240 protein-coding genes, 3 pseudogenes and 1 riboswitch (1 of these 244 cut by a window edge) are annotated in these 216,608 nt (G+C 69.3%); of the genes and pseudogenes, 146 read left to right on the forward strand and 97 right to left on the reverse strand.

The features are described 5' to 3' along the window. Together ACWD3H_RS06035 and ACWD3H_RS06040 are read right to left on the reverse strand one after the other, a co-directional pair. A protein-coding gene (locus tag ACWD3H_RS06035) for a bifunctional 3'-5' exonuclease/DNA polymerase (RefSeq protein WP_451954208.1) crosses the window boundary here: on the reverse strand, positions 1–196 show its start. It extends 1,400 nt beyond the left edge of the window; 196 of the gene's 1,596 nt are visible here — the first part of the coding sequence; it begins with the start codon at positions 194–196; its stop codon lies beyond the left edge, outside the window. Positions 197–235: 39 nt separating this feature from the next. After that, positions 236–1,744, reverse strand: a complete 1,509-nt coding sequence (locus ACWD3H_RS06040) for a metallophosphoesterase family protein (protein WP_451954209.1) — start codon at positions 1,742–1,744, stop codon at positions 236–238. Positions 1,745–2,064: 320 nt separating this feature from the next. On the opposite strand from ACWD3H_RS06040, the gene ACWD3H_RS06045 reads away from it, so the two are divergent. After that, positions 2,065–2,475: an acyl-CoA thioesterase gene (locus ACWD3H_RS06045; protein ID WP_451954210.1), complete on the forward strand. Its 411-nt coding sequence runs from the start codon at positions 2,065–2,067 to the stop codon at positions 2,473–2,475. Between the two features lie 75 nt (positions 2,476–2,550). Here ACWD3H_RS06045 and ACWD3H_RS06050 read toward each other — a convergent pair whose 3' ends face one another. Continuing rightward, positions 2,551–4,134, reverse strand: a complete 1,584-nt coding sequence (locus ACWD3H_RS06050) for an FAD-binding oxidoreductase (protein WP_451954386.1) — start codon at positions 4,132–4,134, stop codon at positions 2,551–2,553. A 46-nt stretch (positions 4,135–4,180) separates the two neighbouring features. On the opposite strand from ACWD3H_RS06050, the gene ACWD3H_RS06055 reads away from it, so the two are divergent. The 4 genes from ACWD3H_RS06055 (at position 4,181) to ACWD3H_RS06070 (ending at position 7,746) form a co-directional block, all read left to right on the forward strand. Then, positions 4,181–4,747: a TetR/AcrR family transcriptional regulator gene (locus ACWD3H_RS06055; RefSeq protein ID WP_355560262.1), complete on the forward strand. Its 567-nt coding sequence runs from the start codon at positions 4,181–4,183 to the stop codon at positions 4,745–4,747. Beyond that, complete coding sequence (locus tag ACWD3H_RS06060; RefSeq protein WP_451954211.1) at positions 4,744–6,249, forward strand: glycerol-3-phosphate dehydrogenase/oxidase; 1,506 nt, start codon at positions 4,744–4,746, stop codon at positions 6,247–6,249. Before ACWD3H_RS06055 ends, ACWD3H_RS06060 begins: the two co-directional genes overlap by 4 nt. Before the next feature lie 128 nt (positions 6,250–6,377). Then, positions 6,378–7,325 carry a sucrase ferredoxin gene (locus tag ACWD3H_RS06065; protein WP_355560270.1) on the forward strand — a complete coding sequence of 316 codons (948 nt, stop codon included), beginning with the start codon at positions 6,378–6,380 and terminating at the stop codon, positions 7,323–7,325. A 106-nt stretch (positions 7,326–7,431) separates the two neighbouring features. Beyond that, the gene (locus ACWD3H_RS06070; protein WP_012893126.1) at positions 7,432–7,746 is read left to right on the forward strand and encodes a WhiB family transcriptional regulator; all 315 of its coding nucleotides are present in this window, start codon (positions 7,432–7,434) and stop codon (positions 7,744–7,746) included. A 130-nt stretch (positions 7,747–7,876) separates the two neighbouring features. On the opposite strand, the gene rsgA is transcribed toward ACWD3H_RS06070, so the two are convergent. The 5 genes from rsgA to ACWD3H_RS06095 all read right to left on the reverse strand — a co-directional run bounded on the left by rsgA (position 7,877) and on the right by ACWD3H_RS06095 (position 13,058). Beyond that, positions 7,877–8,995: a ribosome small subunit-dependent GTPase A gene (gene rsgA, locus ACWD3H_RS06075; protein ID WP_355560273.1), complete on the reverse strand. Its 1,119-nt coding sequence runs from the start codon at positions 8,993–8,995 to the stop codon at positions 7,877–7,879. A 334-nt stretch (positions 8,996–9,329) separates the two neighbouring features. Next, entirely contained in the window at positions 9,330–10,586 is a 1,257-nt protein-coding gene (gene glyA, locus ACWD3H_RS06080) for a serine hydroxymethyltransferase (RefSeq protein WP_343967454.1), read from the reverse strand. A gap of 32 nt (positions 10,587–10,618) precedes the next feature. Beyond that, positions 10,619–10,702: riboswitch (ZMP/ZTP riboswitch) on the reverse strand. A gap of 8 nt (positions 10,703–10,710) precedes the next feature. Then, positions 10,711–11,622: a YihY/virulence factor BrkB family protein gene (locus ACWD3H_RS06085; RefSeq protein ID WP_355560277.1), complete on the reverse strand. Its 912-nt coding sequence runs from the start codon at positions 11,620–11,622 to the stop codon at positions 10,711–10,713. Positions 11,623–11,801: 179 nt separating this feature from the next. Then, positions 11,802–12,200: a YccF domain-containing protein gene (locus ACWD3H_RS06090; protein WP_355560280.1), complete on the reverse strand. Its 399-nt coding sequence runs from the start codon at positions 12,198–12,200 to the stop codon at positions 11,802–11,804. Between the two features lie 60 nt (positions 12,201–12,260). Beyond that, a complete protein-coding gene (locus tag ACWD3H_RS06095) occupies positions 12,261–13,058 on the reverse strand; it encodes a TIGR03084 family metal-binding protein (protein ID WP_451954212.1) in 798 nt (265 codons plus the stop codon). A 279-nt stretch (positions 13,059–13,337) separates the two neighbouring features. On the opposite strand from ACWD3H_RS06095, the gene ACWD3H_RS06100 reads away from it, so the two are divergent. The 5 genes from ACWD3H_RS06100 to ACWD3H_RS06120 all read left to right on the forward strand — a co-directional run bounded on the left by ACWD3H_RS06100 (position 13,338) and on the right by ACWD3H_RS06120 (position 17,025). Further along, complete coding sequence (locus ACWD3H_RS06100; RefSeq protein ID WP_350917820.1) at positions 13,338–13,421, forward strand: putative leader peptide; 84 nt, start codon at positions 13,338–13,340, stop codon at positions 13,419–13,421. Between the two features lie 148 nt (positions 13,422–13,569). Next, positions 13,570–15,252, forward strand: a complete 1,683-nt coding sequence (locus tag ACWD3H_RS06105) for a nitrite/sulfite reductase (protein ID WP_350917027.1) — start codon at positions 13,570–13,572, stop codon at positions 15,250–15,252. 12 nt (positions 15,253–15,264) lie between these two features. Further along, the gene (locus ACWD3H_RS06110) at positions 15,265–15,408 is read left to right on the forward strand and encodes an Insertion element protein (protein ID WP_184616917.1); all 144 of its coding nucleotides are present in this window, start codon (positions 15,265–15,267) and stop codon (positions 15,406–15,408) included. A 130-nt stretch (positions 15,409–15,538) separates the two neighbouring features. Continuing rightward, positions 15,539–16,267 carry a phosphoadenylyl-sulfate reductase gene (locus tag ACWD3H_RS06115; RefSeq protein WP_355560288.1) on the forward strand — a complete coding sequence of 243 codons (729 nt, stop codon included), beginning with the start codon at positions 15,539–15,541 and terminating at the stop codon, positions 16,265–16,267. After that, the gene (locus ACWD3H_RS06120) at positions 16,264–17,025 is read left to right on the forward strand and encodes a sirohydrochlorin chelatase (RefSeq protein ID WP_451954213.1); all 762 of its coding nucleotides are present in this window, start codon (positions 16,264–16,266) and stop codon (positions 17,023–17,025) included. Before ACWD3H_RS06115 ends, ACWD3H_RS06120 begins: the two co-directional genes overlap by 4 nt. 66 nt (positions 17,026–17,091) lie before the next feature. Here ACWD3H_RS06120 and ACWD3H_RS06125 read toward each other — a convergent pair whose 3' ends face one another. The 3 genes from ACWD3H_RS06125 to ACWD3H_RS06135 all read right to left on the reverse strand — a co-directional run bounded on the left by ACWD3H_RS06125 (position 17,092) and on the right by ACWD3H_RS06135 (position 19,425). Then, a complete protein-coding gene (locus tag ACWD3H_RS06125) occupies positions 17,092–17,901 on the reverse strand; it encodes a hypothetical protein (protein WP_451954214.1) in 810 nt (269 codons plus the stop codon). A gap of 1 nt (position 17,902) precedes the next feature. After that, positions 17,903–18,397, reverse strand: coding sequence for a SigE family RNA polymerase sigma factor (locus ACWD3H_RS06130; protein WP_350917040.1), 495 nt, complete (start codon positions 18,395–18,397; stop codon positions 17,903–17,905). Positions 18,398–18,681: 284 nt separating this feature from the next. Beyond that, positions 18,682–19,425, reverse strand: coding sequence for a DUF1707 SHOCT-like domain-containing protein (locus tag ACWD3H_RS06135; protein ID WP_451954215.1), 744 nt, complete (start codon positions 19,423–19,425; stop codon positions 18,682–18,684). A 200-nt stretch (positions 19,426–19,625) separates the two neighbouring features. Between ACWD3H_RS06135 and ACWD3H_RS06140 the strand changes: the two genes are divergently transcribed. From ACWD3H_RS06140 to glgX, 4 genes are all read left to right on the forward strand, one after another. Continuing rightward, positions 19,626–21,074, forward strand: coding sequence for an ankyrin repeat domain-containing protein (locus tag ACWD3H_RS06140; protein WP_451954216.1), 1,449 nt, complete (start codon positions 19,626–19,628; stop codon positions 21,072–21,074). A gap of 204 nt (positions 21,075–21,278) precedes the next feature. Continuing rightward, entirely contained in the window at positions 21,279–22,898 is a 1,620-nt protein-coding gene (locus ACWD3H_RS06145) for an isovaleryl-CoA dehydrogenase (protein WP_355560303.1), read from the forward strand. A gap of 101 nt (positions 22,899–22,999) precedes the next feature. Continuing rightward, positions 23,000–23,428: an OsmC family protein gene (locus tag ACWD3H_RS06150; RefSeq protein WP_343967483.1), complete on the forward strand. Its 429-nt coding sequence runs from the start codon at positions 23,000–23,002 to the stop codon at positions 23,426–23,428. Positions 23,429–23,685: 257 nt separating this feature from the next. Then, complete coding sequence (gene glgX / locus ACWD3H_RS06155) at positions 23,686–25,806, forward strand: glycogen debranching protein GlgX (RefSeq protein WP_451954217.1); 2,121 nt, start codon at positions 23,686–23,688, stop codon at positions 25,804–25,806. A 19-nt stretch (positions 25,807–25,825) separates the two neighbouring features. Here glgX and ACWD3H_RS06160 read toward each other — a convergent pair whose 3' ends face one another. Next, positions 25,826–26,230, reverse strand: coding sequence for a hypothetical protein (locus ACWD3H_RS06160; protein ID WP_355565498.1), 405 nt, complete (start codon positions 26,228–26,230; stop codon positions 25,826–25,828). A 126-nt stretch (positions 26,231–26,356) separates the two neighbouring features. Between ACWD3H_RS06160 and ACWD3H_RS06165 the strand changes: the two genes are divergently transcribed. From ACWD3H_RS06165 to ACWD3H_RS06180, 4 genes are all read left to right on the forward strand, one after another. Beyond that, a complete protein-coding gene (locus tag ACWD3H_RS06165; protein ID WP_355565495.1) occupies positions 26,357–27,094 on the forward strand; it encodes a pyrimidine reductase family protein in 738 nt (245 codons plus the stop codon). 66 nt (positions 27,095–27,160) lie between these two features. Beyond that, a complete protein-coding gene (locus ACWD3H_RS06170; protein WP_355565492.1) occupies positions 27,161–27,532 on the forward strand; it encodes a hypothetical protein in 372 nt (123 codons plus the stop codon). Between the two features lie 82 nt (positions 27,533–27,614). After that, the gene (locus ACWD3H_RS06175) at positions 27,615–29,054 is read left to right on the forward strand and encodes an aldehyde dehydrogenase family protein (RefSeq protein WP_451954218.1); all 1,440 of its coding nucleotides are present in this window, start codon (positions 27,615–27,617) and stop codon (positions 29,052–29,054) included. Between the two features lie 61 nt (positions 29,055–29,115). Continuing rightward, positions 29,116–31,263 carry an acyl-CoA dehydrogenase gene (locus ACWD3H_RS06180; RefSeq protein WP_451954219.1) on the forward strand — a complete coding sequence of 716 codons (2,148 nt, stop codon included), beginning with the start codon at positions 29,116–29,118 and terminating at the stop codon, positions 31,261–31,263. A gap of 15 nt (positions 31,264–31,278) precedes the next feature. Here ACWD3H_RS06180 and ACWD3H_RS06185 read toward each other — a convergent pair whose 3' ends face one another. Then, complete coding sequence (locus tag ACWD3H_RS06185; protein WP_451954220.1) at positions 31,279–31,767, reverse strand: NUDIX domain-containing protein; 489 nt, start codon at positions 31,765–31,767, stop codon at positions 31,279–31,281. 409 nt (positions 31,768–32,176) lie between these two features. On the opposite strand from ACWD3H_RS06185, the gene msrB reads away from it, so the two are divergent. Beyond that, positions 32,177–32,578, forward strand: coding sequence for a peptide-methionine (R)-S-oxide reductase MsrB (msrB, locus tag ACWD3H_RS06190; protein ID WP_343967498.1), 402 nt, complete (start codon positions 32,177–32,179; stop codon positions 32,576–32,578). 264 nt (positions 32,579–32,842) lie between these two features. Here msrB and ACWD3H_RS06195 read toward each other — a convergent pair whose 3' ends face one another. From ACWD3H_RS06195 to hemG, 3 genes are all read right to left on the reverse strand, one after another. Then, positions 32,843–33,418, reverse strand: coding sequence for a hypothetical protein (locus ACWD3H_RS06195; RefSeq protein ID WP_451954221.1), 576 nt, complete (start codon positions 33,416–33,418; stop codon positions 32,843–32,845). Positions 33,419–33,680: 262 nt separating this feature from the next. Next, positions 33,681–34,421, reverse strand: coding sequence for a hydrogen peroxide-dependent heme synthase (hemQ, locus tag ACWD3H_RS06200; RefSeq protein ID WP_451954222.1), 741 nt, complete (start codon positions 34,419–34,421; stop codon positions 33,681–33,683). Further along, positions 34,385–35,827, reverse strand: a complete 1,443-nt coding sequence (gene hemG / locus ACWD3H_RS06205) for a protoporphyrinogen oxidase (RefSeq protein WP_451954223.1) — start codon at positions 35,825–35,827, stop codon at positions 34,385–34,387. The genes hemQ and hemG overlap by 37 nt, the downstream gene beginning before the upstream one ends. A 147-nt stretch (positions 35,828–35,974) precedes the next feature. Here hemG and ACWD3H_RS06210 point away from each other — a divergent pair, with 147 nt between their 5' ends. Continuing rightward, positions 35,975–37,006, forward strand: coding sequence for a DUF4349 domain-containing protein (locus tag ACWD3H_RS06210; RefSeq protein ID WP_451954224.1), 1,032 nt, complete (start codon positions 35,975–35,977; stop codon positions 37,004–37,006). 40 nt (positions 37,007–37,046) lie between these two features. On the opposite strand, the gene hemE is transcribed toward ACWD3H_RS06210, so the two are convergent. Continuing rightward, positions 37,047–38,084 (reverse strand): uroporphyrinogen decarboxylase, encoded by a 1,038-nt coding sequence (hemE, locus tag ACWD3H_RS06215; protein WP_451954225.1) that lies wholly within the window; start codon positions 38,082–38,084, stop codon positions 37,047–37,049. A 420-nt stretch (positions 38,085–38,504) separates the two neighbouring features. Continuing rightward, positions 38,505–38,654: a hypothetical protein gene (locus tag ACWD3H_RS06220; RefSeq protein ID WP_355565467.1), complete on the reverse strand. Its 150-nt coding sequence runs from the start codon at positions 38,652–38,654 to the stop codon at positions 38,505–38,507. A gap of 114 nt (positions 38,655–38,768) precedes the next feature. Between ACWD3H_RS06220 and ACWD3H_RS06225 the strand changes: the two genes are divergently transcribed. Continuing rightward, positions 38,769–39,365: a DUF3000 domain-containing protein gene (locus ACWD3H_RS06225; protein WP_451954226.1), complete on the forward strand. Its 597-nt coding sequence runs from the start codon at positions 38,769–38,771 to the stop codon at positions 39,363–39,365. Next, positions 39,362–40,588, forward strand: coding sequence for an HRDC domain-containing protein (locus tag ACWD3H_RS06230; RefSeq protein ID WP_451954227.1), 1,227 nt, complete (start codon positions 39,362–39,364; stop codon positions 40,586–40,588). Before ACWD3H_RS06225 ends, ACWD3H_RS06230 begins: the two co-directional genes overlap by 4 nt. Before the next feature lie 91 nt (positions 40,589–40,679). Here the strand turns inward: ACWD3H_RS06230 and ACWD3H_RS06235 are convergent, their stop codons facing one another. Then, positions 40,680–41,312, reverse strand: coding sequence for an HNH endonuclease family protein (locus ACWD3H_RS06235; RefSeq protein ID WP_355565458.1), 633 nt, complete (start codon positions 41,310–41,312; stop codon positions 40,680–40,682). A 394-nt stretch (positions 41,313–41,706) separates the two neighbouring features. Between ACWD3H_RS06235 and ACWD3H_RS06240 the strand changes: the two genes are divergently transcribed. From ACWD3H_RS06240 to ACWD3H_RS06255, 4 genes are all read left to right on the forward strand, one after another. Then, positions 41,707–42,849: a Gfo/Idh/MocA family protein gene (locus ACWD3H_RS06240; RefSeq protein WP_355565454.1), complete on the forward strand. Its 1,143-nt coding sequence runs from the start codon at positions 41,707–41,709 to the stop codon at positions 42,847–42,849. Continuing rightward, positions 42,849–43,979 (forward strand): dihydrodipicolinate synthase family protein, encoded by a 1,131-nt coding sequence (locus tag ACWD3H_RS06245; protein WP_451954228.1) that lies wholly within the window; start codon positions 42,849–42,851, stop codon positions 43,977–43,979. The genes ACWD3H_RS06240 and ACWD3H_RS06245 overlap by 1 nt, the downstream gene beginning before the upstream one ends. After that, positions 43,976–44,824, forward strand: a complete 849-nt coding sequence (locus ACWD3H_RS06250; protein ID WP_350917095.1) for a sugar phosphate isomerase/epimerase family protein — start codon at positions 43,976–43,978, stop codon at positions 44,822–44,824. Before ACWD3H_RS06245 ends, ACWD3H_RS06250 begins: the two co-directional genes overlap by 4 nt. A 125-nt stretch (positions 44,825–44,949) precedes the next feature. Continuing rightward, the gene (locus tag ACWD3H_RS06255) at positions 44,950–45,696 is read left to right on the forward strand and encodes a hypothetical protein (RefSeq protein WP_350917098.1); all 747 of its coding nucleotides are present in this window, start codon (positions 44,950–44,952) and stop codon (positions 45,694–45,696) included. A gap of 113 nt (positions 45,697–45,809) precedes the next feature. On the opposite strand, the gene ACWD3H_RS06260 is transcribed toward ACWD3H_RS06255, so the two are convergent. Continuing rightward, positions 45,810–46,802 (reverse strand): LacI family DNA-binding transcriptional regulator, encoded by a 993-nt coding sequence (locus ACWD3H_RS06260; RefSeq protein ID WP_355557757.1) that lies wholly within the window; start codon positions 46,800–46,802, stop codon positions 45,810–45,812. Between the two features lie 189 nt (positions 46,803–46,991). Here ACWD3H_RS06260 and ACWD3H_RS06265 point away from each other — a divergent pair, with 189 nt between their 5' ends. Continuing rightward, on the forward strand, positions 46,992–48,191 hold the full coding sequence (locus ACWD3H_RS06265) for a thiolase family protein (protein WP_350917104.1): 1,200 nt from the start codon (positions 46,992–46,994) through the stop codon (positions 48,189–48,191). After that, on the forward strand, positions 48,188–50,260 hold the full coding sequence (locus tag ACWD3H_RS06270; protein WP_451954229.1) for a 3-hydroxyacyl-CoA dehydrogenase NAD-binding domain-containing protein: 2,073 nt from the start codon (positions 48,188–48,190) through the stop codon (positions 50,258–50,260). The genes ACWD3H_RS06265 and ACWD3H_RS06270 overlap by 4 nt, the downstream gene beginning before the upstream one ends. Positions 50,261–50,320: 60 nt before the next feature. Here the strand turns inward: ACWD3H_RS06270 and ACWD3H_RS06275 are convergent, their stop codons facing one another. After that, the gene (locus tag ACWD3H_RS06275) at positions 50,321–51,793 is read right to left on the reverse strand and encodes an amino acid permease (RefSeq protein ID WP_355557764.1); all 1,473 of its coding nucleotides are present in this window, start codon (positions 51,791–51,793) and stop codon (positions 50,321–50,323) included. A 106-nt stretch (positions 51,794–51,899) separates the two neighbouring features. Next, positions 51,900–53,819 (reverse strand): 1-deoxy-D-xylulose-5-phosphate synthase, encoded by a 1,920-nt coding sequence (gene dxs, locus ACWD3H_RS06280; protein ID WP_355557766.1) that lies wholly within the window; start codon positions 53,817–53,819, stop codon positions 51,900–51,902. A gap of 119 nt (positions 53,820–53,938) precedes the next feature. Between dxs and ACWD3H_RS06285 the strand changes: the two genes are divergently transcribed. Next, positions 53,939–54,856, forward strand: coding sequence for a neutral zinc metallopeptidase (locus ACWD3H_RS06285; RefSeq protein WP_451954230.1), 918 nt, complete (start codon positions 53,939–53,941; stop codon positions 54,854–54,856). 224 nt (positions 54,857–55,080) lie between these two features. Here the strand turns inward: ACWD3H_RS06285 and ACWD3H_RS06290 are convergent, their stop codons facing one another. The 6 genes from ACWD3H_RS06290 to ACWD3H_RS06315 form a co-directional block, all read right to left on the reverse strand. Beyond that, a complete protein-coding gene (locus ACWD3H_RS06290; protein WP_355557771.1) occupies positions 55,081–56,289 on the reverse strand; it encodes an ROK family transcriptional regulator in 1,209 nt (402 codons plus the stop codon). A 35-nt stretch (positions 56,290–56,324) separates the two neighbouring features. After that, on the reverse strand, positions 56,325–57,572 hold the full coding sequence (locus ACWD3H_RS06295) for a sugar ABC transporter permease (protein WP_355557774.1): 1,248 nt from the start codon (positions 57,570–57,572) through the stop codon (positions 56,325–56,327). Next, complete coding sequence (locus ACWD3H_RS06300) at positions 57,569–58,333, reverse strand: ATP-binding cassette domain-containing protein (RefSeq protein WP_350917127.1); 765 nt, start codon at positions 58,331–58,333, stop codon at positions 57,569–57,571. The genes ACWD3H_RS06295 and ACWD3H_RS06300 overlap by 4 nt, the downstream gene beginning before the upstream one ends. A gap of 193 nt (positions 58,334–58,526) precedes the next feature. Further along, complete coding sequence (locus ACWD3H_RS06305; protein WP_350958145.1) at positions 58,527–59,645, reverse strand: sugar ABC transporter substrate-binding protein; 1,119 nt, start codon at positions 59,643–59,645, stop codon at positions 58,527–58,529. Positions 59,646–60,023: 378 nt separating this feature from the next. Continuing rightward, on the reverse strand, positions 60,024–62,795 hold the full coding sequence (gene acnA, locus ACWD3H_RS06310; RefSeq protein ID WP_451954231.1) for an aconitate hydratase AcnA: 2,772 nt from the start codon (positions 62,793–62,795) through the stop codon (positions 60,024–60,026). A gap of 190 nt (positions 62,796–62,985) precedes the next feature. Further along, complete coding sequence (locus ACWD3H_RS06315) at positions 62,986–63,714, reverse strand: metal-dependent hydrolase (RefSeq protein ID WP_451954232.1); 729 nt, start codon at positions 63,712–63,714, stop codon at positions 62,986–62,988. 699 nt (positions 63,715–64,413) lie between these two features. Between ACWD3H_RS06315 and ACWD3H_RS06320 the strand changes: the two genes are divergently transcribed. Together ACWD3H_RS06320 and ACWD3H_RS06325 are read left to right on the forward strand one after the other, a co-directional pair. Next, a complete protein-coding gene (locus ACWD3H_RS06320) occupies positions 64,414–65,187 on the forward strand; it encodes a PadR family transcriptional regulator (protein ID WP_451954233.1) in 774 nt (257 codons plus the stop codon). A gap of 7 nt (positions 65,188–65,194) precedes the next feature. Next, positions 65,195–65,725 carry a DUF1707 SHOCT-like domain-containing protein gene (locus ACWD3H_RS06325; RefSeq protein ID WP_451954234.1) on the forward strand — a complete coding sequence of 177 codons (531 nt, stop codon included), beginning with the start codon at positions 65,195–65,197 and terminating at the stop codon, positions 65,723–65,725. A 150-nt stretch (positions 65,726–65,875) separates the two neighbouring features. Here the strand turns inward: ACWD3H_RS06325 and ACWD3H_RS06330 are convergent, their stop codons facing one another. After that, complete coding sequence (locus ACWD3H_RS06330; RefSeq protein ID WP_451954235.1) at positions 65,876–66,799, reverse strand: LLM class F420-dependent oxidoreductase; 924 nt, start codon at positions 66,797–66,799, stop codon at positions 65,876–65,878. 148 nt (positions 66,800–66,947) lie between these two features. Between ACWD3H_RS06330 and ACWD3H_RS06335 the strand changes: the two genes are divergently transcribed. The 3 genes from ACWD3H_RS06335 (at position 66,948) to ACWD3H_RS06345 (ending at position 69,071) form a co-directional block, all read left to right on the forward strand. Further along, entirely contained in the window at positions 66,948–68,012 is a 1,065-nt protein-coding gene (locus ACWD3H_RS06335) for a glycoside hydrolase family 18 protein (protein WP_355557794.1), read from the forward strand. A gap of 66 nt (positions 68,013–68,078) precedes the next feature. Beyond that, positions 68,079–68,846, forward strand: coding sequence for a Clp protease N-terminal domain-containing protein (locus ACWD3H_RS06340; RefSeq protein ID WP_355557797.1), 768 nt, complete (start codon positions 68,079–68,081; stop codon positions 68,844–68,846). Between the two features lie 3 nt (positions 68,847–68,849). Then, positions 68,850–69,071: a hypothetical protein gene (locus ACWD3H_RS06345; protein WP_355557800.1), complete on the forward strand. Its 222-nt coding sequence runs from the start codon at positions 68,850–68,852 to the stop codon at positions 69,069–69,071. Between the two features lie 445 nt (positions 69,072–69,516). Here ACWD3H_RS06345 and ACWD3H_RS06350 read toward each other — a convergent pair whose 3' ends face one another. Then, on the reverse strand, positions 69,517–70,446 hold the full coding sequence (locus tag ACWD3H_RS06350; RefSeq protein ID WP_350958170.1) for a hypothetical protein: 930 nt from the start codon (positions 70,444–70,446) through the stop codon (positions 69,517–69,519). A 175-nt stretch (positions 70,447–70,621) separates the two neighbouring features. Here ACWD3H_RS06350 and ACWD3H_RS06355 point away from each other — a divergent pair, with 175 nt between their 5' ends. After that, positions 70,622–71,203, forward strand: a complete 582-nt coding sequence (locus ACWD3H_RS06355; RefSeq protein ID WP_350917162.1) for a papain-like cysteine protease family protein — start codon at positions 70,622–70,624, stop codon at positions 71,201–71,203. Between the two features lie 10 nt (positions 71,204–71,213). After that, on the forward strand, positions 71,214–72,056 hold the full coding sequence (locus tag ACWD3H_RS06360; RefSeq protein ID WP_451954236.1) for a hypothetical protein: 843 nt from the start codon (positions 71,214–71,216) through the stop codon (positions 72,054–72,056). Between the two features lie 453 nt (positions 72,057–72,509). Here the strand turns inward: ACWD3H_RS06360 and ACWD3H_RS06365 are convergent, their stop codons facing one another. The 3 genes from ACWD3H_RS06365 to ACWD3H_RS06375 all read right to left on the reverse strand — a co-directional run bounded on the left by ACWD3H_RS06365 (position 72,510) and on the right by ACWD3H_RS06375 (position 74,588). Further along, complete coding sequence (locus ACWD3H_RS06365; protein ID WP_451954237.1) at positions 72,510–73,682, reverse strand: tyrosine-type recombinase/integrase; 1,173 nt, start codon at positions 73,680–73,682, stop codon at positions 72,510–72,512. A gap of 43 nt (positions 73,683–73,725) precedes the next feature. Further along, the gene (locus ACWD3H_RS06370; protein ID WP_451954238.1) at positions 73,726–74,004 is read right to left on the reverse strand and encodes a hypothetical protein; all 279 of its coding nucleotides are present in this window, start codon (positions 74,002–74,004) and stop codon (positions 73,726–73,728) included. Between the two features lie 221 nt (positions 74,005–74,225). Continuing rightward, entirely contained in the window at positions 74,226–74,588 is a 363-nt protein-coding gene (locus ACWD3H_RS06375) for a hypothetical protein (RefSeq protein ID WP_451954239.1), read from the reverse strand. A 325-nt stretch (positions 74,589–74,913) separates the two neighbouring features. Between ACWD3H_RS06375 and ACWD3H_RS06380 the strand changes: the two genes are divergently transcribed. From ACWD3H_RS06380 to ACWD3H_RS06500, 25 genes are all read left to right on the forward strand, one after another. Next, the gene (locus ACWD3H_RS06380; RefSeq protein ID WP_451954240.1) at positions 74,914–75,375 is read left to right on the forward strand and encodes a helix-turn-helix domain-containing protein; all 462 of its coding nucleotides are present in this window, start codon (positions 74,914–74,916) and stop codon (positions 75,373–75,375) included. Between the two features lie 16 nt (positions 75,376–75,391). Continuing rightward, positions 75,392–75,583, forward strand: a complete 192-nt coding sequence (locus ACWD3H_RS06385) for a BldC family transcriptional regulator (RefSeq protein ID WP_451954241.1) — start codon at positions 75,392–75,394, stop codon at positions 75,581–75,583. Beyond that, positions 75,580–75,918, forward strand: a complete 339-nt coding sequence (locus tag ACWD3H_RS06390; protein ID WP_451954242.1) for a hypothetical protein — start codon at positions 75,580–75,582, stop codon at positions 75,916–75,918. Before ACWD3H_RS06385 ends, ACWD3H_RS06390 begins: the two co-directional genes overlap by 4 nt. Continuing rightward, on the forward strand, positions 75,915–76,295 hold the full coding sequence (locus ACWD3H_RS06395) for a hypothetical protein (RefSeq protein ID WP_451954243.1): 381 nt from the start codon (positions 75,915–75,917) through the stop codon (positions 76,293–76,295). The genes ACWD3H_RS06390 and ACWD3H_RS06395 overlap by 4 nt, the downstream gene beginning before the upstream one ends. Further along, positions 76,288–76,623: a hypothetical protein gene (locus ACWD3H_RS06400; protein ID WP_451954244.1), complete on the forward strand. Its 336-nt coding sequence runs from the start codon at positions 76,288–76,290 to the stop codon at positions 76,621–76,623. The genes ACWD3H_RS06395 and ACWD3H_RS06400 overlap by 8 nt, the downstream gene beginning before the upstream one ends. Beyond that, entirely contained in the window at positions 76,620–77,639 is a 1,020-nt protein-coding gene (locus ACWD3H_RS06405; RefSeq protein WP_451954245.1) for an AAA family ATPase, read from the forward strand. Before ACWD3H_RS06400 ends, ACWD3H_RS06405 begins: the two co-directional genes overlap by 4 nt. Further along, positions 77,636–77,827, forward strand: coding sequence for a hypothetical protein (locus ACWD3H_RS06410; protein ID WP_451954246.1), 192 nt, complete (start codon positions 77,636–77,638; stop codon positions 77,825–77,827). Before ACWD3H_RS06405 ends, ACWD3H_RS06410 begins: the two co-directional genes overlap by 4 nt. Then, entirely contained in the window at positions 77,824–78,063 is a 240-nt protein-coding gene (locus ACWD3H_RS06415; RefSeq protein ID WP_451954247.1) for a hypothetical protein, read from the forward strand. The genes ACWD3H_RS06410 and ACWD3H_RS06415 overlap by 4 nt, the downstream gene beginning before the upstream one ends. Then, complete coding sequence (locus ACWD3H_RS06420; RefSeq protein WP_451954248.1) at positions 78,053–78,337, forward strand: hypothetical protein; 285 nt, start codon at positions 78,053–78,055, stop codon at positions 78,335–78,337. Before ACWD3H_RS06415 ends, ACWD3H_RS06420 begins: the two co-directional genes overlap by 11 nt. Beyond that, positions 78,337–78,474, forward strand: a complete 138-nt coding sequence (locus ACWD3H_RS06425; protein ID WP_451954249.1) for a hypothetical protein — start codon at positions 78,337–78,339, stop codon at positions 78,472–78,474. Before ACWD3H_RS06420 ends, ACWD3H_RS06425 begins: the two co-directional genes overlap by 1 nt. A 50-nt stretch (positions 78,475–78,524) precedes the next feature. After that, positions 78,525–78,794, forward strand: coding sequence for a hypothetical protein (locus tag ACWD3H_RS06430; protein WP_451954250.1), 270 nt, complete (start codon positions 78,525–78,527; stop codon positions 78,792–78,794). Beyond that, the gene (locus ACWD3H_RS06435) at positions 78,794–79,069 is read left to right on the forward strand and encodes a hypothetical protein (protein WP_451954251.1); all 276 of its coding nucleotides are present in this window, start codon (positions 78,794–78,796) and stop codon (positions 79,067–79,069) included. The genes ACWD3H_RS06430 and ACWD3H_RS06435 overlap by 1 nt, the downstream gene beginning before the upstream one ends. Further along, positions 79,066–79,518 carry a hypothetical protein gene (locus ACWD3H_RS06440; RefSeq protein WP_451954252.1) on the forward strand — a complete coding sequence of 151 codons (453 nt, stop codon included), beginning with the start codon at positions 79,066–79,068 and terminating at the stop codon, positions 79,516–79,518. Before ACWD3H_RS06435 ends, ACWD3H_RS06440 begins: the two co-directional genes overlap by 4 nt. Next, on the forward strand, positions 79,502–79,867 hold the full coding sequence (locus tag ACWD3H_RS06445) for a VVA0879 family protein (protein WP_451954253.1): 366 nt from the start codon (positions 79,502–79,504) through the stop codon (positions 79,865–79,867). Before ACWD3H_RS06440 ends, ACWD3H_RS06445 begins: the two co-directional genes overlap by 17 nt. Continuing rightward, complete coding sequence (locus tag ACWD3H_RS06450; RefSeq protein WP_451954254.1) at positions 79,860–80,159, forward strand: DUF4326 domain-containing protein; 300 nt, start codon at positions 79,860–79,862, stop codon at positions 80,157–80,159. The genes ACWD3H_RS06445 and ACWD3H_RS06450 overlap by 8 nt, the downstream gene beginning before the upstream one ends. Further along, positions 80,156–80,452 carry a hypothetical protein gene (locus ACWD3H_RS06455; protein WP_451954255.1) on the forward strand — a complete coding sequence of 99 codons (297 nt, stop codon included), beginning with the start codon at positions 80,156–80,158 and terminating at the stop codon, positions 80,450–80,452. Before ACWD3H_RS06450 ends, ACWD3H_RS06455 begins: the two co-directional genes overlap by 4 nt. Before the next feature lie 142 nt (positions 80,453–80,594). Then, positions 80,595–80,954 carry a hypothetical protein gene (locus tag ACWD3H_RS06460; RefSeq protein WP_451954256.1) on the forward strand — a complete coding sequence of 120 codons (360 nt, stop codon included), beginning with the start codon at positions 80,595–80,597 and terminating at the stop codon, positions 80,952–80,954. Next, on the forward strand, positions 80,951–81,181 hold the full coding sequence (locus ACWD3H_RS06465; RefSeq protein WP_451954257.1) for a hypothetical protein: 231 nt from the start codon (positions 80,951–80,953) through the stop codon (positions 81,179–81,181). Before ACWD3H_RS06460 ends, ACWD3H_RS06465 begins: the two co-directional genes overlap by 4 nt. Before the next feature lie 25 nt (positions 81,182–81,206). Continuing rightward, positions 81,207–82,352 carry a hypothetical protein gene (locus ACWD3H_RS06470; RefSeq protein ID WP_451954258.1) on the forward strand — a complete coding sequence of 382 codons (1,146 nt, stop codon included), beginning with the start codon at positions 81,207–81,209 and terminating at the stop codon, positions 82,350–82,352. Further along, a complete protein-coding gene (locus ACWD3H_RS06475; protein ID WP_451954259.1) occupies positions 82,352–82,597 on the forward strand; it encodes a hypothetical protein in 246 nt (81 codons plus the stop codon). Before ACWD3H_RS06470 ends, ACWD3H_RS06475 begins: the two co-directional genes overlap by 1 nt. 118 nt (positions 82,598–82,715) lie before the next feature. After that, on the forward strand, positions 82,716–82,922 hold the full coding sequence (locus ACWD3H_RS06480) for a hypothetical protein (protein WP_451954260.1): 207 nt from the start codon (positions 82,716–82,718) through the stop codon (positions 82,920–82,922). A 20-nt stretch (positions 82,923–82,942) separates the two neighbouring features. Continuing rightward, complete coding sequence (locus ACWD3H_RS06485; RefSeq protein WP_451954261.1) at positions 82,943–83,254, forward strand: hypothetical protein; 312 nt, start codon at positions 82,943–82,945, stop codon at positions 83,252–83,254. A 110-nt stretch (positions 83,255–83,364) separates the two neighbouring features. Then, positions 83,365–83,775 (forward strand): hypothetical protein, encoded by a 411-nt coding sequence (locus ACWD3H_RS06490; protein WP_451954262.1) that lies wholly within the window; start codon positions 83,365–83,367, stop codon positions 83,773–83,775. After that, positions 83,772–84,218 carry a DUF6248 family natural product biosynthesis protein gene (locus tag ACWD3H_RS06495; RefSeq protein ID WP_451954263.1) on the forward strand — a complete coding sequence of 149 codons (447 nt, stop codon included), beginning with the start codon at positions 83,772–83,774 and terminating at the stop codon, positions 84,216–84,218. The genes ACWD3H_RS06490 and ACWD3H_RS06495 overlap by 4 nt, the downstream gene beginning before the upstream one ends. Further along, positions 84,215–84,385, forward strand: coding sequence for a hypothetical protein (locus tag ACWD3H_RS06500; RefSeq protein WP_451954264.1), 171 nt, complete (start codon positions 84,215–84,217; stop codon positions 84,383–84,385). The genes ACWD3H_RS06495 and ACWD3H_RS06500 overlap by 4 nt, the downstream gene beginning before the upstream one ends. Positions 84,386–84,402: 17 nt before the next feature. On the opposite strand, the gene ACWD3H_RS06505 is transcribed toward ACWD3H_RS06500, so the two are convergent. Continuing rightward, positions 84,403–84,591 (reverse strand): hypothetical protein, encoded by a 189-nt coding sequence (locus tag ACWD3H_RS06505; protein ID WP_451954265.1) that lies wholly within the window; start codon positions 84,589–84,591, stop codon positions 84,403–84,405. Positions 84,592–84,823: 232 nt separating this feature from the next. Here ACWD3H_RS06505 and ACWD3H_RS06510 point away from each other — a divergent pair, with 232 nt between their 5' ends. Next, on the forward strand, positions 84,824–85,303 hold the full coding sequence (locus tag ACWD3H_RS06510) for a hypothetical protein (protein ID WP_451954266.1): 480 nt from the start codon (positions 84,824–84,826) through the stop codon (positions 85,301–85,303). 30 nt (positions 85,304–85,333) lie between these two features. After that, the gene (locus tag ACWD3H_RS06515) at positions 85,334–85,864 is read left to right on the forward strand and encodes a hypothetical protein (RefSeq protein WP_451954267.1); all 531 of its coding nucleotides are present in this window, start codon (positions 85,334–85,336) and stop codon (positions 85,862–85,864) included. A 91-nt stretch (positions 85,865–85,955) separates the two neighbouring features. On the opposite strand, the gene ACWD3H_RS06520 is transcribed toward ACWD3H_RS06515, so the two are convergent. Next, positions 85,956–86,720 carry a hypothetical protein gene (locus ACWD3H_RS06520; protein ID WP_451954268.1) on the reverse strand — a complete coding sequence of 255 codons (765 nt, stop codon included), beginning with the start codon at positions 86,718–86,720 and terminating at the stop codon, positions 85,956–85,958. Positions 86,721–86,852: 132 nt separating this feature from the next. Between ACWD3H_RS06520 and ACWD3H_RS06525 the strand changes: the two genes are divergently transcribed. The 30 genes from ACWD3H_RS06525 to ACWD3H_RS06670 all read left to right on the forward strand — a co-directional run bounded on the left by ACWD3H_RS06525 (position 86,853) and on the right by ACWD3H_RS06670 (position 110,089). Continuing rightward, positions 86,853–87,365 (forward strand): hypothetical protein, encoded by a 513-nt coding sequence (locus ACWD3H_RS06525; protein WP_451954269.1) that lies wholly within the window; start codon positions 86,853–86,855, stop codon positions 87,363–87,365. 10 nt (positions 87,366–87,375) lie between these two features. Next, positions 87,376–88,758, forward strand: a complete 1,383-nt coding sequence (locus tag ACWD3H_RS06530; RefSeq protein WP_451954270.1) for a phage terminase large subunit — start codon at positions 87,376–87,378, stop codon at positions 88,756–88,758. A gap of 89 nt (positions 88,759–88,847) precedes the next feature. Then, on the forward strand, positions 88,848–89,021 hold the full coding sequence (locus tag ACWD3H_RS06535; protein ID WP_451954271.1) for a hypothetical protein: 174 nt from the start codon (positions 88,848–88,850) through the stop codon (positions 89,019–89,021). Further along, a complete protein-coding gene (locus ACWD3H_RS06540) occupies positions 89,018–91,006 on the forward strand; it encodes a phage portal protein (protein WP_451954272.1) in 1,989 nt (662 codons plus the stop codon). Before ACWD3H_RS06535 ends, ACWD3H_RS06540 begins: the two co-directional genes overlap by 4 nt. Beyond that, positions 91,003–91,929 (forward strand): head maturation protease, ClpP-related, encoded by a 927-nt coding sequence (locus ACWD3H_RS06545; protein ID WP_451954273.1) that lies wholly within the window; start codon positions 91,003–91,005, stop codon positions 91,927–91,929. Before ACWD3H_RS06540 ends, ACWD3H_RS06545 begins: the two co-directional genes overlap by 4 nt. After that, a complete protein-coding gene (locus ACWD3H_RS06550) occupies positions 91,926–93,389 on the forward strand; it encodes a phage major capsid protein (protein WP_451954274.1) in 1,464 nt (487 codons plus the stop codon). The genes ACWD3H_RS06545 and ACWD3H_RS06550 overlap by 4 nt, the downstream gene beginning before the upstream one ends. Positions 93,390–93,483: 94 nt before the next feature. Continuing rightward, a complete protein-coding gene (locus ACWD3H_RS06555) occupies positions 93,484–93,921 on the forward strand; it encodes a hypothetical protein (protein WP_451954275.1) in 438 nt (145 codons plus the stop codon). 3 nt (positions 93,922–93,924) lie between these two features. Next, positions 93,925–94,389, forward strand: coding sequence for a hypothetical protein (locus ACWD3H_RS06560; protein WP_451954276.1), 465 nt, complete (start codon positions 93,925–93,927; stop codon positions 94,387–94,389). Position 94,390: 1 nt separating this feature from the next. Next, the gene (locus ACWD3H_RS06565) at positions 94,391–94,903 is read left to right on the forward strand and encodes a hypothetical protein (RefSeq protein WP_451954277.1); all 513 of its coding nucleotides are present in this window, start codon (positions 94,391–94,393) and stop codon (positions 94,901–94,903) included. Then, positions 94,900–95,280 carry a phage tail fiber protein gene (locus ACWD3H_RS06570; RefSeq protein ID WP_451954278.1) on the forward strand — a complete coding sequence of 127 codons (381 nt, stop codon included), beginning with the start codon at positions 94,900–94,902 and terminating at the stop codon, positions 95,278–95,280. Before ACWD3H_RS06565 ends, ACWD3H_RS06570 begins: the two co-directional genes overlap by 4 nt. Before the next feature lie 70 nt (positions 95,281–95,350). Continuing rightward, on the forward strand, positions 95,351–96,208 hold the full coding sequence (locus ACWD3H_RS06575; RefSeq protein WP_451954279.1) for a hypothetical protein: 858 nt from the start codon (positions 95,351–95,353) through the stop codon (positions 96,206–96,208). Between the two features lie 14 nt (positions 96,209–96,222). Beyond that, a complete protein-coding gene (locus ACWD3H_RS06580; protein WP_451954280.1) occupies positions 96,223–97,260 on the forward strand; it encodes a hypothetical protein in 1,038 nt (345 codons plus the stop codon). Position 97,261: 1 nt separating this feature from the next. Next, the gene (locus ACWD3H_RS06585) at positions 97,262–97,651 is read left to right on the forward strand and encodes a hypothetical protein (protein ID WP_451954281.1); all 390 of its coding nucleotides are present in this window, start codon (positions 97,262–97,264) and stop codon (positions 97,649–97,651) included. Between the two features lie 17 nt (positions 97,652–97,668). Then, a complete protein-coding gene (locus ACWD3H_RS06590) occupies positions 97,669–97,959 on the forward strand; it encodes a hypothetical protein (protein ID WP_451954282.1) in 291 nt (96 codons plus the stop codon). Positions 97,960–97,961: 2 nt separating this feature from the next. Then, entirely contained in the window at positions 97,962–98,420 is a 459-nt protein-coding gene (locus ACWD3H_RS06595) for a hypothetical protein (protein WP_451954283.1), read from the forward strand. Continuing rightward, entirely contained in the window at positions 98,417–98,734 is a 318-nt protein-coding gene (locus tag ACWD3H_RS06600) for a hypothetical protein (protein WP_451954284.1), read from the forward strand. Before ACWD3H_RS06595 ends, ACWD3H_RS06600 begins: the two co-directional genes overlap by 4 nt. Then, positions 98,727–99,470, forward strand: coding sequence for a hypothetical protein (locus ACWD3H_RS06605; protein ID WP_451954285.1), 744 nt, complete (start codon positions 98,727–98,729; stop codon positions 99,468–99,470). Before ACWD3H_RS06600 ends, ACWD3H_RS06605 begins: the two co-directional genes overlap by 8 nt. Next, positions 99,470–99,745 carry a hypothetical protein gene (locus tag ACWD3H_RS06610; RefSeq protein ID WP_451954286.1) on the forward strand — a complete coding sequence of 92 codons (276 nt, stop codon included), beginning with the start codon at positions 99,470–99,472 and terminating at the stop codon, positions 99,743–99,745. Before ACWD3H_RS06605 ends, ACWD3H_RS06610 begins: the two co-directional genes overlap by 1 nt. Next, positions 99,742–100,173 (forward strand): hypothetical protein, encoded by a 432-nt coding sequence (locus ACWD3H_RS06615; protein ID WP_451954287.1) that lies wholly within the window; start codon positions 99,742–99,744, stop codon positions 100,171–100,173. Before ACWD3H_RS06610 ends, ACWD3H_RS06615 begins: the two co-directional genes overlap by 4 nt. A gap of 3 nt (positions 100,174–100,176) precedes the next feature. After that, positions 100,177–100,584: a hypothetical protein gene (locus ACWD3H_RS06620; RefSeq protein WP_451954288.1), complete on the forward strand. Its 408-nt coding sequence runs from the start codon at positions 100,177–100,179 to the stop codon at positions 100,582–100,584. A 2-nt stretch (positions 100,585–100,586) separates the two neighbouring features. Further along, on the forward strand, positions 100,587–101,009 hold the full coding sequence (locus ACWD3H_RS06625) for a hypothetical protein (protein ID WP_451954289.1): 423 nt from the start codon (positions 100,587–100,589) through the stop codon (positions 101,007–101,009). Between the two features lie 143 nt (positions 101,010–101,152). Next, a complete protein-coding gene (locus ACWD3H_RS06630; protein ID WP_451954290.1) occupies positions 101,153–103,651 on the forward strand; it encodes a hypothetical protein in 2,499 nt (832 codons plus the stop codon). After that, on the forward strand, positions 103,648–106,392 hold the full coding sequence (locus ACWD3H_RS06635; protein ID WP_451954291.1) for a hypothetical protein: 2,745 nt from the start codon (positions 103,648–103,650) through the stop codon (positions 106,390–106,392). Before ACWD3H_RS06630 ends, ACWD3H_RS06635 begins: the two co-directional genes overlap by 4 nt. 13 nt (positions 106,393–106,405) lie before the next feature. Next, complete coding sequence (locus ACWD3H_RS06640; RefSeq protein ID WP_451954292.1) at positions 106,406–107,326, forward strand: hypothetical protein; 921 nt, start codon at positions 106,406–106,408, stop codon at positions 107,324–107,326. Then, positions 107,323–107,781, forward strand: coding sequence for a hypothetical protein (locus ACWD3H_RS06645; protein ID WP_451954293.1), 459 nt, complete (start codon positions 107,323–107,325; stop codon positions 107,779–107,781). The genes ACWD3H_RS06640 and ACWD3H_RS06645 overlap by 4 nt, the downstream gene beginning before the upstream one ends. After that, positions 107,778–108,194, forward strand: coding sequence for a hypothetical protein (locus ACWD3H_RS06650; protein ID WP_451954294.1), 417 nt, complete (start codon positions 107,778–107,780; stop codon positions 108,192–108,194). The genes ACWD3H_RS06645 and ACWD3H_RS06650 overlap by 4 nt, the downstream gene beginning before the upstream one ends. After that, positions 108,194–108,514 (forward strand): hypothetical protein, encoded by a 321-nt coding sequence (locus ACWD3H_RS06655; RefSeq protein WP_451954295.1) that lies wholly within the window; start codon positions 108,194–108,196, stop codon positions 108,512–108,514. Before ACWD3H_RS06650 ends, ACWD3H_RS06655 begins: the two co-directional genes overlap by 1 nt. 31 nt (positions 108,515–108,545) lie before the next feature. Next, positions 108,546–109,397, forward strand: coding sequence for a peptidoglycan recognition protein family protein (locus tag ACWD3H_RS06660; protein ID WP_451954296.1), 852 nt, complete (start codon positions 108,546–108,548; stop codon positions 109,395–109,397). A 146-nt stretch (positions 109,398–109,543) separates the two neighbouring features. Continuing rightward, entirely contained in the window at positions 109,544–109,759 is a 216-nt protein-coding gene (locus ACWD3H_RS06665; protein WP_451954297.1) for a hypothetical protein, read from the forward strand. Between the two features lie 108 nt (positions 109,760–109,867). Continuing rightward, on the forward strand, positions 109,868–110,089 hold the full coding sequence (locus ACWD3H_RS06670) for a hypothetical protein (protein ID WP_451954298.1): 222 nt from the start codon (positions 109,868–109,870) through the stop codon (positions 110,087–110,089). Between the two features lie 135 nt (positions 110,090–110,224). Here ACWD3H_RS06670 and ACWD3H_RS06675 read toward each other — a convergent pair whose 3' ends face one another. The 3 genes from ACWD3H_RS06675 to ACWD3H_RS06685 form a co-directional block, all read right to left on the reverse strand. Beyond that, a complete protein-coding gene (locus ACWD3H_RS06675) occupies positions 110,225–110,830 on the reverse strand; it encodes a hypothetical protein (protein WP_451954299.1) in 606 nt (201 codons plus the stop codon). Positions 110,831–111,668: 838 nt separating this feature from the next. After that, entirely contained in the window at positions 111,669–112,442 is a 774-nt protein-coding gene (locus ACWD3H_RS06680) for a phage antirepressor N-terminal domain-containing protein (RefSeq protein ID WP_451954300.1), read from the reverse strand. Between the two features lie 9 nt (positions 112,443–112,451). Continuing rightward, entirely contained in the window at positions 112,452–112,619 is a 168-nt protein-coding gene (locus ACWD3H_RS06685) for a hypothetical protein (protein ID WP_451954301.1), read from the reverse strand. A gap of 878 nt (positions 112,620–113,497) precedes the next feature. Between ACWD3H_RS06685 and ACWD3H_RS06690 the strand changes: the two genes are divergently transcribed. Continuing rightward, entirely contained in the window at positions 113,498–114,076 is a 579-nt protein-coding gene (locus tag ACWD3H_RS06690; RefSeq protein WP_451954302.1) for a helix-turn-helix domain-containing protein, read from the forward strand. A gap of 186 nt (positions 114,077–114,262) precedes the next feature. Here the strand turns inward: ACWD3H_RS06690 and ACWD3H_RS06695 are convergent, their stop codons facing one another. The 3 genes from ACWD3H_RS06695 to ACWD3H_RS06705 all read right to left on the reverse strand — a co-directional run bounded on the left by ACWD3H_RS06695 (position 114,263) and on the right by ACWD3H_RS06705 (position 116,145). Next, positions 114,263–114,616 carry a hypothetical protein gene (locus ACWD3H_RS06695; protein WP_451954303.1) on the reverse strand — a complete coding sequence of 118 codons (354 nt, stop codon included), beginning with the start codon at positions 114,614–114,616 and terminating at the stop codon, positions 114,263–114,265. 275 nt (positions 114,617–114,891) lie between these two features. Next, positions 114,892–115,041 carry a hypothetical protein gene (locus ACWD3H_RS06700; RefSeq protein ID WP_451954304.1) on the reverse strand — a complete coding sequence of 50 codons (150 nt, stop codon included), beginning with the start codon at positions 115,039–115,041 and terminating at the stop codon, positions 114,892–114,894. 60 nt (positions 115,042–115,101) lie between these two features. Continuing rightward, complete coding sequence (locus tag ACWD3H_RS06705; RefSeq protein ID WP_451954305.1) at positions 115,102–116,145, reverse strand: hypothetical protein; 1,044 nt, start codon at positions 116,143–116,145, stop codon at positions 115,102–115,104. 381 nt (positions 116,146–116,526) lie between these two features. Here ACWD3H_RS06705 and ACWD3H_RS06710 point away from each other — a divergent pair, with 381 nt between their 5' ends. Continuing rightward, positions 116,527–117,312: a hypothetical protein gene (locus tag ACWD3H_RS06710; protein WP_451954306.1), complete on the forward strand. Its 786-nt coding sequence runs from the start codon at positions 116,527–116,529 to the stop codon at positions 117,310–117,312. A 282-nt stretch (positions 117,313–117,594) separates the two neighbouring features. Here ACWD3H_RS06710 and ACWD3H_RS06715 read toward each other — a convergent pair whose 3' ends face one another. The 19 genes from ACWD3H_RS06715 to ACWD3H_RS06805 form a co-directional block, all read right to left on the reverse strand. After that, complete coding sequence (locus ACWD3H_RS06715; RefSeq protein ID WP_451954307.1) at positions 117,595–118,248, reverse strand: recombinase family protein; 654 nt, start codon at positions 118,246–118,248, stop codon at positions 117,595–117,597. Positions 118,249–118,447: 199 nt separating this feature from the next. Next, complete coding sequence (locus tag ACWD3H_RS06720; protein WP_451954308.1) at positions 118,448–118,957, reverse strand: nucleoside 2-deoxyribosyltransferase domain-containing protein; 510 nt, start codon at positions 118,955–118,957, stop codon at positions 118,448–118,450. Continuing rightward, complete coding sequence (locus ACWD3H_RS06725; protein ID WP_451954309.1) at positions 118,954–119,322, reverse strand: HIT family protein; 369 nt, start codon at positions 119,320–119,322, stop codon at positions 118,954–118,956. Before ACWD3H_RS06725 ends, ACWD3H_RS06720 begins: the two co-directional genes overlap by 4 nt. Positions 119,323–119,326: 4 nt before the next feature. Beyond that, positions 119,327–119,527, reverse strand: a complete 201-nt coding sequence (locus tag ACWD3H_RS06730) for a hypothetical protein (RefSeq protein WP_451954310.1) — start codon at positions 119,525–119,527, stop codon at positions 119,327–119,329. A gap of 29 nt (positions 119,528–119,556) precedes the next feature. After that, positions 119,557–119,739 (reverse strand): hypothetical protein, encoded by a 183-nt coding sequence (locus ACWD3H_RS06735; RefSeq protein ID WP_451954311.1) that lies wholly within the window; start codon positions 119,737–119,739, stop codon positions 119,557–119,559. A gap of 83 nt (positions 119,740–119,822) precedes the next feature. Next, positions 119,823–119,996, reverse strand: a complete 174-nt coding sequence (locus ACWD3H_RS06740) for a hypothetical protein (RefSeq protein WP_451954312.1) — start codon at positions 119,994–119,996, stop codon at positions 119,823–119,825. Between the two features lie 277 nt (positions 119,997–120,273). Next, entirely contained in the window at positions 120,274–120,633 is a 360-nt protein-coding gene (locus ACWD3H_RS06745; RefSeq protein WP_451954313.1) for a hypothetical protein, read from the reverse strand. A 170-nt stretch (positions 120,634–120,803) separates the two neighbouring features. After that, on the reverse strand, positions 120,804–122,735 hold the full coding sequence (locus tag ACWD3H_RS06750; RefSeq protein WP_451954314.1) for an FtsK/SpoIIIE domain-containing protein: 1,932 nt from the start codon (positions 122,733–122,735) through the stop codon (positions 120,804–120,806). Further along, a complete protein-coding gene (locus tag ACWD3H_RS06755) occupies positions 122,732–123,037 on the reverse strand; it encodes a hypothetical protein (protein WP_451954315.1) in 306 nt (101 codons plus the stop codon). Before ACWD3H_RS06755 ends, ACWD3H_RS06750 begins: the two co-directional genes overlap by 4 nt. Next, a complete protein-coding gene (locus ACWD3H_RS06760; protein WP_451954316.1) occupies positions 123,037–123,183 on the reverse strand; it encodes a hypothetical protein in 147 nt (48 codons plus the stop codon). Before ACWD3H_RS06760 ends, ACWD3H_RS06755 begins: the two co-directional genes overlap by 1 nt. Further along, a complete protein-coding gene (locus ACWD3H_RS06765) occupies positions 123,180–124,184 on the reverse strand; it encodes a hypothetical protein (protein ID WP_451954317.1) in 1,005 nt (334 codons plus the stop codon). Before ACWD3H_RS06765 ends, ACWD3H_RS06760 begins: the two co-directional genes overlap by 4 nt. A gap of 91 nt (positions 124,185–124,275) precedes the next feature. Continuing rightward, the gene (locus ACWD3H_RS06770; RefSeq protein ID WP_451954318.1) at positions 124,276–124,572 is read right to left on the reverse strand and encodes an HU family DNA-binding protein; all 297 of its coding nucleotides are present in this window, start codon (positions 124,570–124,572) and stop codon (positions 124,276–124,278) included. An 88-nt stretch (positions 124,573–124,660) separates the two neighbouring features. Then, complete coding sequence (locus ACWD3H_RS06775) at positions 124,661–124,792, reverse strand: hypothetical protein (protein WP_451954319.1); 132 nt, start codon at positions 124,790–124,792, stop codon at positions 124,661–124,663. A gap of 96 nt (positions 124,793–124,888) precedes the next feature. After that, positions 124,889–125,113: a hypothetical protein gene (locus ACWD3H_RS06780; RefSeq protein WP_451954320.1), complete on the reverse strand. Its 225-nt coding sequence runs from the start codon at positions 125,111–125,113 to the stop codon at positions 124,889–124,891. Further along, positions 125,110–125,247, reverse strand: a complete 138-nt coding sequence (locus tag ACWD3H_RS06785) for a hypothetical protein (protein ID WP_451954321.1) — start codon at positions 125,245–125,247, stop codon at positions 125,110–125,112. The genes ACWD3H_RS06780 and ACWD3H_RS06785 overlap by 4 nt, the downstream gene beginning before the upstream one ends. Then, complete coding sequence (locus ACWD3H_RS06790) at positions 125,244–125,453, reverse strand: hypothetical protein (RefSeq protein WP_451954322.1); 210 nt, start codon at positions 125,451–125,453, stop codon at positions 125,244–125,246. Before ACWD3H_RS06790 ends, ACWD3H_RS06785 begins: the two co-directional genes overlap by 4 nt. Further along, a complete protein-coding gene (locus ACWD3H_RS06795; RefSeq protein ID WP_451954323.1) occupies positions 125,453–125,824 on the reverse strand; it encodes a hypothetical protein in 372 nt (123 codons plus the stop codon). Before ACWD3H_RS06795 ends, ACWD3H_RS06790 begins: the two co-directional genes overlap by 1 nt. A 115-nt stretch (positions 125,825–125,939) precedes the next feature. Next, positions 125,940–126,194, reverse strand: a complete 255-nt coding sequence (locus ACWD3H_RS06800) for a hypothetical protein (protein WP_451954324.1) — start codon at positions 126,192–126,194, stop codon at positions 125,940–125,942. 26 nt (positions 126,195–126,220) lie between these two features. Continuing rightward, the gene (locus ACWD3H_RS06805) at positions 126,221–126,472 is read right to left on the reverse strand and encodes a helix-turn-helix domain-containing protein (RefSeq protein ID WP_451954325.1); all 252 of its coding nucleotides are present in this window, start codon (positions 126,470–126,472) and stop codon (positions 126,221–126,223) included. Between the two features lie 189 nt (positions 126,473–126,661). Between ACWD3H_RS06805 and ACWD3H_RS06810 the strand changes: the two genes are divergently transcribed. Next, positions 126,662–127,375, forward strand: coding sequence for a GntR family transcriptional regulator (locus tag ACWD3H_RS06810; RefSeq protein WP_451954326.1), 714 nt, complete (start codon positions 126,662–126,664; stop codon positions 127,373–127,375). 144 nt (positions 127,376–127,519) lie between these two features. Next, positions 127,520–127,828 (forward strand): antibiotic biosynthesis monooxygenase family protein, encoded by a 309-nt coding sequence (locus ACWD3H_RS06815; protein ID WP_451954327.1) that lies wholly within the window; start codon positions 127,520–127,522, stop codon positions 127,826–127,828. Between the two features lie 130 nt (positions 127,829–127,958). Here ACWD3H_RS06815 and ACWD3H_RS06820 read toward each other — a convergent pair whose 3' ends face one another. Next, entirely contained in the window at positions 127,959–128,165 is a 207-nt protein-coding gene (locus tag ACWD3H_RS06820; protein WP_451954328.1) for a hypothetical protein, read from the reverse strand. Positions 128,166–128,262: 97 nt separating this feature from the next. On the opposite strand from ACWD3H_RS06820, the gene ACWD3H_RS06825 reads away from it, so the two are divergent. Beyond that, the gene (locus tag ACWD3H_RS06825) at positions 128,263–128,499 is read left to right on the forward strand and encodes a GntR family transcriptional regulator (protein WP_350917408.1); all 237 of its coding nucleotides are present in this window, start codon (positions 128,263–128,265) and stop codon (positions 128,497–128,499) included. 57 nt (positions 128,500–128,556) lie between these two features. Here ACWD3H_RS06825 and ACWD3H_RS06830 read toward each other — a convergent pair whose 3' ends face one another. Continuing rightward, positions 128,557–129,114, reverse strand: coding sequence for a hypothetical protein (locus ACWD3H_RS06830; protein WP_451954329.1), 558 nt, complete (start codon positions 129,112–129,114; stop codon positions 128,557–128,559). A 175-nt stretch (positions 129,115–129,289) separates the two neighbouring features. Here ACWD3H_RS06830 and ACWD3H_RS06835 point away from each other — a divergent pair, with 175 nt between their 5' ends. Then, positions 129,290–129,697 carry a GntR family transcriptional regulator gene (locus tag ACWD3H_RS06835; RefSeq protein ID WP_451954330.1) on the forward strand — a complete coding sequence of 136 codons (408 nt, stop codon included), beginning with the start codon at positions 129,290–129,292 and terminating at the stop codon, positions 129,695–129,697. 263 nt (positions 129,698–129,960) lie between these two features. On the opposite strand, the gene ACWD3H_RS06840 is transcribed toward ACWD3H_RS06835, so the two are convergent. After that, a complete protein-coding gene (locus ACWD3H_RS06840) occupies positions 129,961–131,208 on the reverse strand; it encodes a class I SAM-dependent RNA methyltransferase (protein WP_451954331.1) in 1,248 nt (415 codons plus the stop codon). Between the two features lie 66 nt (positions 131,209–131,274). Then, the gene (locus tag ACWD3H_RS06845) at positions 131,275–133,314 is read right to left on the reverse strand and encodes an APC family permease (RefSeq protein ID WP_355557890.1); all 2,040 of its coding nucleotides are present in this window, start codon (positions 133,312–133,314) and stop codon (positions 131,275–131,277) included. 116 nt (positions 133,315–133,430) lie between these two features. On the opposite strand from ACWD3H_RS06845, the gene ACWD3H_RS06850 reads away from it, so the two are divergent. Both ACWD3H_RS06850 and ACWD3H_RS06855 read left to right on the forward strand, forming a co-directional pair. Beyond that, positions 133,431–134,096: a potassium channel family protein gene (locus ACWD3H_RS06850; protein WP_355557893.1), complete on the forward strand. Its 666-nt coding sequence runs from the start codon at positions 133,431–133,433 to the stop codon at positions 134,094–134,096. After that, complete coding sequence (locus ACWD3H_RS06855; protein ID WP_030914802.1) at positions 134,096–134,767, forward strand: potassium channel family protein; 672 nt, start codon at positions 134,096–134,098, stop codon at positions 134,765–134,767. The genes ACWD3H_RS06850 and ACWD3H_RS06855 overlap by 1 nt, the downstream gene beginning before the upstream one ends. 99 nt (positions 134,768–134,866) lie before the next feature. On the opposite strand, the gene ACWD3H_RS06860 is transcribed toward ACWD3H_RS06855, so the two are convergent. The 6 genes from ACWD3H_RS06860 to ACWD3H_RS06885 all read right to left on the reverse strand — a co-directional run bounded on the left by ACWD3H_RS06860 (position 134,867) and on the right by ACWD3H_RS06885 (position 138,973). Further along, the gene (locus ACWD3H_RS06860) at positions 134,867–135,529 is read right to left on the reverse strand and encodes a DUF3159 domain-containing protein (RefSeq protein WP_355627433.1); all 663 of its coding nucleotides are present in this window, start codon (positions 135,527–135,529) and stop codon (positions 134,867–134,869) included. Positions 135,530–135,562: 33 nt separating this feature from the next. Then, positions 135,563–135,955 carry an OB-fold nucleic acid binding domain-containing protein gene (locus tag ACWD3H_RS06865; protein ID WP_030914810.1) on the reverse strand — a complete coding sequence of 131 codons (393 nt, stop codon included), beginning with the start codon at positions 135,953–135,955 and terminating at the stop codon, positions 135,563–135,565. 49 nt (positions 135,956–136,004) lie between these two features. Then, positions 136,005–136,679 carry a DUF3710 domain-containing protein gene (locus ACWD3H_RS06870; RefSeq protein ID WP_355560815.1) on the reverse strand — a complete coding sequence of 225 codons (675 nt, stop codon included), beginning with the start codon at positions 136,677–136,679 and terminating at the stop codon, positions 136,005–136,007. Positions 136,680–136,818: 139 nt separating this feature from the next. Continuing rightward, a complete protein-coding gene (gene dut, locus ACWD3H_RS06875; protein WP_451954332.1) occupies positions 136,819–137,262 on the reverse strand; it encodes a dUTP diphosphatase in 444 nt (147 codons plus the stop codon). Continuing rightward, a complete protein-coding gene (locus tag ACWD3H_RS06880) occupies positions 137,259–137,813 on the reverse strand; it encodes a PaaI family thioesterase (protein ID WP_350917433.1) in 555 nt (184 codons plus the stop codon). Before ACWD3H_RS06880 ends, dut begins: the two co-directional genes overlap by 4 nt. A gap of 11 nt (positions 137,814–137,824) precedes the next feature. After that, positions 137,825–138,973, reverse strand: coding sequence for an AI-2E family transporter (locus ACWD3H_RS06885; RefSeq protein WP_451954333.1), 1,149 nt, complete (start codon positions 138,971–138,973; stop codon positions 137,825–137,827). A 504-nt stretch (positions 138,974–139,477) separates the two neighbouring features. Between ACWD3H_RS06885 and ACWD3H_RS06890 the strand changes: the two genes are divergently transcribed. Continuing rightward, positions 139,478–139,774, forward strand: coding sequence for a DUF4235 domain-containing protein (locus tag ACWD3H_RS06890; protein ID WP_350917439.1), 297 nt, complete (start codon positions 139,478–139,480; stop codon positions 139,772–139,774). 66 nt (positions 139,775–139,840) lie between these two features. Here ACWD3H_RS06890 and ACWD3H_RS06895 read toward each other — a convergent pair whose 3' ends face one another. From ACWD3H_RS06895 to ACWD3H_RS06915, 5 genes are all read right to left on the reverse strand, one after another. Continuing rightward, complete coding sequence (locus ACWD3H_RS06895) at positions 139,841–141,217, reverse strand: alpha,alpha-trehalose-phosphate synthase (UDP-forming) (RefSeq protein WP_355560826.1); 1,377 nt, start codon at positions 141,215–141,217, stop codon at positions 139,841–139,843. A gap of 55 nt (positions 141,218–141,272) precedes the next feature. Then, positions 141,273–142,079, reverse strand: coding sequence for a hypothetical protein (locus ACWD3H_RS06900; protein ID WP_451954334.1), 807 nt, complete (start codon positions 142,077–142,079; stop codon positions 141,273–141,275). A gap of 83 nt (positions 142,080–142,162) precedes the next feature. Beyond that, positions 142,163–142,462 carry a DUF4193 domain-containing protein gene (locus ACWD3H_RS06905; protein ID WP_030914836.1) on the reverse strand — a complete coding sequence of 100 codons (300 nt, stop codon included), beginning with the start codon at positions 142,460–142,462 and terminating at the stop codon, positions 142,163–142,165. A 272-nt stretch (positions 142,463–142,734) separates the two neighbouring features. After that, on the reverse strand, positions 142,735–144,057 hold the full coding sequence (locus tag ACWD3H_RS06910) for a sensor histidine kinase (protein ID WP_355560883.1): 1,323 nt from the start codon (positions 144,055–144,057) through the stop codon (positions 142,735–142,737). Between the two features lie 80 nt (positions 144,058–144,137). Beyond that, entirely contained in the window at positions 144,138–144,791 is a 654-nt protein-coding gene (locus ACWD3H_RS06915; RefSeq protein ID WP_350917449.1) for a response regulator transcription factor, read from the reverse strand. 222 nt (positions 144,792–145,013) lie between these two features. On the opposite strand from ACWD3H_RS06915, the gene ACWD3H_RS06920 reads away from it, so the two are divergent. Beyond that, the gene (locus ACWD3H_RS06920; RefSeq protein WP_169750159.1) at positions 145,014–145,178 is read left to right on the forward strand and encodes a hypothetical protein; all 165 of its coding nucleotides are present in this window, start codon (positions 145,014–145,016) and stop codon (positions 145,176–145,178) included. A 75-nt stretch (positions 145,179–145,253) separates the two neighbouring features. Here the strand turns inward: ACWD3H_RS06920 and ACWD3H_RS06925 are convergent, their stop codons facing one another. Then, a complete protein-coding gene (locus tag ACWD3H_RS06925) occupies positions 145,254–146,048 on the reverse strand; it encodes an inositol monophosphatase family protein (RefSeq protein ID WP_355560835.1) in 795 nt (264 codons plus the stop codon). 102 nt (positions 146,049–146,150) lie between these two features. After that, the gene (locus ACWD3H_RS06930) at positions 146,151–148,172 is read right to left on the reverse strand and encodes a S9 family peptidase (protein WP_451954335.1); all 2,022 of its coding nucleotides are present in this window, start codon (positions 148,170–148,172) and stop codon (positions 146,151–146,153) included. 93 nt (positions 148,173–148,265) lie between these two features. On the opposite strand from ACWD3H_RS06930, the gene ACWD3H_RS06935 reads away from it, so the two are divergent. After that, a complete protein-coding gene (locus ACWD3H_RS06935) occupies positions 148,266–149,228 on the forward strand; it encodes a ferrochelatase (RefSeq protein ID WP_451954336.1) in 963 nt (320 codons plus the stop codon). Between the two features lie 13 nt (positions 149,229–149,241). Here ACWD3H_RS06935 and ACWD3H_RS06940 read toward each other — a convergent pair whose 3' ends face one another. Further along, positions 149,242–150,543, reverse strand: a complete 1,302-nt coding sequence (locus ACWD3H_RS06940) for a lytic murein transglycosylase (protein WP_451954337.1) — start codon at positions 150,541–150,543, stop codon at positions 149,242–149,244. Between the two features lie 156 nt (positions 150,544–150,699). Between ACWD3H_RS06940 and ACWD3H_RS06945 the strand changes: the two genes are divergently transcribed. From ACWD3H_RS06945 to sepH, 3 genes are all read left to right on the forward strand, one after another. After that, complete coding sequence (locus tag ACWD3H_RS06945; protein WP_451954338.1) at positions 150,700–151,896, forward strand: MFS transporter; 1,197 nt, start codon at positions 150,700–150,702, stop codon at positions 151,894–151,896. A 116-nt stretch (positions 151,897–152,012) separates the two neighbouring features. After that, positions 152,013–153,326, forward strand: coding sequence for a D-arabinono-1,4-lactone oxidase (locus ACWD3H_RS06950; RefSeq protein WP_355560848.1), 1,314 nt, complete (start codon positions 152,013–152,015; stop codon positions 153,324–153,326). A 569-nt stretch (positions 153,327–153,895) separates the two neighbouring features. Then, positions 153,896–155,701 carry a septation protein SepH gene (gene sepH, locus ACWD3H_RS06955; protein ID WP_451954339.1) on the forward strand — a complete coding sequence of 602 codons (1,806 nt, stop codon included), beginning with the start codon at positions 153,896–153,898 and terminating at the stop codon, positions 155,699–155,701. Between the two features lie 56 nt (positions 155,702–155,757). On the opposite strand, the gene ACWD3H_RS06960 is transcribed toward sepH, so the two are convergent. Then, on the reverse strand, positions 155,758–157,389 hold the full coding sequence (locus tag ACWD3H_RS06960) for a PH domain-containing protein (protein ID WP_355560853.1): 1,632 nt from the start codon (positions 157,387–157,389) through the stop codon (positions 155,758–155,760). A 233-nt stretch (positions 157,390–157,622) separates the two neighbouring features. Beyond that, on the reverse strand, positions 157,623–158,213 hold the full coding sequence (locus ACWD3H_RS06965; protein WP_451954340.1) for a PH domain-containing protein: 591 nt from the start codon (positions 158,211–158,213) through the stop codon (positions 157,623–157,625). Positions 158,214–158,444: 231 nt separating this feature from the next. Between ACWD3H_RS06965 and ACWD3H_RS06970 the strand changes: the two genes are divergently transcribed. The 7 genes from ACWD3H_RS06970 (at position 158,445) to ACWD3H_RS07000 (ending at position 167,982) form a co-directional block, all read left to right on the forward strand. Beyond that, positions 158,445–159,428: an ATP-binding cassette domain-containing protein gene (locus ACWD3H_RS06970; RefSeq protein ID WP_355560859.1), complete on the forward strand. Its 984-nt coding sequence runs from the start codon at positions 158,445–158,447 to the stop codon at positions 159,426–159,428. 321 nt (positions 159,429–159,749) lie between these two features. Further along, positions 159,750–161,108, forward strand: coding sequence for an RNA-guided endonuclease IscB (iscB, locus tag ACWD3H_RS06975; protein WP_451954341.1), 1,359 nt, complete (start codon positions 159,750–159,752; stop codon positions 161,106–161,108). Beyond that, positions 161,105–161,914, forward strand: a complete 810-nt coding sequence (locus tag ACWD3H_RS06980; RefSeq protein WP_350917480.1) for an ABC transporter permease — start codon at positions 161,105–161,107, stop codon at positions 161,912–161,914. Before iscB ends, ACWD3H_RS06980 begins: the two co-directional genes overlap by 4 nt. Before the next feature lie 454 nt (positions 161,915–162,368). Then, entirely contained in the window at positions 162,369–162,920 is a 552-nt protein-coding gene (locus ACWD3H_RS06985) for a YbhB/YbcL family Raf kinase inhibitor-like protein (protein ID WP_350917483.1), read from the forward strand. 183 nt (positions 162,921–163,103) lie between these two features. Further along, positions 163,104–164,600, forward strand: a complete 1,497-nt coding sequence (locus ACWD3H_RS06990) for a hypothetical protein (protein ID WP_451954342.1) — start codon at positions 163,104–163,106, stop codon at positions 164,598–164,600. A gap of 71 nt (positions 164,601–164,671) precedes the next feature. Continuing rightward, positions 164,672–166,921, forward strand: coding sequence for a SulP family inorganic anion transporter (locus ACWD3H_RS06995; protein WP_451954343.1), 2,250 nt, complete (start codon positions 164,672–164,674; stop codon positions 166,919–166,921). A 68-nt stretch (positions 166,922–166,989) separates the two neighbouring features. Then, positions 166,990–167,982 carry an NAD-dependent epimerase/dehydratase family protein gene (locus ACWD3H_RS07000; RefSeq protein ID WP_451954344.1) on the forward strand — a complete coding sequence of 331 codons (993 nt, stop codon included), beginning with the start codon at positions 166,990–166,992 and terminating at the stop codon, positions 167,980–167,982. A 188-nt stretch (positions 167,983–168,170) separates the two neighbouring features. On the opposite strand, the gene ACWD3H_RS07005 is transcribed toward ACWD3H_RS07000, so the two are convergent. Next, positions 168,171–168,626, reverse strand: coding sequence for a hypothetical protein (locus ACWD3H_RS07005; protein ID WP_355560874.1), 456 nt, complete (start codon positions 168,624–168,626; stop codon positions 168,171–168,173). Positions 168,627–168,837: 211 nt separating this feature from the next. Between ACWD3H_RS07005 and fxlM the strand changes: the two genes are divergently transcribed. Next, positions 168,838–170,010, forward strand: coding sequence for a methyltransferase, FxLD system (gene fxlM, locus ACWD3H_RS07010; RefSeq protein ID WP_451954345.1), 1,173 nt, complete (start codon positions 168,838–168,840; stop codon positions 170,008–170,010). A gap of 58 nt (positions 170,011–170,068) precedes the next feature. On the opposite strand, the gene ACWD3H_RS07015 is transcribed toward fxlM, so the two are convergent. Continuing rightward, on the reverse strand, positions 170,069–170,950 hold the full coding sequence (locus ACWD3H_RS07015; protein WP_451954346.1) for an alpha/beta hydrolase fold domain-containing protein: 882 nt from the start codon (positions 170,948–170,950) through the stop codon (positions 170,069–170,071). 515 nt (positions 170,951–171,465) lie between these two features. Here ACWD3H_RS07015 and ACWD3H_RS07020 point away from each other — a divergent pair. The 5 genes from ACWD3H_RS07020 (at position 171,466) to ACWD3H_RS07040 (ending at position 175,001) form a co-directional block, all read left to right on the forward strand. Further along, positions 171,466–171,921 carry a DoxX family protein gene (locus ACWD3H_RS07020; protein WP_355568817.1) on the forward strand — a complete coding sequence of 152 codons (456 nt, stop codon included), beginning with the start codon at positions 171,466–171,468 and terminating at the stop codon, positions 171,919–171,921. A 381-nt stretch (positions 171,922–172,302) separates the two neighbouring features. Next, positions 172,303–173,286, forward strand: a complete 984-nt coding sequence (locus ACWD3H_RS07025) for an ATP-binding cassette domain-containing protein (RefSeq protein ID WP_451954347.1) — start codon at positions 172,303–172,305, stop codon at positions 173,284–173,286. A 113-nt stretch (positions 173,287–173,399) separates the two neighbouring features. Beyond that, positions 173,400–173,567, forward strand: a complete 168-nt coding sequence (locus tag ACWD3H_RS07030; RefSeq protein WP_451954348.1) for a hypothetical protein — start codon at positions 173,400–173,402, stop codon at positions 173,565–173,567. A gap of 18 nt (positions 173,568–173,585) precedes the next feature. Next, positions 173,586–174,164 carry an ABC transporter permease gene (locus ACWD3H_RS07035; RefSeq protein WP_451954349.1) on the forward strand — a complete coding sequence of 193 codons (579 nt, stop codon included), beginning with the start codon at positions 173,586–173,588 and terminating at the stop codon, positions 174,162–174,164. Between the two features lie 198 nt (positions 174,165–174,362). Then, positions 174,363–175,001 (forward strand): hypothetical protein, encoded by a 639-nt coding sequence (locus ACWD3H_RS07040; RefSeq protein ID WP_451954350.1) that lies wholly within the window; start codon positions 174,363–174,365, stop codon positions 174,999–175,001. A 58-nt stretch (positions 175,002–175,059) separates the two neighbouring features. Here ACWD3H_RS07040 and ACWD3H_RS07045 read toward each other — a convergent pair. From ACWD3H_RS07045 to ACWD3H_RS07060, 4 genes and pseudogenes are all read right to left on the reverse strand, one after another. After that, positions 175,060–176,692 (reverse strand): annotated as a pseudogene (locus ACWD3H_RS07045) (IS1182 family transposase). A gap of 135 nt (positions 176,693–176,827) precedes the next feature. Further along, positions 176,828–177,445 (reverse strand): hypothetical protein, encoded by a 618-nt coding sequence (locus ACWD3H_RS07050; RefSeq protein ID WP_451954351.1) that lies wholly within the window; start codon positions 177,443–177,445, stop codon positions 176,828–176,830. 267 nt (positions 177,446–177,712) lie between these two features. After that, positions 177,713–178,726 carry a cytochrome d ubiquinol oxidase subunit II gene (locus ACWD3H_RS07055; RefSeq protein ID WP_451954352.1) on the reverse strand — a complete coding sequence of 338 codons (1,014 nt, stop codon included), beginning with the start codon at positions 178,724–178,726 and terminating at the stop codon, positions 177,713–177,715. Between the two features lie 4 nt (positions 178,727–178,730). Further along, positions 178,731–180,113: a cytochrome ubiquinol oxidase subunit I gene (locus tag ACWD3H_RS07060; RefSeq protein WP_451954353.1), complete on the reverse strand. Its 1,383-nt coding sequence runs from the start codon at positions 180,111–180,113 to the stop codon at positions 178,731–178,733. Positions 180,114–180,586: 473 nt separating this feature from the next. Here ACWD3H_RS07060 and ACWD3H_RS07065 point away from each other — a divergent pair, with 473 nt between their 5' ends. The 4 genes from ACWD3H_RS07065 to ACWD3H_RS07080 all read left to right on the forward strand — a co-directional run bounded on the left by ACWD3H_RS07065 (position 180,587) and on the right by ACWD3H_RS07080 (position 184,270). Next, complete coding sequence (locus ACWD3H_RS07065) at positions 180,587–181,165, forward strand: hypothetical protein (RefSeq protein WP_350965039.1); 579 nt, start codon at positions 180,587–180,589, stop codon at positions 181,163–181,165. Between the two features lie 333 nt (positions 181,166–181,498). Beyond that, positions 181,499–182,095 carry an HD domain-containing protein gene (locus tag ACWD3H_RS07070; RefSeq protein ID WP_451954354.1) on the forward strand — a complete coding sequence of 199 codons (597 nt, stop codon included), beginning with the start codon at positions 181,499–181,501 and terminating at the stop codon, positions 182,093–182,095. 56 nt (positions 182,096–182,151) lie between these two features. Beyond that, entirely contained in the window at positions 182,152–182,454 is a 303-nt protein-coding gene (locus ACWD3H_RS07075; protein ID WP_451954355.1) for a type II toxin-antitoxin system VapC family toxin, read from the forward strand. Between the two features lie 172 nt (positions 182,455–182,626). Beyond that, positions 182,627–184,270: an N-6 DNA methylase gene (locus ACWD3H_RS07080; protein WP_451954356.1), complete on the forward strand. Its 1,644-nt coding sequence runs from the start codon at positions 182,627–182,629 to the stop codon at positions 184,268–184,270. Between the two features lie 401 nt (positions 184,271–184,671). Here the strand turns inward: ACWD3H_RS07080 and ACWD3H_RS07085 are convergent, their stop codons facing one another. Further along, the gene (locus ACWD3H_RS07085; RefSeq protein WP_451954357.1) at positions 184,672–185,712 is read right to left on the reverse strand and encodes an FUSC family protein; all 1,041 of its coding nucleotides are present in this window, start codon (positions 185,710–185,712) and stop codon (positions 184,672–184,674) included. A 159-nt stretch (positions 185,713–185,871) separates the two neighbouring features. Between ACWD3H_RS07085 and ACWD3H_RS07090 the strand changes: the two genes are divergently transcribed. Both ACWD3H_RS07090 and ACWD3H_RS07095 read left to right on the forward strand, forming a co-directional pair. After that, positions 185,872–186,084 (forward strand): hypothetical protein, encoded by a 213-nt coding sequence (locus tag ACWD3H_RS07090; protein ID WP_451954358.1) that lies wholly within the window; start codon positions 185,872–185,874, stop codon positions 186,082–186,084. Between the two features lie 59 nt (positions 186,085–186,143). Continuing rightward, positions 186,144–186,767 carry a DUF6461 domain-containing protein gene (locus ACWD3H_RS07095; protein ID WP_451954359.1) on the forward strand — a complete coding sequence of 208 codons (624 nt, stop codon included), beginning with the start codon at positions 186,144–186,146 and terminating at the stop codon, positions 186,765–186,767. Between the two features lie 359 nt (positions 186,768–187,126). Here ACWD3H_RS07095 and ACWD3H_RS07100 read toward each other — a convergent pair whose 3' ends face one another. Both ACWD3H_RS07100 and ACWD3H_RS07105 read right to left on the reverse strand, forming a co-directional pair. Continuing rightward, positions 187,127–188,386: an McrC family protein gene (locus ACWD3H_RS07100; protein ID WP_451954360.1), complete on the reverse strand. Its 1,260-nt coding sequence runs from the start codon at positions 188,384–188,386 to the stop codon at positions 187,127–187,129. After that, the gene (locus ACWD3H_RS07105) at positions 188,383–190,566 is read right to left on the reverse strand and encodes an McrB family protein (RefSeq protein WP_451954361.1); all 2,184 of its coding nucleotides are present in this window, start codon (positions 190,564–190,566) and stop codon (positions 188,383–188,385) included. The genes ACWD3H_RS07100 and ACWD3H_RS07105 overlap by 4 nt, the downstream gene beginning before the upstream one ends. A gap of 519 nt (positions 190,567–191,085) precedes the next feature. Between ACWD3H_RS07105 and ACWD3H_RS07110 the strand changes: the two genes are divergently transcribed. From ACWD3H_RS07110 to ACWD3H_RS07135, 6 genes are all read left to right on the forward strand, one after another. Continuing rightward, positions 191,086–192,627 carry a DUF2397 domain-containing protein gene (locus ACWD3H_RS07110; RefSeq protein WP_451954362.1) on the forward strand — a complete coding sequence of 514 codons (1,542 nt, stop codon included), beginning with the start codon at positions 191,086–191,088 and terminating at the stop codon, positions 192,625–192,627. Beyond that, a complete protein-coding gene (locus ACWD3H_RS07115; protein ID WP_350965177.1) occupies positions 192,624–193,865 on the forward strand; it encodes a TIGR02678 family protein in 1,242 nt (413 codons plus the stop codon). Before ACWD3H_RS07110 ends, ACWD3H_RS07115 begins: the two co-directional genes overlap by 4 nt. Continuing rightward, positions 193,862–198,079: a TIGR02680 family protein gene (locus tag ACWD3H_RS07120; RefSeq protein WP_451954363.1), complete on the forward strand. Its 4,218-nt coding sequence runs from the start codon at positions 193,862–193,864 to the stop codon at positions 198,077–198,079. Before ACWD3H_RS07115 ends, ACWD3H_RS07120 begins: the two co-directional genes overlap by 4 nt. Next, complete coding sequence (locus tag ACWD3H_RS07125) at positions 198,076–199,407, forward strand: TIGR02679 family protein (protein ID WP_350965171.1); 1,332 nt, start codon at positions 198,076–198,078, stop codon at positions 199,405–199,407. The genes ACWD3H_RS07120 and ACWD3H_RS07125 overlap by 4 nt, the downstream gene beginning before the upstream one ends. Positions 199,408–199,567: 160 nt before the next feature. Beyond that, complete coding sequence (locus ACWD3H_RS07130; RefSeq protein WP_451954364.1) at positions 199,568–200,005, forward strand: transposase family protein; 438 nt, start codon at positions 199,568–199,570, stop codon at positions 200,003–200,005. 268 nt (positions 200,006–200,273) lie between these two features. Beyond that, positions 200,274–200,555, forward strand: coding sequence for a hypothetical protein (locus ACWD3H_RS07135; RefSeq protein WP_451954365.1), 282 nt, complete (start codon positions 200,274–200,276; stop codon positions 200,553–200,555). Positions 200,556–200,629: 74 nt separating this feature from the next. Here ACWD3H_RS07135 and ACWD3H_RS07140 read toward each other — a convergent pair whose 3' ends face one another. Then, positions 200,630–200,962, reverse strand: coding sequence for a PCC domain-containing protein (locus ACWD3H_RS07140; protein ID WP_451954366.1), 333 nt, complete (start codon positions 200,960–200,962; stop codon positions 200,630–200,632). Positions 200,963–201,197: 235 nt separating this feature from the next. Between ACWD3H_RS07140 and ACWD3H_RS07145 the strand changes: the two genes are divergently transcribed. Next, positions 201,198–201,677 (forward strand): hypothetical protein, encoded by a 480-nt coding sequence (locus tag ACWD3H_RS07145; protein WP_451954367.1) that lies wholly within the window; start codon positions 201,198–201,200, stop codon positions 201,675–201,677. A gap of 279 nt (positions 201,678–201,956) precedes the next feature. Here ACWD3H_RS07145 and ACWD3H_RS07150 read toward each other — a convergent pair whose 3' ends face one another. The 3 genes from ACWD3H_RS07150 to ACWD3H_RS07160 are packed head-to-tail and all read right to left on the reverse strand — an operon-like array spanning position 201,957 to position 203,967. Next, positions 201,957–202,604, reverse strand: coding sequence for a class I SAM-dependent methyltransferase (locus ACWD3H_RS07150; protein ID WP_451954368.1), 648 nt, complete (start codon positions 202,602–202,604; stop codon positions 201,957–201,959). A 57-nt stretch (positions 202,605–202,661) separates the two neighbouring features. Then, a complete protein-coding gene (locus tag ACWD3H_RS07155) occupies positions 202,662–202,985 on the reverse strand; it encodes a hypothetical protein (protein WP_451954369.1) in 324 nt (107 codons plus the stop codon). Positions 202,986–203,034: 49 nt separating this feature from the next. Then, positions 203,035–203,967, reverse strand: a complete 933-nt coding sequence (locus tag ACWD3H_RS07160) for an SDR family oxidoreductase (protein WP_451954370.1) — start codon at positions 203,965–203,967, stop codon at positions 203,035–203,037. A 140-nt stretch (positions 203,968–204,107) separates the two neighbouring features. Between ACWD3H_RS07160 and ACWD3H_RS07165 the strand changes: the two genes are divergently transcribed. Both ACWD3H_RS07165 and ACWD3H_RS07170 read left to right on the forward strand, forming a co-directional pair. Continuing rightward, a complete protein-coding gene (locus tag ACWD3H_RS07165) occupies positions 204,108–204,740 on the forward strand; it encodes a TetR/AcrR family transcriptional regulator (protein ID WP_451954371.1) in 633 nt (210 codons plus the stop codon). Then, a pseudogene (locus ACWD3H_RS07170) lies at positions 204,667–204,978 on the forward strand (Scr1 family TA system antitoxin-like transcriptional regulator); the annotation flags it as partial. The gene ACWD3H_RS07165 and the pseudogene ACWD3H_RS07170, both read left to right, overlap by 74 nt. Positions 204,979–205,235: 257 nt before the next feature. Here the strand turns inward: ACWD3H_RS07170 and ACWD3H_RS07175 are convergent. Next, positions 205,236–205,376 carry a hypothetical protein gene (locus tag ACWD3H_RS07175; RefSeq protein WP_451954388.1) on the reverse strand — a complete coding sequence of 47 codons (141 nt, stop codon included), beginning with the start codon at positions 205,374–205,376 and terminating at the stop codon, positions 205,236–205,238. 179 nt (positions 205,377–205,555) lie between these two features. Continuing rightward, positions 205,556–206,512, reverse strand: coding sequence for a TIGR01777 family oxidoreductase (locus ACWD3H_RS07180; protein ID WP_451954372.1), 957 nt, complete (start codon positions 206,510–206,512; stop codon positions 205,556–205,558). Between the two features lie 438 nt (positions 206,513–206,950). Here ACWD3H_RS07180 and ACWD3H_RS07185 point away from each other — a divergent pair, with 438 nt between their 5' ends. The 3 genes and pseudogenes from ACWD3H_RS07185 to ACWD3H_RS07195 all read left to right on the forward strand — a co-directional run. Then, positions 206,951–207,799: a hypothetical protein gene (locus ACWD3H_RS07185; RefSeq protein WP_451954373.1), complete on the forward strand. Its 849-nt coding sequence runs from the start codon at positions 206,951–206,953 to the stop codon at positions 207,797–207,799. After that, a complete protein-coding gene (locus tag ACWD3H_RS07190; RefSeq protein WP_451954374.1) occupies positions 207,793–210,420 on the forward strand; it encodes an outer membrane protein assembly factor BamB family protein in 2,628 nt (875 codons plus the stop codon). The genes ACWD3H_RS07185 and ACWD3H_RS07190 overlap by 7 nt, the downstream gene beginning before the upstream one ends. A gap of 56 nt (positions 210,421–210,476) precedes the next feature. Further along, a pseudogene (locus ACWD3H_RS07195) lies at positions 210,477–210,557 on the forward strand (phosphotyrosine protein phosphatase); the annotation flags it as partial. A 126-nt stretch (positions 210,558–210,683) separates the two neighbouring features. Here the strand turns inward: ACWD3H_RS07195 and ACWD3H_RS07200 are convergent. Beyond that, entirely contained in the window at positions 210,684–210,920 is a 237-nt protein-coding gene (locus ACWD3H_RS07200) for a hypothetical protein (RefSeq protein WP_451954375.1), read from the reverse strand. After that, the gene (locus ACWD3H_RS07205; RefSeq protein ID WP_451954376.1) at positions 210,917–211,315 is read right to left on the reverse strand and encodes an ATP-binding protein; all 399 of its coding nucleotides are present in this window, start codon (positions 211,313–211,315) and stop codon (positions 210,917–210,919) included. Before ACWD3H_RS07205 ends, ACWD3H_RS07200 begins: the two co-directional genes overlap by 4 nt. A 264-nt stretch (positions 211,316–211,579) precedes the next feature. On the opposite strand from ACWD3H_RS07205, the gene ACWD3H_RS07210 reads away from it, so the two are divergent. The 8 genes from ACWD3H_RS07210 to ACWD3H_RS07245 all read left to right on the forward strand — a co-directional run bounded on the left by ACWD3H_RS07210 (position 211,580) and on the right by ACWD3H_RS07245 (position 216,501). Further along, the gene (locus tag ACWD3H_RS07210) at positions 211,580–212,428 is read left to right on the forward strand and encodes a helix-turn-helix domain-containing protein (protein WP_451954377.1); all 849 of its coding nucleotides are present in this window, start codon (positions 211,580–211,582) and stop codon (positions 212,426–212,428) included. Between the two features lie 7 nt (positions 212,429–212,435). After that, positions 212,436–212,633, forward strand: coding sequence for a DUF397 domain-containing protein (locus ACWD3H_RS07215; protein WP_451954378.1), 198 nt, complete (start codon positions 212,436–212,438; stop codon positions 212,631–212,633). Positions 212,634–212,681: 48 nt separating this feature from the next. Beyond that, complete coding sequence (locus tag ACWD3H_RS07220) at positions 212,682–212,885, forward strand: DUF397 domain-containing protein (protein WP_451954379.1); 204 nt, start codon at positions 212,682–212,684, stop codon at positions 212,883–212,885. 269 nt (positions 212,886–213,154) lie between these two features. Then, positions 213,155–213,880 (forward strand): 5-formyltetrahydrofolate cyclo-ligase, encoded by a 726-nt coding sequence (locus ACWD3H_RS07225; RefSeq protein ID WP_451954380.1) that lies wholly within the window; start codon positions 213,155–213,157, stop codon positions 213,878–213,880. A gap of 85 nt (positions 213,881–213,965) precedes the next feature. Next, on the forward strand, positions 213,966–214,169 hold the full coding sequence (locus ACWD3H_RS07230) for a DUF397 domain-containing protein (protein WP_451954381.1): 204 nt from the start codon (positions 213,966–213,968) through the stop codon (positions 214,167–214,169). A 401-nt stretch (positions 214,170–214,570) separates the two neighbouring features. Next, positions 214,571–214,762 carry a hypothetical protein gene (locus ACWD3H_RS07235; RefSeq protein ID WP_350917601.1) on the forward strand — a complete coding sequence of 64 codons (192 nt, stop codon included), beginning with the start codon at positions 214,571–214,573 and terminating at the stop codon, positions 214,760–214,762. Between the two features lie 3 nt (positions 214,763–214,765). Further along, on the forward strand, positions 214,766–215,872 hold the full coding sequence (locus tag ACWD3H_RS07240) for a sensor histidine kinase (protein ID WP_451954382.1): 1,107 nt from the start codon (positions 214,766–214,768) through the stop codon (positions 215,870–215,872). Continuing rightward, complete coding sequence (locus ACWD3H_RS07245) at positions 215,869–216,501, forward strand: response regulator transcription factor (RefSeq protein WP_350917607.1); 633 nt, start codon at positions 215,869–215,871, stop codon at positions 216,499–216,501. The genes ACWD3H_RS07240 and ACWD3H_RS07245 overlap by 4 nt, the downstream gene beginning before the upstream one ends. Positions 216,502–216,608: the final 107 nt, after the last annotated feature.

Below are 216,608 nucleotides of genomic sequence, written 5' to 3' on the forward strand. Positions count from 1 at the left end.
CGTGGCAGCGCGCCAGCCGCACGCCGGCGGCGAGCAGCGCGGGATAGACCTCCCGCGTATCGGCCCAGACCCAGCGTGGCTGCCGAGCCTCCAGCTCGCGGACCGCCGAGACCAGATCGGCGACGGCCACGGCGGACTCGCCGTCCACGCGCAGAACGCCCCCACCGCCGGGGGCGGCCGCGACTGACACGTTCATACGCCAACAGTGCCACGCCGATACGACATTCCGGCCGGGTCAGCCGAGCGGTATGACGATCTCGTCCTCGAGCGGGGGCTCGATCTCCTGCGGCAGGCAGCCGGTGGCGGCGAAGCAGCGGATCCGTAAGACCTCGGGCGTCACCGAGACGTGCAGGAAGCTCTTGAAGAACGGCGGGGTGTCCCAGTCCGACAGCTCCGACAGGTAGCGGTGGAAGATCCTGCCCACCGGAAGCCGGAACGGCATCGGCCAGCCGCCGAGGATCCGGGCCGCCCATCTCATCCGCCGGGTGATCGGCACGGCCGGGATGTCCCGTACCGGGGTGTTGCCGATCTGCCGGGACATCAGCGCCGTGCTCTCGTCCGGCGTGAGGTAGAGCCACCGCATGCGCAGCCGGTCGCTGTAGAGCCTGCTGTAGAACGACAACGAGTCACCGCGGAGCGGGTAGCACCTGTAGTCGTCCTCGTGCAGGCCGCCGACGGTGACCCTGGGGATGGTGTGGGTGGCGTGCATGAAGGCCCCCGAGCCGCCCGCCACGATGTACTGGATGGTCCGCTCCCCGACCTTGATCGGAAAGCGCTGGTAGTTGTGCACGTCGCCGCCTATCGCCGCGACGTAGTTGTGCGCGGGGTCGGTGACGATGTCGTCGACGGTGCCGCCCCCGGCCAGCTTCGACGGCTTGTAGTCGTTGCGGGTGTAGATGGGCTTTCCGGTGATCAGCACCTTGGGCCGGGGATCGCGGGAGACCTCGCGCAGCCAGTCGGCCTGCTCGGAGTCGATGTCGCCGCGAATGCCGGTGTCCACGCCGACGATGAGCAGCCCGGGGGTCTCCATCGCCCAGTAGGGGGCCGGCTGCACGGCCTGCTGCTCGGGTCCTGACCGCCGCTCGCGCGCCCTGGCCAGCCGGGCCTCGTCGATCTTCTCGGGCCTGCGCCAGAGCAGGCCGCGCAGCCCGGAGGGCGAAAGCCCGCCCCCCTCGCCCTCCACCTCCAGCGACGGGGCGTCACAGAAGACGCGCATGAAGCCGCCGAGCCCGTCGTACCAGTCGTGATTGCCGGGGATCGCGTAGATCGGCGCCCGGTAGTCCTGGTAGGGGCGGAAGAACTTGTCCTCGTACTCGTTCCCCGAGCCTGTGGGGTAGATCACGTCACTGGCGACGACCGCGAAGGCGGTGTCCTCGCCGATCCTGAGCATGCCCGGCACCACGGCGTACTGCGAGGAGTCGCCCTCCCCGGTGTCACCGAGGACCAGGAAGGAGAACTCGGGACCGACGTCCATCGGGATGCGGAAGGAGGGGTCGGCACCCCGGGCCCGCTGGGACGCCACCCAGTGCGCCCGTACCTGCCCCGACGGGTCTCCGAACAGGGCCGCGAGGACCTCGTTCCTGGAGCGCCAGACCGTACGCACATCGAGCCAGGAGAAGGGTTTCCGGCTGGGCAGCAGGTCCTCGAAGGTCCCCCTGCGCGTGCAGGACCAGCCCGCGCCCTCCTTGGACACCCGGGAGGAGACCTCACGCCCGCGCTGCGCCGCCCGTCCGACATCGACCATGACCATATCTTGGCAATGATCTTAAGGAGTCGCACCCGGATCGCAGGCAATAAAGGAGGACGATCCACATCAGAAGCGGCTGAACCGGAAATCGTCAGGGAGATTCCGGCGGCGGCCGGCGCCAGAGCCGGCACCGCCCCGCCAAAGGCGAGCAGGCGCGAGGTCGTCCCGCGGACTGGAGCGCTCCCCCACCTCGCCATGACCCCGGCCAGGTGCGTGGTTCCCCGGCGGTTCCCGCTCGCCCCTTTCCACCGGAACCCGCCACGGCCCCGCCGGGAGAGCGGCTCATCCCGCGCCGATCTCTGGAATACAGTTCCACCGTGTACGCCTACTGGGAGACCGTTCCGACCAGGTGGAAGGACAACGACGTCTACGGCCACGTCAACAACGCCATCCACTACTCGATGATGGACACCGTGATCAACACCTGGCTGATCAGGAGCGCGGGCCTGGACATCCACGACGGCGACGCCATCGGCCTGTGCGTCGAGTCGCACTGCGTCTACAAGGCGTCGGTCTCCTTCCCCGAACCCGTCCGGGTCGGGCTGCGGATCGGGCACCTGGGCCGTTCCAGCGTCCGCTACGAGCTCGGGCTGTTCCGTGAGGACGGCGAGACGGTCGTGGCCGAGGGCCACTTCGTCCACGTGTTCGTCGACCGGGAGACCCGGCGGCCCGCCGGGATCCCCGGGCCGCTCCGCGAGGCCATGGAGAAACTTGTGGTCACCGGTTGACCTCCCCTCGCCCATCGGAAGCCGGAAATCGGAAACCGGAAGGCGACTCCGGGAGACCCGCCGGAAAGACGGGCCTCAGGAGACGGGCTTCTCCGGGGCGACCAGGACGCCCGGGTTGAGGATGCCCTCGGGGTCGAGCCGGTCCTTGATCCCGCGCAGGATCTCCACCCCCAGATCGCCGATCTCGACCGCGTGGGCCTCCCGGTGGTCGCGGCCGACGCCGTGGTGGTGCGAGATGGTGCCCCCGGCCGTGACGATCGCCTCGTTGACCGACCGCTTGGCCGTCTCCCACTGCCCGACGGGGTCGTCGGTCTGCGCCGTGACGACCGTGAAGTAGAGGGAGGCGCCGGTGCCGTACACGTGGGAGATGTGGCACATCACCAGCGGTGAGCCGAGCGAGGCGTGCAGCGAGAGCCGCACGGCCTCGTACAGGCGGGGCAGGTTGGACCAGAATCCGGCGGTCTCCAATGTCTCGACGGTCGCCCCTGCGGCGAGCAGCGAGTCGCGCAGGTAGGGCGCGGAGTAGCGTCCGTGGGCCCACGACTCGCCGGGGTCGGGGCCGAGGTAGACGCCGCCGAGCCCGGACGCCACGGCGGCGACCCGTTCCCGCAGGGCGGGCACCTCCGAGAAGCCCTCGTACCCGGCGACGGCCAGGCAGCCCGCGTCGGCGGACAGCGCGCCGATCTCGCGCGGCCTGGCCAGCCCGATCATCGTCTCGGTCTCGTCGGACAGGCGCAGCACCGTGGGCAGGGCGCCCTCCTGGGCCAGGCACCGCAGCGCGGCCGAGCCCGCCGCGAACGACTCGAACCGCCATCCCTCGTAGACGCGCTCGGCGGGCGCCGGCCGGACGCGGAGTCTCAGGGAGGTGATCACGCCGAAGGCCCCCTCCGACCCGAGGATCACCTGGCGCAGGTCGGGCCCGGCCGCCGAGGCGGGCGCCCGGCCCAGGTCGAGGGTGCCCCGCGGGGTCGCCACGGTCATGCCGACGACCATGTCGTCGAAGCGGCCGTAGCCGGCCGAGGCCTGGCCGCTGGAGCGGGCGGCGGCGAAACCGCCCAGCGTGGCGTACTCGAACGACTGCGGGAAGTGTCCTAGGGTGAGCCCGTGCCCAGCCAGAAGCTGCTCGGCCTGCGGGGCGCGCAGCCCCGGTTCCATCTCGGCGACCATCGACTCGCGGTCGACGGCGACCAGCCGGTTCAGCCGGGCCAGATCCAGCGCGACGACACCGGCGAAGCCCTGCCTGGTCGCGACCAGGCCGCCGACCACGGAGGTGCCGCCGCCGAACGGGACCACCGCGACCCGGTGCGCGGCACAGGTCGCCAGGACCGCCAGCACCTCATCGTGGGAGCCGGGCAGCACCACGGCGTCAGGCGCGTCGGAGCCGTCTCCGGCGCGCATGCGCAGCAGGTCGGGGGTGGACTTGCCGCGGGTGTGCCGGAGGCGGGCGTCGTCGTCGAAGCGCACGTGGTCGGCGCCGACGACATCGCGCAACGCGGTGAGAACCAGCGGGGACAGGGCCACGGCGGGCAGGCGCACCTCGCCGAAGTCGGCGGCCCGGTCCCGCGGCGGGCGCACGCCCAGCATCTCGTGGAGCAGCTTGCGAATCGGTTCCGGCAGGTCGGCGGCCTTGGCGGGATCCCCCCAGCCGGACCAGAGCATGGGTTCCGCGGCACTCGTCGGTTTTTCCACCCCTACACTGTGACATATGACGTCCATCCGTCACAACGTGGCCGCGGAGAGCGGCGACCAGATCCTCGACGCCGCCCGCGAGGTGGTCCTCGCGGTGGGGGTGCGGCGGGCCACGCTCACCGACGTGGCCCGCCGGGCCGGGGTGTCCCGCATGACGATCTACCGCCACTGGCCCGACATGCGCAGTCTCGTCGCCGACCTGATGACTCGCGAGTGGGTGCGCGTCGCCGGCCGGTTCGCCACCGAGGACCCGGTCACCGCGGCGGTGGCGGTGGTGCGGGCGCTGCGCGACCACCCGCTCTGGCGGAAGATCGTCGAGGTCGACCCCGAGCTGCTCCTGCCCTACCTGCTGGACCGCCGGGGCTCAAGCCATGAGGCCATGCTGGGCCTCGTCGAGTCGGCGATCATCGCAGGACAGGGCCTCGGCACCGTGCGCCCCGGTGACGCGGCGAGACTGGCCAGGGGCGTGCTGCTGACGGCCCAGTCGTTCCTGCTCTCCGGCCCCACCATGCTGAACCCGCTCACCAGGGACGATCTGGACGCCGAGCTCGCCACGCTCCTGGAAAGGTACCTACGACGGTGAAATCGTCTCTCAACGCCGCCCGCCGCGCCCGCGAGCTCGCCGAGGTCCGCGACCTCGTGGTGGACGTGCTGGTGGTGGGGCTGGGCGCGACCGGTGCCGGGGCGGCGCTCGACGCGGCCTCCCGAGGTCTCTCCGTGGCCGCGATCGACGCCCACGACCTGGCGTTCGGGACCTCCAGGTGGAGTTCCAAGATGATCCATGGCGGGCTCCGCTATCTGGCCAGGGGGCAGGTCGGGGTGGCGTACGAGAGCGCGGTGGAGCGTGGCCACCTGCTCGGCCGTACCGCGCCGCACCTGGTCAGGGCGCAGCCCTACCTGCTGCCGCTGGTCCCCGCGGTCTCCCGCCGCCAGGCGGCGCTGGTGATGACCGGGTACCGGCTCGGCGAGGGGCTGCGGATCGCGGCGGGCACGCCCCGCCACCTCCTTCCCGGCCCCTTGCGCATCTCCGCCGAGCAGGCGCTCGCCCTCGCCTCCCCGCTGGATTCGCGCGGGCTGCGCGGCGCCCTGCTGTCGTGGGACGGGCGGCTGACCGACGACGCCCGCCTGGTGGTCTCCGTGGCCAGGACCGCCGCCCGCTGGGGGGCGAGGGTGCTGACACGCTGCCGGGCGCTGGAGGTGTCCGGCGAGGGCGCGCTGGTCCGCGACGAGCTCGGCGGGGACACCTTCACGATCCGGGCCAGAACGGTGGTCAACGCCACCGGGGTCTGGGCCGCCGGGCTCCACCCGGACATCCGGATGCGCCCCTCGCGCGGCACCCATCTGGTATTGCGACCCGAGACGCTGCCGGGTCTGGCCGCGGGGCTGCACATCCCGATCCCCGGCGAGAGCAACCGGTTCGCACTGGTGCTCCCCCAGTCCGATGGGCGGATCTACGTCGGCCTCACCGACGAGCCGGTGGACGGTCCCGTCCCGGATGTCCCGCAAGCACCGGAGGAGGACGTGACCTTCCTGCTCTCCGTCCTGAACTCCGTGCTCGAGGAGCCGGTACGGCGTGCGGACGTCGCCGGCACCTACGCGGGTCTGCGGCCGCTGCTCGCCGCCGACGGCCGCACCGCCGACCTGTCCAGGAAGCACGCGCTACTGGCCACGCCGGACGGAATGGTGACGGTGGTGGGCGGCAAGCTGACCACATACCGGCGGATGGCCGAGGACGCGGTCGACCGGGCCGTGTCGCTCGGCGGCCTCAAGGCGGGCCGGAGCCGCACCGCGAGCCTGCCCCTCGTCGGAGCCGTCCGGCCGGACGGCTGGAGCGGCAAGGGTACGGACCGGCTCCTGGAGCGGTACGGGAGCGAGGCGGGCGCCGTGCGGGCGCTGATGGCCCGCGAGCCCTGGCTGGCCGAGGCGGGCCCGACCGGGGTCACGGGGGCCGAGCTCGTCTGGGCGGTCAGGCACGAGGGTGCCCTGGACGTGGACGACCTCCTCGACCGGCGGACCAGGATCGGCCTCGTCCCCGCCGACCGTGAGGCCGCCCTCCCGCTGGCGCGCGCGGCACTGGCCCACTGACACCACTGACACCACTGACAGCACTGACACCGCCGGCGCGCTTTTACCCGCCTATGATCCTTCTCCCCCTGCGCCCCCCTGATCCGGCCGTTAGGTTAGTCTTGCCTAACTCGGAGCGAGGAGAGAGTGTGATCACGGGCTGCGGCGCGAGCATGGCGAACATGACGAGCAGGGGATGCGAGCACCCCCGGGGCTGCCATACCGGCGAACTGCCCGTCCACGCCAGCGCGACCGTCGGAGCCCGCTTCTGGCTGCTGATCGAGCACTCCGGCCCCTGGGCCTCCCACCTCGAGGACTGCAAACTTCCCGAGGGCGTTCACACTCTTATCAAACGGGCCACGCGGCTCGGCATCCGGCCCCAGCTGATTCGCCGCCCGGGTCGCAGAAACCCCGTGGAAACCGGCATTCACGTCATGGTCGCCGACTCCACCGCCGCCGAGCCGTGGATCGCCGAAGGCGTCTTCGCAGGTCCAGACGATCTTGACCTTGACAGCGTGGTGGCCGGAGTGGTCCCGGAGTCCTGCATACTTGTGAGTGAGCCGGTTTTTCTGGTCTGCACGCATGCCAAGCGCAACGCGTGCTGCGCCCGCATTGGACTACCCCTAGCTCGGTCCTTGGCGAAATCATTGCCGGACACAGTATGGGAAACATCACATGTTGGCGGCGATCGATACGCCGCCAACCTCGTGTGCTTGCCACACGGGCTTTACTACGGCAGCATGTCTCAGGCTGCTGCGATCGCGGCAGCCGACGCGTACCGGTCCGGCGAGATCATTCTTGACCGTTTCCGGGGACGCGCAGGCATCCCTGAGCCACTGCAGGCCGCTGAGCATTTCATCCGCATTCATACGGGTGAACTCTCGGTTGGCGGAGTGGCCGTGGAATCCTCCAGGTCGGACGGCGCCGTCACCGAGGCATTTGTGCGCGGTAGTGGCGCTCGTTTTCGGGTAGTGGTTGAACCCATGACGCTGACAACGCCATGTGGTACGGCTTGCGCCGATACGATCACTACCTACCGGCTGGTAGCGCTGGACAGGCTGACCCCTGTGCTGTACGCCACGTCCGCGCTGACCTGACCTGAGGGAACATCACGGCCAATCCAGGCGTTGGATCCAGGGACGCCACAAGCGTCCAAATGCGGCATCAACCAGAAATACCTCTCAACTATAAGGTGGTTTTCTCATGTCTCAGGTACGTCGGCAGACCGCCCGGCCTCGGCCCAGCTGGGGATGGCAGGATGACGCCGCGTGCCGGGGCGAGGACCTCGTGCTCTTCTTCGGTCCCGACGGTGAGCGTCAGCCCGAGCGTGACATCCGCGAACGTAAGGCCAAGGCGATCTGCGCCCAGTGCCCTGTTCGCGCCGAGTGCCTGGACTACGCGCTGTCCCGTCCGGAGAAGTACGGCACCTGGGGCGGTCTGAACGAGGACGAGCGCGCCTCCGAGCGTCGCCGTCGCATGCGCCGCGCCGCCAGCGCCGGCATCAGCGCCGTCGCCTGAGCAGTACCTCCACCCGGCTTCCCCCGTACGTGTGATCTCGCGCACCCCTTGCGAGATCACACGTTGTCGTGTCGGGCCCCGCACATGCGGTGTCTGAAACAGATCACCGCACGGCGGGCATTTCCGCGTTTCACGGCCTGTTGCGGCCCGGCTTCCGCATCTCCTTGTGGATGATCTTCCACTTGTTCTGCAGTTCCTTGCGGAGCCGCGCGTCACTCCTGGAGGCCATCCACGCGGCCTCCCTCTGGAGCTTGTTCCAGCTCTCCAGCCGCCGCTCGGGAAGCGTGCCGTCCTCGATCGCGGCGAGCACCGCGCAGCCCGGCTCGCTGTCGTGGCGGCAGTCGCCGAACCTGCAGCGCTCGGCGAGTTCCTCCAGGTCGGAGAAGACCATGTCCACGCCCTCGCCCATGTCGTACAGGCCGATGCGGCGGATACCGGGCGTGTCGATGATCAGTCCGCCTTTCGCCAGCGGAATGAGCTCACGGTGCACGGTGGTGTGACGCCCCCGGCCGTCGCCGGCCCTGACCTGCTGGGTCTCCATGACGCCCGCCCCGGCCAGGGCGTTGACGAGCGTGGACTTGCCCGCGCCGGAGGCGCCGAGCACCACCGCGGTGCGCGTGCCCTCAAGGTATTCGCGGACGATGCCGACCCCCTCCCCGGTGACCGAGCAGACCGGGTGCACGTCCACCCCCGGCGCCGCCGTGGCCACCTCCCTCAGCAGGAAGTCGAGCCCCTCGCCGATCAGGTCGGACTTGGTGACGAGCACCACGGGACGGCCACCGCTCTCCCAGGCGAGCGCGAGCAGCCGCTCGATCCTGCCCAGATCCGCGGTGTCGGTGGCGTGCAGCGCGGGTTCGGCGACGAAGACGACATCGACGTTGGCGGCGAGCACCTGCCCCTGTGAGTCACCTGAGAGCCCGCTCCTGGAGACCCTGCCGACACCGCCACGCACGAACGCGGTGCGCCGGGGCAGGAGCGCCTCCAACTCGAAGCGGCCCTCGGCCAGCCGGCGGAGCCCGACCCAGTCACCGACACAGGGCAGGGCCACGGGATCGGCGGCGGCTTCGCGCCGCACCCGGGCACCGTAGTCGGCCCGGAGATGACCGGAGGCGGACAGCACCTCGGCGGCACCGCGATCGACGCGGGACACCCGGGCGGGAGTCAGACCGGCGGGGAGTTCGGCGGCGAAGAAGTCGTTCCAGCCGAGCGCGGTGAGAGCGGCCGAAGAAGAGATGATTGGCGAAGACAACGTGGGTACACCCTTTTGGAAGGTCGGGTGCCCCGTCGTGAATCGGCTAGGCGGGCACCCGGAGGTTGGTGGATGGCATGATCATCAGAACAACCCGCATGATCTCCACCTCCTCGTGGCTCACGGCCGCCCGGCTCTCGAACGACGTCTTCCGGAGAACCATAGCGCAGCCCCTCCCGCCCGGTGCAAACCCATTTTGGCCGTGCCGGGGAACGCGTCAGGGCCCCGGGACGCGTGGCGTCCCGGGGCCCTGACGGGTCCGGCCCTTGAAGATCTGTTCAGCCTCGTCGGCACGGCCCCGAGCGTGCCCGGCGCACCGTCCGCGAGGGCTCGGTCACAGGCCGGGTGCCGGGAAGTGGGAGGTGAGCTCCCTGACCTCGCCGTGGACTCGGGTGATGACGTGCTTGGCCTCGTCCTCGTCCTTGGCCAGGGCGGTGACGACCTGGTCGATCCAGGCGCCGATCTGCCGCATCTCGGCGACGCCCATGCCGCGGCTGGTCACGCCCGCGGTGCCGATGCGGATGCCCGACGGGTCGAACGGCTTGCGCGTGTCGAACGGCACGGTGTTGTAGTTGGTCTCCAGACCCGCCTTGTCCAGGGCCTGGGCGGCGGGCTTACCACCGATGCCCTTGGGGGTCAGGTCGAACAGGATGAGGTGGTTGTCGGTGCCACCGGAGACCAGGTCGAAGCCGCGGCCGCTGAGCTCCTCGGCCAGCGCCTTGGCGTTCAGGACGACCTGGCGGGCGTAGTCCTTGAAGTCGTCGGTCGCAGCTTCCTTCAGCGCCACCGCGATGGCCGCGGTGGTGTGGTTGTGCGGGCCGCCCTGCAGGCCGGGGAAGACCGCCTTGTTGAGGGCGGTGGCGTGCTCGTCGGAGGTGGCCATGAGCATGGCGCCCCTGGGCCCGCGCAGGGTCTTGTGGGTGGTGGTGGAGATGACGTCCGCGTAACCGACCGGGGACGGGTGGGCGCCACCGGCCACCAGGCCGGCGATGTGCGCGATGTCCGCGGCGAGCACGGCCCCGACCTCACGGGCGATCTCGGCGAAGGCCGGGAAGTCGATGGTGCGCGGGATCGCGGTACCACCGCAGAAGATCACCTTGGGTCGCTCACGGAGGGCGATCTCGCGCACCTCGTCCATGTCGACGCGACCGGTGTCCTTGCGAACCCCGTAGCGGACCGGGTTGAACCACTTGCCGGTGGCCGAGACCGACCAGCCGTGGGTCAGGTGGCCGCCGAAGGGCAGGCCCATGCCCATCACGGTCTCGCCCGGCTTCAGGAAGGCCAGGTAGATCGCGAGGTTGGCGGGCGAGCCCGAGTAGGGCTGGACGTTGGCGTGGTTCACCCCGAACAGGGACTTGGCCCTGTCGATGGCGATGGTCTCGATCTGGTCGATGACCTGCTGACCCTCGTAGTAGCGCTTGCCGGGGTAGCCCTCGGAATACTTGTTGGTGAGGACGGTGCCCGTGGCCTCAAGAACGGCCTTGGAGACGTAGTTCTCCGAAGCGATCAGCTTGACCGTGTCGGCCTGCCGCCGCTCCTCGGCCTTGATGAGCTCGGCGATCTGCGGATCCACGCTGGAAAGAGCACTCATGCGCCTTCACTCCCCTGTCATCGTCGACATCGCGTGAAGACCCAGGCGCTCGGCCTTCTCGCCCTTCAGCTCCCTGGTGGTCTCTCCCACCCTATGCGCCAGTCGCCGCATAGACGATAGCGGACTAACCCATACGGCTGGCGCGACCTGCGCCGTCGACCGGCCAGAGCCGGTCGACCTCGGCGTTGAGCGTGGCCCCGATGAGCACGGCCAGCGCGGTGATGTAGAGCCAGAGCAGTACGGCGATGGGCGCGGCGAGCGAGCCGTAGATGGAGACCGGGGAGAACCAGGCGGCGAGCACCGCGCGCAGCACGGCGGCGCAGACGATCCAGATGACGAGCGCGAGCACCGCCCCGGGCAGCTCGCGCCACCAGCGCGTGCGTACGGGCACGCTCACGTGGTAGAGCAGGGTAAGGAAGATCACCGAGCCGATGACGACCACCGGCCAGTAGAGGACGTCGACCAGCGGGGCGTAGTCGGTCGGCAGGGCACCGCGCAGCGCGACGGGACCGAGAACGAGCACGGGCATCACCACCAGCCCGATCAGCAGCCCCGCGAGATAGAACCCGAAGGACATCAGGCGGGTGCGGATGATGCCCCGCTCCTCGCCGAGGCCGTAGGCGACCGAGATCAGGTCGACGTAGACGAACAGCGCCCGCGAGCCCGACCAGAGCGCGAGCAGAAAGCCCAGGGAGATCAGCGAGACCTGGTTCTCGGGCTTCAACACGTCCTCGATGAGCGGGGTGACGACGGTGTCGACGGCGTTGTCCGTGAAGAGCAGGTGGGCCTGCTGGTCGATCCAGTCGCTGACGTTCTTGACCGTCTCGGGGCCGAACACCCGGGTCAGCTGGCCGAGCACGCCGATCAGGCCGAGCATGAACGGCGGCAGCGACAGCAGCGCGAAGAAGGCCGCCTCCCCCGCCAGGCCGGTGACGCGGTAGGTGACGCCCGCGTTCGTGGTGGCGGTGACCAGCGCCCACAGGTCGGTTCCGCGCATCCACGCGAGCGCCGCCCGCAGCCGGGTCCAGACATCCATACCGCGAATCCACGCGAGGCCCGTGCGCAGCCATGTCCCGGGCCCGCGCGAAGGGCGCCGCTTGGGCCCGGGCCGCTGGGCCGGGGCATCAGTGGACGTCATGCCACACAACGGTATTCCTAGCCGTGCTTGATCACGAGTCAGGCGGGCAACGATCGAATCTCACCCGCCTGCCCGGGTCACCTGTGGTAGAACGCCTGGGCGTCGTCGCTGTCGACGATCCGGGCGCCCAGCGGCAACAGGGAGACGGGGATCAGCTTGAGGTTGGCGAGGCCCAGCGGGATTCCGATGATCGACAGGAAGAGCGGGATCGAGGTCAGCAGGTGCCCGATCGCCAGCCAGATCCCGGCCACGACGAACCAGATCACGTTGCCGATGGTGGACATCACCCCCGCGTCGGGGTCGCGCACCACGGTCCGGCCGAAGGGCCACAGCGCGTAGGCGGCGATCCGGAACGACGCGATGCCGAACGGGATGGTGATGATCAGAATGCAACAGACGATGCCCGCGAGGACATAGCCGATCGCCAGCCAGATTCCCGCGAAGACCAACCAGATGACGTTCAACAAAGTCCGCATATTTACAAGGATGTCAGGCGAAACAGCCTCGCTTCTATCCGGTACTCCCCTGAAAAACCCCTATCTCTCCCCCTGGCCGAGGGGGGCTCTTCCCTTCCCCGGGGGGCCGGCGAAGGCCTGCGCGACCGCCGTCCAGGCCCTCGCGGTCTCGCCGCGTACCAGCAGGGACGTGTCGGCGAGGTGGCGGCGCTGGACCACCAGGAGGCAGAAGTCGAGCATGGTGCCGCGGACCAGATCGGGGACGCCCGGGGGGCCGGCCGCCCACGGCGATCCGTCGGGCATGGTCAGCTCCACCCGCACCGGCTGTGCCGGCGGCTCCAGGCCGCGCACCGCGAAGCCGTACGGCAGGGCGCGTACCCCGAGCGTCGCCACGTGCCTGAGCCTGGCGGTCGGCGCGCGCGTGACGCCGAGCGCGTCCGCCACGTCCTGCCCGTGAGCCCAGGTCTCCATCAGGCGCGCGGTGACGAAGGAGGCGACCGACATGTCGGGCCCGTACCAGGGCAGCCTGGCGCCGGCGTCCAGCCGGGCGAAGGCCTCCAGGCCGCGGGCCCTGGCCTCGCGGAACCAGTCGCGTATCTGGCCGGCGGCCAGGCTGCGCGAGGCGACCGCGAGCTCGTCCACCGCGGAGTCGCCACGGGCCAGGAGGGCGGGCAGGGCGGCGCGGAACCCGTCGGGGTCGGTGGCGGAGACGGTGGCGGCGTCGTCGAACCAGGCGAGATGGCTGATCTGGTCGCGCACCATCCAGCCCTCGGCCGGGGTGGCCAGCTCCCACTCCTCCGCGCCGAGCCTTCCGATCATCGCGTCGAGTTCGGCCGTCTCGGCGTGCAGATCCGCCAGCAGCTCGTCCATCAGGCCCATGGCGCCTCCCTGTTCCAGCCAAGGCCAGGTTAACCGAGTAATGTTCTAGAGGGAACAGCGCAGAATGGAGGCATGATCTGCCAGGAGTGCAAGGCACGGCGGCACGAGAAGTGTCGAGGGGGCTCGTGGTGCGACTGCCAGCACAAGCCCGCCGACCGGCCCAGGGAGTCGGCGATGGGCTGGCCGCGCCAGGGATGACCCGGGCCCGGATCTCGCCCTCGCGTCCAGATTGTGGACCCGACATTGGACATCCGGTGCCACCAAGGTATCGTCAGGGACATGCCAGCGGACCCATTGCTCGTCGTGCGACGCCACGTCGACCTTCTGCGTGTCCGCAGTGCCATCTGTTGTGACGTCCGTTAACCGTCGCCCTCTGCTGATTTCACCCAGCTCGGCCGCGTAACAGGCGTCCTCCTCTGAGTAATCGACCCCCGCACTCAACGACGAGGCGGGTGGTGCCGCCCGTGCGCGTCCGGAAATCATCCCATCGAGCCTCAAAAAGGACGCGCACATGACGACCCCGGCCCGGCCGGTCAACCGACACCACAAGCGCCCGCGTGGCGAAGGTCAGTGGGCTCTCGGTTACCGCGAACCGTTGAACAAGAACGAGGAGAACAAGAAGAACGATGACGGGCTCAACGTCCGTCAGCGGATCATCGACATCTACTCCAAGCGGGGCTTCGACTCCATCGATCCCTCCGACCTGCGCGGCCGGATGCGCTGGTTCGGTCTCTACACCCAGCGCAAGCCCGGGATCGACGGCGGCAAGACCGCGATCCTGGAGCCGGAGGAGCTCGACGACCGCTACTTCATGCTCCGGGTCAGGATCGACGGCGGCCGGCTCGACCTGGCGCAGCTGCGGGTCATCGCCGACATCTCCAACCTCTACGGCCGGGGCACCGCCGACGTCACCGACCGGCAGAACATCCAGCTCCACTGGATCGAGATCGAGGCCGTCCCCGACATCTGGGAGCGCCTGGAGTCGGTGGGCCTGTCCACCACGGAGGCCTGCGGCGACACCCCGCGCGTCATCCTGGGCTGCCCGCTGGCCGGGATCGACACCGACGAGGTCCTCGACGGCTCCGCACAGATCCAGGAGATCTACGACACCTACATCGGCGACCCCGCCTTCTCCAACCTGCCGCGCAAGTTCAAGTCGGCGGTGAGCGGGTGCCCGGCGCACTGCACCGTGCACGAGATCAACGACGTGGCGTTCGTGGGCGTCGTGAACGACAAGGGCGAGCGGGGTTTCGACCTCTGGGTGGGCGGCGGCCTGTCCACCAACCCGATGCTCGGCAAGCGGCTGGGAGTCTTCCTCACCCCCGAGCAGGTCGCCCCCGCCTACGGCGGCGTGATCGGCATCTTCCGCGACTACGGCTACCGCCGCCTGCGGCACCGGGCCCGGATCAAGTTCCTGATCAACGACTGGGGCGCGGAGAAGTTCAGGGAGATCCTGGAGACGGAGTACCTCGGCCACGCCCTGCCCGACGGCCCCGCGCCCGAGGAGCCGCGCGGCGGCCGCAGGGACCACGTGGGCGTCTTCCCGCAGAAGGACGGCAACTTCTACGTCGGCTTCGCACCGAAGGTCGGCCGCCTCGACGGTGACAAGCTGCACCTGATCGCCGACATCGCCGAGCGGCACGGTTCCAACCGGGTGCACACCACCGTCGAGCAGAAGATGGTCATCCTCGACGTGGCGCCCGACCAGGTCGACAGCCTCGTCGCCGAGCTGGAGGCCGGCGACCTGCAGGTCAACCCCTCCACCTTCCGGCGCCAGACCATGGCGTGCACCGGGATCGAGTTCTGCAAGCTGGCCATCGTCGAGACCAAGGCCACCGCGGCCAACCTGATCGACGAGCTGGAGCAGCGGCTGCCCGATTTCAAGAACCCGCTGACCATCAACGTCAACGGCTGCCCCAACTCCTGCGCGCGCATCCAGGTCGCCGACATCGGCCTGAAGGGCCAGCTCGTCGTCAACGACAAGGGTGAGCAGGTCGAGGGCTTCCAGGTGCACCTGGGCGGCTCGCTGGGCGTCAACCCGGGCTTCGGCCGCAAGGTCCGCGGCCTGAAGACCACCTCCGAGGAGCTTCCCGACTATGTGGAGCGGGTGCTGCGCAACTTCGAGGAGCAGAAGAAGGACGACGAGACCTTCTCCGACTGGGTGCAGCGCGCCGACGACGCGGACCTGAAGTGAACGGCGGAACGGATGAGTGAGCGCGCCGTCCCCTTCCACTGCCCGTACTGCGGCGAGGAGGACCTGGAGCCCTACGAGGGCGACGGCGGCTGGTACTGCCGGTCGTGCGCGCGTGCCTTCAAGTTGAAGTTTCTCGGAATCGGGGTGCGCTCGTGACGCGCGGCGAATCCGACGCGGTCCACGCGAAGGCCAGCGAGGCCTTCGCGAGCCGCACGGTCCAGACGGCGAGTTCCGGCGCGACGAGCGCACCGCTCCGCGGGGCGAATGAGGATTGGGTGAACGAGCGATGACACTGGTGGACATCGAGATCGGGTTACGGCAGCAGCGGAGCGCGTTCGAGCTGCAGGACATCGTCGAGTCGGCCTCCCGGTTCCTGGAGGACGCCTCGGCCCTGGAGATCATCCGCTGGGCGGCGGCGACCTTCGGCGACCGGCTCTGCCTGACCGCCTCCATGGCCGACGCCCTGCTGATCGACCTGGTCAGCCGGGTCAAGCCCGGCGTGGACGTGCTGTTCATCGACACCGGTTACCACTTCGCCGAGACGATCGGCACCCGTGACGCGGTCCAGCAGGTCTACGACGTGAACGTGATCAACGTGAAGCCGTCCCGGACCGTCGCGGAGCAGGAGCGCGACCTGGGTCCGCGCCTGTTCGGACGCAACCCCGACCTCTGCTGCTACCTGCGCAAGGTCGAGCCGCTCAACCGCGCGCTGGAGCCCTACCTCGCCTGGGTCTCCGGCATCCGCCGCGACGAGGCGGCCACCCGCGCCGGTGTCAAGGTCGTGGAGTGGGACGCCAAGCGCCAGATGGTCAAGATCAACCCGATCGCCAGCTGGACGCAGGACGACGTCGACAACTACATGGCCGACAACGGAGTGCTGATCAACCCGCTGCACTACGACAACTACCCCTCGATCGGCTGCGCCCCCTGCACCCGCCAGGTCGCCCCGGGAGAGGACCCGCGCAGCGGTCGCTGGGCCGGCATGGGCAAGACCGAGTGCGGGCTGCACGTATGACGTGGCGCTCCCCCGGCGCCGCTTCCGTGACACCGCTGATCGCGGTGGCGCACGGGTCCCGTGACCCGCGCGCCGCCGCGACCGTGGAGGACCTGCTCGACCTGGTACGGATTGCGCGCCCGGAACTCCTCGTGCGCACCGCCTACCTCGACCACGCCGCCCCGACGCTCCCTGCGGCGCTGTCGGGACTGACCGAGGCGGTGGTGCTGCCGCTGCTGCTCACCGAGGCCTACCACAGCCGGGTCGACATCCCCGGCGCGCTGGCCGAGGCGACGGCCCGCCGGCCCCTGCTGCGCGTGCACGCGGGCGCCACCCTGGGCCCGCACCCGCTGCTGGTCACCGCGCTGGAGCGGCGGCTGGCCGAGGCGGGGGTGGAGCCCGGCGAGATGGGCACCGCCGTGGTGCTGGTCTCGGCCGGCTCCAGCGACCCGCGGGCCAACGCGACGGTCGCCCAGATCGCCGGAGACTGGTCCGCACGGCGCGGCTGGCGGTCGGTGAGCGCCGCCTACGCCTCGGCCGCCGGTCCCACCCCGCAGGAGGCGGTGCTGCGCCTGCGGCGCTCCGGGGCCGCCAGGGTCGTCATCGCCCCCTACCTGCTGGCCCCCGGCCACTTCGCCGACAAGATCCGCCGCGAGACGCTGGCCGCGGGCGCCGACGTCGTCGCCGACGTGCTGGGCGCCGCCCCGGAGCTCGCGGCGGTGCTGCTCGAACGCTACGACCGGGCCGCGCACCGGCGAAGGGTGCTCGCCACCGCCTGAACCCCACCGTGCCCGGCTCCGCAGCTCAGGGACCTCACGAGGGGCTCAGGGACCTCACGAGGAGGCTCAGGGCACGCTCGGGGGTGCGGTGGCCTCGCCCTTACAGCGCAGCAGGACCATCTTCCCGGTTCTCGGGTCCACCTGGCGCACGTTGTCCCGGCAGACGGGGAAGATCACCTCCCGCACGCTGACCGACCACTTCAGCGGGAAGGATTTCGCTTCGGCGAGCTGTGCCTCCCAGCCCTCGAAGTAGTCGTCCATCCCTTCGAGCAGCATGTTGATCGTCTTGCCCGTGCTGTCGATCTCGCCGGGCAGCACGGCCGCGGACACGACCCGCTCACCGGCCACCGAACTCTTCTGTTCCTTGATCGTCGTGGCGCTCCGGTCCTCTTGGAAGATCGCCATGGGGAATCCGTCGGGGCCGGTTCCGCAGAGCTGCCTTCTGGGAGGGCCGTCGTCGATCCAGACGATCGCCCGCCGCAGCGCCCCGGAGCAGTGGACGGTCACCGTCATCGAACCGCTTCCGGACCCGAGCCGTAGTTCCTCCCGTGTCCCGCCGGTCCCGAAGCTGCGGGTCATGACCTCACGCACGGGATACGGTTCTCCCAATGGCTGTGACACGGTCGGCGGGCCGGCGGATGGCCGGGCCATGACGCCGGTCCAGAGGTCGGCCTCACTCGCCGTACCGCCGCCCAGAGGCACGTTGAATGCCACCGCGACGGTGAGGGCGGCCGCGGCGGCACCGGCCGCGCCCCAGCGGCGGCGTCTGATCGCGCGGACCCGCCGGTGGACGTCGGCGACGGCCACGCCCCTGTTGTGATCCTCGCCCCCGTCTCCGGTCAGGATCTCGCGCAGTTCGAATTCGGTGATCGTCATCTCAGCTCCCCGTGGTGATCGCGACGGTCGCGGGATCGACCCGCAGTTTGCGCAGTGCCCGGCTGGCCTGGCTGCGCACGGTCGGCACCGAGCAGCCGAGGATCTCGGCGATCTGCTGGTCGGGCAGGTCGGCGAAGTAACGCAGCACGATCACGGCCCGCTGCCTGCCGGGAAGCCCGGCCAGGACCTGCCTGACCGCCTCCCGGCCGGCCACCGCGTCCTCCGCGGCCTCGTCCGGTGTCTCGGGGAGGTCCGCGCTCGGCACCTCCCCCCGCCACCTGCGCCGCCACCAGCTGGCATGGGTGTTGGCCAGGATGCGGTAGACGTAGGGGTCCGGATCGTCGCCCACTCTCCGCCAGGCGAGCCACGCCTTGGCCAGGGCCGTCTGTAGCAGGTCCTCCGCCGTGCCCCAGTCGCGGCACAGCAGGTAGGCGGTCCGCAGCAGGCGGGCCGAGCGCTGCTCCACGTAGCGCTCGAAGTCGGCCCGGTCTCGCATCGGGGGATCCTCCCTGCTCGGTGTATGTCACCGAGCACTACGCTCCGGGCGCCCCGAGACGTTGCACGCGTCCGGAGACTCACCCGCCGGGGGCGCGGGGAGAAATCCCGGACGGGGACAGAGGCGGCCGAGCGCACGGCCACGCGGCCCGGAATGGCGCGGTCCGGGTATACGGAGAGTTGACCAAGGCGCGCTCGGTCGTGCCGCGGCCCGGGAGTGGCACGGGCGACACGTAGCAGGTGAACGCGGGGCAGGTGAGAGACCGCGCGGGTGGGGGACGGCCGTCAGTGGCCGGGCAGCCTGGGGGGCCTGGGGGGCCTGGGAGGGTGCGCTGAGCTCCAGGGCTGAGGGGGCGGGTGGATCTGGTGGGGGCGTGCCTCACCGGGCAGCTCGCCGCGCATCTGGTCCCACTGCTCCCGCCAGGCGGCCCACTTCTTCTTGAGGGGCTTGGCCCGCGAGTCTCCGACCACCTTGATGTCCCCCATGAGGACATAGGCCTTGACCCGGACGATCGGCACGTTCGTGCCCGGGGGCGCCTCGATCACCTGGACCTTCTTGTCCCCCATGATGGCGATGCCGTCGAGCTCGACGTCCACGCCGTCCGGGACAATGATCTTCACGTCGCCCATGACCGCGGTGGCCATGATGTCGACCACCCCGGTGCGGACCTCGGCCTGGCGCAGGTCCAGCACGACGTCGCCCATCACGGCGACGGCACCGAGCGGTTTGTCGATCCGCCATGTGCCGCGCCGCTTGGAGCTGCCCATCACCGCCACGAACCAGCGTCGCGCCGCCCCGCCCCGCTCGGCCTCAGCCGGAGGATAGGCGGGGGCGGGCGCCGGGTGGCCACCTGGCAGGTCCGCGGTGAGCACGGCCAGCTCGGCCTGGGTGAGGGCGGTGTAGGCCGCCTCGGTGCGCTCGGTCAGCTCGCCGAGGGTCAGCCGTCCCTCGACGGAGGCGACCCGCAGCCATTCGACGGCGGCCTCCCGCTCGGCGTCCGAGACCCGCATTTCCCCGGGATCATTCATGACTCACAACATATCGCGAGTTGTCTGAATAGAGGATCCCCAGAAGGTAGGAAGCGCGGTGCGCCTGGAGAAGGAGACCAGGCCTGCTGACGCCCCCGCACCGGGCACCGCGTCCACCATACGGCGGCGCGGGGCACCGCGCCGGGCGTCGCGGCCGGTGTACGGCCTCCTCGCCAAGGCAGGCAATATGATCCGTAGGCATGTACCGAGAACTCCTGGACGCGGTGACGGGTAACGACGCCGAGCGGGTCGAGCGGCTGCTGCAGAGCGGGACGAGCGCCGACCCCGGCGGTGCGGAAGAGCCCACCGCCCTGTACCTGGCATCGAGCGCGGGGCGCGTGGCCATCGTGCGCGCACTGCTGGCCCACGGAGCCGACCCCAACCGGATCAGCGGCGGACAGGACGCGGGGCTGCCCCTGTGCGCCGCCTCGGCCTGGGACCGCGTCGAGACCGTGGAGACACTGCTGGCCGCCGGGGCCGACGTGTCCGGGCGGGAGGCCGACGGGTGGACCGCCGTGCTCTGGGCCGCCGCCAACGGGCGGGCCGATGCCGTCCGTACGCTGCTCGCGGCCGGGGCGGACCCCGAGGACGCCAACGAGGGCGGCGACACCGCGCTCACCCTGGCCACCCGGCGCGGCGCCCTGGGTGTCGTGCGCGCGCTGCTGGAGGCCGGCGCCGAGGCCGACCGGCCCGACGGCGACGGCGACACGCCGCTGTCCATCGCCTACGACTGGCTCGGCACCCAGCTGGAGAGCGCGCTCCTTGAGCAGGTCACCGAGCAGGCCCCCGAGGGCTCGCAGTTCGTCGTGGGCCGCAGCCGGGCCACGGACGGCACCGACCTGGTGACCGTCGCGGCGGTGGGCCCGGACGGGACCCGCGTGGCCGAGCTCACCTGCCAGCGCGGGCACGCGGCCGTCGCGACCCTGCTGGAGGACGCGACGGGCGAGCGACTGCCCTTCGACGAGATGGTCGAGCGGGCGATGCCCTACCGCGACATCGACGAGGAGGCCGAGACCTGGTGGACCGTGGCGAGCTCGCTGAGCCGGCGCGGCGACGGCGAGACCTTCGACGCGGCGGCGCGGCTGTGCGCGAGCGAGGACCCGCGCAAGCGGGAGTTCGCCGTCGACGTGCTCGCCGAGTTCGGCTTCACCGAGGACGAGAAGCCCTTCCTGGAGGAGGCGCTGCCGATCCTGCGGCGGATGGCGGCCACCGAGGGCGACGAGCGGGTGCTGCGCTCGGTGCTCGGCGCGCTCGGTCACCACGCCGACCCGCGTGCCCTGCCCGAGGTGCTGGAGATCATCACCTCCGACGGCTGGACCCGCACCCAGGCCGACCCCGCCGCGCTGGCCGCCGTCCTGCCGGCCGGCCACGCCGAGGGACTCGCGCTGCTCATCTCGATGACCGAGGACCCCGACGCGGAGGTACGCGACTGGGCGACCATGGGCCTGGCGGGTCTGGCGCAGGACAGTGAGCCGATCCGCGACGCGCTCGCCGCCAGGCTCGACGACGAGGATCTGAACACTGTCGCCGAGGCCACCCGCGGCCTGGCCACCCGGGGGGACGCCCGCGCCCAGCGGGGCGCCGACCGCGTGCTCGCCGAGAGCGACGAGGACGACGACTACGTCCGCGACCTGGTCAAGAACCTCTGAACCGCGAGCCGTACGCGCGACTCCCCCCGGCCGGCGCCGGGGCGGAGGACGCGTACGGCGGGAGGCGTTCCCGGAGACCGCCCCCTCCAACTCCACACGAAAGTCGGACATAGCACCACAATTAAGTGCACCAACCCTCCGGAGGGATGTTGAGATAGGTATAGGAGCCGGCGACGGGCCGGATGAGTTCACCGGAGGCCCCACGTGACCCATGACGTCTTCAACCAGGCAGATCCGCTCACCGGGCACGACGTGTCCGCCGACGCCGCCCTCATGGACGGCGTGGACCGGGAGGGCGCGGGATGGGCCACGGGGGAACTGCGCAGGCTCGGCCTCCTCGCCGGTTCCGAGCAGGCCCAGGAGTGGGGACGGCTGGCGAACGAGCATCCGCCCGTGCTGCGCACCCACGACAGGTACGGGCGGCGGATCGACGAGGTGGAGTTCCACCCCGCCTGGCACGAGCTGATGACCGTCGCCGTCGGCAACGGCATGCACGCCACCCCGTGGACGAGCGCCAGGCCGGGCGCACACGTGGCCCGCGCCGCCAAGTTCTATCTCTGGAGCCAGGTCGAGGCGGGGCACGGCTGCCCGATCTCGATGACCTACGCGTCGATCGCCGCGCTGCGCCACAGCCCGGTGCTCGCCGCCGAGTGGGAGCCGCTGCTGGCCTCGCGGAGCTACGACTTCGGGCTGCGCCCGCCGCTGGGCAAGCGCGGCGTGCTCGCCGGGATGGCGATGACCGAGAAGCAGGGCGGTTCCGACGTGCGGGCCGGCACCACCCGCGCCGAGCCGCTGAGCGACGGAAGCTACCTGCTGACCGGGCACAAGTGGTTCAACTCCGCCCCGATGTGCGACGTGTTCCTGGTTCTCGCCCAGGCCCCCGGCGGGCTGTCGTGCTTCCTGCTCCCCCGGATCCTGCCGGACGGCACCCGCAACGCCGTCCAGCTGATGCGGCTGAAGGAGAAGCTGGGCAACCGGTCCAACGCCAGCGCCGAGGTGGAGTACCACGGCGCGACGGCCTACCTGGTGGGCGAGGAGGGCCGGGGCGTGCGGACCATCCTGGAGATGGTCAACATGACCCGGCTGGACTGCGTGATCGGCTCCGCGGCCGGCATGCGGTACGGCGTCACGCGGGCGGTCCACCACGCCAGGCACCGCGCCGCGTTCGGCAGGAAGCTCGCCGACCAGCCGCTGATGCGCAACGTGCTGGCCGACCTGTCCCTGGAGTCGGAGGCGGCGACCGTCCTGATGACGCGGCTGGCCGGCGCCACCGACCGGGCCATCGCCGGGGACCGGGCCGAGGCCGCGCTGCGCCGCACCGCGCTGGCCGTGAGCAAGTACTGGGTCTGCAAGCGCGCTCCGGCGCACGCGGCCGAGGCGCTGGAGTGCCTGGGCGGCAACGGCTACGTCGAGGAGTCGCAGATGCCCCGGCTGTTCCGCGAGTCGCCGCTCAACGGCATCTGGGAGGGCTCGGGGAACGTCGCGGCGCTGGACGTGCTGCGCGCCCTGGGCCGCGAGCCCGAGGCGCAGGAGGCGTTCTTCGCCGAGGTCTCGCTCGCCTCCGGCGCCGACCGCCACCTGGACGCCGCCGTCGACCGTCTGCGTAAGTCCCTGGACGACACGACGGACATCGAGGCCCGCGCCCGGCGTGTCGCCGAGGACATGGCCCTGGTGCTGCAGGGGTCGCTGCTCGTCCGGCTGGCGCCGACGGCCGTCGCCGACGCCTTCTGCGTCTCCCGGCTGTCCGGCGACGCGGGCCGCGCCTTCGGCACGCTCCCCCCCGGCCTGGATCTGGACGTCCTCGTCGAGCGCGCCTCCTACTGACCCGCCCCCGGCGGGCGTTGCGGGGCCGTTCGGGCATTGGCTCCGGGGAGGCGAGTAGGGTCGGTCCTGGTTGACTCTTCATGATCGAAAGGATGATCGCCATGGCGACGACACGTACCGCGACGACCCAGTGGAAGGGCTCGCTGATGGAGGGCGCGGGCAGCGTCTCCCTCGACTCCTCCGGGGTGGGCACGTTCGACGTGTCCTGGCCCTCGCGCGCCGAGCAGGCAAACGGCAAGACCTCCCCGGAGGAGCTCATCGCGGCCGCGCACTCCTCGTGCTTCTCGATGGCCCTGTCCCACGGGCTGGCCCAGGCGGGCACCCCGCCGCAGACCGTGGAGACCAAGGCCGACGTGACCTTCCAGCCGGGTGAGGGCATCACCGGGATCGTCATCTCGGTCCGCGCCCAGGTCGACGGCCTGACCGCCGAGCAGTTCCAGGAGGCGGCCGAGAAGGCCAAGGCGAACTGCCCGGTGAGCAAGGCCCTCGCGGGCACGACGATCAGCCTCAACGCCGAGCTGCTGAGCTGATCACGGCCGGCCGCCCACGGTCATGACCGATCACGACCGACCGGCCACGATCGGGCTGATCACGGTTGAACCGCTCACCGGGCGGTCACCACCGGGATGATCACCACACCCTCCGTGACCATGCGTGCCCCACAGGACACGCATGGTCACGGAGGGTGCGCCGAAAGACTAGGACAAATCTCCTCAACGCCACCTTAAGGTGACAAGGGCGAGAACACCCTGCACAAGGGGGCCCGACCAGAGGAGAATAGGGGCACATGCGTGAAGTCTGGCCAGGAGAGTCCTATCCGCTCGGCGGCACCTGGGACGGGGTGGGCGCCAACTTCTCCCTGTTCTCCGAATCCGCCGAACGCGTCGAGCTCTGCCTTTTCGGGGACGACGGGCACGAGGAACGCGTCGAGCTGACCGAGGTCGACGGGTTCGTCTGGCACGGCTACCTCCCGGGGATCATGCCGGGACAGCGGTACGGCTACCGCGTCCACGGTCCCTACAACCCCTCTCAGGGGGACCGGTGCAACCCCTCCAAACTGCTCCTCGATCCCTACGCCAAGGCCGTCGAGGGCGACCTGAAGTGGAACGAGGCGCTCTTCTCCTACCGGTTCACCGATCCCGGCAGCCGCAACGACACCGACACCGCCCCCTTCATGCCGAAGAACGTGGTGGTCAACCCGTTCTTCGAGTGGGGGAACGACAGGCCGCCCCGGACCCCGTACCACCAGACCGTGATCTACGAGGCGCATGTCCGCGGGCTCACCATGCGCCACCCCGCGGTGCCCGCAGAAAAGCGCGGCACCTACGCGGGACTGGGCCACCCCGCGGTCATCGACCACCTGCTGAGCCTGGGTGTCACCGCGGTGGAGCTGATGCCGGTGCACCAGTACGTGCCCGAGCACGCGATGGTCGCCAGGGGCCTGACCAACTACTGGGGCTACAACACGATCGCCTACCTGGCCCCGCACGCCGCCTACTCCGCCTCGGGCCAGCGCGGCGAGCAGGTGCAGGAGTTCAAGGCGATGGTACGGGCGCTGCACGAGGCGGGGATCGAGGTCATCCTCGACGTGGTCTACAACCACACCGCCGAGGGTGACCACATGGGGCCGACGCTGAGCTTCCGCGGCATCGACAACAGGGCGTACTACCGCCTGCACGACGGCGACCGGCGCTACTACCTCGACTACACCGGCTGCGGGAACTCCCTCAACGTCCGCTCGCCGCACGCCCTTCAGCTGATCATGGACTCGCTGCGCTACTGGGTCCTGGAGATGCACGTGGACGGCTTCAGGTTCGACCTGGCCTCCGCCCTCGCCCGCGAGCTGCACGACGTCGACCGGCTGAGCGCCTTCTTCGACCTGATCCAGCAGGACCCGGTGATCTCCCAGGTGAAACTGATCGCCGAGCCGTGGGACGTGGGGCCCGGCGGCTACCAGGTCGGCAACTTCCCGCCGCTCTGGATGGAGTGGAACGGCAAGTACCGCGACAGCGTCCGCGACTTCTGGCGCGGCAGCGGGTCCGCGCTGCCCGAGTTCGCCTCCCGGCTGACCGGCTCCGCCGACCTCTACGCCACCTCGGGGCGCCGCCCCGTGGCCTCCATCAACTTCGTCACCTGCCACGACGGGTTCACCCTGACCGACCTGGTCTCCTACGACCGCAAGCACAACGAGGCCAACAAGGAGAACAACCGCGACGGCACCGACGACAACCGGTCGTGGAACTGCGGGGTCGAGGGCCCCACGGAGGACCCGGGGATCGTGAGCCTGCGCAGGCGCCAGCGCCGTAACTTCCTGGTCACCCTGTTCATCTCCCAGGGCGTGCCGATGCTGCTGGCCGGTGACGAGTTCGGCCGGACCCAGGGCGGCAACAACAACGCCTACTGCCAGGACAACGAGATCTCCTGGATCGACTGGTCGCTGGCCTCCGGCGAGGCGGACCTCCTCGACTTCGTCAGGAGCCTCTCCAAGCTGCGGCGCGAGCACCCGGTATTCCAGCGGCGCCGCTTCTTCCACGGCCACAAGGCCGACGACGGCACCCGCGACATCGTCTGGCTCACCCCGTCGGGAGAGGAGATGTCGGCGAGCGACTGGCACACCGGCTACGCCAAGTCACTGGCCGTCTTCCTGAACGGCGACGCCATCACCGAGCCGGGCACCCGCGGCGAGCGGATCACGGACGACTCGTTCCTGCTCCTGATCAACGCCCACCACGAGGAGATGATCTTCACCCTCCCCGAGGCGAGGTACGGCAAGCGGTGGCGGCGGGTGCTGGACACCGCCGACGAGGGGACGGAGCTCCTCTCGCCTCCGCAGGAGTCCTGGCCGGCCGAGAGCGCGGTGGAGGTGACCGCCCGCTCGGTGCAGATCCTGCACTGCGAGCGGGCGTAGGGCCGGCCGCTCGCGGCCTTCAGGCCCCTGACGCGATCGCGGCGGTGAGCAGGACGAGCACGAACGTCGCCACGCCGGCCACGCCGTGCAGCACGACCGCGACCATGGGGAAGCGCTGCTCGGCGCCGCGGGCGTGGCGTCCGCCGCCCAGCCAGCGGGTGAACATGGTGAAGCCCAGCAGCGCGGAGAGCGCGAGGACTCCGAACGACAGCCAGGCGAAGGCCGGCTCCAGGGTGCGTACGTACACGATCCAGCAGGCCAGGGCGGACACCGCCAGGGCCGGATGGGCGAAGATGAGCAGCGCGGGAAAGCGGGTGACCTTGGTCGCCTGCTGGCGGAGCCCTCCCCCGGAGAGCCACAGGTACAGCAGGTAGATCCCGACCATCGCGGTGATCAACCATGTCACGATCGTGACCAGCCCCACACAGCCCTCCCGTGTCTCCCGGAACGAATCATGTACCGGGAGCCGCCCCGAGTCACCCCAGCCCTCAGATCCAGTATCGAACGCTCCGGGAGAACTCACAGGTCGTTTCCATGCGAAGGTAGGAGAATGCGCCTCATTCACCCCGAGACCTCGGACGAGGTCGACCTCGTCCGTGCCTACGCCTACCCGGCCGGCCCCTGCCTGCGGATCAACATGGTCGCCAGCGCCGACGGCGGTACCTGGCTGAAGGGACTGTCGGGCGGGCTGTCCGGCAGGGGCGACCGCCAGGTCTTCTGGACGTTGCGCGGGCTGGCCGACGTCGTCGTGGCCGGTGCGGCGACCGTGCGGGCCGAGGGGTACGGCCCGGCACGGCCCAGGCCGTCGTGGCAGGGGCTGCGCGAGGGCCGCCCGGCCGCCCCGCCGGTGGCGGTGATCACTCGTGGGCTCGACCTCGACCTGTCGGGCCCGCTGTTCACCGAGGCGGAACCGTACGCCCGGACCATCGTCATCACCTGCGGGGCCGCCCCCAGGGAGCGCCGCGAGGAGGCCGCCAGGTGTGCCGAGGTGATCGTGGCCGGGGGCGAGCGGGTGGATCCGGTGCTGGCGATGGAGGCGCTCCGCGAGCGCGGCCTGAGCCGGGTGCTCTGCGAGGGCGGCCCGAAGACCAACGCCCAGCTGGCCGCCGCGGACCTGGTCGACGAGCTCTGTCTCACGGTGAGCCCGCTGCTGATCGGCGGGGACGCCGCCCGTGCCCTCGACGGCCCTCCCTCGCTCACCCCCCTGCGCCTGGCCCACGTGCTGGAGGACGAGGGGTTTCTCTTCACGCGGTATGTCCGGCGAGACGAGAAGGCCGGAACCCGCTAGCGCCGGAGGTCCCGGCGTTCCATGATTCATATGGACATACCTCTAGAGAAACGATATATCTCGACCATGGAACGATCATCCTCCTCCGGTGACGAATTGCGCGCCTCGCTCGAGGCCCGCCGGGACCTCGGACCGGAATACGAAGACTCCCTTGTCGAGGGTTTCCTGGAGAAGATGGACCGGGAGATCGACAAGCGGGTGGACGACCGGCTCGCCGACCGCGCCCGCAAGGAGAGCCCCGCGGTCCGTCCCTCCCTGGACGCCGGGCAGCGGCTGGCGCTGGCGATCGTCTCCCTGGCGACCGGGATACCCGCGACGATCGGGCTGGCCTTCTCCGGCCTGGGCGACTCGATCCTCGCGTTCATCCTGGTGCTCGTGTGGGTCGGCATCATCAGCGTGAACCTGTCGTTCGCCCTCGCGCGGCGGCGCCAGGGCTGACCGCCGCCGCCCGCTTCCACTTCCACGTCAAGCAAGCGTACGCTTGGGCAAGTTTCCGGTACGGCTGACGCGGGAGTGATGAGTGGACGAGTACCGCAATCTGATCGGCGGCCGCCTGGTGGCCGCGGCCGACGGCCGCACGCTGGACTCCGTCAACCCCGCCACCGGCGAGGCCTGGGCCCGAGTCCCGGCGAGCGGCAGGGCCGACGCGGAGGCCGCCGTCGCGGCGGCGCGCACGGCCTTCCCCTCCTGGTCCGCCATGCCCGCACTCGGCCGGGCGCACTTCCTGCGCGGGGTGTCGGAGGTCTTCGCCCGGCACGCCGAGGAACTGGCCAGGATCGAGACCAGGGACAACGGGCGCATCCTGCGGGACACGCTGAAGAAGGACCTGCCCGGCATGACCCACCTGTGGCAGATCGCCGCCGGGCAGGTGCTCGACGCGGTCAAGGGCGAGACGGTGATCCTCGGCCCGGACAGCCTGGGTCTCACCCGTCGCGAGCCGTACGGGGTGGCGCTCTGCGTCATCCCGTGGAACTCCCCCATCTCGACGTTCTCCGCCAAGGCGGCCTACGCGCTGGCCGCGGGGAACACCGTGATCGTCAAGCCCGCCGAGCAGGCCTGCGCCTCGGTGCTGCGCCTCGGCGAACTGCTGGCCGAGGTGCTCCCGCCCGGCGTGCTCAACATCGTCAGCGGCCTCGGTGAGGACGTCGGCGACCCGCTGGTCAGGCACCGCGGGGTCAACAAGATCAGCCTCACCGGCTCCACCCAGACCGGGCAGGCGATCACCCGGGCCTCGGCCGACCACCTCAAGCCGCTGACGTTCGAGCTGGGCGGCAAGTCACCGAACATCGTGTTCTCCGACGCCGACCTGGACGCCGCCGCTCAGGGGGTGACCGTCAACTCGGTCTACACCGGCAACGCCGGACAGGTCTGCGTGGCCGGGTCCCGCATCCTGATCCACCGGCCGGTCTGGGACGAGATGATCGGGCGGATCACCGCCATCGCCTCGCACGTCCGGCTGGGCGACCCGCTCGACATGGCCACCACGATGGGCCCGATCGTCTCGGCCGGGCAGTACGAGCGGGTCGCCTCCTACCTGGAGATCGCCGAGAAGGAGGGCGCCGAGCTGGTGTTCGGCGGCCAGACGGGGGCCGACGTGGTCCCGTCCATGCCCGGCGGCTACTGGGTGGCCCCCACCCTGTTCACCACCTCCGACAACGCGCTGCGCGTCTGCCAGGAAGAGATCTTCGGTCCGGTGGCCGTGGCCATCCCCTTCGACACCGAACATGAGGCTCTGGCGATCTCCAACGACTCCCCCTACGGGCTCGCCGCCGGCGTGTGGACCCGCGACCTCGGCCGCGCCCACAGGTTCGTCCGCGACCTGCAGAGCGGCACCGTCTGGGTCAACACCTTCCGCCAGATGCCCCCGGGGCTGCCGTTCGGCGGCGTCAAGGACTCCGGGTACGGGCACGACGCCGTGCTGGAGTACACCAGGGAGAAGGCCGCGATCATCCATATCTGACCGGTGAGCCCCGCCGGGCATGCCCTTTACCGGAAACCGAATATGGTTCTAGAGTCTGGGCATGGGAATCGCGATCACCGAGGAGCACCGGGCGCTGGCCGTCTCCGTCCACGGCTTCGCCGGACGGAACATCGCGACGCGCGGCATGGACCACGAGCCGTTCCGCGCCGCGCTGGCCGCGCAGGGCCTGCTCGGGCTTCATCTGCCCGAGGCGTACGGAGGGCAGGGCGGCGGCCTGCGGGAGCTGGTGGTCGCCCTGGAGGCGCTCGGCGAGCACTGCACGCCGGGTTCCCACCTGCCCACGGTCCTGGCCTCGGCCGTCATCGCCCGCGCCGCCCCCGCGCCGTCCCCCCACCACGACCTGCTGCGGGCACTGGCGGACGGCGCGCTGACCGCCGCGATCGCCCTGCCCGGCGGTGCCCGTACGGCCACGACGAGCACGGTCACGGCGACCGGACCGGCCGCCGTGACCGTGCTCGGGTCCGCGGATGCCGGGGTGTTCGTGGTCCCGCTTCCCGGCGGCCGGTGGGCCGCGCTCGACCCCGGCGACTGCTCGGCCGAGGCGGTCGACGGCATCGACCTGACGCGGCCACTGGCGGCGGTGACGGTGACGGTGACGGCCGTGCCCCAGGAGCGCGTGCTGAGCGGCGTGACCTCCCGCCTCGTCTCGGACCTGGCCGCCGTCCTGCTCGGGGCGGAGGCCTGCGGCGTGGCGGCGTGGGCGGTGTCCACCGCCGCCGAGTACGCCCGGGTACGGGAGCAGTTCGGACGCCCGATCGGCCAGTTCCAGGGGGTGAAGCACAGGTGCGCGGCCATGCTCGTCGCCCTCGAACAAGCCCGCGCCGCTGTCTGGGACGCCGCCCGTGCCCTCGACGGGGCCGCTCAGACGGCCGGTGTCGATCCGGAGGGTGAGGTCGCGCTGGCGGTGGGGGTGGCCGGGGTGCTCGCCGCGGACGCCGCCGTACGGTGCGCGGCGGACGCGATCCAGGTGCTGGGCGGCATCGGCTACACCTTCGAGCACGACGCCCACCTCTACTACCGCCGCGCGCTCTGCCTGCGGGCGCTGAGCGGCGACGCCGGGGAGTGGGCCGAGCGGGTGGCCAGGATGGCGGTGGCCGGGGCGCGGCGGCCGATGGAACCGGACCTGCCCGAGGAGGCCGAGGAACTGCGGCACCGGATCAGGGCGGAGGCCGCGTCACTGGCCGCAGAGGAGCGGGAGGTCAGGCGCGGTCGCATCGCCTCCGAGGGCTGGATCATGCCGTACCTGCCCAGGCCGTGGGGGCGCGGAGCCTCCCCGCTGGAACAGGTGGTCATCCATCAGGAGTTCAGGGATGTCAAACGCCCCAATCTCGGCATCGCCGCCTGGGCGGTCCCCTCCATCGTCCGCCACGGCACCCCTGAGCAGCAGGAACGCTTCCTGCCTGGCACGTTCACCCGCGAGATCACGTGGTGCCAGCTCTTCAGCGAGCCCGGCGCGGGCTCCGACCTCGCCTCGCTGTCCACGAGGGCCGTGCGGGTGGAGGGCGGCTGGTCGCTGAACGGCCAGAAGATCTGGACCTCCCTCGCGCAGTGGGCGCAGTGGGCGATCTGCCTGGCCAGAACCGACCCCGACGCCCCCAAGCACGAGGGCATCACCTACTTCCTGGTCGACATGTCCTCCCCCGGCGTCACCGTCCGCCCGCTGAAGGAGATCAACGGCGACGAGATCTTCAACGAGGTCTTCCTGGACGACGTCTTCGTCCCCGACGACCTGGTCGTCGGCCAGGTCAACGCGGGCTGGCGGGTCGCCCGCGACACCCTTTCCCACGAGCGCGTCGCCCTGGGTGACTCCTGGGGGCCCGGCTCCCGGCACACCGACATGGTCGCCCTGATCGAGACCCTGGGCGGACCCGGGGCACTCCGCCCCTCCGCCCTGGAGGAGGCGGGCCGCCTGTGGGCGTCGGGGCAGGCCATCTCCGCCCTGGGCCTGCGCGTGACGCTCTCCCAGCTGGCCGGGAGCGACTCCGGCACCGCCTCCAGCGTCCGCAAGCTGCTGGGGATGCGCCACTCCCAGGCGGTGTCGGAGTTCTGCTGGTCCATCGCGCCGGACTCGCCGTACTGGAACCGCATGGTCCTCGCCACCCGCGCCTTCACCATCGGTGGCGGCACCACGGAGGTCCAGCTCAACATCATCGCCGAGCGCGCGCTGGGCCTCCCCCGTGACCCCTGAGCCCGGGGCCGCCGTTCAGGCGCGGGTGGCCGACCAGCCGAGGTGAGGGGCAACCCGATCGAGCAGGCCCGGCAGGGCAGGGTGGAGCTCCGCCGGGACGTCCCCCTCGCCGAACCAGGTCAGGTTCCCGATACGGTCCGGCTCCGCCAGGGTGACCTCCGAAGGGTCGATGAGCACCGCGAACTGCACCGACACCCAGTGCGTCGCCACCTCACCCGAGGTCCGCCGGACGTTGGCCACGCCCACCTGGACCAGCTCCAGGGCGGTGGCTCCGAACTCCTCGGAGACCTCGCGCCGGACGCACGCCTCGAAGTCCTCGCCGAAGGCCAGCTCTCCCGCGCCGGAGTCCCACACCTCGCGGCTGTCCCTCGCCCCGGGACCCCGAAGGTGCAAAAGAACCCTGCCCTTGCCGTCATGGCAGACGAAGCTGCAGCTGACCCCGATGTAGGAGCGCCCAGCCGGGCGGGGGTCGACGGAGGGCGGATCGTCGCTGTGGTCGACCAAGGAAGTTCGTCCTAAAGGAGCCGGAGGTGGATCGCGAGCGGCGGCTCGCCACGTGGAGGCAATCCTACGGAAGCAAACCGGAAGCCGGGCGGGAGGGCAGGTCCGCCCCGGAGCCGCCACGGCGGCGGGACCGGGCACTCGACGGGGCGGACCGTATGATCACCTGCCTCATGCCCACCGGGCCCAGGCGCTGGCGCGCCACCCGGACGGCGGCATTCCGGCCGGCCCGCGGAACGTGGGCGACCGGGCAGGTGATCTCACCCCTCAACGGGAAGGTGAACCACCCTCCACACTTTTAAAGACGCCAAAACGGTCATCAAAGGATGCTTCGCCCGTCAAGATTTTTCCGAACGGGGCAACCCCGGGCCTCGCCCCTCCACACGCCACGGCGACCGCATAGGCTGATGTGATGGACAAGGTGGTAAAGAGCGACGCCGAATGGCGCGTCCAGCTCTCTCCCGAGGAGTTCCGCGTGCTTCGCCAGGCCGGGACCGAGCGCCCCTTCACCGGGGAGTACGTCGACACCAAGACCGTGGGCGTCTACAGCTGCCGGGCCTGCGGCACCGAGCTGTTCCGGTCCGACACCAAATTCGACAGCCACTGCGGCTGGCCGAGCTTCTACGAGCCGTCGAAGTCCGACGCGGTGACGCTGATCGAGGACCGCTCGATGGGCATGGTCCGCGTCGAGGTCCGGTGCGCGACCTGCGACTCACATCTCGGCCACGTGTTCCACGGCGAGGGCTACGGCACGCCCACCGACGACCGCTACTGCATCAACTCCGTCTCACTGAGGCTGGAGCCCGCCGAGTAGGCCACCGCGTCGCGATCCGGCCGGTCCGCGACGCGCGGAGACAGCCAGATCGGTCCATCCCGGAGGTTAGTGAGGCGCAGGAAGGGGCAGAGCGACCTCACGCAAAGTATTCACAGATCTCCGTAGCGTGTCTGCCCAAGGAGCCCCCGTGCATCTCCGCCACAAGTGGGAGATCGTTGAGACCATCGGCCGGGTGATCACCCAGCGCTGTTCGATCTGCGGCAGGACCAGGGTCCGGGTGACCCGGCCCGGGCACCGCGCGGACTAGCGCTTCGGCTTGGGGTAGGTGACGCGGCAGTCGGGGTCGTCAGGGCCGAGGACGTTGGCCAGGACCGGATTGCCGTTCTCTCCGAACTCGGCCTGGACGAAGACCACGGGGCTGGGCATGCCGAGCTCTCCGACGAGATAGTCGACGCCCGCCTCGCACAGCTTGATCGCCTGCTTCGAGTTGTCCGCCGATTCCGGCAGGTCCGTATATATCCGTAGATAGCCACCGACCATTCGGATATCCTTGACCCGCTTGGTCACCTTGCGGCTCTCGAAGTAGGCCAACGCCTTCTTGTCGGTGTGCTTGGAAGGCCCCGACGCCTCGGCCTCACTGTCCTTCTGGCGCTTCTTCTCCGCCTTGGCGGACTTCGCGTCCTCCTCGGCGCCCCCCTTGCTCTTCCCGTCCAGCTCGGCGGCCACCACCGCGCCCGCCACGGGGTCCCCCTGCGGCGCCGCGGCGGGCGGACCGCCGGAGGCCGGCACCCGAGCCGCCTCGCTCCCCGGAGCCGTCTCCCCGGAAGACCACACCCCGCTCACCGCGAACGCCCCCACCACCAGCGCGGCGGCGCCCACCGAGACCTCAAGGAGCCGTGAGCGAGACTTCTTTCTCCGACGTCCCCGAGTACGCCGCCTGGACCGTGCCAGACCTTCGCCCCTTTTCACCCTTGGCCTCACATAGACAGGTGATTTTCCACGAGTATGACAAAGGCAAGGGATGGCAAAGAGGCCTACGCGGGATTATTTTCGGCGGGCCGCCACAGGAGACACGCCCTTCACCTCACGGAGCAGGAGTCCCGCCGCCGACCGGACTCCACGGCGACGGAACCCCCGGAGGCTACGGCAGCGCGGCGATCAGCTCGCTGGGCGGCTTGCGGACACCGGTGTAGAAGGGGATCTCCACCCGGGTGTGCCGCCGCGCCTCCGCGCCGCGCAGGGTGCGCATCAGGTCGACGATGCGGTGCAGTTCGTCGGCCTCGAACGCCAGCATCCACTCGTAGTCGTTCAGCGAGAAGCACGCCACCGTGTTGGCACGCACGTCCGGGTAGTCGCGAGCCATCCTGCCGTGCTCGGCGAGCATCCGGCGGCGGTCCGCGTCGTCCAGCAGGTACCACTCCAGGGAGCGCACGAACGGGTAGACGCTCACGTACGCACGAGGCTCCTCCTCGGCCAGGAAGGCCGGGATGTGCGACTTGTTGAACTCGGCCGGACGGTGCAGCGCCATGGCCGACCAGACCGGCTCGGACAGCCGCCCCAGGCCGGTACGGCGGAAGCGGGAGTAGGTCTCCTGCAGGTCCTCGGAGGTCGGAGCGTGCCACCAGAACATGAAGTCGGCGTCGGCGCGGAAGCCCGCCACGTCGTACAGGCCGCGGGTGACCACGTCCTTGCGCTCCATCTGGGCCAAGAGCTCCTCGACCTCGGCGGCCATGCCCTCACGGTGCCCCGGGCAGCGCTCGCTCAGTTTGAAGACCGACCACATCGTGTAGCGGATCACCTGGTTCAGGTCTCGTGCCTTGGGCCGCGGGTTCCCGTCCGTCGTCCTCACCCCTTCGTCAGCAAATCGGTTCTGTCCTGCCATTCTCCCGTGGGGTCCAGGTGGTCGAGAATCCGGGCTGCCGCGGTGCGGGCCGTGGAGACGCAGGCGGGGATGCCAAGGCCGTCGTAGGCGGCGCCGCACAGCGCCAGCCCCGGCGAAACGGCGGCGGCCGCCCGGATGCGCGCCACCCGGTCGAGGTGACCCACCTCGTACTGTGGCAGGGCACCGCCCCAGCGGGTCACCCGCGAGTCGCGGGGCAGCCCGCGCACGCCCATGACCTCGACCATCTCGGCCATCGCCAGCGCGACCAGCTCCGCGTCGTCGCGCTGGAGCACCGCCTCCTCGCCGAGCCTGCCGATCGAGCAGCGCAGCAGGACCAGGTTGGGATCGGTCTCCGCCAGGTGCGGCCACTTGACCGAACTGAACGTGGCGGCCTTGATCGGGCGCCCGTCGACGGCCGGAACCAGGTAGCCGCTGCCGGACGGCGGCCGGGGAAACGCCTTCCGCGGGTAGGCGAGGGTGACGACGGCCATGCTGGCGTACTCGATCCTGGCCAGCTCCGCGGCGGCCTGGGGCACCTCCTCCGCGAGCAGCCGGCTCGCCGCCGGAGCGGGAACGGCGATGATCACCGCGTCGGCCTCGATCGTCTCCGGCTCCCTGGTGGGGCCGGCCACCAGCTTCCAGCCGCCCTCGGTCCGCCGCAGCTCCCTGACCATGACGCCGGTCCTGATCTCGGCCCCGGAGGCGGCGGCGACGGCCTCGGGGAGGCTGCCCATCCCCCGGCTCAGGGTGGTGAAGACCGGCCCCGCGTCCTTCGGGGCGTCCGCGGCGATCTCCCCGGCCGCGGCGAGCAGCGACCGCTCGGTCCTGGCCGCGATGGCGATCCCCGGCATGGTCGCGTCCAGCGAGAGCCGCTCGGTCCTGCCCGCGTAGACACCGCCGAGCAGCGGCTCGACGAGCCGGTCGACCACCTCGCCGCCCATCCTGGCCCGGATGTAGGCCGCCACCGACACGTCGGTGGTGACCCGCGTCGCCGGGAGGATCCGATCCAGCGCCACCCTGGCCAGCCCCCCGGGGGAAAGGATCCCCGACCTCGCCAGCGCGAGAGGGTCGGACGGCACGCCCATGACGTGCCCCTTGGGCATGGGCCGCAGCGCGCCCCGGGTCAGGATGGCCGCCTGTGTGGTGCCGGGGAGCCGCAACTCCTCGCCCAGCCCGACCATCCTGGCCAGTTCCTTGCCCTCGGGCCGCCGGGCGAGCATCGCCTCGGCCCCCGCGTCCATCGCGACGCCCGCCACCTCGGTGGCGTGCAGCTTGCCCCCGATCCGCGGGGCGCCTTCGAGGACGGTCACCCGCAGGTTCTCGCCGCCCTGACGCAGATGCCACGCGGCGGCCAGTCCGGCGATCCCGCCGCCGACGACCACCACATGCCTCCGGTTGCCTTCCATGACTCCTGACCGTACCGGTCCACCCTCCCGGTCCCGTCTCCCACCTCGGCGCCCCACCATCCCCGTGACCCGACGGCGCGCAGAACGTGACGCCATCGTGACTGCCCCGCACCGAACTCCGCCACCGCACCCGCCGTCATGAGATTCATGAGCAGATTCCGGTACGGCCCGCGCCTGGCGGTCTTCTTGACGGGCCTGACGCTGTTGGTGTCCGCCTGCGGCGGGGGTTCTTTGCAGTCCACGTCCTACGAAGGAGCGGCGGCACCCGCGGCCGACATGCAGGCGAGCAGCCAGGCCAACGAGGCGGTTCCGCAGAGCGCGGCGAAGGCCGAGGGCGGCGGCTCCCCGCAGGCCGGCCAGGTGAAGATCGTCCCGCAGGACCGGGCGATCGTCTACACCGCGGAGATGACGATCAGGGCGAAGGAGGTCACCGCGGCGGCCGACCGGGCCCGGCAGATCGTCACCACCGCGGGCGGCTACCTGGCCATGGAGAACTCCGACGCCCACTCCGACGGCGAGGGCTCCGCGACACTGGTCTTCAAGATCCCGCCGGGAAACTATCCGGGCACGCTCGACCGCCTGGGCAAGGAACTGGGCACGCGCGAGTCGCTCCGGCAGAACACCGAGGACGTCACCGAGCAGGTGGCCGACGTGGAGAGCCGCCTGAAGTCGGCCAAGGCCGCGCTCGACTCCCTGCGCACGCTGCTGAAGCGGGCCAACACCATCGGTGAGGTGCTCAAGGTGGAGCGGGAGGTCTCCAACCGCGAGAGCGAGCTGGAGTCCCTGCAGGCCAGGCAGAAGACCCTCGCCTCGCAGACCAGTGCGGCGACGCTGACGCTGAACCTGGTCGGCCCGGCGGCCGTGGTGCAGAAGAAGGAGGACGACGAGCCCGCCGGCTTCCTCGGCGGCCTGCGGACGGGCTGGAAGGCTTTCGTCGTCGCCGTCAAGCACGGCCTGACGCTCCTGGGCGTGCTGCTTCCCTGGCTGATCGTGATCGTCCCGGCCTGGCTGCTGACCGCCTTCCTGCTCCGCCGCAGGAGGAACGGAGAGCGGCCACTCGCCGCGGGCTCCGAGGACCCGGAGCCCGATCCCGACGAGGAGCCTCTCCCCGCGAGTGACCCTCGGGGAGAGGACGAACCCGAGAGAGCGGACGGGCCGGTGCCGTACGAGCGTCCCTAGTCCCGGGCGAGTGGTGACGGTGCACCGGCGCCGGGAACGGTCAGCGGGCGGAGGCCTCGTGGACGAAGTCGGTGAGGCGGGCCAGCTGGTCGGGGTCGGTGTTGGGCAACACGCCGTGCCCCAGGTTGAACACGTGTCCCTCGGCCTTGGCCGCGCGGGTGAGAATGTCGCCCGCGCGGCGCTCCACGACCTCCCAGGGGGCGAGCAGGATCGCCGGGTCCAGATTGCCCTGCAGCGCCTTGCCTGGGCCGACCCTCCGGGCGGCCTCGTCGAGCGGGACTCGCCAGTCGACGCCCACCACGTCGGCCCCCGCCTCGCCGAGCAGGCCGAGCAGCTCTCCGGTGCCGACGCCGAAGTGGATGCGCGGCACGTCCAGACCGGCCAGGCCGTCAAAGATCCGGCTGGTGTAGGGGAGGACGAACTCGCGGTAGTCGTCGGGCGACACCGCGCCGACCCAGGAGTCGAAGAGCTGGACGGCGGAGGCTCCCGCGGCGAGCTGCACGCGCAGGAACCCCAGGGTGATCTCGGTCAGCCGATCCATGAGGGCGTGCCAGAGGCCCGGCTCGCCGTACATCATGGCCTTGGTGTGGTCGTGGTTCTTGGAAGGGCCGCCCTCGATGAGGTAGGAGGCCAGGGTGAAGGGGGCTCCCGCGAAACCGATGAGCGGGGTCGCGCCCAGCTCCTTCGTCAGCGCCTGGACCGCCTCGGTGATGTAGGAGACGTCGTCCGGCTCGATCGGGCGCAGCGCCTCGGCCGCCCTGGCATCCCTGATCGGCGCGGCCACCACCGGGCCGATGCCGGGCTTGATGTCGAGGTCGACGCCGATCGCCCTGAGCGGGACGACGATGTCACTGAAGAGGATGGCCGCGTCCACGCCGTAGCGACGGACCGGCTGCATCGTGATCTCCACGACCAGGTCGGGGGTGGCGCAGGCCGTGAGCATCGGCACCCCCTCGCGGAGCGTCCGGTACTCGGGCAGCGAGCGACCTGCCTGGCGCATGAACCACACCGGTGTGTGGGATACGGGCCGGCGGCGGCAGGCGCGCAGGAAAGCGGAGTCGGCGGGCTCGGAAGTCACCCCACCAGGGTGCCATGCCCGGTGACCGGTCGGCTCACCACGGTCGCTGACCGGCGAGATCAGCCCGAAATCACCAGTTATTCAATGAGATTGCACCTCACACCACCCTGGCGCCGTCAAGTGATGACAACGATACTGTCTTACCGGTTTCGAGAGCTTCGTCCGCTGAAATCCGATGTTGACACCAGCCGGATGGCGCCGCACGGCACGAAGCGATCATGTTTCCGGGTACAGTTCCTCCCATCGGTGATCCTGGACCGGCCCCCGGCTGGCCCAAATGTTCGCCAAGTCACCGCGCGGCATCGATTCCTGCACCACTTTGGGGACACGCCGAGCACGCTGCGCGGAAATGTCGGCGCGACGTGCCAACGTCGGACCACGACCCGACGAAAGGCCCGTGCGATGTCCACCATGTGGAGTTCACCCGAACGTCGCGGTGAGCACCGTGCCTCCTGCGCCCGCGTGCGGATTCCCGAACGACAATCCCGCCCCGTCGATCACGGTCGGCCTGAACGCCCGGAACGGACCGGCGCCGAGCGCGGTCACCCGTTCCTCCCCGAAGTCTCCCACGGCGAGGTCACCCCCGCCCTCCACAGGCCGTCGGCAGCGTCTTGATCGGTTCCAATGGCTCCTACACATATCCCAGTGGTCCCCATGCGATCAGTTTCGACCTACGCTTCCGATATGACCGTCGGTGACGCGCCGCCCGCTCCCGCCGCCTTCAGGCGCGCGGTGGCGAGCATGCACCCCGCGGAGGTCAGACCCGAGATCGAGCTGGAGGACATTCCGGCGCCGCAGCGCCTGGCCCCCTACTCGGCCGCGATCGGCGCGTCGGTGTACCGCGACGACGACGAGCTCGCGGTCGGCCGCCTCATCGTGCTCTTCGACCCGGACGGCCAGCGCGGCTGGGACGGCCAGTTCCGGCTCGTCGCCTACGTGCGGGCCGACATGGAGCCGGAGATCACCGAAGACCCGCTGCTCGGCCCCGTCGCGTGGAGCTGGCTCACCGAGTCACTCGACGCGCACGGCGCCGGCTACGCCGCCGCCGGAGGCACCGTCACCAGAGCGGTCTCCGAGGGCTTCGGCAACAAGGCCGAAGACCCGGTGACCACCGAGCTGGAACTGCGTGCGTCCTGGTCACCGCTGCAGGAAGACCTCTCCGGCCATGTCGCCGCCTGGTGCGATCTGATGTGCCTTGCCGCGGGCATACCACCCCTGCCACCCGACGTGGCGGCGCTGCCGCCGCGCCGTCGCGAGGATCCGGAGCCCTTCAGAACGTGACCGATGAGACGACCGTAATTCCACTGCTGGAGCCTCGTGAGGGAATCCCACCCGTCATCGAGGACTCCACCTCCCTCGCGCGCGTGGTGCGCGCCTTCGCCGAGGGCACCGGCCCCGTCGCCGTCGACGCCGAACGCGCCTCGGGCTACCGCTACAGCGGCCGCGCCTACCTGGTACAGCTGCGCCGCGCCGGCGCGGGCAGCGCCCTGATCGATCCCATCCGCTGCCCCGACCTGTCCGAGCTCGACGCGGCGCTGGCCGACGCGGAGGTGGTGCTCCACGCCGCCTCCCAGGACCTGCCGTGCCTCGCGGAGGTGGGCTTCCACCCGCGAGAACTGTTCGACACCGAGCTGGCCGGCCGGCTGCTCGGCTACGAGCGGGTCGGTCTTGGGCTGATGGTGGAGAACGTCCTCGGTTTCAGGCTGGAGAAGGGGCACTCGGCCGCCGACTGGTCGACCCGCCCGCTCCCCGAGGACTGGCTGCGCTACGCCGCGCTCGACGTCGAGGTCCTGATCGAGCTCCGCGACGTCCTGCACGAGGAGCTGAAGTCCAGCGGCAAGCTGGCGTGGGCGCAGGAGGAGTTCGCCTCCGTGCTCGCGCACAAGGCGCCCGCCCCGCGCTCCGACCCGTGGCGGCGCACCTCCGGAATCCACAAGGTCCGCTCGCTGCGCGGGCTGGCGGTGGTACGGGAGCTGTGGACGCTCCGCGACGGGCTCGCCCGCGAGTCCGACGTCGCTCCCGGCCGTGTCCTGCCCGACTCGGCGATCGTCACCGCCGCACTGGAACTGCCCCGCACCACCAAGGCGCTCACCGAGATTCCTCCCTTCACCGGCCGCAGTGCCCGGCGGCACCTGCGCGACTGGCTGGCCGCGATCGGCACCGCCCGCTCGCTGCCCGACTCGGAGTTGCCGCAGCCCAGCACCCCCGGCGACGGGCCCCCACCGGCCAACCGATGGATGGACCGCGATCCGGTGGCCGCCCGGCGGCTGGCCGCGGCCAGGACCGTGGTCGCCGCGCTCGCCGACGAGCACCACATGCCCGCGGAGAACCTGATCCAGCCCGACGCCGTGCGCCGCCTGACCTGGGAACCGCCTGCCGTCATCGACGACGAGACCGTCACCGCCCGGCTGCGCGAGCTGGGCGCCCGTGAGTGGCAGATCGGGCTGACCGCCCATCCGATCGCCAAGGCCCTGATCCGCCTGGAGCTCAAGGGCCAGGCCTGATGAACCGGCCGACGCCCTTTACAAAGTAGATCGCTGGAACGACGTCATCCCCCGTGCGGGGCCGGGCCCCGCACAGGGGATGACCGAGCGCTCAGCAGGTCGCGAGCATGCTCTGCAGGGCGCTCTTCTCCGAGCTCTGCAGCGTCAGCTTCCAGTAGTACTTCACCTGGATCCACGCCCTGGCGTAGGTGCACCTGAACGAGCTCAGCGGCGGCTGCCACGTCGAGGGGTCCTGGTCGCCCTTGGCCTGGTTGACGTTGTCGGTCACCGCCCACAGCTCGGGCCCGCCGAGGTCGTTGGCGTAGGACTGCCGCTGCGCGCTGGTCCAGGCGTAGGCGCCGGAGCGCCAGGCCTCGGCGAGCGGCACCATGTGGTCGATGTCGACGTCGCCGGCGGCGGTCCAGGTCGCGCCGTCGAACGGGGAGTACCAGCTGCCGGAGGTGGCTGCGCAGCTGGAGTTGACGACCACTCCGACGCCGTCCCTCTTGAGCACCGTCTCCCGGGTGTTGCAGGTGCCGCTGATCGTTATCCAGTGGTTGAACAACGACCGGTCATAGGAGGACTGGTTGGTTTCCGCGGCGACGGTGAGCGTCGCGAGCCTGCTGGCGGCGGTGGCCGCCGAAGGGATGTTCGGCGGGGTCGCCGAAGCCGTTCCGGTTGTCAGGGAAAAGGTGACGAGAATTGCCGTGAGGGCAGCGGAAGCCGCGGTGACGACTCGTTTCACGAGTGGCCCCTTCTGTCGCTCCACCTCGGCCAGTCGGGGGGTCTGGGCACCGCGAGAGGAGGACAGACGGAACGTCTCAAGTCATGACAAATACGCAAATGTCATGGTTTGACGACGAGTCAGGATGCACTTGGTCGGATACTGCATCAATCCATGGTCAGATACGCTTGATCTGCGATAATGTGAATTACGGTGATTCTGACACCCCGCCTTCCCGTGCGAACACGCGGTGAAATTCCGGTAACCAGCGAATTTCCTTCCGGGACGGCCCCCGGGTCACCGGCTCCCCCGGACGCGCACATCGCCCCCCTCCTCCCCTGGCAGGCGCTTGCAGCAGGTGCGGCGACTGTCGTACCGTGGAATGGAAAGCGCTTTCCATAGGAGGTCGGAGAAGATGTCCCCGCAAAGCATCGGCGTCGTGATGAACGGTGTCACCGGTCGCATGGGCTACCGCCAGCACCTGGTCCGATCGGTCCTGGCGATCAACGAGCAGGGCGGTGTGACACTGTCGGACGGCGGCCAGGTCCTGCTCAGGCCGGTCCTGGTCGGCCGGTCCGCCGAGAAGCTCCAGAGACTCTCGGCGGAGCACGGCATCGCCGGCTGGACCACGGACCTCGACACCGCCCTCGCCGACGACGACAATCTGATCTACTTCGACTCTCAGGTCACCCAGGCCCGGGTGAAGTCCGTGCTCAAGGCGATCGAGGCGGGCAAGCACGTCTACGCGGAGAAACCGACGGCCGAGACGTCCCAGGACGCGCTGGCACTGGCCGAGGCCGCGACCGCCAGGGGCGTGAAGAACGGCGTCGTGCAGGACAAGCTCTTCCTGCCGGGCCTGCTCAAGCTCAGGCGCCTGATCGACGGCGGCTTCTTCGGCCGCGTCCTCTCGGTCCGCGGCGAGTTCGGCTACTGGGTGTTCGAGGGCGACTGGCAGGCCGCCCAGCGCCCGTCGTGGAACTACCGCGTCGAGGACGGCGGCGGCATCGTCCTCGACATGTTCCCGCACTGGGCGTACGTGCTGGAGAACCTGTTCGGCCGGATCACCTCGGTCTACGCCCAGGCCGTCACCCACATCCCCGAGCGGGTGGACGAGCGGGGCGAGACCTACCGGGCCACCGCCGACGACGCCGCCTACGGGGTGTTCGAACTGGAGGGCGGCGTCATCGCGCAGATCAACTCCTCCTGGAACGTCAGGGTGAACCGCGACGAGCTGGTGGAGTTCCAGGTGGACGGCACGCACGGCAGTGCCGTCGCGGGCCTGCGCGACTGCCGCGTCCAGCACCGTGCCGCCACTCCCAAGCCGGTCTGGAACCCCGACCTGCCCGCGGGCGCCCGCTTCAGGGACGGCTGGCAGGAGGTACCCGACAACGAGGAGTTCGACAACGGGTTCAAGATCCAGTGGGAACGGTTCGTCCGCCACGTGGTCGAGGACGCGCCGTTCCCCTACGACTTCGCCTCCGGCGCGCGCGGTGTCCGCCTCGCCGAGCTGGGCCTGCGCTCCTCCGCAGAGGGCCGCCGCCTGCCGGTGGAGCCGTGATGAGGATCGCACTCCCGGGCGGGGAGCACGTCCTGCGCGAGCCGGTCACCTGGGCCAGGCCCGAGGGGCCCGCCCGGAGCCGCACCGTCTACGCCGCCGCCCACGTGGTCGCCGACCCGCTCGGCGACAACACCCCGGGCTCCCGGGCCACCGTCGACTGGGAGGCCACCCTGCGCTTCCGCCACCACCTGTGGTCCCACGGGCTGCGGGTCGCCGACGCCATGGACACCGCGCAGCGCAACATGGGCCTTGACTGGGCGGCCACCCGCGAGCTGATCCGGCGCAGCGCCACCGAGGCGAAGGCCTTCGGCGACCCGGCGACGCTGGTGGCCTGTGGCGCGGGCACCGACCAGGCGCCGGACGCCCGGACCCTGCGGGAGGTCGTGGCGGCCTACGGCGAGCAGATCGAGACCGTGCGGGACGCGGGCGCCGGGGTCATCGTGATGGCGAGCCGGCAACTGGCCGCGATCGCGCGGGGCCCGGAGGACTACCACCGGGTCTACGGCGAGCTGCTCTCCCAGACCGATCGCCCGGTGATCCTGCACTGGCTGGGCGAGATGTTCGACCCGCTGCTGGCGGGCTACTGGGGCTCGCGGGACGTGTCCGAGGCCACCGCGTCGTTCCTGTCGCTGATCCACGACCACGCGGCGAGGGTGGACGGGGTCAAGGTCTCACTGCTGGACGCCGAGCACGAGATCGGGCTGCGCGAGGCGCTGCCCGAAGGCGTCAGGCTCTACACCGGCGACGACTTCAACTACCCCTCGCTGATCAGGTCGGGCAGCCACGCGCTGCTGGGCATCTTCGACGCGATCGCCCCCGCCGCCGCCTCGGCCCTGCAGGCGCTCGACGCGGGCGACCTCGGACGGTACGACGCGATCATGGACCCCACGGTCCCGCTCTCGCGGAAGATCTTCGAGGCCCCCACGTACAACTACAAGACGGGCATCGTCTTCCTGGCCTGGCTCAACGGCCACCAGGACGCCTTCAGCATGGTCAACGGCGCCCAGGCGGCCCGTTCCCTGCCCCACCTGGCCGAGGTGTTCCGCCTGGCCGACAGGGCCGGGCTGCTGGCCGACCCCGAGCTGGCGGTCTTCCGGATGCGCTCCCTGCTGGCGGTGAACGGCCTGTGAGGGCGCGGGCGAAGAGCCGTCTCTCGCTGAACCAGTGGACCACGAAGCGGTGGTCGGTGGCCGAGGCCGTCGACGGGTGCGTGCGGCACGGTGTCGAGGCCATCGGCCTGTGGCGGCAGGACGTCGCCGCGCAGGGCCTGAAGGAGACCGTCGAACTCGTCGCGGACGCCGGGCTGCGGGTCTCGTCGCTCTGCCGCGGCGGCTTCCTCACCTCCGGCGATCCGCAGGCCCTGGACGACAACCGCAGGGCGATCGACGAGGCCGCCACGCTGGACGCCGCCTGCCTGGTCATGGTGGTCGGCGGCCTGCCGGGCGTGGTGCCCGGCCGGCCGCTGGGCGCGATCTCCCGGGACCTGCCCGCCGCGCGGGAGCGGGTCGCCGAGGCGCTGGCCGTGCTGGCCCCGTACGCGGGCGAGCGCGGGGTGAGGCTGGCCCTCGAACCGCTGCACCCGATGTACTGCGCCGACCGGGCCGTGCTGTCCACGCTGGGCCAGGCCCTCGATCTGGCCGAGCCGCACCCTCCCGAGCAGGTGGGCGTCGTCGTCGACACCTTCCACGTGTGGTGGGACCCGAACGTCCTGGAGCAGATCGCCAGGGCCTCGGGGCGGATCGCGAGCTACCAGGTGTGCGACTTCCTGTCTCCGCTCCCCGCCGACGTGCTGCTCGGCCGGGGAGTGATGGGCGAAGGCGTGATCGACTTCGCACCGCTGACCGAGGCGGTGGCCGCGGCGGGCTACACCGGGGACATCGAGGTGGAGATCTTCAACGCCGACGTGTGGGCCGCCGACCCCGACGAGATCCTGGCCAGGGTGCGGTCCTCGTTCGCCGAGCTCATCGGAGAATGACACGCGGGCCCGCGGAACGGACTCCGAGGCGACAGGAGCGTTCCAATCAGGGGAAACCGCGTTCGCCGGGCCCGGATTACCGCTTCACGGTGAAGTGACATGTCAGCTGCTCGTACGGTAGGGGTATGACGACCGCAGAGAGCGAAGCCAGCCCCGCCATACAGCGGCCGCCGGAACATGTCCTTGCCGTACTGGAAGCGATCAGGGAGTGGGAGGCCGCCAACCCCGACTCGGCCCCTTCGGGCCAGGGAGAGGCGATCCTCTGGGCCCTGGGCAAGCGTGAGCAGGCGCCGATCAGCGGCCGTCCGGCGTCGGGATCCCCGCCCACCCTCGCCGAGGCCCGCGCGGAGATCGACGCCGCCGAGCGGGTTCCGCGCGAGGGCCGGGTCGTCCCCGCCGACGGGGTCATCAGCACCCTGAGCTGGCTGATCGGCGCCAAGGACGGGCTGCCGATCCCCGGCCGCCGATCCTCGGAAGGCTGGGGACACCTGGTCGGCGGCCGCGGCGTGATCCTGCGCACCGAGGCCGAGATCGGCCGGATCGCCGAACTGGCCCATGCGGGCCGGCCGAACGCGGCGGGCGAGTGGGAGCGGGAATGGTGCTCCGGGACCATCGCCGTGTGTGAGTGGGTGCTCGGCACCCGCAGGAAGTCCCCGGTCCGTAACACACCGCGTCCCATCCACGGACCGACCGGACTCAACCTCGGCATGGAGGAGAGCGCGGCCGAGGACGTGTCGCGACAGCTCGGCCGGGGCCGTCAGCACTCCCCCGGCTACGGAGACGGAGTCATCCGGACGATCCGCTGGCTGCGCGGTCAGCTCATCGTCCCGCCGGTCAACGAGCAGGGAAAACCGATCTCCGGCGCCCGCTGACCGCCTGTCCCGATCCTCCTTCCTGCCCCCCTACGACATGGCGGGCCCGGACCCCGCAGGGTCCGGGCCCGCCGTCGTGACGTCGCGGCAGAGGTGGGTCGGCCGAGGCGACCTCAGCCCAGAGCGCGGGTGCTCTCGCGGAGGATCACCTCGCCGGTCACGACCTGGGCCCTGGCCCCCTCGTCCGGGGCGAGGGCCATCTCCAGCGCGCGGGCACCCATCTCCGCGAGCGGCAGCCGCACCGTGGACAGCGAGGGAACCAGGTCGCGCAGCGTGGAGATGTCGTCGAAGCCCGCCACCGAGACGTCCTCGGGGACGCGGATGCCCCGGTCCCTGAAGGCGGCCAGGGCACCCACCGCCATCACGTCGGTGACGGCGAAGACACACGTGACCCCGGACACCTGGGTGGCCGCCGAGTAGCCGCCCTCCCTGTCGAAGGAGCCGTGCAGGACACGCGGCGCTGGCAGGCCGAGCTCTTCGAGCGCGGCGGCGAACCCGGCCACCCTGTCCATGGACGCGATCAGCCGCTCGGGCCCGGCGAGGACGGCGAAGCTCCGGTGCCCCAGCCCGGCGAGGGCACGGGCCAGCGCGGCGGCGCCCAGGCGGTTGTCCGGCACCACCGCGTCGACCCCGAGCAGGTCCTGGCCCACGCAGGCCGCCCGGCCACCGGTCTCCCGGTAGCGGTCGAGCTCCTCGCGGAGCTGCCGGGTCAGCTGCTCGTCGGCGATCCGGGAGCCGACCAGCAGCACGGCGCGGACCCGCTGCGCGTTCAGTGTCGAGACATAGGCGATCTCCCGCTGGGGGTCGCGGTGCGTGGTGCCGATCATGACCATCAGCCCCTGGTTCTCCGCGACCCGCATGGCCCCGTCGGCGATCGCGGCGAAGTAGGGGTCGGTGAGATCGTGAACGACCAGGCCGATCACGTTGCTGGCCCCCCTGGCGAGGGTCTGCGCGGCCACGTTGGTGCGGTATCCCAGCTGGGCGGCGGCCAGCTCCACCTTGGCCCGCAGGGATGCGCCCACCTGTCTGGTGCTGCCGTTGAGCACCCGTGACGCCGTGGCGAGCGAGACGCCCGCGTGCCGGGCGACATCCTCAAGCGTGACCACCGACAACCTCCCGGAAAGCGTTTTCCAAAGTCTGTCAGAGTTGTCGCCGTCCCGCATCCGGGACATGCCGCACCGGACCGCGCACCTTGGGGAACAACTTACCCACCTCGCGCGGGACCGGCCGCGCCAAACGTTGTTACCCACGAGTAGCATAGGGGGGAAGCCATCCAGCAACGAGGAGCGAACCCCGTGCCTTCGTCTCGTGACGTCGTATTCGTCGACGGTGTGCGCACACCCTTCGGCAGGTCGGGCCCCAAGGGCCTGTACGCCGAGACACGCGCCGACGACCTGGTGATCCGCGTCATCCGCGAGCTGATCCGGCGTAACCCGAATCTGCCTCCCGAGCGCGTCGACGAGGTGGCCATCGCGGCCACCACGCAGATCGGCGACCAGGGCCTGACCCTCGGCCGCTCCGCCGCGATACTGGCCGGGCTGCCCAAGAGCGTGCCCGGCTACTCGATCGACCGCATGTGCGCCGGCGCGATGACCGCGGTGACCTCGGTCGCCGGAGGCATCGCCTTCGGCGCCTACGACGTCGCCATCGCCGGCGGCGTCGAGCACATGGGCCGCCACCCCATGGGCGAGGGCGTCGATCCCAACCCCCGCTTCCTGGCCGAGCAACTCGTGGACGGCTCCGCCCTCGTCATGGGCATGACCGCCGAGAACCTGCACGACCGCTACCCCTCCATCACCAAGGAGCGCGCGGACGCCTTCGCCCTCGCCTCCCAGGAGAAGGTCGCCAAGGCCTACGCCGACGGCCGGATCCAGCCTGACCTGGTCCCGATGGCGACCAGGTCCGTCGAGAAGGGCTGGGGGCTGGCCACCGCCGACGAGGCCCCCCGCCCCGGCACCACGCTGGAGGGTCTGGCCGCGCTGAAGACCCCGTTCCGCCCGCACGGCCGGGTCACCGCGGGCAACGCCTCCGGTATCAACGACGGTGCCACCGGCTGCGTCGTGGCCGCCGCCGACGTCGCCGAGGAGCTCGGCCTCGCCCCGAAGATGCGCCTGGTCTCCTACGCCTTCGCCGGCGTGGACCCCGAGGTCATGGGGGTCGGGCCGATCCCGTCCACGGAAAAGGCGCTGCGCCTGGCCGGGCTCTCCATCTCCGACATGGGACTGTTCGAGATCAACGAGGCCTTCGCCGTACAGGTGCTGGCGTTCCTCGAGCACTTCGGCATCGCCGACGACGACGCCCGGGTGAACCCCTACGGCGGCGCCATCGCCTTCGGCCACCCGCTGGCCTCCTCCGGGGTGCGCCTGATGACGCAGCTCGCCCGCGAGTTCGGTGAGCGCCCCGACGTCCGCTACGGCATGACCACGATGTGCGTCGGCCTGGGCATGGGTGGAACGGTCATCTGGGAGAACCTCAGCTGGGAAGGTAACAAGTGACGGACATCAAGGAACTCTTCGCCGACGAGACCGTCACCCGGGCGACGGTCCACGACGTGGAGCTGCCCCAGGGTGCGGGCACCATGGCCCTGATCACGCTGGACAACGGCTTCGACCACACCAAGCCGTCGACGTTCGGCCCCGGGGGGCTGACCTCGCTGGGCGAGGCCCTCGACGCGATCGCCGGGCGCGGCGACCTGGCGGCCGTGGGCGTCGTCGGCAAGCCGTTCGTCTTCGCCGTCGGCGCCGACCTCAAGGGCGCCGCGCTGGTCTCGGAACGGGACCAGGCGCTACAGATCGGCCGGCTGGGCCACGAGGTGTTCCGCCGCCTCGGCGAGCTGGACGTGCCGTCGTTCGCGTTCGTCAACGGCGCGGCCATGGGCGGCGGTCTGGAGATCGCGCTGCACTGCACGTACCGGACCATCTCCTCCGGTGTGCCCGCCGTGGCACTGCCGGAGTGCTTCCTCGGCCTGGTCCCCGGCTGGGGCGGCACCCAGTTGCTGCCCCGCCTGATCGGGCCGGCCGCGGCCGTCAAGCTCATCATCGAGAACCCGCTCTCGCAGAACCGCATGATCAAGGGCAGGGAGGCGTTCGGGCTGGGTGTCGCCGACGCGATGTTCGAGCCCGCCGACTTCCTTGAGGAGTCGCTGCGCTGGGCCTCGGCGGTGCTGCGCGGCGACGTCACCGTCTCCCGCGCCGACCACACCGCCGAGGACTGGTCCAAGACCGTCTCCGACACCCGTTTCCTGCTCGACATGAAGCTGCACGGCGCCTCCCCCGCCCCGTACCGGGCGCTGGAGCTCCTCGAGCTGGCCCGCACCGCCACCCGCGACGAGGGCTTCGCCGCCGAGGACCGGGCGCTGGCCGACCTCCTCATGGGCGACGAGCTCCGCGCCGGCCTGTACGCCTTCGACCTGGTGCAGCGCCGGGCCAAGAAGCCCGCCGGAGCCCCGGAGGCGGCCCTGGCCCGCAAGGTCACCAAGGTCGGCGTCGTCGGCGCGGGCCTGATGGCCTCGCAGATGGCACTGCTGTTCGCCCGCCGCCTGGAGGTCCCGGTCGTGCTGACCGACCTGGACCAGGCCCGGCTGGACAAGGGCGTGGGCTACGTGCACACCGAGATCGACAAGCTGCTCGCCAAGGGCCGCGTCTCCGGCGACCAGGCCAACCGGCTCAAGGCCCTGGTGACCGGCTCGCTGACCAAGGACGCGTTCGCCGACGCCGACTTCGTCATCGAGGCCGTGTTCGAGGACATGAAGGTCAAGCAGAAGGTGTTCGCCGAGGTGGAGTCGGTCGTCTCCGCCGAGTGCGTGCTGGCCACGAACACCTCCTCGCTCTCGCTGACCGAGATGGCCTCGGGGCTCCGGCACCCCGAGCGCGTCGTGGGCTTCCACTTCTTCAACCCGGTCGCGGTGATGCCGCTGCTGGAGATCGTCCGAGGGGAGCGGACGGACGACGCGACGCTCGCCACGGCCTTCGCCGTCGGCCGGTCGCTGAAGAAGTCGTCGGTGCTGGTCAAGGACGCGCCCGCGTTCGTGGTCAACCGCCTGCTGACCCGCTTCATGGGCGAGGTCATCGGTGCCGTCGACGAGGGCACCCCGCTGGAGCTCGCCGACCACGCGCTGGACGGGCTCGGCCTGCCGATGACCCCGTTCGCGCTGCTGCAGCTCGTCGGCCCGGCCGTGGCACTGCACGTCGCCGAGACGATGCATGAGGCGTTCCCGTCCCGCTACGGGGTGTCGGAGAACCTCGCCCGGCTGGTCGCGGCGGGTAAGCCGGGTGTCTACGCGCCGGACTTCTCCCTGGACCCCGAGGCGGTGGCCCTCTTCGCCGGGGGCACCTCACCGTCCACGGCCGAACAGGTCCGGCTGCGGGCGCTGCGGGCCCTGGCCGAGGAGATCCGTCTCATGCTCGACGAGGGTGTGGTCTCCGCTCCTCAGGACATCGACCTGTGCATGATCCTCGGCGCGGGGTGGCCGTTCCACCTGGGCGGCGTCACCCCCTACCTCGACCGCGAGGAGATCTCCGAGGTGCGCTTCCTGCCGCCTGGCGTGGCCTCGGTGCCCGCCTGACGCCCCCCTTTCCCGGTGTGGCTCCCCTGTCTCGCGACCGTCGCGGGACGGGGGAGCGCGTCACCGTGTCGCTGCCCGCCGCTGCTCCGACAGCCTGCTGTGCCGGTAGCCGTAGCCGATGTAGATCAGGAACCCGAGGAGCATCCACGCCCCGAACCTGATCCAGGTCTCCACCGGCAGGTTGAGCATCAGGTAGAGGCAGGCGAGCACCGACAGGACGGGCACCAGCGGCACCAGCGGGGTACGGAAGGAGCGGGGCAGGTCGGGACGGGTGCGGCGGAGGATGACCACCGCGATCGAGACCACCGCGAACGCGAAGAGCGTGCCGATGTTGACCAGTTCGGCGATCGTGGACAGCGGCACCAGCCCGGCCAGGACCGCGACGACGGCACCCATGATGATGGTGATGACGTACGGCGTGCGGTACTTCGGATGGACCTTGGCCAGCCCGCTTGGCAGCAGTTCGTCGCGGCACATGGCGAACATCACCCGTGACATGCCCAGCATGAGGATCATCACGACGGCCGTCAGGCCGACCAGCGCGCCGACGCTGATCAGCGACGCGGCCCAGGTCTGGCCGACGGCCTTGAACGCGTCGGCCAGTGGCGCCGCCTCGCTGAGTTGACGGTAGGGCTGCATGCCGACCACGACCAGTGAGACCGCGACGTAGAGCACGGTGCAGACACCGAGTGAGGACAGGATGCCGATGGGCAGGTCCCGCTGCGGGTTGCGGGTCTCCTCGGCGGCGGTGGCGACCACGTCGAAGCCGATGTAGGCGAAGAACACGACCGCCGCGGCGCTGAAGATGCCCAGCACCCCGTACGCGACCGGGGTGATGCCGAACAGTACCTGGATCAGCGGCGCGGCCAGCCCCTCCACCGCGGGGGTCGCCTTGGACGGCGGGATGAACGGCGAGTAGTTGGCGCCCCTGACGAAGAACAGCCCCGCCACCACGACCAGCAGGATCACCGCGAGCTTGATCGTGACGATGATCAGGTTGAACCGGGAGGACAGTTTGATCCCGAGGACCAGGACCCCGGTGAGCAGCAGCACGACCAGCGCGGCGGGCAGGTTGAACACCGCCCCCTCCCCCGCGATCACGCCGGGCAGCGGGACCCCCAGGGACGCCAGCAGCGAGGTCAGGTACCCCGACCAGCCGACCGCGACGACCGCGGAGCCGAGCATCATCTCCAGCGTCAGGTCCCAGCCGATGATCCAGGCGGGCAGCTCGCCCAGGGTGGCGAAGGCGAAGGTGTAGGCGGACCCGGCCACCGGGACCGTGGAGGCGAACTCGGCGTAGCAGAGCGCCGCCAGCGCGCAGACGATCCCGGCGGCCACGAAGGACAGCGCCACCGCGGGCCCCGCCGTCTCCCTGGCGACCCGGCCGGTGAGCACGAAGATGCCGGTGCCCACGATGACGCCGATACCGAAGACCGTGAGGTCCAGCGCGGTGAGATCCTTGCGCAACCGGTGCTCCGGTGCCTCGGTGTCCGAGATCGACTGCTCCACCGACTTGACGCGAAGAACACCCACGATCCCTCCTGATGCGCCGGTGGTCACCCTTGCCGACGCATCAGGTCATGCCCAGCGGATCACCGCCTGAACGGCGAAGCCGAGGATGTTTGGAAGGGAGGTGTGGTCAGCCGGCCGGCTCGTTCTCCAGGGCCGGAGAGCGCTTCGCGATCGCCTCGGTGACCTGCCGGGCGATGTCCTGCGAGGTCAGGCCGATCTCGCTGAGGATCTTCGCACGCTTGGCGTGGTCGAGAAAGCGCCGCGGGATGCCGTAGGTGCGGACCGGGACGTCGACGTCGGCGTCGCGCAGCAGGCGGGCGACCGCGTCACCCACACCGCCCACCCTGCCGCTGTCCTCGACGACCACGACCAGCTTGTGGTCGCGGGCGGCCGCCACCAGGGCCTCGTCCAGCGGCTTGACCCAGCGCGGGTCGACCACCGTGGCGGAGATCCCCTGGGCGTCGAGCAGGTCGGCGGCCTCCAGGCACAGCTCGGCCATCGGCCCCACGGAGACGAACAGCACGTCGGCGTCGCCCCCGCGCAGCACGTCCATCTCGCCGAGGCGGCCGACCGCCTCGATCTCGACGGCCACCGGGCCCTTGGGGTAGCGCAGCACCGTCGGGCCGTCGTCGACCTTCACCGCCTCGGCCAGCAGCTCGCGCAGCCGGGGCTCGTCGCGGGGAACCGCGATCGACAGGCCGGGGACGACCTGCAGGATCGACAGGTCCCACATGCCGTTGTGGCTGGCGCCGTCGTCGCCGGTGACGCCCGCCCGGTCGAGCACGACCGTGACGGGGAGGCGGTGCAGGGCGACGTCCATCAGGAGCTGGTCGAAGGCCCGGTTCAGGAAGGTGGCATAGACGGCCACCACCGGGTGCAGACCGCCGAGCGCCAGGCCCGCGGCGCTGGTCAGGGCGTGCTGCTCGGCGATGCCGACATCGTAGAGGCGGTCGGGATAGGCCTCGGAGAACGGGATCAGGCCGGTCGGGCCGAGCATCGCGGCGGTGATCGCCACGATGTCCTGACGCTCGGCGCCCAGGCGCACCATCTCCTGGCCGAAGACGTTGGTCCAGCCGTGCGGTTTCGGCTTCTCCTCGCCGGTCAGCGGGTCGAAGACGCCCGGCGAGTGGAAGCAGTCCTCGTCGTGGTTCTCCGCCGGGGAGTAGCCGAAGCCCTTCTTGGTGAGCACGTGCACGATGACCGGGCGGCGGAAGTCCCTGGCCCTGCGCAGCGCGGACTCCACCGCCTGCTCGTCGTGGCCGTCGACCAGCCCGATGTACTTCAGGCCGAGGTCCTCGAACATGACCTGCGGGGCCAGGACGTCCTTGATGCCCTTCTTGACGCCGTGCAGGGCGTCGTAGACGGGAGCGCCGACCACCGGGACCCTGTTCAGGCTGCCCTTGACGAAGTCGAGCATGTCCTCGTAGCGCTGGGTGGTGCGCAGCGAGGCCAGGTGGGAGGCGAGCCCGCCGATGGTCGGCGAGTAGGAGCGGCCGTTGTCGTTGACCACGATGATCAGCGGCAGGTCCTTGCGCGCCGCGATGTTGTTGAGCGCCTCCCAGGCCATGCCGCCGGTGAGCGCCCCGTCTCCGATCACCGCGACGACCGTGCGCTCCGCCTCGCCCCGCAGCCGGTACGCCTTGGCCAGGCCGTCGGCGTACGACAGCGCGGTCGAGGCGTGCGAGTTCTCGATGATGTCGTGCTCGGACTCGGCCTGGCTGGGGTAGCCCGACAGGCCGCCCTCCTGGCGGAGCGTGTCGAACTGCCCGGCCCTGCCGGTGAGCATCTTGTGGACATAGGCCTGGTGACCGGTGTCCCACAGGATCCGGTCACGCGGCGAGTCGAAGACCCGGTGCATCGCGATCGTCAGCTCGACGACACCCAGGTTGGGGCCGAGATGGCCGCCGCTGCGGGCCGTGGAGGCGATCAGAAGGTCCCTGATCTCGGTGGCGAGCAGTGGCAACTCGTCCACCGCCAGCAGCTTGAGGTCCCCTGGCCCCTTGACCGACTCCAGAAGACTTCCAGGCTGCCCGGTCCGCTCGCTCACGGAATCATCCCCTCTGTCCAGTGACCGTCACGACGAGTCTAGTTCGGTTGGCAGGCGCTGCCCTCCCGGGTGAAAAAACTGCACGGTTTATATACAGTTGCCCTAACCTTTCCCTCACCATGAACCCCCTCCCCTCCAGGCGACAACTGTCACTGATCGTGGCCTTCCTGGTATTCGCGGCGGTGGCCACGGGAATCGTCATCGCCGTCCCCTACATCACCCCGGCGATCCTTCCGGCGGTCACCCCTGCGCCCGTTCCCTCCCCCGCCCTTACCTCCACCCCGGCCCCCGGCAAGGCCCCCGCCAGGGGCTCGGCCGTCAAGGAGCGGGCCGCGCCGCAGGGCCGCGCCGCCGCGACATCAAACCGCCTCTACCGCACCGGCTCGATGCCGGTCACCAGATGTTCGGCGGGGACGATCCGCGCGGGGAGCGCGGCCTCCTACCGGACCTTCATGACTCGGATCACCCAGTGCCTGAACCGCTCCTGGAAGACCCAGTTCTCCAAGGCGGGCCTGTCCTTCTCCAGGCCCAGACTGCGCTTCTCCACCTCCAAGGTGACCACGCCCTGCGGCCGGTGGCCCAGCAGCGCGGGCGGGTTGTACTGCTCGACCAACAAGACCATCTACATAGGGATCACCCGCCAGGTCCTGCGGAACCCCTACGCGGCCAACCACGCCCAGTTCATGGCCCACGAGTACGCCCACCACGTGCAGCACCTCGCGGGCATCATGGACTACTACGCCAGGAGCGTCTGGTACGCGAAGGCGGCCACCAAGCTCTCCTACTCCCGCCGCCTCGAACTGCAGGCCGACTGCCTGGCCTCCGTCTTCCTGCGCCAGATCGCCGACGACCTGCCGGTCGAGCAGGCGCAGTGGGAGGCGATGGTCGGCTGGGTCAACGCCAACGGTCACAAGAACTGGCCCAAGAACGACCACGGCAAGGGCCGCAGCCAGGCCTACTGGATGGAGCGCGGCTTCGACTCCGGCTCCCCCTCCGGCTGCAACACCTGGTCCGCCGCCACGGGCCGGGTCGCCTGATCGCCCGTCGGTCCCGGAGGGAACCGGTGCAAACCCCACTCGGTCCCGCCGCCCGCGGCCGTACCCTCAGAGCTTGGCCGCCCAACAGCTTTACCCGGTGTTCTGCCTGCCACCGGCTGCGGCAGGTTCCCCGGCGACGCCCAGGCGCTCTGCTGCTCCAATCACTTGCACGGGCATCCTCGCCGAGGTGACCGGACTGTTCCTGTTCCAGCCGCCGGCGCGGGTCAGGAGCCGGCGCGGGCGAGGACTTCCAGAGGGTCGGCGAGGACCTGGGAGAAGGCCAGCTCGGCGGCGCCGACCAGGGTGGCGTCATCACCGAGGGCCGAGGTGCGCAGGCGCAGGTGCTCACGGGACGGAGGCAGGGCGTCGAGGGCGAGACGGCTGCGGACCTGGGCGGCGGAGCCGAGGTAGATCTCCCTGAGCATGCCGCCGAACACCACCATCTCGGGGTTGAAGATGTTGACGAGGTTGGCGACGCCCAGGCCGAGCCAGTCGCCGACGCGGCTCAGCGCGGCCTGCGCGACGACGTCACCCCGGTCGGCGGCGTCGACCACGGCGCGGACGGCGTCCCTGCCGACCTGGGGACCGAAGCGACCCGCGGCCTCAAGAAGGGCACGCTCGCCGACCTCCGCCTCCAGGCAGCCGAGCGAGCCGCACCCGCAGACGCGGCCCTTGTCAGGGTTGACGATCATGTGCCCGACCTCGCCGCCGAAACCAAGGTGACCGCCGAGCAACTGTCCGTTGGCGATCACACCGCCGCCGATGCCGACGTCGCCGTGCAGGTAGACGAGGTCCCGGCAGCCGACGCCGACACCCCGGGTCTGCTCGGCGAGGGCGGCGAGGTTGGCATCGTTGCCGACCGTGACCGGCAGGCCGAAGGCCAGCCGGCGGGTCATCTCCTCGGCGAACGGCACGTCCTCCACGGTGGCCATGTTGGGCCCGAACCTGATACCTCCGTCATCGCGGCCCACGCCACCGGAGAAGGCCGCCGCCACCCCCACGCACACCGTGTCGGGCCGGGTCCTGCGGTGCATCTGCCGGGCGAAGGCGGCGAGCGGGCCGACGATCTCCTCCAGGGAGAAGGCACCGCGCCTCCGTACCGTCTCGCGACGGTCGAGGATCGTGCCGCCCAGGCCGACGCGGGCGGCGACCATCCGGTCGACGCCCACGTCGAAGGCGAACACGTAGACCCGCGCCGACTCGGGGCGGACCACCAGGGAGGGGCGCCCGGCCCGGCCGGTCTCCCTGGGAAGTTCCTCCCTGACCAGGCCTGCGGCGGTCAGGTCGGCGGTGAGGGCCATGATGGTGCTGCGGTTGAGGCCCATCCGGTTGGTGAGTTCCGCGCGCGAGGTGGGGCCGCTCAGATGGACGTGGCGGAGCAGGGCGCCAAGATTGTGGCGCCTGATCTCCTCTTGGGAGGGGCCTGCCCGCATGACGAGGGGTTCCTTCGGTGGATCGGAGTCGCTGATCACCTTAGACCAGTGGCGGCCGCCCGCTTGCGGGAGAGCGCGTCCACCATGGCGGCCAGCAGCAGCACCGATCCGGTGACCATGAACTTGACGCCGGAGCTGTAGCCCATCAGGCCCATGCCGTTCTCGATGACCGCGACCACCGCACCGCCGAGGATGGCGTCGAGCACCCGGCCCTTGCCACCGAACAGGCTGGTGCCGCCGATGACCGCGGCGCCGACCGCGTACAGCAGCACGTTGCTGCCGCCGGTGTTCGGGTCGACGGAACTGGCCCGGGAGGCGGCGATGACGCCGCCGATCGCGGCCATGGAGGAACAGATCACGAAAGCGCTGATCTTCATCCGGTCGACGTTGATGCCCGCCCGGCGCGCGGCCTCGACGTTGCCGCCGACCGCGTACAGGTGACGTCCGTACGCCGTGCGGCGCAGCACGAACGTCAGGACCAGCAGCAGCACCACGATGATGGGCACCACGAGCGGCACGCCCGCCAGCGAGACGACCGCGGCGTTGCGGCTCCGCTCGATGTTGAGGAAGTAGACGGCGAGCCCGCCGAGCAGCGCGAGGGCGCCCACCCGGACCGCGATCAGCGAGACCGGATCGGCGGTCAGCTCCCGGGCGGCGCGCTTGCGGGCGCGCAGCAGCTGGAGACCGGCGTATCCGGCGACCCCCACGGCCAGCAGGATCCAGCCCAGCGCGGGCGGGAGGTTCTTGTTGGCGATCGCCAGGATGGTCTCGTCCCGGATGGCGATGATGGTGCCGCCCTTGACCAGCAGCAGCACGAGCCCCTGGAAGGCCAGGAAGGCGGCGAGCGTCACCACGAACGACGGGATGCCGAGTTTCGCGACGATGGAGCCGATCCCGGTGCCGATCACCACGCCGGTGAGGATGGCCGCGCCAACCGCCACGTACCAGGGCAGTCCCTGGCTGCTGAGCAGGATCGCGAGCACCGCGGCGCAGACACCGCTGGCGAAGCCCGCCGACAGGTCGATCTCGCCGAGGAGCAGCACGAAGACCAGGCCCATGGCGATCACCGTGACCGCGGCGCCCTGGGTGAACAGGTTGGCGAAGTTTCCGGCGGTCAGGAAGGACGGCCGGAGGATGGCGAAGATCGTGCAGAGCACCACGAGACCGAACACCGCCGGCAGCGCGCCCATGTCACCGCCGCGTACCCGCTCGGCGTAGCCGCGGACGTTGCTCCTGATCGAGGGGGCCTCGGGTACGCGCTTCGGGGAAATCGTGGCGGTCATACGGTGGCTCCGTTGGTGAGGCCGAGGTCCCCGCTACGGCCGGAGGTGATCAGTTCGACGACCTGCGCGTGGGTCACGTCCGAGGTCTTGACCTGGGCCGCCATCCGGCCCAGGTAGAGGGTGGCGATCCGGTCCGACACGGCGAACACGTCGTTCATGTTGTGCGAGATCAGCACGACGGCCAGGCCCTGGTCGGCCAGGCGCCGGACCAGTTCGAGCACCTGCGCGGTCTGGGCGACGCCGAGCGCCGCCGTCGGCTCGTCGAGGATGACCACCTTGCTGTTCCACAGCACGGCCTTGGCGATGGCCACCGTCTGGCGCTGGCCACCGGAGAGACTGGCGACGAGCTGGCGGATGGACTTGACGGTCCTGACCGACAGGCTCTCCAGGGTCTTGGCCGCCATCGCCTCCATCGTGTCCTCGTCGAGGACGATGCCTCGCCGGTGCTCACGACCCAGGAACATGTTCTGGACGATGTCGAGGTTGTCGCAGAGCGCGAGGTCCTGGTAGACGATCTCGATGCCCAGCTCGGCCGCGTCGCGCGGGCTGCCGATCCGGACGGGCTTGCCGTCGAAGAAGTACTCGCCGGAGTCGATCGGGTGGATGCCGCCGACGCACTTGACGAGTGTGGACTTGCCTGCGCCGTTGTCGCCGACCAGCGCGGTCACCTCTCCGGCGTAGGCGGAGAAGGCGACGTCGTGCAGGACCTGTACGGGACCGAAGCTCTTGTCGATCCCGCGGAGTTCCAGTGCGGGGGTCATGGGGTTGTGCTCCCTGTGTTCATTTCGCGCGGCGAAGCTCGCGCGGCTCGGGCGCCTGCGGGCGGTGTCCTGCCCCGTAGCCGGAATGGACGACTCACCTGCCGCGTCCCTCCGGCGTCACAGTGCGAATACGCCGCGATGGAGCGCAGGGGGACGGACGGCCTCCGGGGCGGCCGTCCGTCCCCCGCACGCCCTACTGGATTCCGGCCTCGGTGCACTTGTCGGCGAACTCGCCGGTGCACAGCTCGTCCTTGGTGACGAAGCCGTCGGCGACGACGTCCTTGACGCTGTCGAAGAAGATCGGCTGCGGGTCGAGGAGAACGGCGGGCACGTCGGCGCCGCTCTCGGTGTCCTTGACCGTACCGGTCGCCGCGGGCTTCTCGCCCTTGGCCAGGCCGATGGCCAGCGCGGACGCCGCGTCGGCCTCCTTCTTGATCGCCTTGTAGACCGTCATGCACTGGTCACCGGCGAGAATGTTCTGCAGGCCCTGCACCGTGGCGTCCTGACCGGTGACCGGGACCTTGCCGTTCAGGCTGTTCTTCTTCAGGACCGAGATGGCCGCGTTGCCGAGACCGTCGTTGGCGGCCAGGACACCGGCGATCTTCGGCTGCTCGGTGAGCATCTGCTCGAAGATCGTGCCCGCCTGGGCGTTGTCCCAGTCGGGAACCGACTGGTCGGGGCCCTTGACGTAGTCCCCCGAGTCGTACTTGGCCTTGAGCACGCCGTCGTAGCCGTTCTTGAACAGCGTGGCGTTGTTGTCGGTCGGCGAGCCGTTGAGCTCGGCGATGATCGGCTTCTTGGCCTGCTTATCTGACAGGCACTTCACCAGGCCCTCGCCCTGCAGAGTGCCGACCTTGGTGTTGTCGAAGCTGACGTAGTAGGACGCGCCGCCGTTGAGAGTGAGGCGGTCGTAGTCGATGGTGGCCACGCCCTGCGCCTTGGCCTTGTCGAGCACGGCCTTGCCGGTGCCGCTGTCAAGGTTGACGATCATCAGAACCGTGGCACCGTTGGTGATCATCTGGTCGGCGATGGTCTGGAACTGGGTCTTGTCACCCTGGGCGTTCTGGATGTCGTAGGCGACGCCCGCGGCCTTGAACGCCTCTTCCAGGTACTTGCGGTCCGCGGTCTCCCAGCGGGCGGAGGACTTGCTGTCGGGGAGGATGACGCCGACCTTGCCCGCCACGGCAGCCGAACTCTCCGCGGGGGACGCGCCGCTCGACGCGCTGGTGTCGGCATCGTCGCTCCCGCAAGCGGCGAGGCCAAGGGTCATCGCCGCGGCGGCGGCGGTAAGGCTGAGGATCCCCTTGCGCATGGTGCACGGGTCCTTTCTTCGAAAGTGGGGGGTACGACGGAGGTGCGGCATGCCGAATTCGCGGGTACGGCTCCACCGGATCTCGGCTCACCGTTCCGTTGAATGTTGTTTGCGGCAACGTATTCCGCCACCGGCCAGGAGCGCCAGACCTTCCATGGGTAAAGTTTGTTGTGGCCGGTAACAATCCAGAAACACGTCATTAACCCCCATGGCCCCGCACGGCCATCTCGCCTGGGATCACGGCCCCCACCTGCCGCTTCCGGGCGGTGACCGGGAGAACAAAAAAACCGCCCGGCGGGATGATGTCCCACCGGGCGGTTCCTGTCTGGGGTGTCCCCCGATGTGAGCGGAGCCTGCGTGCGGCCCCGCCCCTCCTGCTCAGCTCTTGGCGAGCAGGGAGCGCAGGACGTACTGCATGATGCCCCCGTGCCGGTAGTAGTCGGCCTCTCCGGGGGTGTCGATGCGTACGACGGCCTGGAATTCCTTGTCGTCGGCCCTGACCGTCACGGTCCGCGGGATGCCGCCTCCGTTGAGGGCCTCGACGCCGACGACGTCGAAGGTCTCCTCACCGGTCAGGCCCAGTGACTGCGCCGTCTCCCCCTCGGGGAACTGCAGCGGCAGCACGCCCATGCCGATCAGGTTGGAGCGGTGGATGCGCTCGTAGGACTCGGCGATGACGACGCGGACGCCGAGCAGCGCGGTGCCCTTGGCCGCCCAGTCACGCGAGGAACCCGAGCCGTACTCCTTGCCGGCCAGGACGACGAGCGGGATACCCGCGGCCTGGTAGTTCGCGGAGGCGTCGTAGATGAAGGCCTGCGGCCCGCCCGGGGCGGTGAAGTCGCGGGTGTAACCGCCCTCCACGCCGTCGAGCAGCAGGTTCTTCAGCCGGATGTTGGCGAAGGTACCGCGGATCATGACCTCGTGGTTGCCCCGGCGCGAGCCGTAGGAGTTGAAGTCCTTGACCGCGACACCGTGCTCCTTGAGGTAGTCGGCCGCTGGGGTGCCGACCTTGATCGCGCCGGCCGGGGAGATGTGGTCGGTGGTGACCGAGTCGCCCAGCTTCGCCAGCACCCTGGCCCCGGAGATGTCGGTCACCGGCTCCGGCTCGGACGGCATGCCCTCGAAGTAGGGGGCCTTGCGGACGTAGGTCGAGTCCGGGTCCCACTCGAAGGTGTTACCGGTCGGGATCGGCAGCGAGCGCCAGGTCTCGTCGCCCTTGAACACGTCGGCGTAGTCGTGCAGGAACATCTCCTGGTCGATCGAGGAGGCGACGACCGCCGCGATCTCCTCGGGCGCCGGCCAGATGTCGGCGAGGAAGACCGGCTCACCGTCCGAGCCGGTGCCCAGCGGCTCGGTGTTCAGGTCGATGTCCATGGTGCCCGCGAGGGCGTAGGCGACCACCAGCGGCGGCGAGGCCAGGTAGTTCATCTTGACGTCGGGGTTGATCCGGCCCTCGAAGTTACGGTTGCCGGACAGCACCGCGGTGACCGCGAGGTCGTTCTCCTGGATGGCGGCGGAGATCTCCTCCTGCAGCGGGCCCGAGTTGCCGATGCAGGTGGTGCAGCCGTAGCCGACCAGGTTGAAGCCGATCTTGTCGAGGTAGGGCTGCAGGCCCGAGCGCTCGAAGTAGCCGGTGACGACCTGCGAGCCGGGGGCCAGGGAGGTCTTGACCCACGGCTTGCGGGTCAGGCCCTTCTCGACCGCGTTCCTGGCGAGCAGCGCGGCGCCCATCATGACGTACGGGTTGGAGGTGTTGGTGCAGCTGGTGATCGCGGCGATGGTCACCACGCCGTGGTCGATCTCGAAGCTGGTGCCGTCCGCCAGGGTGACCGGAACGACCCTGTGCGGGCGCTTGCCGTTGTGACCGGCGGCGTGCGGCCTGTCACCGTTGCCGGCGTGGGAGATCGCCGGGGAGTCCGAGGCGGGGAAGGACTCGTCGGACGCCTCGTCGAGCGGGCCCTGGATGCTCGGCACGTAGTCCTTGACGGCCGCGCGCCAGGCGCTCTTGGCCTCGGACAGCGCGATGCGGTCCTGGGGGCGCTTGGGGCCCGCGATCGACGGGACGATCGTGGCCAGGTCCAGCTCGATGTACTCGGAGAAGACCGGCTCCTCGGCCTCCGGGTCGAGCCACAGCCCCTGGGCCTTGGCGTAGGCCTCGACCAGGGCGACCTGCTCGGCGGGGCGGCCGGTCAGCGTGAGGTAGTCGATCGTCTGGCCGTCGATCGGGAAGATCGCGCAGGTCGAGCCGAACTCGGGGCTCATGTTGCCGATCGTGGCCCGGTTAGCCAGCGGCACGCTGGAGACGCCCTCGCCGTAGAACTCCACGAACTTGCCGACGACGCCGTGCTCGCGGAGCATCTCGGTGATCGTGAGCACCAGGTCGGTGGCGGTGGCCCCGGCCGGGAGCTTGCCGGTCAGCTTGAAACCGACCACCCGCGGGATCAGCATCGAGATCGGCTGGCCGAGCATCGCGGCCTCGGCCTCGATGCCGCCGACGCCCCAGCCCAGGACGCCGATGCCGTTCTCCATCGTGGTGTGGGAGTCGGTGCCGACGCAGGTGTCCGGGTAGGCCTTCCCGTCACGCGTCATCACCACGCGGGCCAGGTGCTCGATGTTGACCTGGTGCACGATGCCGGTGCCCGGCGGGACGACCTTGAACTCGTCGAAGGCGGTCTGTCCCCAGCGCAGGAACTGGTAGCGCTCGCGGTTGCGCTCGTACTCCCGCTCGACGTTGCGCTGGAAGGATTCGGGCCCGCCGAAGAAGTCGACGATGACCGAGTGGTCGATGACCATCTCGGCCGGGGCGAGCGGGTTGATCCTGGCGGGATCGCCGCCGAGGTCGCGGACGGCCTCGCGCATGGTCGCCAGGTCGACGACGCACGGGACGCCGGTGAAGTCCTGCATGATCACACGGGCCGGCGTGAACTGGATCTCCACGTTCGGCGCGGCGGACGGGTCCCACTGGCCGACCGCGCGGATGTGGTCGGCGGTGATGTTCGCGCCGTCCTCCGTGCGGAGCAGGTTCTCAAGAAGGATCTTCAGGCTGTACGGGAGACGCCCCGACCCTTCCACGGCGTCCAGCCGGTAGATCTCATATCCCGCGTCACCGACGCGGAGCGTGTCACGGCTGCCAAAGCTGTTCGAGGACACGGTTCGCCTCCCTCATCACCCTGATGTCTGTCGCGCCGGCACATAGGCGCGATTGAATCCTGCCGCACCGCCGGAGCACCCCGGACTGTTAGGTACACCTAACCTCCGAGCCGCCCGCAGGTTGCAGCGGATGTCTCGATATCAAGATATCGCTCCGGGTATCTCGACATCAAATTACCCCTCAGTATGATCACTGCGGGGCGAGGCGGAGGTACAGCAGCCCGAGAACGACGACGGAAAGTACCGGGGCGAGAAACTTCTGCTCGAAAGCACGGCCCGTCTTGATGCCGATCTTCCACGGCAGCAGCCATTTCTGCCGTATCGGCCAGAGCACGGGACAGCCCTTCTCGGTGCAGCAGTCACCCACGACGTGAGTCAGGCATCCGATCGCGACCGCCAGCCCCAGCCAGGCGTAGCCCACACCGTCGCTGCGGAACACCACGAACAGCCCGGCCGTCATACCGACGTTGAGCATCGCCGAGGCGAACTTCTTGCCCGGGATGCCGACCCCGATCGCCCGCAGCGCCAGGCCGATGAGCAGGACCACCAGGATGTCGCGGCCGATCGGATAGGTGCCGGCCAGGTAGTGCGCGCCGAAGCCCGCGGCGGCCGCGAACACCAGCGAGTGGGTGGCGTTGCGGTGTCCGCCGGCGAGCCATGACACCGCCTTGCTCAGACCCCAGGTGACCGGCCCGAACGTCTGCGCGATCGTCGCGCTCGGATGGTCGAGGTCGGGCAGCATCGCGGCACCGGCGCAGATGATGGCCCCGGCGACGAACTCGGCCGGGTTGAGCGCGTTGACCATGACGCCGGTCTCTATGAACTTCGACGTCTCGGTCAGCAGGGGCAGCGCGGCCAGCCCGGGCGCCACCCCCAGCCAGGCGATCGCGCCCGTCAGCGCATGCGTATGCCCCATCATCGCTCAGACACCACCATCAAGATCACGCCGGGAGACTGTACGGCAAAGCCCCCTCCAGGTGGAGGACCGTGCCATTTTGCACCATCGGCGTGTCGCGTGGGCGAGGCGATCCCGGCGCGTGAGCACCGGTCGCCTCCACCCGCTTCCAGGATCACTCGAGGGCGACGCTCGTCCGCTTCGATCTCCCCGTCCCTTCACGAGAAGTGCCTGCCATCGGCATCTTCCTACGAATGAGGAACGGATGGAACCGCCGATCGGTGCCGGGGACGGCCGTACGAGAGCATCCACCCGGGAAGATCGCCTTCACCCTGGGGTCTCACCCCGGAGTCCTCGCCGCACACCCTCCGGATCGCCTCCACGGGAGGCCGGAGACGGGTGGGGAAAGATCGGCGAGCAGGCGGCGGCCTGCGGAAACGACAGACGGGACCGTTCCGCACCGAAAGCACCCCCCAGCCCTTCCGGCGCGGAACGAATCCCGTCTACGTCCTTTGTAACGTGCAGGTCTCAGTACTTGTTCCAGAATCCGGCAAGAATTACGTGATCTGCCTCACTTACACGCTGAGCACCCGCACGGTGACCGTCGGCTCCCCCTCAAGGGAAGAGCCATATTTCAGGACAAGGGTTGCTGTCAGAATGTTCTCGATATATCTTTGAGGCATCGAGAGCGATCAAAAGACGATCGCGATATGGAGGTACGACATGACGGCAGCGAACGCGACGAGTGGCCCCTGGGCCGGGTTCGGCTCCCAGGAGGTCAGGCGCGAGATGAAGCGCGCGGCCAAGGAGGCGTGGCGGCAGATGGCCGCCGGATGGCACGAGAGCGGGCCGCAGCACGGGCCGCACCAGCACCACGAGGGCGGACCGCACGAGCACCGGCACCGCGGGCACCGCGGCCCCTTCCCCGGCGGCGGGTTCCCCTGGGACTTCGGCAGGGGCGGTCGAGGCGGCCGGGGGGGCAGAGGCCCGTTCGGCGGGGGCCCCTTCGGCGGGGGGCCGCCGTTCGGGCGCGGGCGCAAGGCCAAGCGCGGCGATGTCCGCGCGGCGATCCTCGCCCTGCTCACCGAGTCCCCGCGAAACGGCTACCAGATCATCCAGGAGATCGAGCGGCGCAGCGAGGGTGGCTGGAAGCCCAGCCCGGGAGCGGTCTACCCGGCGTTGCAGCAGCTCACCGATGAGGGCCTGGTCCTGGCCGAGGAGAACGAGGGGCGCAAGACCTTCAGCCTCACCGAGGCAGGCCGCGCCTACGTGATCGAGCACTCCGACGAGGTGCGCGCGCCGTGGGAGGAGATGACGCCCGACATCGACGACAGCACCTGGGAGTTGATGGACACCGCCCGCCAGTCGGGGTTCGCCATGCTCCAGATCCTGCAGACCGGCAGCGAGTCGCAGATCCGGCAGGCGAAGGAGACGCTGGCCGAGACGCGCCGCAAGCTCTACCAGATTCTGGCCGACGGCGACACCGGCGAGGAGTGACCCGACCATGACGCCCCGAGACGGCCTCCGCATCGGAGACGCCGAACGTGACGTGGCGATGGAGGCCCTGCGCGAGCACTACGCCCAGGGCCGCCTGACCCGCGAGGAACTCGACGAGCGCCTCGAGTCGGCCCTGTCCGCACGGACGGGTGGCGACCTCGCCGTGGTGTGCGCGGACCTGCCCGGCCTGCCCGGTCCGCGCGCCCCCGGACCGGAGGGGTTCGAGGACACCGGGAGCCCGTGGGACCGCGGGTGGCACGCGCACGCCTGGGGCGTCCATCATCCCGGGTTCCGGCCCGGGTCCCGATTCCGTCACCGCGCGGCCTGGAGTCACCACCACGCGGGACACCGGGGCGGCCCCCCGTTCGCTCCCGTGATGATCCTGCTGCTGGTGGCGGGAGTGGCGATGGCCGGGGCCGGGGTGCTGAAGTTCCTTCTCCTCGCCTGGCTGGCGATGGCCGTGCTGGGCCTGCTCCGCCACAGGCGGTGGCACTCCCGGGCGCGGGCCCGCCGGTTCAGCCCTCCAGGCGCTTTCTGAGCCCCTGGAGAATGTCCCCCTTCTTCATCCGGCTTTGTCGAAAAATCACAGACCGGTGCCGGAGCGGCGAGAACCGTCTCGCGCTCCCCGCGCCGCGGCTCGCCCTCGACCCGGCGCGCCCGCGCCCCGAGGAGGGGCGCGGTGCCCGGCCTACACGTGCGGCAGGACCTCCTCGGCGATGAGGTTCAGGTGGTCGAGGTCGGCCAGGTCAAGCACCTGCAGGTAGACCCGCTCGACGCCCAGTTCGGCGAAGCGGCCGATCTTCTCGGTCACCTCGGCGGGGGTACCCGCCAGGCCCGTCGCGCGCAGCACGCCGAGGTCCTGCTCGATGCCCCCGGCCCGCCGCGCGATCTCCGCGTCGCCGGAGCCGACACAGACGGTCTGCGCGACCGAGAGCACGACCGGCTCCCTGCCCTCCGCCTCACATGCCCTGCCGACCCGGTCAAAGGCCTTCGCGGTGTCGTCCAGGGTGCGAAACGGCACGTTGTACTCGTCGGCGAACCTGGCGACCAGGCGCGGGGTGCGCGTGGCGCCGACGCCGCCGATGATGATCGGCGGCCTGGGGCTCTGCGTGGGCTTGGGCAGCGCGGGCGAGTCCGCCAGCCGGTAGTGGGCGCCTTCGAAGGAAAACGTCTCGCCCGCCGGTGTGGTCCAGAGCCCGATCAGGATCTCCAACTGCTCCTCGAACCGGCCGAACCGCTCGCCGACCGGCGGGAACGGGATGCCGTACGCGACGTGCTCGGCGTCGAACCAGCCGGTGCCCAGGCCCAGCTCGACCCGGCCGCCGCTCATCTGGTCGACCTGGGCCACACTGATCGCCAGCGGCCCTGGCAGCCGGAAGGTGGCCGGGGTGACCAGGGTGCCCAGGCGAATCGTGGAGGTGTCCCTGGCCAGGCCCGCCAGGGTCGTCCAGGCATCGGTGGAGCCGGCACCGGGGTCGCCCGTTCCGATCCGCATGTAGTGGTCGGAACGGAAGAAGGCGTCGAACCCCAGCCGCTCCGCGGCCAGCGCGACCGCCAGCAACTCGTCGTAGGTGGCACCCTGCTGCGGTTCCGTGAAGATCCTCAACTTCATGACGACCATTATCCGGGCACTCCGGACGGCATCCGCAGAAAGCCCACGCCGCGGCCGGAACGCTTGCTAACGTTCTGCCCTTCGACGCAACGGGTAGCGGATCCGACACTCACAGCGATCGCCCCTGTCGTTGAGGAAGGGGGATCACATGCCCGTGGCGACCGACCGTCCCGACACTCGCCGGGCCCGCGAGCCCGGCACCCCGCCCCGGCCCCTCGTGGTGCTCGCCTCCATCGCGCTCGCCGCGGGAACCGGTGGCGCGATCTGGCTGCTGCCCCCCAGGGCGCAGGGCGAGTGGGCCGCCGCCGGCAGGCGTGCCGGGGCGGGCGCGCCCCCCTCGGGGACCGCCACCCGGCCCGCGCCCGAGCAGGCGTCCACACCGGCCGTCGTCCGCCCGTCGGGCTTCGTGGCGTTCGTGGACGCGGTCCACGACCCGCGCTTCAACCTCTCCAAGGCGGCCAGGAAGAGCCGCGTGCGCTGGTTCACGCTCGGCCACCTCACCGCCGGGCGCAGCGGCTGCGTCCCCCGCTGGGGCGGACTCCAGGGACAGGGACGCAATCCGGTCGCCAACCGGCTCGGCCCCCTGCGCGCCGCCGGCGGGGACGCGGGTCTCGCCTTCGGCGGCCCCGCCGGACGCGAACTCGCCACCGCCTGCGCGGACCTCGGCCGGCTCACCGCCGCCTACCGCCGGGCGATCGGCGCCTTCGACGCCAGGTACATCGACTTCGAGGTCCACGCCCCGGCCGGTGACGCCGCCGTGCGGCGGCGCGCCAGGGCGATCGCGGCCCTGCAGCGGCAGGCCGCCCGCGAGGGCCGCCCCCTCACGGTCAGCTTCACCCTCCCGGTCACCGGGACCGGCCTGGCCCTCGGCGACCAGGAGCTGCTCCGGGTCACCCGGGCGGAAGGCGTCGAGATCGCCACCGTCAACCTGCTCGCCCCCGTTGGCACCTCCCCCGGTTCCGGAGGCCGCCTGCACCCGATCGCCTCCGCCGTCCGCGCCGCGCATCCGCAGATAGCCCGCTCCCTGGGGGAGAGCGCCGCCTGGAACCGGATCGCCCTGACACCCGTGCTGGCCAGGTCCGGCGATCTCACCCGGCTCGACGCCCGCAGACTCGCCGCCTTCACCAGCCGCAACAACCTGGCATGGCTCTCCGCCAGGGGCGCGGCCCTCGCCCCCGGCATCACCCGGTTCCTCACCGGCGCGGCACGCTAGACAATCACTCCCCTTTAGGGTTATCTATGGGTTATAACCCTTCTATAACCCTAAAGGGGAGGTGTGGTGCCGAAGATCAACGTCTACCTGCCGGACGAGCTGGCCGAGGCGGTCAAGAGAGCCGGCGTGCCGGTCTCCGCCGTGTGCCAGCGGGCACTTGAGCAGGCCGTACGGCGGGTGACCTCCATCCGCGAGACGGCGCTCAGCGCCCCCGACCTCGACGACCTGGCGGCGCGCTTCCCCCACTTCACCCCGCGGGCCCGGTCCGTGATCAAGCTGTCGGTGGAGCAGGCTCGGGCCCTGGGCGCGGCCGAGGTCGGCACCGAGCATCTGCTGGGCGGCATGCTCGCCGAGGGGAGCAATCTAGCGCTCCAGGTCCTGGGCGCCCTGGAGATCGACCCCGAGGAGGTGCGGCGCCGGCTGGACCGGCCGAGCCCCGCCGCCCCGGCCGCGACCACCGGCGATGCCGAGCTCGCCTTCGGGGCGCCCGCGGCGGCGGCCCTGGAGATGACCGTCACCGAGGCCACCTCGCTCGGCCACAACTACATCGGCTGCGAACACCTGCTTCTCGGGCTGATCGCCGAACCGGAGGGAGTGGCCGGGCATGTCCTGCGGGAGCTGGGGGCCGAGCACCGGCTGACCCGCCGCGCGGTCGCGGCGGCCCTCGCCGGTTATGTCCACCTGCGCGCGCAGACCCAGACCGCCTCAGTCGTCCCGGCCCAGCTCGCCGACGCGGCGAGCGCACTGTCGGCGGCCGTACGCGAGGAGCTCCGTCCCGTCCTGCGCAGGCTCGACCGGCTGGAGGAGCACCTCGGCCTCGCGGACGAGGCGTAGCCGGTGAGCACGACCGTGCACGCGGTCGCAGCCGTGATCGCGCGCCTGGCCGTGGGCGTACTCGTCGGCGTACTCGTGGGCATCGGCTCGGGTGTGATCACGGGTGTGGTCTCCGGCCTGGTCGCCGGCGGAGTGGCTGGAACGATCGTGCGCGCCGCATCCGCGGAAGGCGGCACACGCGGCGGTTCCCCCGCCTCGGCGAAGGACCGCGCCGGGACGCGATGAGACACCGCCCCGGCGCGTTCTCCCTGGTCACTCCTCGGTCGGCTCACCGGCCAGCAGCGCGACGCACTCCACGTGGTGGGCATCGGGACCACATCGAATTCACATCGTCGCAGCTCAAAGCTAGGTAACCGATCCACGATCAGCCCCCGTGCGCGTCTGATGCGCATCTATCTGCGACCACGCCGCCTCGATCTCCCCGTGCGCGCCCGGCGCCGGATGCGCGTACCGAAGAGTCGTCTGGTACGAAGCGTGACCGAGCAGATCCTTCCCCCGTGGCCAGTCGACCGGATTGCCTGTGCCGTCGGCGCGCTCGGCGCCGCAGACGCCGGCGGCCTCACCCCATCGAGGCCCTCCCCACAGACGAACGCCCCGCTCGTCCTCCTCGCGGAGGGCAGGCGGGGCGCTCTTTCATGTGTCCTCAGCCAGGCGGGATGATCACGTTGGGTCAGCCCCAATCCCACTGGACGCCGACCAGGCCAGCCTGGAGGGGGCCGGCGACGAGATGGACGGCGTGCTGGGCGTTGAGGGTGAGTTCGCCGCGATCGTGCTCGTCGGTGCCCAGGCCGCGGCGGGCGAAGCGGTGGATGCGGACCGGCAGCGCCGCGGAGTCGAAGCCGACCCGCAGCATGTACTGGCCGCTGGGAAAGCGGAAACCCCGCTCGTACTCCCGGGCCTCCGCGCCACTGGGATCGGCCATCTCGTAGCGGATCATCTGGGTCTCCCCGGTCCGCAGCGCCCGGTCGAACAGCAGCTCGGCCACCACCAGGGCGGCCGGCCCGTCGCGGCGGACCCGGCCGACGCGGCAGTCCTCCAGCGCCCGGACCCGGACCCGCTCCACGTCGCAGCCCAGATCGCCCCAGTAGATCATGATGTAGCGGTCGGCGGCATCCTCGTGGGCTTGCATCACCTGGAGCGTCTCGCGCCGGGTGATGCTGCGATCCGCCCCGATCCGCAGCGTCTCGTGCATCCCGACGATGTGCAGGCGCCGGTCGTCGGCCACCCCGTCCAGGCTCTCCAGCAGCGTCGACAGGGCGCGGGCCGGCTCCAGAATCGACGAGTAGGACACCGCGCCCGGTGTCGGCGGGCTGCTGCGGCCGCGTGGGCGGGGCGGGCCGAGCAGTTCCATCAGCGAGCGCGGCGGCAGGATGAGGATCTCCTCCAGCGCGCGTACGGCACGCAGCGACTCGGGCCGCTCGGGACGGCGCAGGCCCTGCTGCCAGTAGCTCAGGCTCGTCGTCCCGACCCGCAGGCCACGCTCTCCCAGGCGGTGCCGGAGCCGGTTCAGGGTCAGGCCGCGCGCCTGGACCGCGACGCGCAGCGCGACGTGAAAAGGTCCGTCGCGTAGCGCGGCCCGGAGTTCACGATCACCTGACATGTGTGAATGTTCACAGATTTTCACCACGCTGTCACCGCGGGGCGGCGCTCTTGTGGCGTGCTCCACGTCCACGTTCACACCACCCCTGCCGGGTGATCGGCCGTGTCTTGCCCGGCCGCTGTGTCGAGCCGACCATCCTTTCAACAGCACCGGCTTCTCCCCCCAGGAGCTCGACATGCCCTACCTCTCGCCCGGCAGGTTCCGGCGCACGGCCCTCGCGCTCGTGTTGACGACCGCGGCCTGGCTGGTGCCACCCACCCTCGGCGCCCATGCCGCGGCCGCCTACCGCCTCAACATCACCATGCAGGCCCAGCAGTACACCAACTGGTGCTGGGCGGCCGCCGGCAACACCGTGGCCGCCTACTACGGCTACAACTACAGCCAGAACCAGTTCTGCAACCTGGCCTTCAACCGCTCGATGAACTCCAGCTGCCCCAACAACCAGGCCACCCTGGCCAACGACCAGAACGCCTTCCGCCAGATCGGCATCTCGCCCGGCAACTATGTCTACGACTACCTGACCTACAACGCGGTGATCAGGGAGATGAACGCCAACCGGCCGGTGCTGACCCGGATCCAGTGGTCCTCCGGCGGCGGGCACATGCACACCATCTATGGCTACGACCAGAGCGGGTCATGGGTCTACTGGGGTGATCCCTGGCAGTCGAGCTCCCGCTACAACTGGGCGAGCTACAACTACTACGTCGGCAACGGGTCCTTCTCCTGGACCCACTCCCTCAACTACATCGGCGCGTGAGGAGGCTCCTATGAAGCGCATCACAACGGTTCTCGCCCTGGCCGGATCCCTCCTGCTCGCCCCCTCCCTCGCCCACGCGGCCGCTGGCGACCCCACCCCCCAGAGCCCGGCCGAGGCCGCGGCCCTGCAGGCCGTACCACCCGGGGCCGGCGACGGGGCGGCCGCCCGCGCCGCCGCCTCGGCCCCGAGCGTCCAGCAGACGCTCGGCAGGTTCTTTGCCACCAAGGGAGCCCCGCCCGGGGCCGACACCAGCGCGGTGGCGCCGATCACCGCGAAGGTGACCGAGCAGACCGTGGCCGTCAACCACCTCAATCCCGCCTTCGTCGCCGGCCAGTCGGCGGAGGTCTCCCGGTTCGCGTTCTTCGCCACCCAGGCCGACGCGGCCGACGGCCAGACCGCCTCGATCTGGACGACCCGCTCGCGGACCGGCGGCTGGCAGGTCAGCAACATCGCCAGCGGCAACGACGAGCAGCGCTACGCCGCACAGCCGGGCACGGTCTTCCTCGAACCGCAGATCAACGCCTGGTACGCGCTCAGGGACGGCCGGGTCGTCCCGCTCAACACCGAGGCGACGACCTCCGTCGGGGCGCACGGCGTGCCGCTGGCGGACTACCAGAAGCTGGTCTCGGGTCGCTACGGCGACAAACTGCCCGGCTCCGCGTACGCCCGCAACGGCACGGCCGGCGGCTACGGGCCCGGGGCTTCCGCCGACGGCGGGACACCACCCGCGCGGGGAGGCGCCCCGCTCGGCTGGGTGGTGGCCGCGGGAGTGCTGCTCGCCGGAGGGTTCGCCGCCTGGGTCACGGGCCGGTTGGGCGGACACCCGCTCCGCCGCCGCACCTCCCGGATCTGAGCTGCATGCTCGTCACCGGACGCCCGGCCCGCGAGGCCGGGCGTTCCGTGCCGTTCCAGCGGTTGACCAGCGGGCCCGAGCCCGTGGAGCGACGCACGACCACTCGGGCTGGAACATCAGCTCGATGTGCCCGCTGTGGCTGCCGTTGATCTCCTCCGGGAGGGGCGCCACGGCGACACGAGGCCCCGGGCACGACATCCCATCAGAGATCAACCCTCCCGCCTACCGGCCAGGGGCACGGTCCGACCTTAGGGCTCAACAGCCCGGAGACAATCAGTGTTCACCTGGCGGAGGCTTACCGAATCGAGTCCGCCTGACCAGGCAAACCACTCTCGATTCACCCCCATTAGAGCCTAGATCGACCCTTTGGCCAGCAGCGCCACACACTCCACGTGGTGGGTCATCGGGACCACGTCGAATTTTCATCGCCGCAGGTCATCCGACATCACCTGATCAACGATCAGCCCCCGTGCGCATCTGATGCGCATCTATCTGCGACCACGCCGCCTCGATCTCCCCATGCGCGCCGGGGGCGAGATGGGCGTACCGGAGGGTCGTTTGGTACGAAGCGTGACCGAGCAGGTCTTTGACCCTGTAGAGGTCGACGCCCTGCTGCACGAGCCAGCTGGCCGCCGTGTGCCGGCAGTCGTGCGGGTCGTAGCGCGGCACCGGATCAGTCCGCTGCTTCTTTGGCATGACGCGGTTCGCCTCCTGAATCTTCGCGTTCGCCGCGTCGATAGCCTCGTACCAGACGACGCGCCAGTTGGCCCCTCCGAGCAGGCCCCGTTCCTCGCTTCCCGGAGATCGGCGCCTGGTGACGAACACGAAGGCATCCCGGCCCCGCTCCCCCAACAGCGGGGCCACCCGATCCAACACCCACCGAGGCACCGGCACCTCACGGCGACTGCTGGAGTTCTTCGGGTACTCCTTCCAGTTTCCCTTCTGGCTGACGACGCCGCGGATCGACACCTTCCCTCGCAGCCAGTCAATCGGGTTACCTCGTCCGTCGTCTCGCTCGGCACCGCAGACGCCGGCGGCCTCGCCCCACCGGGGCCCGGCGTAGCACATAAGGTCGGTCATCACCCCGTGCCCCTCGGGCAGCTCGGCCACGATCGCGGCCACCTGTGCCGGGGTGAACCAGCTCGGCAGCTTGACCACCGTCGCGGGCAGGACCACCTTCTGACACGGCGACGCCGGGATGACCCCCTCCAGGACGGCATCGCCGAGCATGCTCGCCAGCAGGTTGTAACTCCGCCGGATCGCGTACCGACCGTCACCCCGCTTCTCCAGCTTCCGCACCCACTCCTGAACGTTGATGCGGCCGATGTCGCCCATCCGCCACTCCTTCCAGTGCGGCAGGATCCGCAGCCGGAACTGAGCGTCGTCTCCGCGGCGGGTCTCGTCCTCGACGACGCGGGCCGCCCACCAGGTGTCGTACCACTCCCCCACCGTGATCCGCCCGGCGCGTGGGTCGATTTTGTGGCCTTGAGCGATCTTCGCCTCTTGCTCCTTCGCCCAGTTCTGGACGACGGACTTCAGCTTGTGTGTCTCGGTGATGCGCTTCTTAGACGGCAGGTCCACGGTGGCCTGCCACAGACCAGAGGGCAGGCGTCGATATCTGGCCATATCGGCCTCCAGCTATCGGGAGTGAAGGAGGGGAGGGCTTCGATTATGCGAAATTGCGGCCGATCTCGTCGGAGGCCCGCATGAGCAGGGAGGGAAGCGAAGGCCGCATCAGGGAGCGATCCACGAGCAGGTCTACGACGTTGCCGCGCACGTCGGCATACAGCAGGCCACGACCCGCCCCGGTGCTCGGGACTCGGTGGATGCGGAGATCGAACACGGGGCAGCGGGCGGGCTGGTCGCGCCATCGCCACCCCAGGAGGAGCCTCTCGCCCACGCGGCCAAGCTCGGTCGCGAGAGGCTCCTCAAGGAGATCATCATCCACAAATACGGTGATATCCCCCTTTACGGCATGAACTATTATTGGCTGCACGCCAGGAATAATTTTGCGCGACAGAAGACAATATGTAACTTTTCCGGGCACTCGCTTCACCGCCACGACATTGTGGGTTGAACTGAATGTCCAATCTGTCGCGCAACACAATGTGTTGTCTGCTACAGCAGCCACCGAGTAAGCCGAGTAAGCGGAATGTATCTAACAAGTTACTAACTGTCCTTGTTGGCCAGACGCCGAGCCATCTCCGCCGCCATCTCCGCGACCAGCCGACGCCCCGCCTCATCCAGCCCCGCCGGAGCCGGAATCACGATCACATCCCCGCCGGCCAACTCGACCCGCGCCGCACCCTCCAGGCCCGGCCACCGCTCTGCGGCCAGACGCCGGATCTCACCTAGTCGCCGACGATAGATCTCCTCATACGCCTCCGTGCCGTCCTTAGCCTCCCCGCGCGCCATTCCCGCAGCTAGAGCCCGCAGACGCCACTCTTCGGGGCGGCCGGTGCGTTCCTCGGTCAGGTCGATCAGCCACTGCCTTCGCAGCCGGCCGTCACCCTGCGGATCTTGGGAGCGCAACTCTAACTGGCGGTAGGACTCGGCCCCTCCACCTCGGCCTGGACGCCCTTCCAGGTACTTCACTACGTAGGTCGCCAGGCTCTTTGGAGCCTCGCTCGACCGTTCTGATTGCGGCGGCATCTCGTCGCCTCTCTGTCGCCCTCGCCTGGTCTGGCGTCCGCCTCAGACACCAGATCCTTGCTGCCTGTGTAGTCCGGAGATAGCCAGACAACAATATGAAGCAATACAAGCAGATCCCGTAGGCCACATACCGAAACGCTGGACAACGGAATCTCGACCAGCCTAAAGTGTCTGCGTGCCCAGACAACATTAGGAGCGTCAAGACATGGCACGACGACCCACGATGATCCTCCGCAGCAGCGCCGCCCTCCGGCAGGCCATGCAGGCGGCGGGTCATGACACCGTGAGCCTCGCATCCCAGGTCAAGAGGTCCAAGTCGCTGATCGGGTACCTGTACTCCGGCACCCGAACCTCCACCAGCGAGGAGACAGCCCGCGCGATCGAGGACATCCTCAGCGTGGACCGAGAGACACTTTTCCGCCCATTTTTGTCTGCGTCTTCAGACACCAAAGGAGAGGACATGGAGACCCTGCTCAAGCCCAAGGACGCCGCCGGCCAGCTCGGCTGTTCCGAGTCGCACGTCCGCCGCCTCATGGCCGCTGGCGAGCTCGCCTTCAGCGACATTGCCATGCCCGGCGCCCGCAGATCGAAGATGCGCGTCCCGTCGACCTCCGTCCTCGACTACATGCGCCGCCAGGCCCAGCCTCACCCGACCCGCACCGCCTGATCCCGGAAGGAATCCCATGTCCCGCCAGCCCGACCCTCTCCTCACCCCCGCTGAGGTCGCCCAGCTCTTCCGCGTCGACCCGAAGACCGTCACCCGCTGGGCGAAGGCCGGCCGCCTCGGGTCCATCCGGACCCTGGGCGGTCACCGCCGCTACTCCGAGGTCGAGGTTCGCGCCCTGCTCCGCGGCAGCAGGACGGAGCAGGCATGACCGCCCCCGCCCTGGAGGCCGTCACAGAGCTCGCCGCCCGCCAGGTCCTCACCGCCGCCGCGACCCTACTGGAGGAGACGTACCCGGCAGCCCGCCTGACGTCCATCGAGCTGATCGCCGCTCTCCGCCAGGCCGCGCTGCAGCTGCTGCCCGACGCGACCATGAGCGACGTCTACCAGCTGGCCTACGACGCCGGCGACGTGCTGGGCGCGCACCTGCGCAGCCGGGGCGCCGACCCGACCTTGCTGCTGGAGCGGTGGTCGACGCCGCACGCGACCGCCGAGGTCATCGAGGACCTGCGCGCCACCACCACCGAGAGCGGAGACCAGGCATGACCACCACCGCCACCCTCACTGTGACCGCCCTGCAGCAGTGCGCCACCCGCGTCCTGGCCACCCTGCTCGGCGAGGAACTGCCCGCCGCAAGCTGGACCGTGACGCCGTACATCATCGACGCGCCCGAGCTGTCCGGCCAGCTCGACAGTTACCACCGCTCGCTCGCCGACCGGCGCACCGAGATCGAGGCGTGGGGCAACGCCCTGGGGACACCCCCCGTGCTGCGACGGAGCCAGGCCCCCTCGTCGACGCACGCCGGGAGCCTCCGGGTCCTCGCCGAGCGCGCCGGCGTGCAGGTCGACGTGTGGGTTGCCCTCACCGCTGAGGACCTCGCCGAGCTCGACACCGAGCAGGCCCCGGCGGTGGCCAGTGGCTGAGATCAACATCCCCACCGGCCCGATCGAGGTCGAGCCGTACACCGCGATCCGCACCGCCCCCGGCGAGTCCCTGTCGGCCGCCTGCCGCACCGCCCTGCTGCGCGAGACGGGCGGCATGGAGGCCGGTGCTTGGGATGACGAGCTCCTGGGCTGGCTCGCCAACCAGGACCCGTCCGTCGTCGCGACGGTGTGCTCCTGGCTGCGGCGGGTTCGTGCCCTCCCGCCGCCGACCTCCCCCTCCGTGCGTGGTGGCCCCGACATCGGCCGAGACGCCGACGACGAGTTCCGCCGTGAGCAAGACGACCACAACCCCGAGGAGAACGCGTGATCAACACCCGACAGCCCACCGGCCGCGCCCCCTGGCCCCTCATCCTCATCGAGGGCGGGGAGAAGAGCGGCAAGAGCTGGGCGGCAGCCCAGCTGTCCGCAAGTGAAAAGGTCGGCCAGACCTACTGGATCGACCTCGGCGAGGGGGCCGCCGACGAGTACGGCGCCATCCCAGGCGCTAGGTACCTCGTCATCGAGCACGACGGCACCTGGGCGTCGATCATGACGCAGGTCCGCGCGGTCCGGGAGGAGGCCGACCGCGCCGCCCAGGCCAGCGAACCCCCTGTGGTGCTGGTCATCGACTCGATGACCGCCGAGTGGGACCTGCTCAAGGACTGGGCCGCCAACCGCGCCAAGGGGTCGCAGACCAACCAGCGGCGCCTCCAGCAGGACCCGCACGCCGAGATCCAGGTGACGTTCAACCTCTGGAACGACGCCACCGCCCGGCACCGGAAGCTGATGACGCTGCTGATGACCTGGCCCGGCATCGTCGTGATGACCGCCCGCGGTAAGGAAGTCGCGGCGATGGACGCTTCCGGGCGCCCCGTTGAGGGGTCGAAGGAGTACAAGGTCGAGGGGCACAAGACGCTGGCGTTCGACGCCTCTGTCTGGGTGCGCCTGGGCCGCGAGCACCCGCCGCTGGTCATCGGCGCCCGGTCCGTCCACGCCGGGATCCGGCCGGGGGTGGACAAGCCGCAGCCGATGCCGGACTTCTCGCTGGAGAAGCTGGTCTTCGAGGCGCTGCGGTGCGGCGCGGAGTCCCAAGCTCGGCAGTTCACCCCGCCCGAGGCCGGGGCCGAGTCTCCGGAGCTGGACGACCTGTCCCCGGCCGCGCAGCGACTGCTGGCCGAGGCTGAGGACGCCGCGAACGTCGAGGCGCTCGGACTGGTCTGGTCGGCGATCACCGCGGTCCTCAAGGCGGGCGAGATCAGCCTGCCCGAGGCCGAACTGGTCCGCCGCCGGGTTCAGGCGCTGAAGGCCGAGATGCACGGCCAGGCCCAGGCGGGTGCGGCATGACCGCCGTCATCGCGGCGCGCCGGGGCTGCGCCCTCGCGGGCTGCAGCCGTCGCGCCACCACCACCATCCACGCCTGCGGCACCGTCCACGTGTGCGAGCCCTGCCGGAATCTGATCGAGGACCTCGCCGCTGACGGCGAACTCGAGGCCGTCACGCCTGACAGCGGCACGGCAGGCGGTGCTCTGTGACCGGCCCCGAGCACTACGGGCAGGCCGAGGAACTGCTGGGCCTGGCCGATCGCTCCCCGATGGGCAGCGACGAAGAGCACTTCTACCTCGGCGCCGCCCAGGTCCACGCCACCCTCGCTCTCGCCGCGGCGACTGCCATGACCGGCGACCGGGCCTCCTACACCGACGAGCCGGAGATCCGGGCATGGCACGCCGCCGCCGGGACTGCGGGCGGTGAGGTGTCCGATGCCTCGTGACCTGCGCGCCCGGACGCTGGCCTACCTGCGATCCGGCGCCGTCCGGATCTACCGCGCCGAACCGCCGCGCGGCATGGGCCCGGTGCCTCCGGAGTACGTCGAGGCGCTCGTCGTCGGCTTCAAGTCCGACTACCGGGTCCGGCTGGAGCGGGGCCGCTGGGTCTGCTCCTGCCAGGAGGCGCAGTGCCCGCACATCGCCAGCGTGCAGATGTGCACCGGCCATGACTCGGCGGTCCGCCCCCCGAAGACCACCACCGTCCACGGGAGGGCCTGATGGCGCACCGCAGACGCTCCGGCCGCGACATGCGGCACGGCAAGCGCCCCGCCCTGTCCCCGGCGTACGTCGCCATGACCGCGCTGATGGCACTGGTCGTGTCCGTCGTCCTGATCGCCTACTTCGCCAGCCGCTGAGCAGTCCCCGCCGGGCCTTAACCGGCGGGGACTACCCGAAGGAGCATCCCATGATCGATCGCATCCCCACCCGCCTGGCCTTCAAAGGCCGTGCCGAGGTCCTGCCCGTCCGCCTGCGAATCGGTGACGTCCCGATCGGCGGCCTGGCCCTGGTCGGCGCGGAGCTGACCGTGGAGACCGACCTCACCCTCGACGCCGCCCGAGCGGTGCGCGCCGAACTGGACGAGCTGATCGCCGACCTGGAGCGGGCGGCGGCGCGGGGCATCGCCCGCGAGCCCAAGCCGCTGCACACCGACGCGTCGCGGGCGGTGCCCCAGTGATGGCCACCTCCGCGCAGATCGAGCTGGCCGCCCGCGCGAGCGACCAGCCGACCGTCTTCCGCAGCGACCCGGCCCGCGCCACCGGGCTCATCTACGTCGCGTACACCGACGACGCCAGAGCCGCGGCCGAGCGCGAGGAGCGCTGGCACGCCGCACTCAAGATCCGTCAGCGGTACCGGAACCCCGACTCGTGGCTCGACTGCCTCGGCCTATCCGACGTCCCCGCCAGCCCCGAGGGCTGGTGCACCTGCCCGACCCCCATGGAGACCTCATGATCCAGATCACCGCTCACCTGCACCAGGACGACAACGGCGCCGCGCACGTCGCGATCTACGCCACCGACCCCGGCCACACTCCCAGCTCCGAGCCCAGCCCGTTCCCCTGCGGCGTCCTCACCATGAGCCCGGCGGCTGGCGCCGAGCTCGTCGCCCGCGTCCAGGCCGGGGAGTCGGAGCAGACCATCACTCCCGAGCAGGCCGCCCACGTGCTCTGGCACTTCGACGCAACGGGCGGCATGGAGCCCGGCAGCTTCACACAGGCGCTCATCACCACGATCGCCTCCGCCGACCGCACCAACATGCTCCGGATGGCCGCGATCTACCCCGGCTACGTCGGCGCCGTCCACCTCGCGCAGAACACCGCGGACGGCGTCCGCCTGCTGCAGGGGCTGGCCCGGCAGATGCTCGTGCCAGCACCCCAGGACGGCGGTGAGCACCGTGGCTGACCACCGCAAGCTCACCCAGGCCGAGCTCCTCGCCGAGGCCACCGAGCGCTTCGGCAAGAACCCGATGGGCTGGGCGTTCCAGTGCCCGAACTGCGCTGACATCGCCACCGGCCAGGACTTCAAGACCGCGCTGGCCGACCACCCGCGCAAGCACAGCAACGGGGACAAGGCCCTGGCATCCGACCTGATCGGTCAGGAGTGCATCGGCCGCACCCTCCCCAAAGGTGGGCGAGGCTGCGACTGGGCGGCGTACGGCCTGTTCCGCGGGCCGTGGGAGATCGCCCTGCCGGAAGGCCGCACGCTGTGGTGCTTCCCGCTCGCGGACGCTGCGGCGGTGACCCATGGCTAGCCGCGTCCGCGTCCAGGGCGACCTCTACCACGGCCGCGTGCCCGACGGCGCCGTCTACATCGGCCGTGCCGCACCCGGCCTTAAGGCCAGCCCATACAGCAACCCGTTCCCCGTTCGCGACCGAGGGCGCGACAAGGCGCTGGAGCTGTACCGCGCCTACCTCAACGCCAACCCCGGGCTCGTCGAGCGGGCCCGCGCCGAACTGGCCGGCAAGGCGCTCGCCTGCTGGTGCCCGCTCGACCAGCCGTGCCACGCGGACGAGCTGCTCAAGCGGATCGAGGTGACCCCGTGACCGAGGTGCCCCGCGTCTCCACCGACGCCCGCCGCGACCGCGAGGCCGCGAGGTGCTTCGCCCAGATGATCGAACACCTCGGCCGGACCATCACCGCGATCGAGGCGGGGCGGTGGGACTCCGCTCGTAACCACCTCTACCTGGTGAGGGAGGCGTCCGCGGTGTGCGACGTGACCCTCAACACCGGCCAGCCCGACCCTCGCACCTTCTTGGACGCGGTCCGCGCCCAGGTCCCGCAGGAGTGGGCGGACGCCATTCGTACGGCGCTCGGGGGTGCCTCGTGCGACGCCTGATCGCCTGCCTACGCCGCGGCCACTGGCCGCAGCTCCACCGGGGCCGCCACGTCACCCTGTGCCTGCGCTGCGAGCCGTGCCTGGTGTGCACGTCGACCCGGCTGTCCTGCATCGGCCGATGCGCGTCGGAACGGATCTCGTGATGCCGATCCGACCCGAGAACAAGATCCGCTATCCGGCCGACTGGCGGGAGATCTCTCACGCCATGAAAGAGGCGGCCGGATGGCGGTGCGCCTGCGCAGGGGAATGCGGTCGGGGCACCCACACCGGCCGCTGCCCGAACATCCATGGCCAGCCCGCGTACGGCACCGGCTCCAAGGTGGTGCTCACCACCGCCCACCTGGACCACACCCCCGAGAACTGCGACCCATCGAATCTCGTGCCGATGTGCCAGGGCTGCCATCTGCACTACGACCGGGACCACCATGCGCAGACCGCCGCCCGGACCCGTGAGGCGCGGCGGACGGCCGGGATGGACGCGCTGTTCGAGGTGACGTCATGACCGAGGAGCAGCTGGCCGCCCAGCTCGCCGCCGTCGTCACCCCGCAGCGCCTGTGGGACGAGCTCGACGCCCGCCGGCGGGCGCTGCGCCTGGCCTGGTGGCAGGTCGCCGTCCAGGCCGACGTGGGCGAGCCGTCCCTGCGAGCGCTGAGGTACGGCCAGCGGAGCGCGTACGAGCGAGCGCGGGCCTGGCTGGAGCGAAGACCAGCCCCGCCCCGGCCCGAGTAACCCAGCACACGGAAGACGGAGAAGCGTGAACGAGGAAGAGCGCGGCGTGGCGATCGACGAGGCCGACCTGCCGGCCTGGGCCCGGTCACGCTTCTCCGCTGCCCAGCTCCAGCTACACAAGGGGCTGCAGTGGATGCTGCTGATCTACATGAGCACCAGCTTGGAGGCGTCTCGCCTGAGCGTCGCCCAACGGCTGTACATCCACACGATCGGCAAGGAGCGCAAGGAGGCCAAGCCCAGCCTGGAGAGCCTGGCCAGGGACCTGAACATCTCCCCACAGACGGCGCTGGTCGCCACCCAGGACCTGGAAGAGCAGGGGTGGGTCCTGGTGAAGCGCGTCAGCACGCACTTCAACATCTACCGCCTGGCCTGGCCGCTGGAGAACGTGCTGGCCTCCGACAAGAAGAAGGTCGACCGGTGCGGACGACTCACGAAGAAGGGAGAAATCTGCACACGGCGGGCGGGCTGGGGGACGGACACGCCGGATGTCGGGCCGTGCAAGCTACACCCGATTCAACCCCAACCGTTGGAGTTGAAAGAGGACACCGAAGATCCGAATGAACCCCAACCGTTGGGGTCCACCGAATCTGATTCGACTCCAACCGTTGGAAATTTCAACCCCAACCATTGGAGCAATGAACCCCAACCATTGGAGCAGCTCACCCCAACCGTTGGGGTGGAGTACGAAGGGAGTGCGTTACAGAGTTCGTTACTGAGTACGTCCACTCCGGTTCTCGCCGTAGGCGAGCTAACGGTCCGTACCGCGCGAGCCCTCGACGCGCCTTCGGCGAACCAGAGCGGCTTCGCCGCCCGATCACTCGTCTCAGCCATCCCCCGCTACCGAAGCGCACCCGGCTGGGTCAAGAAACACCTCGCCACCCTCGCCGACGCCGCCATGTCCGCCGGATTCCACCGCGACGCGATCGTCCAGTACGCCACCGCCGTCATCGCCGAGGCCCGGTTCGCCGAGCACCAGCACATCCCCGAGTTCCGCGACGCCCTGCGCCGCCTCGGCCGCGACGCCGCCCTCGGCGACCTCCCCTCACCCCCAGAGCCCGCACCGGCCGACACCGACGCGCCCTGGACTGACGAGGACCAAGCCGCCTGGGAGCGCGTGCTCGACCACCTCAGCGTCACACCCGACGACCTCGACACGACAGGAACGCCCTGATGACCCAGCTCAAGCCCGACACCCAGACCGACCCCGACATCAGCGCCGAGTGGACCGCCCTCCGCACCGGCCTGACCCGCATGCTCCAGCCCCACGTCCAGGACGCCGTCCGCGACGACCTCGTGAAGCGCATCGTCGCCGAACTGGTGAACGGACCCGGCTGGAGACCGCCGATCAAGGCGCTGCCCGCCGTGATCCGCGACGCCCGCGTCCGGCGAGCCATGGCCGCCGAGGACGCGCCGTGAGGTGCCTGCTCTGGCACCGCTGGGTCACGTACGAGGCCATCGGCCGCGTGATCACTCAACGGTGCAGCCGATGCGGCAAGACCCGGACCCGAGTCACCTGACCACGAAGGAGCCCGCCATGGCCACGTTCGAAACCAGGCACACCGCCCGCAAGCGCCACGTCCCCGGCTGCACGGCCTGCCTCCGAGCCATCGAGCCCGGCGAGCAGTACGCCCGCTTCTCCGCCACCCCGCACGACGACATGTGGAACGGCGACACCTGGGCCCACATGAAGGCACACACCCCGTACGGCAGCTGCCTCCAGCGCGACCACCCGAACCCCTGACCGGCCGAACGGAGGCGACCATGATCCCCACACAGCGCGAACTCCGCCGCTGCAACGACTGCCAGCGCCCGGTCCTGTGGACCATCACCAGGGCAGGCCACCACATGCTCGTCGACGCCAAGCCGGACGACCTCGGCAACCAGGCGTGCTACCGGATCGGACCCCGTACCTGGCAGTCCCGCAGCCTGGATGCGGCTGACGCGCTGCCGCTGGCCGGGTGGGAGCACCGGTTCATGCCGCACGTCGCGACGTGCAAGGGCCGGAAGGCTCCGGCGCCGGTGGTGCTGCCGTCGAACGTGGTCCGGCTGGACTCGGCCAGGCGCCGTCACTGACGTCTCCTCGCGCCTCAGAGCCCTCAGGAACGCTCCAGCGCCCCACCGCCGGTATCCCGGCACCTCTCACACCGCACAGGCCATCTCAGAGCCGCAACGACAGGAGAGACATGACCCGCATCGACCTCACCACCCGCGAACTCCACGCCCTCATCGCCCCCGTCCTCCCCCACACCGGCACCGACCCCGAAGTGCCCGAACTCGGCGTCATCCGCCTCGAAACCCGCGACGACGTCATCTACGCCATCGCCACCGACCGCTACACCATGGCCGCCACCCGCCACCCCCTCGACGACGCCGCCGACGACGTCACCGTCGCCATCGACCGCAGCGACGCCAGCGCCATGCTCAAGCTCTTCAAGTTCACCAAGGACGACGACCCCCGCCTCAAACTCGTGATCGACAAGATGGCCGTTCCCGTCAACGACCGCGGCGACAGCGTCCTGTCCGTCGGCCTGCAGGTCGACTCCGAAGACGGCACCCGGCTGCCCCACCCCGGCCACGCGGCGGTGCCGCGGTGACGCCCGGCGAGGCCGAGTGGGTGCGGGCCAACATCTGGACCCAGTACATGCGCGAGAACTACTACCCGGCCACGCACACCTGCGCCTGCCAAACCGGCCCCTCCGACTGGTGCATCACCGACCGGCACACCTGGTGCCGACCGAAGCCCCGCCCCGACTACGAGACGCTGATCCTCGACCGGCAGGGCCTGGTCCCCGCCTGGCTGCCCGGGCCCTACCAGCACCCGGCTCCGTACCCCTGCAACACCGACGAGCACCGGCAGAAACCGCTCGCCCGCGTGTGGCTCGCCGACCGTGTATGTCGGCGCCTCTGCTCCTGCGTCTGCCACACCAGCACCCGGCCGCCAGCCGCTTCGGAGCCCGAAACCGTACCGCGGACCTCGTGGACCTACGAGCTGGTCGAGCTCCCGCTGTTCGACCTCGCCACCGGAGGCGCGCGGTGAGCGACCCGGACACTCGCCTCAACCTCGGCCGGTGCCCGGACTGCGGGAAGGTCCGCTACGAGACCCGGACCAAGGCACGCCGTGCCGCGCGCACCCGGCACCGAGGTAACCGGATGCGCGCTTACCAGTGCGGCGACTACTGGCACCTCGGCCACATCGTCCCCTGATCTCGACGAGCATTGGCCTATTCGGCGCCGGGCGGGCGCCAGGCGTTGCCGACTCCCACCCGCTCGTTAGTACGGCGGCATCGAACGCAGTCGTAGATCACGGATGCCTGCTTGCCCGTCGGAACCGGATTGGGGTAGTTACGGGGTTTCTCCATGACCGTGTGCGCCGGTATCCACATCCGGACAATGATCTTGTCTGACTTCATGCACTCGATGCAGTAAGGCTCGTCCACGATGATCGTCTCCCTGATGAGATGTCACCCCCTGGCCCGGGGGCCGGAGTAGGAGAGCAGAAAATCGGGCTAAGCGCAGGCCTCGACCGGCTTGCCATCTGACTCCAGGAGCCGCTGCCCTACCTACGACGAGATCGCGATCGAGCTCGGTGGCCCGCTGTACCGTGTCGGTGACGTAATGGCGTTGATCTCGTGAGGAGACTCGATGATCACTATCGAGCAGGCGCAGGAACATCTCCCCGTCGGCGCTCGGGTCCGGCACCGACTCTTCGACCGAGTCGGTGAGATCGCCCCAGGTCAGCTCGCCCTGCCGAGCCCCAAACAGGGCTACGAGATTAAGACTTACTCTGTCGATCGGGACGGAATATGTTGCGCAATTCACGTGCAGTGGGACTCAGGCCGTACGGAATGGGCCGGTCCCTGGGATCTAGAGAAGATCAAAAACGGTGAGGACGACGGGGCTGCCGACGCGTTCAACGCCGAGTTAAAGCAGGTAGGCAGAGACCTCGGCCCTGAATTTTGGGAAAGGACGTGGGTCAAGACGGCGCTGTGGGCGGCTTACGCCGGCAACCGTGACACCCTGCAGGAGTATCTCGCGAAGTGCGCCCCGGAAACTGTAGAGAAGCTCGCCGCAGGCGCTGCCATCCTCACCGAAGAAGCCCGCAGGCTCAAGGACCAGCGGTAACCGAGAGGACCACCTCGGGCGGAGGCGAACATGAGCGACGTGCGAGGCGGCAACGGCTGCTATGCCCGCGACCCCGACGTAGCCGCCCGCGACGCCCAGGCGTGCCGGCTGCGCGCGCAGAACCTCACCTACCAGCAGATCGCCGACCAGCTCGGCCTCGCCTCCAAGTCCTCCGCCTACGAGGCGGTGCAGCGCGCCCTCAAAGAGACCGTCGCCGAACCCGCCGAGGAGCTCCGCCAGCTCGAGCTGATGCAGCTTGACGAGCTCGCCCGCGCCGCCCGCGGGGTGCTGGAGGCCCGGCACTACGTGGTCTCACACGGCAAGATCGTGCGCCTCGGTCAGCCGTTCATCAACGACGACGGCGCGGCCGAAGTAGACGACGGCCGCGGCGAGCCCCTCGCTGACGACGCCCCCGTGCTCGCGGCGATCGACCGCCTCCTCCGCATCCAGGAACGCCGAGCGAGGCTCCTCGGCCTGGACATCCCGGTGAAGCAGCTGATCGGCGGCGACATCGCGATCACCTACAACTTCGAAGGCGTCGACCTGGACGGCCTGACATGACCGCGGACCTCGGCGAGGACGCGCTGCGCATGGCTGAGGACGACTCCCCCGAGGCCTGCCCCCAAGGGTGCGGCAGCATCACCGAGGACTCTTACGGCGGACCCTGCCGATCATGCTGGGACCTCGTGTTGTAACGCCCGCTGACATCCTTTACAGGGATGTCGTTGTAATCGGGTATGACCGGGAGCTCATTTGTGGCGGCCCTGGCAGCCTTCTCAGCCTCCCATTCAAGCCGTGCTGTTAGCTGAGGCTCCCACTTGCCTCCCTTGATCCACAAATTTGTCGACTTCTCCATCACGATGAGGTCGGCAGTAATTTCGGATCCGATGAAGCTCATCAGCTCAACATCACGATTTCCTTGCCCCTTATCCAGCTCAACAGTCAGGTGCATGATCTTCAGGTGGACTGCCTTGCCCTCGGGCTTGATCCATGCGGCGTACGCCTCGTGCTGCTCGTCATCGATGTAAAGATCCGATAGTCGGCTAGTCCATCCAATTAGTTGAGCGCCAACCGCTCGCATAACACCTGTGGACTCAATGTTGACTAATGCAGAGATTGCCGCATCGATCGCATTTGAGAGTTGAGCGCCTAGTGCAACTCGGCGCTCCTCAGCGAGCCGCTCTTCTGCTCGACGCAAGTCCTCCGCGCGATCGATGCGGAGCTGCGCCGAATCCACCTTCCTTTCGTGCCGCTCCCAGAGGAACAGTCCGAGTGCCACCGAAACAGCGACAAGTGCGCCCGCAAGCGCGCCCCCGAAGTCGCTCAGCCACACATCGCGGAGCGGATCCCAGTCGTCCGGCACCTTTACGTAGATCGTCGGTGCGGGCGACGGGGTCAGTGTGACGAACTCCGTCACCGTGGGGACCGGCCTGGGGGTCGGGGAGAAGGCGAGCACGGCCCTCATTCTCACGGACCGTGTGCCGATATGCGTAGCTTGTTACCTGATCGTTCGCCGGACGCTCCCACCGATTCCCCTCATACTTGGGCAATGGCATGGGAATGGGTAGCGCCTGTAGCAACTGCGGTGAGCGGCGTGATCGGAGTGGGATTCACCTGGTATGCCGGCCACCAGGGGCGTCAGCACGCTGAGCAGGTGGCCAAGCAGAACACCTCCAGCACGCTCGCACAGGCGAGAGAAGCTCGCCGAGCCAGCGCCTACCTCGACATCCTCACCACGGTGAACGGCATGACGGGCTCCGTCAACCACATCACCGCCGTCTACAAGGATCAGGAAGATCCGCCGCTCCGCGAGCTGGACGAACAGGTCGCGACCAGCGCCAAGGTCGCCCTGTACGGATCTCAAGCCGTACGAGAGATCCACGAAGAGTGGTTCGGCCATGTGCGGACATTGCTCAACAACCATCGCGAGATCCAAGCAGGCCGCGATAGCGGGGCCGGCTACGAGCCTGGGGTGTGGCGGCAGCAAGAGGTAGAACGCAAAGCGATGAACGCAGCGGTGAAGCAGCTCCAGGATCAGATGAACAGCGAGCTGGCGTCGTAGCCTCGGCTCCATGACCGTCGCGCTGCGCCACGTCTATCGACCCCACGGCGCCGCTCAGGTGCTCATGGAGTGCCGGGCGCCGGAGGTCCTGCTCAGTGGACCGGCAGGCACAGGCAAATCCCGCGCGGCTCTCGAGAAGCTGCACCTGATGATGCTACTCAACCCCGGCGCGCGCGGCCTCATCGTCCGCAAGACCCTCGCCTCCCTCGGCTCGACCGGCCTGGTCACCTGGCGTGAGCACGTCGCCAAGGAGAGCATCGCCGCTGGCCACGTCGTCTGGTACGGCGGCAGCCCCCAGGAGGCCGCAGCGTACCGGTACAGCAACGGGTCCACGATCGTGGTCGGAGGCCTGGACAAGGCGCAGAAGGTCATGTCGTCGGAGTACGACGTCATCTTCGTGCAGGAGGCCATCGAGCTCACTGTGGATGACTGGGAGGCGCTGACCACCCGGCTGCGGAACGGGAAGATCTCCTTCCAGCAGCTGCTCGCCGACTGCAACCCCAGCACGCCGACGCACTGGCTGAAGGCGAGGGCGGACCGCGGTGACACGGTCATGTTGCACAGCCGCCACGAGGACAACCCCGTCCTGTTCAACCCCGATGGCTCCCTGACGATGGTCGGGCGGGACTACATCGGCAAGCTCGACAAGCTGACCGGCGTCCGGCATCACCGGCTCCGGCACGGCCGGTGGGTCGCGGCCGAGGGGCTCATCTACGAGGAGTGGGACCCGGCCGTCCATCTCGTCGACCGGTTCCCGATCCCCGACTCGTGGACGCGGTGGTGGTCGGTGGACTTCGGCTACACCAACCCGTTCGTGCTGCAGTGCTGGGCCGAGGACCCCGACGGCCGGCTGTACCTGTACCGGGAGATCTACTTCACTCGGCGCCTGGTCGAGGACCACGCTAAGACGATCCTGCGCCTGGTGCGCCGATGCGAGGAGTGCTGCTGCTCGAAGGCCAGCGACCACGACTGTCACACCTGCAAGACGTGTCGCCTGGTCTGGACCGAGCCCCGGCCGCGGGCGATCGTGTGCGATCACGACGCCGAGGATCGGGCCACGCTGGAGCGGCACCTGGGCATGTCCACGGTGGCCGCGAAGAAGACCGTCTCCGACGGTATTCAGGCTGTTCAGTCTCGGCTCAAGGTGGCCGGCGACGGGCGGCCGCGGTTGTTCATCTTGCGTGACAGCGTGGTGGAGCGGGATCCGGAGCTGGAGGAGGCGAAGAAGCCGTGCTGCACGGCTGAGGAGATCGTCGGGTACGTGTGGGACAACAAGGACGGCAAGCAGCCAAAGGAGGTTCCGGTGAAGGAGAACGATCACGGCTGCGACGGGAAGCGGTACGTCGTGGCGGAGCGGGATCTAGGTTCCCGGCCGCGCATCAGGGTCTTGTGAACCTAACCCAGAATCGCCGTGTGCAGTAAATTTTTCGGCCATCAGCCATATAGACCGTAAATCTTCCTGCGAGCTGTAGCATCCCGGGTGTGATCCCCCGGCTGCGCCCCGCCCTCCCCGTGATCCTCGTGATCGCCGGGCTCGCGCTGCTGTCAGCCGCCGCCTGGACCCTCGCCGTCCCCGCCGGCCTCGCCGCCGCCGGAGTGTCGTGCTGGGTCCTTGAATGGCGCCTCACCTCCCCGCTCTTCCGGATGCGGCCATGACCTCCATGTTCGGGGCCCTCGCCAGCGCCTTCCGGAACCAGGCGCCAGTCCCCTACGTCGGCCGGTCGGCGAGCTGGGCACTGCCGTTCCTGCAGCGCAACGACGCCGAGTCGCAGATGCGCGCCATGGGTTCGGTGGGCACCCTGTTCTCGATCGTTCACCGCACGTCGAACGCCACGTCACAGGTCAATTGGCATCTGTGGCGTCAGGCGGCCAGCGGCCGGAAGGAAGACCGGACCGAGGTCACCCGCCACCTGGCCCTCGACATCTGGAACAAGCCGAACCCGTTCTTCACCCGGCAGGAGTTCGTCGAGTCCGTCCAGCAGCACGTCGACCTGACGGGCGAAGGCTGGTGGGTGATCGCCCGCCACCCAGTCATGCGATCCATCCCGCTGGAGATCTGGCCAGTGCGCCCAGACCGCATCTCCCCAGTGCCGGACCCGGAAGAGTTCATCCGCGGCTACGTCTACCGCGGCCCCGACGGGGAGCAGATCCCGCTGGAGCGCGACGAGGTCATCCAGCTGCGCATGCCGAATCCGCTCGACCCGTACCGGGGCATGGGCCCGGTCCAGTCGATCCTGACCGACCTCGACTCGACCAAGTACTCCGCGGAGTGGAACCGCAACTTCTTCCTGAACTCGGCGGAGCCGGGCGGGATCATCGAGGTCGACAAGCGCCTGTCCGATGACGAGTTCGACGAGCTGCGCGATCGGTGGAACGAGCAGCACCGGGGCATCGCCAACGCACACCGCGTCGCACTGCTGGAGCAAGGGCGGTGGGTGGACCGGAAGTTCACCCAGCGCGACATGCAGTTCGCCGAACTCCGCGGGGTCGCTCGGGACGTGATCCGCGAGGCGTACGGCATGCCGAAGTTCGCCGTCGGCGACGTCGAGGACGTCAACCGGGCCACCGCCGAAGCGTCGAAGGCGTGGTTCGCCGAGCAACTGACCGTGCCGCGGCTGGAGCGCTTCAAGCAGGCGCTGAACAACGACTTCCTCCCGCTGTTCGGCGCCACGGCGGCCGGGCTGGAGTTCGACTACGTCGACCCCGTGCCCGCGAACCGTGAGGCCGACAACGACGAGCGCCTCAGCAAGGCCGAATCCGCTCACCAGCTGGTGACCGCTGGGTGGGAGCCCGCCGCAGTGCTGTCAGCGGTGGGGTTGCCAGAGATGCCCTTCGTCGGTCCGCCGGCCGGGGGGCCCAAGCCGCGGATCGCGAACTCGCGGCGTCGTCCGCTGGTCCTGCGTGCTCAGGCCGAACCCGAGGAGACGCGGGAGGACTGGCAGGAGCGCCTGGAGGAGCTGCTGGCCGACTGGGCGAATGTGTCGGAGGGGCAGCGGGAAGAGCTCGCGCGGCAGATTGAGTCCTTGGTGGATGAGGGTCGTACCGAGGATCTCGCCGCGCTGACGGCCTCCAGTGACGTCGGGGCGGCGTTGCTGGAGGCCACCCTCATCGCCCAAGCTTCGGCGGCGGGTGAGCGGATGGTGGAGGCCGCCGAAGAGCAGGGTGTGACCATCACGGCGGCGGCGGTGGCTGGGGTGCTGGCGGCGGGCCTCGCGGCGGGTGCGGCAGTGACGGCGGGGCTGCTGGCGACGGGCCTGGCGGTGGCGGCTGGGCGGGAGGCGCTGCGGGTGTGGGCGCCCGGCGCGTCCGGGGCTGAGGTGGCCGAGCGGGTCACCGAGCATCTGGAGGCCCTGTCGGATGCGAGCCTGCGCACCGAGCTGGGCGGCGCGATCTGGGCGGCCGAGGGAGCGGGCCGGTTCGCGACGCTGGAGCAGGCCGAGGCCGACGGCAAGGGCGCGACGTACTACGAAGCGAGCGAGATCCGCGACGACGCGACCTGTGAATTCTGCGAGAAGGCCGACGGGCGCCGCTACGACACGTTGCCCGAGGCCCAAGGCGAGTACCCGAACGGCGGCTACTGGGCGTGCCGTGGCGGCATCCGGTGTCGGGGCACGGTCGAACCGAGGTGGGATGGATCATGAGACTCGATCGCAAGCAGCTCCGCGCCAAGGCTGGCCCCGAGCGGCAGTGGTATCGGATCACGAACCTCGCTGACTCGGCCGAGGTGGTCATCTACGACGAGATCGGCTACTGGGGGACGTCGGCGGAGACGTTCTTGGAGGAGCTGCGGTCGATCACCGCGAGCGAGATCTCCTTGAGGATCAACTCCCCGGGTGGGGAGATCTTCGACGGCATCGCCATCATGAACGTGCTCCGGAGCCACACGGCCACGGTCACCGTCTACGTCGACAGCCTGGCCGCGTCGATCGCCTCGGTGATCGCCATGGCAGGTGACCGGATCATCATGCAGCCGCACTCACAGATGATGATCCACGACGGCAGCGGGTTCTGCTACGGCCAGGCCGGCGACATGCGGGAGATGGCCGACCTTCTCGACCGGCAGAGCGACAACATCGCCGGGGTCTACGCCGAGCGCGCCGGTGGCACTGTGGCCGAGTGGCGGGCGCGGATGCAGGCGGAGACCTGGTACACCGCCGACGAGGCCGTAGAAGCAGGGCTGGCGGATGAGGTAGCGCGGCCCGTCCGTCAGCCCGACCAGGACCCGGCGATGGGCAACAGCTGGGACCTCAGCATCTTCCGATTCGCGGGCCGTGCGGAGGCTCCGGCACCGGACAGCATCCCGGTTCCGGAGCCGGACCCCACTCCCGCTCCGGAGCCGGTTACTCCTGCTGACCCGCCGGCCGCGCCGGAGCCCGCCGAACCGCTCCCCGTTGTCGAGGACGGGCTCGACGACGGGGACCAGGATGTGCCCCCGCCAGACCCCGCCGAGCTGGAGCTCAGCGACCCGTCCGGTGAGTGGGACGACCTGACCGCGCACCTCATCACTCCCGCGTCGACCGACCCGGCCGACGTGTTCGCCAGCCTCAGGGAGGCACTGCTGTGACAAGGACTCTCAGCCCGGGGCAGCGAGCACGGCTCGCCGCTCTCGGCTTCGACCCGCGCGACCTCGGCCGGACCTTCAACCGGACCGCGCCGCCCGTGCTGCCGAAGGACATCCCGGTCCCGAAGAACGCCGACGAGCTCGCCGAGATGTTCGGCGACCCCGGCCGCTACAAGGCCATCCTGGCCAGCGCTGACACGCTTCAGGCGTTCGTCGCGGCCTACGCCCAGGAGCAGCAGGGCGACGGCACCGAGCTGCGCCGCACCATCGCCGAGGAGGCCCAGCGCTACCTGGCCCAGTACCTGAAGGACAACCAGGCCGGCGGCGACGGCATCAAGCGACTCAACCTGGACCCGCAGACCCGGCCCGCGTCAATGCTGACCAGCCACCGGCAGGCCACCGCCTACAACGCCAAGGCTGCGGGCGCCGCGATCGACAAGGACTTCTCCAGCGCGGCGGAGTACTTCAAGGCGGCCTGGCACCTGAACCCGTCGGCCGAGGCGCGGGCGAAAATGGAGCAACTGCGCAACGCCTACTCCAGCGTGGTGCCTGCCGAGGGCGGGTTCCTGGTGCCGGAGACGCTGCGCTCGCAGCTGCTGCAGATCGCGCTGGAGATGGCGGTCGTGCGTTCGCGAGCGACGGTTGTGCCGATGGAGACGGCGCGGGTGCCGTTCCCGATGATCGACAGCACGACCAACGTGGGCAGCGTGTTCGGCGGCATGATCGGCTTCTGGGGCGAGGAAAGCGCCGCGCTGCAGGAGTCGAACCCGAAGTTCGGCCGCGTCACTCTGGACGCCAAGAAGCTGACCGGGTTCGCCGTCGTCCCCAACGAGCTCCTGAGCGACAGCCTCACCTCCTTCGCAGCGCTGATCGAGACACTGTGGCCGATGGCCCTCGCATTCTTCGAGGACCTCGCCTTCATGGCCGGGACCGGTGTGGGCGAGCCTCTCGGCTTCCTTGGCGCCGGAAACAGCGCCGGCATCGCGATCACCAAGGAAGTCGGCCAGCCCTCGACGACGATCGTCGTCGAGAACGTGATCAAGATGTACTCGCGGATGCTGCCCGCCAGCCTCGCCAGAGGCATCTGGGTCTGCTCGCCCGAGGCGATCCCCGAGCTGTTCACGATGGCACTCAGCGTCGGCACCGGCGGCGGCCCGGTCATGCTCACCAACGTCGCAGGCCCCGCGCCAATGACCATCTTCGGCCGGCCCCTGGTCGTCAGTGAGAAGGCCGGACGCCTCGGCGCCCGCTCCGACCTGGCGTTCGTGGACCTGTCCTACTACCTGATTGGCGACCGGCAGGTCATGTCCGCCGCGAGCTCGACGGACTATCGGTTCGGCAACGACCAGACCGCCTACCGGATCATCCAGCGCGTCGACGGCCAGCCGTGGCTCAAGTCGGCGATCACCCCGGCCAACGGCGGGCCCACGCTCAGCCCGTTCGTCGAGATCGAAGCGCGGTAACCCCCGGCTGGCGGCGGCACTCAACCCCCACCGCCAGCCACCATCCGGGTCGGCAGTGTCGCCCCGACAGGCACCACAGACGAAAGGAGCCGTGATGGCTCAGAAATCGCTCGGCAGGCTGTTCAACAGCAGCCCGGCTGCTGACGGGGTGTGGATCAACCTCAAGGACGCGGGCGGGATCGCCTTCCTGTGCTACCTCGCGGGCGCCGCTGGTGACACCTACACGCTGCAGGAGGCCAAGGACGCCGCAGGTACCGGGGCGCAGAACCTCGCCATCCTGACCGAGTACTTCACCAACACCGGCAACGGCTCGGACGCCTGGACGCGGCGCACCCAGGCCGCGGCGGCGACGGTCACCACCGCGGCGGCCGCCACGCAGAACGCGATGGTCTGCGAGGTGGCGGCCACGTCCCTGTCCGACACCTACAAGTTCGTCAAGCTCACCTCGACCGGCAACGGCACGGTCAACGCGGTGACGCGGGACCTGATGACGCAGCGGACGCCGGCGAACCTGCCCGCGATGGGAGTCTGACCCATGTCGACCATGATTCAGGGCGACCAGCTGCGCGCGGTCATGCTCGGCACGAAGGTCGACCGGGCCGCGGCGAACCTGCCACAGACCGCGACCGGGGCGCTGTTCACCGTGACCGGCGGCCGGGTGCTCGTCACCAGCATCGTCGGCAGGGTCACCACCGGCATCCAGGCCCAGGCCAACGCCATCAAGCTCGTGGCCACGCCTTCTGGGTCCGGGGCGGTCAACGACTTGTCGGCCACCGTCGAAAGCAACGGCCTGGCCGTCGGCGGTCTGCTGGGCATCACCGGCCTGGCGGCTGACGCGATGGTGAAGTCCACCGGCGGCGGCGTCTCGAACCTGCGCAACCCGATCGTGGTCGCAGCTGGCGCCATCGGCTTGAACGCCGCGGCCAGCAACACCGGCCAGGTCGAGTGGTCGCTCACCTACATCCCGCTGGACAACGGCGCGACTGTGGTGGCGGCCTGACGTGGCGGCTGGGCGCAGCGAGGCGTGCGGCGGGTCGGTGTGCCCCTTCCTCGACGTCGCGTGCGGCAACGAGACCTGCCGGGCGTTCGCAAACGTCCGGCGGGTGTACCTGCGCCAGGTCGCCTTGGGCGTGGTGGAGATGCCCCACCTGCTGCTGTGCGTGGGGTGCGGGCTGGCCATGCCCGCGCTGGCGTCCTGGCGCGACGCGGCCCAGGACGCGTATGAGGAGGAGAACATGCCGAAGATCACCCGCCATGGCGGGCCTACCAATGCCGCCGAGCGGGAGCATCCGGGCACCGGCGTGCCCACCGAGCCGGTCGAGGCGCCTGCGGACGGCACCGAGCACGAGCTCACCGGGGATGGCTCCGGCGAGGCGCTGCCCCCGGCGGACGAGCCCGACGAGCAGGCCGTCCGCCCAGCGGCGAGGCGGCGCAGCAGGAAGGCGGGGGGAGGAGCGGATTCCTCGCTGGAGGTCACCGCCGAGGCTGAGGTGACCCGAGGGGCGAGCTCGTGACCGCCGGGCTGGCCTCGGCCCACGCGCACGGGCTGCTGAACCTGTTCCGGGGGACGAACTACACCGCGCCGTCGGGCGTGTTCGTCAAGCTCCACACCGGTGATCCCGGGGCGGCGGGCACAGCCAACGCCAGCGCGGTGACGACCCGCAACCAGGTGACGTTCGCCGCGCCGTCGGCCGGGGCGATGGCCTTGTCGTCGCTGGCCGGCTACTCGATGACCGCGACAGAGACGATCAGCCACATCAGCCTGTGGGACGCCGCGAGTGGCGGCAACTTCCTGGAGTCCGCGGCGCTGACCGCGCCGAAGGACGTCACCTCGGGCGACACGCTCACTCTCACCACACTGACCCTGGCGTACACCCCCATCGCCGCCTGACCAGCCGGACGACCGCACCAAGAGAGGAGGGGACGTGGCCGACCGCCACAACGCGTGCATCAACCCGTGCTTGACGAACGATGACACGGGCTGGGCGGGTGAGGCCGCTCCCACTCGTACCGCTGTCTCGGGGTTCGATCGGCCCTTCGCTGCCCGCTATACCTCCGGCACGTTCATCCGCACCCCCGGCGGGCAGGTCACGGCGGGACTGGAGTACACGGTCAGCGTCTACCTGCGGCCGAGCAACTTCTCCGGTGGCGGCACGATCTACTTCGAGTGGTTGAACGCGGGCGGCAGTCCGATCGGGTACCCGAGCTCCAGCTACACGGTCACGTTGAACGTGGTGTCGCGTGCGTCGATTACCGGGATTGCCCCTGTGGGAGCCGCGAGCGTACGTCTGATCTTGGACGGCATCAACTACTCGATCAACACGGTGGACTGCACCATGCTGCTGATCGAGCAGGCCAGCCAGGTTGAGGACTACTTCGACGGCGACAGCCCCGGCGCGACCTGGGATGGTGCGCCTGGATCCTCGGCCAGCACGCTGCCGGGCGGCGCCCAGGTCGAGGGTGAGGTGACGCAGACTCTCATCGCGGCCCTATCAGCGGCCGGGGTGAATACGGCTGTCGGCGCCGCCTCGGCGACCGCCAGCGCCGCGCTGAGCGTGGAGGCCGTGGCTGGGCGCTCAGCGAGCCTCACGGCGGCGGTCGAGGTGCTCGCTGAGGCGACTGTCACCAGGACGCCCACCGTCAGTACCCCCGGTGGGTGGCGGACGCTGCTCGACATCGCCCGGGAGGCGACGGCCGACCGGCAGGCCGAACGGGAGCGCCCGCCGACGGCGTGTCCGAACGACGGCGAACCGCTCCGGTCGGGGCCCGGCGGGGTCTTGCACTGCAGCTTCGACGGATGGCAGTACCCGCGCGACTGAGTGAGGACGTGACGATGAGCATCTGGTATTGCACTCGCGAGGACGTCAAGCGGGCCCTGGACGTCGCGGAGACCGCGCGCACCAACCGCCAGGTGGACCGGGCGATCGAGGCTGCCACCGACGCGATCGAGGGCCGCCTGCACCGCCGCTTCTACCCGTGGACCGGCACCCGGACCTTCGACTGGCCGAACGCGCAGGGGGCGCGGCCGTGGCGGCTGTGGCTCGACCAGCACGAGGTCGTTTCCGTCAGCGAGCTGTTCGCGGGCGGCACGGCCATCGCTCCCGGGGACTATCTGCTTCGGCCGGACGCCGGGCCGCCGTACACCCACGTCGAGCTCAACCTGGCCAGCACGGCGGCGTTCGGCGGCGGCTCCAGCCACCAGCGGAACATCGCCATCACCGGCATCTTCTACTCCGACGACAGCGGGCCGGCCGGGGCGCTGGCCGAGGCGCTCGACGCGTCCGAGACCACAGTCGACGTCACGGACTCCGCTGCGGTCGGGGTGGGCGACATCATCCGGGTGAGCTCGGAGCGGATGATCGTCACCGGGCGGGGCCTGCTCGACACCGGTCAGAACCTCGGGGCGAACCTGGGCGCGTCCGCCGCGGCGGTGATGGTGGCCGTCACCACCGGCTCGGCGTACGCCGTGGACGAGGTGCTCCTGGTGGACGCCGAGCGGATGCTCATCGTCGACATCGCGGGCAACAACCTGATCGTCAAGCGCGCCTGGGACGGCAGCGTGCTGGCCGCGCACACCGCCGGCGCCGACATCTACGCCGCCCGCACCCTCACCGTGGAGCGGGGCGCCCTCGGCACCACCGCCGCGACCCATGAGAGCGCGGCGGCCATCACCCGGCACCTGGTGCCCGGCCTCGTACGCGACCTCGCCATCGCCCTGGCGCTGACGCAGCTGCTGCAGGAGCAGGCCGGGTACGCGCGGGTCGCCGGGGCCGGTGAGAACCAGCGTGAGGCGTCCGGCCGTGGGCTCCGCCAGCTCTGGGACGACGCCACCACCGCCTACGGCCGCAAGGCCCGGATCCGGGGGGTGTGACGTGCTGGAGGTCCACGGGACCGTCGAGATCGAGGGACCGCTCTTCGACGGCCGCGCTGCGGCGGCGCTCGACGACTTCGCCGAGGCCGTCGTCGACGACGTCGCCGAGCAGGGATTTCGCGACATCCACTTCACGCTGCATCGGGTGTTGCGCAACCCGACGGGCTACTACCAGAGCCGCATCCGGAACCGGGCGATCGGATCCGCTCGGGTGCTGTACGACGACCGGGTGATCTATGGGCACTGGCTGGAGGGCACCGGCAGCAGGAACGCGCCCGTCACGCGGTTCACGGGCTACTTCACGTTCCGCCGCGTCGCCCAGCACCTGATCAAGAAGGGGCCCGCCATCGCCCAGGGAACCCTGAAGCGGTACCTGGGGCGCATGCAATGACCACACCTGGAGGACCTGTGCCGTACCTGACCGTGGAGATCCGGACCAAGCCGGAGCACATGACATCCCCGCCGTACATGGCGCTGCTGTCGTGGTGCACGGCGGAATCCATCCCCCTGTCCACCGGGCGCGTGCTGGAGGTCTTCAACGAGGTGCCCGTGCGGCGCGTCCTGCACGTGATCACCCTCGACGAGAACGACGAGTGGGTGCTTGACCCGGAGACCGGGGAGCCCGTCACCACCCCGGACGAGGCCACCGTGTCGTCCCTGCCTCCCGTACAGGGCTACCTCGCACGCGGTAGCGGCTGACCATGTCCCTCGACGCCACGACCATCCTCGACGGCATCACCTCGCACGCCCTGGCGCTGGGCCTGTTCGAGCGAGTCAACAGCCACGAGCCGAAGAACGCGCCCGGGAACGGGCTCACAGCGGCGGTGTGGGTGGACTCCATCGCGCCAGTGCCGACCGGGTCCGGGCTGGCCTCGACGAGCGCCCGGCTGGTGTTCAACGTGCGGATCTACACCGGCGCCGAACAGGAGCCCGCGGACGCGATCGACCCGAACATGCTGGCCGCCACGGATGCGCTGATGTCGGCCTACTCCGGGGACTTCACGCTCGGCGGCAGCGTCCGCAACGTGGACCTGCTCGGCCAGGCCGGAACGTCGCTGAGTGCGCAGGCGGGCTACATCCAGCACGACTCCAAGCTGCTGCGGGTGATGACGCTCGTCGTCCCGGTGATCGTGAACGACGTATGGGAGCAGGTGCCATGAACATCGACGCGACCGGCGACCCGGTCGTCACCGTTACGCCGACCGTTATGGACGGCACCGTCGTCCGCTGGCACCACAGCGTGAGAGACGCCGAGATCCATCGGCCAGTCGTGTCAGCATCCCGACGCGGCGTGGCTATCCATGCCGAGTACATAACCGACGTCCCTGTCGGATGGATCGTGGCCGCCACGCAGGCGTACGAGGCGCTGCTCAACGACCGCCGAGCTGACCTCGGCCACCTGGCCACCCACCGCAACCAGGGCCATCCGAGTGGACCCCTGGTGCCCGTCACGGAGGTGAGCACCGATGGCTAAGCAGAGCGGCATGGGCGACCGGCTGTTCGTCGCTGGCTACAACCTGTCCGGCGACATCGGCAGCCTCGGCCGGATCGGCGGCGGCCCGGCCGCCCTGGACGTCACCGGCATCGACAAGGAGGCCTTCGAGCGGATCGGCGGCCTGCGCGACGGGGCGATCGAGTACAGCGCATTCTTCAACCCGGCGGTCGGCCAGGCGCACCCCCGACTGTCCGCGCTGCCGACGGCTGATCAGGTTGTCACCTACTGCCGAGGGGCGGCGCTCGGTGGCGCGGGTGCGGCGCTGGTCGGTAAGCAGATCAACTACGACCCCACCAGGGGTGCGGACGGGAGCCTCACGGTCGCCGTGCAGGCCCTCGCGAACGGCTACGGCCTGGAGTGGGGGCGGCAGCTCACCGCAGGCGTACGGACCGACACGGGGGCTGCGAACGGGTCATCGGTGGACCACGGGGCGTCGACCGCTCACGGCCTGCAGGCGTACCTTCACGTGTTCGCCTTCACCGGCACCTCGGCCACGGTCAAAATCCAGGAGTCCAGCGACAACGGCGGAGCGGACACGTGGGCCGACGTGGTCGGCGGAGGCTTCACCGCGGCCACCGGCATCACCAGCCAGCGCATCGCCACCGCCGCCGGTCTCACGGTCGAGCGCTACCTGCGGGTCGTGACGACCGGGACCTTCAGCAACGCGCAGTTCGCCGTCCTGGTCTGCCGCAACGAGACGGCGGTGAGCTTCTGATGGCCGTCACGATCCCGTGCACCACCGGCACCGTCGCCCTCTACCAGGAGACCGGCGGCCCCATCGTGGCCGTCCCGGTCGAGGCGTGGGATCTGGTCGGGCTGCCCTACATCGCGGGCGCCAAGGCGCTGGTGGCGGCCGAGAGCCGGGCCGGGTTCCTGCGTCTGGAGCATGCGGCTTGGTCCCCGTCGTCGCAGGGCGCCGCCCGGGCGCCGATCCGCACCGGGCCCCGACCGCCAGCTGTCGAGGGCCGAAAGGAGCGTGAGGGCGCATGAGACCGATCAACCGCATCGCTCCGGCGCTGCCCGTGGGGGCCATGCAGACGTACCGGATCGTCGCCCCGCCGGATCAGCTGGTGCGGGCGGCGTGCGAGCTGGTCGGCTGCGCCGCGTGGCGGCATGGCTGGCAGACCGCCGTCGATGAGTCCACCGAGCTCGGCCGGCGGCAGGCGCACTACATCCGGTACGCCTCGGGGCGGACGCATCGCGAGCAGCGCACCGCGGCCGGGCTGACCGTGTTCCGCTTCGAGCCGCATCAGCGGTGCTTCGCCGACCACCGCACCCGGCCGGAGACCTACCTCGTGCAGGGCGGCGACTGGCGGCAACGCCTGGGCCTGATCCGCCGGCACGTGCGGCCTGCGGACTGGGTGGAGGACTTCGCCGAGCATCAGGCCCGGCTGAACCGAGCGATCGAGAGGGGATAGGTCATGGCCAAAGAGGCAGGCATGGGGTGGACCACGCTGAGCGTGGATGACTCCAGCGGCTCCGTGTGCGCCATCAAAAACGACGTCACCAACTTTGAATTCGCCTCGCCCAGGGGCGTCCAGGATGTGACCGGCGTTGACAAGTCGGCCATGGAGCGGCTGCTCCTGCTGGCCGACTTCAGCATCACGTTGAACGGGGTGTTCAACGACGCCGCCGGTGCCAGTCACGCGGTGTTGAAGACAGTGCCCAGCACGTCGGTGGCGCGCACCGTGACCCTCACGATCTCCGGTCAGACGCTCGCGAACGAGTGCCTGTTCACGGACTACGCGTTGACCAGGGCCGCCGATGGGTCGCTCACGTTCTCGGCGCCTGGCGTCCTCGCCGATGGCACCGTCCCCACCTGGAGCTGACCGTGGGCTACAAGCGCAAGAAGACGTTCAAGCTCACCTGGGCCGACGGCGAGTTCGACGGACTGGAGGTCCGCGCCCGCTCCATCAGCGTTGAGCGGTTCCTGGAGTTCGGGCCGCTACTTGAAGGCGGCCTCTCGGGGGGATTCACGGCGAAGGACATCGAGGAGATGCGGGAGCTGTTCCGTGAGTTCTCGACGGTCCTCGTGGACTGGAACCTGGAGGACGAGGACACCGACGAGCCGGTGCCTTGCACCTTCGAGGGGTTCATCGGCCAGGACATCGCGTTCGTGCGAGAGATCATCTCGACGTGGGCTGAGCACATCGCCGGGGTCGCCGCCCCTTTGGAGCAGCCATCGCCCGATGGCGAGCCGTCCCTGGAGGAATCGCTCCCGATGGAGGTGCTGTCACCGAGCCCGGTGAGCTGATCGAGGCGCGATGGATCCTCGCGCAGTGCCAGCGCTTCGGGTGCCTGCCGAGCCAGCTGCTGGCCGAGGATGCCGGGCTGCTGCGGCTGCTGCGCCTGGAAGAACTGGCCGGACCGGACGACCTGGGAGAGGAGGTGTGACAGGTGGCAAACGAGGTCGAGATCGTCATCACCAGCAAGAACAAGGCGAAGCCCGCGGTCGCGGAGGCGAAGCGCGACGCCGCCGATCTCGGCCGGACGTACCGGGATGTCGGGAAGGTCGGCACCACCGCGTTCGGTCACATCCGTGACGCCCTCACCCGGGGGATGCGCGACGCGATCGCCGATGTCGATGGCGATACCAACCGCCTGTCGAGGGCGTTCCGCAGTGTGCAGGAGTCGGTCACCCGCTCCATGGATCAGACCGCGTCCCGGGTACGGGCCCGCCTGACCGGCATGTTCAGCGAGCGCGACGGCCAGGGCCTGGGTCGCCGCCTTGTGTCTGGCATCGGCGGCGGAATCGCCTCGGGTGCGGGCGCGCTGAAGGGCGCCCTGGGGGCGGCGCTACAGGGCGCGCTGAAGGGCGCCATGTCGATGGTCGTCCCGGCCGTCCTGGCGGGGGTGATCGGGACGGCCCTCGGCCCGATGCTGGGCACGGTGATCAGTGGCGGCATCATCGGCGGAATCGGTGCTGGACTGGTCGGCGCCGGCGCGATGGCGCTGTTCCGTGTCGAGGAGGTCAACAAGGAGTGGTCCAAGGCCGAGCAGAAGCGGGTCGCGGAGTCCAACAAGCAGGCTGAGAAACTGCGCACTCAGTGGCGGGAGACAGGCCGGGACATCGTCGATGGGATGAAGCGGGCGTCTCAGCCGCTTCTGCCGGTGCTGGACACGGTGCGCTCCACCCTGCGGAGTGTGGGACGGGAGTTCGAGCCTGTCATCACCCAAGGAATGAAGATCGCTCAGGGGCCGTTGAAGCGCTTCGTTAAAGATCTTGGTGAGGCGTTTCTACAGCTCAAGCCCGCCGTAGCGCCGATCATGACCACCTTCGGCCAGATACTCGACCAGATCGGCCCGATGCTGCCCGGCCTGTTCGCCGAGATCTCGGATGCCTTCATCAACATGGCCTCCACGGTGTCCGAGAACCGCGATCTCTTCGCGATCGTCTTCGTGACCCTGCTGCGCACCCTCCCCATGGTGATCAACTTCCTGTCCACCCTGACCGGCGCGTTCCGCACCGTCCTGCTCGCCGGGCTGGACTTCTACGACGGGATCCTGGCCGGCGCCCAGGCGCTCATGGAGACCGCCGCGAAGATCCCGGGCCCGTGGCAGGACGCAGCCGCGGCGATGGCCGCGTCGATCCAGCAGACCCGCAACGAGGTGGGCGCCTTCCGGGAAGACGTCGAGAACTTCCCCAAGATCGTCAAGCTCGAGGGAGACATCCGTGACCTCGACGCGAAGGTCGCGAAAGCGAAGAAGCAGCTAAAGGACCCGAACCTCACCAAGACCAGGCGGGCGAAACTCCAGGCCGAGATCTCCCAGCTGCTGGCTGCGAAGCGCCGCGCCCAGGCGGAGATCAACAGCTTGCGGGGCAAGGTCGTGCACGTCACGGTCGCCTACAGCAGCACCGGCCGCTCCATCCTCAACGGCATTCCGTCGCGGGGCGCCTACGACCGGGCGCACGGCGGCATCATCGGCGCCGCCTCCGCGTTCGCCTCCGGCGGAGTGTCCGGCGCGGGCGGGTCCACAGCCCTCGTCGGCGAGCAGGGCCCGGAGCTGGTGCGGCTGCCGTTCGGATCCAACGTCATCCCGGCGGGCACGACCCGCGCCATGTTGTCCAACCAGGGCGGCGGCAGCGGGTTCAACTCCACGTCGATGGCGTTCCGCCAGGCCGGTGGTGGTGGCGGTCTGCGGGAGGTTGTCGAGCCGCTCAAGGACCTCACGAAGGCCCTGCGGGAGATCGTGACCCTGCGAGACGGCATGGACAAGCTCACGTCCGGCATCTTCGGCCAGGAACGTGCCCTGACCGCCTACGAGGCCGCGTGGGATGCCGCCCGCAAGAGCCTGAAGGACAACAAGCGGACCTTGTCCATGACCACGGCGGCCGGGCGGGAGAACCGCGGCGCCCTCCTGGCCCTGGCCGAGGGCGCCCAGGACGTGGTGGTCGCGATGCGGGAGCTGGGCAAGCCGGTGTCCTCGATCGTGAAGAAGATGGCCGAGCAGCGCGCGGAGTTCATCAAGATGGCGCGGGCCATGGGTCTCACCAGCAAGCAGGCCAAAGCGCTGGCTGATCGGTACGGGCTGATCCCGAAGAAGGTCAAGACCGTCCTGGAGACGGAAAGGAAGGACCTCGCCTACAACAAGAAAGCCGAGGCCTACAACAAGAAGCTGGAGGCGGCCCAACCTCGGGCGTCCGGCGGGATCGCCGGCGGCCTGACCCTGCTCGGCGAGCAGGGGCCCGAACTGGTGCGGTTGCCCTTCGGCTCCCAGGTGACCTCGGCCGGGCAGTCCGCGGCGATGCTCGCCGGCGGCGGCGGGAGCGGCGGCCGGGTGGTGCTGGAGATCCGCTCGGGTGGCACCCGTCTGGATGACCTGCTGGTGGAGATCCTGCGACGCGCGGTCCGGGTCCGCGGTGGCGACGTCCAGCTGGTGTTGGGGAGGTCATGATGGCGTTTCCGGAGACCGTGCTGCCGCTGGTGGTCGAGCTGTACGTGGGGGGCACGTGGGTGGACCTCACGGCGCTGGGTCATGTGTACCGGCGCGACATGGCGAACATCTCGCGCGGCCGGGCAGATGAGGCCGCCCAGGTCGACCGCTCGACCGCGACCCTGACCCTGAACAACAGGGACGGCCGCTACTCGCCGAGGAATCCGACCGGGCCCTACTACGGGCAGCTGGCCCGCAACACCCCGATACGGATCGCTGTGGAGCGAGGGCCCACCTACCTTGCCCTGCCCGGCGGGGATGGTGATGAGGCCACCTGCCCCGACTCAGTGGCCACCAGCGTCACCGGGGACATCGACATCCGCATCGACGTCCGGCTCGACGACTGGCGAGACATCGCGGACCTCGCCGCGAAGTTCAAGGTCACCGGTAATCAGCGGTCGTGGGCGTTCTACATGGAAGGCGGGCTGCTAACGCTGGTCTGGTCGGCGAACGGCACAGCGACCATCACCAAGACCGCCACCGCGCTAATACCGGTGCCCGCCTCCGGCCGCCTGGCGCTACGGGTCACGCTGGACGTCAACAACGGCGCCGCGGGGAACACGGTCACGTTCTACACCGCGCCCGACATCTCCGGCTCCTGGACTCAGCTCGGCGATGCGGTGGTCACCGCAGGCACCACCAGCATTTTCAACTCCACGGCCGTGATGGAGGTCGGGGACATCACGGACCTGCCCGGGGGCGGCACGATCGGCAGATGCTACGCCTTCCAGCTGCGCAATGGCATCGGCGGCACGGTGGTCGCGAACCCCGACTTCACGATCCAGACGGCGGGCGCGAGCTCGGTCGCGGACACGGCGAGCTCGCCGAACACCTGGACAATCGCCGGAGGCGCCGAGATCAGCAACCGGCACTACCGGTTCCACGGCGAGGTCAGCAGCTGGCCGCCGCGGTGGGACCTGACCGGGCGGGACGTGTACGTGCCGGTCGAGGCGTCCGGGGTACTGCGCCGACTGACACAGGGCTCGTCGATCCTGGGGTCCGCGCTCTACCGGGGTCGGATCTTCGACACGGCGGGGCTGGTGGCGTACTGGCCGTTCGAGGATGCGGAGGGCTCCACCAGCATGGCCCCTGCGCTGAACCACGGCGCCATGTCCATCACCGGCAGCCCGGAGTTCGCCTCCTTCGACGCCTTCGTCGCGAGCCACCCGATCGTGACCCTCAACGGCGCGGAGCTTCGGGGCCCGGTCCCGCAGTACACCGACACCGGCCTGACCCAGATCCGGTTCCTCATGGCCGTGCCCGCCGGCGGGGCGGAGGACGGCCAGGTCGTGGTGATGTTCTACGGCACCGGCACAGTGCGCCGGTGGGAGGTGTTCTACGGGACAGGCGGAACCCTTGGCCTGCGTGCGTTCGACGGGGTCGGCGGCTCCCTGTTCACCTCCGGCGCGATCTCCTTCGGCGTGAACGGCGAACTCCTCCTGGTCAGCGTGGAGCTGACTCAGAACGGCGCCAACATCGACTGGAACCTCTTGACGCTGGAGCCGGGTGCAGTGTCCGGACTGAGTACCTCCGGGACGCTGGCCGCCAACACCGTGGGAAGGACCGGGACCATCACGGTTTCCCCCGCCGGCGGGATCGCGGACGTCGCGATCGGCCACGTGTCCCTGCAGAACGCGGTGACCACCCTGTTTGACCTCGGCCCGCAGCTGGAGGCGTGGGCTGGGGAGAGGGCCGGGCGGCGGGTGCAGCGGCTCTGCCGTGAGGAGGGCATCGCGTTCCGGCCGATCGGCGATCTGGACGACTCCACGCGGATGGGGGTGCAGCGACCAAACCCGTTGATCACTCTGATTCGGGAGGCCGCCGCCGCTGACGATGGGGTGCTGTTCGAGCCGAGGGACATGCTCGGGTTGGGTTACCGCACCCGCGCCAGCCTCTACAACCAGGTGCCCGCGCTGGCGCTGGACTACGAGGCGCACGAGCTGGCCGAGGCGCCGTCCCCGGTCGACGACGATCAAAATGTCCGCAACGACGTCACCGTGACCCGCGAGGGCGGGAGCTCGGCGCGGACGGTGCTGGAGACCGGCCCTCTGTCCGTACTCGTCCCGCCGGCCGGGGTGGGCCGCTACGACGCCGAGGTCACCGTCAACGTCGAGTACGACCTCGACCTGTTCGACCAGGCGGGGTGGCGGCTGCACCTGGGGACGGTGGACGAGGCGCGGTATCCGACCATCAGCATCAACCTCGCCCACCCCTCGTTCGCCGGAGATGCCACGCAGACGGAGGATGCTCACGAGCTGGAGGTGGGCGACCGCCTCACCATCGCCAACCCGCCTTCCTGGCTCCCGCCGGAGGACATCAGCCAGCTTGCCCAGGGCTACGCCGAGGAGCTCGGCAACTACGAGCACACCCTGGTCATCAACTGCTCGCCGGAGTCGCCCTACCAGGTCGCCGCCTACGACTCCGACCGCTATGGGCCGCACTCCAGCACGCTGGCAGAAGACCTGACGACGACGGAGACCGGCGCGGACGTGGCCACGACCGTGGGCCCGCTCTGGACTACCTCAGGCGCAGAGTTCCCGTTCGACGTGATGATCGGCGGCGAGCGCATGACGGTCACCGCGATCTCCGGCAGCTCCAGCCCGCAGACCCTCACTGTCGTGCGCAGCGTCAACGGTGTCGTCAAAACCCACTCCACCGGCGCCGCCGTCCAGCTGTTTCGCCCAGCCATCTACGCACTCTGAAGGGAGGAGACCCATGCCGGACACCCTCATCGGCGCCAAGATCCGGCCGAACGACTTCCCGCGGGCGGTGACCGCGTCCGACAGCACAGCGATCAACGACATCAGCAGCACGTCGTTCATCGTCGGATCCCCGGTCGTGTCCGCGACGTTCGTCGCGCCCACGTCTGGCGCGGTGCTGCTGTCTGTGGGCCTGTCCGCGCGAGATAACGGCGGCATCAACCGTGTGCACCTCGCGCCGGAGGTTCGCGTCGGCAGCTCCGGCGGCAGCGTGGTGCTGTCCGCGGACGTCACCACCCGAGGCGTCGGCACCCCCGGTGAGATCACCTCGTTCATCTACCGGTCCCGGACGACGCTGCTGACCGGCCTTACCGGCGGCACCACCTACTACGTGCAGACCATGCACAAGGTGTCCGGCGGGTCGACGGCGGACCTGCAGCAGCGCGATCTCACCGTCTGCCCGACCCCGCTCGGAGGCAACTACGCCGGCCAGACCGTGAAGGCCCTGGACTTCCCTCCGCCGAAGTGGAGCCAGGACATCACCGCCATCGCGAACCCGGCCAACACCAGCTACATCGCCGGGTCACCTGCGGTCGAGCTGACGTTCGTCGCGCCGACGTCGGGCCGGGTGCTGATCATCGTCGGCGGAGGGATGGGCAACTCCGCAGGCGCCGACAGGATCTCCCTGTCCCCGGAGGTCCGGGTCGGAACCTCGAGCGGCGCGGTGGTCCTGGTGCCCGGAGTCACCAGCCGGGGGTGGGGATCCGACAACTGCTCATCCGGGCACACCTACGGCTCCCGCGAGTCCGTGCTGGAGGGCCTGACGCCGGGGGTGGTGTACTACGCGGTCGTCAAGTACGTGGTGCAGGTGCCCGACGCTGGGACGACTACGGCTGACATCGCGTGCCGAGACATCACGGTGGTGCCGATCCCATGACCGCGGCAGACAACACCTTGCGGCCGAGCGGCCAGACGGCGTTCTTCCACGAGGACACCATCCTGGCCAATCTGGTGAGCACCGCGTACGAGACCGGGTCGCCAGAGGTCGGCGTGTACTTCGTCGCCCCGCCGTCCGGCCGGGTCCGGCTGACGATCGGCGGCGGATTCCGAGACAACGGCGCCAGCGCTCGAGACAGGGTCTTCCTGGCCCCTCAACTGTTCCGAGACAGCAGCGCGGGAACGGAGGTCCTGGCCCCGTCCGTGACCGTCCGCGGCTATGGGTCTGCGGCCGAGAACACGGAGTTCCAGTACGGCAGCCGGGTGAGCCTGCTCGATGGGCTGTCCCCGGGCGTCCTGTACTACATCCGCACCCAGCACCTCACCAGCGCTGGCACCGACCCCGACACGGCTGACATCGCCTCGCGCGACATCATCGTCATCCCGATGCCATGAATAGAGCGCTCACGTGGTGGCAGGGTCTACGGCACCGGATCGGGCATCGAGGGGCGGCGCTGTGCTTCTTCGCGCTGGTCGACCTCGTGTTCGCCGTCAGCCTCGCCAGCGCACCCGCTGAGACGCGCGCTCTGCCGTCGTACGCGTTCCTGGCCACCATCCTGCCGCTGCGGGCGTGGGCGGCTCTGTGGGCCATGGTGGGCCTGCTCTGCCTCGTCCAGACGGTCATGACCGAGGACCGCCCCGCGTTCATCGCCGCGTCTTGGCTGAAAGTCGGCTGGGGCTGCCTCTACCTCACAGGATTCCTGCTCGGCGAGATTCCTCGCGGCTACGTCTCTGCGGTCATCTGGTTGAGCTTCGCGGGATTCGTCGCCGTGATCTCTTCCTGGCCTGAACCACCGCGGCGGCCGTAATGGATCCGACCTCCGTCCTCGTGGCCGCGATCGGCGCGATCGCGAGCATCGTCGCGGCCATCTACACCGCCCGGACCACGGCCCGCACCAGCCAGACGAAAACCGAGGCCGACGAGCGCACCGCGCTCCGACAGATCGAGGCCGGCGCCTACGACCGTGCGAAGGCCTTCTACGAGGCCACTCTGACGCGGATGCAAGCCGAGATCGATCGGCAGGCCGCGCAAATCAACGCATTGCAACGGCAGGTCGCGCGGCTGACCCGGCAGGTCAGGGACGCCGGGCTGGTGCCCGTGACGAGCAGTGAGGACGACAGCCCATGAAGACCGTGAACCTGGAGAACCTGGAGGACTGATGCCGTACCTCACTCAGCTCGCCGACGTCGCTCGACGGACCGGCTACCCGGTCACCGAGGTCCTCGGGTGGCGCACCCGCGGCCACGGCCCCCAACCGGAGGTCGACGGCGTTGTGTGTCACCACACCGCGGGGTGGGGCGACATGCATGTGGTCCGCGACGGGCGGCCGGGACTGGCCGGGCCACTGTCGCAGATCTGGCTACGGCGCGACGGCAGGATCTACGTCGTCGCCGCCGGGCGGTGCTGGCACAACGCGCCCAGCACATCGCTGGGCCACACCAACGGGCACTCGATCGGCATCGAGGCCGAGAACGACGGCAAGACGCCATGGCCGGCCGTCCAGCTCGACTCCTACCGGAAGCTGTGCGCCGAGCTCTGCAAGGAGTTCGGCCTGTCGGCCTCGGTGGTGAAGGGCCACAAGGAGGTCAACGCCTCCAAGCCCGACCCGCACTCGATCAACATGACCACCTTCCGGGCCGAGGTCGCCCGGCTCATGAGCGGAGAAGACATGCCGACCGCGAAAGAGATCGCCGACGCCGTGTTCGAGCGGTTCACCCACACCGTCACCGAGGACGTCTGGGCGGCCAAGGAGAAGATCCTGGAGCCGGGGCAGAAGATCGACCCCAAGAGCGCGTTCCGGCAGATCTGGGCCTACGGCAAAGACGGCTACGCCCGGAACCGGGAGATCCTCGCCCGGCTCGACGCGCAGTCCGCGACCATCCGTGAGCTGGCCGTGGCGCTGGCGGCCCGCGATGACGAGATCGACGTGGACGCCCTGATGGCGCGGATCGAGGCGGCGATCGAGGGGATCACCGTCCGCCTGGAGGTCAGCAGCCCCGCCGCGCCGTGATCGAGGGTGCGCTCCTCGCCTACCTGGTTGCTGTCGCCCAGCGCGACGAGGAACCCGATTTCATGCCAGCGAATATGCCGCCACCGTCTGACCAGCTCGAACGCGGGCGGGTTTCAGAAATCCCACCTCAGATGAGGGAGCAAAACATGAAGATCGGAAGTATGGCCAAGTCCATCGTCGGCGGTGTCGCGGCGGGCACGGCGTCGCTCGTCACCGCCGTCGACGACGGCGTCATCGTGTACGGCGAGTGGGTGACCATCGCGCTGGCAGTGCTCGGCGCGCTGGGCGTCGTGTACGCCGTGCCGAACGCCGTGAAGTCCGACCCACCCCAGGCCGCGCGCGGCCCGTACCCGATGGGCTGACCTGCCTGTTCGCATCCCGGACGAGGGGTGGAAAAACGGAGCCTGCGCTAAGCGCACCGGATGGTGCATGGTGCACCCGCCTATCCGATCTAGATAGCGGGAGACGCCATGGGCGCCCAAGAAGAAAAGCTGCACGAGTTGTGGGAAGCGGTGCGCCACGTCGCCAACTTCATGGAGTGCGATCCGACCGAGATCCAGAAACTGGGAGACGAGTACCGGCAGGAAGGGTGGGGTGATTGGACAGACCCCGCCAACCTTCTCCTGCTGTCCTTGGGCAAGATCGCCCTACGGCAGCTGGTCCGAGCCAACCCGGACTATCAGCCTGAGTAACTACTTGTCTGCCCCTGCCCTCGGAGAGGGCAGGGGCGCTCCTCGTTGTGAGGGGTCGAACGTGAAGCGCCCCGTCTGGCTTTCGAACCGGGCGGGGCACCTCATCGCCATGCAGCAGGTCCTCGGGCTTGCGGCCTACAGCTGCTCGGCGTGTTGAAGCTGGTGTAGCAGGCCAGCGATTTCTTCAGGAGTGACGTGTAGGGCACCTGATCGGCCGGCGGCCCGCAATGCCCGTATCCGCTTGTAGGTCGACGTCTTCGGTGAAGCAATGAACTTCAGTGAACCGTCCGTATCGGATTCGGCAGTGTGGGCGCCTCGTATGCCGGTGATCATGTAACGGCCCCGGATGACGAACATCTCATACATCACCGTGGTGATCCGCGCTCCGGCCGATAGATCGGCACGAGCCTCGGCTCTGTCCGCCTCGGTGGTGCGGTAGATCGTCATCTCCCTCTCCCCCCATGATGGTTTGCTCACCTGTAGCAGCATGCCGTCATGCCAAAGCACCGCGTCCGGAGGTATTGCCTTGGCTGCTGCCTGTAGCGCGCGTAGCTGCTGGGGATCGGCGAAGGTGGCCGTACTGTGGTGCAGCCAGTAGGCAAACCAGATGCAGAAGCTGGCGGCGACGACAACCGGCCACATGCGAGGCCGGTCCAGTGCCGCGGCCAGTCCGGCCAGTGTGAACATGGCCAGGGTGATCGCCATACGCCAGGCCACGGCGCGGGCGTGGAAGGTGCTCATCGTGCACCTGTATGAGCCCAGATGGGGCTGGGGTTGGTAGCTCCGGCGAGGCGGCTGTGACTTCGGGGGGTGCGGTTGTACTGGTCGCGCCTTTCGGAAAGCGGCATCGGTTTCCTCTCGGGGAGTCGGGTGTGGTGGCCCGGCCCCACCCTCGCGGGGGCCGAACTTCAGGGACCACTGTGCGTATCGGACGTATCACGCGTAGCGCCGGTTGTCATGTATAACGGACTGGCATAACCAGCGCTGGCAACCGAGCCGATTCACCCCCGCCTCCGGGAGCCTTCCCCGTACGCTGGCCTGGTACGGCCCCCTCCCCTGGGGACGATGCTGCAGCTGACCCGCCCTGCGGGAACACGGAAGCCCCGCCGCTCTTCTGAGCGGCGGGGCTTTTTCGCATTTCCAGGTCGCTCTACGACCTTGCCGCGTCGGGCGTCTCCGCAGTGTTGGTGAGCGTGATCCTGATGGGCAACCCGGATCCGGCGAGTACGTCGACGTCGGCTGCGTCCGTGGCGAACCCGGCCCCGAGCAGAATGAGTCCTGCCAGAACTGCCAGAGCGAGGCGCTTCCCAAGTCGGGCTGTCGCAGTCATGTGACCTCCGAAAAATAGGTATCGGCTGCCCATAATTAGCGGTGTGACTTGCAATCGGCTGGTGAGCGACTGAGCAGCAGGCCCCGGCTCCCCCTCGCGGAGCCGGGACACGATCATGGGACGCATCAGGAGTCCCACGGGTTACCGGTCATAGCAGGACAGTATGGGCAGCAGAAAGCCCCCGCCCAGAAGGGGACGGGGGCAGACTTCCCTACGTCTTGAAGTGGATGCCGGGAGGCAGTGAGCGGGTTAGACGACGGCGAGCGCGCTGTACACCTGGTCAAAAAGTGGTCTATGCCGCTCCTGGTACTGGGCCACAGACACCAGGTGCCTGCCTACGAGGTCCTCGATCTGCGGCGGAACCTCGTTGTACATCGAGAGGTAGAGCTGCTTGAGTGACTTGCCGAACTGCGGGGCGACGCTCCTGATGGTAGATCCGGGGAGCCCCTTGCTCTCCAGGTACAGGGAGACGGTGAGCGGCTTGGTCAGCGGGTCGAACTGGGGAGTCTCTCCCATGAGGCGTCCGGTGAGGCGCCTGCTGCAAGCGTCCCAGTAGCCGCGGTCTCCGACGCCGGCCCCGGCGAGGATGGCGATGACCTCGGCGGCGCCCTTGGCGCGCTGGATGTCTTCGCTGAGCTCGTCGAGCTGGCTGGCGGTGGCACGCGGGTTGATGGCGCCGCCCTGGGTCCAGTAGTTGCGCAGAGCCTGGGCGGATTCCTTCTGGTAGGCGATGACGATCGGACGCGCGCCCTCGTTGACCTTGTTCTCATCGATGTTCGCGAGCAGCATCGACCACGTGTCAAGGCCCACGCTGTCCATCAGGCGCGTCTTGCCGTCAGCGGCAACCGTTGGTGTCTGCCCAACGGTTGCCCATGACCTGCGCTGAAGCTTCGTGTACTGGGCGGACCAGTCCAGGCCCATGCCGGTGATAGTGGGCTTGAGGATGACGACGGGCTCGCCGCCATCGTCGAGAGCGGTGTGGAGGTATCCGCCGTGGAAGGGGATCTTGACGATGTCGGTCATTGTGGCCACCTACGCCTGGGCCTGGTCGGCTAGTGCCTCGGCCATGAGGGCCTGGACCCACTCGATGTACCAGTCCAGGGGGACGGCGCGAGTGCCAGGCGTGGGGCGAACGCTCTTGATCTCGCCGGAGTCGAGCATCCGCGTGATCGTGGCAGTGCTCAGACCGGTCTCAGTCACGAGGTGTGTCACCCGCATGAGGGAAGGGAGCTGGGCGAGACGGGCCGAAATGTAGGCGGCCTGAAACGGCTCGCCCTTTCGGGACACCTCGGGACGAAGAGAGATCCGGGGTTCACCCTCCACGGATGCATGCGTAGAATCGGCGATGGCTCTGGCAGGCATAGCTATGCCTTTCCTTGGATTAGAGACCTGAGGTGGAGCTGCTGGCCCTCAGCGGGAACACGTGCGGCGGTAGGAGCGGGAACTCCGACCACTGCACCCCACTGAGGGCTAAATCTTTTGGCGTCACACGATGAACATGGAAAGCATGGTCACCTAGCGCCACTGACATTGAACCCCGTCCCGACCATGAGAGCAAGTCGGATCAGCGTCGGAGGCTGTGCGGTACGTTGCGGTCCTGGGACATATTGGCACGGTTGAGCATGCGTAGTGTTCGCACACGCATCGTAGTTCTCCGTAGTTTCTCGTAGTCCTCCGTTGTTTTCCGTTGTCTGGCGTGCCGGATAGTGCCGGATAGTGTCGCAACACTGCGCACGCATGCGCACCCCTGACCACGAAGATGCGCGAACCCGCGTCGTCGCAGGCAGTTGCGGGAAACTGTAGGAAACATCGCGGGGCATCGTGGCTGACGATGGTGCCGCATCTTATGACAGGTTCGTTTCCTGTCTCCGCAAGATCGTTCGCGTGGGCCGGCTGTTCTCCTATGATCTCCATGCCGCTGTCACCAGCGCTTATAGCTGTGCACAAGTCATACTCTCCTTGCGTGGACGCATGACGGAGCCCTACCCTTAAATGCCTGAGCCTGTCTCAATCTGTCTGAACCTGTAATGGTCCAGTCATTCCTAAGATGTTCCCGACGAGTCATAGGGGGCGCCTCCGTGGAGGCCACCAACACCCAGTTCACCGACTGGGTCACCGCCACCAGCCGAGGGCTGGGATACAAGACGGATGCCCAACTAGCTGCAGCGATAGGCGTTCAGCAGTCCACCATCACCCGCTGGCGCACTGAGGGAAGCCAGCCCCAGATCAAGCACCTCGTCGCCCTCGCCCGGGTCTTCGGAATGAAGATCGGGCCGCTCCTCGCCATGTCCGGCCACGTCCCGCCTGAACTGCTGAACGACGCCGAGCTCCCTGCGCCGGCCGTCACGGAGACCGTTCGACGCATCCAGGACTCGTCCTTGAACGATCGGCAGAAGAAGCATTTGCTGGACTACTGGGAGCGGAGGCTCACCGATGAGCGTGAACGCCTCTGGAAGGTGATGGACCTGACGGAGGAAGCCGAGAGGGCGACGAGTAGGAAGATCGTCAGCGACAAGTTCCAGCAGGCCCTGTTTGCCCTGACGAGCTCCAACCTCAACGCTCACATCTTCACGCTCTTGTCCAACCTGTTCACGCTCGACGTCTCTCCGAAGCGGCGGGCGACGAGAGGCCGTACCAGGGAGACTGCGGAGGGATGAGCGCGAGCTGTCTTTCTTGTAGGTGAGGGGCGCGCTGCCCAGGTCGGCGGAGAGGGGGCGTGGGAGGCTACTCCCCGCCTTCGCCCCGCATGATCGCCGCATCCTCCTCGCTCCCGCCCGAACCTAAAACGACGAAGCCCCGCCCGTCCTCCGTAGAGGGCGGGCGGGGCGTTGTTGGGTTCAGGGCTAGTACTCGTAATTCACCGTGACGCGGTCTTGAGCTCCGCCGCTCGCGGGATAGGTGCCTCCGTGCAGGGTGTGCTTGACGGTGATCGTGCCCCTAGGGTCCAGGCCACTGAAGGTGTAGACCCACAGTCCCAGGCTGCTGTTGAGGTCGAATGGGCCTGTGCACTTGTAGTCAATGGTGGCGCCCGGTTCCTGATAGCAGAAGTCGACCGTCTCGGCGACCCTGCCGTTGGAGTAGGACTGGACCAGCATGGATGTGCGGGTGATCTGCCCGTCGCTCGGGGCGTTTGCGTTACTGAAGTAGGTGATGGCGTCGCCGCCGTCAGAGGTGATCGTGCCGTGAGGTTGATACACGGTCCACGACCCGGTGGTTGCCGCAGACGCGGGTGGGGCGACGATGGTCGAGGCGATGAGCGCTGAGCCGAAAAGGGCGGCGGAAAGTAAGCGTCTGAACACGAGCCCTCTCAAGGGGGTAGGTGCAGGACGCTAATGAGACGACTGCCGGTGATGCCGGGTTGCAAAATGTCCAGATGTGGACATTTGTATTCGCTTTGCGTAGGGAATGTTGTAGTGCCTGATTAAGCAGGTTTTGCCTCACCTTTCGGGGCGGTGGGACTTTTGGGTTGTTCTCAGCCCTGCTCGCCCCCCGGGTTCATGGTGGCCGCCGCATCCTCCTCGCTCCCACCCGCGGCGAGCGTCAACCGGGCACGGGCAGCGTCGGAGTCGAGGCGGGCCGTAGCGCGGATGGCGGCGTTCAGCTCAGGGTCCTTGCCGCCCATGTTCGCAGGCCAGGCTGATTGTGTGCAGCCGGATCGATGAGCGGCCCTCGTCGTGGGCGGTCACGTCTCGGAGGAGACCTCGACCCGATGCGCCTGGCGAACGTTTGGCTTGGTGAAGAACAGCAGGATCGTCCCCGTCAGGTAGAGGAGCCCGGCCACGCCCGTTAGCCACAGGACCATGTCCGAGTACCGGGGCACATCCTCTAAGGCCTCTATCCCCACCAGCAGCGGGCCGTAGTAAAGACAGAACGCCGTGTACGGTGCGAGACTCAGCGCCGCGACGGCCCGCACCCCTGCGGTCCCGCCTCGCCGCCACGCCAGGACCGCCACGGCCAGCGTGATCACAACAGCCGCGGTGTAGCCCCACATGTACCACTGGAGGTTGCCCTTGACCACCGGCCGAGCCGCCATCTCCCGCTGCAGGACAATCGGGAGGACGAAGGCGACTACCGCGATCACCAGCTTGCACACGGACGCCGCCAGCAGGCACATGGCGGCCCACCCCGCACGCCGCTTCCTCCATCCCCGCACCGCCGCACCCTCACCTTGTGCGTCGATGACGGCGTCCCCGGCGAGTTCGTCCGGTGTCCCGCCCTCGCAGCCCTCGCCCTCCCGGAGACTCGGTGCGGCGAGGAAGAGCAGGGCCACCCCCACGAGGTAGAGAAGCCCGGCCGCCCCCGCCAGCAAGCGGATCATGTCCGAGTACAAGGTCCCATGCAAATGGTCCGAGATCCGCCCCGGCAGCTGGGCGTACCACTCGTCCAACGACGACCACCCCAGCACGCCGAAGACAAGATAGAACACCGCGTACGGTATGAGGCTCAACGCGGCGGCGGCCCGCATCCCTACAGTCCCGCCTCGCCACCAGGCCAGAACTGCCAGGACCAGCGTGATCACACCGGTTGCGGCGTAGGCCCACACGCAGCCCTGAAGGGAGGACACCGCGCTCTCCAAGGAGGAGTATTCCGCAACACTGTCGCGTTCGCTCTGGACTGTCAGCTCCAACTGAAGCCCAGGCAGCAGGGTGAGGGTGCCAGCCGCGACCACCAGCTCGCCCACGGCCGCCGCGAACAGGCACACGACAGCACCTCCCGGAGCCTTCATTCGTTCCCCTTTCGTCGCTGGGTTTCGAGCATGGGGAAAGCGGCTTGTGGGGCGCTTGTGGATCACTGCGCTTGTGGATCTCCCGCCCACGCTTGCGGGCCGGGCTGATCGTCCACAGGAACCCGCCGGAACCGATATCCGCGGCTCCCGCTCGGGCCATGCTCGGCGGATGGAGACCCGTGATGTAAGCCTGATCGGCGGTGCCCTACCCCAGCAGCAACTCGACGACGCCCCGCGCGCTTACCTGGTCATGCCCGGCTGGACGGGTCGGGTGGTGTACGAACCAGAGGATGGCAGAGACCCTGCGGTGTGGCGCTACCGGGGCGGGTGTGTGAACCACATGGATGTTCGGCTCGTTCCAGTGGCATGATCCGTTATCTGATGGCCGTAGTCCTCTTGCTGCTGGTCGGTTGTTCCGAACCCGCCGATACCGGCAAGACCGCCACCCCCGCCGGAGCCGCCCGAACCGGTGGGACCACCGCGCCCGCCGGGGATCTCGGGCTCACCCAGAGCGACGCGCCCCAGGCTATGCCGGACGGTGTCGTGATCCGGTTCCTGAGCTGTGGTCCGGAGACGTGTGGCGGTGGCGAGAGGATGAACGTCGGCGCCGACGGACGGGCCGTCTCACTGAGAAAGGGGGAACTGGCCGTCATTCGGCTCTCCCCGGCCGAGTTGAGCGAGCTGCGGGACGGTCTCGTCGCCCTCCTGGCAGGGCGGGAGGGCACGATCGAGCGTACTCGGGCGAGCGATCAGCCCTTCTTCGACGTGACCGTGGTGGGTCTTGACGGCAAGGTTCACCAGACCCGGCTGGAGGGGGCGCCGCTGGTTGAGGACAAGCCGATCGTCGCCGCCTTCGACCGCCTCTCGGTGCTGACCCGGCGGGTCCGCGCCACCGGCGAGCTGGACCGCACCGCGCCGATTCAGGTGAGGATGTATGAGGATGAGAACACCGATCCGGTACGGCGGGCGACTTGGCCCAAGGGCGTCCCGATGCCCGTTGTGCCCACGTCCGCACCCGCCTCGTGGATCGAGAACCGGGTGTACCGAGGGCAGGAGGCGAAGGCGCTGCGGGCCGCCCTGGGCGCGGCTAGGGATTACGTGGAGGTACGGGTCGGGAAGCGGAGGCTGATCGTCTTCTGGGAGGCAGAGGTTCCATGGGGCGAATGATCAACGACCGTGAAGCGCGGCCAACGCCGTACGGGTCTTGCGCGAGCTCCCCCCTTCCCCGCCGCAGAAAGCCAACCGAACAGCACAAAGGATCACACATCGGGACCATTGAGGGTTCTGGCCAGCCGTCCGTGAAGGGCGACGGGGCTTCTTCGCGTGTGCAGCTACTCGGCGGCCTGGCGGCGAAGTTTCTCCAGGCCCAGAGCGGGGGCGGTCATGATGCGGTCATGGAGCCACGGTGGCGGCTCGTCGGGCGGATCGGGTGAGGTCATGGGGCCATGCTCACCCGGCCCGCTGATCGATCGCAGAGGATCCCGGCACACCGCCCTCGGTGAGCAGCTCTGGCACGTACTTGTAGATCGTCGCCCGGGACACTCCCAGCAGGACCGCGATGCTCGACACGGTCTCCTCCGGCTGGGTGAGCAGCCGCCGAGCGCGGGCCACCATCTCCGCGTCCATCGCGGGCGGCCGGCCGAGGCGTTGTCCTCGGGCGCGGGCGGCGGCCAGGCCCTCGTTGGTGCCCTCGACGATGAGTTCGCGGATGAATTCGGCGAGCGCGGCGAAGACGTGGAAGACCAGCCGTCCGCCTGGGGTGGTGGTGTCGAGCGCCTCGTGCAGGCTCCGGAAGCCGACCTCTCGCCGCCGCAGGTCGCCGACGATCGTGATGAGGTCCTGGAGGGATCGGGCGAGCCGGTCGAGGGACAGCACGACGAGGGTGTCCCCGGGGCGCAGGTAGTCGAGGCACGCGGCGAGCTCGGGCCTCAACGTGTTCTTGCCAGAGAGCTTGTCGGCGAAGACCCTGATGCACCCGGCCGCGGTGAGGGCGGTGGTCTGCCGGTCGAGTAGCTGGCCGGCAGTGGAGACCCGGCCGTAGCCGACGAGGGTGCCGGTGCGGACGGTCGGCTCGGCGAGTAGAAGGTCATCGGTGGTCGTCATGGTGCCCCCGTGTCGATAAATGGGTGGGTGGGGGGTTGTTGGACATCAAGATTTTTCAACGCGTTTCTCGACACTCCGGGGACCCGAATCGGCTCGCCCGAGCGTCGGAAGCGATCTTGTAGAGATACGGTCGATTCTCAACACGACCCGAGATGGAGCGGCCCCGGCGCCGAGGGGGACACCGGGGCCACCAGGTGGGTCAGGACTTACGGCCGATCCCCGGGATGACGGGTTTGGCGGAGATCAGGGCGAGGGCGACGGCCACGGCGTCGGGGAGGGTGTCGCAGACCGGGACGGCGTAGCGGTGGGCCAGGTGGATCAGGTATCGGTTGCGCTCGGGGTTCGGGCAGTCCGGCGGGCATCCCAGCACGGCCCGGCCTGTGTGCACGTCGTGGCCGAACTCCACGTTCGTGGTGAACCCGGGCAGGGCGGCCAGGTCGCGCGGGATCCAGAACAGGATCGCGGTGGCCACGTCTCGCGCGCTGGTCTCCCACTCGAACTGGTCGTCGTAGTGCTCGGCCCGGATGCCGCCCCGGGATTCGGGGGTGAGGACGGTCAGCGGCTGCTCGCTGTTCCACGCCTCTGCGAGAGCGTCGATCGCAGCGGGCCGCCAGGACGGCACGGTGCCCGCCCGGGGCGTTGGCCCCGCGAGAAACACGGAAGGTCCGGTCGGGATGGGCTCGCGGGCCCAAACCACGGTGATGCTCATGCCTGTCTCCGTTCGGTGGCGCGGGCGGCGTGCTGCGGCGTCCACGGCAGCGGCAGGCCATCCCCCTGCGTACGGGGGACGAGGTGCAGGTGCAGGTGGAAAACCGTCTGGGTGGCCGCCGCGCCCCGGGAGGTGATGACGTTGGCGGCGGGCAGTTCGGCGGCCAGTTCAGCGGCGCGGGCCATGGTGGTCGCCGACACCGTGGCGTCCTGGCCGACGTCGGTGACGTGAGTGTGCGGGATGACCAGGGTGTGGCCGGGGGTGACCGGGTGGCGGGGGCTGATCGCGATGCTCTCCGGCCAGGTGCGGATCACCGTGGCCGGGGCATGTCCGGCGACAATGGCGCAGAAGATGCAGGTTTCCATGCCATCACCAGCCGAAGGTTCTCGGGCCCGTCGCCATGAACATGTCGGCTGCTTCACGCTCCTCGGGAGACGCGTTGCGCCGCGCTGCTGTTGCGGCACTGATCGCTTTCGTCACGGCCGCCTCGGATTCACTGTCTCGGAGCGTTCTGACCAACTCTTCTTGGGTGTTGAGGATCTTTCTCATCTGGTCCGGTCGCCGAGCCATCTCGATCTCCTTCTCGTGGTGGTGGGGGGCTACTTCTTGTGGGTGTGCCGGGTGACGATGTCCCGCTCGTCGGCGAGGTACTGCTGGCGCAGCCGCTCCACCCGGGCGTCGGCGGTCTCCTTCAACCTGGCGAGCTCCTCGCGCGCCTCCGGGTCCTTCCGGTAGAGCTTCCGGGCGGCGCGCTCCTGCTTGTCCTGAGCGAACAGACCCATGTCGTTCTCCTCCGTCTCGGTGGGAGCTGGTGCTCCGGACACGCGCCCGGTCGAGCCGGGCGCGATCCGCAACGGCAGCGGGCTTACGGGCGCCTGCCCTTTTCCTTGTTCCGGGCCTTGGTGAGCTCCTCCACCGAGTCCTTGAAGTGCTGCGCAGCAGGAGATCCCTCCTCCTCGCACTTCTTCACCCACTTCTGCTCGCGCTGGATGGCCTCGTCGTACTCCTTGACGGTGTACTGACCCTTCTTGAATGGCATCTCGATCTCCTTCTTTCGTGTCGGTGCTGGAGCTGGCTGCTCCGGGCGTGTGACCGGCGCGGACGGTCACACACCCGCATCAGCTCTCCGCGCACCGGCCTCCGCCGCACCGGTGCAGGCCGCACCGTGGACACGTCTCGGTCCGCTCGGTCCGGGCGTCCTGGCCCGCCGCGCGGGCAGCCTCCGTCCATCGGTCCGCGCCCCGCTTCGTGCGGGTCTCCTTCGCCACGTGTCCGCCGACCAGAACGGACCACTTCTTCGCCATCCCGATCTCCTCTCAGGCGCCGTGGTGGGTGCTGGTGTAGGTGGTGGTGACCTGGATGGCCGGGGCCGCGGGGAGGGCGGGTGCCGGGCGGGTTTCCAGGACACGGGCCACCTGGGTCCGCGCCGGTGCCCGCATCGGCGCCGCAGCGGCGGCCGGTCGCATCGGGTTGGCCCGGCGGACGAGCAGCAGGATCGTGGTGAGCGCGCTGTAGGCGGTCAGGCCGAGCAGGACCCACGCGGTGATGGTGGACCCGCCGGCCACCGCGTACAGCGCCGCGGCCGATCCGGCGACGAGCGCGAGGCCACCGCCGACCCGAGTGCAGAGCGCGCTCATGAACATCGCTCCGGCCGTGACACGAACTTCCTGGCACATGTTGATCTCCTTCGGACGGGATTTACGGGGTCTGGACCACCCTCTGGCGAGGGTCTAGAACTAGACATTTCGCCTCTAGGAACTAGACGGGGCGCCTAGGAAACTAGAGGCCGCCAACCTGGGAAAACACGTTCCTAGAGGGGCTAGACGGGGCCTCCAGAGGAGGCTCATCACCGCCTCTGGAGGCGATTCAGCGCCTCCACGAACTGGGACCGCCGGTAGCCGTTGCGGTTGGTCCCGCCGATGTCTTGCCCCTTCGGCGCGACATCGTGCGGACGCAGCAGCCGGGCCAGCTCTCCGGGCTCGTTGGCCAGGTCCTCCCACTCCGGATCCCGGGTGAGCCGCTCCAGCAGATCCGCGGTCCAGATCTTCTCCGCGTCCCCGCAGGAGGCGACGCACGCCTTCAGCAGCAGCACGTCCGGGTCGTTGTCCTGGACCGGCAGCGTCCCGGCCGCCTGCCGTAGCCGGTAGGCGATCTCGACGATGTCGCGCACGTCGTCGTCTCCGGCCTCGCCCTCGTCGGGCTTGTGGAGGTAGCCGGTGCGGATCTGCGCGGGGGCGGATCCTTCGGCGTGCAGCCAGCCGGCGCCCTTGTGGTCCTTGTCGAACTGCGCTCCGGAGTAGCCCTTGCTGGCCATGCCCTGACCGAGGATGGTGTCGGACGCGGCGTTGGTGAAGCACATCATGGCGAGCTTGGTCGTCATGATGTCGCGCAGCCGGGTCGGTACGACCTCGGCGGCCGGGCGCTGGGTGGCGATCGAGGTGAACACCCCGGCGGCCCGCCCGCGTCCGACCAGGTCGGCCAGGCCCACGGTGATCGGCCCGTTCGCACCGCCCAGCTTGGACGTGGTGAAGAACTGCACCTCATCGGTGTGGAAAGCCAGGAACGGGCAGTCCAGGCGCCGCCAGTTCTTCCCAGTGATCTTCACGACCCCGGCCTCTTCCATCACCTCGTAACGGCGATCCATCTCCGCTACCAGGCTCTCGACCAACTCCAGGTACAACTCGGGATCGGGCTTGGTCAGATACTGCTCAGCGATCTTCTTGTAGACCGCGAGCTCCACCCGCTTGGCGTCGGCCAGCACGAGCTTCGCGAACGGGTCCAGAGCGATGGCGCACAACACCTGGTCATCGGCCACGGACTTACCGGACCCCGGCTCACCACCGGTCAGCATCGCCTTGCCCACCGGGGAGAACGTGACGTCCACCCCGCGCGGAGACCTGCCCATGTAGATGCGCTCGGTCCAGATGTCGAACGGCGTCTCACGGCCGATCAGCGGCGACTTGATCGGCGGCCCCGTCAGCGGGTCACGGTCGGGCGACCACAGACGGACACGCCCCTCGTGATCGGGCACCGGGTCCACGTACAGACGGGCGACACCGCGGCCAGATGCCCCGGCCAGCTTCTCCCGCTTCTTGACCACATCGGCGTAGGTCACGTCACCGGGGAGTTCCACCTCGCACATCCACGCGTTCTTGTCGCGGATCACGCCGGGCGTGATGACTTTCACGTCGTCGATGCTCTTGGCGAGCTTGGCGTCGACGAAGACCTTGCGTACCGCCTTGCCGGAGGGGTGGGTGCCGATGTCGCGCGCCGCTTGTGCCTCGCCGTTCTCGGCGCTGCTCCGGCGGATCACGTACTCGGCGATCCCGCCGACCGCCGCAGCCAGGGCGAGCAGCGCGACCGGAGGCAGCCAGAGCGGCCAGCCCGCATTGAGCCACAGCCACAGGTCACCGCCGCCGGCGACGCCTGCGGTCCACAGGGAGATCTTCCGGCGCCGGGCGCGGGTCGTCTCGACCAGCTCGGGCCGGGTGGCGAGGATCTGGTCATGCTCTGCGGCGGTGACCCACCGCCACCAGGCGCCGCCGGTCCGGGCGACTCCCGCGGTGCCGTACCCGGCGCTCGCGCGGGTCGCCTTGGCCGCGATGCGCAGCATTCCACCGCGGTCACGTCGGGCCTGGTCGACCCTGCGCACGACCAGGTCAACGCTGCGGCGGGGCGTCCACACCTGGGTCGGCTCGACGACCTCCTCGACCTCGGCGGCGATGCGGGTCACAGGCAGGCGGAGCACGTTGTCGTAGTCCTCGACGGGCTCGCTCATGCTCGCCCCCCAGCTGCTCGCTGGACGCGCAGGGCGCGCCCGTCCATGGCCAGCTTCGTGGCGAGGTAGCAGGTCAGCGCGGTGAGGCCGACCATGGCGGCCCACCCCGACCCGCGGGCGATGGCGTAGGCGAGTACACAGAGCGTGCCGCTGGCAACGAGGATGGTGAGCCAGGCGATGCGGCCCCACCCGGCCCGGCGGGCGGCGGCGCTGACCTGGGCGAGGGTGCGGGCGCCGGGGGTGGGCGGGCACAGGGCACCGAGGAGGCCAACCCCCAGGCCCAGCAGGATGGTCGTGGACATCACGCCTCCTTCGGGCGCTTGAAGTAGCAGATGGTGAACATGCGGTCGGAGTCGTAGACGGCGGAGACCAGCTCCCACCCGTCGGCGCCGAGCTCGTTGAGGTCGGCGGTGGTGCAGACGCGTGCGGTGTACTCCCAGCGGGTCATGACGAACCTCCGGCCACGAGCAGCTTCTGGACCTCGCGGGCCTTCTCGACGCCGACGCCGAGGGCTGTACGGATCTTGTGGAGACCGGGATTCGGGGTGAGTTCACCGATCGCGATCATGTCGCGGACCTGATCGGCCATCTCCTGTACCGAGGGTGTACCGGGGGTGTACTGGCCATCCGCGTTTTCCCTGTACCGAGGGTGTACCGAGGGTGTACCGGGGGGTGTACCGCGCCACGGCGCCGGAAGGTCCGCGAGGATCTTCCAGAGGGTCGGCAGGACCCACACGGCGATCACCGCAGCGACCGGGCCGAGGCTGTGCACGATCAGGTCGAGGAGGTCGAAGTCGGTCTTGAAGGCGGGCCAGCAGTTGAGCACGAGCGTCAGACCCAACAGGACCAGCTCGACGCGGAACAGCTTCCGCCCCTCGGGAGATCGGCGGTCCACGACCTTCCCGCGGATCGCCGCGTACGCCTGGACGCCGACGGCTGAGAGCAGTGGCAGCGACAGGACCGGCTCGATGGCGAACGCGGCCCACCAGCCGAGCGACTCGTCCTTGAGGTCCAGCGCCTTGGCCGCGGACGCCTGCACGCCGATCGACGAGACGGCGAGCGCGAGTCCGGCGGCGGTCATCGTCATGCTGGTCGTGACCTGTCGGACGCGGGCGTCGCGGAAGGCGACTGCCGCGGGGTGCTGGGCGAGCTGGTGGCGGCGGGCCGCTTCCCAGGTACGGCGCCGCAGCTTCCGGACGCGGTCGGTGTCGAGCTGGAGCGGCGTCTCGTCGTCCTGGAGTTCGGCGAGCAGGTGCGCCTCGGCGACCTCGGCGCGCAGCTGCTTGACGCGCTTGGTCTCACCGTCGACCAGCGCGAGGCTGGTCGTCGGTGAAGGTGAGGGGGCGGGGTCAGTGACGTTGGCGAGGCGCTCCAGCTCGGCGAGACCGCTGGTGATGTCCTGCGGCGTCGGCTCGCTGGGCTCGCCGGGTGGCGGGCTTGCGGTCTTCACGGTCGGTTCTCCTGGTCGGTCGGCGGTGGTGGAGCTGTGCTCCGGACACGCGCCCGGTTGGGCCGGGCGCGATCCGCAACGTCAGCTACGGTCAGGCGGAGACGAGCGCCCGGCTGGTGTTGACGAGGTCCTTGAAGGCGGAGCCGGGCCGGAACTTCGGCGCCCGGGACGCTGCGATCTCCAGGGGCTCGCCGGTCTGCGGGTGACGGCCGGTGCGGGCGGCCCGCCCGCTGGCCGCGAACGTGCCGAACCCGAGGATCGCGACCTCGTCCCCGGCGGCGACGGCCATCGGGATGACGTCGAAGAGGGCGTTGAGGACCTGGGTGGCCTGCGCCTTGGTGACGCCGGCGTGCTCGGCGGTGGCATCGATGAGCTGGGTCTTGTTCATGGTTCTCCTTCTTGGTGGTGCTGGAGCGGGTGCTCCGCGTGTCCGCCCGGGGCTCGCACCCGGTGTGCCTGCTGGCCGGACTGGGGGGCTACTTGAGGAGCACGCTGCCGACGCCGCGGCATGTGTCGCATTTCTGGCTCAGGGGGAGGACGGGGTCACGGCCGTCGCCCTTGCAGCTGCCGCACTGGACGACGTGGCCCTGCGGCTGGTCGTTAGTCATGTGGTTCTCCTTCAGTTCGGTGCTGGAGCGGGTGCTCCGCGTGCCCGCCTGGGACTCGCACCCAGGGGTCTGCTGGTCGGGCTGGCCGTTCGGGTGTCACCAGACGAACAGCGCCTTCTTCGCGTCCTCGTCGCCTTCCTGGCACTGGACTTCGCCGTCCCAGTGCGTGATCTGCAGGTCGCCGATGTGGACGTAGCTGTCCGGGTCGTTGCCGTCGTCCTCGGCGCGCAGGACCCGCGTGTCGTCGGGCAGGTCGGCGAGTTTGGCGACCGCGGCGCGCAGGTCCGCGAGGGTGAGGACTTGGCCGAGGAAGGTGCTCATTTCGTTCTCCTGGGCGGGTTGGTGCGGGCGTGGTCGTCCTGTCGGGGGCGGGGACGGGGCTCGGGCCGCGCCATCGCGGAGTCGAGCTGGTTGAGGGCGGTGAGGGTGGCGGCGAGCCGCTCGGCGGGCGTCACTGCTCCTCCCGCAGGGTGAGCAGGGCGGCGCGGGCGTCCCGCTCGCGCTGGATCTTGGCGAGTTGGGTGGAGGTGTAGGGCTGGCCGCCGGTGCCGTTGGGGTCGGGGTGGTGGAGCTGCGACTCCAGGTAGGCGCGGGCGGTGGCCTCGTCGGCGGCGTGGACGGCGCGGGAGCCGCGCGCCGTGTCGAACGTGAAGCGCGGCATCACGCACCGCCTTCGTTCAGTCGGGCGTTCAGGCGGGAGAGCCACGCGTCGGTGGTGTGCCCCGGGCACGTCTCCACGCGGGTGCCGCCCTGCCAGACGCACCGGCAGGAGTCACCTGGGTCCGGGACGGGGGTCACGGTCGCGGCGCGGCGACCCTGCCAGAAGCGGCGGGGTTGCTGGGTGCGGATCGCGTCGGCCAGCTCTCGCACCGCAGCCGCGACCTCGGCCACCTCCGTGCGGACGTCGGCCAGGGCGTTGGAGACGTCGGTCAGGTCCTCGCGCATCTCGGCCACCTTGCTGATCCCGGCGGCGATCCCCTGGAGACCATCGCGCAGGCCCCGCATCTGGCCCTCGAAGACGTAGTTCTCCATCACTTGCCCGCCTTCCTGCACGTCGGGCAGGTGCAGGAACTGGTGGAGACGGTGGCGCCGGGGCAGGCCATGGCCTGGGTGAGGGTCGCGATGGTCTGGGTGATCTGCGCGGGGCTCACGCGGCCACCGCCGTCCGGGCCGCGTCGACCAGGCCGAGCAGGGCGCGGGCGTAGGTCTCGGCCTCGGCGAGGGTGAGCTCGTCGCGGTCCCCGCTGTAGGCGAGGACCATGGGGCCGTCGTCGGTGGTGCTCAGGTAGACGCCGGCCAGCTCGGTGCGGCGGCGGCAGAAGCTGTCCTCCGGCTGGGTGCCGGTGTAGTGCTCGGTGCACCACGGCGCGTGGCCGGGAGCAGGTGTGAGAGTGTGGGACACGGTTCTTCTCCTAGGCAGGGGTGGGATCACAGGGCCTGTCCGGTGGTGACACACCGGGCGGGCTCGTTCTCGTTCTGGGCGGGGCCGTTCAGCAGACCCAGCAGGGTCTCGACTTCGGTTCGGACGAAGACGAGCACTCGCCCGCCGGGGTTCCGTCGGGCCTGGAGCTTGCCCTCCCGCACCCACACCCGGACCGTCTCGGGGTCGACGTCGCACAGTTCGGCCACCTCGGCGACCTTCATCAGCGGCGACCGGCGGGCGGTGCGTTTGGCGCTCACGTAACACCTCCAAATCGGACACAAGACGGGTAAGGACCAGGCGGAGCCGGGAGCGGCTTGCCTGCCCCTGACTGTACTGCCTCATGTATGAGGTAGCAAGAATGTGTCCGAGACATCCAGGTTTGCGCCTTATCGCCTATTGGATAAGGTGACTAGGACACACACTGTTGATCAGCCAAAGGAGCCGCCATGAGGCCAGACACCCGGCCCTCCTCCCAGAAGGTCGCCGCCGAGCTGCGCGCACAGATCATGGATGGCCTCCTGACCCCGGGCACACAGCTACCGTCCACCGGCCAGCTCGCCGAGCACTACGACGCAGCCACCGCCACGATCCAGAACGCCGTGAAGATCCTCAAAGACGAGGGGTTCGTGACCAGCCGCACCGGGGCCGGCGTCTACGTGCGGGACCGGCACCCCTTCGTCGTGGACGCCTCGGCCTACTTCGACCCGGCTGACCGCGGAGTCACCTACCGCCTGCTGGACGTCGCCGAGGTCGACGCCCCGGCCGACGTCGCCCAGGCCCTCGGCGAGAAGCGTGCGGTCCTGCGCCACCGCATGACGCTCCGCGGCGATGAGCCGCTGGAGCTGTCGTGGTCGTACTACCCGGCGAGCCTCGCCGTTGGCACCGCGTTGACGGGGCGCGGGAAGATCCGGGGAGGCGCTCCAGCAGTGCTCAGCGAGCTGGGCCACGCCGAGCACGAGTTCACCGACCGACTGTCGGCCCGGCTGGCAACGCCACAGGAGGCCGAGCTGCTGGAGCTTCCGCCAGGCATCCCGGTGATCCGCCAATTCCGGGTCGTCTACTCCGCCGCGGCTCGACCGGTGGAGGTGTCCGTTCTGGTGAAGGGGGCGCATATGTACGAACTGGCGTACCGTCAGGCCATCCCGCAGGCTGGGGCCTGAAGGCATATCGGCCAGCATGACGGAGGCCCCCGCCCTACTCACCAGGGCGGGCGCTCGGCCAGCTCGGCGGGTTCCCCGTTGACGCGCTCGACGCCCTGGCCGCCGCGATGACCGAACGCCACCTGAAGTGAGATCCTCGGAACCATGATCATGCGAATCTGGCGGACACAGGTTGACGAGGCTCGGGCGGCGGAATACGAACGCTTCGCGGCCGTGGAGTCGCTGCCGATGTTCCGGACGCAGCGTGGCTTCCTCGGTCTGCTCTTCGGGCGCAACGGCAGCGCGTGTGCGGTGACGACCCTATGGGAGGACGACGCGGCGGCGGATGCTCTCGAGGAGTCACCGAGCTACCGGGAGACGGTCGCCCGCATTGGCGCGGCGGGATTCCTGACGGGCCCGTCGGTGGTTGAGCGCTTCACCGTGCACGGCAGTCATCTTCCCGACGGCTCCTGACACACGAGAAGAGCCCCCGCCGCACGACGGGGGCTCTTCGTTTCGGCGGCCCCGCTCCCCCCTCCGTAGGAGGAGACCGCCGCTCCGACCGGACCCCGGGTAACGCCGGGCGCGCGCATGTCCGGCGAAGTCAGCACCTGCGGAGCGTCTCGTTGTAGACCACCAGCAGGAAGTGAGTGCGGATCACGGCCGAGTCGATGCCCATCTCCTCGGCGAGCTGGAGCGCGGCCGGCGACAGCTCGAAGGCGGCGATGCTGCCGCGGCCCAGCACCTTCCGGGCGGCGATGACCATGCGGTCGTACTCGGAGTGAGGGGTCGACTCTGAGGAGTAAGCCACGGGCCGACCGTACGTTGCCTTAACTATGCCTGTCTATAGCTATGAGCTGGTACGGGCTTCTATGAGGACAGCTCAGGTCCTACATACCGTCATCCTCGTGATCGACTACGACCCGACCCAGCCGAAGTGGCGGCAGATCTACGACGTCGTCCGGGCGCGCATCGAGACGGGCGAGCTGCCGCCGAAGGCGCTCATCTCCGAGGTGAAGCTGGAGGCCGAGTTCGAGGTCGCCCGGGTCACGATCCGTAAGGTCACCGCACAGCTCCGCGAGGACGGGCTGATCATCACGACGCCGGCCATGGGATCGTTCGTCACCGAGCGAGCCGACCAGTAGCCCAAACGCGCGAGAGCCCCGGCCCGCTCGGCGCCGGGGCTCTCGCACATCTGGGGGCTACTTCACACGCCACTCCAGGGCGTTGCCGCTGCCCGGCTGATACACCACCGTCTTCGGCCGGCTTCCCTTCGGCACCTCGAAGGGCACCCACCCCCGCGCGCACGCCCCCACCCGCACGGCCCGATCCTGCGGGTACAGCGGCACCGACCACCACTGATCCCCCCAGGCGCTCAGCGGGGTCGCCGAGGTGTCGTCGGTGAACTCGATCGACCACGGCGCCCACGACACCGTGATCTGCTCCCCGGAGTTCTCGACGACGCAGACCTTCACCTCCAGCCCGATGTACTCGTAGCCGGCACGCTCGGGCAGGCCGGGCACCACGGCGCGCAGGGGCTGACGAACCCGCAGGAGGGCGGCAGTGGCGAGGGAGTCGTCTCGCCGGGTCTCCTGGGTGCTGCCGAGCTTGCTCGGACCGCTTGGGGTCGGGGTGGGCGTGGGCGTCGGGCTCGGCTGCTCCAGAGGGACGGCGGGGGCGGCCGACGGGGTAGCGGCCTCCGAGCCGCCACATCCGGATATGAGGGCAGCGATCAGGGCGATGGGTACGACTCTCCGCATAGTGACTCCTGGTGAGAGTTTGAGGGCGGAGAGTAGACGCCACCCGCCTCACAGGGGTTGCTCAGGACACCACGAACTGGCCTACATCGGCCACCTGTCCACACACCTGTCTGTGTCACACCGTGAACCTGTAGGCAGGCGTAGGGGCAGACCTTGATCACCATACGGTTCGACCGTGCGCGAGATAGATCACCACTCGGAGACGCCCGTCTTCCGCCAGGTCGCCGACTCCATCCGAGAGGACATCCAGGCCGGTCGCTTCCGGCCGCGGCGTCCGCTGCCCTCCGAGGTCCACCTTCAGCAGGAGTACGGGGTGGCCCGCGATACCGTGCGGCGGGCGATCGGCTACCTCGCCGATCTCGGCCTGGTGCGCACGGTTGCCGGCCGGGGGACGTTCGTGCGCGCGGTGGAGGCGACGGTGGTGGCGATGGAGCGGGGGACGCGCATCTTCACGCGGCCCCCTACGGACGCCGAGAGGGCGGAGCTGGGCCTCAAAGAGGGCGTCTGGGTCCTGGTGGCCGAACGGCCAGACGGAGGCGTTGAGGTGCTTCCTGGGGATGCGGCGGAGATCCGGCTGGAATAGCGAGAGGCCCCCGCGGTGGAGCGGGGGCCTCTGCCCGGCCGCGAGGCGAGGGCGACTCCCCTGCGCGGCCGTACCGGGACCCTACGGGGTGCCGCTATTGCGGTCTACCCCTTGGTCTGTATCGGTCGGGTCTCTTGTCTACGTAATGTGACGGGCCGTGAGTTCCAAGATCGTGCGCATCTCATGCGCAAAGATCTTGGAAAACGGTGACTCACGCTGACGCACGCTGAAACATGACGTGTTGCATAACAGCAGGTCAGAGCCTAGATCGACCCTTTGACCAGCAGTGCGACGCACTCCACGTGGTGGGTCATCGGGAAGGCGTCGAAGGCGCGCAGGTCGGCGAGGCGGTAGCCGCCCTCGGCGAACCAGGCGAGGTCACGGGCCAGGGTGGCCGGGTCGCAGGAGACGTACACGATCCGAGTGGCCTCAAGAGTGGTCACGCGGTCGACGACGTCGCGGCCCAGACCCGCCCGGGGCGGGTCGACGACGACCAGGTCCGCGCGCTCGATGCCGAAGCGGTCGAGGGCGCTCTCCACCCGCCCCCTGGCGAAGCGTGCCTGGGGGAGGTCACGGAGGTTACGCTCCGCGTCGCGGACGGCGACGGACTCGGACTCGACGCCGAACACGGCCCCCTCGGGGCCGACCGCCTCGGCGAGCCCGGCGGCGAACAGGCCGACGCCGCAGTAGAGGTCGAGGGCCCACTCGCCCGGCCGCGGCGCGGCGAACTTCAGGACCGCGTCGAGCAGGGTGGCGGCGGCGCCGGGGTGGACCTGCCAGAAACCGCTGCCGGTGACCTGGAAGTCGCGCTCGCCGACGCGCTCGACGAGATGGTTGCGGCCGTGGACGACCCGGCTGCGGCCCTTGCCCTCGTCGACGAAGACGGCCACGCTCGTGTCGAGGTCGGGTACGGCCACCGTGCGCCGGGGCTTGGGGGCGATCACGACCGCCTGGTCACCGGTGGAGGAGGCGATGACCTCGACCGAGGAGGCGTTGCGCCAGTTCATCACCTCGACGCCGACGTTCTCGACCTCGGGGTGGGCGATCAGGCAGGCGTCCACCGGCTCGATGTCGTGGGAGCGGTGGCGGCGCAGGCCCAGCCCGCCCTCACGGTCGACGGCGAACTGGACGCGGGTACGCCAGCCGAGACCGTCGGGGGCGCCTGGGACCTCCTCGACGACGCCCTTCCAGTCGATTCCGCCCAGACGCTTGAGCTGCTCGGCCACCACGTCGGCCTTCAGGCGGCGCTGGGCCTCCAGGGAAGCGTGCTGCCAGTCGCAGCCGCCGCAGCGGCCGGGGCCCGCGAACGGGCAGGGCGGGCTCACCCGGTCGGCGGAGGGCTCCAGGATCTCGACGGCGTCGGCCCGCAGGAACCGGGAGGTCTCCTCGGTGATCTCAGCCGTGACGCGCTCGCCGGGCAGCGCGTGCCGCACGAAGACGACCCGGCCGTCATGGCGCGCGACACACCAGCCACCGTGCGCAACCGGTCCCACCGTCAGTTCGATCATCATGGCCGTCGCCCCCAGAGAATTCGTCGTCGGTCGAGCCTCCTTGCGGTCAGGAGCGCATACGAAAGGTTATGCCTTGACGTCCTCGTCCCGGGCCGCCTCCCGGCGGGGACGGCGGACGGCGCCCGGCGCGAGAGGCTCGGGGCGGCCCTTGAGCCGGTCGGAGGAATGAAGCTGCCAGGGCACGCTGATGACCATCACGCCGGGCTGGAACAGCAGGCGGCCCTTCAGCCGCAGCGCGCTCTGGTTGTGCAGAATGTGCTCCCACCAGTGGCCGACGACGTACTCGGGGATGTAGACGCTCACCACGTCGCGGGGAGAACGGCGGCGCAGCGACTTGACGTACTCCAGGATCGGCCGGGTGATCTCGCGGTAGGGCGAGTCGAGCGTCTTCAGCGGCACCGGGATGCCGCGCCGCTCCCACTCCTCCTGCAGCTCTCTGGCCTCCGCGCCCTCCACGCCCACGGTGATCGCCTCAAGCTTGGAGGGACGGGTGGCGCGGGCGTAGGCGAGAGCACGCAGGGTCGGCTTGTGGATCTTGGAGACCAGGACGATGGCGTGGTTGCGCGCGGGCAGTATCGACTCGTCCACCACCGAGTCGTCGGCGGCGAGTTCGCGGGCCACGTTCTCGTAATGGCGGTGGATGCCCTTCATCATCAGGAACAGCACCGGCATGGCCACGCAGACGATCCACGCCCCGTGGGTGAACTTGGTGAGCAGCACGACCACCAGCACCACACCGGTCATGACGCCGCCGAAGAAGTTGATGGTCCGCGAGCGGTACATCTGGTGGCGGACCTTCGGATCGGTCTCGGTTCTCAGGTGCCGGCTCCAGTGCCGGACCATGCCGATCTGACTCAGCGTGAACGACACGAAGACGCCCACGATGTAGAGGTTGAGCAGGCGGCTGACGTCGGCCTCGAAGCCCCACAGCAGCAGGCAGGCCCCGGCCGCGAGGATCACGATGCCGTTGGAGAAGGCGAGCCGGTCGCCCCGGGTGTGCAGTTGGCGGGGCAGGTAGCGGTCCTGGGCCAGGATCGAGCCGAGCACGGGAAAGCCGTTGAAGGCGGTGTTGGCGGCGAGGAACAGGATCAGCGCGGTGACGGCCGAGATGACGAAGAAGGGCAGCGAGCCGTTTCCGAAGACCGCGTCGGCGACCTGGGAGATGATCGGCTGCTGGTAGTAGCCGGGCCCGGCGGGCCGCCCGTCGATGAGCACGTCGCGGAAGGCGACCGCGGGGTCGGCGACCTTGACCCCCGAGGCCAGGCCGAGAGAGATGATGCCGACGAACATCGTCACCGCGACCAGGCCCATCATCAGCAGCGTGGTCGCGGCGTTCTTGCTCTTGGGCTTGCGGAAGGCGGGCACGCCGTTACTGATCGCCTCGACACCGGTGAGCGCGGCGCAGCCGGTGGAGAACGCGCGCAGGATCAGGAAGGCCGCCGCGAAGGAGGTCAGGTTGGACTGCTCGGCGACGATCTCGTACTCGGCGGTGGGCGCGTGCAGCTCGTCACCGAGGACGAGCACCCGGAAGCTTCCCCACACGATCAGGCCGAGGACGGCGAACATGAAGGCGTAGGTGGGGATCGCGAAGGCCGCGCCGGACTCCCGGATACCACGCAGGTTCACCAGGGTCAGCAGGACGACGATGGCGATCGCGACCAGCGGCTTGTGCTCGGCGACGTAGGGGATGGTGGCCCCCACGTAGTCGACGCCGTTGGCGACCGACACCGCGACGGTCAGCACGTAGTCGACCATCAGGGCGCTGGCGACGGTCAGACCGGCGTTCGGGCCGAGGTTGACCGTGGCGACCTCGTAGTCGCCGCCCCCGCTGGGGTAGGCGTGCACGTTCTGCCGGTACGAGGCGACGACGGTGAGCATCACCACCACGACGGCGACGGCGACCCAGGGGCTGAAGTTGTAGAAGGAGACTCCGGCCAGCGAGAGGATGACGAGGATCTCCTGCGGGGCGTAGGCCACCGAGGAGAGCGCGTCACTCGCGAAAACAGGTAGTGCGATGCGCTTGGGAAGCAGCTGCTCGTGTAACTGTGTGCTGCGTAGCGCACGCCCGATGAAAAGGCGTTTGACAAGGTCCGTCACCTTCGACACGTCTGCTGATGCTAGTCGCTATTACCTGGCTGCACTCACGCGGCGCTCCTGGGGGCGCCATACTGGCTGAATACATTGGGAATCAAGATCCGCCTCACAGCGACCGGCGGGGGAGCATGCATATCGTGATCATGGGGTGTGGCCGGGTGGGTTCGACTCTGGCGCACATTCTTGAGGACAGCGGCCACTCGGTCGCGATCATTGACCGTGACCCGCAGGCGTTTCGCCGCCTGCGGGCCGGGTTCCGGGGTCGCAGGGTCACCGGGATCGGCTTCGACCGGGATGTCCTGGAAGAGGCCGGCATCGAGGCCGCGGGCGCCTACGTGGCGGTGAGCAGTGGCGACAACTCGAACATCATCTCCGCCAGGGTCGCCCGCGAGACGTTCGGCGTGGACAACGTCGTGGCCAGGATCTACGATTCCCGGCGCGCCGAGGTCTACCAGCGGCTGGGCATCCCCACGGTGGCCACGGTCCGCTGGACCGCCGACCAGATCCTGCGCCGCGTCCTGCCCGAGGGTGCCGAGCCGCTCTGGCGCGACCCCAGCGGGCGCGTGGTGCTGATCGAGGTGGCCTACCATCCCGGCTGGATCGGCGCCCCGGTACGGAGGCTGGAGGAGGCCGCGGGAACCCGCCTGGCGTTCATCAACCGGATCGGTGAGACCTTGCTGCCCAAGAACGACTCGGTGGTGCAGGAGGGGGACGTGCTGCACGTCATGGCGGTCGAGGCGGACATGGACCGTATCAACAAGGTGCTGTCCGGAGCGCCGGAGGAGGGGCACTGATGCGCGTCACCATCGCCGGTGCGGGGGCGGTCGGCCGGTCGATCGCCGCCGAACTCCTGGAGAACGGCCACGAGGTCCTGCTCATCGACATCGACCCCAAGGCCATCAAGATCGACACCGTGCCGCGGGCGGAGTGGCTGCTCGCCGACGCCTGTGAGATCTCCTCGCTGGACGAGGCGGGCCTGGCCGACTGCCACGTGGTCGTCGCGGCCAGCGGCGACGACAAGGTCAACCTCGTGGTGTCGCTGCTCGCCAAGACGGAGTACGGCGTGCCGCGCGTGGTAGCCAGGATCAACCACCCCAAGAACGAGTGGCTGTTCAACGAGTCGTGGGGCGTCGACGTGGCCGTCTCGACCCCGCGCCTGCTGAGCGCGCTGGTGGAGGAGGCGGTCAGCGTCGGCGACCTGGTGCGCCTGATGACCTTCCGCCAGGGCCAGGCCAACCTGGTCGAGCTCACCCTGCCCGAGGACGCGCCGGTCGTCGGCCACCGTGCCGGCTCGGTGCCGTGGCCGAACGACACCGCCCTGGTCGCGATCCTGCGCGAGGGCCGGGTGCTGGTGCCCACCGCAGACGACCCGCTGGAGGCCGGCGACGAGCTGATGTTCGTGGCCAGCCAGGAGGTCGAGGAGGAGCTGGCCGAACTCCTGTCCCCGCACCGCGCGCCGCGCTGAGCGGAAAGGCTTCGGACCGGTATGCCGGTCCGAAGCCCGATCACCGGTCAGCGGCGTCCGTGCGGGGCCGGGAACGACAGAGCGGGGCGGACCTGCCGCTCAGGAGGCCGCGGGCCGTACCGGGGTCCGGCCACGGGCCAGGAGCCACACCATGGCGGCGAGCGCCGCGACCTGGAGCGGCCAGCCCATCGCGATCTTGAGAATGCCCAGCTCGGCGACCGCGTCGTCCCTGCCGATCAGGTAGACGGGGAGCTGCACCGCCACCCGGACCACGCACGGGATCATCAGCAGCCAGGTGAGCCTGGTGCACAGCCTCACCACGGCCGGATCCGCGCGCCACGCGGTCGGGTCACCGGTGACGGACCCGATGAGGAACCCCACCACCGGCCATCGGGTGACGATGGACAGCAGCATCACCACGGAGTAGCCGGCGTTGTAGAGGATGCCGGGCAGGAAGACGTCCTCCGCCTGGCCGGTGCGGGAGGCGAAGAACGCGCCGATACCGATGCCGATCAGGCTGTTGATCACGAACTGCGGCGTCGAGCGCTGCACCAGCCGCACGACGAGCAGCAGCACCGCGGCCGAGATACTGACGATCAGGGAGCGCTTCAGGTCGGAGGTGGCGATCCACATGCCGGTGAAGGCGATGGTGGGCACGGCGGCCTCGATGACGCCCCGCACCCCGCCGAACGCCTTGGCAAGCTGGCTGCGGATCGCGGCCTCGACCGTGTCGTGCGCGGCGGTCTCGCCGGTGGTGGTCATCTTCTCGCTCACCGTTCCGTGGTCATCGATCGCTCACGCACCGCCTGCCGGGCGCAGCTCGTATCTGGGGTTGAACATGACTTTTCGCCCATCCTGGATGCTGACCAGCCCTTCGGCCAGCACCAGACGGCCAGGCTCGATGCCCGCGATCTTCCTGCGGCCCAGCCAGATCAGATCGATCACATCGGAACCGTCGTATAGCTCCGCCTCCAGCGCGGGAGCGCCCCCGCGAGGGCGCAGCGTCACCGTCCGCAGAGTACCGCTCACGCAGAAGCGTCGGCGCCCGCCACACGAGACGATGGGCGTGGCGCCTTGGCGGTCGAGGTCCTGCTGAAGCTCGTCGGCCTCCAGCTCGGCCTGGCCTGCGGTCAGTCGGCGAAAGAAGCCTCGCAGACCGCTCTGTTTATGCGGTTCCTGAGAACCCACGGACCTCTCCTTCACGTACGAGTCGAATCAGCGTACGCGATCCGGCCTCTCAGCGGATCTCCGCGATCTCCGGCCCCCGGTCGAACGGGTTGAGGTCGGGCCCCTCGCCCCCTGCGGCCTGCTGCTCCACGGCCTGCCTGGCCTCGGGGGGCAGCCGGAGCTCGATCGCCTCCTTGGGGGCCATCGGCTCGTCGCCGCGTACCACGACTATGTCCCGGACGACACCCTCCAGCGTCTCGGCCACCTCGGCGTCCTGCGCGGCGCGCCCGCTGATCACCGCACGCAGGAACCAGCGCGGCCCGTCCACCCCGATGTAGCGGACCGGCTGCTCGACGCCCTCGGCGGGGATTCTGGCGGCCAGCTCGACGCCGAACGCGCCCTCCCGCTCCTCGGCGGTGCCTCCGGCGCTCTTCACCCCCTCGACCAGCTCGGCCCTGACCTCGTCCCAGATCCCGCTCCGCTTGGGCGCAGCGAAGGCGTGCACCTGCAGAGCGCTCTCGTTGAACAGGACCACCGCACCGACGATCTGGTCACCGGCCAGGTTGAGCTGGACCTCGAAACCGGGGCCGACCGGCAGGCGCATGCCTCCGAGATCGACCCGCTCCCGCTCGGGGTAGGGCTCGTCGGCGTCCCACGGGCCCGACTCCCGCGCCGGGACCTGCGGGGCCTCGTCCACTGCGGCCTTGGCGGCCGGGGACTCCTCACGACGGTGACGTCGGAACATTTTCCTCACGCTCCTTGAAGTTTCGCTGGTAACTCATCCCCCGCCGGATACGGCGGCGGGTGGCCTCCGGGGCCGAAGGTACGCCCAGGTTCCGGATCATCGTCCACCACCTCCTTCACCTCGTCGGACTCACTCCCTGTCAGCGGCCCGTGGACCCGAACCCGTCCGCGCCTCGCGCCGATCCGGACAACCGGTCCACCTCGAAGAACGCCGCCCTCTCCACCTTCTGGATCACCAGTTGCGCGATCCGGTCCCCCCTGCGCAGCCGCACGGTGTCCTTGGTGTCGGTGTTGAGCAGCGTCACTCTGATCTCGCCCCGGTATCCCGCGTCCACGGTGCCGGGCGCGTTGACGAGCGTCACACCGTACTTGGCGGCCAGGCCCGAGCGCGGGTGGACGAACGCGGCATACCCATCAGGCAGGGCGATCGCCAGCCCGGTGCCGACCACGGCCCGCTCCCCGGGGAGGAGTTCGACGTCCTCGGCGGCATGCAGGTCGGCGCCCGCGTCGCCCGGGTGGGCGTACGACGGCGGCGGCAGGTCGGCGTCGAGCCGGCGGATCGGCACCTCGACGGTGTGGGTCACGGATTCACCTCGTACTCGTGATGCTCGTCGATGATCGCCTGGGCGTCACCGTGCTCGGCGAAGTGCTCCATGCCCACCTCGATGAAGAGCGCTGCGGCCCGCACGGCGACCGGGCCGTCCGGGGAGCCGATACGGCCCTCAGCCTCAAGGTACGCCTTCCTGCCCGACATGCCGTTGCACCAGGCGCGCATATGCAGGACCGTACCGACCGGAACCGGGGCGAGATAGTCGGTCTCCAGCCTCGCGGTGACGTAGGGACGCTGGAAGAGCCAGACCAGCATGCCGATGACCTCGTCCATCGCCGTGGCGAGCACGCCGCCGTGCGCCAGGCCCGGCGCACCCTGGTGTGCCGTTCCCACGGTGAACGTGGCGATCACCGTGATCCCGTCGGGGGTGACGGCGGTCAGCCGCAGGCCGGTCGGGTGGTCCTCACCGCAGCCGAAACAGCGGCTGTAGTGGGAACCGAGGGCGGCGCCGGGGGCGGGCCCACCGGGGAGCGGCCGTGGAAGGACGGCATCTGGCGGAGGGGTGGTCAAGGTGGAACGAGTCACGGGGCAGAACGTTACTCCCTGGGCTGCGGTGATTCCTCATCCACCGGCTTTCCCGCCTCCGCCGCAGGCCCCGTCCCGCCCGCCTTGGGCCCCGCCCCGCCCGCCTCGCCGGGATCTGGATGCGGCGAGGCCGGTGGCAGGGCGAGCGGTTCGTCACTGCTGAGCTCGGGCAGCGCCCGGTAGATCACGGCGGCCACCGGCACCGCCACCGCGGCCCCGGCGATACCCGCCAGGATGCCGCCCACGGCCAGCACCAGGATGATCGCCAGTGGGTGGAAGTGGAGCACCCTGCCGACGATCAGCGGCTGGAGCACGTGGTTCTCCAGCTGCTGCTCCACGATCAGGATGCCGATGAAGATCAGAGCGTAGATCGGCCCCTTGGCTCCGAGGGTGACCAGGGTGGCCACGGCACCGGCGAAGAAGATGCCGACGATGGGGATGAAGCTGGCCAGGAAGATCAGTACCGCGAGCGCCGCCCAGAGCGGCACCCCCATCCCGGCGAGCACGATGCCCATGACCAGGCCGTGCACGGCGGCCACCGCGACCGTGCCCTGCACGTAGTGCGAGAGCGTCACCCAGGCGGTCCGCCCGGCCCTGTCGACGCGCGGCGCGACCTCGCCGAACCCCTTCAGGAACCACGACCAGATCCGGTCGCCGTCCTTGAGCATGAAGAAGGTCACGAACAGCAGCAACACGATGGAGGCCAGCACCTCCAGCGCCACCGTGGCGCCGGTGAGGACCGTCTGGGTGATCTCGTTGCGCTGGTTGGTCATCTGCTTGCCGATCTCGTCGACCCAGCTGCTGATCTGAGTCGGCTGCAGATGCAGGGGCCCGGTGTAGAGCCAGTTCTCGACGTCCTTGGCCGTCTGGCGCACCTGGTCGACGAGGCCGGGGAACTCCTCGTTGGCACGCGCCCCGATGATCCAGCCGGTGCCGCCGAGCACGGCGAGCGCGATGATCATGGTGACCCAGGTGGCGTAGATGGGCCGCATGCCCATCGCGCGAAGCCGCCTGGTGACCGGGAACAGCAGCGCGGTCAGCAGGAGCGCGATGGCCACCGGCAGCATCACGATGCGCAACGTCGCGATGAACTGGGCGAAGTAGAAGACGGCCCAGCCAATGATGATCAGGCAGAGGCTCCACATCGCGAGACGCAGCAACGTACGAGGTACCAGGTTCGTCAGGCGCTCCCGATCTGATATCACACCTTCCAGACTGTCACGCCGGGAAGGAAAACGCGCGAGAGTTGTCGCTCTGACACGAGGAGGAGCGGCCCGGCCACCCGGCCGGGCCACCCGGCGTGCTGTCGGGGATCGGCGCCCGCCCGGTCAGGGGCCGGCGCTCACCCGGCTGGATTCAGCGCTCACCCGGCGGGCGGGAGATCACCCTGTCCTCGAGGTAGCAGCTGCAGTTGCCACATCCTGGCGGCATGCCTGTCCTCCCCTCACCTGTCCTGCCTCGACCGTACGGCAGGATCCCCCGACGGAAAGGACAGATTCGCGTGCGCGCCGTCTCCTCGCTCTCCTGGCGGCCGGAGCGTACGGCTTCCAGGCCGCCCCGGCATGGGCACGGTCACCGTTCTGTCATGCCTCGCCATGGCTTCACGCGATATGGCGCTCGGGGAGACTAGTGTTCTTGATGCGGACAGAAAACGGGAGGACCACATGGCTGACAAGAGCGAGAAGCAGGACATGGCGTGGCGAGCCATCGGTGGCCTGCTCGGCCTCGTCACCGCCTGGAGCGCCAAGAAGGTCATCGGGTTCGCCTGGGAGAAGAGCACCGGTAAGAAGCCGCCCGCCGACAGCGAGTCGCCGGACATCAGCCTCGGCGAGGCGATCGGCTACGCCGTGGTGATGGGGGTCGGTATGCAGGTGGCGCAGATCGTGGTCGCCCGCAGCGCCAAGAAGCGCTACGACGCGTGGAAATCCCTGAAGGGGGCGGCCAAGGACGCCACCGGCTGACGGCCGGCGAACGCCGCGGACCCGCCCCCGGACCCGCCGGGGGCGGCTGAAGAGCCTGGCGACGGGTCAGGACGACTCGAGCGAGGTGAGAAACTCCCTCGCCCAGCGGTCCACGTCATAGGTGGACACCCTCCGGCGCAGTGAGCGCATCCGGCGCGACAGGTCGTGCGGGGTCGCCCGCATCGCGGTCAGCATGATCCGCTTGAGGCCGTCGACATCGTAGGGATTGACCATGAACGCCTGACGCAGCTCGTCGGCCGCCCCGGCGAACTCGCTGAGCACCAGCGCGCCGCGCAGGTCGTTGCGGCAGGCGACGTACTCCTTGGCGACCAGGTTCATCCCGTCACGCAACGGTGTGACCATCATCACATCCGCCGCTAGATAGAGCGCGGCGAGCTCGTCGCGGCCGTACGACTGGTGCAGGTACTGCACGGGCTGCTGCCCGAGCTCTCCCTGCTCGCCGTTGATCCGCCCGACCTGGAGCTCGATCGAGTCGCGCAGCCGCATGTACTCCTCGACCCGCTCCCGGCTCGGCGTGGCGATCTGCACGAACGCCGCCTCGCCCGGTTTGATCGTTTTCTCCGCGAGCAGTTCCCCGAACGCCTTCAGGCGCTGGCCGATGCCCTTGGTGTAGTCGAGCCTGTCGACGCCGAGCAGTATGCACTCGGGGTCGCCCAGCTCCCTGCGGATCTCCCTGGCCCTGGAGATGATGTGCGGCTCGCGGACCAGCGAGTCGAGCTCGCCGAAGTCGACGGAGATGGGGAAGGCCCCGGCGCGCACCACCCGGCCGTCCACGTAGATCTCGTGCTTGTGGTGCTGGAGGCCGAGCAGGTGGCGGCAGAGCCGGATGAAGTTGGACGCGCCACCAGGACGCTGGAAGCCGACCATGTCCGCGCCGAGCAGTCCCTCCAGGATCTCGCGCCGCCATGGGAGCTGGACGAACAGCTCTATCGGCGGGAAGGGGATGTGCAGGAAGAAACCGATGCGCAGGTCGGGGCGGAGCTTGCGCAGCATGGCCGGGACCAGCTGGAGCTGGTAGTCCTGGATCCACACGACCGCGTTCTCCGCGGCCTCCTCGGCGGCGGCCTGGGCGAAGCGCTCGTTGACCGCGCGATAGGAGTCCCAGGTGACACGCGAGTAGATGGGGGTGGCGACCACGTCGTGGTAAAGGGGCCAGAGTGTGGCGTTGGAGAAACCCTCGTAGTAGAGCTCGACCTCGTGCTCGGACAGCGGGACGGGGACGAGCTGCATGCCGTCGTGCTCGAAGGGTTCGAGCTGTTCGCCGGGGGCCCCGTGCCAGCCGATCCAGGCCCCTTCCCTGCGCTGCAGGACCGGGGCGATCGCGGTGACGAGGCCGCCGGGGCTGCGCCGCCACATATCCTCCCCCACCCGGTCGACGGGGAGACGATTGGCGACGATCACAAACGTACTGCGGCCCGGCACAAATTCCTCCAGGTAGTCGGGGGCTTACTGAATTAACTACCCGTTTGAGGAGTTTCTATGGCTTTCCAGGTGGAAGGGCACGATGAACCCTCAGATCACTCCGTACCAGCTCGCCGAGCTTCTTCGTGGCGGCGCGGTTGAGGACCCCTCCCGCCACGGCGCCGGTGAGGAAGGGACCCAAGGTGGTGAGGTGGCGCCCGAGAGTGCGCATCAGCCTGTTGCGCAGGGCGGTCCTGGTCGCGGTGCCGAGCGCGACGGTCATCGTTCCCGGGGACATGGGGTCGACACCGCGCTGTCTGGACCAGGCCGCCGCGAAGGCCATGGCCCGCTGGGAACCGTTGCCGGGCACCTGCATCCCGTACACCTCATGAAGCTCGGCGATGAGCTTGACCTCGATCGCGGCGACGACGAGGGTCTCGGCCACGAGCTGGGCGGGGGCGGAGAGCAGAAGGGGTGGGGCGGCGAACTCGGCCGCGGCGACGGCCCCGCCGATGGCTCCGACCGTCATGGTGGCCTTGGCCGCGGTGCGCACCAGGTCGTCGGCCAGCGCCTCGGCGGTGAGGCCGTGATGGTGCTCGGAGAGGGTGTGCAGGTCCCGGATGGGAATGCGGGGCGCCACGGCCATGAACACGTCGGTCAGCCAGCGGCCCCGGCCCGCCCCCGCCTCCTTGGCCTTCTGCGCCCTCCGGGTCAGTGCTTTCGTGAGGCGGCCGAGCAGCTTTCGCCGCTCGGCCCCATCCATGTCACCCGGCTCCGCGAGCCGGCCGACGATCTCAGCCACTTCCCGATCAGGCGCGCCGTCCGACTCCTCGGCAGTGGAGTCGTCCGGCGCCGCATCGGTCCGCCTGTTCTCTGACGTCATGTCTCGGAACCTCCTCAAGGCTGTTCTGGGCCCCTATCCCATGGCTGGAAGAGCACACCCCGAACAGGCCATCGGAATTATCGTCAAGCCGCGCATTCCCGGCATATCTGCTGACCGTTCTTCTCAACGGCGAGCTGACTGCGGTGGTGCACCAAGAAGCAGCGCGCGCAGGTGAACTCGTCGGCCTGACGAGGAATCACCCGGAGCGAGAGCTCCTCGTTTGACAGGTCCGCGCCCGGCAGTTCGAGCGACTCGGCGAGATCCGTCTCGTCGATGTCGATGCTGCCCGAGGACTTGTCGGTACGGCGGGCCTGCAGTTCCTGAAGACTGTCCTCACTGAGGTCGTCGTCGGTCTTGCGTGGGCTGTCGTAATCGGTAGCCATCGGTCTGCTCCATCCCCCTCATCTATCTGTGTGCGCTCACTCGCGCGTGTGTAACGTTCGAGAGGCACGACTTGTGCCCGATCTGCCGACGAGATTCCTGCTTCGGTACCCTGCCGGAATGGTCACTGAACCTCCCTACACGTGAGGGACGTACTGCCAATGGCCACGGTTAGCCAAATATGGCGTAAACCACAGCATCGGCGGCATGCACCACCGTGTTCGACGGCACATCCAACCACATGTACGGCGTGAACGAGACGCCCCCCGCCGGATCAGCGCGCCTGAAGTCGCACGGTGACCACCAGACCTCCTCCGTCCCTGGGGATGGCGGTCACGTTGCCCCCATGAGCCCGCACCACCGCGCGGACGATGGAAAGCCCGAGCCCCGCACCCTTGTCGGAGTCGACCCGGTCGGCGTTGAGCCGCCGGAACGGCTCGAAAAGACTGTTCACCTCGTACGCGGGGACATGCGGCCCCGTGTTGGCCACCTGAACAACCAGCGCCCCCTCCACCATTCCCGTCCTGACCCACAGGCGTCCGGACTCAGGGAGGTTGTGCTTGATGGCGTTCTCCACCAGGTTGGCCACGCAGCGCTCCAGGAGCACCGGATCACCGACGGTCTCGGCACTGCGGAGCTCGGTGATCACGGTGACCCCGGCCTCCGCGGCCCGCGTGGCGAGCTGGTCGACGGCCGTCTCGGCCACGTCCTTCATGTCCACCGGCTTGCGCACGCTCAGCTCGCGCTCGCTCCGCGCCAGCAGCAGCAGTCCCTCGATCAGGCGTTCGTTGCGGGCGTTGACCTCCAGGAGGGTGCGGCCCAGCGCCTTGAGATCGCCCGACGCCTCCGGGTCGCCCAGCGCGATCTCCAGGACCGTCCGGTTGATCGTCAGCGGGGTGCGGAGCTCGTGCGAGGCGTTGGCCACGAATCTTCGCTGTGTGTCGAAGGCCACATTGAGCCTGGTGAGCATCTCGTCGAAGGTGTCGGCCAGTTCCTTCAGCTCGTCGTCGGGCCCCTTGAGGTCGATCCGCTCGTGGGCGAGCGTGGAGCCCGACAGCTTGCGGGCCGTGGCGGTCATCTGCTGGATCGGCTTGAGCGCCCGGTCGGCGACGATGTAGCCGATGATGACCGCCAGGATGCCGACCCCCAGCAGGGCCAGCAGCGAGCGGGCCAGCAGTTCCTTCTGCGCTCCGGCGATCGCGGCGTGCTGGTACCAGTACCACTGCTGCTCGTACCGGCGCGCCTGGTCGGGGGGCATCACCCCGTTCAGGTCGAGCGGGAACTGCGGCCACACGTCGTTGAGCGCCCAGCCCACCATCAGGTAGATCACGACCATGAGCAGGGCACCCGCGGTGAAGAACAGCGTCGCGTAGGTGATGGTCAGCCGCCACCGGATGCTGACCCGGTCCACGATCGCCTGCAGCCGGCTCAGCAGGGTGTGATCGGTCGGCGCCGCGCCCGCCGGGGGCGGACCGTCCCACGCGGGCGGGCCGGTCGGCGGCGGGGGCTGCTCGCCCGGCTTCCCCTCCTTCTCCGGCGGTCCCGACGCGAGCTGCTCGCTCTTCCAGGCTCCCCGCTCGGAGTGCGGGCTGATCATCGGGTGGGTCGGCACGGACCCCCGGTCCTCGTCCACCGGGACGAACGTCGGACGTTCCTCTCCCCCGCCTGCCGGAGCGTTCACAACCTGTACCCGACCCCTGGCACCGTCTCGATCACCTGAGGCTCGCCCAGCTTCTTTCTCAGCGTCATCATGGTGACGCGCACCACGTTGGTGAACGGGTCGATGTTCTCGTCCCACGCCTTGTCCAGCAGGTCCTCCTGGCTGACGACCGCGCCCTCGGCACGCATCAGCTCCTCCAGGACCGCGAACTCCTTCTTGGTGAGCGCGATCTCCGCGCCGTCCCTGGTCACCAGCCGCTTGCCCGGATCCAGGCGGACCCCCGCCCGCTCCAGCACCGGCGGCAGCGCCGGGGCGGAGCGGCGGCCGAGCGCCCGCACCCGCGCGACGAGCTCGATGAACACGAAGGGCTTGGCCAGGTAGTCGTCGGCGCCCAGCCCCAGCCCCTCCACCTTGTCGTCGACGTCACCCGAGGCGGTCAGCATGAGGATCCGCGACGCGGTACGGGAGGCCACCAGCCGGCGGCAGACCTCGTCACCGTGGACCTTGGGCAGGTCCCGGTCCAGGACGATGACGTCGTAGTCGATGTAGCCCGTCCGCTCCAGCGCGCCGGCGCCGTCGTAGGCCACGTCCACGGCCATCGCCTCGCGCCGGAGCCCGGTCGCGATCGCGTCGGCGAGCACCCGCTCGTCCTCGACCACAAGCACTCGCACGGCTTATGGCACCTCCCGTCACATTCCATGAGCAGCCGCTGGAACAGCCCCTCATTCTCACCCCATCCCCTGTAAGCACACGGTAAGGCCCTCCCAGGGGTAGACACTCCGTGTGATGTCGGAAACACACAGGTTTAGCTACTGGGCCACCGTGGGTACAGCCGGTTCCAGTCTCTATCGCGGTACCTTCCGCCCCCATGCGCCCGTGAGAAAGAAGGTGAGATGGGCGAGTTCACCACCACAATCGAACACCGCCTCGACCAGGCATACAGGAATCTGCAGGAGGCCAGGTCCTCCGGCGATGACTACCTCGCCGACACCTTCACCGCCGAGATCGAGGATCTCCAGCGTCTGGCCACAGACAACGGCGTTCCCATTCAGCGCTGATGGGAGGGAGCCCCCCGGCCATCTTGGCCGGGGGGCTCTTTCGTGCCCGTACCGCGAGGGTCCGGAGTCGAGGCCTCAGGCGTCGCGCTCCGGATCCAGCGGGAGCAGCAGGTCGTGCAGTTCCTCGAACAGGCCGGGCGCCGCGCACAGGACGAGGCCGGGATTGGCCGGCTTGCCGGCCAATCCACCGAGCCTGGCCCCCGCCTCCTGGGCGATGAGGCCGCCGGCCCCGTAGTCCCAGACGTTCGGGCCGCGCTCGTAGTAGCCGTCCACCCGGCCCGCCGCCACCGAGCAGAGGTCCGAGGCCGCCGATCCACCCCTGCGGATGTCACGTACCCGCGGCACCACGTGACGGAGCACCTCCGCCTGCACCTCGCGCCGCCCGCTCTCGTAGCCGAATCCGGTGGCGATCAGTGCCCGTTCCAGCGGCACACCGGTGTTGCAGCGCAGTCGCTCCCCCGCCAGCCACGCGCCCTCGCCCCTGACGGCGGTGAACACCTCTCCGCGGGGCACGACGTTGACCACCCCCGCGATCACCTCGCCGTCCACCTCGACCGCGATGCTGACCGCCCACTCGGGCAGCCCGTACAGGAAGTTGACGGTCCCGTCGATCGGGTCGACGATCCAGCGGACCCTGCCGTCGCCGGTGGAGCCGCCCTCCTCGCCGAGGATCGCGTCGCCGGGCCTGACCGCCCTGATCCTGTTGCGGATCAGTTCCTCCGAGGCCCGGTCGAGGGCTGTCACCACGTCGGTGGGGCTGGATTTGGTGACCAGCACCTCGGGACGGGGTGGACGCTTGGCCAGAAGCATCTCACCGGCCTCCCTGGCTATCTCCTCCGCCAGCCTGCCGAAGGTCACGGCACTGTCCACGATCCCCTCACCACTCCTCACTCGCTTCACCGGGCTCACTAGCCGGCGATCTCCTCCGCCGGCCGGCCGGTCACGGCACCGTCCACGATTCCTCCATCGGGCTCACGACAGCGACTCAGGGCGTTTCCACTCGCGGCCGAGAACATGCTGGTCCAGGAAGGCCAGCACGGTCTCGTACCAGACAACCGCGTTGCCCGGCTTGAGCACCCAGTGGTTCTCGTCGGGAAAGTACAGGAACTTCGACTCCACGTCGGAGCGCTGCAGGTCCCACCAGAGGCGCAGCGCCTCGCCGATGGGGACCCGGTAGTCCTTGTCACCGTGGATGACCAGCATCGGGGTGGAGATGTTCCCCAGCGACCGGTGCGGAGAGAGCTTCGCGTACAGCCCGGTGCCCGGGGCTCCGAACTCGCGCTGCCAGTACATCGATGCGTCGGTGGTGCCGGCGAACTGGTCGAGGTTCCAGAGCGAGGCGTGGGTGACGATCGCACTGAACCTGTCGGTGTGCCCGGCGACCCAGTTGGCCATGTAGCCGCCGAACGAGCCGCCCATGGCGGCGGTCCTGGTGGCGTCGACCTCGGGCAGCTCCAACGCGGCGTCGGTGATCGCCATCAGGTCGGCGTGGGTGCGCGGGCCCCAGTTGGCCCAGCCGCGCCGGATCATCTCCGGCCCGTACCCCGTGGACATGCACGGGTCGGGAAGCAGCACGGCGTAACCGTTCTGGGCCATGATCCACGGGTTCCAGCGCCAGGACCAGTCGTTCCAGCTGCCCAGCGGGCCGCCGTGGATCCACAGCAGGATCGGCGCGGGGTTCTTCGCCGAGGCTCCCTCGGGCAGCGCCAGCCAGGCCCTGATCTCCGCGCCGTCGTCGGCGGTCGCGGTCACCTCGGTGAGCCTGCCGGGCAGCACCAGCTCGGGGGCGGGGGAGGGCAGCCTTTCGACGGTGCCGTCCGCGGCCACCCTGACCGGGGCCGCGGGCGCGTCCACCGCGCCGCGCAGTGCGTAGACGGTGCCGTCGGGCGCGACGTTGAGCGAGGCGTACGCGGCGTCGTCACCGGTGAGCCGCTCCGGCGCGGAACCGTCGGCCGGGACCAGGAAGATCGGGCGGCGGCCGTGATGGTCGGCGGCCATGAACAGCGAGCGGGAGTCGGGCGCCCAGACGATGTCGGACGGCCAGAGCTCCCCGCCCGCGGGGTGGCCCTCACCGGTGACCAGATCGACGATCCACAGGGTGCTCTCGGGGATGTGGTCGATGTCGGCGTGGTTGCTCCGGACGCACGCGACCAGGCGTCCGTCGGGAGAGATTCTGATCGGCCCTTCGAAGTCGTGGCCGTCATCGGCGGCGAGGACCCGCCGGGCACCGCCGTTGGCCGCCTCGATGGCGACCAGCTCGAAACGGAGCTCGCCGTGCGGCATCGAGACACCCCAGGTGGCCACGACCGTGGAACCGTCCGGCGTCACGTCGTAGGCGCTGTGGCTCGCCAAGGCCTTGCCCGGCTGGGGGGTGAGATCCCTGACCTCGGTCAGCCGTTCCTCCTCGCCCAGCGTGCCCGCGAACAGCCGGGGCTCGCCGGGCCCGAGGTCGTGATCCCAGTAACGCACCGGGTAGCTCTCGTGCAGGATCGCACTGATCCCCGCCTCCTTGCGTGTCTTGCGCCGCTCGGCCTCCCCCGCCTCGTCGCCCGGGAGCACGTCGGAGCAGAAGACCACGGTCTGCCCGCCGATCGCGAACCCGGCGACACCCCCCGGTCTGGATGCGATCTGCCGGGCCTCTCCTCCCGCCGCGGGCAGCAGCCAGAGCGCCGGAACCTCCTCGTCGGCGTCCTTGACCGTCGGGTCGGGCCGGCGCGAGCCGAAGAGCAGATCACCACGCTGGGTGAACTCGGCCCCGGCCTCGCCCTTGACCGATCTGGTCAGCCGGTGCGGCCGTCGGCCGTCGAGCGGGATCTCCCAAAGGGAGGTTCCGTAGGATCTGCCGTCGGGGTTGAGCGCCTGCACCACGCTGACCAGGCGCGTTCCATCGGGGGATAGCCGCAGGGATGCCACCCGCGGCACGCCGACATAATCGCGGATGTCGTTAAATGGGGTCACAGTTTCGAACCTACCCCGGCTACCGTCTTCGGACATGCCCCCAAACACGCATCCACAAATGTTGTTGATGACGAACTACGCATGGTGACCATGCGAGAGAACGCCCCGGCATGCGGTTTGATGAAGGCCATGGGGAATTACGACGCACTCCTCGTCGTCTCGTTCGGGGGTCCCGAGAAGCCTGACGACGTGATGCCTTTCCTGGAGAACGTGGTGCGGGGCCGCGAGATCCCGCGCGAGCGGCTGCTGGAGGTCGAGGCGCACTACCAGCGCTTCGGCGGGGCCAGCCCGATCAACCAGCAGTGCCGCGACCTGATCGCGGCCGTGGCACCGACCATCGATCTTCCGATCTACTGGGGCAACCGCAACTGGCATCCCTATCTGGAGGACACGCTCCGCGAGATGGCGGCCGACGGCGTGCGCAGGGCGGCGGCCTTCGTCACCTCGGCCTACAGCTCGTACTCCGGCTGCCGGCAGTACATCGACGACATCGCGCTGGCCAGGGCCGCGGTCGAGGGTGCCCCCGAGGTGGTCAAGCTCCGGCACTACTTCGACCACCCGGGCTTCATCGCGGCGATGGCCGACCACACCCGCGAGGCGCTGGACCGGCTGCCCGACGGGCTCGGTGACTCCGCCCGGCTGATCTTCACGGCGCACAGCATTCCGGTCTCGATGGCCGAGACGGCCGGCGAGAGCGGCGGGGCGTACGAGGCTCAGCTGCGCCGCGCGGCCACGCTGGTCACCGCGGAGCTGGGTGGCGACAGGGCGTGGGACCTGGTCTGGCAGAGCCGGAGCGGCGCCCCTCACATTCCGTGGCTGGAGCCCGACGTCTGCGACCATCTGCTGGGGGTCGACGCCCGGGCGGTGGTGCTGGTGCCGATCGGTTTCGTCTCCGACCACATGGAGGTCGTCTACGACCTCGACGTGGAGGCCGCGGAGACGGCGAGAAAGATCGGCCTGCCGCTGGTCAGGGCGGCCACGGCCGGTACCCACCCCCGGTTCGTCTCGATGGTCTCGGAGTTGCTCGCCGAGCCCGAGCCCGTCGCGTGCTCGGCCACCTGCTGCCCGGCGCCGCCGCGCCGCCGCGGGTAGGGCGCCGGGTGCCTCAGGGGTAGGCGGCGGCATAGCCGCGGGAGATGGCCAGGACCTTGGAAACGTACGACCAGGAGTGGTTGTAGAACCAGATGGCCTTCTCCAGCTTCTTGCCGCCCTGGGCCGCTCCGTTGGCGCACAGGTAGTTGGCCGCCGAGGGGACCGCGTCGTAGGGGCTCCAGATGTCGGCGACGCCGTCGCCGTCGCCGTCCACGCCGTAGGCCTTCCAGGTGGCGGGCATGAACTGCATCGGTCCCTGCGCGCCCGCGGAGGAGGGGCCGTTGTTGCGCCCGTGGGAGCTCTCCACCTGGCCGATCGCGGCCAGCACCGTCCAGGAGAGCCCCGGGCAGACCGCGGCCGAGGCGCGATAGAGCTCCAGGTAACTGCCGGGTCTGCCGACCGTCACCCGGGCCGCCTTCGCGGGCTTGCCGGTGCCGGTCTTCGCCGGGGCCGCCTTGTCCGTGGTGGTCTTGTCCGTGCCGGATCCACCGACGGCGACCACCTGGGAGCCTGAGCCGAGCAGCCTGCCCACCCGGGCCTTGAGAACGGCGGTGGCCTTCTCGGGCCCGTGCACGAGCAGCGCCACCCCCGGCGGCAGGCCCAGCCTGCGGCCGGTCTCCTCCCCCACGATGCCGTCCACGCCCGGCAGGCCGAAGGTGGCCGAGGCCGCGGCCCGTAGCCGGGGACCGTCGTCCACCTGGTACTCCGCACCGAGGACCAGTCCCAGGCGGCGCGCCGCCGAGCTGTCCGCGACGAACTCGCCCCTGGCCAGGGCGCTCCACACCCCCTGCTGGTCGGCGACGGCCCTGGGGACCCACGCCCGGAAACGGGCGGGATCGACCGCGAGGAGGTTGAGTCCGACCCCGGACACCTTGACCGCCCCGCCGTCGAAGGAGTCGATCTTCTGGACGTACTTGAGCCGGGAGATGTCCTCCTTGGTCTGCTCGGTCAGCGTCGACGGGGATATGACCAGCAGCCGGGGCGGGGTGGAGGTGAGCCCTGGGCCGTCCGCCCCTTGGGGGCCGGGGGCCGCGGACGGCTGCGAGGCCGGGGTCTCCGGGGCGGTCTCCGCACCCGCGGGATTGCCCGGGCCGGGGCTCTCGCGGTCCGCGCCTGCCGGATCCGGGCTTTCGGGGTTCTCCGGGTCTGCCGTGGTCGGCGGGGCCGTCGGCTGGCTGACCACCGGCGCGATCGCCGCCAGGTCCCGGATGCGGGACTCCATGACGGTGTTCCCGTCCGGGGCCGCGGGACGGCCGCCGGTGATCATCGCGAGCGCGACGCCACCGAGAGCGACAAGTACGGCCAGAGCAACCATCACTGGGACGAATGCCCTCAACCCGGGAAGACGTGACACCGCGCTCACGTTAGCCTCAACGGACCCCGCCGGGAGCCGTTGCCTGGAAAATCACTTGCCGAGAAGCGATCCGGTGCGGAATCGTCGGCATGTTCCACCCACATAGAGCATCAGGGAGTGTCAGTGGTCGGGCCGTACCGAGGGCTCTTCAGCACTCCCGGCGTCAAGGGTTTCGTCATCGCGGGATTCTTCGGGCGGATGCCCATGTCGATGCTCGGCATCGGCGTCGTGCTGCTCATCGAGGCGCTCACCGACTCCTACGCGACGGCGGGAGCGGTCGCGGCCACCGTCAGCGTCTCCTTCGCCGTCGCGGCTCCCCTGTCGGGACGCCTGGTGGACAGGTTCGGCCAGGCCAGGATAGTCATCCCGCTCACGCTGGCGCACGGCGCCACGCTGACCGGCCTGATGCTCTGCGCCGAGTTCGGCGCCCCCCGGTGGACGCTCTTCGCCACCGGGGTCGCGGTCGGCGCGACCGCGCTCTCGCTCGGCTCGCTCGTGCGCGCCCGCTGGTCGCACCTGCTGGGCGGGACGGCGAGGCTGCACACGGCGTTCTCCTTCGAGTCGGTCGCCGACGAGGTCATCTTCGTCGCGGGCCCGGCGCTGGTCACCGCCCTGGCCACCATGATCAACCCGTACGCGGGCCTGATCGTGGCCCTGACCTGCACGATCGTGGGAACCATCGCCTTCGGGCTGCAGCGTGGCACGGAGCCACCAGTCCGTCCCAGGGAGGAGCGCTCGGGCACCCCGATCACCATCCCCGGCGTCGCCCTGATGTCATGCGCCTTCCTGGCGATGGGGGCGGTGTTCGGCTCGGTCGACCTGGTCACGGTGGCGTTCGCCGAGGAACAGGGCGTCAAACCCGCCGCCGGACTGCTGCTCGCCTCGTTCGCCGGCGGGAGCCTGGTCTCCGGGCTCTGGTACGGCGCGCGGCAGTGGACCGTCTCGCTGCGCGGCAGGTTCATCGGCTCGCTGGCGGTGTTCGCCGTGGGCCTGACCCCGATCACGCTCATCGGCGATGTCAGGGTCATGGCGGGCGCGCTCTTCCTGGCCGGGCTGGCCATCTCCCCGACCGTCATCACCGGCTACAGCCTGACCGAGCAGCTGGTCCCCGCCCATCTGCTCACCGAGGGCATGGCCTGGATCTCGACCTCGGTCGGGTTCGGCGTGGCGATCGGCGCGTGGGCGGGCGGCAGACTCACCGACGCGTTCGGCGCCTCCAACGCCTACGGATTCTCCTTCGCCTGCGCCCTGCTGGCCGTGGCGATCGGCGTCGGCGGCTCCGCCTGGCTGCGAACCCCTGTCGCCCAGCAGTAATCATGAGTATTGTTCATATTCGCTGGCGGAGCGAGTGACGAACCGGCGGTAACCCGTGTCCCAGGGGCGTCGACGCCCACGACAGGCCGGGTGACGCCCGCAGGGCAGGAGTGAACATGGGCGAGACCTTCCGCAACTGGGCAGGGAACCAATCCGCCACCCCCACGGAGGTCCGTACGCCGTCCTGTGCCGAAGAGGTCTCGCGGGCGGTGCGCGACGCCGTCGCCTCGGGACGCCGGGTGCGGATGACCGGCACCGGGCACTCGTTCACCTCGGTCGCCCTGACCGACGGCATCCTGCTGCGGCCGGACGCGCTGACCGGGATCCGCGAGGTGGGAGACGGCTGGGTGACGGCCGAGGCGGGGACGACGATCGGCGTGCTCAACGGGGAGCTGCACCAAAGGGGTCTGGCCCTGGCCAACATGGGCGACATCGACGCCCAGACCCTGGCCGGGGCCATCCAGACCGGCACCCACGGCACCGGCAGGGACATCGGCGGACTGGCCGACCAGGTGCTGGCCCTGGAGATGGTGCTCGCCGACGGCGAGATCGTCACAGTCCGCGGCGACGGCGAGGGGAAGATCCGCGGGGTGGCCGAGCAGGACCTGTTCGACGCGGCCAGGGTGGGCCTGGGCGCACTCGGCGTGGTGACCGCGGTGACCTTCCGGGTGGAGCCCTCCTTCCTGCTGCGCAGCGTCCGGGAGCCGATGGCGCTGTCCTCGATCCTGGACTCCCTCGACTCCCTGGTCACCGGCAACGAGCACCTCGACTTCTTCTGGATGCCGCACACGGACACCTGCCTGACCAAGCGCAACAACCGCAGCCCCGGCCCGGCCCGGCCGCCGAGCGCGCTGAGGTACTGGCTCGACAACCACTTCATGGAGAACACCCTGTTCGGCGCGGTGTGCGGCATCGGTGGCCGCTACCCGGGCGCCATCCCCCGGCTCAACGCGCTCTCGGCCGCGACGCTGTCGGCCTCGACCCACACCGACGCCTCGCATCGGATCTTCACGAGCGTGCGCCAGGTACGCTTCCTGGAGATGGAGTACGCCATCGCGCGCGAGCACCTCGGTCAGGCCCTGCGCGAGGTCCGCGACCTGCTGGAGGTCAGGGACTGGAAGATCAGTTTCCCGATCGAGGTGCGAGTCACCCCCGCCTCGGACGCCTGGCTGTCCACCGCCTACGGCAGGGACTCGGCCTACATCGCCTGCCACGTCTACCGGCCGACCCCGAACCCCGCCTACTTCGAGGGCGTTGAGGAGATCATGACGAGGCTCGGCGGCCGCCCGCACTGGGGCAAGCTGCACACCCGCGACGCGGCCTACCTGACGACGGTCTATCCCCGGTTCGCCGACTTCCTGATGGTACGGGACGCCCTCGACCCCGGACGCGCGTTCGCCAACGAGTATCTCGACACCGTCCTGGGCTGAGGGGCCGCCGGAGCGGTCCCGTTCCCCCGATTCGGCCGCTTCTCACAAGCTTTCGGTAAAGGGTGACGCAAAGGCTCGCTCGAAGAGTGACGCGTCCGCGTGTCCCGTCGTTCCCCCGGCACGTGCGACGGGCAGATTCGCAGACGCCCGCGCCGCTCGACCCCGAGGGAGTCCGCTGGAGATGACCTTCTCCCGCCGTCCATGCCAGCCGCCGCCGCGATCCGTCGTCACGGACCGCGACGACCGGCCCCCGAACAACGCCGCGATCGCGACATACCCTCCCCGGACCGGCGGACCGGCCTCACCGCCATCTCCCGGTTCTTGGTGGAAGTCCGCAGCGGTTCACGGGGTTATCCATGAGAATCCCTTGAGGACCCCGAAGTTGCTGCTCCAGACCGGTGCCCTGTAATTAGATGAATGGAGCAAATGTGACCGGCGTCACATCGCTGCGAGCCCCATCCAGGAAGGCGATGTTCGGACATGCCGGGTACGGTGCTGGCAGGCAACCGGCACACGCGAGAGACTCAAGGGTCCGGGGGAAGATTGAGCACGACGACGAAGGGACTCGCATGCAGGAGCTCCGACTCGTCGCGGTGAGTGAGGACGGGACCTATCTCGTGCTGGCGACAGCCGGCCGGGGTACCCGGTTCACGCTGCCCGTCGACGACCGGCTCCGTGCTGCCGTCCGCGGCAACTTCTCCCGTCTCGGCCAGTACGAGATCGAAGTGGAGAGTCCGTTGCGCCCCAAGGAGATCCAGGCCCGGATCCGTGCCGGCGAGACCGCGGAGGAGATCGCCAATACGGCGGGCATCCCGGTCGAGCGCGTGCGGTGGTTCGAGGGCCCCGTGCTCCAGGAACGTGAGTACATGGCACAGCAGGCGCAGCGCTGCGCCGTACGCCTGCCCGGCGACTCCGCTCCCGGTCCCACCCTCGGCGATCTGGTCGCCGAGCGGCTGACCCGCCGCGGCGTCCCCGCCGACGAGATCGAGTGGGACTCCGCCAAGCGGGACGACAACATGTGGCGCATCAAGCTCGGGTTCGTGTGGAACGGTCACACGCGCAACGCCGAGTGGCTCTTCGACCCGCGCCGGCGCCACATCACGCCCCACGACGACGAGGCCCTGCGCCTGTCCAGCGGAGAGGACGTCAAGCCGGTCGAGGACACCACGGTCACGCCGTTCGTGCCGCGGGTGGCCAAGCTCGCTCCGGTGCCGCCGCTGGCTCCCGAACCGCCGAACCAGCAGCCGGTCGCCTTCCCCTCGGTCCTGCGGCACGAGTCCGTGGCACAGCCCCGGCCCGCCTACGCCCAGACCGAACCTCCGGCCGCCTACCAGCAGCCGCCCATGCCTCCACTCCCCCCCGGATACGAGGCCCCGCGGGTGTCCGTGCCGCCGCTGCGCGCTCCCGACCCGGCCGGATACCAGTCCGACCGAGCATCGGAGCCCGCCGTTCCCGCGGCCGAGGGCTCCGATCCCGCCGCGCGGGTCAGGCCTCCGGAGCCGGTGCTACCGAAGCCGGTGCTGCCGGACCCGGTCACCGCGTACGAGCCGGTCTCACCGGCGGTGTACGAGCCCGCCGCGCCGGAGCCCGCCGCGTACGAGCCGCCGCCCGCCCCGGAGCCGGAGCCCGCGGCACCCACCGCGCCACAGCCCGTTGCCGCTGTCCAGCCCCCTGTGACGGCTGCTGTGACGACAGCTGTGACGACGGCCGAGCCGGCTCCGGTCGGGCCGCTCTCGGTCGGCGCGCCGGAGCCGGTGCCCGCCACGGCGCGGGAATCGGTCACCGGACCCGACCTGCCCGAGCAGGCTCTGGCGCACGTGCCGGCCGCTCCCCCCGAGCCGGCGGTCACCGTACCTGAGGTCACGGCCGAGCCCGTGGTCGCGAAGGCTCCGGAGGCCGCGAAGGCTCCGGAGGTCACGGAGGCTCCCCAGGCCGCCGAGGTTCCGGCCCCCCTCTCGCCCACCGCCGCGACCCCGCCGAAGCCTGTCGCCGTCCCGCCCGAGCCCGCCGAGCAGCGGTCCACGGCGGGCGAGAAGGCGGCGGGGCAGCAGGTCTCCACGAAGGCGGAGAACGCCACCGTGGCGAAGGAGACCCCCGCATCGGAGACCGAACCGGCCCAGGATGGTTCGATAGCTGTACCGGCGGCGCGCGTCAGCGTGGACGAGCGGGCCAAGGCCGAGCCGGGCAGGCAAGAGACACAGGGGGACACGGGGGCAATGCAGGAGACCAAGGTCGACAAGCCCGCGGCGGAGAAGCCCGCGGAGCCGCCGAAGCCGGCACCGGCTCCGGCGCGACCTGCCAAGAAGTCCCGGGGGCGGCGGGCGTCCGTGCCCACCTGGGACGAGATCATGTTCGGCGCCCGCCGCCAGGACTGACCGCACCGCGTCAGGCGGGGGGTGACCGGAACATCGGCCCCCCGCCTCACCGTGTGTCAGCCGTTCCCCGGCTCCCCGGACGAGGATGACCTGTCCCGCGTGGGCGGTTCGCCGGGTGCCGCCGATCCGAGGGGCGAGGACGCTGCGGGAAGCGGATCTCCGCGGCCCAGGTCCTCGGAAACGAGGAACGGGGCCAGCCAGGCCGGGGTGACCTCGGCGGCGAAGGCCGGCCCCTCGGCCTCACCGACGTCGAGGGCGGCATAGCCACCGGTACCCGCACCCACGCCCGCGGTCACGGTCAGCAGACCGGCGCGGCGCTGGAACCAGGTCTGGCTCAGAGTCCAGCCGACGACCGCCCGCTTCTCCACCACCGCCTGTGAGCGGCGTAGCGACCCCGAGCGGACCGACAGGCGGCTCCCGTCGTAGGTGTGGCCGAGGGACCGGTAGCGGTCTAGGCCGAGCGGGATGCCCAGCAGCGCGAGGATCAGGGCGGGCACCGCGAGCGCCCACCAGAGCCCGGACCAGAGCAGGGCCGCCGCCGTCGCGCAGGCGGCGACGACCAGCCACGGGAAGATCGCCCGAAACAGCCGGCGCCTGCGCGCCGCCGGCGGGTGGGACCGCAGCCCGGTGGTGATCGGGCCGATCGCCTCACCCACCACCCCGAGCACGGTCTCCCTCGGGGCGACGGGAAGCAACTGGCCCCGGGTCTCCGAGTCGCCGAGACCGGTCACGATCGCCCACGCGCGGCCGAACCCCGCCCAGCGCTCGGCCGGCCCTTCCACGAACTCGAACCCTCGCACCCTGCGCCGCTCCAGGGACACGCTCCGGCGCGTGACCAGACCGCGCCCGGCGATCAGGTATCCCTCGCCGGCGCGGAGGGTGAAATCCCAGTTGAACACCGCGTACATGATCACACCGACCACCGGCATGGCCAGGAGCAGCAGCACCAGGGCCGCGGCGAGCAGGGGCGGATGCTCCCAGAGCCACTCCCCCGCGCCCATCACGACCCGCCTGTCGATTTTGAACTCGCCGCCCCACTGGAACGCCAGGCCCACGGCACCGGCGACCAGCGCGAACGGGGTCAGCAGATAGGAACCGGAGAGCGGGCCGTAGACGAGCCACTTTCGCGGCAGCACGAAGAACACCCGCTCGGGGGTCGCGTCACCCACCTCGTGACGGACGACGGCGGGGGTCGCCGGCTCCGTCACGCTCGCGGCCGTGAGCTCACCGGAGCCGGACGCCGAGGCCGTCTCGCGCGCCTGGGCACGTCTCGCCATGCGGGCGCGTGCGTGCCAGAGCAGCACCGCCTTGAGCCGCTCCCCCTCCTCCACGGTGACCCCGTCGAGCTCGCCCTCCTGCTTGTCGTCGCCGCCGGCGCCGGTGTCGATCCGCAGGACGGCTATGCCGAGCAGACGGTGCAGCGGCGGGGCACTGACGTCGACGCCGCGGATCCGCTCCAGCGGGATCGTCCGCACCGACCTGCTGATCAGCGACCGGGTGAGTTCCAGCCGGTCACCGGCGACCCGGTAGGTGAAGGTGACCCAGCGCACGGCCGAGAACGCGACGGAGCCGACGACGCCCAGCGCCGCCCACACGAACGATCCCGGTGAGAACCCGCCGAGGAACAGGACACCGGCCAGCGGCAGGAAGAGCGAGGGCAGCATCCGGATCGGATCGGTCAGCAACACCTTCGGGCTGAGCCGCAGCGACGGCCCCGTCCGGTCGGCCGGGAGAGCGGGATCAGGATGCCGGACGGATCCGGGAGACCCGAGACCAGGCACCGAGGATTCGACGCCCTCCCCCGTCCCGTCGACCGAACGAGCAGGGTCAGGATCGGGATTCGGGACGGACCCGAAACCAGGCCCCGAGGATTCGGTGCCCTCCGGCGGCTCCGCCGGTGAACGGTCGCTGGGGGATCCGGTCACGTCGCGTCGTCCCTGAGCTCTTCCGCGCGGCGGGCGAGCCCCTCGGCCAGTTCGGCGGCGACCTCGTAGTCAAGGCCCTTGATCGTGGACGAGCCCGCATGGGAGGCGGTGCGGATCTCGACGGTCGCCAGGCCCAGCATGCGCTCGAACCAGCCCTGCGCCTTGTCGACGGTCTGGATCCTGCTGACCGGCACGAACACCCATTCCCTGCTGAGCCACCCGGAACGGGCGTAGACCACGTCCTCGCTGAGCTCCCACCTGTGCACGGCGTACCGCCAGAACGGCTCGACGAGCGTGCCGGGCACCAGTAGCAGCACCATCAGCCACGGCAGCCACCAGACGTTGTCCAGCGCCCATCCGGGCAACCACGACCAGCGACTCTCGTCGATCCACCTCGCCAGGAAGAAAGAGCCACCGACCAGCACAATGGACCAGAGAACCCCCTCCATCAGCCACAAGGTGACTGCCTTGCGCGAAACCGGATTGGCGGGGGCGCGCAGGGAGACGGCCCTGCGACGCTCGCCCGGCCGACCGGCCGCCGTGGCCTCCTGCGAGGCGGGGCTGGGCTCATCGGCTCGGTCACTCACGCTGTCAGCCTAAACGGTCACGTCCCACGGGGCGCTCCGGCGGCGTGACGCAAAAAGTCCCGCCGGAGCCCGGCGGGCATCGTGGCGGGTCCGAGGGCAGGCGCTCCGACGAGGCGGCTCCCCTTCCTCGATCTGTCATCGCCCGTTTCCCTCCGGTCGGGCCGTGGATCGAAAAAGTGTCGGTGGCGCAGTACATGCTGGAGATCCGGAGACTACGGAGAGGTACGACCGATGAGCTATGCGATCCAGGCCGAGGGCCTGGTGAAACGCTACGGGGAGACCCGGGCACTGGACGGGGTGGATCTCCTCGTTCCCCAGGGGAGGCTGCTCGGTGTGCTGGGCCCCAACGGGGCGGGCAAGACCACCGCGGTGCGCATCCTGGCGACGTTGCTCCGCCCCGACGCCGGCACCGCCGTCGTCGGCGGCTACGACGTGACGCGCCAGGCCCACCAGGTGCGTTCACTGATCGGCCTGACCGGCCAGTACGCCGCCGTCGACGAGATGCTCACCGGTGTCGAGAACCTGGTGATGATCGGCCGCCTGCTGGGCATGACGCGTGCCGATTCCCGGGCGCGCGCGGGCGAGCTGCTGGAGCGCTTCGACCTGTCCGATGCCGGCGGGCGGGCCGCCAAGACCTACTCCGGCGGCATGCGCCGCCGTCTGGACCTGGCCGCCAGCCTGGTCGGCCGCCCCCAGGTGCTCTTCCTCGACGAGCCCACCACCGGGCTCGACCCGCGCAGCCGCACAGACCTGTGGAGCGTGGTGCGCGGCCTGATGGCCGACGGTGTCACCGTGCTGCTCACCACCCAGTATCTGGAGGAGGCGGACCAGCTCGCCGACGACATCGTCGTCTTCGACCACGGCAGGGTCATCGCCTCCGGCACCTCCGACCAGCTCAAGGCGACCACCGGTGCCCAGGTCCTGGAGGTGCGTCCCTCGCAGGCCGAGCACCTCGATCTGGTCGGCAAGGTGCTGGCCGACGTGCTGGGCGAGATTCCCGACCTCAGCGGGGGCAGGGCCACCGCCTCCGTCCACGACCCCGCCGCCGTCCCCGTGATCGTGCGCCGTCTGGACGAGCAGGGTGTCATCGCCTCGGAGCTCGCGCTGCGCAAGTCCAGCCTGGACGAGGTGTTCCTGGCCATCACCGGCCACCTGCCCGAGGGCGAGGAGACCCCTGACAAGGAAGAGGCATTCGCGTCAACGACCCCGGCCTGAGGGCTGGAGCTTGAGGTGCCGCACCGCGCACCGCCGGCTCCACGTTGACCAGCCCCAGCCATCACGATGTGGAGGTGCAACCAGATGGCTACGTTGAACACACGCCGGCAGACCGACTCCGGGGTGCTTCCTCAGCCCCGGACCCTCGAATCCACGTCAGCAGACACCCCGCAGGGTCGGGACGAAACGGGACATGGACGCCGCAAGGCAACGGGTGTTCAACCTGGGCGAGGGGAGACCGGCCAGGCCGCACCATCTGACCGGCGTCACCCCAAGGGCGCTGAAGCGTCCGAGGGAGCGAACCGTGAGGTTCACCCGGCCGTGTTCGTCCTGGACGTGCACAGCCACCCGCTTGACCCGTGCCACCCGGCTCGTGCACGCCGCCTGCTGGCAGCGGGCCGGGCAGTGGTGGTGCGCCACACCCCGTTCGTCATCCGCCTGCGCGACCGCACCGTGGCCGACTCCGTCGTCCAGGGTGTGCAGGTCGGCATCGACCCCGGCAGCAAACACACCGGCATCGCGGTGTTCCGCACCGGCCGCGCCGACCGCATCGGCCTGTACGGCGTTCAGCTCGACCACCGGAGCGGGCAGATCCGCGACAGGCTCACCGCCCGCGCCGCTCTACGCCGGGGGCGCCGGTCGCGGAACCTGCGCTACCGCACCCCCCGCTTCAACAACCGCACGAAACCGCAGGGGTGGCTGGCGCCGTCGCTGCGACACCGCGTAGACGGCACCGTGTCGTGGGTGGCGCGGCTGACCCGGTGGGCGCCCGTCACCGCCGTGCACGTGGAGCGGGTCTCCTTCGACACCCACGCCCTGTCGGCCGGACGACCGCTCGAAGGAGTGGAATACCAGCAGGGCACCCTCGCCGGGTACGAGGTCCGCGAGTACCTGCTGGCCAGGTGGGGGCGGGCGTGCGCCTACTGCGGCGCCCGCGGCGTACCGCTGAACCTCGACCACCTCCACCCGCGCAGCCGAGGCGGTTCCGACCGTCTCAGCAACCTCGTCGTGGCATGCATACCGTGCAACCAGGCCAAGGCCGCCACCTTGGTCGAGGAGTTCCTGGCCGACAGGCCGAAGGTGCTGGCGAAGGTGCTGCGGCAGGTCAAGACCCCCCTGCGGGACGCCGCCGCCGTGAACGCCACCCGGTGGGCACTGTGGCGGGCACTGAAGGCCACCGGCCTACCGGTCGCCGTCGCGTCCGGCGGGCGCACGAAATGGAACCGGTCCCGCACCGGCGCCGCGAAATCCCACACCCTCGACGCCCTGCACGTCGGCCACCTCAACACCGTGACCGGTTGGCCGTCCGCGGTCCTGGTGGTCGCAGCGACCGGGCGCGGTACTTATCGCCGCACCCGCAGCGACCGCTACGGATTCCCCCGGCTGGCACTACCTCGAACCAAACGCCACCACGGCTATCAGACCGGCGACCTGGTCCGCGCCATCGTCCCGGCCGGCACCAAAACCGGGACGCACACGGGACGGGTCGCGGTCCGCTCCACCGGCAGGTTCAACATCCGCACCCGGCACGGCCTCGTGCAGGGCATCCACCACCGCCATGTTCGCCTGCTCCAACGAGCCGACGGCTATGGCTACACCACCCGCCCAGAAGCGCAGCACAGTGCCGCGTTTCCTCCCCCGCCCGCAGGCGGGGGTATCCACGCTGGAAGTAACCGATGACCACACTGACGACGACCATCCCGCAGATGGCCGCCAAGCGCGTCACTCCCCTGGCAACTCTGCAGCAAACCATGACACTGGCCTGGCGCAGCCTGGTTCAGATCAAGCACAACCCGTGGGAGCTGCTGGATCTGAGCATCCAGCCCATCATGTTCCTGCTGCTGTTCACCTACGTCTTCGGCGGCGCCATCTCCGGATCCACTGGCGACTACCTGCAGTTCGCCCTGCCCGGCCTGCTCGTGCAGAACGCCCTGTTCTACACGCTCTCCACCGCTATCGGCCTCAACACCGACATCACCAAGGGCGTCTTCGACCGGCTGCGGAGCCTGCCCATCGCCCGCACCGCGCCCCTGTCCGGGCGCATCATCGCCGACACCGCCAAGCAGGTGTGGGCCTTCGCCCTGCTGGTCGGCTTCGGCATGGTGCTGGGTTTCCGGGTCACCACCAGTTTCTTCGGATTGCTGGGTGCCCTGGCGCTGCTGGTCGTGGTCGCCCTGGCCATGTCCTGGATGTCGGTGCTGATCGGGTTGAAGGCCTCCAGTCCCGAGAAGGTGCAGATGATCGCCTTCTCCACGATGATGCCGCTGACCTTCACCAGCAGCGCCCTAGTGCCCTCCGCCACCTTCCCGTCCTGGCTGAAGACCTGGTCCGACCTCAACCCCGTCACGCACCTGGCGGACGCCATCCGCGGCCTGCTCATCGGCGGCGACGTCACCAGGGCCGCGCTCTTCTCGCTGCTCTGGGCCGCCGGTTTCGCCGTGGTCTTCGCCCCTCTGGCGATCCGCGCGTTCCGCAGCCGCGTCTAGCGCCCTGCCTCTGAAGTGCCCCCTGAGTGCCCCTGGGTCCTCTCCGCCCAGCGCGGCCGAGCGATGCCTCGCCGCGTTGGGCGTACTTCGGGGCGGCTCTCCCCGAGAGGCTCCAGACAGGCCGCTGCACGAAGTTTCCGCCGGGGCCTAGGAAACCGGTCCGGCTGGATCCGGCAGGGGCGGGGCGGCCCACTGGAGGGGCGTCTCGGGGGCACAGCCGCCACGGGCGCTCCAGCCGTCGCAGAGGTTCCAGGCGTCACGGCCGCCGGAAACCGCGGGACATGACCGGCGAGCGACGGTCAGGGGACGGCGAAACCAGTTTGATGTTAACTCTCGCCCCTTCCGTCCCTCGATTTTGCCCGTTTTTCGGCCTTTTCCCCCCCACGGAACCTCGCGATCCGGTCTGCGCATCTTCCAGACCCGCGTAGCATCATCGGGCATGGGGCAGCCAAACATGTCTACGCGCCGCCCGCGGCTCATCTCGGGAATGGCGATCGCCGCGGCGCTCGTCGTCGCGTCCTCGGGTTGTGGGATGGCTAGCGGCATGGCCTCGACGGAGAGATCTCAGCTGGAGCCGATCAGCGTCTCCAGCCCCCGGGTCAGAGACGGCGGCCCCCTGCCGTCCGACTATTCATGCAAGGGTTCGGCCGGTAATCCCCCGTTGCGCTGGTCTCGCGTGCCCGAGGGCACGAAGTCCGTCGCGATCGTGGCGGACAGCAACTCCCGGACAGGCGGCGAGGTGCACTGGGTCGTTTTCGACATCGACCCCCGCACCAACGAACTACCTGAGGGCGGCGTCCCGGTGGGAGCCGTGGAGGGAAGCACGACGAACGGCAAGGTGGGCTATAGCCCCCCGTGCGGCGTCCAGGAGAACTATCGTTTCACTGTCTACGCGCTCGACGGCAAGGTCGATCTTCGCAAGGGAGCCTCCCTTGACCAGACCTTGAGGAGCATCGCGGACAAGACGATCGCCTGGGGACGGCTCACCGCGGCGCACATCGAGTGACTGGCCAAACACCGGAGGTAGTAATGGTTACCAATTCTTCACTTAGGGTGTGACAACGCTCATAGTGGTCCGACACAATCAGATCCAATGTCCAAGCGCAGGTGATGCATGGGGGAAGGTCGCGTCGATGGCCGCGCGACCTCACCGGCGCCGCTGTAAGGCCATGGCCTTGAGGGTGGTGCAATGATCGCGGTCGTAGTAAGCCTGGTCGCCGTCGTGCTCCTCGTGCTCGTCGTCGTGGCACTGGGAATGCGGTCGATGAACCGCAGGGAGAGCGCGCTCCCCGCGGAACGTCTGCGGGAGATGGCGGAGAAGGAGGCGCTGACTCCGACCATGTCCAGCGACGACTTCGCCACCAGAGAACCAAAGATGAACCACTTCACCCCCGACCTGACACCGTTCGACGAGCCGAAGCCGCCACGCCAGCCGCGGCCGCCGAGCTCCCGGGGCAAGCGCGGGCTGAACGAGTTCGGCCAGGTGGACGACTACGACGACGACTACTGGACACGGCTCCAGGCTGACGAGGGCGGTTTCGGAGGGCCCTTGGCAGCTCAGATGGGCGCGAGCCGTCCCGTCGACAAGGAGAACCAGCAGGTCGAGGCCGACGCGACGACAGCGCAGGCACCGCTCCCGACCAGGCCCCAGCCGTCCCGCGGCGCCCCGCAACCCCCCGCTCCCCGACCGGCCAGGCCGGCTCCCGAGCCGGCCGTCGCCTCCGCCTCGCTGCCCTCCGGCCTCGACGACCTCATCGCCCCGGTCCAGCCGAACCCCGCTCCCACCGCGGCGTCACTCGCCGAGCAGCGGACCGTGACGTTCGCGGCTCCCACTCCCGGCGCCTTCGGTGACGCCCGTCCCTCGCGGGCGAGTTCTCGCCGCGGCGGGAACCGGACACCCTCGCAGCCGTCGCCCCAGCCCGTCCAGGGCAACGGCGCCCCCTCCCGGCCCGACCCGCTGAACGACCCGCTCGGTGGCCCGTACCCTCGCCGCGGCGCGAGTTCCCGGCCCAGCGGCAGCGGCTCGTCCGGTGCCCGTCCGGGCAACGGTGGACCGCCCGCCTCGATGCCCCCCATGGGTCCCACGACCAGCGGCGGCTTCCCCGCCACGCCCGCGCCCGACCCGCTCGCGGCTTCCTACCGCACCCCGGCGCAGCCACCCAAGAGCAACCTGACGGACAACCCGTGGGCACAGGCCACGAGCCCGACGTCGGGTGGCTGGCCGGCGGCGAACACCGCCGACATCCTCGACGACCCGGCCCCGTCCTACTCCTCGTACCAGACGCCGGTCTACGGCGCTCCGCCCGCGGGCTCGTACGAGGTCAGCTCGGGCTGGGCCACCATCGACGACGACGCGATCACCGGTCCGAGCCCGGCGATCTCCGCCTCCACCGGCCCCTCCCGGGCCTTCCCCCCCGCCCAGGACCGCCCGGCCGACCCGCGGGGCGGGACGACCGGCGGGTACGGCTACGAACCCCAGCCCGCCACCCCGGCCAGCCCGGTCGCGTGGCCGGAGCCCGGCACTCCCAACGGGAGCGACGGCGCGAGCTGGCCAAGCTACGGCGAGCTCTACGGCACCGCCCCCGAGACCGCGACCGCTCCCGCCGAGGGACGAGGCCGGGACGGCTCGCGGGGCAACCACCATCGGGCAACCCAGGAGCCCGACTACCCCGACTATTACCGCTGATTCTCCCCGTCCTCCGTAAAAGCCCACGGTAAACGCCCGGCCGATGAGGCGCGGCCCCGTAGGGTCTGCACATGGAGACGGACACGAAGAGCGACGGTTTGTTTACGGTGGGTCGCATCGCCTCCGTGCTGCGGTACGACCTACCCGCATCCCTGGTGGTCTTCCTGGTGGCACTGCCCCTCTCACTGGGCATCGCGGTCGCCTCGGGAGCACCACTGGCGGCGGGACTCATCGCCGGTGTGGTGGGCGGCGTGGTGGCGGGCCTGCTGGGCGGCTCCGTCGTCCAGGTGAGCGGGCCCGCCGCGGGGCTGTCCCTGGTGGTCGCCGATCTGGTGATGCGATACGGCTGGCGGGCCACCTGCATGATCACCTTACTCGCGGGCGTCCTGCAGCTGCTGCTGGGCGTCTGCCGGGTCGCCCGCTCGGCGCTGGCGGTCTCGCCCGCCGTGGTGCACGGCATGCTCGCCGGGGTGGGCGTGGTGATCGCCCTCGCCCAGCTGCACGTGGTGCTCGGCGGGAACCCGCAGCGCTCCGCGATCGAGAACCTGATCGAGCTGCCCCAGCAGATCATCCACAACCACACGCACGCGGTCTTCGTCGGCCTGCTGACCATCACGGTCCTGGTCGCCTGGACCCGTCTGCCGGCACGGCTGCGGGTTTTCCCCGCGCCGCTGGCGGCCCTGCTCGCCGCCTCGGTGACCGCCTGGGCGCTCGGCTGGGAGGTCACCCGGATCGACCTGTCCGCCAGCCTGGACTCCTGGGCCACCCCGCTCTGGCCCACGGGTGACTGGCACGGGATCATCGCCGCGGTGCTCATCGTGGCGCTGCTGGCCGGGGTGGAGTCGCTGCTCTGCGCGGTGGCCGTCGACAAGCTGCACGAGGGCAGGCGCTCCGACCTCGACAGGGAGCTCATCGGCCAGGGCGTGGCCAACATGGTGACCGGCTCGCTGGGCGGCCTGCCCGTGGCCGGGGTCATCGTCCGCAGCACCACCAACGTCAGGGCAGGGGCGCGCAGCCGCTGGTCCACGATCCTGCACGGCGTGTGGATCCTGCTGTTCGCGGTCGGTCTGGGGTGGATGATCGCCCTGATCCCGATGGAGGCACTGGCCGCGCTGCTGGTCTTCATCGGCGTGCAGATGGTCAACATGGGGCATCTGCGTAACCTGCGCGGCCACAGCGAGGTGCCGGTGTACGTCGTCACGATGGCCGGGGTGGTGCTGCTCGGCCTCGCCGAGGGAGTGCTGGTCGGCCTCGGCCTCGCCGCGCTGTTCGCGCTGCGCCGCCTCACCCGGGTGACCGTGCGGGCCACCGCCGAGCCGGACGGCCGCTGGCACGTGGTGATCGGCGGCTCGCTGACCTTCCTGGGGGTGCCCACGCTCACCTCGGAGTTGCGGGCCATCCCGGCCGGCGCCTCGGTCGACCTCGACCTGAACATCGACTTCATGGACAACGCGGCCTTTGAGGCCATCCACGACTGGCGGCACGAGCACGAGCGCGGCGGCGGGAGCGTGGACATCGACGAGATCCACGACGAGTGGTATGCCATGGCGGCCAGCGGCGCCCGGATGTTCCCCGCCAAGACCCCGCCCCTGGCACCCGACCGTTGGTGGCTGCCCTGGTCCCACCGGCGGAGCGGGCGGCGCTCGACCCGCCATCCGCTGGTCGCCACCCGGCACACGCCCCGCGGCGGCAGTCCCGCCGTGCCCGACCTGCTGGCCGGGGCACGGGAGTTCCACCAGCGCACGGCACCGCTGGTCCGTCCCCTCCTGCACGGGATGGCCCGCGGGCAGGAGCCCTCGCATCTCTTCATCACCTGCGCGGACTCCCGTATCGTGCCGAACCTGATCACCGCCAGCGGCCCGGGAGACCTGTTCACCCTCCGCAACCTCGGCAACCTGGTGCCCCGGCTGGGTTCCGTGCCGGCGGACGACTCGGTGGCCGCGACGATCGAGTACGCGACGGACGCGCTCAACGTCCGCACCATCACGGTCTGCGGACACTCGGGGTGCGGGGCGATGACCGCCCTGCTCAGCGGGGGTGAGAAGGCGGCGGGTCTGCCGGCGCTGGGCCGCTGGCTACGCCACGGCAACCACACCCTGGCACGGTTCATCGCTGGTGAGAGCGCCGGCGACGACGAGGGCCCGCTGGACCGCCTCTGCCGGGTCAACGTGATCCAGCAACTGGAGAACCTCCGGACCTACCCGCAGGTGGACCGGCTGTTCCGCGCCGGGCACCTGGAGCTGGTCGGCATGTACTTCGACATCGGCACCGCCCGGGTGCACCTGCTGGAGCATCACCCGATCGCGAGCCGTCCGCTGTGAGCGGATGGCTTGCGCTACGGGTGAAAGCCTGTGGTCCCGTATCCGCCGGGCGCCAAGAATGAGGCGCTATGAGGATTCTGATCATGGGTGGTTCGGTTTTCCTGGGCCGGGCGATCACCCAGGAGGCGCTGCGGCGCGGGCACGAGGTCACGACGTTCAACCGGGGTCGCAACGGGGTCGACCTGCCGGGCGTGGAGGCGGTCAGGGGCGACCGTGAGGTGCCGGAGGACCTGGATCGCCTGGTGGCGGGCCGGGAGTGGGACGCCGTCATCGATGTCCACGGGCAGGTCCCGAGGGTCGTCGGCGAGTCGGTGCGGAGGCTCGCCGGCCGGGCGGGCAGCTACGCGTACATCTCCAGCATCTCGGCTCTCTCCGACTTCCCCGAGCGGGAGTGCGACGAGAGCTCACCGCTCTTCGAGTGCGCGCCGGACGCGGGTCCCGAGGACGGTCACTACGGCATGCTCAAGGCGGGCTGCGAGCGGGCGGTGGAGGAGGGCTTCGACGGCAACGTACTGATCATCCAGCCGGGTCTCATCCTGGGCCCGTACGAGAACGTGGGCCGCCTGCCCTGGTGGCTGGACCGGATCTCCCGGGGCGGGCGGGTGCTGGCCCCGGGTGACCCGGACCGGGCGATGCAGGTCATCGACGTCCGCGACATCGCCGCGTTCGTCCTCACCCACGCCGAGGCCGGGACGGCGGACCGCTTCCTCACCGGCGGGGTGCGCGGCAACACCACCTACGGTGACTGGCTGGCCGAGTGCCGCGCGGTGACCGGTTCGGACGCCGAGTTCGTCTGGGTCGACGACCGCTTCCTGCTCGATCGGAAGGTGTCGCCGTGGACCGAGTTCCCGGTCTGGACTCCCGACGGCCCCGAGTTCGCCGGGGTCTGGTTGTCCTCCTCGGCGAAGGCCATCGCGGCCGGGCTGACCTGCCGCCCGGTCGCCGAGACCGTACGCGACACCTGGGCGTGGCTGCGTGACGTCCCGCCGGCAGAGCGCGCGTTCCGCGGGCACGGCATCGATCCGGAGAAGGAGGCCGCGATCCTGGCCGAGTGGGCATAGGGGTTCCCGGTCACCACGATCCGCCCGCGGCAGGGGTGTATTTCTACGCAGACGCCGGATCGGCTGACGCATAGGGTCGTGGCTGTCCGGCTCCGTCCCCCGAACGCCGGACAGCGGTCCACGCTCCCGGGGCCGAGGGTGGAGGGCTGCCGATACCGTCCTCCACCCACCCCTTCACCCATGCCGTGTCACGCGCGGCGGGTGTGCCTCATCGTCCAGTTGGTCTCCCAGGTCTTCTCCCCGTCCGCGGAGAACGCCTGCTCCCACAGGGCCGAGGTCGGCGTGATCTCCGACCACGTGTACCGCATCCGGACGGGCGTACCCTCGTGGGTTTCGTCGCCGTGGAACACGCCCTTCCCATCGGCGAACGTGCCGAAGACGGGATTGTGCAGAACTCCGGTCTCGCTGTTGATCCAGTAGATCGCCCACAGTTCACGTTTGACGTCAAAAGTCCGTATCGACACCCCCTTGAAGCCCTTCGTGGGGAAGGTGATCTCGTCGAAGACGCCCGCGCCGTCGAAGAAACCGCGGCAGACGGCGACGCTGGGAAACTCCTCCCACTCATCGCCTCCGCTCAGCGGTTTGAGGAGCCTGCGGTTGTCTATGTCCCAGGTACCGTGCAGGAAGTCGAAATCGCTGTTCATGCTGAGATATTAGAGCCGCTCCCTAACATTCCCTGTCAATCGGGCAGAGGGATTTCCTGCCCGCGCGGGCGTTGCGTGGCCCTCGCATGCGGGGTACCGTCACGGCCCTCAGGATCCGTTTTTCCATACGACATCCGGCACAGCGACATTTTCCGCTCGCCGGGGCATATAACTCAGGCCGCCACATACGCATACGGCACGGAGGTCGACGATGGCTGGGTGGCACGCGTTACGGGAGGAACTGGTCTCGCGGGTACGTACCCGGGGGATCAGCCAGGTCGTGGCCGATGCGTTGCGGACGGTGCCACGGCACGTGTTCCTGCCCGAGCTTCCCGCGCAGACCGTCTACCAGGACGACGCCATCGTGACCAAGCGCGACGCGGACGGCCGCCCGATCAGTTCCTCCTCGCAGCCGGCGATCATGGCTCTGATGCTGGACCAGCTCGGGGTGGAGCCGGGGCAGCGCGTGCTGGAGATCGGCACCGGAACCGGCTACAACGCCGCGCTCCTCGCCCATCTGGTGGGGCCGGAGGGCCAGGTCGTGAGCGTCGACATCGACCCCGAGCTGGTCACGCTCGCCGGGGAGCACCTGGCGGTCGCGGGACACCCCGAGGTGAGGCTGGTGTGCGCCGACGGATCCGAGGGATTCCCGCCGGGGGCGCCCTACGACCGGGTGATCGCCACCGTCGGCGTGTGGGACCTGGCACCGGCCTGGCTTGAGCAACTCGGGCCCGGCGGGCGTCTCGTGGCCCCGCTGGACCTGCGGGGGGTGCAGCGCTCGGTGGCGATGGAGCGAGCGGACGGGCACTGGACGAGCCGCTCGGTGCTGCCCTGCGGGTTCATGCGGATGCGCGGCCCCTTCGCGGGTCCCGAGACGACGCTGGTACTGGACCGCGAGTCCGACCTGACGATCTCGCTGCCCGAGGCGAGCGAGATCGGTGATGTGCTGGCGGCGCTCGACGGACCCGTGGTCGAGCTCTCCACCGAGATCAGCGTCGGCTTCTCCCAGCTCCTCGACGGGCTGAGCCTCTGGCTGGCGGTGCACGAGCCCCGCTGGTGCACCATGTCGGAGGCGCGACCCGGCTGGCTGGCCTCGCCCCCGCTCGACCTGACCGGGTTCCGGATGGCCGTCGGGATCGTCGAGCGCGACAACCTCTGCATGCTGGAGCCGTCGCCGGACGGCACCCTGATCGCTCGCGGCCACGGGCCGGACCGGCTGCGGCTCGCGGGCGAGCTGGTCGCTCACGTCCAGGCGTGGGACATGGCGGACCGCCCCATGACGACCGGACTCCGTATCGATGCCTACCTGGGTGACCCTCCGCGCGGCGGCCTGCTCCTCCGCAAGCACCACACCACCCTGGCCCTGTCGTGGCAGGATTCGTAGCGGGTTGCCGTTAGCGCGTGTGACGCCGGCCGTCGCTTCGATCGCTGCGGAGCCGCGATCAACTCTTCTGCAGGATCTGCGCGATCGTCGCGATGGCGTGGCGGCCCTCGGGGACCGGGGTCAGGACGTAGACATGAAAGGCTCCCCGCACGACGTGCAGGTTCACCTGCACGTCGTGCGGGGCGCGCTCCCGCAGGAGCAGGGCGTCGGGATAGAGCACGTCGTGCGTGCCCACGAAGAGCTCGACCGGCGGCAGGCCGGTCAGATCACCGTGGACGGGGCTCAGCCGCGGGTCGCGCGGATCGTCCCCCGCGGCCCAGGCACGCCCGGCCTCGATCAGGCCGACGCTGCTGAGCCATGGATCGCGCCGTTCGACGACGGGGATGTCGGGGTGGGACATGGTGATGTCCAACCACGGTGACAGCAGGATCAGTCTGCCGGGCCGGGGCAGCGCGGAGGCGGCCAGGTCCTGCGCCAGGGCCAGCGCCAGACCGCCTCCGGCCGAGTCTCCGGCGAGGAAGACAGCCTCCGCCTCGCAGGTCTGTAGCAGGTCGCGGTAGACAGCGGTGAGGAAAGGAAAGGCTTCGCGGTAGGTGTGCCGGGGAGCCAGTCCGTAGATGGGCACCTCCACCCGCATCCCGGCATCGGCGAGTGCGAAGATGAAGCTCCAGTGCTCTTTGGTGATCTCATCGATGTAGGCGCCGCCGTGCAGGTAGATCACCGCTTTGGCCGGGGCCGGGGCCGAGCGCGGGATCACGGTGTAGCAGTCGAACCCCTCCAGGCTGCGCCGGTGCACCCGGTGCCGTGCGGCCGCCCGGGCCGGGGGAGCCGGATCGGCCTTGACTGCGTTGATCGCCTTGCGGGCCCGCTCGGCGGTGGCCATGCGCGGCTTGTACAGCCCGCGCAGCAGCACCGACAGGACCCTCATCTGCACGCTCATCACGCCTCCTGCGGAGCCTGCGGCTCATTCATGACCGGGTACGCGGCACGTCGTCCACCACCTGCACACTGCGCGGCACCTTAGTATCCGGCCGGCGTGGTACGACGAATACTGGAATCCGCCTGTCGATAGGGGGCGCGGTTCGGGCGACGTCCACAACCTCCGTGTCCCGGGTACGCAGGTGACGAGTCACGACCGCGCATGGAACGCGCCAATCAGCTGTGTGGTTGAAACGTACATTAAATAGTTAAGTAGAACATGTGTCGCTAAAAGGCGATCTATTCGGTTCAGCTGCGATTTTCGTACTTAACTCACTCTTTACCGATCAGTACTGATCGCCGACTCCAGACATCACGCCTGTGACGATCTACCATGACACTCAACCTTGACAAAGGGTTAAACAAGGACACGGGCCGTCGTGTCATCGAACCGTACGGAGCGAGGGTGGAATGTGGCCCGGCGATGCCGTGTGGAAACAACGGATACGCGGCGCCATGAAAATCAGGGGTGATTCCATGCAGATCAACCGATTCAACGGGCCGGTGCTCTCGCTCTTCCGCATCGTGACAAGTCTTCTCTTCCTGTGCCACGGCCTGGCGTCGATGTTCGGCGTCTTCGGCGGCAACCGCGGCACCGGCCAGGCCCTCGCGTTCGGCGTCTGGCCCGGCTGGTGGGCCGCACTCATCCAGGTGGTCTGCGGTGGGCTCGTCCTCGCCGGGTTCCTCACTCGTGTCAACGCGACGCTCGCGTCAGGCTCGATGGCCTACGCGTACTTCGTGGTGCACCTGCCGCAGGACTTCATGCCGTTGCGCAACGGCGGCGAGCTCGCGGCGCTGTTCTGCTGGTCGTTCCTGATCATCGCCGTGCTCGGCCCCGGCTCCTGGGCGATCGACGCCCTGCTCCGGCGCCGCCGCGGCGCCTCGGCCGTCCCCCGTCAGATCCACGCCCCCGCGCATGCCGAGGGAACCTGACCAGCACCTTTTCCCAGGAGCGTAGCGGAGCCCTGGGCGCCGATCCGGCGCCTGGGGCTCTCTCGCGTTCCGGCGGCTCAGGGGGCGTCACCGAGGCCCGGCTTCCCGCGGCGGAACGGGAATTTCGCACTGTTTTTCATTGCTTCAGCCGGATTCGGAAAAGCCCAGGTCAGCGTGGGGAACCCGGTTCGGGCGGGTGACGGAAAGGACCTTGCACCGATCCGAGGGAGCGCGAGTTTTCGCAGGTCAGAGCAAATGTGAACGTACGTTTCACGTTTGCCTGATCCGGATCGCGTGGGTAAAGATGAATCATCTCCAGCCGGACCCCCGACCAGGGGTTTCCTCGGCATGCCACCAACCGACCACCCCGAGGAGGGGACGATGATCCATGCCCGAGGGCTGACCCGGCGATTCAAGGTCGGAAAAGGAGGCGTCGACGCCGTGCGCGGTCTCGACATCGATGTGGAGGCGGGTCAGTTGGTGGCCTTCCTCGGTCCGAACGGCGCGGGGAAGTCCACCAGCCTGCGCATGCTGACCTCCCTGCTCCCGCCGACGTCGGGAACCGCGACCGTGGCGGGCCGCGATGTCGTGTCGGATCCGGCCGGGGTCCGCGCCCGCATCGGCTACGTCGGCCAGAAGAGCAGCGCGGGCGAGAACTTCCGCGTCCGCGACGAGCTGGTGACCCAGGCGCGCTGCTACGGGCTGCGGCGGGCCGAGGCGCGGCGGCGGGCCGACGAGGTCCTCGGCCTGCTGGACCTGGAAGCGCTGGCCACCCGGAGGCCCGGCACCCTCTCCGGCGGCCAGCGCCGCCGTCTCGACATCGCCCTGGGCCTCATCCACCGGCCCGGCCTGCTGTTCCTGGACGAGCCCTCGACCGGCCTCGACCCGCAGAGCCGCGCCAACATCTGGGAGCACATCCTGCGGTTGCGCGAGGAACACGGCACGACCCTCTTCCTGACCACTCACTACCTGGAGGAGGCCGACACCATGGCCGAACGGGTGGTGGTCATCGACCACGGCCGGATCATCGCCGACGGAACCGCCGAGCAGTTGAAGGGCGAGCTGGCCGGTGACCGCGTCACGGTCACCGTCCACGACGAGCCGGGGGCGGCGAGGGCCGCCGAGGTCGCCGCGCGGATCGCGGGATCGGACGCGGTCACCGTCGATGGGAGGACGGTACGGCTGCGGGTGCCCCACGCGGGCAGGGCACTGCCGGAGTACCTGCGCTCCCTGGAGGTCTCGGGGGTGAAGGTCGCCACCGCGGAGACCGCCCGGCCCACGCTGGACGACGTGTTCCTCGCGCTGACCGGCCGCAGCCTGCGCGAGAGCGACGAGAACCATGGGACCGCCCCGCACGACGCCTGAGCGTCGGCGCCGCCCCCTCGCACTGACCGGCCCCGCACTGAACGGCCACGCCCCGCGCGACACCTGGCCATCGGCGGCATGCCCCTCCCCCACCGGCAAGAAAGGTCACCCCCGTGAGCGTACGACTCTTCCTCCGTGACACCTCGACCGTGTTCTCCCGCGAGTTCGTCCCCGTGTTGCGCGAACCCCTCGGCCTCCTCTTCACCATGGGGCAGCCACTGCTCTTCCTCTTCCTGTTCGGTCCGCTGCTCGCCGGAACGCAGAGTTTCGAGGGCCAGTGATCGCCGTGGCAGTGGTTCGTGCCCGGCATTCTGATCATGATGTGCCTGTCCGGGCCGATGATGGCCGGCTACTCGCTGCTGGTGGAGCTGATCGGCGGCTCGATGGAGCGCATGCTGGTCACCCCGCTGAACCGCACGGCGATGCTGGTCGGCCGGACGATGAAGGAGTTCGTGATCCTGCTGGCCCAGGCCGCGCTGATCATCGCGCTCGCGGTGCCGCTGGGCTTCCGCCCGCACCTGCCGGGGGTGCTGACCGGGCTGGCGATACTGGTCGTGTTCGGGATCGGCCTGGGATCGCTCTCCTTCGTCCTCGCGATCGCGTCCAGACCGAGCGGCAACCTGTTCTACGGGGTCACCCAGCTGGTGCTGTTCCCGCTGATGCTGCTCTCCGGCGTGCTGCTGCCGATGGACTTCGGCCCGGCGTGGCTCCAGGCGGTCGCCGCGCTGAACCCGGTCACCCACATCGTCGAGGCGGAGCGGGCACTGTTCTCCGGCCGTTTCGCGGACACCTCGGTGCTGTACGGGACGCTCTGGGCCTGCGTCGTCGCCGCGGTGGGCCTGGCCATGGGCACCAGGGCGATGCGCCGCGGCATCTGACACGACGCTCTCGGCAGCGGGCGCGCGTCCGGCCGGCTCCTCTCTGTCTGCGCGGAGAAGACGGAGAGCCCCGCTCCCCGGGAAGGGACACTGTTGGCGAATCCGTCCCTTGTTGATCCAGGCGCCTACCAGTAGCGGTGGTTGTCGCGTCGGGTAAGTCGAGCGACAGCCACCGGAGGGGCGTATATCGTCACGATCATGCTTCCTGCCTACCGCCGGGTCTATCTTCGCCTGTTCGCCGAGGCGCCGTCCGAGGACAGTGGTGCGATCGCCGCTGAGCTGTCGCGCGTGCTTGGCGAACATGGCGAGGTGACGGTCAAAGAGGATGGCCGTTACTGGAAGATGCCGGAGTGTCTCGAGTTCAACGTGGAGTTGACCCCGGGGAGCAGCGTCGCCGAATGTATCGACGATCTGGGTGACGTGAGCGGCTGGAAGGACACAGGCTCGGACGATGATGTCTGGATCGATCATGTCTGGAACTGGGCCGGAGAAAATTTCCTCCACCCCACTTTGCGCTGGGCCCATCTCTGCGCCACAGAGGCACCATTCCCACCGCCGCGGTTTGAGTCGGGTTACCTGGTAATCATCCGAGACTGTCAGACGGCTCGAGACGAAGAACTGGTCGGGGCAGAGGCGACCGTGATCGACTATTCGCACCCGTTGCCGGATGCATGGCAATATGTGGTGCTACCAGTAGGCCGGGACCGTGTCGAGACCTTCGATGAGCACGAGTTGGAGCCTGGCGGTCCTCGTGCAGCGGCCGATGGCGAACCGATATGGATCAGCGTCAGCCGGAACGGTGAGATCACCGGCTCTTCCAAGCCACTGACTCGCTGATGACCGTCTTCGTGGAAGATGCGGATGCCACGACGGCATCCCTGATGTGATCGGCGGCTCAAGCCACGGGACGCAGCGCCGCGAAGTGAGAGGTCCGCGTCGGAGCCAATGGGGTGCCGGTAAGCCAGGCGTCGAGCCTGGTGAGGTTCATCGCGGCGGCAGTGAGCAAGTGCTGGAGATGGGTCTTGGCGGTCCCGTGATAACGGGACCGCCGCAGGCCGAAGCCTTTGACGCCCTGCGCGATGGTGCCTTCGATGCCGGCCCTGTGGGCGTAGCGCCGTTGCCATCCGTCAGCCTTTTGCGCAGCTCGTGCCCTCAGCAACGCCTCATGTTCTTCACGAGGACGCAGCGTGATCCGTCGGCCTTTGGCCGCACGCGTGCACAGCTTCCGGCTGAGACAAGGGCCGCAATCCCGCATCGAAAAGCGGACGCGCACCACCGGTGTTCCACCTTGATCGATCTCCTGTGCCCAGTTCAGGCTTGTCGCCCCGGCAGGACAGATCATGGACTTACCGGCCCAGTCGATGGTGAAGTCACTGACAGCGAACCCTTTGCCATCAGCGCTCTGCCAGGCGTTGTCGGGCATCATCAGGCCCAGGAGTACGGGCCGCGCGGACCAGGTTATGGGCGCTCATGTAGCCCTTGTCGACCAGATGAACCTTTGGTGTGAGCCCACGCGTGGCGAGACCGTCATGAACCTCGTCGGTGGCTTCGAAGTCGTTGCCCGGCGAAGGCGCCGTAATGACGTGGGTGATCAGGTGCGGGCTGTCATCGGCGCAGGTTTCGGTGAGATGGACCTTGTAGCCGTCCCAATGAGAGTCGCGCTTGGTCCCAGATCGCGCATCGCTTTCATAGGGTGAGATCTGGCGGATCGTGGACGGGGGCTGTTCACTCGGAGCCCGCCAGCGGAGCTGACCGTCAATGGTGATGTACTGCTGGATCCATACATGGCGCAGGGTCTGAACCGCTGGGATGTCGCGGAGCCATCTCGGTGCGGCTTTGGCGTAGACGGCGTGCAGCACGCCGATCCCGTCGGTGCCGATCTCGTGGCCGAGTTGGATGCGTTCGGATTTGTTCTTGGGGAGCCGGTAGTCCTCGGTTCTGGCTTCGTAGCGATCGAACCATCCGGGTTCGGCCTGGTCCAAGAGCCATTCAGGCGCGGCGGCCGCGAGTGCGTTGAGCGCGGCGCGTACGGTCTCATGCACCTGCTCCAGCCGGTTCAGCGTGCGGACGGCCGTGAGCACGTGCGTGGAGTCGGTGCGTTGCGGGCCACCAGAGCGAAGCAGGCCGGCCATCACAGCGCGGTCCAGGATCACGTCCAGCACTCGCTGTTCGAGCCCGCCTGCGATCAGACGACCCCGGAACTCGCTCAGCACCGAGTGGTCGAAGCCGGGGTCGGTCAACTCCAGGCCGAGTGCGTACTTCCAGTCGATCCGGGCTCGGACGGCCTCGGCTGCCTGCCGGTCTGACAGCCCTTCGCCGAACTGCAGAATCGACACCAGCGCCAGTCGGGCTGGTGACAGTGCAGGGCGACCGCGCGTGGAGAACGCCGCGGCGAAGTCCTCGTCGTGGAATAGAACGCCCAGCTCATCTCGGATCCGGATCGCCATGCTTCCTTTAGGGAAGGCTGACCGGGCCACCGTGATGGTGGTCGCTGGGATCAGATCTGAACCTGTCGTTCGTAGCGACACTCCACGACTCCATCCGTGAGCGAGCACAACAGAAGTGGCCCCATGATCACATGCGTGATCATGGGGCCACTTCTGTTTGATCTACTTCGCCAACAGTGTCCCGGGAAGGCGAGCGGGGCCGTGCTGCGTGCGCGACTAGTTGGGGGTGGGGGTCGTCGTGGGGGTCGTCGTGGGCGCCGCAGCCGGCGCCGGGGAGGTGACCGGGGCACCGCCCTTCTTGCAGTTGCCCGTCTTGAAGACCGCGGGGTTCGGGTCGACGTCGGTGCAGGTGTACTGCTTCCCGCCGGGAATGCCGAGGGCTGCGAGGTCGAGGGTGATGTACTTGAGCTCCGAGGCGTCCTGCCCGTCCTTACCGTCGACGCCGTCCTTACCGGGGGCGCCGTCCTTACCGGCCTCTCCCGGAGCGCCGGGCTTACCGGCGGGCCCCTGCGGGCCGGTCTTACCAATCGGCCCCTGCGGGCCGGTCAGGCCCTGCGGGCCCTGAGGACCTCGCGGACCCGTCTCCCCCTGCGGGCCGGGGCCGGCCACCGTACTCTGCCCCTCGCCGGCCTGCTTGGTCCACCACACCTTGACCTCGGTGGGCTTGCACTTCGTGGTGGCGTTGACGAGCCGCACGTAGCCGGTGCTCTTGGCCTTGCACGCGTAGATGAGGTCAGCGCCTGAGGTCTGTGCCGCCGAGGCGGTGGTGACGCTGGACAGGCCGACCGCAAGGACCGCGGTAGCCGCGATCGCCAAGGGCGTCTTGAAACGCATATAGAACTCCAGAAAAGAAAGGGAAGACCGTGCCGCGGCTCGACAACAGTGGCAGCTGGGAACGGTCCACGCTGCCATATCGGATCATGTAATGAAAAAGAGACCAGTTCCTCCGGTGGCCGGTCTGGGTTCCGGCAGCATCTCCATACCGGCCGTGCTGGAGGGGCGCACCCGCGCGGTGATGGAGCGGGTGGACATGACCCGCGACCCGGCCGGCGATTTCGGCCGGCCACGGGTGCTACGCCCCGGCGTCCCGTACCGGCTCGGTCAGTCAGACGCGTCAGAACGGTATGACCAGCGCCTCTGCAGCAGGAACAGCAGGGCCAGGGAGGGCACCAGGAGCAGCGCCCCGACGGCGAGCGAGATCAGCGTCGCGGTCAGCACCGCCGGATGCGCCGCGGCCTCGTTCACCGTGAGGGACGGCGGAAGCATCAGGGGATACTGCGCGAGTGGCCAGCCCCACAGCACCGCGGTGACGGCCAGCGCACCGGTGATCCGGACAAGCGTGAAGCTCCGCCGCCACAGCAGGACCAGGGAGAGCAGTCCGAACACCGCACTGGCGATCACCAGGGGCAGCGCCCGGTGGGTGAGTCCCTCGAACAACCGGGGCGCGTCCGCCCGGAGCACCGCGATGCCGGCCAGCGCGACGACTCCGACGCACGATCCCGTGATCAGCGCCTTGGTCCGGAAACTCTCCGCCAGGTGCGACATCCCCGCCCGTACCGCGTCGTCGCACAGGTATATCGCGGCCAGGTAGGCGCAGACGCCGACCGCGAGGACCCCGCCCAGCATGGAGGTCGGGTTCAACCAGCCGGTCACGACGTTTCCGACCGCGAGGCCCACCGGAACACGTCCCGAGGCGACCCCTCCGGCCGCGGCGCCCAGGAAGAAGGGGGTCAGCACGGAGGAGATCGCGAAAGCGGCGCCGAACAGGCGTTTCTGCCACAACTCCGTGGCGGCCTTACGGAAGGCGAAGGCGGACCCTCGGGCGATGATGCCGAACGCCACCAGCGTCAGCGGGATGTAGAGGGTCGACATGACGGAGGCGAAGACCGGCGGGAACCCGGTCCACAACATGACGAGCACGAAGATCAACCACACGTGGTTGGCCTCCCAGACCGGCCCGATGGAGTGCTCGATGAGGTTGCGCTCCGGCATGCCCACTCTGCTGCGCCCGGCCAGCAGATCCCAGATACCGCCGCCGAAGTCGGCTCCGCCCAGCAACGCGTAGCCGGTCACCCCCACCCAGAGCACGAGCAACACGATCTGCGCCGGGTCCATCGGATCAGTCCCGTTCCTGAGGGGCGTGCAGGAGCACTTCGCCGGGGATCTCCTCCGCCGGGACCTCCTTGGGTTCACGTGCCAGCCGCCGCAGGACGTAGCCGATGGCGACGGTGAGGAACAGATAGACCAGCAGGAGGGCGAGGAACCCCAGCCACAGCCCAGGGGCGGGGTTGACTCCGTCGGCCGTGCGCAGCCTGCCGTACACGACCCAGGGCTGCCTGCCGACCTCCGTCACGATCCAGCCCGTCTCCACCGCGACGACGGCGGCGACGCCGCAGACGGCCGCGAGTCTCAGGAACCACGGGGAGCGCGGCAGGTCGCGCCGCCGCCACCAGGTCAGGGCGAACCAGGCCGCCATCAGGAGCAGGAAGAAACCGATCCCCACCATCATGTCGAAGGCCAGGTGCACGGGGTTGACCGGCGGGCGGTCGGCCGCAGGCGCGACGTTCAGCCCCTGGACCACGGTGTCGGGGTGAAAGCCCACCAGCATGGAGAGGCCGTAGGGAATCTCCAGCGCGTAGCGCAGTTCGTCGTTCACCACGAAGCCACCGATGCTCAACGGCGCACCGGCGCGGGTCTGGAAGAGAGCCTCCGCGGCGGCGAGCTTGACCGGCTGGTTGGTGGCCAGGAATCTGGCGATGAAGTCGCCCACCACGATCTGGATCGGGGCGAATATCGAGCCGAGCGTGAAGGGAATCAGGAATCCCAGCCGGTGGTAGCGATCCCGCCGTCCGCGCAGCAGGGCCACCGCGTACACCCCCGCGACGAGGAATCCGGCGACCATGAAGGCCGCCACGATCATGTGCGTCGTCTGCAGCGGCGTGGCCGGGTTGAGCATCGCGCCCCACGGGTCCACGCTGGTGATCTTCCCGTCCTTCGCCTCGAACCCGACCGGCTGGTTCATCCACGCGTTGGCCGACACCACGAAGAACGCCGACGCGGTCCCCGCGATCATGACGGGAATCCCGGTCAGCAGGTGGATCCTGGGCGGTAGCCGGTCCCAGGAATAGAGGTAGACACCGATGAAGATGGCCTCGATGAAGAAGGCGATCCCCTCCAGCGCGAAGGGGAACCCCATCACCTGGCCGTAGACGCCCATGAGGCCCGGCCAGAGCAGGCCCAGTTCGAAGCTGAGGATCGTCCCCGAGACCGCCCCGACCGCGAACAGCACCCCCACGGCCCTGGCCCACTTGCGGGCCAGCCGCATGTAGTTGTCGTCGCCGGTGCGGATCGCCCGCCACTCGGTGAACACCAGCAGGACCGGCATGCCGACCCCCATGCACGACAGCACGATGTGCCAGCCCAGCGACACCGCCATCTGCAGGCGTGCCGCCAGCAGATCCGTCGCGCTCGCCGCCTCGGCCAGCGTGCTGATCCCCGTCACGGCACGGACACTTCAGCGTGCGTGACACGGCGGCCGGTCTCCCCGTACGCGTCCAGCCACTCGCCCCGCATCTGAAAACAGCATCTGACCTGCATGGAAGCGCTCTTCCCTGTGGGTATGAGCCACAAACGACGGGAGGTCGTGTCCATGAATCCGGTGCGAGATGCCGCGTCGGGAACCGGTCACAGATCGCCCCTGACCAGATGCGGGGATAAATCGGTCTTATCGCCACGAAAAACAGGCCAGTTCCTTGATCTGGGTGATTCCGCACGCCGACGTGCGGAATCACCCAGATCAGGGATCAGTTGCGTCTTCCCTCGGTGTGCCCGGAGACCTCGGCCGCGACAAACAGGCCATTTGACCTGGGTTCGGATGAACCGCGACGACCTCCCATGCCAATGGTCAAGCTTTGCCCCTTCCCCACTCGCTATTTCTGAACATAGCGCCACTTCGGCCTGTTGTAGGCTGCCGACGTGAGCGCCGCCGCCCCGTCCCCCCGGTCCAGATTTAAAATATCCATTTTTCTGAGTTATCCGAAACCATGTAACTCCCGGCAGGAGGCGTTCGTCGAAGCACTCTGCGGCTATCTCGACGACCGCGGTTTCGCGCCCCGAACCCTGGGCGTGACGGACTATGACATGGACGCCCCCTTGAAAGCGATCCGCCGTCTGATGCTTGAGTCAAACGCCTTGATCACGATCGCCTTCCGCCGGACATACGTCGAGCGAGCCGTTGGAAACCATCTGGCCGACTTACCGGGCCGTTCCCCCTACATCATCAGCGACCAATGGCTGACGAGCCCTTGGTCGCACATCGAGCCGGCCATGGCCTTCCAACTGGGGCTTCCCTCTCTGATCCTGCGGGAGCGCGGTGTAATCGCCGACGGCATACTGGAAAAAGGCGTCCTGGGCAGCTACATGCCGGAGTTCGACACCTCCACGCCCGTGGACGACTACTTCGACTCCCCCGAGTGGCGTGACCTCATCTGGAAATGGGAGAGCCAGACCCGAAAAGTAGTGGAGACCAAAGGGAATCCCCCGAAACTGTATTGACTCATGTCATCGGCATACGACGACAGCGTCATCCTTGAGCGACGCGGCACAGCCGTCGTCAGCCGGAGCCTCACGCATCGCGCATCCGCCAGGGCCGGCGACGCGACCCGGGTGGATAACCCTGGAGCGCGGTTACGCGTCAGGCCGGCTCGGCGGCGACAGCGCCACGGCGGGCGCGTGTGCCGCCTCGCCGGTGAGCAGCCGTCCTCTAGTGGTGGACGATCAGGGCGGCGGCGCACGCCAGAGCGACCACCCCGAATCCGATGCCGACGAAGAGCACTGAGCTGATCCGCGACACCGAACAGCGGCGTCACAGGTGGTTAAACTCCCGGCATGCGGATTCCAACGGACAGAGAGATTCGCGCGCTGCACGCGAAGTACGCGCCGACCCGGGAAGCGTTCGATCTCGTCTACACCCACTGCGAAATCGTGTGTGGAATCGCGGAACAGCTCCTCCCCCGTGCCGACCCCGATCTCGATGCGGACCTGGTGCGGGCCGGCAGCCTGCTTCACGACATCGGGGTGTACCGGCTGTACGACCAGGATGGAAAGCTCGATCACGCACGCTATGTGCGTCACGGGATACTCGGCTACGAACTCCTCCTTGACGAGGGGTTCCCGGAGAAGATCTGCCGCTTCTGCTCCTGTCACACCGGGGTGGGAATCAGCCGTCACGACATACGGCGGCAATGCCTCCCGCTGCCACCTGCCGACTACATGGCGGAATCAGCCGAAGAAGAACTTGTGATGTACGCGGACAAGTTTCACAGCAAAACCGATCCCCCGACATTTGTCTCCGCCACCTCCTACGCCACTCAGGTCCGGCGCTTCGGCGAGGAAAAGGCCGTGATCTTCAAGTCGATGTGCGAAAGCTTCGGAGTTCCCGATCTCGCACCGTTCGTCACCACGTACGGGTACGCCGTGGTGTGACACGCTCTCCATCGAGTCGGCGTCAGCGACTGGCCCGTAAGGTGCACGCCCCGGCCTTGATCGACGTGGAGATCGCATCGGTGGTGCGCGGGCACGTGATCACCAGTAAGCCGGAGGTACGCATCTCCGAGGCAAGGGCCCGGATCATGCTGGAACACTACGCCCAACTCAAGATCGCGCGGCATCCGATGCTGCCTCTGCAGCCGCGGGTGCTGGAGTTGCGGAACAATCTCACCGCGTATGACGGCATGTACGTGGCCCTCGCCGAACTGCTGGGGGTGCCGCTGCTCACCGATGACGCCGAGTTCGCCGGCTCCGCGGGGCATCGAGCGGAGATCCACCGCTACCCACCGCCCTGAAACCGCTGTCCCGCGCCCTGCCTGGTCCATCACAGTGATCAAAGAGTATGGGGCGGTACACCTCCATATCGTTCAGTCCGCGATGCGGCACAAGTGTCGTCGGGTATCTCTGTTGACGATGTCAATGCACCCACTACCTGGTGGTTCCTACCACCACGTGTACTGTTTCCCCATGAACACCGATTCCCGAGCCAGTGCCGATTCCCTGGTCTCGGCTGCGGAGATCGCGAAGTTGGCCAGGGTGACGCGGGCCGCCGTCTCCAACTGGCGCAGGCGGCACGCCGACTTTCCCACACCGGTCGGCGGTGGGGCGCACAACGCCCTGTTCACCCTGTCCGAGGTGCAGACCTGGCTGGACCGGCACCGCAGGGGCGGCGAGGTCTCCGGCGAGGTGCTCGTCTGGCAGGCCCTGCGCGGGGTGTACGGCGACGACATGACGCGTGGCCTCGCCGACGTCGCCGAGTTGTTCACCACCGGGTCCGCCACCTCGCTGGATACCGGGATCCGGTCGCTGGTAAAGGATCTGGCCGCGCAGAGCTCACCGGCCGAGGTCGTCGCGGGGCTCACCGAACGCCTCATCGACTCGGCGGGCCGGGCGGGCTCGGAACAGGTATCGACCTCTCGCCTGACCCGTGCGGTGCGGCATTTCGCGGGCTCGGCGAGCGGCACCGTCTTCGACCCCGCCTGTGGAATCGGATCCCTGCTCCTCGCGCTCGGCGACGGCCCCGAGGTCACCCTGGCCGGGCAGGAGGCCGATCCGTCGGCCGCCCGGCTCGCTGCGTCCCGTACGAGGCTCGCCGGGAAGACGGACGTGACGATCAGGGTGGGCGACTCGCTGCGCGACGACCGCTGGCCGGAGCTCCGGGCGGACCTCGTGGTGTGCGACCCGCCGGTGAACGTCCCCGATTGGGGGCGCGAGGACCTGCTGCTCGACGCCCGCTGGGAGTTCGGCGTTCCCACCCGGGCGGAGAGCGAGCTGGCCTGGTTGCAGCACTGCTACGCACACGTCGCGCCCGGCGGCAAAGCGGTCTTCGTGGCCTCCGCCTCCGCTGCGTACCGCAAGGCAGGCCGCCGGATCCGTGCCGAGCTCGTACGGCGCGGCGTCCTCACCCAGCTCATCGCACTACCGGCGGGGATGGTCGCCTCCCACGCCCAGCCCGTGCACCTCTGGCTGCTGGCGCGGCCCTCCTCCCCCGACGGCGCGGCCTCCTCCGTCCGGATGACGGACCTCACGGCCAACGACCCCGACGGCCCGTTCGACCCCACTCCGGACCAGGTCGTGGACGTAGCGCTGATTGACCTGCTCGACGAGACGGTGGACCTCACCCCCGCACGCCACGTCGCGGCGGCCCGCACCGACCAACTCATGGAGTACACGTCCACCCGCGAGGTCCTGGCGGCCAAGCTCCGGGAGCTACTGGACCTGCTGCCGCCGCTCGCCTCCGGACCCGGTTGCCTGGAGGGCGCCACGATCAGGGTGGCCGACCTGGCCCGTGCCAAACTCGTCGAGGTCATCGAAGGGGAGGCCGTCTCCACCAGCGACCAGCTCGACACCGACTACCTGCACGGCTTCCTGCGCAGCACCGCGAACACCCGGCGCTCCACCAGCGCCAGCGGCAGCTTCCGCACCGACATCCGCGGCTCGCGCATCCCGCAGATGAGCATCGACGACCAGCGACTGTACGGCACCGCCTTCCGTGCCCTCGACGAGTTCGAACGGCGCGTCCGGGAACTCACCGAACTGAGCGACTGCGCCGCCGCACTGGCCCGCGACGGCCTCACCGGCGGAGCCCTGCGCCCTCGCACTGACCGGTGAAAGGCGGAGCATCTCCCCGCCGACGTGTCCGGCTCCGGCCAGAGCAGCGGTGAAGCCTTTACCGGCTCACCACACCAGGGGAAGGGCGGCTGCTGCAAGTTCGCGCACACCTCCGATGACGGAGGTCACCATGGCGCTACTTCCGGCGCCTTACCTGTGGTTACCATCCCCCGCCGCACAGTGGCGACAGCCGGTACGGCGGGAGTCTCACGCCGACCACGCCAGGCCAAAAGAGCACCCGATCGGCAAACCGACATCGTCGTCCACCCTGCCGCCCCGACCGGCGACCAGCGCGCCGATCCGGCCCTGGCCGCCATCCACCCCCGCCTGACGCCTCTGACCCGCTGGTCCATCACAATCGACCGTCTCACGGATCTGGCGAGCCTTCGGGCTGTTCGGCCTCAGCCGCGCGTGCTCTCGTCGCCCCGCTCGTTCAGCGGGGTCAGCGTGGCCGAGGCCGCGTCGTGGTCCATCCCGGTCGCCTCGAGCAGATCGACGGCGATGGAGCGCAGCTGCGCGATGATGACGTTCGCGGAGAAGCCCAGGGTTTTCGGCCGCTCCCGCGCGGCGAGGGCGAGCAACGCCTGCCTGGCCAGCATCGGTTCGCGCCCAGCCCCCAGTTCGAGCTGCAGCAGCAGCGCCGCCTCCGAGACCTCGCGCAGCAACTCGGCCAGCGCGGCCGGTGGCGGGCCGGCCTCACCCAGCGCCGCGAGCGTGCGGCGGACCAGCATCCGCGCGTTGCGCAGCGCCAGATCCACCGGTATGGCAGCGGTCTCGTACCTGGTCAGTCTGGCCCGGTGATGCCAGTGCAGCGGCGAGATCATGATGATCTCCTTGCTGTTCTCCAGCGCCGCCTCGAACTCCTCGACCGCCGTCTGGGTCCTGCGTCCGCCCTCCAGGGCCTCGGCGGCCAGGTCCAGATCGCCCTTCTCGATCGCCTCCGCCGCCTGCTCCAGCATGGTGGAGAAGGCGTCGAGCACGCCGGACAGATGCCTGCTCGCGATGGCGAGCGGGCTGGCGGGCAGCAGAGCGACCGCGGCGATGCCGATGACGCCGCCGGTGAGCGCGTCGGCCATCCGGTCCAGCCCGCCGACATCCTCGCCCGGCACCACCATGGCGACCAGCACCGCGGACGACCCGACCTGCGACACGAACAGCTCACCGCTGTTCAGCAGCCCCGCGACGCTCATCGCCAGCGCGATCACGAGCGCCATCTGCCAGGGGCCCGAGCCGATCCACGACACCAGCAGGTCGCCGATGCCCACGCCCAGACTGACACCGACCACCAGCTCGACCACCCTGCGCAGCCGCTGACCGAGCCCCACACCCACGCAGATCATCACGGAGATGGGCGCGAAGAGGGGGTGGGTGTGGCCGAGCAGATGAACGGCAACGATCCAGGCCAGCGCGGCGCCCACGGCACACTGCGCGATGGAGGGCACAATAAGGCCAAACGCCCCCAGCCGCTTCCTATCCTGATCACTGAGCCACGTTCGCACTCCTCCACGATGGTGGATCTTTATGATATTAAGATCATATTTGCCCCGAATTCCTCTGATTCGGACCATTCGGCCAAGGTCAGGGGGCCACGGCCTCACGGAGTGGGTCTGACCGAGGGCGGGTGGACGGTCGGTGACAACCTCACCACCATCGCCTGGGGCCGCGCGGTGGGACTCCAGACCATCCGGATCAGCCAAAGCACGTGGCCCGACCACGAGCACCAGGCCGACCACCTCGTCACCGAGTCCCTGGGCAGCCCTAGAGGCCGGCCGAGCCGCACACCGCTGACCGGCTGGACTGGTCCAAGGCGGTGATCGACAGGTCGCAGGTGCGGGCACTCAATTGCGTCGGTGGGTGCTGCGAGCATGACGGGATGATCGCGACTCCTGACGACTACTCCTGGTTCTCCCCCGAGCGCTTCCCCAACCTGGCGGATGCCTACTGCTTCACCTACGTCCGCGGCCTGACGCCTGAGGAAGTGGTGCCCCGGCTCGGCGTCCGGGTTGAAGACTGCTCTCGCGTGACGCTTGATGAGCTGATCCGGCGGCAAACCTTCGGTGCCGTCGCCGTTGGAGACTGGGTACTCCTCGTCGAGGCCTACAGTGGGCTTGGCGTCACCGAAGAGATCATTATGCCGCTGTCGGCGGGCACCCGCCTCGTTTCCCACTTCTACCTCGACGTCGACGACATGGACTACCTCCACTGGATCGACGACGGGAAGATCCGGTTCGAGTTCGCGTATCAGGAAGGCTATTCCCACTGGATCAAAGACGGGAAGATCCAGTTCATGTTCAGGCACCATGAAAGCTACTCGGAGGAGATGCCAGACGAACTCGCAGAGACCATGGAGCGGATCGGCTCCACCTACCCACCGCACACCGATCCCCGCAAAGGGCCGGCGTTCCTCATGGCCGAGCGCCTCACCGGGATCACGATGACGCCGCAACTGCTGGAGGAGTCCACCTACCTGGGCGGAGTCGTTCCCAGATCGAGGTGAGCGGAACCCGCCGTCCACGGCCCCCGAGGGTCGACCGCGGACGGTGGATCACTTCGCCGAGCGTTCCCGTGGAGTGGAAGAGCGACTGGAGCCGTTGCGGCTGAGCACAGAGGAAGTGCGCGTTTCGCAGGTTCTCCTCGGCACCGTCGCTGTTTCGGCGTCCGGTGCGGCAGCGACGGAACCAAGGAAATACCCCGCGCCGCCGCCGACCGAGCCGGTCCCCGGCTCTCTCGCCCCACTCCTCGACTGGATAACCGCCGATCTCGACCGGCCGCTGCCCCGGAGGGCATGGCGGCCCGGTCGGGGATGTCGGCGCGTACCCTCAGCCGCCACCGCCTGCCCCTGTCCAAGATCCGCTGTCATGTTCCCATCCGCACACCGGAGACCGGATCGATCTCGTCGGCCGGCGGGCTCGATCCGGTCGCCATGGCTGGTCGTCCGGAACGTTCCGTCAAGCGCCCGGCCAACGTAGCCACGGCGTTCGACAGGTCAGCAGGTTCCTGATCGAGGTCCAGGACGTGTACGTGCACCCTGATATCCGAGTTCTCGATCTGGTACGGCTCCGCTGACGGCGTCCCGGAGGCGTAGACGAGGTGCCCCTCGGTGAGACCGAGAGCGGTGCAGTAGGAGATCAGTTGAAACAGATGCCCCGTCGGCGGAGCACCGTCCAGCGTCCGGTATTTCGCGTCGACGACCGCTTCGGGCCGCCCGTCGCGATGGACGAGGATGTCGGGCCGGAAGAGCACTCGCCTCTGCCGATCCAGCCGGTGCCCCTGCTGGGCGGCACAGCGCAGGCCGTACGCCGGGAGCGCGGTGGTGAGTTCCCGGGTGAGGAAGCGTTCGAAGATCTGGGCCATGTTCAGGATGAACCCGTCGATCTGTATCGCCCGCGTCCCCTCCTGCTGAAGTGAGGCTCCGGAAAGGAGCAGTTCGGCCAGCCGGAGCGCGGGGACATATCGCTCGTTGAGCCGGGTCGGTCGCCATGGCGGCAGCGGCGCTCCGGGGCGGACGGGGACGACGCCGACCAGCCGCGCGCTCAGATGTCGCAGCAGCGCGAGCGTGGTGCCCGCAACGTCAGGCAAGGCTTGGGCGAGTTCGATCGCGCCGAGCAGGATCCGGTTCTCGGGGATGTCGGCCAGGTAGTCGTCGTAGGCGACCTCGATCGCGGTGGGCAAGCCCATCCGGCGGCTCAGCTGGGCGCTGGTACGTATCCGGCCTCGCACGACGGTGAGAGCGTCCTCGCGGTGGACATAACCATGCAGAACCCCGCCGTGAAGCACACGCTCCGCAGCACGGGCGAACACGGTGGTCAGCGCTGGGACGAGCAGGTCGTCGGCAGCGGCGGTGATCTCGCGGTTCTGCCAGATGTCGTCGCGTTCGAGCAGGCCGAGCAGCCGCCGCACCGGCAGTTTCGGCCGGACGCGCATCTCGACGGCGCCGTCGCCGTGGCCCAGCCGTACGGTCCCGACCCGCTGGCGCCCGGCGAGCCGCCACAGCCCGCCCCCGGTCGGGGTGATGGCGACCAGGTCGGGAACTGTGGCCAGCGTGGCGACCTGCGCCGGAGTCAAGGGCCGGGGCGGCTCGGCCGTGGCCTCTTCGAGGTGGAGATGCAAAGTCACGGCAGGGTGTGGCCGAGCGCGGCGAGCAGGACCGTTAGGCCGTACTCGGTCTCGATGTCGTCGATCTTGCCGTAGAACTGGTCTTCCAGCAGGGGCAGGATCTCAGCCGCCCAGATGAGCTCCAGTCCACGCCGGGTGGCCACGCTGGGCGTCATCAGGTAGGAGGGGCCGACGGCGCGGTCCGGGTCGTTCAGGCGGCGGTTGACCTCCTCCAGCAAGAGCGCGGGCAGGACGGGGAGGCGCTCGCGCTCCAGCCAGCGGCGTAGCAGCCCGTCGACCGGGGGCCGGTCAGGGGTCAGGGCGCGGAAGACGAACCGACGGCGCATCGCCGCGTCGATCAGTGCCACCGAGCGGTCGACGGTGTTCATCGTGCCGATGACGAAGACGTTCTTGGGCAGCTTGAACGGCTCGTCCGGCGAGTACTGCAGGGTGATCTCGTGGTTCCGGTACTCCAGCAGGAAGTACAGCTCACCGAACACCTTGGCCAGGTTGGCGCGGTTGATCTCGTCGATGACCAGGACGTACGGCCGATCCGGCTCCTTCTCGGCGGCCTCCACGGCGTTCTTGAACGGGCCGGGCACCAGGTCGAAGCCGATCGTGCCGTTCTCGCCGAGCCGAGGGCGGAAGCCTTCGATGAAGTCCTCGTACCCGTAGGAAGGATGGAACTGCACCAGGCTGGTGCGATCAGGACCGGCCAGAGCCTCGCCGAGCTTGGTGGCCAGGTAGGTCTTGCCGGTGCCGGGCGGGCCGTACAGGATCATCTGTCGTTTGGTGGTCAGCAGGTCGGCGGTCTCCCGCAGCCAGCCGAGCGGCATGAGCAGGTCGTCGGCGAACATCTGGGTGAGTGCCGGGACGATCAGGTCGCGGGTCTCGTCCCGGGCCAGCACCTCGTCGGTGAGCTGTTCCTCCAGTCCGGCGCCGGTGGCCAACGCCGCGATCACGCTGGTCAGCTCGCAGATCGTCATCGTGGTCTTGAGCTTGGCCTGGGCTTCCTCGGGGAGGGCCTGGCGGCTCAAGGCGACGGGGTTCCACTCGACCGCGCGGCGGCGAGCCAGGCCACGGTCGGCGGATTCGTCGTGATAAGCGTCACCGGTGACGGTACCGACATAGACGGCGTCACCGTCGACGGTCGCGACGAGATCACCAGGTTGGAAGCCGCTGAGGAACCGCCACAGCTGCCCGGTCGCGGCATCCTTCGCGCCTTGTTTGGCGTCGGGGAGTCCGGCGGCGACAGCCTCCTTGACCTGCTGCCGGGACGCGCTGGCCGGTAGTCGTTCGATGTCCGCAAAGCTGACCGAGCAAAAGCCCTCACTCAACCACAGCGGGATCGCGTTGACGCCGTCGACGTTGGCCCCGCGCACCAGCCAGCCCTTCTGCGGCCGCGGTGGCGGAGGCGGCTCCCAGCGAGACCGCCAGGGCTCCTCGTAGAAGCTGAACTGTCCGCCGTGTTCCGCTTCGATCCGCTGGCGAATGGCGTAGATGTCTCGGTCGAGATCCCCGGTCGGCTCGGCAAGCCGGTCGGTGAAGGCGTCACGGATGAGTTGCTTGTTGCGCTCGACCGAGACGGGGGCGAACACATCGGGGAACAGCAGGAACAGCAGCACGTGGAACTGGGCGCGAGCCCGCGACTTGCCGTCGTAGTCGGTGAGCACCGATTCGGCCAGTTCCCGGAAGCGCCACGGATCCCGCAGAGCGGATTCCCGCTCCTCGGGCGACAGCTTCACCAGCAGCCGTGTGAGGCGGATGAGGAAGGCGAACTGGGCCCAGCGGTAGTTGAGGAACGCCTGGCCCCCCTTCATGTAACCCGGTGAGGCCGCAGCGGCCAGCCCCTCGGGCACCTTCACGGGGAAGGACGCCCACGAAAGCACGCTGTCCAGGATCTCGAATTTACGATTGACACCGATCGTGGCCGGGCTCAGCGGCATGACGTTGAGATAGAGCAGTTCGGCGGCGAGCACGATCGCCTCGTCGCTGCCTTCGGCGATCTGCCGTTCGAGCTTGACCAGGAACTCGTCAGAGGACTCGTCGAAGTTCTCCACGAACCGGCGGAACAACTCGTCCGCCATCTCGGGGGTCCAGGCGCGCAGGCCGGGAGCGAACGACGACTCCCCGGTCAGAACACCGTTGTCGACCACCTGGCGTGCCGCACGGCACACGACCACGCCCTGCTTCCGATCCACATGAGCCCCTTCCGCGTAATCTTGTCCCCTACACATCTTCATGTGTCCCGCAGGACGTTACGCAGGGTTGACCAGAAGGCGTTTCTCCCTCGCCTCTGTGCTCTTGGCCAGCAGGCTCCACCTACACCTACACCTACACCGACCTGACCGGCGGAGACCCTTCCCCTCGACATAACAATCGAACGGTTGCGCTAACGCGCCGCAAAAACACCACGATTAGACGTTTCGGCCAAACAGTCAAAGATGACGAAATATAATACTCGAAGCTGCGACACCCGTGCCGTAAAGATCAAAATCCCCCTTTGTCCCTATTTGACCACTTGGTCACCGAAAGCATCCTTAGTCCCGCGAGGGATTTCGGCTTGCCGAGTGGCGTTCACCCGGCCCGCCTCGACAATATTTTCGAATACGATAGATGGGGCCGACTTTTCAAAAATGTCGGAGTATCTGCATAACGTAGGCGGATACTCTTCGGCGAGTGATGACTTGTGCTGATCACACACACAAGATGGGTAAGACATGGAGCTGGACGACCCGAAGGATTTTCCGGCGGAGGCGCGAGCGCGACTAGACCTTTATCGGTACGCGACCGCCGACAAGCACGCCCATGAGTACGTAGCGCTGATGCGGCTCTTCACCAACACCTTGCTCACGGATTTGTCAGCCACGGAGGCCGCCGCGCTGCTGGAGGAGGCCGGGATCACGCTGTCGGCGGACGACGTCGAAGACCGATGCCGACGACTCGAATCATGGGGAAATCTGGTTCGGTCGGTGCGCGACGCCCGGGTGGCGACCGTATCCGAGTGGCTGCGCTCCCGTTCCCGATATCAGATCTCGAAACTCGGCGGCAGGGCACACCGGCAGGTCGAGGAGCTGCTCTCCGCGACCGACGGAGCGCGAGAGGTGGCCCGTGAGCTGCTCGGGAGCACAGCCGAGATCCTCGACCACATCCTGGCGCGGCTCTCGGGCGGCCGGCGGATGGACGCCGAAACGCTGGCCGCCGATGTAACGACTGTCTTCAACAACCAGCGATTTTTCACCGAAAGCGTGCGAGATTTCTACGCTTATCTTCATCAGGTCATGTCCCGATATGACCTGGCGGGAGCCGAGTACGCGGCGTTCAAAACCCTGCTCCTCGAATACGTCGACCTCATATCAGCCGATGTCGCCCGGCACGCGCCCGCGGTCGCCGACCGGCTGGACAGGATACTTCCCGATCTTGACCGGCTTCTCGCGGTGCTCGCCGCACTTCCTGGACTGACCGGTCCTGATGGCAGCCCGGCCGAGCGCTCGCCTGGCCGGACTGCCGCCGAGTGGACCGAGCTGGCCGCGTGGTACGGCAGGGACGGCCGCTCGGGGCCCGCTCAGCTGCGTGCGGCGGCGGAGCAGGCACTCGGTCAGCTCCTCGCGAACGCGAAGCGCATGCTGGCCGCCGCGGGCACCGGAGTGTCCAGGCGTGCCGATCTCCTTCGTCTCGCGACATGGTTCGCCGAGGCCGACACCGAGGAGGCGCACCGTATCTTCGCGGCGGCGTTCGGCGCCTACCCCTCCCGGCACCTGCTCATGGGCCCTGACGAAGTCGGCGGCCGGGCCACGGCGAGCACCTCGTGGTGGGACGCCGGCCCGGTCGACGTACCGGTATCGCTGCGGGAACGTGGTGATCGCGCGGCGCGGGGGCGCACGGCACGCGTTCCCGACCCGGGTCTCGACCGTGAGCGGCTGTTGGCGGAAGCGGACGAGGAGGTCGCCCGCAAGGCCGGGGCGGCGGCCGAGCTCATCGCCGTGGGAGACCTGAGCGAGGCCAGGATCACCCGTGCGGCCTGCGAGCTGTTGCTGGACAAACTCTCCGATCTACTGGCCGTCACACCGGATCTGACCGGTCCGGTCACGTCCGTGGACACAGACCTGGACCTGGCTCTGGTCGTCGTGCCCCGCCCGGGAGGCATAACCCGCGTGTACTCCGATGACGGCCGGCTCACCGTTCATGATCTGGGCCTGAGCGTCACCTCGCTCACCGACGTCGCCATGGCCGATGACGACCAGACGGGGACTGAGGGATGACGATCGCAGCCCACGACGCCGACGAGCGACGCATCGCCGCCCGTGCTCTTCTCGCCGACCCCGTACTCACCTCGCATCGGCACCCTGAGCAGCTCGCCCTCGTACGCAAGCACTCCGGCGCGCTCAAGTCGACCTTCGCCAGATCGCTGGGTTATGCCCTGGTGGTCGAGACCGGTTTCGCCCGGCTGGTCAAGACACCGCTGACACCCGACGCCCCGGTCCGTCCCGCTCGTCGCCCCTCCGGCAGCGAGTTCACGCCACGGGCCTACGCCTATCTAGCCCTGGTCTGTGCCGGCCTGCTGGCGTCGGATGTGGGAGAACAGGTCCTGGTGTCGCAGCTCGTGGAGCAGATCCGGGCGGACGCCGCCGCCACGGGCATCACGATCGACGACACACTCGCCGAACGACGCGACCTCGTCGCCGCGATCGACTTCCTGCTCGCCTGGGGTGTGCTGACGGAAACGGACGGAAGCGTGGTGGCATGGGGTGAGCGCCGCGAAGAGGCGTTGCTGACCGTCAACCGGAGCCTGCTGCCGCACCTGGTCGCGCGCCCCCTCTACCCGCTCGCGCGTCCCGAACTCCTGTGGGCCGACGATCCGAACCTGCCCGACCAGCCCCGTCGTTCCCTCCGTCGCAAGCTGGTGGAGAACCCGGTGGTGCATCGCGGGGATCTCAGCGAAGCTGAGCGCGACGTGCTGAGCAGGGAGCGCACCGAGCTCACCCGCGTTCTGGACGAGAGTTTCGGCCTGGGTCTCGAAGTCAGAGCGGAGGGCGCCCTCGCGTACGACGCGGACGAACGACTCACCGATGTCGCCTTCCCCGGCACCGGAACCGTGCGGCAGGCCGCGCTGCTTCTCCTCGACGCACTCATCGAGGTCCTCGAACCGAAGACCGCCGGGCAGGTGATCCTCGACGGCCGGACCATGACGGGCGTGCTCGCGCCGTGGCCGGTCGTCGACGACAGACTGAGCGATCTCGCGCTTCGCCACGCTAAAGCATGGCGAAGCGACATCGTGAACGATCCGACCCGCTTCCGGGACGAGGTCGTTCACCTGCTGGCGTCCGTGGGCCTGGCCACCGTCGTGACCGAGGGAGTGGTCGTTCATCCGGCCGCCGCCCGTTACCGACCCAGCGTACGAGACGTGTCGGCCACGACACGCGCCAGGCGGCGGCTCGGCACCGATCCGCAGGAGACACAGGACCCGTTGTTCACCGACGAGACCGGAGAGACGGCATGACCACCATGGATCGTACGAGTCCGATCTCCGTGATCGACAGGTCCGCAGGCCTTGAGCAGACCCCGCCACAACACCATCCGCATCGGTGGCGCCTGCATCGGGCAGGCATGATCAACGTCTGGCACTACTACGAGACCGAATTCGCCTTCTCGGGTGGACGTCTGGTGCTGCGAGGCACCAACGGTTCGGGGAAGTCCAGGGCCCTGGAAATGCTCCTGCCCTTCCTCCTCGACGGTGACCGCCGCAGGATGGACGCGACCGGATCCGGCCGCGTGCGCCTCGAGGACCTGATGCGCGCCGGTGGGCAGGAGCAGACCAACCGGCTTGGCTACCTCTGGCTGGAGCTCATCCGCCACGGCGACGGCGGGGAGGCCTCGGACGGGACGGCAGAGCCGGAGTACATCACGCTGGGGGCACTGGTCCGGTTCGCGAAATCCACCGGCGAGGCGAAAGCATGGTATTTCACCACACCATGTCGAGTCGGACACGACCTGATCCTGCTCGGCGACGACCGTACCCCGCTGTCGCGTGAGGGGCTGGCCGAGGTGATAGGCGCAGATCGCATTGCCGACTCATCGGACGTCCATCGTGAGCGCGTCCGCGCCACGGTCTTCGGGCTGACGGGCGATTCGGGCAAGGAGCGTTTCGCAGGTCTGCTCCAGTTGCTGCGGACACTTCGGGCCCCGGATGTCGGCAATCGGATCGATGAGGGCAGGCTGCCGCAGATCCTGGCCGACGCGTTGCCGCCGCCCAGTGAGGCCGCACTGTCGCGAGCGGGCGAGCAGCTCGACGGTCTCTCCGAGACGCGCGCCGCTCAGCAGAGGCTGGAGATGGCGTACCGGGTGGTGTCCGGATTCCTCGACATCTATCGACGATACGCCGTGGGTGTCCTGAGCGAGACCGCCGACGCCGCCCAGGCAGCCGTCACCGCCGTCCGGAAGGTCGAACGGCGTGCTGAAAAGCTGCACGACGACCATGTGCTGTTGGCCGAGCAGCACATGCAGGCCGAGGCCAAGACGGCGGAGCTGGCGACTGACGAGGAGGAGTTGCGCAGGAGCGCCGAGGGCATCCGCGCCTCGAAAGCGTACGGCGCCGTCCGTGATCTCGACGAGCGGGAGCGTAAGGTCCAGGCGCTCGGGGGTACCGCCGAGTTGGCGATCCGGATGGCGATCGCCGCCCGGATCGACGAGGCGAGCAAGGTGGCGGGAGCCGACGAGCGGGCCCGCGAGGCCGTCGAGGCGGCCCGCATCGCCGCGGAGGCCATCGAGGAGACGCGGGATCCGTTGCTGGGCGCCGGTGTACGCGCCACCATGCCCGGTGTCGCCTGCGTCATGACCGACGGCGAAGCGGGTGCTATGGAAATGGTCAGGCTCGGTCTACACACCGAACCCGAGCCGCTCACCCGCCCGGTCCCTGCGCGCCTGGAGACGACTCCCTCGGACCTGGGCGGCGCTGTCGACCAGGTGAACAAGGTCTCCCACACGGCGACACAACGTGGTACGCACGCGGGCACGCGCCTGGAGCAGGCGCGCCGTCTCGACGAACAGGCACGCGATGTGGAATCGGCCGACAGGAAAGCCTCCGAGGCCGAACAGCGGCTGACCGACGCCGTGACGGAGGCGGAGGGGGAGGAAAGGGCCAGAGACGCCGCCGCGCTCGCTCTCGCGCGTGACTGGACGGCTTGGATAACCGGTGAGCGGACCCGGACGTTGCTGAGCGGCGTCGATTGGGCGGCGACCGCTCTCCGGCCGGTGCTCGACGACACCGGCGCGCTCGTCGGCGACGACACGATGGATCTGCTCACCGCGCTCGACCACGTGGTGAGGCCGGCCGCCGACGCGGTTCACGACCGGCTCTCCCGCGCTCTCGCCATGCTCGACTCCGAGGACCGGGCGGACAGGGAACGACGGCAGGTGCTGGAGGACGAGCGGAAGGGGTTGCTCGCCGCGCGCGATCCGGATCCGCCCCTGCCGCACTGGACACGCAAGGTGGGCGGCGACGAGGTGCCGTTGTGGCGTGCCGTCGACTTCGCCGCCCAGCTGGACGAGGGGCAACGCGCGGGTCTTGAGGGCGCCCTGCTCGCCTCGGGACTGCTGACGGCCACGATCACGGGCAGCGGTCTCGCGGCCCCGGACGGCCGGCTCCTGCTGCGCGCAACCGGCCCCCTCGCCGCGAATCCGCTGAGCGACGCGCTGGTCGTCGAGACCGCGTCCGCGCTTCCGGCGGAACTGGTGCGCGACGTACTCGACCGCGTCGCGCTGGGCGATCAGGACCACCCCACCTGGGTGGACACCGAGGGTGCCTGGGGCAACGGTCCCCTCACCGGTCGCCACCGGACGGCGACGGCCCGGCATATCGGCGCGGCCGCCAGAGCCGCCGCCCGGGCCGCCCGGCTCACCGAGATCGACGTCTCGCTCGCCGCCCTGGCCGGTGCCGCCGAGAACCGAGCCCTTCAGCAGGAGGCGCTGCACGACGAACGCGACGCGCTCGACTCTCACCTGCGCACCGCGCCGACAAGCGAGTCGGTCCGGTCAGCCCACACGCTGACGGCCGCCGCGAGGCAGCGGGTGAAAAAAATCGAGCCGATGTGCCACGAAGCGCGCAAGGCCGCTGTCGACCTCCGCCGGGAGTGGACCGCCGCCCTCGCCGCGCACAGGGCGGCATGTGCCGAATTCGACCTGCCGACCGCCGCTGACGAGCTCTCTGCGGTACAGGATGGGCTCCGGGACGCCGTACGCCTGTGCGGGACGGCCGCACAGCGCCTGACAGAGCTGCGCCACCGTGTCGGCCTGCACGCGAACGCCGTGGCCCGAGCGCGGGCATCTCGGCGACCACGACACGATGCCGAAGTGGCCGCCGCCGAGAAGTGGGGTACGTGGTACGGGGAGGCCGCGGAGCTGGCCGCGATCAGGGAGAACGTGGGCGCCACGGCCGAACAGGCACGAGCCGATCTGCACTCCGCCGAGGCGGGGCTGGTGGCGTGCCGTCGTGAACTGGAATCCACCCGCAAGCGCGCCGCCGAGCTTGCCGGGGAGAAGGGCAAGGCCGAAGCCCAGGCGCAGATGGCCCGGGAGGACGCCCAGCGGGAGCGTGTCCGGCTCACCGAGGCGGCGGAGAGGCTTCTCGCCCGGCTGACACTTCCCGGAGTGGCGGCGGCCGCGACCGGGCAACCTCATTTCCACGTCCCGTTGACACACATCGATCCCCCCAACGTCGAGGCGGCCGTCGGGGTCGTGATGGCCGCACTGGACAGACGCGGACAGGTCGCCGACGAGAACGCGCTGATCCGTGCCCAGCAGATGGCGGAACGCGAACTCGCCGGCGGCTTCGACGTCATCCCCACGGTGCGGGACGGCGTCCGGTTGACGGCGATCGCCGACGCGACCGGCCAGCGCTCCCTGTCGGAGGCCGCCGCCGATCTCCACCATCAGTGCGAAGCGGGACGGTTGGCGCTGAGTGACCGCGAACGACGCGTCTTCACCGAATTCATCCTCGGCGGCGTCGCCGAGGAACTCCGGCAGCGACTCAAGCAGGCCAAGGAGCTGATCCAGGCCATGAACGTGAGCCTGGCCGGCATCAGCACCAGCCACGGCATCGGGGTCAAGTTGCGCTGGAACCTCTCCGAGGCCGCGGGCCCCACCGTCGCCAGGATCCGCGCGCTCGTCGCCACGGCCGGCGACGTACGCTCCCCCGAGCAGGAGAACGAGCTGACCGAGCTGCTCAACGCCCGTGTCAGCGAGGAGTTCGCCACGGATCCGACCGCGGGGTACGCGACCCACCTGAAGTCGGCGCTGGACTACCGGTCGTGGCATGAGATGGAGGTCGTCATCACGGGCCCCGCGCAGGGACAGGAACGGAAGATCAGCCGACGGGCCAAACTGAGCCAGGGGGAGATCCGGTTCGTGTCGTATGTGACGTTGTTCGCCGCGGCCGACGCCTACCTGTCCGGCCTGCCGGACACGGCCCGCGCGCTCCGGCTCATCCTGCTCGACGACGCCTTCGCCAAGGTCGACAACCGCACGATCGGAGAGCTGATGGGCCTGCTCGTCCGGCTCGATCTGGACTTCGCGATGACCGGCCACGCGCTGTGGGGCTTCTATCCGCAGGTTCCCTCGCTGGACTGCTACGAGATCCGGCGCGGGGAGGGCACCGCCGCGGTGACCACCCGCATCCACTGGGACGGCCACAATCGTCATCTGCGGCCCGCCCGGTGAGCCCGCCCGCCGAGCCTCGGCTGCCGGAACGCACCCGACGCTACCTCTCCGCCGCCTGCCTCGCTCCCCTGTGGACGGCCGTACGCGGCAAGCTGGAGCGCGGCAGGCTCGCCGTGGCGGGAACGGTCACCGTGACGCTCGACGAGAACGGCGCCGACCGGCTGTCCGGCCTGCTCGGCAAGCCCATCGCCGCAGGCCGGATCCGCGTCTCCCTCACCGCGCTCGACGAGGCCCTCCGGTCCTCGGCGGCGGCCGCGGGCCTGGTCACGGTCGTCGCGCAGCTCACCGGAGACGGTCTTGTGGATCGAGCGGCCGTCAAAGAGAAGGCGCACGCCTCATGGGCCGGCGTATGGGCGCGACTGGACGCCGCCCTGGCGTCCGCCGGAGCCGTGCGGACACATTGGGCCCCGGCGTTCGTCGAAGGCATACGTCGCTCGGGACTGCTGACCCGGGCCGGTATCGATACGGCCGCCGTGGCGGTCGCCCAATTCGCGGCCGTGCTCGCCGAACTCTCGGCATCGGGTGGTTTTGGCGGCCCCATCACGCGAGACCCCGGCTGGGAGATCGCGGAGCTGGCCGGCCGCTGCCTTGGCGACGCGCACGGCCTCGACGACGGCAGGCTCCCCGGTTCGCTCGTGTTGCGTGCGGCGGCCGCCGCGTTCGGCGTCGCCGTACCGGAGACGGCCGAGGAACGGCGTGACCTGTGGGCGCGCCTGGGAGTCGCGACCGATCTGGTGTCGGGCACCGTCCTCGTCTGGTCCCTGCGGCCACCAGGGAGCGATCCGTGGTCGGCGATGATGCGGGAACGCGCCGATATGGGGCTGGTCACGCACCTGACCCTGCACGAACTCCGCGGCGCGGCGGCGGACGCGCGGCTCGCCGCCCCCGGCACGCAGGTGTTCGCGTGCGAGAATCCGCAGGTCCTGCAGGCGGCGGTGAGGGCGCGCGTGGCCGTCCCCGTGGTCTGCCCGGCGGGTAATCCGTCCGTCGCGGGCTGGGTGGCGTTACGGCGGCTCGTGGACGCGGGTGTGACCGTTCGCTATCACGGCGACTTCGACTGGCCCGGGGTCGCGATCGCGGCCCGCATGTTCGCGGCCGGTCTGAAGCCGTGGCGGATGAGCGCCGACGACTACCGGAATGCCGTGGCTACCCTCCCGCCGGACGCGAGGCTCGCCCTGACCGGCTCGCCGAACCCGACACTGTGGGACCCGGTCCTTGAGGACGCGATGTGCCGCCGAAACTTCGCCGTCCATGAGGAGATGCTGCTGCCGACCTTGCTCACCGATCTGCGCGCATACGAGGCGGCTCCATCAGCCCTCCCATCGTGAGCGACGGTTCCGGTGCGGGGATGACATCAGGGCCCCGGCGTTCTTGAGTTCTGATGCGGTATGGCGCGGTTGAGGGTTTCGGCAGGTGGCATGCGAAAGAGCACGACTTCTGGTGATCTTTTAGGTCTCCGAACCCAAGATCGCCGTAGGAGTCGCGCTCGTGTCCTCATCTTCCCTGACCAGCCCTTGTTCCATCCCGTGTCTTGACCGGCTCGCCGACCTGGCGTTGTGGGAAGCGGAACTGGCCACCGACCCGGTCGTGGTGGAATCGGCACTGATACGCCGATTGGCGACAGTGCCCGATCAGCGCTCGGCCTGCGGGCTGCGCCATCGGCTGGTGGTCATCTTGGCGTTGACCGCGTGCGCGACGCTGGTGGTCGGCAGCGATAGCGTGGCGATCTGGCAGTGGGCCGCCCGGACCTCCCAGCAGGTGCTGGCGCGGCTGGGCGCCTACCGTGACCCGTTCACCGGCCTGCTCGTCGTGTCCAGCGAACGAACTTTCTGCCGGGTCCTGGCCGAGGTGGACGCCGACGCGCTGGACGCGGGATGGTGTTGCCCCTGGACGCTCTGCACACCGCCAAGACCACCGCCCGCCTGATCACCGAGCAGTTGGAGGCCCACTACATCCTCATTTTGAAGGGAAACCAGCCGCTGGCCCGCGCCGCCGCGCAAGCCCTGCTGAGCGGCCCGGACGCCGAATGGAGCGACACCACCGCCGTTGAGCGTGATCGTGGCCACCACCGCACCGAACGCTGGAGCATCCGCACCGCCGAAGCAGACGACACCCTCTTCCCAGGTGCCCGCAAGTCTTCCGGCTCCGCCGCGACGTCGGCGATCCAGGCGGCGCGTGAACCAGCAAGGAGATCGTGTACGGCATCACCAGCCTGCCCGCCGAAGCGGCCAGGCCCGCCCAGCTCAACCATTACGAACACGCGCACCGGGGAGTGGAAAATCGTCTCCACTGGGTCCGCGACGTAACGTTTCGCGAGGACCTCTCCCAGCTCAGGGCAGGCACCGCCCCCAGAGCCCTGGCCGACTTCCGCAATCTAGCGATCAACACCGCCCGTCTGGCAGACCGGGCCAACATCGCCCACGCCCGCCGCGACCTTCTCGATCACAACGACACCTTCGCCGTCTACAACATTTGATCAACCCGAAGAAGCCGGACATAGCGAATCAACGCCGGGGCCCTGGCTGGGGAGTGGCACGGCGGGTGACAAGTTCAGCTGACGGGCATCACATAAACACGGGCGAACCAGTGGCCAATTTGGGCACTGTGCAAATGCCCGGTAACTCCCCTATCACCTTCGACACCCATGACCACATGAACATGCGGCTTGCCATCGACGATCTCGCCGGTACCGGTCATTTCGCCAGTCATGGCGTATTCAGTGATATTGTCCGCCGTTGGGTCTTTTGCGAGCATTGTGGAGACAACGAACGAATCCACGGCCCCGATCAAGGAGACGATGGCACCGTTCAGAATGCCCGGCTCCTTCGCCTGCCGGCTGATCTCGGAGACGAGTTCGCCTTTCTGGATCTCGATCACGTGCATGGGTCTTCTCCCCGGATCACAAGGCCGATGGTGCGGATAGTCTCGCGCACCGGCTCGGTTCTCAGTGCACGAAGCAGCGCAGCCCTTGCGTCATCGGATTTATCTCCACAGATGGGCATGTCGCGAAAAATCATGCGAGGCATCAATCAGGTGAGCCGCCGAGCAGCCACGTGAACTGCGAGAGGAACTCATGGCACGGCGATCACGTGTACTCGCGGCGCTTACCGCATTGGTGATGATCGGCTGGCTCGGTGGCTGCACGAAGGAGTCAAAGATGAACGATGGGCCGAACATGTCCGATGCCCAGGCCCTCGCCCGGGTGGAGGAGCTCATCCGTTCGGTCCTCACCGGGGCCACACCGACTCCCGGCATGGATCTTTACCCGACAAGCCTCGCCGACCACCCCTGCATCCCCAATGAGGGGAACATTCTCACCGGCGATATCTATGTCATTCGAATCTACTACCTGACGGGAATTCCCAAAGAGCACCTCGTCCGGGAAGTTCGAAAGATTCAAGCAAGCTGGGAGAAGGCTGGGCATAAAATTACAAATACATATGCGTTCAACCAAGGAGAGCCTCAATTATCCGGCAGAACCGGTGACGACTTTCGCCTTGCCATCGATACAGTCAAACGAGAGTCCACCTTGCAAATTTTACTCTCGGTGAGCTCGCCATGCTTTCGCCCCGGCAAGCCTTCTCCCTCCTCCCCCTGACCCGCCGAACTCATTTCTCCTTGCTCGCACGGCTCATCGGCCGAATTCCGCCACGTCACCCCAGGACCATCCTCGTCCGGCTCCGGTTGAAATTCGACCCGAACTCGATCCCGGCTCTCCGGCATGTTCACTGGAACAGCACGCGTCCCCGAATGAAGGACGAAAGTCGATCGTGATCGCCGACAGCACGTCACCTGATCACGAGTCGACGCCTGGAGCCTGACGGCTCCCCGTCCGGCAGGTTGGATGCGGTCATGTGTTCGGTCAGGCAGCCCCTGCCTAGGCTTTGCGGGCGAGCAGTTGAATCTCCCGGAACTGCCGCCGGTCGGTGGGCTGAGGCTCGCGAACCATCCGGGCCACCTCGGCCAACCCGGACTTGCGCAGCATCGCGGCGAGGTGATCAGGCCACCACCGATAGGCCGGCGCGACTGCGTGATCGAAGACCTGCGTCGGGTGAGACGGATCATCGCTTGCCGAAAAGCCGATCAGAAGGTGGCCGCCAGGTGCCAGCACGCGGTGGAACTCCGCCAGGATGACGGGGAGTTCCTGCGGCGGAGTGTGGATGACGGACCAACGTGAGAGTACGCCGCCCAGCACGCCGTCAGCGATGTTCAACGCGGTCATCGAGCCCACGTCGAACCGCAGGCCCGGATAGGCCTGTCGAGCCAACTCGATCATCGCAGGAGAGGCATCGACACCGACCACCGCCAGCCCCAGCTCGTCCAGGTAAGCGGTGATATGGCCAGGCCCACACCCCAGGTCCGCGACCTGACCGTCCCCACTCGCACTTACGACCTCGGCGAAGGCACCCAACATCGCGCGGTCCAGGGGCCTGTCACGCAGCTCTCCGCGGAACAGCTGCGCATAGGTGGAGGCAGCAGCATCGTAAGCCTCGCGGGTGGCACCGAGGGCATCGTGTTCGACCATGATCGCGACAGTAGTCCCTGGCGCCGAGGCGAGAGAATCACGATCTTCCCTCCCGGGCTATCGCCAGTTCAGAGAATCCGTACCGACATCCGCGGCTCGCGCATCCCGCAGATGAGCATCGACGACCAACGACTGTACGGCACCGCCTTCCGCACCCTCGACGAGTTCGAACGGCGCGTCCGGGAACTCGTCGAGCTGAGCGACCGCGCCACCGCACTGGCCCGCGACGGCCTCACCGGCGGAGCCCTGCACCCCCCGCACCGGCCGGTGAGAGGGCAGGGGCGTCTCCCCGCCGACGTGTCCGGCTCCGGCCAGAGCAGCGGTCAACGGGCCGGAGGCCTTTACCGGTTCGTCACGCCGGGGGAAGGTCAGCCGGTGCAAGTTCGCGCACACCTCCGACGATGGAGGTCACCATGGCATCCGGACGTGCTCAGGCGAAGTAGTGGCCCTCCTTCAGGTCGGCGATCAGTCCCGGACGGGTCGGCTGCCACCCGAGCAGGTCGCGAGTGATCTGTGCTGAGGCCGGGCCGTCGACTCCCCAGAAGCCGCCGAGCCAGCCGACGTATTCTCCGGCCTGCTCGGGGGTGACGGAGACGGCGGGAACGCCGAGGTGTGACGCGAAGACCTCGGCGACCTCGCGGATCGGGACGCCCTCGTCGCCGACCGCGTGCAGCACCGACCCGGCCGGCGCGGACTCAAGCGCGAGGCGGAACAGGCGCGCGGCGTCGTCGCGGTGGACGGACGGCCAGCGGTTGGCGCCGTCGCCGACGTAGGCCGCGGCGCCTTTCTCGCGCGCGAAGCCGACCACGGTCGAGATGAACCCGTTGTCGCCATTGCCATGCGTGGCCGGCGGGAGACGCACGACCGAGGAGCGGACCCCGTGGTCGGCGAGCGCGAGAGTGTGGTGGGCGTTGCCCATCCGCCCGCCTGCGCCGCTGATCGGACCCTTGCCATCCCCGGCATCCGCCAGTCCGTCGCGTTCGGTGGCGACGACTCCGGACGGGAGCCCGAGCACGCCGAGGATGCCGGAGGCGATGACGAAGGGCTTGCCGGTGCCGGTGAGGGCCTCGCCGAAGGTCTCGATCGCCACGCGATCGGCGTCGGTGGCGCCGGCGAAGTCGCCGGCGAAGGCGATGTCGTGCTTGAACGCGAGGTGGATGACCCCGTCGGACGACGCGGCGGCGTCGCGCAGGGTGTCGAGGTCGTCGAGTGATCCCGGCCGGACCTCGGCCCCCGCGCCTCGCAGGGCTTGTGCCGCGGCATCGGAGCGGGCGAGCCCGATGACCGTGTGACCTGCGGCGGTCAACTCGGGAACGAGCCCGCGGCCGATCCAGCCCGACGCTCCGGTGACGAAAACGCGCATGGGAAACCTCCAGGACGTGGGCGCCTACCGGGCGGATCCGCGGCGGGCGGCCCTTGAAGTCAGTCACTATTCTTTGTACAGTCGTACTAGAAAAGTCAAGTTGAGACAAACAGCCGGAGGCAGTGATGGCGGGACGGCCCGTGGACCATCAGCGGCGGGCCGAGTTGCTCGATGCGGTGGTCGACTACACGGTCGAGCACGGGTTCTCCGAGCTGTCGTGGCGGCCCGTCGCTGCCGCCCTCGGGGTTTCGGCCACGACGTTGGTGCATCACTTCGGCACCAAGGAACAGATGCTCGAGACCATCCTCGGGCGCTTGCGCGAGCGCATATTCGTGGCCACCAGCGATATGGCCGGCGAGCAGCCCGACCTGGCGACGGCGGCGCGTGCGGTCTGGACGCGGACCTCCGACCCGCAACAGTGGGCGGAGTTCAGGCTGTTCTTCGCGGTCTACGGACGCGCTCTCCAGGCGCCGCAGCAGTTCGCGGAGTTCCTGGAGCACGTCGTGGCCGACTGGATGAGCACCCTAGTCGACGCGCAAGGACCAGACACCGACCCGGCGACGGCGACACGCACGGCCACACTCGTGATCGCGACGATCCGCGGGCTGCTGCTCGACCTGCTCGCCACCGGTGACCGAGACCGGGTCCAAGACGCGGCCGAGAGCTTCCTCGCCACTCTCAAACAGAGCGCGGGCACCGATGGAACGGGCCGGTCTGCGGCAGGCACAGGAAACGCAGCTGCCGCTGTACGAGCGGACCCGTCGCTTCCGTAGTTACGCGCCCAGCCTGGTCCCCGGGATCATCCATACGCGTGCCTACACCACCACGGTCCTGCGGACGATCATGCAACGACGGTCGATCCCCGATGATGTGGATACCGCTGTCGCGGTTCGGATGGAACGGCAACGCGTTCTCCACGAAGGCGGTCATCAGTTCGCGTTTCTCGTGGAAGAGACGGTGCTGCGCTCGGTGATCGGGGGCAGGGAGGTGATGGCCGCCCAGCTCGACCACCTGACCGCGGTGGCGTCCCTGCCATCCGTCAGCCTCGGTGTACGGCCGGTACGGCGGGAGCAGACTTCTGAGCATGGACTGGATCCCGCACGCCTCCGCGCTCGCCGAGCGTGCCACCCGCCCCGGATCACCGTGGCGGCCCCCATCACGGACACGCCCCGGCACGCGTTCGTACCCCGCTGGTGGAAAGCCACCGGCAACGGAGCGTGGACCCTGCAGGACGGACCCGGCGACGCGGAAGCCTGGATGGCCGCCGCCTACAGCGACCGCAGCCTCGTCACCCAGGTCGGCACGTCACACGCCGACCACGCCAGGCCGGAGGACCACCCGATCGGCAAACCGACATCCTCGTCCACCCTGCCGACCCTGGTCGTGCAGATGCTGGAGCACGCCGCCATCGAGAACACCTCCGCCGTCCTGGACGTGGGTACCGGCTCCGGGTTTCGACCACCTCATCTGAGAGGCACCGATGGAGCTGTCCGGCGCCGAATGGCACAAGAGCAGCCTCGGTCAGGGCGACGGCAACAACTGTCACGGGCCGCGGAACGCCCGCCGGTGGTCCGCGTCCCCGGGAGGCTCACCCGGGGACGCGGGCCCCTCCACGCACGCGCCCCACGAGGTCGTCGGCGGCCTCAGGCCACCGGGCATGGTCGAAGGTGAAGCCCGCTTCGAGCAGGCGGCCGGGAACGACCCGGCGGCTCTTCAGCAGGAGTTCGGTGTCCGAGCGCAGTGCGAACGCGCCGAGCCCGGCCATCCACCTCGTCGCGGGCAGGCCGACCCGAATCCCCCATGCCGCGCGCAGCACGCGCATGAACGTACGCTGCGGCAGAGGATCGGGAGCGGCGAGGTTCACCGGCCCCGCGAGGTCGTCCCTGTCGGCCAGGAACTCGACGGCGCGGACGAAGTCTCGGTCGTGGACCCAGGACATGTACTGCGCGCCGCCCGCGATCGGGCCGCCGAGGCCGAGCCGCACCATCCGCAGCAGGACGTCGAAGACACCACCGCGATCGGGACTCATCACCATCGCGGTACGCAGGGCGACCTTGCGCGTGTGCGGGGTTTCAGCTCGCTCCTGCTCCCGCTCCCACGCTTTCGCGATCTCGACGCTGTAGGCCCAGTAGGCCGGGACACCGGGTTCGGTGCCGCCGAGTACGCCGGTCGCCTCGTCATTGGGCGCGTCGAAGCGGTGGGAGTAAACGGTGGCGGTGCTCATCTGCAACCAGACCCGAGGAGGCCGCGCGGCGGCCGCGATCGCCTCGCCCACAACCCGGGTGGAGTGCACGCGCGAGTCCATCATGGCCTTCAGGTTGGCGGCGGTGTAGCGGCAGTTGACGCTGCGCCCGGCCAGGTTGACCACGATGTCGCTGCCGTCGATCTCCTCCGCCCAGGGCCCCAGGGTCCCCCCGTCCCAGCGCACATCACGCTCCCGCACCGGCCGCCTGGTCAGCACCACGACGTCATGCCCCGCAGCGGTCATCGCACGATCCAGGATCGCGCCCACCTGGCCGCTTCCTCCAGGTATCACTATTTTCATCGGACTCCCCAGAACGTGTGAGACCAACCTAGCGCGGCACGCTGAACGCGTTCAAAAGAGGTCGCTCACCGACCCGCGCGCATGCGCGGCAGCCTCCAGGCGAGCGAGACGTCGAGTGCGCTCGTCATGGGCTTCGTACCGTTCGATCAGCGAATCGAGCGCGCGCCGCATGGCGACCCAAGGCGCTTCGCCGGGTGGGCGAGCGGTAAGCGCGTCACGTAGGCGCTCACCGGCGTCGACCGACTCTCCGAAGGGCGTCTCTTCCTTGGACGGAAAGTATCGGACGAGCGGTCCTCCTCCCGCATGAGTGGGCAGCGGATCCGCAGGACACGCCGGACATGCTCGCCGACAGCCGTGAATAACCGAAAAACCGCTCCTTCGCGCTCAAGCTCGTGCCTACCCTGGTCTCGAAGATCGGTCGTGGAGGAATGCGTCCCCATGGGCAGAGCTCGCCGGAACAAGCGCACATCGACCGGCCGCGACGCCGCGGCCCAGCGACAGGATGGTGCCGAGGCGTCCGATCCCGCCCGGTCGAAAGGGCTGCTGGCGTGGCTGGCGGGGATCGTCAGCGCCGTGATCCTGGCCGCGTTCGGCGTCGTGTTCACCGAGTGGTACAACGCGCACGGCTCCGACACGGTCGAGCAGGTACGCGGCGCCGCCCCGATCACCGTCGGCCACGTAGCCGTCGACTACTCCGAGCGCGACACCGTCCTGCGCGAACCGGTGACCGCCCCCGAGGACCGGGCGCTCATGCTGGCCGCCCACGTGGGCAAGCAGCGTGAGGCGATGCTGGCGCGCCACCAGATGGCCCTGATCGACAGCATGAACGTCACCGTCGCGCTGACCGGGAACCGCAGCAGCCTGCGCATCGTGGACATCGAGCCGCAGGTCCTCGCCCGCAGGCCGGTGTCGGAGGGCGCCCGCCTGATCGCCATCACCGGCGGCGGCGAGGCGGGCACCGTCGAGATGGCCGCCGACCTCGACCGTCCCGCGCCTCGGTTCACGACCGGCGGGGACACCCCGTACTTCCGGAAGAAGCAGATCGACCTGAAACGGCATGAACCGGTCACGCTCAGCCTGAGCTTCACCGGCAAGAAGGCGTACTACGAGTTCGACCTGCGGGTCACGGTGCTCGCGGACGGCCGTACGGAAGAGGTCGTGGTCAAAGGACCGGACGGGGGGCCGTTCCGGCTGACCGGCGAGGCCGCCCGTTACCGGTCCTACTACCGGCAGGCGCCGCAGGGCGGCTGGCGGCCGGTCTCCTGCGGGAAACGCCGGACATGCTGATCACCCGTTGCCTCCGGGCCCTGGCGGCGCTCTCGGTGGCCGCCGCGCTCGCGGTCGCCGATGACGGGCGGCCCCCGCTGGAGCTCGTGGGGTGGAAGGCGGCGTGGTCGGCCCCCGCCGATGAGACGGCCTCGTTCTCCTTCCTGTCCGGCGAGAATCTGATCATGGCGACGCCGGAAGAGGGGACGGTGACCGTGCGCGATCCCGGCACCGGCGCGATCCGGCTCACCATTCGCACCCCGCTCCATTCCCTCAGCGACGCGTGGGCCACGGCCGGCGCCCTCGTCGTGGCCGGGAGCCAGAAAGGATCGACGGACCGGACCCTGTACGGCTACGACCTGGCCTCCGGCGGACCGCTGTGGCGGCACGCGCTGCCCCCGTCGGGGCCGCGGGAGCACAACTTTCCGCGGATCCTGGTGTCCGAGTACGGCGTCGTCGTCTTCCACCGGGAGTCCGGGCTGCTCTCGCTCGACGCGCGAACCGGCGGCGTCCGGGCGCGGGCCGCCGTGGCGGTGGGCTGCGAGGGAGAGACCGGCTCCACATCCGGGGCTCTGCTGCTGCTGAGCCGCTGCGGGCAAGGCCGCGTGCGGCTCGACTCCTTCGATCCGCGCACGCTACGGCGGAACTGGACACGTCCGGTGACCACCTGGCGCACCGCGCCGGGCGTCGGCGTCCGGCTCTGGTTCAGGGAGGCGTCGGAGGGCTTCGTCATCGCGGCGTTGGACGGCGACGATTTCCTCTTCACGCAGGACGGCACACCGCTGCCCCGCTCCCACCTGGAGCGGGCCGCCGCCGGGAGCCCGCCGCCGGAGGTCGGCAGGCATCCCGACGCCGAGGATCGCCCCGGGTTCGACTGGAACAACGCGTGGCCGCTGCCCGGTTACCTCAACTCGCGAGAGCAGGACACCGGCCCTCCCATCGCGCTCCCCCTCGACAGGCCGCTCACCCACACCACCGTCTTCGTGGGGGCGACCTCCCATATGGCCTTCATCCACGGTGACGCCCGGATCACCGCCCTGCGTCCCGTCTACGGACGCCCCACCGGCCCCGTCGCACTCGGCGGCGTCCCGCCGGGCGATTGGCCGGACGCCTGCTCCCTGCTCACCTCGCGCGACCTCAGCCAGGACGTCCGCCGTATCCCGGGAAACAAGTCCCTGGGCCGCCTCACCCTGCCCAGGCCCGTGACCTGCGACTGGGTGCCACCCGAGGACGACGGCGGGGTCATCTCGCTCTCCGTGAGCTGGGTGTCCCCGGACGCCGGCGCCCTCTTCGCCGCCGCCGCCGAGCTGACCAGGCGTCACGAGAGCTTCGACTACGACCCCACGATCGAGGGCGAGGGCATCTTCTCCTACACCGCCCACGGCCCCGGGGGGACCTTCGGCGCGACGCTGGTCAACGTGGGCCCGGTCATCGTCCATCTGACGTCGCCGTCGCGACTGGTGCAGCGCTTGGCCGCGTTCCGGGTGCGTGACAACCTGATGGCCCGCTACCGGCCGGGGGAGCGCGTCCCTCCTCCGGCGCGGACGGGCGGGTGGACCCATCTCGCCGACGGGAGCGTCAACACCGACCCGGTGGTGGACGGCGGTGTGGTGTACGCCGGCGCCGACGACGGTCTTTACGCCCTGGACGCCGTCACCGGCCGGGCGCGGTGGAAATCCTGGCCGGCCACGCCCATGCTCGTGGACGGCGTGCTCTACGGCGCGAGGAGTGACAGGGTGGCGGCCATCGACACCGCCACCGGCCGGATGCGGTGGAACCGCCGCTTCGGCACCCTGTACGTCGGCATCCATGACCTCGTCATCCAGGACGGCGGCGTGTACGCGGGCGTCGGACTCACCCACGTCGTGGCGCTGGAGGCCGCCACCGGCAAGCAGCGGTGGCGCTTCCGCGTCCCCGGCACCCTGGGCCGCGTGGCCGTGGCCGCCGGCACCGTCCACGTGAGCAGCCGGGAAGGCATGCTGTACGCCCTCGACGCCAGGACGGGCGCGCTTCGCTGGCGTTCCCGCGTGGGCACCGGAAATATCAACCCGGCCGGTTACCTGGCCGCGACCGGGGAGGCCCTCTTCGTGATCACCGGCGCGAAGGCGTCCGCGCTCGACCCCGCCACCGGGAGGGCACGGTGGCGCGCCCGCGTCAGCGCCGTCGTCCGGTACGACCCCGTCGTGATCGGCGGCACCGTCTACCTCGGCGATCTCGCCGGGCGCACGTACGCGCTGAACGCCGCCTCCGGCCAGGAGCGATGGAGGCTCACCACCGAGGGCGACAGCGGCCGGTGGAACGTCACCGCGTCACGAGGGAAGGTCTACGTCGCCGGCCGGAGCCTGCACGCCCTCGACCCCGAAACCGGGAAAGAACGGTGGAGCAGGCCGCTCATCGCCCAGGTGTCGGTCCACGAGGACACCGTCTTCGCCCAAGAGGAGGGCGGCACGCTGCACGCGCTGGACGCGGCCACCGGCGCGCCCCGCTGGCACTTTCAGACCGGCGGCAGGTTCCAGACCCTGCCGGTCGTGGCCGGCGGCCTCGTCTACGTCGGCAGCTCGAACGGCAACCTGTACGCGCTGCGCGACACGGACGGACTCCCCGGGCCGAACCCGGCGGAGTTTGACCGGCGCACCTGGTGAGTATGGGGCGTCCGGTGCGAGCCGACGGGCTCGGGTATGGTGTCAGGAAATGACCGGGCTGCGGCGACGCCTGCCCGATCTTCCCCGGCAAACGCTACCTGGACTGGCAGCTGACCGACCCGGCCGGCCAGGGCATGGCCGGAGGTGACGCCGAAGGTGGCGATCGCGACCGCGATGGCGAGTTCGAAGTTGTTGCCCGCCATGGTCGATCAGGGTGGTTCCGGCTCAGGCGGGGAGGGCCGCCCGGCGCGGTGACATCGTGGTCAGCCCGAACGTGGCTCGTGGTCGCCCGGTGGGCAGGACGGGTTGCAGAGCACGTCGACCCAGACTTCGGCGACCGGCGCGGCGATCTGCTCGACGACCTCGGCCGGGAGCACGTCGTCCGTGACGTCGGCCCAGATCAGGCGTACGGCGACGGCCAGCGTGACGATGGCGGCGCCGCAGCGCGCACAGACGCACACGTCGCCGGGCATGTCCAGCACGGGCAGCGGACCGCTCACCGAGATCCCGGTTCCACGCAGACGAACCAGACAGTCTTACCCTGCGGTGCGGACTCGACGCCCCACCGGTCCGCGTAGGCCGCGACGATCGCCAGCCCACGACCGTGCTCCGCGTCCGGACCCGCCGGGAGCGGGGCCGGCCACATCGCGCTGTGGTCGGTGACCTCCCCGCACACGATCCGCCCGTGCCGGTGCAGCGAGAGAGTGATCGGCGCCCGCCCGTGCACGACCGCGTTGCTCACCAGTTCGGACACCACCATGGTCACGTCCTCCGTGACGGAGGAGATGCCCCAGATGACGAGGGCTTCCCGCGCCAGCCGACGCGCCGCACCGACCACTTCGGGATCGGCGGGCAGGTCCCAGCACGCCTCAAGAGCCTTGCGAGGTGTCTTCATAAGTTTCTCCAGCCGAGGCGAGACCGACAGAGTGAATGCCGCGCTTACCGTGCGTGGGATCAGAACTGCGAAGTCCGAATCCGACCAGGACAGCGACCGATGTCACACAGCATCACGAGTTACTTACAGAACGTGTTCGCTTGACGGCCCTATGATGTGGCCTGCACAGTCGATACTGCAACTCTCATTTTGAAACTCGACCGATATGTCTTCTCTTGCGTCGAGTGCTCTACGATCAGCATCCCTACGCTTTGGAGGCAAGCGATGACAAACAGTGGCCAGAGTCCAACTGTGCGCCGTCGACGTCTGGCCGCCGAACTCCGGCGTCTACGCGAGGCCGCCGGTCTGACCATGGAGGAGGTCGCTCAATCGCTGGACATGTCGCGGGCCACGATTTCGCGCCTCGAAGCGGGCAAAACAGCCCGACCACGCCCTCGCGACATTCGGGACATCCTCAAGCTGTACAAGGTGGGAGATCCTCAGCGGGAGGCGGTCATGGACCTTGCCCGGGGCGCCCGCGAGCGAGGATGGTGGGAGCAGTACAAGGGCGTCTTCACCGGCACCTACGTAGGGCTCGAAGCAGAGGCATCCTCAATTGACACTTTCGAACCCCTTGTGATCCCTGGCTTGCTGCAAACCGCTGCGTACACGGCCGAACTGACCCGGGCCTCGCTGACCCACGACCCCGCCGAGATTGACAAACACGTGGAAGCAAGGATGCGCCGACAGGAGATTCTGCAGCGCCCGAACTCACCCCGATACTGGGCAATCATCGACGAGGCTGCTCTTCTACGACCAGTGGGTGACGTAGAAGTCATGCGCGGCCAACTTCACAAGTTGATCGACACCCATCCGCTTGAGCACGTGACCATTCAGGTCATTCCGATGTCGGCCGGTCCGCACATCGGCCTATGGGGTCAGTTCGTCATCCTCGGCTTCCCTGACCCCACTGACCGGAACGTTGTCTACGTTGAAACCCCGACAGACGGTCTCTATCTCGAAGAGCCCGAACACCTCGAACGCTATAACCTGATGATGCAGCGCCTCGTCGCCGACGCACTTGGAGTTGACGCGTCGATCGCTTATCTGTCCAAACTGATCGACCAGTTGTGAGGCACCGATGGATCTGTCAGGCGCCGAATGGCGCAAGAGCACCCTCAGCCAGGGTGGCGGCAACAACTGCGTGGAAGTCGCACTGAACCTTCCCGGCATCGTCGCGGTACGTGATTCGAAGGCCCCCGACGAGTCGAGCCTGATCTTCACCCCCTCGGAGTGGTCCGCCTTCGTCAGCGATATACAAAACGGCCAGTTCGACTGACCAAAACCCCGCCGCACAGACATAACCGCGATGAGCCGAGAGGAAATCATGGACCTTACCCAGCGCTACCCCCTGACATGGCGAAAGAGCTCCCTCTCCGGCTCGGGCGACAACTGTGTCGAGGTCGCGGCTCTCCCCAGTGGGGGCCAGGCCGTACGGGATTCCAAAAACCCCATCGGCCCCGTCCTGAAGTTCACCTCTGACGAATGGAACACCTTCATCAGCGGTATCAAGGCCGGACAGTTCGACTGACGAACACCCGCTGTACGAGTACGGTCCCGACCAGCCGCCGGCCAGGGCTTCCATCGTGGCCGGCGGCTGGGCGGGTTCAAACGCGTGCTGATGAACAGCAACGCACGCGCGCACCGAGCACATGACCGAAGTCACCCGGCCGCAGACGGTCTGGGCTCAACATCGTCTTCGGAGCGGGCCGGGAACTGCGTCCCTGGCGGCGGATACCGGTCGTCCAGGACGTGTACGACCATCTGCTCACCCTCATGGCGGCGGCGTAGGGAGCGAAGTTGACCAGTTCGGGCACCGACCAGGCCAAACAAGCGATCCGCGAGCGAGTATGGGCGTTGCTGGAGCACGAGCGGGCCGCGCCGCCCGGTGTCCATGGCCGTATTCCCGCCTTCTTCGGAGCCGAGGCCGCCGCCGACCGCCTGGCCGAGTTGCCCGTGTGGCAGGCCGCTCAGGTCATCAAGTCCGTACCGGACAGGGCACAGCTCCCGGTCCGAGTGCGGGCGCTCGCTGAGAGCCGGTTGGTCTACATGGCCGTACCCAAGCTGGCCGAGGAACTGCCGTTCTACCTGCTCCATCCGGCGACGCTGACCGTCCCCCCGGCCGAAGCCGCGTCGAGCAAGGTGGCCGCGATCGTGGCACGAAAGATCGGCGTGGACGATATGCGGCCGGTCGATCTGATCGTGTGCGGCAGCGTCGCGGTCAACCGGCGCGGTGTCCGGCTGGGTAAGGGCGCCGGCTACTCCGACATCGAGGTAGCCCTGCTACAGGAGGCGGGGTTGATTGGGCCAGAGACAACCATCGTGACGACGGTGCACTCCTTGCAGGTGGTTGACGACGAACTGCCGGAAACCAAGCATGACTTCAGCGTCGATCTGATCGTGACACCGGATGAGGTTATCGAGTGCGGACCGCCACGCCGACCGCAAGGACTCTATTGGGACAGCCTGAGCCAAGAAAAGATCAGGGCTATTCCAATTCTGGCCGCGATGAAAAATGGCCTGTAGGTATGCGATGGACCAAACGGTGTTTCGCCCCACCGGGAGCGTACCTTGGAGGCCCGACCAGACATATCAGGTAAGGGTGGAAGTCATGGACTTCACGAAATCCGATCTCATCTGGCGCAAAGCCTCCCTCAGTTCGGCGGAGGGACAGAACTGTGTCGAGGTCGCGACGCTTCCCGACGGAGGCCAGGTCGTACGAGACTCCAAGAACCCCGCCGGCCCCACCCTGAAATTCACCCCCGGTGAATGGAACACATTCATCAGTAGCGTCAAGGACGGCGAGTTCGACTAGCGAACACCCGCTACACAGGTACGACTACGACGAGCCGCCGAGCCAGGGCTGCCATCTCGGCGAGTAGCCCGGCCGGTGGTCGGTCGAGTTCGAGTGCGTGCTGGTGGATGGTGACGCGGGCGTGCCGGGTCTGGAGGATCTGCAAAACGTAATCGGCAGGCCAGTCTCGGGGTCGCATCCGGTCGCGCGCCGCACGGTGCGGAGAAATTCCGGGTCCTCGTCGAGGTCGACGCCGTACTCGTCGATCCGTCCGGCGTTCCGGCGGGACCTGGCAGACGACCACGTGCGCGCCCGGGTAGTCGCCAGGTGGGCGACACGGCTACCGGCTACGTCGAGTTCCACCCCGCTCTCCACCCTTCGAGGGTGCCGCTCCACCCCACCCGATCCCTACCTTCCCAGGCATGGACAAACGCTCTGGACGGTCGGGCCTCTGGCTCGACCTGCTGCACCGGCTCCTGGACGCCAATGGGGGAAAGATGAACGGCAAGCTCCTGCTCGCGATCGTGGTCGTGGCGCTGCTGGTGGTCGTCGGCTTCGTGGCCTTCCGGCTTATCCTGGTGGACATGATTTTGACCCTGAAGGACTCGCGCTAAGCGATGCGGGAGGTGTGGGGTCGGGTCGTGCGGCTGCTGGCGGCCGATGACCCCGAAACCGGCCGCCTGGTCAGGCTGCTGATGAGCCTGGTCTTCGCCTGGTCGCTCGCGACCGCCTCGCCCGATCGCGCCCCCGCGCTGGTGTGGTCGGCGCTCGGCGCGTCCATGGCGTGCTGGCTGGCCTTCGTCCTGCTCGACGGCCGCTTTCCGCGCGTGGCCGTGGCTCTGCTCGCGGCCGGTTCGGCGATCGCCTCGTCGGTGTCAGGATCGGCCGAGGCGGCGCCCACGGTGTTGCTGTTCGCGACACTGCTGCTGTTCGCGGCGCACGTGACGCCGAGCATGGGAGCGATCGTCGCGGTCACCGTGGGCGACCTGACGCTCATGGTCGGCAGCATGCTGTGGTGGGAGCAGCCTCGATCGGCGATCGTGGTCCGCGGGGCGGTCATGATGTGCACCGTGCTCTTCGCGTTGCACCGGCGCCACTACCGCCGGGCCCAGCAGGACCGGGCCAGGGCCATGGCTCTCGACGAGCGGGCTCGCATCGCCAGAGAGCTCCACGACGTGCTCGCGCACTCCCTCGGTGCCCTGGGGGTGCAGCTGGAGGTCGCCGAGGCCATACTCACCGAGCGAGGCGACGTGGAGGGAGCGGTGACGCGCATCCGCAGGTCGCGGGCTCTGGCCAGGGAGGGGCTGGTCCAGGCGCGCTCGGCGGTGGCGGCCCTGCGCGAGGACGTGCCGCCGCTGCCCGACGCGCTGAGCCTGCTGGTCGCCGAGCATCGCAGGGACCACGACGTGCCCGCCGAGCTGCGCACGACGGGCGCGCGGCGGCCGATCACCCCGGCGGCGGAGGTCTGCCTGCTGCGTACGGCACGCGAGGCGCTGACCAACGCCGCCAAGCATGCCCCGGGCGAGCCGGTCAGGGTCGAGCTCGGCTACGGTGAGGGCACCATCCGGCTGGTGGTGCGCAACCCATGCGCGGCCGGACGCGCGGCGGCGTCATCCGGGCACGGCCTGCAGGGCATGGGTGAGCGGCTGGCGCTCGCGGGCGGGACTCTGAACGCCGGACCGGCGGGTGGTCTGTGGGAGGTACGGGCGGAGGTGCCGGAGTGAGGGTTCTGGTCGTGGACGACCAGCAGCTCATGCGCGAGGGCCTGGTGGCGCTGCTGGACCTGGTCGACGACGTGGAGGTGGTGGGCGACGCCGGGAACGGCGAAGAGGCCCTGAGCCTGGTGGCCGAGCTGCGCCCCGACGTCGTGCTCATGGACCTGCGCATGCCCGTGATGGACGGCGTCGAGGCCACGCGGCGGATCGCCCGCCATTACCCGGAGGTGGTCGTCGTGGTGCTGACCACCTACGACGACGACCGGTCCGTGGACTCCGCCCTACTGGCCGGGGCCTGTGGCTACCTCACCAAGGACGCCGGACGCGCCGAGATCGCCGCCGCCCTCCGCTCCGCCGCCGCCGGGCAGTCGACGTTCTCGGCCGCGGTGTCCCGTCGGCTGGTCGACGCGCTGTCTCGCGCCGCACCACCGCCGGTCACGGCCTGCCCCGACGGGCTGACCGTGCGGGAGGTCGAGGTGCTGCGGCTCGTCGCCGGGGGTCTGAGCAACGCGGAGATCGGCTCGGCCCTCTTCATCGCGGAAACGACCGTCAAGACGCACATCAACAACGCCTTCGCCAAGATCGGCGTCCGCAACCGCACGGAGGCCGCCGCCTACGCGCGCGACAAGCTGCACTAGGTCCTGTCCTGTGGATCTTGCCGTGGCGAGGATCGGTCAGGTGGTGTCTCGCAAGGCGGAGGAGGGAGCCGCAGCGTGCTGCGGTGACCGACGACAACGCGGCGAGG

The organism is Streptosporangium sp. NPDC002607 (assembly GCF_053592655.1).

What these genes read in the sequence shown, in the direction of transcription:
- ACWD3H_RS06040 (WP_451954209.1), bottom strand. Translation starts at nt 1,744, where the DNA reads ATGGTCGATGTCGGACGGGCGGCGCAGCGCGGGCGTGAGGTCTCCTCC.
- ACWD3H_RS06050 (WP_451954386.1), bottom strand. Translation starts at nt 4,134, where the DNA reads ATGCTCTGGTCCGGCTGGGGGGATCCCGCCAAGGCCGCCGACCTGCCG.
- ACWD3H_RS06055 (WP_355560262.1), top strand. Translation starts at nt 4,181, where the DNA reads ATGACGTCCATCCGTCACAACGTGGCCGCGGAGAGCGGCGACCAGATC.
- ACWD3H_RS06070 (WP_012893126.1), top strand. Translation starts at nt 7,432, where the DNA reads ATGTCTCAGGTACGTCGGCAGACCGCCCGGCCTCGGCCCAGCTGGGGA.
- glyA (WP_343967454.1), bottom strand. Translation starts at nt 10,586, where the DNA reads ATGAGTGCTCTTTCCAGCGTGGATCCGCAGATCGCCGAGCTCATCAAG.
- ACWD3H_RS06085 (WP_355560277.1), bottom strand. Translation starts at nt 11,622, where the DNA reads ATGGATGTCTGGACCCGGCTGCGGGCGGCGCTCGCGTGGATGCGCGGA.
- ACWD3H_RS06090 (WP_355560280.1), bottom strand. Translation starts at nt 12,200, where the DNA reads ATGCGGACTTTGTTGAACGTCATCTGGTTGGTCTTCGCGGGAATCTGG.
- ACWD3H_RS06095 (WP_451954212.1), bottom strand. Translation starts at nt 13,058, where the DNA reads ATGGGCCTGATGGACGAGCTGCTGGCGGATCTGCACGCCGAGACGGCC.
- ACWD3H_RS06100 (WP_350917820.1), top strand. Translation starts at nt 13,338, where the DNA reads ATGCCAGCGGACCCATTGCTCGTCGTGCGACGCCACGTCGACCTTCTG.
- ACWD3H_RS06105 (WP_350917027.1), top strand. Translation starts at nt 13,570, where the DNA reads ATGACGACCCCGGCCCGGCCGGTCAACCGACACCACAAGCGCCCGCGT.
- ACWD3H_RS06110 (WP_184616917.1), top strand. Translation starts at nt 15,265, where the DNA reads ATGAGTGAGCGCGCCGTCCCCTTCCACTGCCCGTACTGCGGCGAGGAG.
- ACWD3H_RS06115 (WP_355560288.1), top strand. Translation starts at nt 15,539, where the DNA reads ATGACACTGGTGGACATCGAGATCGGGTTACGGCAGCAGCGGAGCGCG.
- ACWD3H_RS06120 (WP_451954213.1), top strand. Translation starts at nt 16,264, where the DNA reads ATGACGTGGCGCTCCCCCGGCGCCGCTTCCGTGACACCGCTGATCGCG.
- ACWD3H_RS06125 (WP_451954214.1), bottom strand. Translation starts at nt 17,901, where the DNA reads ATGACGATCACCGAATTCGAACTGCGCGAGATCCTGACCGGAGACGGG.
- ACWD3H_RS06130 (WP_350917040.1), bottom strand. Translation starts at nt 18,397, where the DNA reads ATGCGAGACCGGGCCGACTTCGAGCGCTACGTGGAGCAGCGCTCGGCC.
- ACWD3H_RS06135 (WP_451954215.1), bottom strand. Translation starts at nt 19,425, where the DNA reads ATGAATGATCCCGGGGAAATGCGGGTCTCGGACGCCGAGCGGGAGGCC.
- ACWD3H_RS06140 (WP_451954216.1), top strand. Translation starts at nt 19,626, where the DNA reads ATGTACCGAGAACTCCTGGACGCGGTGACGGGTAACGACGCCGAGCGG.
- ACWD3H_RS06150 (WP_343967483.1), top strand. Translation starts at nt 23,000, where the DNA reads ATGGCGACGACACGTACCGCGACGACCCAGTGGAAGGGCTCGCTGATG.
- glgX (WP_451954217.1), top strand. Translation starts at nt 23,686, where the DNA reads ATGCGTGAAGTCTGGCCAGGAGAGTCCTATCCGCTCGGCGGCACCTGG.
- ACWD3H_RS06165 (WP_355565495.1), top strand. Translation starts at nt 26,357, where the DNA reads ATGCGCCTCATTCACCCCGAGACCTCGGACGAGGTCGACCTCGTCCGT.
- ACWD3H_RS06170 (WP_355565492.1), top strand. Translation starts at nt 27,161, where the DNA reads ATGGAACGATCATCCTCCTCCGGTGACGAATTGCGCGCCTCGCTCGAG.
- ACWD3H_RS06180 (WP_451954219.1), top strand. Translation starts at nt 29,116, where the DNA reads ATGGGAATCGCGATCACCGAGGAGCACCGGGCGCTGGCCGTCTCCGTC.
- msrB (WP_343967498.1), top strand. Translation starts at nt 32,177, where the DNA reads ATGGACAAGGTGGTAAAGAGCGACGCCGAATGGCGCGTCCAGCTCTCT.
- hemQ (WP_451954222.1), bottom strand. Translation starts at nt 34,421, where the DNA reads ATGGCAGGACAGAACCGATTTGCTGACGAAGGGGTGAGGACGACGGAC.
- hemG (WP_451954223.1), bottom strand. Translation starts at nt 35,827, where the DNA reads ATGGAAGGCAACCGGAGGCATGTGGTGGTCGTCGGCGGCGGGATCGCC.
- ACWD3H_RS06210 (WP_451954224.1), top strand. Translation starts at nt 35,975, where the DNA reads ATGAGCAGATTCCGGTACGGCCCGCGCCTGGCGGTCTTCTTGACGGGC.
- ACWD3H_RS06225 (WP_451954226.1), top strand. Translation starts at nt 38,769, where the DNA reads ATGACCGTCGGTGACGCGCCGCCCGCTCCCGCCGCCTTCAGGCGCGCG.
- ACWD3H_RS06240 (WP_355565454.1), top strand. Translation starts at nt 41,707, where the DNA reads ATGTCCCCGCAAAGCATCGGCGTCGTGATGAACGGTGTCACCGGTCGC.
- ACWD3H_RS06245 (WP_451954228.1), top strand. Translation starts at nt 42,849, where the DNA reads ATGAGGATCGCACTCCCGGGCGGGGAGCACGTCCTGCGCGAGCCGGTC.
- ACWD3H_RS06255 (WP_350917098.1), top strand. Translation starts at nt 44,950, where the DNA reads ATGACGACCGCAGAGAGCGAAGCCAGCCCCGCCATACAGCGGCCGCCG.
- ACWD3H_RS06285 (WP_451954230.1), top strand. Translation starts at nt 53,939, where the DNA reads ATGAACCCCCTCCCCTCCAGGCGACAACTGTCACTGATCGTGGCCTTC.
- ACWD3H_RS06290 (WP_355557771.1), bottom strand. Translation starts at nt 56,289, where the DNA reads ATGCGGGCAGGCCCCTCCCAAGAGGAGATCAGGCGCCACAATCTTGGC.
- ACWD3H_RS06295 (WP_355557774.1), bottom strand. Translation starts at nt 57,572, where the DNA reads ATGACCGCCACGATTTCCCCGAAGCGCGTACCCGAGGCCCCCTCGATC.
- ACWD3H_RS06300 (WP_350917127.1), bottom strand. Translation starts at nt 58,333, where the DNA reads ATGACCCCCGCACTGGAACTCCGCGGGATCGACAAGAGCTTCGGTCCC.
- ACWD3H_RS06305 (WP_350958145.1), bottom strand. Translation starts at nt 59,645, where the DNA reads ATGCGCAAGGGGATCCTCAGCCTTACCGCCGCCGCCGCGGCGATGACC.
- ACWD3H_RS06315 (WP_451954232.1), bottom strand. Translation starts at nt 63,714, where the DNA reads ATGATGGGGCATACGCATGCGCTGACGGGCGCGATCGCCTGGCTGGGG.
- ACWD3H_RS06320 (WP_451954233.1), top strand. Translation starts at nt 64,414, where the DNA reads ATGACGGCAGCGAACGCGACGAGTGGCCCCTGGGCCGGGTTCGGCTCC.
- ACWD3H_RS06325 (WP_451954234.1), top strand. Translation starts at nt 65,195, where the DNA reads ATGACGCCCCGAGACGGCCTCCGCATCGGAGACGCCGAACGTGACGTG.
- ACWD3H_RS06330 (WP_451954235.1), bottom strand. Translation starts at nt 66,799, where the DNA reads ATGAAGTTGAGGATCTTCACGGAACCGCAGCAGGGTGCCACCTACGAC.
- ACWD3H_RS06335 (WP_355557794.1), top strand. Translation starts at nt 66,948, where the DNA reads ATGCCCGTGGCGACCGACCGTCCCGACACTCGCCGGGCCCGCGAGCCC.
- ACWD3H_RS06350 (WP_350958170.1), bottom strand. Translation starts at nt 70,446, where the DNA reads ATGTCAGGTGATCGTGAACTCCGGGCCGCGCTACGCGACGGACCTTTT.
- ACWD3H_RS06355 (WP_350917162.1), top strand. Translation starts at nt 70,622, where the DNA reads ATGCCCTACCTCTCGCCCGGCAGGTTCCGGCGCACGGCCCTCGCGCTC.
- ACWD3H_RS06360 (WP_451954236.1), top strand. Translation starts at nt 71,214, where the DNA reads ATGAAGCGCATCACAACGGTTCTCGCCCTGGCCGGATCCCTCCTGCTC.
- ACWD3H_RS06365 (WP_451954237.1), bottom strand. Translation starts at nt 73,682, where the DNA reads ATGGCCAGATATCGACGCCTGCCCTCTGGTCTGTGGCAGGCCACCGTG.
- ACWD3H_RS06380 (WP_451954240.1), top strand. Translation starts at nt 74,914, where the DNA reads ATGGCACGACGACCCACGATGATCCTCCGCAGCAGCGCCGCCCTCCGG.
- ACWD3H_RS06385 (WP_451954241.1), top strand. Translation starts at nt 75,392, where the DNA reads ATGTCCCGCCAGCCCGACCCTCTCCTCACCCCCGCTGAGGTCGCCCAG.
- ACWD3H_RS06390 (WP_451954242.1), top strand. Translation starts at nt 75,580, where the DNA reads ATGACCGCCCCCGCCCTGGAGGCCGTCACAGAGCTCGCCGCCCGCCAG.
- ACWD3H_RS06395 (WP_451954243.1), top strand. Translation starts at nt 75,915, where the DNA reads ATGACCACCACCGCCACCCTCACTGTGACCGCCCTGCAGCAGTGCGCC.
- ACWD3H_RS06410 (WP_451954246.1), top strand. Translation starts at nt 77,636, where the DNA reads ATGACCGCCGTCATCGCGGCGCGCCGGGGCTGCGCCCTCGCGGGCTGC.
- ACWD3H_RS06420 (WP_451954248.1), top strand. Translation starts at nt 78,053, where the DNA reads ATGCCTCGTGACCTGCGCGCCCGGACGCTGGCCTACCTGCGATCCGGC.
- ACWD3H_RS06425 (WP_451954249.1), top strand. Translation starts at nt 78,337, where the DNA reads ATGGCGCACCGCAGACGCTCCGGCCGCGACATGCGGCACGGCAAGCGC.
- ACWD3H_RS06430 (WP_451954250.1), top strand. Translation starts at nt 78,525, where the DNA reads ATGATCGATCGCATCCCCACCCGCCTGGCCTTCAAAGGCCGTGCCGAG.
- ACWD3H_RS06435 (WP_451954251.1), top strand. Translation starts at nt 78,794, where the DNA reads ATGGCCACCTCCGCGCAGATCGAGCTGGCCGCCCGCGCGAGCGACCAG.
- ACWD3H_RS06440 (WP_451954252.1), top strand. Translation starts at nt 79,066, where the DNA reads ATGATCCAGATCACCGCTCACCTGCACCAGGACGACAACGGCGCCGCG.
- ACWD3H_RS06450 (WP_451954254.1), top strand. Translation starts at nt 79,860, where the DNA reads ATGGCTAGCCGCGTCCGCGTCCAGGGCGACCTCTACCACGGCCGCGTG.
- ACWD3H_RS06460 (WP_451954256.1), top strand. Translation starts at nt 80,595, where the DNA reads ATGCCGATCCGACCCGAGAACAAGATCCGCTATCCGGCCGACTGGCGG.
- ACWD3H_RS06465 (WP_451954257.1), top strand. Translation starts at nt 80,951, where the DNA reads ATGACCGAGGAGCAGCTGGCCGCCCAGCTCGCCGCCGTCGTCACCCCG.
- ACWD3H_RS06475 (WP_451954259.1), top strand. Translation starts at nt 82,352, where the DNA reads ATGACCCAGCTCAAGCCCGACACCCAGACCGACCCCGACATCAGCGCC.
- ACWD3H_RS06480 (WP_451954260.1), top strand. Translation starts at nt 82,716, where the DNA reads ATGGCCACGTTCGAAACCAGGCACACCGCCCGCAAGCGCCACGTCCCC.
- ACWD3H_RS06485 (WP_451954261.1), top strand. Translation starts at nt 82,943, where the DNA reads ATGATCCCCACACAGCGCGAACTCCGCCGCTGCAACGACTGCCAGCGC.
- ACWD3H_RS06490 (WP_451954262.1), top strand. Translation starts at nt 83,365, where the DNA reads ATGACCCGCATCGACCTCACCACCCGCGAACTCCACGCCCTCATCGCC.
- ACWD3H_RS06505 (WP_451954265.1), bottom strand. Translation starts at nt 84,591, where the DNA reads ATGAAGTCAGACAAGATCATTGTCCGGATGTGGATACCGGCGCACACG.
- ACWD3H_RS06510 (WP_451954266.1), top strand. Translation starts at nt 84,824, where the DNA reads ATGATCACTATCGAGCAGGCGCAGGAACATCTCCCCGTCGGCGCTCGG.
- ACWD3H_RS06515 (WP_451954267.1), top strand. Translation starts at nt 85,334, where the DNA reads ATGAGCGACGTGCGAGGCGGCAACGGCTGCTATGCCCGCGACCCCGAC.
- ACWD3H_RS06525 (WP_451954269.1), top strand. Translation starts at nt 86,853, where the DNA reads ATGGCATGGGAATGGGTAGCGCCTGTAGCAACTGCGGTGAGCGGCGTG.
- ACWD3H_RS06530 (WP_451954270.1), top strand. Translation starts at nt 87,376, where the DNA reads ATGACCGTCGCGCTGCGCCACGTCTATCGACCCCACGGCGCCGCTCAG.
- ACWD3H_RS06540 (WP_451954272.1), top strand. Translation starts at nt 89,018, where the DNA reads ATGACCTCCATGTTCGGGGCCCTCGCCAGCGCCTTCCGGAACCAGGCG.
- ACWD3H_RS06545 (WP_451954273.1), top strand. Translation starts at nt 91,003, where the DNA reads ATGAGACTCGATCGCAAGCAGCTCCGCGCCAAGGCTGGCCCCGAGCGG.
- ACWD3H_RS06555 (WP_451954275.1), top strand. Translation starts at nt 93,484, where the DNA reads ATGGCTCAGAAATCGCTCGGCAGGCTGTTCAACAGCAGCCCGGCTGCT.
- ACWD3H_RS06560 (WP_451954276.1), top strand. Translation starts at nt 93,925, where the DNA reads ATGTCGACCATGATTCAGGGCGACCAGCTGCGCGCGGTCATGCTCGGC.
- ACWD3H_RS06580 (WP_451954280.1), top strand. Translation starts at nt 96,223, where the DNA reads ATGAGCATCTGGTATTGCACTCGCGAGGACGTCAAGCGGGCCCTGGAC.
- ACWD3H_RS06595 (WP_451954283.1), top strand. Translation starts at nt 97,962, where the DNA reads ATGTCCCTCGACGCCACGACCATCCTCGACGGCATCACCTCGCACGCC.
- ACWD3H_RS06600 (WP_451954284.1), top strand. Translation starts at nt 98,417, where the DNA reads ATGAACATCGACGCGACCGGCGACCCGGTCGTCACCGTTACGCCGACC.
- ACWD3H_RS06605 (WP_451954285.1), top strand. Translation starts at nt 98,727, where the DNA reads ATGGCTAAGCAGAGCGGCATGGGCGACCGGCTGTTCGTCGCTGGCTAC.
- ACWD3H_RS06610 (WP_451954286.1), top strand. Translation starts at nt 99,470, where the DNA reads ATGGCCGTCACGATCCCGTGCACCACCGGCACCGTCGCCCTCTACCAG.
- ACWD3H_RS06615 (WP_451954287.1), top strand. Translation starts at nt 99,742, where the DNA reads ATGAGACCGATCAACCGCATCGCTCCGGCGCTGCCCGTGGGGGCCATG.
- ACWD3H_RS06620 (WP_451954288.1), top strand. Translation starts at nt 100,177, where the DNA reads ATGGCCAAAGAGGCAGGCATGGGGTGGACCACGCTGAGCGTGGATGAC.
- ACWD3H_RS06635 (WP_451954291.1), top strand. Translation starts at nt 103,648, where the DNA reads ATGATGGCGTTTCCGGAGACCGTGCTGCCGCTGGTGGTCGAGCTGTAC.
- ACWD3H_RS06640 (WP_451954292.1), top strand. Translation starts at nt 106,406, where the DNA reads ATGCCGGACACCCTCATCGGCGCCAAGATCCGGCCGAACGACTTCCCG.
- ACWD3H_RS06645 (WP_451954293.1), top strand. Translation starts at nt 107,323, where the DNA reads ATGACCGCGGCAGACAACACCTTGCGGCCGAGCGGCCAGACGGCGTTC.
- ACWD3H_RS06650 (WP_451954294.1), top strand. Translation starts at nt 107,778, where the DNA reads ATGAATAGAGCGCTCACGTGGTGGCAGGGTCTACGGCACCGGATCGGG.
- ACWD3H_RS06655 (WP_451954295.1), top strand. Translation starts at nt 108,194, where the DNA reads ATGGATCCGACCTCCGTCCTCGTGGCCGCGATCGGCGCGATCGCGAGC.
- ACWD3H_RS06660 (WP_451954296.1), top strand. Translation starts at nt 108,546, where the DNA reads ATGCCGTACCTCACTCAGCTCGCCGACGTCGCTCGACGGACCGGCTAC.
- ACWD3H_RS06665 (WP_451954297.1), top strand. Translation starts at nt 109,544, where the DNA reads ATGAAGATCGGAAGTATGGCCAAGTCCATCGTCGGCGGTGTCGCGGCG.
- ACWD3H_RS06670 (WP_451954298.1), top strand. Translation starts at nt 109,868, where the DNA reads ATGGGCGCCCAAGAAGAAAAGCTGCACGAGTTGTGGGAAGCGGTGCGC.
- ACWD3H_RS06675 (WP_451954299.1), bottom strand. Translation starts at nt 110,830, where the DNA reads ATGAGCACCTTCCACGCCCGCGCCGTGGCCTGGCGTATGGCGATCACC.
- ACWD3H_RS06680 (WP_451954300.1), bottom strand. Translation starts at nt 112,442, where the DNA reads ATGACCGACATCGTCAAGATCCCCTTCCACGGCGGATACCTCCACACC.
- ACWD3H_RS06700 (WP_451954304.1), bottom strand. Translation starts at nt 115,041, where the DNA reads ATGGGCGGCAAGGACCCTGAGCTGAACGCCGCCATCCGCGCTACGGCC.
- ACWD3H_RS06705 (WP_451954305.1), bottom strand. Translation starts at nt 116,145, where the DNA reads ATGAAGGCTCCGGGAGGTGCTGTCGTGTGCCTGTTCGCGGCGGCCGTG.
- ACWD3H_RS06710 (WP_451954306.1), top strand. Translation starts at nt 116,527, where the DNA reads ATGGCCGTAGTCCTCTTGCTGCTGGTCGGTTGTTCCGAACCCGCCGAT.
- ACWD3H_RS06715 (WP_451954307.1), bottom strand. Translation starts at nt 118,248, where the DNA reads ATGACGACCACCGATGACCTTCTACTCGCCGAGCCGACCGTCCGCACC.
- ACWD3H_RS06720 (WP_451954308.1), bottom strand. Translation starts at nt 118,957, where the DNA reads ATGAGCATCACCGTGGTTTGGGCCCGCGAGCCCATCCCGACCGGACCT.
- ACWD3H_RS06725 (WP_451954309.1), bottom strand. Translation starts at nt 119,322, where the DNA reads ATGGAAACCTGCATCTTCTGCGCCATTGTCGCCGGACATGCCCCGGCC.
- ACWD3H_RS06730 (WP_451954310.1), bottom strand. Translation starts at nt 119,527, where the DNA reads ATGGCTCGGCGACCGGACCAGATGAGAAAGATCCTCAACACCCAAGAA.
- ACWD3H_RS06735 (WP_451954311.1), bottom strand. Translation starts at nt 119,739, where the DNA reads ATGGGTCTGTTCGCTCAGGACAAGCAGGAGCGCGCCGCCCGGAAGCTC.
- ACWD3H_RS06740 (WP_451954312.1), bottom strand. Translation starts at nt 119,996, where the DNA reads ATGCCATTCAAGAAGGGTCAGTACACCGTCAAGGAGTACGACGAGGCC.
- ACWD3H_RS06745 (WP_451954313.1), bottom strand. Translation starts at nt 120,633, where the DNA reads ATGTGCCAGGAAGTTCGTGTCACGGCCGGAGCGATGTTCATGAGCGCG.
- ACWD3H_RS06750 (WP_451954314.1), bottom strand. Translation starts at nt 122,735, where the DNA reads ATGAGCGAGCCCGTCGAGGACTACGACAACGTGCTCCGCCTGCCTGTG.
- ACWD3H_RS06755 (WP_451954315.1), bottom strand. Translation starts at nt 123,037, where the DNA reads ATGTCCACGACCATCCTGCTGGGCCTGGGGGTTGGCCTCCTCGGTGCC.
- ACWD3H_RS06760 (WP_451954316.1), bottom strand. Translation starts at nt 123,183, where the DNA reads ATGACCCGCTGGGAGTACACCGCACGCGTCTGCACCACCGCCGACCTC.
- ACWD3H_RS06770 (WP_451954318.1), bottom strand. Translation starts at nt 124,572, where the DNA reads ATGAACAAGACCCAGCTCATCGATGCCACCGCCGAGCACGCCGGCGTC.
- ACWD3H_RS06775 (WP_451954319.1), bottom strand. Translation starts at nt 124,792, where the DNA reads ATGACTAACGACCAGCCGCAGGGCCACGTCGTCCAGTGCGGCAGCTGC.
- ACWD3H_RS06780 (WP_451954320.1), bottom strand. Translation starts at nt 125,113, where the DNA reads ATGAGCACCTTCCTCGGCCAAGTCCTCACCCTCGCGGACCTGCGCGCC.
- ACWD3H_RS06790 (WP_451954322.1), bottom strand. Translation starts at nt 125,453, where the DNA reads ATGCCGCGCTTCACGTTCGACACGGCGCGCGGCTCCCGCGCCGTCCAC.
- ACWD3H_RS06795 (WP_451954323.1), bottom strand. Translation starts at nt 125,824, where the DNA reads ATGGAGAACTACGTCTTCGAGGGCCAGATGCGGGGCCTGCGCGATGGT.
- ACWD3H_RS06810 (WP_451954326.1), top strand. Translation starts at nt 126,662, where the DNA reads ATGAGGCCAGACACCCGGCCCTCCTCCCAGAAGGTCGCCGCCGAGCTG.
- ACWD3H_RS06815 (WP_451954327.1), top strand. Translation starts at nt 127,520, where the DNA reads ATGATCATGCGAATCTGGCGGACACAGGTTGACGAGGCTCGGGCGGCG.
- ACWD3H_RS06830 (WP_451954329.1), bottom strand. Translation starts at nt 129,114, where the DNA reads ATGCGGAGAGTCGTACCCATCGCCCTGATCGCTGCCCTCATATCCGGA.
- ACWD3H_RS06840 (WP_451954331.1), bottom strand. Translation starts at nt 131,208, where the DNA reads ATGATGATCGAACTGACGGTGGGACCGGTTGCGCACGGTGGCTGGTGT.
- ACWD3H_RS06850 (WP_355557893.1), top strand. Translation starts at nt 133,431, where the DNA reads ATGCATATCGTGATCATGGGGTGTGGCCGGGTGGGTTCGACTCTGGCG.
- ACWD3H_RS06855 (WP_030914802.1), top strand. Translation starts at nt 134,096, where the DNA reads ATGCGCGTCACCATCGCCGGTGCGGGGGCGGTCGGCCGGTCGATCGCC.
- ACWD3H_RS06860 (WP_355627433.1), bottom strand. Translation starts at nt 135,529, where the DNA reads ATGACCACCACCGGCGAGACCGCCGCGCACGACACGGTCGAGGCCGCG.
- ACWD3H_RS06870 (WP_355560815.1), bottom strand. Translation starts at nt 136,679, where the DNA reads ATGTTCCGACGTCACCGTCGTGAGGAGTCCCCGGCCGCCAAGGCCGCA.
- ACWD3H_RS06890 (WP_350917439.1), top strand. Translation starts at nt 139,478, where the DNA reads ATGGCTGACAAGAGCGAGAAGCAGGACATGGCGTGGCGAGCCATCGGT.
- ACWD3H_RS06900 (WP_451954334.1), bottom strand. Translation starts at nt 142,079, where the DNA reads ATGACGTCAGAGAACAGGCGGACCGATGCGGCGCCGGACGACTCCACT.
- ACWD3H_RS06905 (WP_030914836.1), bottom strand. Translation starts at nt 142,462, where the DNA reads ATGGCTACCGATTACGACAGCCCACGCAAGACCGACGACGACCTCAGT.
- ACWD3H_RS06910 (WP_355560883.1), bottom strand. Translation starts at nt 144,057, where the DNA reads ATGATCAGCCCGCACTCCGAGCGGGGAGCCTGGAAGAGCGAGCAGCTC.
- ACWD3H_RS06920 (WP_169750159.1), top strand. Translation starts at nt 145,014, where the DNA reads ATGGGCGAGTTCACCACCACAATCGAACACCGCCTCGACCAGGCATAC.
- ACWD3H_RS06930 (WP_451954335.1), bottom strand. Translation starts at nt 148,172, where the DNA reads ATGTCCGAAGACGGTAGCCGGGGTAGGTTCGAAACTGTGACCCCATTT.
- ACWD3H_RS06935 (WP_451954336.1), top strand. Translation starts at nt 148,266, where the DNA reads ATGGGGAATTACGACGCACTCCTCGTCGTCTCGTTCGGGGGTCCCGAG.
- ACWD3H_RS06940 (WP_451954337.1), bottom strand. Translation starts at nt 150,543, where the DNA reads ATGGTTGCTCTGGCCGTACTTGTCGCTCTCGGTGGCGTCGCGCTCGCG.
- ACWD3H_RS06950 (WP_355560848.1), top strand. Translation starts at nt 152,013, where the DNA reads ATGGGCGAGACCTTCCGCAACTGGGCAGGGAACCAATCCGCCACCCCC.
- sepH (WP_451954339.1), top strand. Translation starts at nt 153,896, where the DNA reads ATGCAGGAGCTCCGACTCGTCGCGGTGAGTGAGGACGGGACCTATCTC.
- ACWD3H_RS06970 (WP_355560859.1), top strand. Translation starts at nt 158,445, where the DNA reads ATGAGCTATGCGATCCAGGCCGAGGGCCTGGTGAAACGCTACGGGGAG.
- ACWD3H_RS06980 (WP_350917480.1), top strand. Translation starts at nt 161,105, where the DNA reads ATGACCACACTGACGACGACCATCCCGCAGATGGCCGCCAAGCGCGTC.
- ACWD3H_RS06985 (WP_350917483.1), top strand. Translation starts at nt 162,369, where the DNA reads ATGTCTACGCGCCGCCCGCGGCTCATCTCGGGAATGGCGATCGCCGCG.
- ACWD3H_RS06990 (WP_451954342.1), top strand. Translation starts at nt 163,104, where the DNA reads ATGATCGCGGTCGTAGTAAGCCTGGTCGCCGTCGTGCTCCTCGTGCTC.
- ACWD3H_RS06995 (WP_451954343.1), top strand. Translation starts at nt 164,672, where the DNA reads ATGGAGACGGACACGAAGAGCGACGGTTTGTTTACGGTGGGTCGCATC.
- ACWD3H_RS07000 (WP_451954344.1), top strand. Translation starts at nt 166,990, where the DNA reads ATGAGGATTCTGATCATGGGTGGTTCGGTTTTCCTGGGCCGGGCGATC.
- ACWD3H_RS07005 (WP_355560874.1), bottom strand. Translation starts at nt 168,626, where the DNA reads ATGAACAGCGATTTCGACTTCCTGCACGGTACCTGGGACATAGACAAC.
- fxlM (WP_451954345.1), top strand. Translation starts at nt 168,838, where the DNA reads ATGGCTGGGTGGCACGCGTTACGGGAGGAACTGGTCTCGCGGGTACGT.
- ACWD3H_RS07015 (WP_451954346.1), bottom strand. Translation starts at nt 170,950, where the DNA reads ATGAGCGTGCAGATGAGGGTCCTGTCGGTGCTGCTGCGCGGGCTGTAC.
- ACWD3H_RS07020 (WP_355568817.1), top strand. Translation starts at nt 171,466, where the DNA reads ATGCAGATCAACCGATTCAACGGGCCGGTGCTCTCGCTCTTCCGCATC.
- ACWD3H_RS07025 (WP_451954347.1), top strand. Translation starts at nt 172,303, where the DNA reads ATGATCCATGCCCGAGGGCTGACCCGGCGATTCAAGGTCGGAAAAGGA.
- ACWD3H_RS07040 (WP_451954350.1), top strand. Translation starts at nt 174,363, where the DNA reads ATGCTTCCTGCCTACCGCCGGGTCTATCTTCGCCTGTTCGCCGAGGCG.
- ACWD3H_RS07050 (WP_451954351.1), bottom strand. Translation starts at nt 177,445, where the DNA reads ATGCGTTTCAAGACGCCCTTGGCGATCGCGGCTACCGCGGTCCTTGCG.
- ACWD3H_RS07055 (WP_451954352.1), bottom strand. Translation starts at nt 178,726, where the DNA reads ATGGACCCGGCGCAGATCGTGTTGCTCGTGCTCTGGGTGGGGGTGACC.
- ACWD3H_RS07070 (WP_451954354.1), top strand. Translation starts at nt 181,499, where the DNA reads ATGCGGATTCCAACGGACAGAGAGATTCGCGCGCTGCACGCGAAGTAC.
- ACWD3H_RS07080 (WP_451954356.1), top strand. Translation starts at nt 182,627, where the DNA reads ATGAACACCGATTCCCGAGCCAGTGCCGATTCCCTGGTCTCGGCTGCG.
- ACWD3H_RS07095 (WP_451954359.1), top strand. Translation starts at nt 186,144, where the DNA reads ATGATCGCGACTCCTGACGACTACTCCTGGTTCTCCCCCGAGCGCTTC.
- ACWD3H_RS07110 (WP_451954362.1), top strand. Translation starts at nt 191,086, where the DNA reads ATGGAGCTGGACGACCCGAAGGATTTTCCGGCGGAGGCGCGAGCGCGA.
- ACWD3H_RS07115 (WP_350965177.1), top strand. Translation starts at nt 192,624, where the DNA reads ATGACGATCGCAGCCCACGACGCCGACGAGCGACGCATCGCCGCCCGT.
- ACWD3H_RS07120 (WP_451954363.1), top strand. Translation starts at nt 193,862, where the DNA reads ATGACCACCATGGATCGTACGAGTCCGATCTCCGTGATCGACAGGTCC.
- ACWD3H_RS07140 (WP_451954366.1), bottom strand. Translation starts at nt 200,962, where the DNA reads ATGCACGTGATCGAGATCCAGAAAGGCGAACTCGTCTCCGAGATCAGC.
- ACWD3H_RS07145 (WP_451954367.1), top strand. Translation starts at nt 201,198, where the DNA reads ATGATCGGCTGGCTCGGTGGCTGCACGAAGGAGTCAAAGATGAACGAT.
- ACWD3H_RS07150 (WP_451954368.1), bottom strand. Translation starts at nt 202,604, where the DNA reads ATGGTCGAACACGATGCCCTCGGTGCCACCCGCGAGGCTTACGATGCT.
- ACWD3H_RS07160 (WP_451954370.1), bottom strand. Translation starts at nt 203,967, where the DNA reads ATGCGCGTTTTCGTCACCGGAGCGTCGGGCTGGATCGGCCGCGGGCTC.
- ACWD3H_RS07175 (WP_451954388.1), bottom strand. Translation starts at nt 205,376, where the DNA reads ATGGCGGCGTGCTCCAGCATCTGCACGACCAGGGTCGGCAGGGTGGAC.
- ACWD3H_RS07180 (WP_451954372.1), bottom strand. Translation starts at nt 206,512, where the DNA reads ATGAAAATAGTGATACCTGGAGGAAGCGGCCAGGTGGGCGCGATCCTG.
- ACWD3H_RS07185 (WP_451954373.1), top strand. Translation starts at nt 206,951, where the DNA reads ATGGGCAGAGCTCGCCGGAACAAGCGCACATCGACCGGCCGCGACGCC.
- ACWD3H_RS07190 (WP_451954374.1), top strand. Translation starts at nt 207,793, where the DNA reads ATGCTGATCACCCGTTGCCTCCGGGCCCTGGCGGCGCTCTCGGTGGCC.
- ACWD3H_RS07205 (WP_451954376.1), bottom strand. Translation starts at nt 211,315, where the DNA reads ATGAAGACACCTCGCAAGGCTCTTGAGGCGTGCTGGGACCTGCCCGCC.
- ACWD3H_RS07210 (WP_451954377.1), top strand. Translation starts at nt 211,580, where the DNA reads ATGACAAACAGTGGCCAGAGTCCAACTGTGCGCCGTCGACGTCTGGCC.
- ACWD3H_RS07215 (WP_451954378.1), top strand. Translation starts at nt 212,436, where the DNA reads ATGGATCTGTCAGGCGCCGAATGGCGCAAGAGCACCCTCAGCCAGGGT.
- ACWD3H_RS07220 (WP_451954379.1), top strand. Translation starts at nt 212,682, where the DNA reads ATGGACCTTACCCAGCGCTACCCCCTGACATGGCGAAAGAGCTCCCTC.
- ACWD3H_RS07230 (WP_451954381.1), top strand. Translation starts at nt 213,966, where the DNA reads ATGGACTTCACGAAATCCGATCTCATCTGGCGCAAAGCCTCCCTCAGT.
- ACWD3H_RS07235 (WP_350917601.1), top strand. Translation starts at nt 214,571, where the DNA reads ATGGACAAACGCTCTGGACGGTCGGGCCTCTGGCTCGACCTGCTGCAC.
- ACWD3H_RS07240 (WP_451954382.1), top strand. Translation starts at nt 214,766, where the DNA reads ATGCGGGAGGTGTGGGGTCGGGTCGTGCGGCTGCTGGCGGCCGATGAC.